Source organism: Paludifilum halophilum, from assembly GCF_002245355.1.
Lineage (GTDB): Bacteria > Bacillota > Bacilli > Thermoactinomycetales > DSM-45169 > Paludifilum > Paludifilum halophilum.
Genome location: NZ_NOWF01000003.1, coordinates 115,343 through 346,028 on the forward strand (window position 1 = coordinate 115,343; position 230,686 = coordinate 346,028).

Annotated in this window: 214 protein-coding genes, 5 tRNA genes, 9 pseudogenes, 2 riboswitches and 2 other annotated features (2 of these 232 cut by a window edge); of the genes and pseudogenes, 67 read left to right on the forward strand and 161 right to left on the reverse strand. The window is 52.1% G+C overall.

The features are described 5' to 3' along the window. The 3 genes and pseudogenes from CHM34_RS05705 to CHM34_RS05715 form a co-directional block, all read right to left on the reverse strand. On the reverse strand, positions 1-67 hold the 5' end (the start) of the coding sequence (locus CHM34_RS05705; RefSeq protein WP_094263905.1) for a spore germination protein. 1,406 nt of this gene lie to the left of the window's left edge; only the first 67 of its 1,473 coding nucleotides appear in the window; the start codon lies at positions 65-67; its stop codon lies beyond the left edge, outside the window. A 141-nt stretch (positions 68-208) separates the two neighbouring features. Beyond that, the gene (locus tag CHM34_RS05710) at positions 209-400 is read right to left on the reverse strand and encodes a hypothetical protein (protein WP_094263644.1); all 192 of its coding nucleotides are present in this window, start codon (positions 398-400) and stop codon (positions 209-211) included. A 186-nt stretch (positions 401-586) separates the two neighbouring features. Next, positions 587-778: pseudogene (locus CHM34_RS05715) on the reverse strand (SelT/SelW/SelH family protein); the annotation flags it as partial. Between the two features lie 254 nt (positions 779-1,032). Here CHM34_RS05715 and CHM34_RS05725 point away from each other — a divergent pair. The 3 genes from CHM34_RS05725 (at position 1,033) to CHM34_RS05735 (ending at position 4,339) form a co-directional block, all read left to right on the forward strand. Further along, positions 1,033-2,412, forward strand: a complete 1,380-nt coding sequence (locus CHM34_RS05725; RefSeq protein WP_094263647.1) for an RsmF rRNA methyltransferase first C-terminal domain-containing protein — start codon at positions 1,033-1,035, stop codon at positions 2,410-2,412. Between the two features lie 108 nt (positions 2,413-2,520). Then, positions 2,521-2,751 carry a hypothetical protein gene (locus tag CHM34_RS05730; protein WP_094263648.1) on the forward strand — a complete coding sequence of 77 codons (231 nt, stop codon included), beginning with the start codon at positions 2,521-2,523 and terminating at the stop codon, positions 2,749-2,751. Between the two features lie 412 nt (positions 2,752-3,163). Then, positions 3,164-4,339 carry a S8 family peptidase gene (locus CHM34_RS05735; RefSeq protein WP_240511894.1) on the forward strand — a complete coding sequence of 392 codons (1,176 nt, stop codon included), beginning with the start codon at positions 3,164-3,166 and terminating at the stop codon, positions 4,337-4,339. A 74-nt stretch (positions 4,340-4,413) separates the two neighbouring features. Here CHM34_RS05735 and CHM34_RS05740 read toward each other — a convergent pair whose 3' ends face one another. Continuing rightward, the gene (locus CHM34_RS05740; RefSeq protein ID WP_240511895.1) at positions 4,414-5,091 is read right to left on the reverse strand and encodes an NfeD family protein; all 678 of its coding nucleotides are present in this window, start codon (positions 5,089-5,091) and stop codon (positions 4,414-4,416) included. Between the two features lie 133 nt (positions 5,092-5,224). Next, on the reverse strand, positions 5,225-7,585 hold the full coding sequence (locus CHM34_RS05745) for an endonuclease MutS2 (protein WP_094263908.1): 2,361 nt from the start codon (positions 7,583-7,585) through the stop codon (positions 5,225-5,227). A 123-nt stretch (positions 7,586-7,708) separates the two neighbouring features. Between CHM34_RS05745 and CHM34_RS05750 the strand changes: the two genes are divergently transcribed. Further along, positions 7,709-8,068 carry a phage holin family protein gene (locus tag CHM34_RS05750; protein ID WP_094263649.1) on the forward strand — a complete coding sequence of 120 codons (360 nt, stop codon included), beginning with the start codon at positions 7,709-7,711 and terminating at the stop codon, positions 8,066-8,068. 85 nt (positions 8,069-8,153) lie between these two features. Here the strand turns inward: CHM34_RS05750 and sleB are convergent, their stop codons facing one another. The 8 genes from sleB to CHM34_RS05790 form a co-directional block, all read right to left on the reverse strand. Continuing rightward, the gene (gene sleB / locus CHM34_RS05755; protein WP_094263650.1) at positions 8,154-9,161 is read right to left on the reverse strand and encodes a spore cortex-lytic enzyme; all 1,008 of its coding nucleotides are present in this window, start codon (positions 9,159-9,161) and stop codon (positions 8,154-8,156) included. A 205-nt stretch (positions 9,162-9,366) separates the two neighbouring features. Then, entirely contained in the window at positions 9,367-11,088 is a 1,722-nt protein-coding gene (gene polX, locus CHM34_RS05760) for a DNA polymerase/3'-5' exonuclease PolX (protein ID WP_094263651.1), read from the reverse strand. A gap of 147 nt (positions 11,089-11,235) precedes the next feature. Further along, positions 11,236-11,763 (reverse strand): CvpA family protein, encoded by a 528-nt coding sequence (locus CHM34_RS05765; protein WP_169713609.1) that lies wholly within the window; start codon positions 11,761-11,763, stop codon positions 11,236-11,238. Between the two features lie 25 nt (positions 11,764-11,788). Beyond that, entirely contained in the window at positions 11,789-12,040 is a 252-nt protein-coding gene (zapA, locus tag CHM34_RS05770) for a cell division protein ZapA (RefSeq protein ID WP_094263653.1), read from the reverse strand. Between the two features lie 100 nt (positions 12,041-12,140). Beyond that, positions 12,141-14,561, reverse strand: a complete 2,421-nt coding sequence (gene pheT, locus CHM34_RS05775) for a phenylalanine--tRNA ligase subunit beta (protein ID WP_094263654.1) — start codon at positions 14,559-14,561, stop codon at positions 12,141-12,143. Between the two features lie 15 nt (positions 14,562-14,576). Next, a complete protein-coding gene (gene pheS, locus CHM34_RS05780; protein ID WP_094263655.1) occupies positions 14,577-15,611 on the reverse strand; it encodes a phenylalanine--tRNA ligase subunit alpha in 1,035 nt (344 codons plus the stop codon). 42 nt (positions 15,612-15,653) lie between these two features. Continuing rightward, positions 15,654-15,879 (reverse strand) — a binding site (T-box leader). A gap of 55 nt (positions 15,880-15,934) precedes the next feature. Next, positions 15,935-16,723: a TrmH family RNA methyltransferase gene (locus CHM34_RS05785; protein WP_094263656.1), complete on the reverse strand. Its 789-nt coding sequence runs from the start codon at positions 16,721-16,723 to the stop codon at positions 15,935-15,937. Between the two features lie 4 nt (positions 16,724-16,727). Beyond that, positions 16,728-17,381: a potassium channel family protein gene (locus CHM34_RS05790; protein ID WP_094263657.1), complete on the reverse strand. Its 654-nt coding sequence runs from the start codon at positions 17,379-17,381 to the stop codon at positions 16,728-16,730. Positions 17,382-17,514: 133 nt separating this feature from the next. On the opposite strand from CHM34_RS05790, the gene sspI reads away from it, so the two are divergent. Further along, positions 17,515-17,754, forward strand: a complete 240-nt coding sequence (gene sspI, locus CHM34_RS05795; protein ID WP_094263658.1) for a small acid-soluble spore protein SspI — start codon at positions 17,515-17,517, stop codon at positions 17,752-17,754. Between the two features lie 62 nt (positions 17,755-17,816). On the opposite strand, the gene CHM34_RS05800 is transcribed toward sspI, so the two are convergent. From CHM34_RS05800 to CHM34_RS19245, 3 genes are all read right to left on the reverse strand, one after another. Then, positions 17,817-18,905: a M42 family metallopeptidase gene (locus CHM34_RS05800; RefSeq protein WP_094263659.1), complete on the reverse strand. Its 1,089-nt coding sequence runs from the start codon at positions 18,903-18,905 to the stop codon at positions 17,817-17,819. Between the two features lie 284 nt (positions 18,906-19,189). Further along, positions 19,190-19,528 (reverse strand): Hsp20/alpha crystallin family protein, encoded by a 339-nt coding sequence (locus CHM34_RS05805; RefSeq protein WP_094263660.1) that lies wholly within the window; start codon positions 19,526-19,528, stop codon positions 19,190-19,192. A 143-nt stretch (positions 19,529-19,671) separates the two neighbouring features. Beyond that, on the reverse strand, positions 19,672-19,812 hold the full coding sequence (locus tag CHM34_RS19245) for a hypothetical protein (RefSeq protein ID WP_169713610.1): 141 nt from the start codon (positions 19,810-19,812) through the stop codon (positions 19,672-19,674). A 127-nt stretch (positions 19,813-19,939) separates the two neighbouring features. After that, a riboswitch (TPP riboswitch) is annotated at positions 19,940-20,052 on the forward strand. A gap of 81 nt (positions 20,053-20,133) precedes the next feature. Between CHM34_RS19245 and thiD the strand changes: the two genes are divergently transcribed. Together thiD and thiE are read left to right on the forward strand one after the other, a co-directional pair. Further along, the gene (thiD, locus tag CHM34_RS05810; protein WP_094263661.1) at positions 20,134-20,934 is read left to right on the forward strand and encodes a bifunctional hydroxymethylpyrimidine kinase/phosphomethylpyrimidine kinase; all 801 of its coding nucleotides are present in this window, start codon (positions 20,134-20,136) and stop codon (positions 20,932-20,934) included. Positions 20,935-20,957: 23 nt separating this feature from the next. Next, on the forward strand, positions 20,958-21,617 hold the full coding sequence (thiE, locus tag CHM34_RS05815) for a thiamine phosphate synthase (RefSeq protein WP_094263662.1): 660 nt from the start codon (positions 20,958-20,960) through the stop codon (positions 21,615-21,617). A 2-nt stretch (positions 21,618-21,619) separates the two neighbouring features. Here the strand turns inward: thiE and CHM34_RS05820 are convergent, their stop codons facing one another. The 6 genes and pseudogenes from CHM34_RS05820 to CHM34_RS19955 form a co-directional block, all read right to left on the reverse strand. Next, a complete protein-coding gene (locus CHM34_RS05820; protein WP_276207683.1) occupies positions 21,620-22,819 on the reverse strand; it encodes a cytochrome P450 family protein in 1,200 nt (399 codons plus the stop codon). 86 nt (positions 22,820-22,905) lie between these two features. Beyond that, on the reverse strand, positions 22,906-23,466 hold the full coding sequence (locus tag CHM34_RS05825) for a superoxide dismutase family protein (RefSeq protein WP_094263664.1): 561 nt from the start codon (positions 23,464-23,466) through the stop codon (positions 22,906-22,908). A gap of 144 nt (positions 23,467-23,610) precedes the next feature. Beyond that, positions 23,611-24,162, reverse strand: a complete 552-nt coding sequence (locus tag CHM34_RS05830) for a DJ-1/PfpI family protein (RefSeq protein WP_094263665.1) — start codon at positions 24,160-24,162, stop codon at positions 23,611-23,613. Between the two features lie 125 nt (positions 24,163-24,287). Beyond that, positions 24,288-24,452, reverse strand: coding sequence for a hypothetical protein (locus CHM34_RS19785; protein ID WP_240511896.1), 165 nt, complete (start codon positions 24,450-24,452; stop codon positions 24,288-24,290). 30 nt (positions 24,453-24,482) lie between these two features. Then, a pseudogene (locus CHM34_RS20060) lies at positions 24,483-24,734 on the reverse strand (metallophosphoesterase family protein); the annotation flags it as partial. A gap of 53 nt (positions 24,735-24,787) precedes the next feature. Next, positions 24,788-25,006: pseudogene (locus CHM34_RS19955) on the reverse strand (metallophosphoesterase family protein); the annotation flags it as partial. Positions 25,007-25,106: 100 nt separating this feature from the next. Between CHM34_RS19955 and CHM34_RS05840 the strand changes: the two are divergent. Then, a complete protein-coding gene (locus tag CHM34_RS05840; protein WP_094263666.1) occupies positions 25,107-25,520 on the forward strand; it encodes a hypothetical protein in 414 nt (137 codons plus the stop codon). A 163-nt stretch (positions 25,521-25,683) separates the two neighbouring features. Further along, positions 25,684-25,884 (forward strand): helix-turn-helix domain-containing protein, encoded by a 201-nt coding sequence (locus tag CHM34_RS05845; protein WP_094263667.1) that lies wholly within the window; start codon positions 25,684-25,686, stop codon positions 25,882-25,884. Between the two features lie 145 nt (positions 25,885-26,029). On the opposite strand, the gene CHM34_RS19250 is transcribed toward CHM34_RS05845, so the two are convergent. Continuing rightward, the gene (locus CHM34_RS19250; protein WP_169713611.1) at positions 26,030-26,173 is read right to left on the reverse strand and encodes a hypothetical protein; all 144 of its coding nucleotides are present in this window, start codon (positions 26,171-26,173) and stop codon (positions 26,030-26,032) included. Positions 26,174-26,297: 124 nt separating this feature from the next. Here CHM34_RS19250 and pdxK point away from each other — a divergent pair, with 124 nt between their 5' ends. Continuing rightward, entirely contained in the window at positions 26,298-27,110 is an 813-nt protein-coding gene (gene pdxK, locus CHM34_RS05855; protein WP_094263669.1) for a pyridoxine/pyridoxal/pyridoxamine kinase, read from the forward strand. 59 nt (positions 27,111-27,169) lie between these two features. Here the strand turns inward: pdxK and CHM34_RS05860 are convergent, their stop codons facing one another. From CHM34_RS05860 to ilvD, 7 genes are all read right to left on the reverse strand, one after another. Continuing rightward, positions 27,170-27,535: a hypothetical protein gene (locus tag CHM34_RS05860; protein WP_094263670.1), complete on the reverse strand. Its 366-nt coding sequence runs from the start codon at positions 27,533-27,535 to the stop codon at positions 27,170-27,172. Positions 27,536-27,750: 215 nt separating this feature from the next. After that, positions 27,751-28,869 (reverse strand): 3-isopropylmalate dehydrogenase, encoded by a 1,119-nt coding sequence (gene leuB / locus CHM34_RS05865; protein ID WP_094263671.1) that lies wholly within the window; start codon positions 28,867-28,869, stop codon positions 27,751-27,753. 39 nt (positions 28,870-28,908) lie between these two features. Then, positions 28,909-30,465 (reverse strand): 2-isopropylmalate synthase, encoded by a 1,557-nt coding sequence (locus CHM34_RS05870; protein ID WP_094263672.1) that lies wholly within the window; start codon positions 30,463-30,465, stop codon positions 28,909-28,911. Positions 30,466-30,492: 27 nt separating this feature from the next. Beyond that, entirely contained in the window at positions 30,493-31,506 is a 1,014-nt protein-coding gene (gene ilvC, locus CHM34_RS05875) for a ketol-acid reductoisomerase (protein ID WP_094263909.1), read from the reverse strand. 410 nt (positions 31,507-31,916) lie between these two features. Further along, a complete protein-coding gene (gene ilvN, locus CHM34_RS05880) occupies positions 31,917-32,408 on the reverse strand; it encodes an acetolactate synthase small subunit (RefSeq protein WP_094263673.1) in 492 nt (163 codons plus the stop codon). Next, positions 32,405-34,123, reverse strand: coding sequence for a biosynthetic-type acetolactate synthase large subunit (ilvB, locus tag CHM34_RS05885; RefSeq protein WP_240511916.1), 1,719 nt, complete (start codon positions 34,121-34,123; stop codon positions 32,405-32,407). Before ilvB ends, ilvN begins: the two co-directional genes overlap by 4 nt. Positions 34,124-34,845: 722 nt before the next feature. Next, the gene (gene ilvD, locus CHM34_RS05890) at positions 34,846-36,537 is read right to left on the reverse strand and encodes a dihydroxy-acid dehydratase (RefSeq protein WP_094263674.1); all 1,692 of its coding nucleotides are present in this window, start codon (positions 36,535-36,537) and stop codon (positions 34,846-34,848) included. 129 nt (positions 36,538-36,666) lie between these two features. Between ilvD and CHM34_RS05895 the strand changes: the two genes are divergently transcribed. Further along, positions 36,667-37,635, forward strand: coding sequence for a bile acid:sodium symporter family protein (locus CHM34_RS05895; protein ID WP_094263675.1), 969 nt, complete (start codon positions 36,667-36,669; stop codon positions 37,633-37,635). 137 nt (positions 37,636-37,772) lie between these two features. After that, on the forward strand, positions 37,773-38,192 hold the full coding sequence (locus CHM34_RS05900; protein WP_169713612.1) for a MarR family winged helix-turn-helix transcriptional regulator: 420 nt from the start codon (positions 37,773-37,775) through the stop codon (positions 38,190-38,192). A gap of 185 nt (positions 38,193-38,377) precedes the next feature. Here CHM34_RS05900 and CHM34_RS05905 read toward each other — a convergent pair whose 3' ends face one another. Further along, on the reverse strand, positions 38,378-38,794 hold the full coding sequence (locus CHM34_RS05905) for a helix-turn-helix domain-containing protein (RefSeq protein ID WP_169713613.1): 417 nt from the start codon (positions 38,792-38,794) through the stop codon (positions 38,378-38,380). Between the two features lie 127 nt (positions 38,795-38,921). On the opposite strand from CHM34_RS05905, the gene CHM34_RS05910 reads away from it, so the two are divergent. After that, positions 38,922-39,128 carry a helix-turn-helix domain-containing protein gene (locus CHM34_RS05910; protein ID WP_094263911.1) on the forward strand — a complete coding sequence of 69 codons (207 nt, stop codon included), beginning with the start codon at positions 38,922-38,924 and terminating at the stop codon, positions 39,126-39,128. A gap of 101 nt (positions 39,129-39,229) precedes the next feature. Here the strand turns inward: CHM34_RS05910 and CHM34_RS19255 are convergent, their stop codons facing one another. From CHM34_RS19255 to polA, 18 genes are all read right to left on the reverse strand, one after another. Beyond that, complete coding sequence (locus tag CHM34_RS19255; protein WP_169713614.1) at positions 39,230-39,397, reverse strand: hypothetical protein; 168 nt, start codon at positions 39,395-39,397, stop codon at positions 39,230-39,232. A 317-nt stretch (positions 39,398-39,714) separates the two neighbouring features. After that, positions 39,715-40,074, reverse strand: a complete 360-nt coding sequence (rplT, locus tag CHM34_RS05915; protein ID WP_094263912.1) for a 50S ribosomal protein L20 — start codon at positions 40,072-40,074, stop codon at positions 39,715-39,717. 36 nt (positions 40,075-40,110) lie between these two features. Next, on the reverse strand, positions 40,111-40,308 hold the full coding sequence (rpmI, locus tag CHM34_RS05920; RefSeq protein WP_094263678.1) for a 50S ribosomal protein L35: 198 nt from the start codon (positions 40,306-40,308) through the stop codon (positions 40,111-40,113). 15 nt (positions 40,309-40,323) lie between these two features. Beyond that, the gene (infC, locus tag CHM34_RS05925; protein ID WP_094263913.1) at positions 40,324-40,842 is read right to left on the reverse strand and encodes a translation initiation factor IF-3; all 519 of its coding nucleotides are present in this window, start codon (positions 40,840-40,842) and stop codon (positions 40,324-40,326) included. 27 nt (positions 40,843-40,869) lie between these two features. Continuing rightward, positions 40,870-40,989, reverse strand: a sequence feature (ribosomal protein L20 leader region). 53 nt (positions 40,990-41,042) lie between these two features. Then, positions 41,043-42,971 (reverse strand): threonine--tRNA ligase, encoded by a 1,929-nt coding sequence (thrS, locus tag CHM34_RS05930; RefSeq protein ID WP_094263679.1) that lies wholly within the window; start codon positions 42,969-42,971, stop codon positions 41,043-41,045. Positions 42,972-43,594: 623 nt separating this feature from the next. Continuing rightward, positions 43,595-44,437 carry a putative sporulation protein YtxC gene (gene ytxC / locus CHM34_RS05935; protein WP_169713615.1) on the reverse strand — a complete coding sequence of 281 codons (843 nt, stop codon included), beginning with the start codon at positions 44,435-44,437 and terminating at the stop codon, positions 43,595-43,597. Positions 44,438-44,593: 156 nt separating this feature from the next. Next, the gene (locus CHM34_RS05940) at positions 44,594-45,256 is read right to left on the reverse strand and encodes a metal-dependent hydrolase (RefSeq protein ID WP_169713616.1); all 663 of its coding nucleotides are present in this window, start codon (positions 45,254-45,256) and stop codon (positions 44,594-44,596) included. A gap of 260 nt (positions 45,257-45,516) precedes the next feature. Next, positions 45,517-45,606, reverse strand: a tRNA-Leu gene (locus CHM34_RS05945). 10 nt (positions 45,607-45,616) lie between these two features. After that, positions 45,617-45,691 (reverse strand) — tRNA-Gly (locus CHM34_RS05950). A 7-nt stretch (positions 45,692-45,698) separates the two neighbouring features. Beyond that, positions 45,699-45,774: transfer RNA gene (locus CHM34_RS05955), tRNA-Phe, on the reverse strand. An 81-nt stretch (positions 45,775-45,855) separates the two neighbouring features. Continuing rightward, positions 45,856-46,788, reverse strand: a complete 933-nt coding sequence (gene dnaI, locus CHM34_RS05960; RefSeq protein WP_094263682.1) for a primosomal protein DnaI — start codon at positions 46,786-46,788, stop codon at positions 45,856-45,858. A 3-nt stretch (positions 46,789-46,791) separates the two neighbouring features. Further along, positions 46,792-48,306 carry a DnaD domain protein gene (locus tag CHM34_RS05965; RefSeq protein ID WP_094263683.1) on the reverse strand — a complete coding sequence of 505 codons (1,515 nt, stop codon included), beginning with the start codon at positions 48,304-48,306 and terminating at the stop codon, positions 46,792-46,794. Between the two features lie 94 nt (positions 48,307-48,400). Next, entirely contained in the window at positions 48,401-48,901 is a 501-nt protein-coding gene (gene nrdR / locus CHM34_RS05970) for a transcriptional regulator NrdR (RefSeq protein WP_094263684.1), read from the reverse strand. A gap of 193 nt (positions 48,902-49,094) precedes the next feature. Then, entirely contained in the window at positions 49,095-50,141 is a 1,047-nt protein-coding gene (locus tag CHM34_RS05975) for a glyceraldehyde-3-phosphate dehydrogenase (protein ID WP_094263685.1), read from the reverse strand. Between the two features lie 151 nt (positions 50,142-50,292). Then, positions 50,293-50,928 (reverse strand): lytic transglycosylase domain-containing protein, encoded by a 636-nt coding sequence (locus CHM34_RS05980; protein ID WP_094263686.1) that lies wholly within the window; start codon positions 50,926-50,928, stop codon positions 50,293-50,295. Beyond that, positions 50,886-51,500 (reverse strand): dephospho-CoA kinase, encoded by a 615-nt coding sequence (gene coaE, locus CHM34_RS05985; protein WP_094263687.1) that lies wholly within the window; start codon positions 51,498-51,500, stop codon positions 50,886-50,888. Before coaE ends, CHM34_RS05980 begins: the two co-directional genes overlap by 43 nt. 32 nt (positions 51,501-51,532) lie before the next feature. Next, the gene (mutM, locus tag CHM34_RS05990) at positions 51,533-52,357 is read right to left on the reverse strand and encodes a DNA-formamidopyrimidine glycosylase (protein ID WP_094263688.1); all 825 of its coding nucleotides are present in this window, start codon (positions 52,355-52,357) and stop codon (positions 51,533-51,535) included. An 18-nt stretch (positions 52,358-52,375) separates the two neighbouring features. Further along, a complete protein-coding gene (gene polA, locus CHM34_RS05995; protein WP_094263689.1) occupies positions 52,376-55,021 on the reverse strand; it encodes a DNA polymerase I in 2,646 nt (881 codons plus the stop codon). Between the two features lie 160 nt (positions 55,022-55,181). On the opposite strand from polA, the gene CHM34_RS06000 reads away from it, so the two are divergent. Both CHM34_RS06000 and CHM34_RS06005 read left to right on the forward strand, forming a co-directional pair. Then, the gene (locus CHM34_RS06000; protein ID WP_094263690.1) at positions 55,182-56,111 is read left to right on the forward strand and encodes a DMT family transporter; all 930 of its coding nucleotides are present in this window, start codon (positions 55,182-55,184) and stop codon (positions 56,109-56,111) included. 64 nt (positions 56,112-56,175) lie between these two features. After that, entirely contained in the window at positions 56,176-56,814 is a 639-nt protein-coding gene (locus CHM34_RS06005) for a lysophospholipid acyltransferase family protein (protein ID WP_169713617.1), read from the forward strand. A 130-nt stretch (positions 56,815-56,944) separates the two neighbouring features. Here the strand turns inward: CHM34_RS06005 and opp4C are convergent, their stop codons facing one another. From opp4C to CHM34_RS06090, 17 genes are all read right to left on the reverse strand, one after another. Further along, a complete protein-coding gene (gene opp4C, locus CHM34_RS06010) occupies positions 56,945-57,868 on the reverse strand; it encodes an oligopeptide ABC transporter permease (protein WP_240511899.1) in 924 nt (307 codons plus the stop codon). 13 nt (positions 57,869-57,881) lie between these two features. Beyond that, entirely contained in the window at positions 57,882-58,844 is a 963-nt protein-coding gene (locus CHM34_RS06015; RefSeq protein ID WP_094263692.1) for an ABC transporter permease, read from the reverse strand. A gap of 101 nt (positions 58,845-58,945) precedes the next feature. Further along, entirely contained in the window at positions 58,946-60,625 is a 1,680-nt protein-coding gene (locus CHM34_RS06020) for a peptide-binding protein (RefSeq protein WP_169713618.1), read from the reverse strand. A 97-nt stretch (positions 60,626-60,722) separates the two neighbouring features. Further along, on the reverse strand, positions 60,723-61,718 hold the full coding sequence (locus tag CHM34_RS06025) for an ABC transporter ATP-binding protein (protein WP_094263694.1): 996 nt from the start codon (positions 61,716-61,718) through the stop codon (positions 60,723-60,725). Next, the gene (locus tag CHM34_RS06030) at positions 61,715-62,698 is read right to left on the reverse strand and encodes an ABC transporter ATP-binding protein (RefSeq protein WP_094263915.1); all 984 of its coding nucleotides are present in this window, start codon (positions 62,696-62,698) and stop codon (positions 61,715-61,717) included. The genes CHM34_RS06025 and CHM34_RS06030 overlap by 4 nt, the downstream gene beginning before the upstream one ends. A gap of 123 nt (positions 62,699-62,821) precedes the next feature. Continuing rightward, positions 62,822-63,469, reverse strand: a complete 648-nt coding sequence (locus CHM34_RS06035) for a hypothetical protein (RefSeq protein ID WP_094263695.1) — start codon at positions 63,467-63,469, stop codon at positions 62,822-62,824. 311 nt (positions 63,470-63,780) lie between these two features. Then, the gene (locus CHM34_RS06040; protein WP_094263696.1) at positions 63,781-64,833 is read right to left on the reverse strand and encodes a CHAP domain-containing protein; all 1,053 of its coding nucleotides are present in this window, start codon (positions 64,831-64,833) and stop codon (positions 63,781-63,783) included. 246 nt (positions 64,834-65,079) lie between these two features. Further along, complete coding sequence (phoU, locus tag CHM34_RS06045) at positions 65,080-65,736, reverse strand: phosphate signaling complex protein PhoU (RefSeq protein WP_094263697.1); 657 nt, start codon at positions 65,734-65,736, stop codon at positions 65,080-65,082. Between the two features lie 19 nt (positions 65,737-65,755). Further along, positions 65,756-66,541 (reverse strand): phosphate ABC transporter ATP-binding protein PstB, encoded by a 786-nt coding sequence (gene pstB, locus CHM34_RS06050; RefSeq protein ID WP_094263698.1) that lies wholly within the window; start codon positions 66,539-66,541, stop codon positions 65,756-65,758. 21 nt (positions 66,542-66,562) lie between these two features. Continuing rightward, positions 66,563-67,510, reverse strand: a complete 948-nt coding sequence (gene pstA, locus CHM34_RS06055) for a phosphate ABC transporter permease PstA (RefSeq protein WP_094263699.1) — start codon at positions 67,508-67,510, stop codon at positions 66,563-66,565. Next, complete coding sequence (gene pstC / locus CHM34_RS06060) at positions 67,510-68,445, reverse strand: phosphate ABC transporter permease subunit PstC (protein WP_094263700.1); 936 nt, start codon at positions 68,443-68,445, stop codon at positions 67,510-67,512. Before pstC ends, pstA begins: the two co-directional genes overlap by 1 nt. Positions 68,446-68,548: 103 nt before the next feature. Next, a complete protein-coding gene (locus CHM34_RS06065) occupies positions 68,549-69,508 on the reverse strand; it encodes a PstS family phosphate ABC transporter substrate-binding protein (RefSeq protein WP_240511900.1) in 960 nt (319 codons plus the stop codon). 122 nt (positions 69,509-69,630) lie between these two features. Further along, positions 69,631-71,373, reverse strand: coding sequence for a two-component system histidine kinase PnpS (pnpS, locus tag CHM34_RS06070; RefSeq protein ID WP_094263701.1), 1,743 nt, complete (start codon positions 71,371-71,373; stop codon positions 69,631-69,633). Then, positions 71,370-72,080 (reverse strand): response regulator transcription factor, encoded by a 711-nt coding sequence (locus CHM34_RS06075; protein ID WP_094263702.1) that lies wholly within the window; start codon positions 72,078-72,080, stop codon positions 71,370-71,372. Before CHM34_RS06075 ends, pnpS begins: the two co-directional genes overlap by 4 nt. A gap of 449 nt (positions 72,081-72,529) precedes the next feature. Then, a complete protein-coding gene (gene mdh / locus CHM34_RS06080) occupies positions 72,530-73,468 on the reverse strand; it encodes a malate dehydrogenase (protein WP_094263703.1) in 939 nt (312 codons plus the stop codon). A gap of 39 nt (positions 73,469-73,507) precedes the next feature. Further along, positions 73,508-74,794 (reverse strand): NADP-dependent isocitrate dehydrogenase, encoded by a 1,287-nt coding sequence (gene icd / locus CHM34_RS06085; protein WP_094263704.1) that lies wholly within the window; start codon positions 74,792-74,794, stop codon positions 73,508-73,510. A 56-nt stretch (positions 74,795-74,850) separates the two neighbouring features. Beyond that, the gene (locus CHM34_RS06090; RefSeq protein WP_094263705.1) at positions 74,851-75,963 is read right to left on the reverse strand and encodes a citrate synthase; all 1,113 of its coding nucleotides are present in this window, start codon (positions 75,961-75,963) and stop codon (positions 74,851-74,853) included. Positions 75,964-76,364: 401 nt separating this feature from the next. Here CHM34_RS06090 and ytvI point away from each other — a divergent pair, with 401 nt between their 5' ends. Then, entirely contained in the window at positions 76,365-77,501 is a 1,137-nt protein-coding gene (gene ytvI, locus CHM34_RS06095; protein WP_094263706.1) for a sporulation integral membrane protein YtvI, read from the forward strand. 57 nt (positions 77,502-77,558) lie between these two features. Here ytvI and CHM34_RS06100 read toward each other — a convergent pair whose 3' ends face one another. The 9 genes from CHM34_RS06100 to CHM34_RS06140 form a co-directional block, all read right to left on the reverse strand. After that, positions 77,559-77,960 carry an FxsA family protein gene (locus tag CHM34_RS06100; protein WP_094263707.1) on the reverse strand — a complete coding sequence of 134 codons (402 nt, stop codon included), beginning with the start codon at positions 77,958-77,960 and terminating at the stop codon, positions 77,559-77,561. A gap of 4 nt (positions 77,961-77,964) precedes the next feature. Beyond that, positions 77,965-78,402: an acyl-CoA thioesterase gene (locus tag CHM34_RS06105; RefSeq protein WP_094263708.1), complete on the reverse strand. Its 438-nt coding sequence runs from the start codon at positions 78,400-78,402 to the stop codon at positions 77,965-77,967. A 422-nt stretch (positions 78,403-78,824) separates the two neighbouring features. Further along, positions 78,825-80,576, reverse strand: a complete 1,752-nt coding sequence (gene pyk, locus CHM34_RS06110) for a pyruvate kinase (RefSeq protein WP_094263709.1) — start codon at positions 80,574-80,576, stop codon at positions 78,825-78,827. Between the two features lie 20 nt (positions 80,577-80,596). After that, a complete protein-coding gene (gene pfkA, locus CHM34_RS06115) occupies positions 80,597-81,556 on the reverse strand; it encodes a 6-phosphofructokinase (RefSeq protein ID WP_094263917.1) in 960 nt (319 codons plus the stop codon). 94 nt (positions 81,557-81,650) lie between these two features. Further along, entirely contained in the window at positions 81,651-82,613 is a 963-nt protein-coding gene (locus CHM34_RS06120; protein ID WP_094263710.1) for an acetyl-CoA carboxylase carboxyltransferase subunit alpha, read from the reverse strand. Next, on the reverse strand, positions 82,606-83,469 hold the full coding sequence (gene accD, locus CHM34_RS06125) for an acetyl-CoA carboxylase, carboxyltransferase subunit beta (protein ID WP_094263711.1): 864 nt from the start codon (positions 83,467-83,469) through the stop codon (positions 82,606-82,608). Before accD ends, CHM34_RS06120 begins: the two co-directional genes overlap by 8 nt. A 27-nt stretch (positions 83,470-83,496) precedes the next feature. Beyond that, the gene (locus CHM34_RS06130) at positions 83,497-83,679 is read right to left on the reverse strand and encodes a glutamate decarboxylase (protein WP_094263712.1); all 183 of its coding nucleotides are present in this window, start codon (positions 83,677-83,679) and stop codon (positions 83,497-83,499) included. A gap of 440 nt (positions 83,680-84,119) precedes the next feature. Beyond that, positions 84,120-85,352, reverse strand: a complete 1,233-nt coding sequence (ystJ, locus tag CHM34_RS06135) for an NADP-dependent malic enzyme (protein WP_094263713.1) — start codon at positions 85,350-85,352, stop codon at positions 84,120-84,122. A gap of 204 nt (positions 85,353-85,556) precedes the next feature. Then, positions 85,557-86,114 carry a precorrin-2 dehydrogenase/sirohydrochlorin ferrochelatase family protein gene (locus CHM34_RS06140; RefSeq protein WP_169713619.1) on the reverse strand — a complete coding sequence of 186 codons (558 nt, stop codon included), beginning with the start codon at positions 86,112-86,114 and terminating at the stop codon, positions 85,557-85,559. Between the two features lie 216 nt (positions 86,115-86,330). Here CHM34_RS06140 and CHM34_RS06145 point away from each other — a divergent pair, with 216 nt between their 5' ends. Together CHM34_RS06145 and CHM34_RS06150 are read left to right on the forward strand one after the other, a co-directional pair. Next, complete coding sequence (locus CHM34_RS06145) at positions 86,331-86,810, forward strand: PH domain-containing protein (RefSeq protein ID WP_169713620.1); 480 nt, start codon at positions 86,331-86,333, stop codon at positions 86,808-86,810. After that, positions 86,803-88,275, forward strand: coding sequence for a PH domain-containing protein (locus CHM34_RS06150; RefSeq protein ID WP_094263716.1), 1,473 nt, complete (start codon positions 86,803-86,805; stop codon positions 88,273-88,275). Before CHM34_RS06145 ends, CHM34_RS06150 begins: the two co-directional genes overlap by 8 nt. Positions 88,276-88,324: 49 nt before the next feature. Here the strand turns inward: CHM34_RS06150 and cobA are convergent, their stop codons facing one another. The 11 genes from cobA to CHM34_RS06205 form a co-directional block, all read right to left on the reverse strand. After that, entirely contained in the window at positions 88,325-89,110 is a 786-nt protein-coding gene (gene cobA, locus CHM34_RS06155) for a uroporphyrinogen-III C-methyltransferase (RefSeq protein WP_094263717.1), read from the reverse strand. 34 nt (positions 89,111-89,144) lie between these two features. Further along, complete coding sequence (locus CHM34_RS06160) at positions 89,145-89,363, reverse strand: DUF3906 family protein (RefSeq protein WP_094263718.1); 219 nt, start codon at positions 89,361-89,363, stop codon at positions 89,145-89,147. A 14-nt stretch (positions 89,364-89,377) separates the two neighbouring features. Next, positions 89,378-91,009 (reverse strand): nitrite/sulfite reductase, encoded by a 1,632-nt coding sequence (locus CHM34_RS06165; protein ID WP_094263719.1) that lies wholly within the window; start codon positions 91,007-91,009, stop codon positions 89,378-89,380. Further along, entirely contained in the window at positions 90,981-91,625 is a 645-nt protein-coding gene (gene cysC / locus CHM34_RS06170; protein ID WP_094263720.1) for an adenylyl-sulfate kinase, read from the reverse strand. Before cysC ends, CHM34_RS06165 begins: the two co-directional genes overlap by 29 nt. Positions 91,626-91,641: 16 nt before the next feature. After that, positions 91,642-92,790: a sulfate adenylyltransferase gene (sat, locus tag CHM34_RS06175; RefSeq protein ID WP_094263918.1), complete on the reverse strand. Its 1,149-nt coding sequence runs from the start codon at positions 92,788-92,790 to the stop codon at positions 91,642-91,644. A 31-nt stretch (positions 92,791-92,821) separates the two neighbouring features. Further along, complete coding sequence (cysP, locus tag CHM34_RS06180) at positions 92,822-93,901, reverse strand: sulfate permease (protein WP_206093754.1); 1,080 nt, start codon at positions 93,899-93,901, stop codon at positions 92,822-92,824. A 15-nt stretch (positions 93,902-93,916) separates the two neighbouring features. Further along, positions 93,917-94,636, reverse strand: coding sequence for a phosphoadenylyl-sulfate reductase (locus CHM34_RS06185; protein ID WP_240511901.1), 720 nt, complete (start codon positions 94,634-94,636; stop codon positions 93,917-93,919). 99 nt (positions 94,637-94,735) lie between these two features. Continuing rightward, positions 94,736-94,861 (reverse strand): YezD family protein, encoded by a 126-nt coding sequence (locus CHM34_RS06190; RefSeq protein ID WP_276207687.1) that lies wholly within the window; start codon positions 94,859-94,861, stop codon positions 94,736-94,738. Positions 94,862-94,962: 101 nt separating this feature from the next. Then, positions 94,963-95,076: riboswitch (SAM riboswitch) on the reverse strand. A 143-nt stretch (positions 95,077-95,219) separates the two neighbouring features. Then, positions 95,220-96,233 carry a methyltransferase domain-containing protein gene (locus CHM34_RS06195; RefSeq protein WP_169713621.1) on the reverse strand — a complete coding sequence of 338 codons (1,014 nt, stop codon included), beginning with the start codon at positions 96,231-96,233 and terminating at the stop codon, positions 95,220-95,222. A gap of 570 nt (positions 96,234-96,803) precedes the next feature. Next, positions 96,804-97,322, reverse strand: a complete 519-nt coding sequence (locus CHM34_RS06200) for a phosphatidylglycerophosphatase A family protein (RefSeq protein WP_094263723.1) — start codon at positions 97,320-97,322, stop codon at positions 96,804-96,806. 52 nt (positions 97,323-97,374) lie between these two features. After that, entirely contained in the window at positions 97,375-100,806 is a 3,432-nt protein-coding gene (locus CHM34_RS06205; protein WP_240511902.1) for a DNA polymerase III subunit alpha, read from the reverse strand. Positions 100,807-100,965: 159 nt separating this feature from the next. On the opposite strand from CHM34_RS06205, the gene CHM34_RS06210 reads away from it, so the two are divergent. From CHM34_RS06210 to CHM34_RS06225, 4 genes are all read left to right on the forward strand, one after another. Continuing rightward, positions 100,966-101,292: a YtrH family sporulation protein gene (locus CHM34_RS06210; RefSeq protein ID WP_094263725.1), complete on the forward strand. Its 327-nt coding sequence runs from the start codon at positions 100,966-100,968 to the stop codon at positions 101,290-101,292. A gap of 1 nt (position 101,293) precedes the next feature. Beyond that, complete coding sequence (locus CHM34_RS06215; protein ID WP_094263726.1) at positions 101,294-101,818, forward strand: sporulation membrane protein YtrI; 525 nt, start codon at positions 101,294-101,296, stop codon at positions 101,816-101,818. A gap of 53 nt (positions 101,819-101,871) precedes the next feature. Further along, a complete protein-coding gene (locus CHM34_RS06220; RefSeq protein ID WP_094263727.1) occupies positions 101,872-102,108 on the forward strand; it encodes a YtzJ family protein in 237 nt (78 codons plus the stop codon). A 73-nt stretch (positions 102,109-102,181) separates the two neighbouring features. Then, positions 102,182-102,478, forward strand: coding sequence for a YtpI family protein (locus CHM34_RS06225; RefSeq protein ID WP_094263728.1), 297 nt, complete (start codon positions 102,182-102,184; stop codon positions 102,476-102,478). A 72-nt stretch (positions 102,479-102,550) separates the two neighbouring features. Here CHM34_RS06225 and CHM34_RS19960 read toward each other — a convergent pair whose 3' ends face one another. Together CHM34_RS19960 and CHM34_RS06235 are read right to left on the reverse strand one after the other, a co-directional pair. After that, entirely contained in the window at positions 102,551-104,257 is a 1,707-nt protein-coding gene (locus tag CHM34_RS19960) for an ABC transporter permease/substrate binding protein (protein WP_094263729.1), read from the reverse strand. Next, the gene (locus tag CHM34_RS06235) at positions 104,244-105,458 is read right to left on the reverse strand and encodes a quaternary amine ABC transporter ATP-binding protein (protein WP_094263730.1); all 1,215 of its coding nucleotides are present in this window, start codon (positions 105,456-105,458) and stop codon (positions 104,244-104,246) included. Before CHM34_RS06235 ends, CHM34_RS19960 begins: the two co-directional genes overlap by 14 nt. A 380-nt stretch (positions 105,459-105,838) precedes the next feature. Between CHM34_RS06235 and CHM34_RS06240 the strand changes: the two genes are divergently transcribed. Then, positions 105,839-106,723 carry a glycine betaine ABC transporter substrate-binding protein gene (locus CHM34_RS06240; RefSeq protein ID WP_094263731.1) on the forward strand — a complete coding sequence of 295 codons (885 nt, stop codon included), beginning with the start codon at positions 105,839-105,841 and terminating at the stop codon, positions 106,721-106,723. Between the two features lie 50 nt (positions 106,724-106,773). Here CHM34_RS06240 and CHM34_RS06245 read toward each other — a convergent pair whose 3' ends face one another. The 6 genes and pseudogenes from CHM34_RS06245 to CHM34_RS06280 form a co-directional block, all read right to left on the reverse strand. Further along, positions 106,774-108,087 carry a DRTGG domain-containing protein gene (locus tag CHM34_RS06245; protein ID WP_094263732.1) on the reverse strand — a complete coding sequence of 438 codons (1,314 nt, stop codon included), beginning with the start codon at positions 108,085-108,087 and terminating at the stop codon, positions 106,774-106,776. A gap of 177 nt (positions 108,088-108,264) precedes the next feature. Next, entirely contained in the window at positions 108,265-108,552 is a 288-nt protein-coding gene (locus tag CHM34_RS06255) for a hypothetical protein (RefSeq protein ID WP_094263734.1), read from the reverse strand. Positions 108,553-108,852: 300 nt separating this feature from the next. After that, a pseudogene (locus CHM34_RS20345) lies at positions 108,853-109,161 on the reverse strand (RNA-guided endonuclease InsQ/TnpB family protein). Positions 109,162-109,212: 51 nt separating this feature from the next. After that, a complete protein-coding gene (locus tag CHM34_RS06270; protein WP_169713623.1) occupies positions 109,213-109,716 on the reverse strand; it encodes an RNA-guided endonuclease InsQ/TnpB family protein in 504 nt (167 codons plus the stop codon). 132 nt (positions 109,717-109,848) lie between these two features. Continuing rightward, on the reverse strand, positions 109,849-110,538 hold the full coding sequence (locus tag CHM34_RS06275; RefSeq protein WP_240511904.1) for a metal-dependent hydrolase: 690 nt from the start codon (positions 110,536-110,538) through the stop codon (positions 109,849-109,851). 72 nt (positions 110,539-110,610) lie between these two features. Then, entirely contained in the window at positions 110,611-110,961 is a 351-nt protein-coding gene (locus CHM34_RS06280; protein WP_094263739.1) for a YlbF/YmcA family competence regulator, read from the reverse strand. A gap of 183 nt (positions 110,962-111,144) precedes the next feature. On the opposite strand from CHM34_RS06280, the gene CHM34_RS06285 reads away from it, so the two are divergent. The 6 genes from CHM34_RS06285 (at position 111,145) to CHM34_RS06310 (ending at position 120,164) form a co-directional block, all read left to right on the forward strand. Continuing rightward, positions 111,145-112,578: a YheC/YheD family endospore coat-associated protein gene (locus tag CHM34_RS06285; protein WP_094263740.1), complete on the forward strand. Its 1,434-nt coding sequence runs from the start codon at positions 111,145-111,147 to the stop codon at positions 112,576-112,578. Continuing rightward, on the forward strand, positions 112,575-113,696 hold the full coding sequence (locus tag CHM34_RS06290; protein WP_169713624.1) for a YheC/YheD family endospore coat-associated protein: 1,122 nt from the start codon (positions 112,575-112,577) through the stop codon (positions 113,694-113,696). The genes CHM34_RS06285 and CHM34_RS06290 overlap by 4 nt, the downstream gene beginning before the upstream one ends. Further along, positions 113,693-115,075 carry a YheC/YheD family endospore coat-associated protein gene (locus CHM34_RS06295; RefSeq protein WP_094263742.1) on the forward strand — a complete coding sequence of 461 codons (1,383 nt, stop codon included), beginning with the start codon at positions 113,693-113,695 and terminating at the stop codon, positions 115,073-115,075. The genes CHM34_RS06290 and CHM34_RS06295 overlap by 4 nt, the downstream gene beginning before the upstream one ends. Positions 115,076-115,091: 16 nt before the next feature. Then, the gene (locus tag CHM34_RS06300) at positions 115,092-116,426 is read left to right on the forward strand and encodes a YheC/YheD family endospore coat-associated protein (protein ID WP_094263743.1); all 1,335 of its coding nucleotides are present in this window, start codon (positions 115,092-115,094) and stop codon (positions 116,424-116,426) included. Beyond that, the gene (locus CHM34_RS06305) at positions 116,423-116,890 is read left to right on the forward strand and encodes a GNAT family N-acetyltransferase (RefSeq protein ID WP_094263744.1); all 468 of its coding nucleotides are present in this window, start codon (positions 116,423-116,425) and stop codon (positions 116,888-116,890) included. The genes CHM34_RS06300 and CHM34_RS06305 overlap by 4 nt, the downstream gene beginning before the upstream one ends. A gap of 130 nt (positions 116,891-117,020) precedes the next feature. Then, positions 117,021-120,164, forward strand: coding sequence for a WIAG-tail domain (locus CHM34_RS06310; RefSeq protein WP_141201638.1), 3,144 nt, complete (start codon positions 117,021-117,023; stop codon positions 120,162-120,164). 86 nt (positions 120,165-120,250) lie between these two features. On the opposite strand, the gene CHM34_RS06315 is transcribed toward CHM34_RS06310, so the two are convergent. The 16 genes and pseudogenes from CHM34_RS06315 to CHM34_RS06395 form a co-directional block, all read right to left on the reverse strand. After that, positions 120,251-120,688, reverse strand: coding sequence for a hypothetical protein (locus CHM34_RS06315; RefSeq protein ID WP_141201639.1), 438 nt, complete (start codon positions 120,686-120,688; stop codon positions 120,251-120,253). Between the two features lie 116 nt (positions 120,689-120,804). Then, entirely contained in the window at positions 120,805-121,977 is a 1,173-nt protein-coding gene (locus tag CHM34_RS06320; RefSeq protein WP_206093755.1) for a right-handed parallel beta-helix repeat-containing protein, read from the reverse strand. Between the two features lie 212 nt (positions 121,978-122,189). Then, positions 122,190-122,984 carry a sugar phosphate isomerase/epimerase family protein gene (locus CHM34_RS06325; protein ID WP_169713625.1) on the reverse strand — a complete coding sequence of 265 codons (795 nt, stop codon included), beginning with the start codon at positions 122,982-122,984 and terminating at the stop codon, positions 122,190-122,192. 67 nt (positions 122,985-123,051) lie between these two features. Beyond that, positions 123,052-123,774 (reverse strand): ThuA domain-containing protein, encoded by a 723-nt coding sequence (locus CHM34_RS06330; protein WP_094263748.1) that lies wholly within the window; start codon positions 123,772-123,774, stop codon positions 123,052-123,054. 196 nt (positions 123,775-123,970) lie between these two features. After that, entirely contained in the window at positions 123,971-125,152 is a 1,182-nt protein-coding gene (locus CHM34_RS06335; protein WP_094263922.1) for a Gfo/Idh/MocA family protein, read from the reverse strand. Next, the gene (locus CHM34_RS06340) at positions 125,152-126,120 is read right to left on the reverse strand and encodes a sugar phosphate isomerase/epimerase family protein (RefSeq protein WP_094263749.1); all 969 of its coding nucleotides are present in this window, start codon (positions 126,118-126,120) and stop codon (positions 125,152-125,154) included. The genes CHM34_RS06335 and CHM34_RS06340 overlap by 1 nt, the downstream gene beginning before the upstream one ends. 28 nt (positions 126,121-126,148) lie before the next feature. Continuing rightward, positions 126,149-126,913: a sugar phosphate isomerase/epimerase family protein gene (locus CHM34_RS06345; RefSeq protein WP_094263750.1), complete on the reverse strand. Its 765-nt coding sequence runs from the start codon at positions 126,911-126,913 to the stop codon at positions 126,149-126,151. 380 nt (positions 126,914-127,293) lie between these two features. After that, positions 127,294-128,130 carry a carbohydrate ABC transporter permease gene (locus tag CHM34_RS06355; protein ID WP_240511905.1) on the reverse strand — a complete coding sequence of 279 codons (837 nt, stop codon included), beginning with the start codon at positions 128,128-128,130 and terminating at the stop codon, positions 127,294-127,296. A gap of 7 nt (positions 128,131-128,137) precedes the next feature. After that, positions 128,138-129,010, reverse strand: coding sequence for a carbohydrate ABC transporter permease (locus CHM34_RS06360; protein WP_094263753.1), 873 nt, complete (start codon positions 129,008-129,010; stop codon positions 128,138-128,140). Positions 129,011-129,111: 101 nt separating this feature from the next. Then, positions 129,112-130,392, reverse strand: coding sequence for an ABC transporter substrate-binding protein (locus CHM34_RS06365; protein ID WP_240511906.1), 1,281 nt, complete (start codon positions 130,390-130,392; stop codon positions 129,112-129,114). Between the two features lie 807 nt (positions 130,393-131,199). Further along, positions 131,200-131,971, reverse strand: a pseudogene (locus CHM34_RS06370) (carbohydrate ABC transporter permease). Between the two features lie 80 nt (positions 131,972-132,051). Further along, positions 132,052-132,972 carry a carbohydrate ABC transporter permease gene (locus CHM34_RS06375; RefSeq protein ID WP_439116314.1) on the reverse strand — a complete coding sequence of 307 codons (921 nt, stop codon included), beginning with the start codon at positions 132,970-132,972 and terminating at the stop codon, positions 132,052-132,054. Positions 132,973-133,101: 129 nt separating this feature from the next. Further along, positions 133,102-134,388, reverse strand: a complete 1,287-nt coding sequence (locus tag CHM34_RS06380) for an ABC transporter substrate-binding protein (RefSeq protein WP_240511907.1) — start codon at positions 134,386-134,388, stop codon at positions 133,102-133,104. A gap of 187 nt (positions 134,389-134,575) precedes the next feature. Next, complete coding sequence (locus CHM34_RS06385; protein ID WP_094263757.1) at positions 134,576-135,412, reverse strand: sugar phosphate isomerase/epimerase family protein; 837 nt, start codon at positions 135,410-135,412, stop codon at positions 134,576-134,578. Between the two features lie 75 nt (positions 135,413-135,487). After that, positions 135,488-136,474, reverse strand: coding sequence for a Gfo/Idh/MocA family protein (locus CHM34_RS06390; RefSeq protein ID WP_094263758.1), 987 nt, complete (start codon positions 136,472-136,474; stop codon positions 135,488-135,490). A gap of 16 nt (positions 136,475-136,490) precedes the next feature. Then, positions 136,491-137,558 (reverse strand): Gfo/Idh/MocA family protein, encoded by a 1,068-nt coding sequence (locus tag CHM34_RS06395; protein ID WP_094263759.1) that lies wholly within the window; start codon positions 137,556-137,558, stop codon positions 136,491-136,493. Positions 137,559-138,148: 590 nt separating this feature from the next. On the opposite strand from CHM34_RS06395, the gene CHM34_RS06400 reads away from it, so the two are divergent. Further along, positions 138,149-139,036, forward strand: coding sequence for an AraC family transcriptional regulator (locus tag CHM34_RS06400; protein WP_169713626.1), 888 nt, complete (start codon positions 138,149-138,151; stop codon positions 139,034-139,036). Positions 139,037-139,145: 109 nt separating this feature from the next. Further along, positions 139,146-139,535, forward strand: coding sequence for a VOC family protein (locus CHM34_RS06405; RefSeq protein ID WP_094263761.1), 390 nt, complete (start codon positions 139,146-139,148; stop codon positions 139,533-139,535). A gap of 138 nt (positions 139,536-139,673) precedes the next feature. Here the strand turns inward: CHM34_RS06405 and CHM34_RS06410 are convergent, their stop codons facing one another. The 3 genes and pseudogenes from CHM34_RS06410 to CHM34_RS06420 form a co-directional block, all read right to left on the reverse strand. Then, positions 139,674-140,327 carry a YesL family protein gene (locus CHM34_RS06410; protein ID WP_094263762.1) on the reverse strand — a complete coding sequence of 218 codons (654 nt, stop codon included), beginning with the start codon at positions 140,325-140,327 and terminating at the stop codon, positions 139,674-139,676. Positions 140,328-140,550: 223 nt separating this feature from the next. Then, positions 140,551-141,294, reverse strand: coding sequence for a DUF421 domain-containing protein (locus CHM34_RS06415; RefSeq protein WP_338048647.1), 744 nt, complete (start codon positions 141,292-141,294; stop codon positions 140,551-140,553). A 95-nt stretch (positions 141,295-141,389) separates the two neighbouring features. Beyond that, positions 141,390-141,604 (reverse strand): annotated as a pseudogene (locus CHM34_RS06420) (SpoVR family protein); the annotation flags it as partial. On the opposite strand from CHM34_RS06420, the gene CHM34_RS06425 reads away from it, so the two are divergent. After that, entirely contained in the window at positions 141,566-141,919 is a 354-nt protein-coding gene (locus tag CHM34_RS06425; protein WP_169713599.1) for a hypothetical protein, read from the forward strand. The pseudogene CHM34_RS06420 and the gene CHM34_RS06425 sit on opposite strands and share 39 nt — an antisense overlap. A gap of 1,157 nt (positions 141,920-143,076) precedes the next feature. On the opposite strand, the pseudogene CHM34_RS06430 reads toward CHM34_RS06425, so the two are convergent. From CHM34_RS06430 to CHM34_RS06445, 3 genes and pseudogenes are all read right to left on the reverse strand, one after another. Beyond that, a pseudogene (locus CHM34_RS06430) lies at positions 143,077-143,487 on the reverse strand (Imm70 family immunity protein). 445 nt (positions 143,488-143,932) lie between these two features. Then, positions 143,933-144,490, reverse strand: a complete 558-nt coding sequence (locus tag CHM34_RS06440) for a thermonuclease family protein (protein ID WP_094263765.1) — start codon at positions 144,488-144,490, stop codon at positions 143,933-143,935. A 350-nt stretch (positions 144,491-144,840) separates the two neighbouring features. Then, positions 144,841-145,065: a hypothetical protein gene (locus tag CHM34_RS06445; RefSeq protein ID WP_141201642.1), complete on the reverse strand. Its 225-nt coding sequence runs from the start codon at positions 145,063-145,065 to the stop codon at positions 144,841-144,843. Positions 145,066-145,601: 536 nt separating this feature from the next. Between CHM34_RS06445 and CHM34_RS20150 the strand changes: the two are divergent. Beyond that, a pseudogene (locus CHM34_RS20150) lies at positions 145,602-145,880 on the forward strand (trypsin-like serine peptidase); the annotation flags it as partial. A 275-nt stretch (positions 145,881-146,155) separates the two neighbouring features. Continuing rightward, a complete protein-coding gene (locus tag CHM34_RS06455) occupies positions 146,156-146,677 on the forward strand; it encodes a sporulation protein (RefSeq protein WP_141201643.1) in 522 nt (173 codons plus the stop codon). Positions 146,678-146,874: 197 nt separating this feature from the next. Here CHM34_RS06455 and CHM34_RS06460 read toward each other — a convergent pair whose 3' ends face one another. The 4 genes from CHM34_RS06460 to CHM34_RS06475 form a co-directional block, all read right to left on the reverse strand. Further along, the gene (locus CHM34_RS06460; protein WP_094263769.1) at positions 146,875-148,284 is read right to left on the reverse strand and encodes a SpoVR family protein; all 1,410 of its coding nucleotides are present in this window, start codon (positions 148,282-148,284) and stop codon (positions 146,875-146,877) included. Between the two features lie 199 nt (positions 148,285-148,483). Then, positions 148,484-149,125 carry an SDR family oxidoreductase gene (locus CHM34_RS06465; protein WP_094263770.1) on the reverse strand — a complete coding sequence of 214 codons (642 nt, stop codon included), beginning with the start codon at positions 149,123-149,125 and terminating at the stop codon, positions 148,484-148,486. A gap of 282 nt (positions 149,126-149,407) precedes the next feature. Further along, positions 149,408-149,725 carry a DMT family transporter gene (locus tag CHM34_RS06470; protein WP_094263771.1) on the reverse strand — a complete coding sequence of 106 codons (318 nt, stop codon included), beginning with the start codon at positions 149,723-149,725 and terminating at the stop codon, positions 149,408-149,410. A gap of 52 nt (positions 149,726-149,777) precedes the next feature. Then, complete coding sequence (locus CHM34_RS06475; protein WP_169713627.1) at positions 149,778-150,311, reverse strand: TetR/AcrR family transcriptional regulator; 534 nt, start codon at positions 150,309-150,311, stop codon at positions 149,778-149,780. A 508-nt stretch (positions 150,312-150,819) separates the two neighbouring features. Here CHM34_RS06475 and fni point away from each other — a divergent pair. After that, positions 150,820-151,872 carry a type 2 isopentenyl-diphosphate Delta-isomerase gene (gene fni, locus CHM34_RS06480; RefSeq protein WP_094263773.1) on the forward strand — a complete coding sequence of 351 codons (1,053 nt, stop codon included), beginning with the start codon at positions 150,820-150,822 and terminating at the stop codon, positions 151,870-151,872. 547 nt (positions 151,873-152,419) lie between these two features. Here fni and CHM34_RS06485 read toward each other — a convergent pair. The 5 genes and pseudogenes from CHM34_RS06485 to CHM34_RS06510 form a co-directional block, all read right to left on the reverse strand. After that, positions 152,420-153,193, reverse strand: coding sequence for an ABC transporter permease (locus CHM34_RS06485; protein WP_094263774.1), 774 nt, complete (start codon positions 153,191-153,193; stop codon positions 152,420-152,422). 39 nt (positions 153,194-153,232) lie between these two features. Next, complete coding sequence (locus CHM34_RS06490; protein WP_169713628.1) at positions 153,233-154,012, reverse strand: DUF2705 family protein; 780 nt, start codon at positions 154,010-154,012, stop codon at positions 153,233-153,235. A gap of 259 nt (positions 154,013-154,271) precedes the next feature. Beyond that, a pseudogene (locus tag CHM34_RS06500) lies at positions 154,272-154,955 on the reverse strand (ABC transporter ATP-binding protein); the annotation flags it as partial. A 195-nt stretch (positions 154,956-155,150) separates the two neighbouring features. Beyond that, a complete protein-coding gene (locus CHM34_RS06505; RefSeq protein WP_141201645.1) occupies positions 155,151-155,927 on the reverse strand; it encodes an ABC transporter permease family protein in 777 nt (258 codons plus the stop codon). After that, positions 155,900-156,085 (reverse strand): hypothetical protein, encoded by a 186-nt coding sequence (locus tag CHM34_RS06510; RefSeq protein ID WP_094263779.1) that lies wholly within the window; start codon positions 156,083-156,085, stop codon positions 155,900-155,902. Before CHM34_RS06510 ends, CHM34_RS06505 begins: the two co-directional genes overlap by 28 nt. A 298-nt stretch (positions 156,086-156,383) precedes the next feature. On the opposite strand from CHM34_RS06510, the gene CHM34_RS06515 reads away from it, so the two are divergent. After that, positions 156,384-156,767 (forward strand): hypothetical protein, encoded by a 384-nt coding sequence (locus tag CHM34_RS06515; RefSeq protein WP_094263780.1) that lies wholly within the window; start codon positions 156,384-156,386, stop codon positions 156,765-156,767. A gap of 316 nt (positions 156,768-157,083) precedes the next feature. Here CHM34_RS06515 and lepB read toward each other — a convergent pair whose 3' ends face one another. Next, positions 157,084-157,590, reverse strand: a complete 507-nt coding sequence (gene lepB, locus CHM34_RS06520) for a signal peptidase I (RefSeq protein WP_094263781.1) — start codon at positions 157,588-157,590, stop codon at positions 157,084-157,086. A 488-nt stretch (positions 157,591-158,078) separates the two neighbouring features. Here lepB and CHM34_RS06525 point away from each other — a divergent pair, with 488 nt between their 5' ends. Beyond that, positions 158,079-159,506 (forward strand): alanine/glycine:cation symporter family protein, encoded by a 1,428-nt coding sequence (locus tag CHM34_RS06525; RefSeq protein WP_094263782.1) that lies wholly within the window; start codon positions 158,079-158,081, stop codon positions 159,504-159,506. A gap of 288 nt (positions 159,507-159,794) precedes the next feature. Here the strand turns inward: CHM34_RS06525 and CHM34_RS06530 are convergent, their stop codons facing one another. The 5 genes from CHM34_RS06530 to CHM34_RS06550 all read right to left on the reverse strand — a co-directional run bounded on the left by CHM34_RS06530 (position 159,795) and on the right by CHM34_RS06550 (position 164,082). Further along, positions 159,795-160,319 (reverse strand): ABC transporter permease, encoded by a 525-nt coding sequence (locus CHM34_RS06530; RefSeq protein WP_094263783.1) that lies wholly within the window; start codon positions 160,317-160,319, stop codon positions 159,795-159,797. Continuing rightward, positions 160,316-160,561: a hypothetical protein gene (locus tag CHM34_RS20065; RefSeq protein WP_338048645.1), complete on the reverse strand. Its 246-nt coding sequence runs from the start codon at positions 160,559-160,561 to the stop codon at positions 160,316-160,318. Before CHM34_RS20065 ends, CHM34_RS06530 begins: the two co-directional genes overlap by 4 nt. Before the next feature lie 191 nt (positions 160,562-160,752). Beyond that, complete coding sequence (locus CHM34_RS06540) at positions 160,753-161,070, reverse strand: Yip1 family protein (protein ID WP_094263784.1); 318 nt, start codon at positions 161,068-161,070, stop codon at positions 160,753-160,755. A 178-nt stretch (positions 161,071-161,248) separates the two neighbouring features. Further along, positions 161,249-162,190, reverse strand: a complete 942-nt coding sequence (locus tag CHM34_RS06545; protein ID WP_094263785.1) for a hypothetical protein — start codon at positions 162,188-162,190, stop codon at positions 161,249-161,251. Between the two features lie 17 nt (positions 162,191-162,207). Continuing rightward, positions 162,208-164,082, reverse strand: a complete 1,875-nt coding sequence (locus CHM34_RS06550; RefSeq protein WP_094263786.1) for a 3'-5' exonuclease — start codon at positions 164,080-164,082, stop codon at positions 162,208-162,210. Positions 164,083-164,404: 322 nt separating this feature from the next. Between CHM34_RS06550 and CHM34_RS06555 the strand changes: the two genes are divergently transcribed. Beyond that, complete coding sequence (locus CHM34_RS06555) at positions 164,405-165,283, forward strand: acetamidase/formamidase family protein (RefSeq protein ID WP_094263787.1); 879 nt, start codon at positions 164,405-164,407, stop codon at positions 165,281-165,283. 68 nt (positions 165,284-165,351) lie between these two features. Here CHM34_RS06555 and odhB read toward each other — a convergent pair whose 3' ends face one another. From odhB to CHM34_RS06570, 3 genes are all read right to left on the reverse strand, one after another. Beyond that, positions 165,352-166,629, reverse strand: coding sequence for a 2-oxoglutarate dehydrogenase complex dihydrolipoyllysine-residue succinyltransferase (gene odhB, locus CHM34_RS06560; protein ID WP_094263788.1), 1,278 nt, complete (start codon positions 166,627-166,629; stop codon positions 165,352-165,354). A 52-nt stretch (positions 166,630-166,681) separates the two neighbouring features. Continuing rightward, entirely contained in the window at positions 166,682-169,525 is a 2,844-nt protein-coding gene (locus tag CHM34_RS06565; protein ID WP_094263789.1) for a 2-oxoglutarate dehydrogenase E1 component, read from the reverse strand. 238 nt (positions 169,526-169,763) lie between these two features. Beyond that, positions 169,764-170,597, reverse strand: a complete 834-nt coding sequence (locus CHM34_RS06570) for a squalene/phytoene synthase family protein (RefSeq protein WP_240511909.1) — start codon at positions 170,595-170,597, stop codon at positions 169,764-169,766. 295 nt (positions 170,598-170,892) lie between these two features. Here CHM34_RS06570 and CHM34_RS06575 point away from each other — a divergent pair, with 295 nt between their 5' ends. Continuing rightward, positions 170,893-172,149, forward strand: coding sequence for an APC family permease (locus CHM34_RS06575; protein ID WP_094263790.1), 1,257 nt, complete (start codon positions 170,893-170,895; stop codon positions 172,147-172,149). Between the two features lie 190 nt (positions 172,150-172,339). After that, complete coding sequence (locus CHM34_RS06580) at positions 172,340-172,912, forward strand: bifunctional transcriptional activator/DNA repair enzyme AdaA (RefSeq protein WP_094263791.1); 573 nt, start codon at positions 172,340-172,342, stop codon at positions 172,910-172,912. A 210-nt stretch (positions 172,913-173,122) separates the two neighbouring features. On the opposite strand, the gene CHM34_RS20155 is transcribed toward CHM34_RS06580, so the two are convergent. From CHM34_RS20155 to CHM34_RS06595, 4 genes are read right to left on the reverse strand one after another with little or no spacing between them, the layout of a single operon-like run. Continuing rightward, positions 173,123-173,398 (reverse strand): ATP-binding domain-containing protein, encoded by a 276-nt coding sequence (locus CHM34_RS20155; RefSeq protein ID WP_141201646.1) that lies wholly within the window; start codon positions 173,396-173,398, stop codon positions 173,123-173,125. Then, a complete protein-coding gene (locus tag CHM34_RS06585) occupies positions 173,325-174,506 on the reverse strand; it encodes a UvrD-helicase domain-containing protein (protein ID WP_094263792.1) in 1,182 nt (393 codons plus the stop codon). Before CHM34_RS06585 ends, CHM34_RS20155 begins: the two co-directional genes overlap by 74 nt. A 16-nt stretch (positions 174,507-174,522) precedes the next feature. After that, on the reverse strand, positions 174,523-175,443 hold the full coding sequence (locus CHM34_RS06590) for a UvrD-helicase domain-containing protein (RefSeq protein ID WP_094263793.1): 921 nt from the start codon (positions 175,441-175,443) through the stop codon (positions 174,523-174,525). 22 nt (positions 175,444-175,465) lie between these two features. Continuing rightward, complete coding sequence (locus CHM34_RS06595; protein WP_094263925.1) at positions 175,466-177,043, reverse strand: peptide chain release factor 3; 1,578 nt, start codon at positions 177,041-177,043, stop codon at positions 175,466-175,468. Positions 177,044-177,201: 158 nt separating this feature from the next. On the opposite strand from CHM34_RS06595, the gene CHM34_RS06600 reads away from it, so the two are divergent. The 3 genes from CHM34_RS06600 (at position 177,202) to CHM34_RS06610 (ending at position 179,769) form a co-directional block, all read left to right on the forward strand. After that, on the forward strand, positions 177,202-177,384 hold the full coding sequence (locus CHM34_RS06600) for a helix-turn-helix domain-containing protein (RefSeq protein ID WP_094263794.1): 183 nt from the start codon (positions 177,202-177,204) through the stop codon (positions 177,382-177,384). A 464-nt stretch (positions 177,385-177,848) separates the two neighbouring features. Next, on the forward strand, positions 177,849-179,504 hold the full coding sequence (locus tag CHM34_RS06605) for a ribonuclease J (RefSeq protein ID WP_094263795.1): 1,656 nt from the start codon (positions 177,849-177,851) through the stop codon (positions 179,502-179,504). A gap of 22 nt (positions 179,505-179,526) precedes the next feature. Beyond that, positions 179,527-179,769, forward strand: a complete 243-nt coding sequence (locus CHM34_RS06610) for a hypothetical protein (RefSeq protein WP_094263796.1) — start codon at positions 179,527-179,529, stop codon at positions 179,767-179,769. A gap of 129 nt (positions 179,770-179,898) precedes the next feature. Here the strand turns inward: CHM34_RS06610 and CHM34_RS06615 are convergent, their stop codons facing one another. From CHM34_RS06615 to CHM34_RS06630, 4 genes are all read right to left on the reverse strand, one after another. Beyond that, positions 179,899-181,335 (reverse strand): DUF6179 domain-containing protein, encoded by a 1,437-nt coding sequence (locus CHM34_RS06615; protein ID WP_094263797.1) that lies wholly within the window; start codon positions 181,333-181,335, stop codon positions 179,899-179,901. Between the two features lie 2 nt (positions 181,336-181,337). Beyond that, the gene (locus tag CHM34_RS06620) at positions 181,338-181,751 is read right to left on the reverse strand and encodes a DUF6323 family protein (protein ID WP_240511910.1); all 414 of its coding nucleotides are present in this window, start codon (positions 181,749-181,751) and stop codon (positions 181,338-181,340) included. Between the two features lie 370 nt (positions 181,752-182,121). Beyond that, positions 182,122-183,291 carry a sporulation protein YhbH gene (yhbH, locus tag CHM34_RS06625; RefSeq protein ID WP_094263799.1) on the reverse strand — a complete coding sequence of 390 codons (1,170 nt, stop codon included), beginning with the start codon at positions 183,289-183,291 and terminating at the stop codon, positions 182,122-182,124. Positions 183,292-183,377: 86 nt separating this feature from the next. Then, positions 183,378-185,276 (reverse strand): PrkA family serine protein kinase, encoded by a 1,899-nt coding sequence (locus tag CHM34_RS06630; protein WP_094263800.1) that lies wholly within the window; start codon positions 185,274-185,276, stop codon positions 183,378-183,380. A 521-nt stretch (positions 185,277-185,797) separates the two neighbouring features. Between CHM34_RS06630 and CHM34_RS06635 the strand changes: the two genes are divergently transcribed. Further along, the gene (locus CHM34_RS06635; RefSeq protein WP_240511920.1) at positions 185,798-187,384 is read left to right on the forward strand and encodes an amidase domain-containing protein; all 1,587 of its coding nucleotides are present in this window, start codon (positions 185,798-185,800) and stop codon (positions 187,382-187,384) included. A gap of 60 nt (positions 187,385-187,444) precedes the next feature. Here CHM34_RS06635 and CHM34_RS06640 read toward each other — a convergent pair whose 3' ends face one another. After that, entirely contained in the window at positions 187,445-188,173 is a 729-nt protein-coding gene (locus CHM34_RS06640) for an HAD family hydrolase (protein ID WP_094263802.1), read from the reverse strand. A 47-nt stretch (positions 188,174-188,220) separates the two neighbouring features. Further along, positions 188,221-188,685, reverse strand: coding sequence for a tRNA (uridine(34)/cytosine(34)/5-carboxymethylaminomethyluridine(34)-2'-O)-methyltransferase TrmL (gene trmL, locus CHM34_RS06645; RefSeq protein WP_094263803.1), 465 nt, complete (start codon positions 188,683-188,685; stop codon positions 188,221-188,223). A 173-nt stretch (positions 188,686-188,858) separates the two neighbouring features. On the opposite strand from trmL, the gene CHM34_RS06650 reads away from it, so the two are divergent. Beyond that, positions 188,859-189,713, forward strand: a complete 855-nt coding sequence (locus CHM34_RS06650; protein WP_094263804.1) for a DegV family protein — start codon at positions 188,859-188,861, stop codon at positions 189,711-189,713. A gap of 55 nt (positions 189,714-189,768) precedes the next feature. On the opposite strand, the gene CHM34_RS06655 is transcribed toward CHM34_RS06650, so the two are convergent. The 9 genes from CHM34_RS06655 to CHM34_RS06695 form a co-directional block, all read right to left on the reverse strand. Next, positions 189,769-190,821, reverse strand: a complete 1,053-nt coding sequence (locus CHM34_RS06655; protein ID WP_338048646.1) for a cytochrome d ubiquinol oxidase subunit II — start codon at positions 190,819-190,821, stop codon at positions 189,769-189,771. Then, positions 190,799-192,142, reverse strand: a complete 1,344-nt coding sequence (locus CHM34_RS06660; RefSeq protein WP_094263805.1) for a cytochrome ubiquinol oxidase subunit I — start codon at positions 192,140-192,142, stop codon at positions 190,799-190,801. Before CHM34_RS06660 ends, CHM34_RS06655 begins: the two co-directional genes overlap by 23 nt. Before the next feature lie 119 nt (positions 192,143-192,261). Further along, positions 192,262-193,173: an amidase domain-containing protein gene (locus tag CHM34_RS06665; protein WP_240511911.1), complete on the reverse strand. Its 912-nt coding sequence runs from the start codon at positions 193,171-193,173 to the stop codon at positions 192,262-192,264. A gap of 207 nt (positions 193,174-193,380) precedes the next feature. After that, positions 193,381-195,144, reverse strand: coding sequence for an ABC transporter ATP-binding protein (locus tag CHM34_RS06670; protein ID WP_094263807.1), 1,764 nt, complete (start codon positions 195,142-195,144; stop codon positions 193,381-193,383). Beyond that, positions 195,101-196,897, reverse strand: coding sequence for an ABC transporter transmembrane domain-containing protein (locus CHM34_RS06675; protein WP_094263808.1), 1,797 nt, complete (start codon positions 196,895-196,897; stop codon positions 195,101-195,103). Before CHM34_RS06675 ends, CHM34_RS06670 begins: the two co-directional genes overlap by 44 nt. A 160-nt stretch (positions 196,898-197,057) precedes the next feature. Continuing rightward, positions 197,058-197,597: a methylated-DNA--[protein]-cysteine S-methyltransferase gene (locus tag CHM34_RS06680; RefSeq protein WP_094263809.1), complete on the reverse strand. Its 540-nt coding sequence runs from the start codon at positions 197,595-197,597 to the stop codon at positions 197,058-197,060. Positions 197,598-197,626: 29 nt separating this feature from the next. Next, positions 197,627-198,766 (reverse strand): tRNA epoxyqueuosine(34) reductase QueG, encoded by a 1,140-nt coding sequence (gene queG / locus CHM34_RS06685; RefSeq protein WP_094263810.1) that lies wholly within the window; start codon positions 198,764-198,766, stop codon positions 197,627-197,629. A 125-nt stretch (positions 198,767-198,891) separates the two neighbouring features. Then, the gene (gene rnhA, locus CHM34_RS06690; protein WP_094263811.1) at positions 198,892-199,323 is read right to left on the reverse strand and encodes a ribonuclease HI; all 432 of its coding nucleotides are present in this window, start codon (positions 199,321-199,323) and stop codon (positions 198,892-198,894) included. Between the two features lie 12 nt (positions 199,324-199,335). Next, positions 199,336-201,039, reverse strand: a complete 1,704-nt coding sequence (locus CHM34_RS06695) for an ABC-ATPase domain-containing protein (RefSeq protein WP_094263812.1) — start codon at positions 201,037-201,039, stop codon at positions 199,336-199,338. Between the two features lie 159 nt (positions 201,040-201,198). On the opposite strand from CHM34_RS06695, the gene CHM34_RS06700 reads away from it, so the two are divergent. Beyond that, positions 201,199-201,894 carry a B3/B4 domain-containing protein gene (locus CHM34_RS06700; RefSeq protein ID WP_094263813.1) on the forward strand — a complete coding sequence of 232 codons (696 nt, stop codon included), beginning with the start codon at positions 201,199-201,201 and terminating at the stop codon, positions 201,892-201,894. A 1-nt stretch (position 201,895) separates the two neighbouring features. On the opposite strand, the gene CHM34_RS06705 is transcribed toward CHM34_RS06700, so the two are convergent. Then, complete coding sequence (locus tag CHM34_RS06705) at positions 201,896-202,459, reverse strand: uracil-DNA glycosylase (protein ID WP_094263814.1); 564 nt, start codon at positions 202,457-202,459, stop codon at positions 201,896-201,898. A gap of 232 nt (positions 202,460-202,691) precedes the next feature. Here CHM34_RS06705 and CHM34_RS06710 point away from each other — a divergent pair, with 232 nt between their 5' ends. Next, positions 202,692-203,525 (forward strand): HAD family hydrolase, encoded by an 834-nt coding sequence (locus tag CHM34_RS06710; protein ID WP_094263815.1) that lies wholly within the window; start codon positions 202,692-202,694, stop codon positions 203,523-203,525. 98 nt (positions 203,526-203,623) lie between these two features. Here CHM34_RS06710 and CHM34_RS06715 read toward each other — a convergent pair whose 3' ends face one another. The 4 genes from CHM34_RS06715 to CHM34_RS06730 form a co-directional block, all read right to left on the reverse strand. Continuing rightward, positions 203,624-204,847 carry a transglutaminase-like domain-containing protein gene (locus CHM34_RS06715; RefSeq protein ID WP_094263816.1) on the reverse strand — a complete coding sequence of 408 codons (1,224 nt, stop codon included), beginning with the start codon at positions 204,845-204,847 and terminating at the stop codon, positions 203,624-203,626. 111 nt (positions 204,848-204,958) lie between these two features. Further along, entirely contained in the window at positions 204,959-205,453 is a 495-nt protein-coding gene (locus CHM34_RS06720; protein WP_169713630.1) for a DUF1648 domain-containing protein, read from the reverse strand. A 258-nt stretch (positions 205,454-205,711) separates the two neighbouring features. Continuing rightward, positions 205,712-206,419 carry an alanyl-tRNA editing protein gene (locus tag CHM34_RS06725; protein ID WP_094263818.1) on the reverse strand — a complete coding sequence of 236 codons (708 nt, stop codon included), beginning with the start codon at positions 206,417-206,419 and terminating at the stop codon, positions 205,712-205,714. Positions 206,420-206,675: 256 nt separating this feature from the next. Continuing rightward, a tRNA-Pro gene (locus tag CHM34_RS06730) sits at positions 206,676-206,752 on the reverse strand. 278 nt (positions 206,753-207,030) lie between these two features. Here CHM34_RS06730 and CHM34_RS06735 point away from each other — a divergent pair. The 4 genes from CHM34_RS06735 to CHM34_RS06750 all read left to right on the forward strand — a co-directional run bounded on the left by CHM34_RS06735 (position 207,031) and on the right by CHM34_RS06750 (position 214,596). Next, positions 207,031-210,579: a heparinase II/III domain-containing protein gene (locus CHM34_RS06735; RefSeq protein WP_094263819.1), complete on the forward strand. Its 3,549-nt coding sequence runs from the start codon at positions 207,031-207,033 to the stop codon at positions 210,577-210,579. Between the two features lie 147 nt (positions 210,580-210,726). After that, positions 210,727-211,353, forward strand: a complete 627-nt coding sequence (locus CHM34_RS06740; protein WP_094263820.1) for a TetR/AcrR family transcriptional regulator — start codon at positions 210,727-210,729, stop codon at positions 211,351-211,353. 57 nt (positions 211,354-211,410) lie between these two features. Further along, a complete protein-coding gene (locus tag CHM34_RS06745) occupies positions 211,411-214,095 on the forward strand; it encodes a phosphoenolpyruvate synthase (protein WP_094263821.1) in 2,685 nt (894 codons plus the stop codon). Between the two features lie 27 nt (positions 214,096-214,122). Next, positions 214,123-214,596 carry a trypsin-like peptidase domain-containing protein gene (locus CHM34_RS06750; RefSeq protein ID WP_094263822.1) on the forward strand — a complete coding sequence of 158 codons (474 nt, stop codon included), beginning with the start codon at positions 214,123-214,125 and terminating at the stop codon, positions 214,594-214,596. A 407-nt stretch (positions 214,597-215,003) separates the two neighbouring features. On the opposite strand, the gene CHM34_RS06755 is transcribed toward CHM34_RS06750, so the two are convergent. Next, positions 215,004-215,088: transfer RNA gene (locus CHM34_RS06755), tRNA-Leu, on the reverse strand. Positions 215,089-215,361: 273 nt separating this feature from the next. On the opposite strand from CHM34_RS06755, the gene CHM34_RS06760 reads away from it, so the two are divergent. The 4 genes from CHM34_RS06760 to CHM34_RS06775 all read left to right on the forward strand — a co-directional run bounded on the left by CHM34_RS06760 (position 215,362) and on the right by CHM34_RS06775 (position 219,163). Then, a complete protein-coding gene (locus CHM34_RS06760) occupies positions 215,362-215,598 on the forward strand; it encodes a hypothetical protein (RefSeq protein ID WP_094263823.1) in 237 nt (78 codons plus the stop codon). Positions 215,599-216,056: 458 nt separating this feature from the next. After that, positions 216,057-217,157: a hypothetical protein gene (locus tag CHM34_RS06765; RefSeq protein WP_094263824.1), complete on the forward strand. Its 1,101-nt coding sequence runs from the start codon at positions 216,057-216,059 to the stop codon at positions 217,155-217,157. A 107-nt stretch (positions 217,158-217,264) separates the two neighbouring features. Beyond that, positions 217,265-218,545, forward strand: coding sequence for an HNH endonuclease (locus CHM34_RS06770; protein WP_094263825.1), 1,281 nt, complete (start codon positions 217,265-217,267; stop codon positions 218,543-218,545). Beyond that, on the forward strand, positions 218,546-219,163 hold the full coding sequence (locus CHM34_RS06775) for a hypothetical protein (RefSeq protein WP_094263826.1): 618 nt from the start codon (positions 218,546-218,548) through the stop codon (positions 219,161-219,163). A gap of 11 nt (positions 219,164-219,174) precedes the next feature. Here the strand turns inward: CHM34_RS06775 and CHM34_RS06780 are convergent, their stop codons facing one another. Beyond that, the gene (locus tag CHM34_RS06780) at positions 219,175-219,531 is read right to left on the reverse strand and encodes a hypothetical protein (RefSeq protein WP_094263827.1); all 357 of its coding nucleotides are present in this window, start codon (positions 219,529-219,531) and stop codon (positions 219,175-219,177) included. A 526-nt stretch (positions 219,532-220,057) separates the two neighbouring features. Here CHM34_RS06780 and CHM34_RS06790 point away from each other — a divergent pair. The 10 genes from CHM34_RS06790 to CHM34_RS06835 all read left to right on the forward strand — a co-directional run bounded on the left by CHM34_RS06790 (position 220,058) and on the right by CHM34_RS06835 (position 227,693). Next, positions 220,058-220,255 (forward strand): hypothetical protein, encoded by a 198-nt coding sequence (locus tag CHM34_RS06790; protein WP_094263829.1) that lies wholly within the window; start codon positions 220,058-220,060, stop codon positions 220,253-220,255. 236 nt (positions 220,256-220,491) lie between these two features. Beyond that, positions 220,492-221,121, forward strand: coding sequence for a hypothetical protein (locus tag CHM34_RS06795; protein WP_094263830.1), 630 nt, complete (start codon positions 220,492-220,494; stop codon positions 221,119-221,121). 14 nt (positions 221,122-221,135) lie between these two features. Beyond that, positions 221,136-221,453, forward strand: coding sequence for a hypothetical protein (locus CHM34_RS06800; protein WP_094263831.1), 318 nt, complete (start codon positions 221,136-221,138; stop codon positions 221,451-221,453). Between the two features lie 15 nt (positions 221,454-221,468). Further along, positions 221,469-221,924 (forward strand): hypothetical protein, encoded by a 456-nt coding sequence (locus CHM34_RS06805; RefSeq protein WP_094263832.1) that lies wholly within the window; start codon positions 221,469-221,471, stop codon positions 221,922-221,924. Between the two features lie 2 nt (positions 221,925-221,926). Beyond that, the gene (locus CHM34_RS06810) at positions 221,927-222,694 is read left to right on the forward strand and encodes an RNA polymerase sigma factor (protein ID WP_094263833.1); all 768 of its coding nucleotides are present in this window, start codon (positions 221,927-221,929) and stop codon (positions 222,692-222,694) included. 249 nt (positions 222,695-222,943) lie between these two features. Then, complete coding sequence (locus CHM34_RS06815) at positions 222,944-223,315, forward strand: hypothetical protein (protein ID WP_094263834.1); 372 nt, start codon at positions 222,944-222,946, stop codon at positions 223,313-223,315. Between the two features lie 276 nt (positions 223,316-223,591). Continuing rightward, entirely contained in the window at positions 223,592-224,113 is a 522-nt protein-coding gene (locus CHM34_RS06820; protein WP_094263835.1) for a hypothetical protein, read from the forward strand. Between the two features lie 354 nt (positions 224,114-224,467). Next, on the forward strand, positions 224,468-224,854 hold the full coding sequence (locus CHM34_RS06825; protein WP_169713631.1) for a phBC6A51 family helix-turn-helix protein: 387 nt from the start codon (positions 224,468-224,470) through the stop codon (positions 224,852-224,854). 830 nt (positions 224,855-225,684) lie between these two features. Next, positions 225,685-225,978: a hypothetical protein gene (locus tag CHM34_RS06830; RefSeq protein WP_094263837.1), complete on the forward strand. Its 294-nt coding sequence runs from the start codon at positions 225,685-225,687 to the stop codon at positions 225,976-225,978. Between the two features lie 575 nt (positions 225,979-226,553). After that, the gene (locus CHM34_RS06835) at positions 226,554-227,693 is read left to right on the forward strand and encodes a right-handed parallel beta-helix repeat-containing protein (protein ID WP_094263838.1); all 1,140 of its coding nucleotides are present in this window, start codon (positions 226,554-226,556) and stop codon (positions 227,691-227,693) included. 320 nt (positions 227,694-228,013) lie between these two features. Here the strand turns inward: CHM34_RS06835 and CHM34_RS06840 are convergent, their stop codons facing one another. Continuing rightward, entirely contained in the window at positions 228,014-228,553 is a 540-nt protein-coding gene (locus tag CHM34_RS06840) for a site-specific integrase (RefSeq protein ID WP_094263839.1), read from the reverse strand. Positions 228,554-228,736: 183 nt separating this feature from the next. Between CHM34_RS06840 and terL the strand changes: the two genes are divergently transcribed. Next, positions 228,737-230,413: a phage terminase large subunit gene (gene terL, locus CHM34_RS06845; protein WP_094263840.1), complete on the forward strand. Its 1,677-nt coding sequence runs from the start codon at positions 228,737-228,739 to the stop codon at positions 230,411-230,413. A gap of 12 nt (positions 230,414-230,425) precedes the next feature. Next, positions 230,426-230,686, forward strand: partial view of a phage portal protein gene (locus CHM34_RS06850; protein WP_094263841.1) — the 5' portion only. The gene runs 1,314 nt beyond the window's last position; the window shows 261 of its 1,575 coding nt (coding positions 1-261); it begins with the start codon at positions 230,426-230,428; its stop codon lies off the right edge, out of view.

A 230,686-nucleotide genomic window follows, 5' to 3' on the forward strand; every position in this document is an offset into this window, starting at 1 on the left:
GGTCCAGAAATTCCGTATTCTTTTCGAGAGAACGGTTGACTTTCATCGTTTTCAGTTGCTCATTCATGGATTGGTCCAAAAGAGATCATCCTTCTTTTCTCCCGGATATTTATCATTATTTCCAGCCGGGCCAAAACCAATCAGGATATGGGCCAAAGAAAAAACCGGGAGCGGCGCCCCGGTTCCATCCATCATATCAGGCGATTCATCAATGAGAATGCTTTTTTAGTCCGCGGCGATCCCACACACAGGTGGACCGTCTGTTTCCGTAACAGCGCTGCGACCCCTTTCCTCTTTTAGCTACAGACACGGACCTTTTTCCCCGGGGTTTATTCGCCAGTTCCTGATTCAACGAAAAACGGTCCAGCATGGATTGAAGCAGACTTCTTTTCTTTAACATTTTCACTCCCCCCGTATTTCGTATTACTATGATTTTATGCGATCACTTCGCCGCAGTGTAAAGGCAATCATCCTTCCACAGGGAGCAAAGGGCGGGGTGCCCCGGCTGCCCTCATTCTGGTCAAAGAAAAGAGAGGTTGCTGATCTTGGATCAACAACCTCTCTTTTTCCGATTCCGAATCAGCATTCAGCCGATTTCGTCATGAATCAGTTTGGGAATCTCTTTCTCTTCGGCGTGACGGTTCAACTGCTTTTTCGAAAAAATCCGCTTCCCATCCAAATCCACCTCAAACACACCGCCGCCGGACGGTACCAGCGTCATCTCCTCAATTTGCTGCCGAAACTCGCTGAACACTTCTTCCGCCACACGGGCGGCATAAGGAGCATAGTTTCAAGCCATGCAAAATTCGATTCGCAGTTTATGGTTTGCCAAAGGGGGTCACCTCTCACGGAAGATTTCGCAGTTCACCTTTATTATACCCTTTTTGGTTCGGGGCAAAAAGGGTATCAACCATCCAGTCGACCCTCTTCTTGGCTCTGACCGACGATTTCAGATCGTTTTTTTGCTTTTTCGGGGTTTTTGCTACAATAGGAAGCACGCAAAGGGATCGGATCATATGGAGGAGGAACACGATGCATCTACCCGAGGAATATCTCAATCAAATGAAAAAACTGCTTGGTGAAGAATATCCCGCCTTTCTGGCCACTTATGAAAAACCCCCTTCCCGGGGATTAAGGGTAAACACCCTGAAAATCCCGGTCAAGGAAATGCTGGAACGGATCTCCTTTCAGCTGAAACCGATCCCCTGGTGTGAAACGGGATTTTTTTACGATCACGATCAGGACCGCCCCGGTAAACATGTCTTTCATGCCGCGGGCCTTTACTATATTCAGGATCCCAGTGCCATGGCGGCGGCAGAAGCCTTAAACCCCCAACCCGGAGAAAAAGTGCTTGATCTGTGCGCCGCTCCGGGAGGAAAAACCACCCAAATCGCTGCCAAAATGGAAGGACAGGGTTTGCTGGTGGCCAACGAGATTAGTCCTCAACGGCGAAAAGCGCTGGTGGAAAACCTGGAACGGTGCGGTATCAGCCATACTACGGTGCTCGGAGAATCCCCGGAACGGTTAGCCGAACGCTTCTCCGGCTTTTTCGACCGAATCCTGATCGATGCCCCCTGTTCCGGGGAAGGAATGTTCCGGAAAGATCCGGATACCTGTGAACGTTGGAGTACCAAGGCCACCAAACAGTGTGCCGGAGTGCAGTCGGAAATTCTGAACGCCGCCTCCCCCATGTTGCGCCCCGGCGGAATACTCACTTACTCCACCTGTACCTTTAACCCGAGGGAAAACGAAGAAATCTTACAACGTTTCCTGGAAGCCCATCCGGACTATGAAACCACTCCCGTTCCCGGCTTTCACCATTTTCAACCAGCCCGGCCGGAATGGGGCGACTCCTCCCCTGGTCTCTCGCGGGCGGCTCGCCTCTGGCCTCATCATCTCCACGGAGAAGGCCACTTTATAGCTGTTTTGAAAAAAGCGGAAGGACCGGAAGGAACCAAACAGCGGCCCGGTAAGTTCCCCCCTGTCTCCGCCGATGCTGTCAAAACCTATCAGGAGTTTGTCCGGGAGGTTTTATCCACCGGTGCGACGGAAGGTCCTTTCACGCTTTACGGGGACCACCTCTATCAAATACGGGAGGACCTCCCCTCACTGAAAGGATTGAAAGTGGAGCGACCCGGATTTTATCTGGGACAAGTCAAGCGAAAACGGTTTGTCCCCTCTCATACCTGGGCGATGACCCTTACGCCCGGCCGGGTACAACGCACTCTTTCCTTTGATGTGGAAGATCCCGATCTCTATCGCTATCTGCGCGGAGAAGCCCTTCCCCTCCACAATGGTAAAAAAGGTTGGACCCTTGTCACTGTCGACCGCTTTCCCCTCGGTTGGGGTAAAATCTCCGGAGGATTATTGAAAAATCATTATCCGAAGCGGTTGAGATGGGATCCGATCTAAATCGATTGACTCTCAGGTTTGGGACGATGACTGTTTGTCCGCCTTTGCATAGGACAAAAGCGGGAAACCATATACTCAAATAACGTCGGCAACTGGAGGCGAGATTCCGTGTTACCCCGATCGGTTCACAAACGGCCCCGTTTGCCCCTTTTCACCCCTTTCACGATGGGAATGATCCAGCCGGAATGGCTTTATATGAACCATGATTTCGACGAGGAGGAACCGGAAGAGGAAGCACCGGAAAAACAGGACCCTTCCGATTCGGAAAAAGGTTCGCTTCAATCGCCCCCGCGAGTCAATATCCGACCCCGCCCGGAAGGGCCGCCTGTGGAACATTGAGAGTACGGATGCTTTGGCGTTCGCCTCTTTTTTTATTCCCGCCTTTACTCCTTTCGTAAAAAACGCACTTCCCTATATTCCTTAAAAATATTAAATCATGATATTCATACGTATGGACAGAATGAACCATCTTCACCCAAAACCGTCGGACCTATAGGGATCACATATCCAAAAAAAGGAGGCAAGAAGCAACGCCCCCTCAGAGATGCGGCTTCCCAGAATACCATCGGAGTATGTAGAGCACGATCAAGAACCTAAATATGGTTAATAAACATCGCTGGACAAACTCTTTTCCTTATCGGACTTAATTTAGTCAATTAATTTTGAATTTACGGATAAAATTTTTCTAATCAGGCAGGAATCCGCAAAATTCGATTGAATATTAAAATTAATCCTAAAAGGAGGGGATTTTGTGAAACGCTGTTTGATGTTGTCACTGGCTCTGCTGTTGTCCTTTGCACTGTCCCTGCCGATGTCCGCCACTGCAGCCGTTGACCAACCGAATGTCGACCAGTCGGCCGAGGCGAAATATGTCTCCGACGAGCTGATCGTAAAGTTCAAGCCAGGTACGGCGAAGAATACCAAAGCCTCTGTCCACAGCCAAAAGGACACCAAGGTGATCGACCAGAACAAAAAGATCGGGTTTGAGGTCGTTGAGCTGAAAAACAAATCAGTCAAAGAAGCGAAGAAAGCTTATGAGAAAAACCCGAATGTGGAATACGCCGAACCCAACTACATCGTCCATGCAGACTGGGTTCCCAACGACCCGAGCTATTCCCGCCAGTACGCCCTGCCGCAGGTGGACGCTCCCCAAGCCTGGGATGTGACTCGCGGCTCTAGTAACGTCAAGATCGCGATCGTCGACACCGGAGTTCAGTACAACCACCCGGATCTGCAAGGGAAAGTGGAAAGAGGCTACGACTTTGTGGATCGGGACTGGGATCCCAATGACGGTAACGGCCACGGCACCCACTGCGCCGGGATCGCCGCCGCCGCCACCAACAACGGAACCGGGATCGCCGGTATGGCTCCCAACAACACGATTTACGCCGTTCGCGTTTTGAACAACAACGGTTCCGGAACCTGGTCCGATGTAGCCAACGGAATTACCCACGCGGCGGATAATGCAGATGTTGTCAGCTTGAGTCTGGGAGGAACCCGAGGTTCCAGCACCCTGCAAAACGCCGTCAACTACGCTTGGAGCAACAATACGGTCGTTGTTGCCGCCGCGGGGAACGCCGGTACCAGCACTCCCCACTATCCCGCTTATTACAGTAACGCCATCGCCGTCGCCGCTACGGACTCCAATGATAACAAAGCCTCCTTCTCCACCTATGGAAGCTGGGTGGATGTCGCCGCTCCGGGAGTGAGCATTTACTCCACCTACCCGACCAACTCCTATCAAAACCTGTCCGGTACCTCGATGGCCACTCCTTATGTTGCCGGTCTCGCCGGACTGCTCAAGTCACAGGGCCGCAGCGCCAGTAACGTCCGGGCAGCGATTGAAAACACCGCCGACAACATCAGCGGCACCGGCTATTACTGGACCCACGGACGCATTAACGCTAACGATGCTGTTCGCTACTAAACTTCCGTATTTCCCAACATACAAAGGCACTGCCCGGATCCGGGCAGTGCCTTTGTTTTGGTAAAGTACACGACTCAAGAAGAAGGCGGTTCTGAAACCGGATCGATCAAAATCCGGGTCCCATCCACAGAAACCACCCTCAACCGGGTTCCCTTTTTTACCCAAACGCCTTGGCTGACTGCGGAATAGATCTTGCCGTCGATCTCGATGGTTCCAGTCGGGCGCATATCAGAAACGGCTTCGGCCTCCTTCCCAACCAAGTCCCGATACTTGTCGTTGATGGAACTGTATCCCGTTTCCCGGGTCAAAGCGTTCTTCAGAATCACTTGATCCCACACATCCCTGCGGGGAAGCACTTTGAGGGAAAGGAACCCCGACAGGATTCCAAAAATCCACATCAAACCGACAACACTTCCGACGATCCAATCCCCTGTCGGAACGACCAAACCGATTAACATCACCAGAATCCCGACGCCCGCCAGGGTTCCGTCCTGAACCAACTGTCCGTCCAGGATCAGAAGAATCAATCCCACAACCAAAAGTCCTATCATCCACCCATTCAACTCGGGATTTTGGACAAAAGCGTATAACACCAACAACCCGATGGCCGCCAGAGCGGCCAACCCCCGCGCTTTGACAAGAAATTCGGTTACCAAAAACATCCCGGCTAAAAAAACGATGAATCCGAGCCCCAGGGCAGACTGAAACAAAAGCACCATCACATCCTTCCACAGAAAGACCTCGTCGGGCATCGATCCATTCCATCCGCCCGCCGTTTATCCCGTTGCATAAAAGAAAAACCAAACCGACCCGATCATGAAAAACAATAGAGCCAGCGAAACCAGAATCAGGGCCAACCGGGCCAACATCCTTATCCCCCGCTTTCTAGTTCAGTTCGACAACCGTTACACCGGAGCCTCCTTCTCCCTGACCACCCAGGCGAAAATCCTTGACCCGGGAGTGACGGCGCAGATAGCTCTGAACACCGGTTCTCAACGCACCCGTCCCTTTCCCGTGAATCAGGGAAATTTGGCGATATCCCGCCAAAAGGGCATTATCGAGGTATTTATCAATCTCAGGGATCGCTTCATCCACTAATTTTCCCCTGACATCCAATTCGTGACGGACTTGATCGGACTGACGTCGGTAAGAAGTGGATCCCTCCTGTTTTTCCCTTCGAGGAGAACTGCGCCATTCCATGTCGTCCCGATCCACCTTCATTTTCATCAATCCGGCCTGAACTTGAAACCCGCTTTCTCCGAGATCATCGATCACTTGCCCCTTTTGCCCGAGGGTTCGGATATATACTTCGTCTCCCACCTGGATCGGATGTTTACGATTAATGGATTTGTCCCGTTCTGAAGGGGAGAGAGAAGTTTCGGGTTCTGCGTCTTCCAGCCGTTTCTTAGCCTCAATCAACCGGTGCTCTTTGATTTCTCCGGGTTTTTGTCGGTTCCATCGGCGAAGCTCTTTCAATACATCCTCAGCTTCCCGCTTGGCACGGGAGATCACAGTTTTTGCTTCCCGACGGGCGGCCTCCCGAATCTTTCCTTTTTCCGCTTCCCACTCTTCCAACTTCTTCTCCAGATTGCGATGAAGTTCTTGCGCCTCCCGATGAAGAGCTTCCGCCTTCGTCCGCTCTTCCTCTGCCGCCTTTTGATCGGCGGTCAGGGCTCGGATCATTTCTTCCAACCGGTTTTCGTCCCGGGAAAGCTGATCCCGGGCCATTTCAATCACGTTTTCGGATAATCCCAGGCGCAAAGCGATATCAAAGGCGTTACTGCGTCCCGGAACACCGATCAGCAAGCGATAAGTGGGCCGCAGGGTTTCCACATCGAATTCCACACTGGCGTTGATCACCCCGTCCCGTCCATGGGCGAACAACTTCAACTCATTATAGTGCGTGGTGGCCATTACCCGGCAACCTCGGTCCAGAATCTTCTCCAGAATGGCGATAGCCAGAGCCGCTCCTTCCGTGGGATCGGTCCCCGCCCCCAACTCGTCCAGTAATACCAGACTTCGCGGATCAAGACGGTCCAGGATGCGAATAATGTTGGTCATATGGGCGGAAAACGTACTCAGGTTTTGCTCGATACTCTGTTCGTCCCCGATGTCCGCGTAAACACCGCTGAAGACCGGCACACGGCTCCCCTCTTCCGCCGGGATGGGAAGACCGGACTGAGCCATCAAGGCAAGCAGACCCACTGTTTTTAAAGAAACGGTTTTGCCGCCGGTATTGGGTCCGGTAACGATAATCCCCCGATAATCGTTACCCAGCTCCACATCGATGGGAACGACCTCCTTCGCATCAATCAGAGGATGGCGAGCCTTTTTCAGCGAAAGGCCCCCCTTCTGATCGATCCGGGGACAAACCCCTCGAATCACTTGCCCTAGACGGGCTTTAGAGAGAATGACATCCAGTTCTGTCAGAAGTGTCAGGTTGGCGAGCAACGATTCCGCCGATTCATCGACCCGGGAAGTCAATTCGCGAAGAATGCGTTCCACTTCCCGATCTTCCTCCAGTTCCAACTCCCGTAATCGGTTATTTTGGGCGACAACGGTTTCCGGTTCGATAAACAATGTTTGCCCGGAGGCGGACTGATCATGAACCATCCCCCCGAAGGCGCCGCGATATTCCTGCTTCACAGGGATCACATACCGGTCATTGCGTTGGGTGATGATCGGCTCCTGCATCATTTTCTGATATCCGGAACTGCGCAGAATCTGATCCAGGGATGACCGGATCCCGCTCTGGACTCGGAGGATATTGTGGCGAACGCGATTCAGCACGAGGCTGGCATGATCCAATACATGCCCGTCTTCATCGACAGCCTTCCGGATTTGTTTGGCCAAATCACTGATCGGATGCAACCGGCCGGCTAGCTCCCGTATATGAGGAAGTGAAGCCTCTTCCTCGTCCAGACTCTCTATCACCCGCCGCACTTTTTTTTCCGCCTCGGCAGTTCCGGCCACGGCAAGCAGCTCGTCGGGACTGAGCACCCCGCCGATCTCCGCTCGTTTCATCGCTGATCGGATATCCTTGACCCCTTCCAGGGACAATCCACCCTTCAGTCGTATCAAGTCCATCCCTTCCGCTGTAGCATGCAACAAATGCCGGACTTCCCCTTCCTCAGGAGAAGGTTCCAAGGAACGGATCTCCTGTTTCCCGGGTTCAGAGGAGGCCTGATCCTCCAGCATTTGAATGATCCGATGATATTCCAACGTTCGCAGTATATGTCGGTCCAAGACGTACACTCCCTTTTCCTTGCACAATCCTCCAACATTATATCATGTTTCCTTCTGTCAGGACTTCTGAGGGATAACAACATCGCCATTGATACAAACTAACAGCAAAAAGGAGGAAATCCAATGACTTTTTTCAGGCATGTGATCCGTTTCGTCGTCTCTGCCTTGGTGATCATGCTTGTTGCGGCTCTGGTTCCCGGATTCAGCATCACCGGCTTTTGGAGCGCCTTGGTGGCCGGTTTGGTGATTGCACTGGTCGGGTGGGCTGTTGAGGCGATCATGGGTCGCAACATTTCCCCCTTTGGCAGGGGACTGGTCGGTTTTATAGCCAGTGTTGTCGTTATTTATCTGTCTCAGTTCTTCGTACCGGGCTTCCGTGTCTCTTTATTCGGGGCCTTGATCGGAGCTCTGGTAATCGGAGTGATCGATCTGTTCATCCCGACCGGTACCGTATTGAAACAGGATAATAAGAACAAAGGATAATCAACGACCTTAAAGTGAAAAACCCGTGCCCTGCACGGGTTTTTTCTCATTACCAAAACCCAGCCCTCGGCTGGGTTTTGGTCACTTATTTAGTGAAAATGTGTTTTCCGATTCGCTTGATCTGTGGACGACCCCAAATCCAATTCGATGTCGCCGTATCCGGGTTGAAGTAGTAGAGAGCTCCTCCACTGGGATCCCAACCATTCAAAGCATCATTGACGGCTTTTTTCGCTTCCGGCTCGGGAGCCATATGAATTTGGCCGTCTTGAACCGCTTCAAAAGCCAACGGCTCAAAAATAATCGCGGAGGGAGAATCGGGAAATTCATCACTTTCCATTCGATTGAGCATGACGGCGGCCACCGCCACCTTTCCGATATGGGGCTCACCCCGGGCCTCGGCGTGTACAGCCTGAGCCATCATCTGAATTTCCTGTTTGGACATTCCGGCACTGGTTTTGGGAACTTTGTTCATCGGTTTCGTCCGGGTGACACCCTTCGGTTTCCCGCGTTGCTGTTTCGGTGCTTTCTTCTTGTCTTCCGGTTGATAATCCTGTGTCGCCTTCCACAGTTTCAACTTGGTCCGGGCACCCACTTTTCCATCCACCTTCAAACCGAAACGAGTCTGAAAGGAGCGAACCGCCCGATCGGTTTTAGCACCGAACTTTCCATCCACTTTTCCACCATAAAACCCGATAAATCGCAGCCTTTGCTGCAGTTCCCACACATAGCCCCCTTGATCACCTTTCTTATAGATGCGTCTTTCCACACCGGGAGACCATCCCCGAGTCGCTTGATACAGTTTCTTTTTCGTCTTGGCACCCGCCACGCCGTCGACTTTTAAACCAAACTGGGATTGAAACAGGCGGACGGCTCGGTGGGTCCGTTGGCGAAAATCGCCATCGATGTTTCCTTTATAAAAGCCGAGATACTTCAACCGCCCCTGCAGTTCATAGACTTCCCCGCCGGTCGATCCGATGCGGAGTTCCTTTTTTCCGAAGGAAGGTTCCGCTTTCACCCCATGAACCACCGGGGATGCTATACCGGCCAACAATAGAACGCAGGCGCATAACAGAATCAAATATCGCTTGTTCATGCGGAGTCAACCTTTCTCTCCAGGCTGGGAGTCTTCTGCAGTGTTAGTATCTCGATATTTGATGTCCCTATGCAAAAAAGATGAAAGGCACTCCGTGTGGAACCCAACCCTCCCCAGGACATTTGTCATCATGATCAATAATGGGGTGCGTAGGACGACTTCTAACACACCGGCGGATTTTTAAAAAAGGGTCCATGCCGTTTTCTTAACGGGCTTTCCCGATCCGTTCCTTCAATCGGTGGAGAGGCAAGGTATTGATCACATCCGAGGATTCCAACCAACCGCGCCGGGCCGTAGCAATCCCGAGACGGACAAAATTGAAGGCTTCAGGAGAATGAGCATCGGTATTGATGGTAAAGGTAACTCCAAACTCCTCTTTGGCTCTCTTCAGATGGGTATCCTTTAAATCCAGACGGTTTGGATTGGCGTTCAACTCCAGAACGGTACCGGTTTGGGCCGCTGTTTCAAAAATGCGGTCCACATCGACGGCATAAGGATCGCGCCGGTTAATCAGACGGCCGGTGGGATGGGCGATCATATGAACATGAGGATTTTCCATGGCATTCAGGATGCGTCGGGTGATTGTTTCCCGGTCCTGTTTAAAGGAGCTGTGGATCGACGCGATGACTACATCCAATTCTTCCAGTACTTCATCGGAAAAATCCAACCGACCGTCAGGCAAGATATCCATCTCTATTCCCGCCAACACGGTAATCCCTTCTAGTTCGTCATTGACCCGGTCCACCTCCTCCCGCTGCCGTTTTAAATCGTCGGCTGTCAATCCACTGGCCACTTTCAGGGACTGGGAATGGTCTGTGATACAGATGTATTCATATCCCCGTTTCATAGCCGCTTCCGCCATTTCCTTCACCGAAGCGGTTCCGTCACTCCACCGGGTGTGCATGTGCAGGTCCCCCCGGTAGTCCTCGGGTTCCAACAGATCGGGGAGATTCTCCTTTTGGCGGTCCATCTCTCCGCGATCTTCCCGTAGCTCCGGAACCATATAGGGAAGATGGAGCATCCGGTATAATTCTTCCTCTTCATTGAAGGTGAGTTCCCTCCCGCTTTCCGGGTCGAAAATCCCGTATTCGCTGACTTTCCAGCCGAACTCCTTCGCCCGTTGGCGGATTCGGACATTGTGTTCTTTGGAACCGGTGAAATGGTGCAAGGCCGTTATAAAACGATCCGGAGCAACCAGTCGGACATCGACCTGGATTTCGAAACCGAATGAAACCAGTACGCTGACTTTGGTTTCCCCCTGGTTGATCACTTGGATCACTTCCGGCATGGAAACGAGTTGCTCAGCGACGGATTCGGGGTCTTCCGTCGCCACGACCAGATCCGCATCCTTAACCGTCTCCTTCATTCGGCGCAGACTTCCCGCCATCTCCACCCGCTGTACATCGGCATTATCCTGTAACCGCCGAAGCAGAATCTCTGCGACAGGGAGTGCGTGAACCAGTAAGGAGCGACCGGGTTGTTGCCGATACTGACGGATCCCGTCCAGGATGTTTTTTTCCTTCTTTTCCCCGAACCCGGGTAACTCCCGAACGCGATGGTCCTTTACAGCCTGTTCCAGTTCCTCTACATCCGTGACGCCCAGCCGGTTGTACAGTATGTGAATCGATTTGGGACCCAATCCCTGAATCGACATTAATTCCGGCAGACCCTCGGGTAACTTCTCCTTCAATTCCTCCAGCTGTTTCGAGCGTCCGGTCTCCATTATTTCCCGAATCACAGCGGCAGTCCCTTTTCCCACACCGGGCAGTTGTTCCGGTCCGCCTTCCAGAGAGCTCAGTGGGACACGGCTGTTTTCTACCGCCCGGGCCGCCCGACGGTAAGCATTCACTTTAAAAGGGTTATCTCCGTTCAGTTCCATCAAATCCGCCAATCGGTTCAATACAGATGCGATTTGGGCAGCATTCATAAAAAAAGCCACTCCTGTTCAATAAAATCGAATCGTTTGTCTGCAACTCCCCAAGTATTCTCTCCCTCCGGACCGTGAAAAAAAACCCCCTTAGAGGGGGGTGAGACATCCTTCCCTCGCCTAAGGGAAGGCTCGGACTGATCCGAATCACGGCTGGTCGACTGTCTCGTCCGTACCGGTCAAGTCGGGAGTCATCTGCAGAATCCCCTGACTGAGGGAGGATTCTTTGACGATGTCCCGACCATCGGACCAGGGTAACAACTGCAATAGATTGACTGCGATCATCACAACCAGAAGGACTTTGACAAGCCCGAATGCGGCACCGCCAATCCGGTTGATCTGGGCTAATATCGGCAGACTGGCGATTCCGGTCAATACCGAAGCGACTGTGGAAACCAGTATTTTGGTCACGATAAACAGAAGGACAAAGGCCAGAACAGTGGAGAGCGCTTGTTCCACCGGAAGGAGACCGATCATCCCTTCCGAGCCCCAGGAGTCCGGCCAAGGAACATTTTCTCGCAAAATGGGGGCGATGTCTCCGCTGTACCGGTACGCCACGAAAAGGGCGAGAAGGACGGAAATCAGGGAAGCCGCCTCCTTGATCAAACCCTTGCGGTAGCCTTGGATCAACCCTCCGACAATCAAGAAGACGATAATCCCATCCATAATACTCATGGTGTGCATCACCACCCCGATTCACTTATACTTGGTCGTCTTCGATCAGGTGTAGAATTTCTTCATACTCCTGTTTTAACTTCATGTAAGCGTCAGTGATATTGACTGCCGACAAAACTGCCAGTTTCGTCGTATCTAAACGAGGATTTCCCTGGGCGATGTTTCGCATGTTATCATCCACATGCTGGGCGACGGCCCTCATATACCCCGGACTGGCCTTGCCGATAATATTATAGCTCTGTCCGAATATCTCCACGCTCAATCGGTTTTTACTCATTATAACATACGCCTCCCTTTACGCCGTGAAAGGTCGGATCTCCCATTGATTCGCTTCGATGGGGAAATCCTCCTGCCCCTTTCGTTCATATTATCGGATTTTATTGGCGCAAGGACGCTTGAAACTCCTTTTTCAAGTGATCGATGACCGCTTGGTGCACCCGATTGACTTCTTCATCGGTCAACGTCCGGTCATCGGCACGGTAGCTGAGGGAATAAGCCACGCTCTTCTTCCCTTCCCCGACTTGCTCGCCGACGAACACGTCAAACAGGTCGACGGTATCCAGCAGCTCCCCTCCCGAGGTGCGGATCGCCGTTTCCAGCTGGCTGGCGGGGATCTTCTCATCAACAACAAGGGCTAAGTCACGGGTCGTCGAGGGATACCGGGGCAAGGGTTGATAGGTATGATCGCCTTGCGCCGCCCGAATCACCGGATCCAGAGACAGTTCAAACACATAGGTGGGGCCGAGGTCATGATTTTCTTCCACCCGGGGATGAAGTTGACCCAATCGGCCGATCGGCTCTCCCTTCCATCGGATTTGTGCCGTCCGTCCCGGATGATATCCTTCAGGCTGAACGCTTTCATAGGCGATACCTTCCACTCCGAGACGAGAAAACAGCATTTCCAGCAGACCTTTGATGGAGTAAAAATCGACAGCCTCCCCCTGTTTCTGCCAATGCCTCGACGGGTCGACGCCGGTTACGAGTCCGGCCACCATCCAACGCTCTTCCGGGAGTTCCTTCAGCCGCTTCTCTTCAGTGAGAAAGACACGGCCCATTTCGAACAACCGGATCTCCCTTTGGCGGCGGTGAACGTTGTACTCCGCCGTCTCCACCAGTTGAGGAACCAGCGACGTGCGCAACACTTTCCGCTCATCGCTCATCGGCATACTCAACCGAATCGGCCGTACGTCAGAACTCAGACTCTCCAATTCCCGCAGAAGGTTCGGAGAGGTAAGACTATAGTTGATTACTTCATGCAACCCGGCATTTCGGAGAGTATGGCGGAAAGAGCGGCGCAGCCTCTGCTCTTCGGTGAGAGCGCCGGGAGACTGTTGTCCCCATGGCAGTGTGGAAGGAATGCGATCGTAGCCGTAAAGCCGGGCCACTTCTTCAATCAGGTCCACTTCGATGGAGATGTCCGGACGACGGGTGGGAACTTGTACATGATACACCCCGTCCCGGGTCTCTGTATCAAAGCGGAGCCGGCGAAAAATATCCTTTACCGCTGTTTCCGGCACCTGCACACCCAAGACTTCTGTCAGTCGGCTGTGCCGAAGCCGGACGGTCATTTCCTCAATATCCCCCATCTTTTCCACAGTGAGATCGGAGGCGACGTTTCCCCCGGCCAACCGGGTTAAAAGTTTCACAGCCCGTTGTAATGCGGGAACGATGCGCTCCGGATCCACTCCTTTTTCAAAACGGTTGCTCGCTTCGGAGCGAAGACCCAGCTTGCGGGCGGTCCGCCGTACGGAAGCTGGGGAGAAGAATGCGGATTCGAGAAGAACCGTCGCAGTTTGCTCCGTCACTTCGGAGTTTTCACCCCCCATCACTCCCGCGATTCCGATCGGCCGCGTCCCGTCGGTAATGAGCAGTGTCCCCTGGTCACACGCCCGAGTCACTCCATCTAACGTTTTCACCGTTTCTCCGGCAGCGGCTCCTCGGACGAGGATCTCTTCCCCTTCCAACCGGTCGTAATCAAAGGCATGAAGGGGTTGCCCGGTCTCCAGCATGACATAGTTGGTCACATCGACCACATTGTTGATCGGCCGGATGCCAGCCGCGATCAACCGATTCCGCATCCATTGGGGAGAGGGTCCCAACTTCAGATTTTCCACGATTTGTGCCGCGTAGAAAGGACAATCATCCTCTGCGTCCAGCACCAGATCCACCGGCTTGGTCGTCCCTAGCGGGTGCTTCTGATCCGTCCGGGGAAACTTCAGCTCCCGATCCAGAAGAGCCGCCGCTTCATAAGCCACCCCCCACATACTGAGACAATCCGAGCGGTTCGGAGTCAAGTCCAGCTCCAAAACATGATCCTGCAGTTCCAGAACATCCTCGATATTCGTTCCCACCGCCTCATCGTCGGACAATACAAGGATCCCTTCCTGCTGGGACTTGGACAACAACTTTTCCGGAAGTCCCAATTCCTGGGCGGAACAAATCATCCCCTGGGAAGCGACACCCCGCAACTTGGATTTTTTGATTTTCATCCCGCCGGGAAGCTTAGCCCCGTGAAGGGCAACAGGTACCTTTTGCCCGGCGGCCACGTTGGGAGCCCCGCACACAATCGTCAGCGACTCCTCCTGACCGACATCCACGGTACAAACCTTCAGCTTGTCGGCATTCGGGTGGGAACCGGCCTCCGTCACCTGTCCCACGACAACACGATCCACTCCACCGTTCCGGGACTGGATCCCATCCACTTCAATGCCCCCCCGGGTCAGCTCTTCAGCCAATCGCTCCGGAGTGACACCCTCTAAATCCACATATTCGTTCAGCCATCGATAAGATACCTGCATCCGTGATCTCCCTTTCTATACCGATTGGAATTGACGAAGGAATCGAAGGTCATTGGTGTAGAAATGGCGAATGTCATCAATCCCGTACTTGAGGAGTGCGATTCGGTCCGGGCCCATTCCGAAAGCGAAGCCGGTGTACCGTTCTGAGTCGTATCCGGCCCCTTCCAACACTCGCGGATGAACCATGCCTGCACCCAAAATCTCGATCCAACCGCTGTTCTTACACATCCGGCAACCGTCACCACCGCATTGGACGCAGGAAATGTCCATCTCCACGCTAGGTTCGGTAAAGGGGAAAAAGCTGGGACGCAACCGGGTTTCCAGTTTCATACCGAACAGCTTCTCGGCAAAGGTTGCGAGAATGCCGTGCAACTCGCTCATAGCGATTCCCCGGTCCACCACCAGCCCTTCCACCTGGGTAAACTGGTGGGAGTGAGTCGCATCATCATCGTCTCGCCGGTATACCTTCCCCGGACAGATGATCTTGACCGGAACCCGTCCCTCTTTCGCCTCCATCGAACGGACCTGAACCGGAGAGGTATGGGTTCGCAACAAAATCTCCGGAGTGATATAAAAGGAATCCTGCATATCCCGGGCGGGATGATCCTTCGGGATATTAAGGGCTTCAAAGTTATAGGAATCCGTCTCCACCTCGGGACCTTCCGCCACTTCGAATCCCATGCCGATGAAAATATCCTCAACCTGTTCGATCACCGCGTTTAAGGGGTGGATACTCCCCACAGGATACGGTTTTCCAGGAAGCGTAACATCCAGTTTCTCTTCCCGCAATCGGTCTTCCAAGGCCTCCCGTTCCAGCTGATCCTCCTTGGCCGCAATCTCTTGCTCCAGAAAACTCCGGATTTCATTGGCCAGGGAACCGATCACCGGGCGTTCCTCGGGAGAAACATCCTTCATTCCCCGCAAAATCGCGGTCAGCTCCCCCTTTTTCCCCAAATAGCGAACCCGGAGATCCTTCAGTTGTTCCAGGGTCGAAACCGATTCAATGGAAGAGGCCGCTTCTTCCTTCAGTGCTTGTAACCGATCCTTCATGGCTATACTCCCTCCTTTATTCATTAAAAAAATCCCTCATCCAAAAGGGACGAGAGATCGCGGTACCACCCTTGTTGACCGACCCCTCACCGCGGCCGGCCCCCTCAAAAAGATAACGGAATTTACCGGTATCCCCTACTGGCAATGGCGTTCAGGGAACAGCTCCGGAGTGAACTTCCCGAAAAGGGGTCCTTAGAGGTGCTTCCAGTCGCGACACCTCCTCCCTGCAAAGGTCCTTCCCGCTACTCTTCTCCTTCACAGCCGATCATTAAAAAAGTTTTCCCCAGTATAGCGAAAAATCCGTCGGTTTGCAACGGAAGACCTTAAACCTTCCCCCATTCCTGACGCACCAGTTCATACAGAAAAATACCCGCTGTCACGGATACGTTTAAAGACTCGACCGGACCGGGCATGGGAATCTGGACCCGGATATCGGAAAGCTTCTCCAGTTCCGGTTGAACACCCCGGCCTTCGTTGCCCAACAGCAGGGCCGTTTTCGGCGGATATTCCCGGTGAAAATGGGCTTGTTTCGCTCGAGGACCGGTGCTCACGACGAAAAAACCCTGTCTTTTCAGTTCGGGGATGACTCCTTTCAGATCGGCACGCCGCAGACGGGAGCGAAACAGTGACCCCATCGCCGCTCGAACCACCTTCGGGTTATAGGGATCCACGGTTCCGGAACCCAGCCAGATATCTCCGACACCCGCCGCCTCCGCCGTCCGGAGAATCGCTCCCAGATTCCCTGGATCCTGAATCGCATCTAATAGCAAAACACGGGCTCTCTCCGGGGAGCGATAGGGTTGAGAAGAAGGAATCGCCACCTCTGCGGCAATCCCTTGAGGGGACTGGGTATCCACCAGTTGAGAAAAGGTGGATCGTTGAAGCGAGTAAATCGGAATCCCCTCCAACCCCTCCAACAGCTTCAGAGCTTTTGTCTGCTCATCCGCCACCAGTACGGCCCGAATCTTCCATTCGGCTTTGACGACCTCCTCCAACAAGTGTTCACCCTCGATCAGCAGGGATCCGTATTCGTCCCGCCCCTTCCGGGTACCCAGTTTGCGCCATCGTTTCACTTTTTCATTCCGGGCAGACGTGATTCGACGGATATTCATAAGGTTACGCCTTCTCCTCCAGTTTTTTCAGATCACTGTTATGACCGATCACGACCAGGATATCTCCGACACGGATCACATCATCGGCCAAAGGAGCGATATTGATTTTGGTTCCGCTCTTAATCGCCATGACGTTACAGCCAAACCGAGCCCGAATATCCAAATTCTCCAGGGTTTTTCCGGCAAAGAACTCCCCGGCGCTGATTTCGATAATGCTGTAGTCATCGGCCAGTTCGATGTAATCAAGGATATTGGGAGAAATAAGGTTGTGAACCACCCGAACCCCCATATCCCGCTCAGGGAAAATTACTTTATAAGCGCCAATCTTGTAGAGCACCTTCCCGTGCAGATCATTCCGGGCTTTGACGACCACTTTTTCCACCCCGATCTCCTGCAGAATCAAGGTGGTCATAATATTGGATTGAATATCTTCTCCAATCGAGACGACAACCACGTCGAAATTGCGAATTCCCAGCGCGCGGAGCGCATTTTCATCCGTAGAATCCGCTTCGACGGAATGGGTGACGATCTGTGCGTAATCCTGCACCCGCTGTGCATCCCGATCGATCGCCAAAACTTCATATCCCATATCGTGAAGCGTTTTGGCGACACTTCCTCCGAAGCGTCCCAAACCGATTACCGCAAACTGTTTGCTCATACAGATCCTCCTCGTTCACCTGCAATCCGGCCTTATTATACCACAACCGAAGAGGAAACACGGAAGTCAGCGTCCCATCTGCATAAGTTGGCGAACACAGGCCACAATACTCCTAAAAGGAGGGCATCTGACTGTGAACTTCCCAATTCGAGGAGCTGTTATACACAACATTCAAAATATGGATCAGCAAGAATTACACAACATGGTCACCGACTCCATCGAACGCGGTGAGGAAAAATTGCTGCCCGGTCTGGGTGTACTCTTTGAAGTGATTTGGAAAAACAGCGATCAACAGTATCAAAACCAGATGATTGAAACCCTGCATGAGAAAATGCCCCGTGAGAAAGCGCAACCCCCTGTTGCGCCGTCGTAGTCTCCACCGGTGGCACAACAAACCGGCCGCCCGTTTCTTTTGGGAAAAGGCGGCCGGTTTTTTTACCCCTGCTTTAACCGGGTGACAGTTGTTTCATCCAATTCCTGAATGACGGAGACCAGCAGGTCAACTAACTGTTCCGCATCATCCTGATGAATGATCGATGTATGGCTGTGAATATAACGAGCCGGCAACCCCAGAGAAACAGTGGGGACCCCTTGATCGTGAAGGTGGATATGGCTCGCATCCGTCGCGCCCCGGTTGATCCATTCGTACTGAAGAGGAATCCCCTTTTTTTCCGCAGTGTCCTGGACCAGGCGGATCAGCCCGCGATGGGGGACATGACCCGCATCGTAAAGAACAAGGTGAGGACCGGACCCCAGCTTGACCCCGGCTTGATCGCCGGCCCCCGGTGTATCCCCGGCAATGCCCACATCGACGGCAAACCCGATATCCGGACGGACAGCGGCCGTCGCTGTAAAGGCGCCACGGCGCCCTACTTCTTCCATAACCGTTCCGACACTGTAAACGCGGTTGGGATGATCCACGGCGTTCAACCGGCGCACCACCTCCACGGCAACAGCACAACCGACCCGGTTGTCCATCGCTTTCGCCATCCAATATTTCGGATCGGCCATCACCGTGAACGGGGAGTGGGGAACCATCACATAGCCGGGGGCAACGCCCAAAGCTTCCGCTTCTTCCTTTCCGGAAACACCCAGATCGACGAACAGATCGTCCATGGGCACCGCTTTTTTCCGTTGTTCTGCGGACAACAAATGGGGAGGCCGCGAACCGACGACACCGAGAATTTTACCTTTTCGTGTATAAACATCCACCCTCTGGGCCGAGACCACCTGGCTCCACCAGCCGCCCAGGGGTTGAAAGCGGAGAAATCCCTCATCCGTAATCCGAGTCACCAAAAAGCCCACTTCGTCCAAATGACCCGCCACCATAATACGGGGGGACCGGGAACTTCCGCTTTTACGGCCGATCAGAGCTCCCAAATGATCCGATTTCACCCCATCGACAAAGGGAGATACCCATCGTTCCATCACGCGGCGAACCGGCGCTTCAAACCCCGGAGGTCCGGCCGCTTCCGTCAATTCCGCCAACATTTCACGAAAACATTCATCCTTTGCTTCTCCCATTTATGTACACCTCTTCCCACAACCGATCTGTATTTATCTTATCATAAAGGGGCCCCCTTTCCGCTTCATGAAATGCCAGATGAAAAGGGGCCGGCTGTTCACGGATCCCCGCCCGTGTTCTAGAAACATTGTGATTTTAGGACGTTCTTGACGGGTCCGGGTTGGGCCCCACATTCCGTATCGTTGTTCTTACGAGCCCAACGCATTCTGTGTGGAACCAACCCTCCTGAAACGGAGCTTTTTTCACAACGCTTCCAGGATCACTATCCCGAATTCCCGAAAAATCATACCTTGGGCAGAACAATGGTTAATACATGGTCCTTTTGATCCAGACGCGTATCCATACCGGCGGGATCCACCCGTGCCGATAACAGTAAGGCCCATGTGAAGAAACTCTGTTGATTCGCATTTTTTTCCTGTGTTTGACCGCGGAGCATCAAGATGTTTTCTTTGACGTTCACATCGATGTCATGAAAATGGAGCGGACTGAGTCCCGGTATTTCCACCTTCACTACGACTTCCCGGTCCGTTTGATAGTAGTCGCTTTGGATTCTGTCGTTTTGCAACCAATCATCAAACCCCTCGGGTAACAACGGCCCATATCGAGAGCCCCCTTTGCTCAAACCCATTCCCTCCTTTCAGGGCACTCACACCTTAATCCTCAACGATTTCTTCATCTATACGTTATGAGGGAAAGGCCGGGCCGGTCACCGCAAAAAAACACCTCCGCCGAAGGGAGGTAAAGGATCGACAAGCACCTCTTTCCTTAATAGTAGGGCCCAAAGCCGCCAAAGCCGCCGCCCCACCACCAAAAGAAAGCAAAAAACAAGAAAAGAATGACGATCACCGCTACGGCAATCCATTTCGAGCCAAACAGTCCCAAAAAGCTGGTAGTCGCTCTGCTCATCTGCAACCTCCTCCCTGCACATTTGCTCTATATACTCTATGTTCCGACCTGTCCCCGGGTGTGGACGAATGACACTCCGGCTCCACATTGACAGTTCGAGGGATCGACCCTTATGATAAAAACAAGTATTAAACATGACGGGAGCTCGGGAAAACCGGGCTGAGAGGGCGGCTGATTCGCCGCCGACCGTTCGACCTGATCTGGGTAATGCCAGCGGAGGTAACCTGACACGATCTGTGTTTTCGAAAAACACTCGCCGCCGGTATCAGATCCGGCGGCGTTTTATTGTTTCTTAATCCATATCCCGAAGGAGGATGACCGATGCATACTCCCCGAGCCCTGACCATCGCCGGTTCGGACAGCGGAGGCGGTGCCGGTATCCAGGCGGATATCAAAACCTTTCAAGAACTCGGCGTCTTTGGAATGACTGCTCTGACTGCGGTTACCGCTCAAAATACACGGGATGTCACCGGAATCTATGAACTGCCTGAAGAAGCTGTCGCCCGCCAGATCGACGCTGTTGCAGAAGACATCGGAGTGGATGCGGCCAAAACCGGAATGATCGCCAGTGTTTCCATCATGGAAGTAGTGGCCGCCAAGGTCAAGGAACACCGGATCCACGGATTGGTCATCGATCCGGTGATGATCGCCAAAAGCGGTGTTCCCCTGTTGGAGGAACCCGCTCGAAAAGCGTTGCAAGAAATCCTCCTTCCCCTTGCCCGAATCATAACCCCCAACCTTCACGAAGCGGAGGCCATCGTAGGAAGGGAACTGGATACGGAGGAAAAAAGGAAAGATGCCGCCCGGCACATGGCAGACCTGGGAGCGGAAGCGGTCATTATCAAGGGAGGGCATGTGGAAGACGATCAGGCCACGGACTTGTTATTTGACGGGTCCCGGTTTTATACCTTTACCGCTCCCCGGTTTCACACTCCGCATACGCACGGGACGGGGTGTACCTTTTCCGCCGCACTGACCGCCTCGCTGGCCAAAGGAAAGCCTTTGCTGGAGACGGTGGAAACAGCCAAACAATTCATAACGGAAGCGATCCAACACCCTCTCCACATCGGCGGCGGTCACGGTCCGACCAACCATTGGGCTTACCGTTCGTCCCGTACTTGACAAAAAAAGGAGGTTTCACTTCTATGGATTTTTCTCCTTCGCTCCTCCGACTCTATTTTGTGATGGGGAGCCAGGACTGTGCTGGACGTGACCCTGCCTGGGTACTGGAAGAAGCCATCGCCGGGGGGATCACCCTGTTTCAGCTTCGAGAAAAAGGCTCCTCTCTCACCTTGGGCGAAACCGTGGCATTGGGAAGGCGCCTCAAGGCCATCTGCGATGAACACCGAATCCCCCTCATCGTCAATGATCGGGCCGATCTAGCGATGATTCTGGGGGCCGACGGCGTTCACGTCGGCCAGGATGACCTGCCTGCCGACGAGGTTCGACAACTCATCGGTACCCGATCCGTGCTGGGTGTCTCCTGCGAAACGCCGGAAGAAGCGTTACAAACCCGGAATTCCGGTGCCGAATATATCGGTACAGGAGCCATGTACGCCACATCATCCAAACCGGATGCCGGAAAACCCGTCGGCCCCGCAGCTGTAGAGCATATTCGGGCTGAGATGAAATCCTGTCCGCCGATTGTCGGAATCGGTGGGATCACCGCGGCAAATGCCACTCCGGTGATCCGGGCGGGCGCTGAAGGTGTCGCTGTGATCTCCGCCATCGCCTCGGCGGAGAACCCCCGCCGCGCCGCCGGAAACCTGAGGGAAACGGTGGAGACCACCCTTTCTAACCGATAAACCTACCAGGTAACCGGTAAATGGATCAAACCGCGCATCAGATAACTGGGTCTCCACTTCAGCGTTTTCGGATCCACTCCGAACCGAAGATCAGGCATCCGCTGAAGCAGTGTGTTGACAGCAATCTCTCCCTCCAACCGGGCGAGAGGAGCACCCAAACAATAATGGATACCCATACCGAAGGCGATATGGCGATTCGCCCCCCGGGTGATGTCAAAGCGATCCGGTTCATCGAACCGATTCTCATCGCGATTGGCGGAAGCGAGGACCACCAAAACCATATCCCCCTTGGGAATCCGCTTACCGTGCAGTTCCACTTCTTCCGCGGCCCAGCGGTTTGTCGCCACCTCCACCGGTGAATAAAAACGGAGCATTTCTTCGATTGTAGACCGAATCAGACCGGGATCGTTTTTCAGTTTATCCATTTGATCCGGATGTTCGAGCAAGGCCAAAACCCCGTTTCCAATCAAGTTAACGGTGGTTTCGTGTCCGGCGACAATCAGCAGAAATACGGTAGAGTACAATTCGTTTTCGGTCAATTGTTCCCCTTCGGACTCCACATGGAGGAGGGCGCTGATCAGATCGTCTCCGGGGCGGCCGCGGCGTTTGTCAAACAAATCCCGCAAATAATCGATAAAAGCCCTGATGGACGGGACCGCTTCCTGCATCCTTTCCGGGTGATTGGTCGCTCTGATGACGGCGTTGGACCACTCCCGGAATCGGTCCCGATCCTGCACAGGAATCCCCAACATCTCACAAATTACGATAATCGGCAACGGAAAAGCGAAATCATCGATCAAATCCATCCTCTTCCGTTGTTCCGCCTCATCCAGCAAGCCATGGACAATCTGCTCGATCCGCTGACGCAACCCTTCGATCATTCGGGGAGTAAACGCCTTGTGAACCAAGGATCGCAGCCGCGTATGGTCGGGCGGGTCCGAACTCAACATATGCCGGGTGATAAAATCTCTTTCCATCGTGGATAACACCATATCTTCGGATGAGATCAGTCCACGCGGATTTTTGACCAAACGGTTGTCTTTCAAAGCGGACACCGCATCTTGATACCGGGTAATCACCCACCCCGTTTGTCCGTCCGGCATCGTAATCCGGTAGACGGGATCTTTGGCCCGCAACTCCGCATAAACCGGGTAAGCCTCCGCTTTAAACTCCGACGAAAAAAAATCCAATGTCTGAATCACACGGATTCCCCTTTCCTTTTTGTACGGTACCCACTTTCAAAAAGAGCGTCCGCCGACTGACGGGCGCTCTTTTCCTCTTCGATCGTTTATTTTTCCTTTACGACTCCACAGGCGATTCGGTCTCCGGCATCACCGGCCGGGTCCGTTTTCAGATCATCGGGATCCTCATGGATCACCAAAGCGGTTCCGTCTTTCTTCAGCAGGGAATGATCCCCCGGCCCCAATGTCGTTCCTTTAGCGGTCACCTTCAATTCTCCGGTTCCGCCGGATTGAATCTCCAGGTTAGGCAGATCACCCGCATGACTGCCGTCAGGATTGTTCTTTCCGTGAGCCTTGTCTTCCGGGTTAAAATGACCTCCTGCCGACTGAAAGTCAGGCGGTTGACAAGTTCCGGTCTCGTGAATGTGAAATCCGTGCTCGCCGGATTCCAAATCCATCGCTTTCAGATGAATATCCACCCCATTTTCCGTTTCCGTCAGAGTAGCGGTGCCCACTCTGTCTCCATCCGCATTCTGCAATTGTGCGACTGCCGCCTTCGGCTCCTTAGGCTCCTTCTCCTCGGACCCGGTTTCTTCGGGCGAATCCGGGGAACACCCCGTTAATAGAACAGCCAACAAGGTGCTCGCCGCAATCAGCGTTCCCCTCATGGTTTTCCCTCCATTTCCAACAATCCTTTTCCTTTTTACAGTGTTCGTCAAAATCTAAAAAATCCCCTTTCCGAGTACCCAAGTTATAAACAATAAAAAGTCCCGTGACACAGTCAACGGGACACGAAACATTCATGAACAACATTACTTTTGGAGCAGGTTCAGAAACTCCTTCATAAAGTCCGGCAGATCCGGCCAAGCGTGACCGGAAACCAGATTCTTTTCCACATGCAGATTTTCCGGGATATAACGGGCACCGGCACGCTCCACTTCCGGTCGGCAGTTGGTGAAGGCGGTCATTTCGCGGCCCTCGGCCACATCCGGCACGACGGCAAAAAGGAGGGCGGCATGGCAAATCGCTCCCACCGGCTTCCCTTCATGGAAGAAATGGCGGAGGATTTCCGGCACTTTTTCGTGCATCCGGATATGTTCCGGGGCGCGGCCTCCGGGGATGACCAGCCCGTCGAATTCCGCCGGATTGATTTCGTCAAAGGAGGCATGTGCATCTAAACCGTAAGCCCATTTTTCAGTGAAAGTTTCCATCGCCGGTTCGAAATCGTGAACGACGGTTTGCAGCTTTTTCTTCTTGGGAGCGGCGATCACCGCTTCATGACCTTCTTCCAACAGACGATAGTAGGGATAAAACACTTCCAGCGCTTCTACAGCATCTCCTGTCAGGATCAGTACCTTGGCCATTCTCTCAACCTCCGTGCTCAACATTAGATTTTTAAACTCCGCTTATCATTTTTCCTTTTTTCGAGAGATCCAAACCACTTATTGATCACTTTCTTAATTCTATTTTTGTATGGATTCACCCGATGTTACGGTCCTTGTACCGGCGGCCGCAAATAATGGGAAGCGAACTCCTCAGCATAGGGAACGTCCGACCGGCGGACTGCCTCAGCGGCCGCTTCCGCATCATAGGCCGTTTCCCTCATGAGCACGTCGGGGCCCAGAAGGGCCCAACAGGCCCCCTTCGTTCTCACAGTCAGGCCGATACTGCCGGGATTGACCACTCGTTTCCCGTCGATGCGGCGGTCAAACGGGACATGGGTGTGACCGCATACCACCACCGATTGCGACACTCCGGCCAACATGGAACGCACATCCGCTTCCGGTGTCCCCCTTCGAATCGCCTCCTCATCGCTACGAGGCGATCCGTGAACAAAAAGCACTTCACCCAATCCTTCGATCTTGAGAGATTGCCTCGCGCCGGCAGTTCCTGCAAAAATCGCCGCTGATCCCCGGTCAGCTGGTCGGCACACCACCGATTCACATCCGCTACAAACGGATCCAGCCCCTCTGCCTCTCCATATCTCCCCGCCACTTCCCGATCGGCGTTTCCCCGAACCCAGTAGACAACGGTCTCCTCACTCAGACGGATGAGACGTTCCAACACTTCCTGCGGATGCGGACCCCAAGCCACGTCTCCCCCGACCAGCACCGCATCCGGAGCCTCCTGTTCCCATTCCGCCAACACCGCATCCAAAGCCAACCTATTGCCATGAATATCGAAAAAAGCGGCTACGCTTCGCAACATCCCACAATGCCTCCCTGACGTTTCGATATGGTCCTATTTTGACTTCCTACCCCTGATATGAGAGGATTTAAAAGAATTGAAAAAGTGTCGGAGGGATTTCATGAAGGATAAATTGCTCCCCGTGTTGATCATTGCAGTGATTCAATACATTTGTCTTTTATGGGTATACACAAACTCACCGCTTTCATATGAGGACTATGGGGGAAAGGCTTTTCTGGCTTTTGACTTTACCATTATCACCGCTCTCATTGTTTTATTTTATGGTGTCCCCATCTCCCTTTTATCCGATTATCTCACAACTAACAAGCCCCTTCGATGGTTTTGGGCCATGCTGATTCATGCTATCGGGGGAGCGTTTGGTGTGGTATTGTTATCAGTCCTGCTATCGCTCCCGGATTTCAAAATCAATTACAGTTTAGTAATATTCGGGTTCTGCGTAGCCTTCCTTTACTGGGTAATCGATGAAGTACTAAAGATCCGCAAGAAAAAACGGGAAACCATAGATGCCCCCTAAGGGTAAACACATGCCAAAAGGTCACATAAACCCAAGGGGACTTTTTTATACCGTTAGGCTACTCTAGCCATCGAGCCGGGAAGGTTGTATACTGAGCCCCTGAGGGGTGCAACAAGGGTATGGTAGAATAAAAAGTAAGGAAATGGAACGGGAGGATGCTACCATGCCCAAAAGCAAACTGACCGATGATGAAAAATTGGCCTTGGTGCTGGCCGGGTTAAAAGGAAATGTGCCACTTTCGGATCTGTTGCGCCAGTATGGTGTGAGTCAAGCCACGTACTACAAACTGCGAGACCGTTTTCTTGAGGCGGGACAAAATACTGATTCCGCGTTCGGGATCCCCTTTATATTCTTGTTCCAATAAGTATACATATTGTTGATGAAGTTCACGGTATTGTTTTCGACTTTTTTCCCTCTCACCCGCCAAACGAAAGTAATTGGTTTGTACATGCTTTCATCTAGCGGCCTCCGTAACATTCCCCCGCTCAAACAGCCGATGGATCAAATTCTCAATCCGTTGTGCCGCCCTTAAGAAATTTCTCTTTTTCTCCTCTCGCATAAGCTTCATCATCCGACCAAGATTCAAGACAGGTATCGAGAAAATCGATTTTTTGCCGTAATTTTTTTCGATGGACTTTCAGTTGTTGAATCATCATTCGTTTCTCCTTATTCCATCTGAAATGAAAACGAATCATGCAACCCGCGTAAAATCCCTTTATAATAAAAGGGGATCCAAACCCATGGACAAACCGAGTTTGATGATAGGGAGGACCAACCATGACCATGTATAAAGCACTGACCATTGCCGGTTCCGATAGCAGCGGGGGAGCCGGTATTCAAGCCGATCTGAAAACGTTCCAGGAGCTCGGCATCTATGGGATGACCGCTCAGACGACGATTGTGGCGATGGATCCCCGCGACCGATGGTTTCATCGGGTTTTTCCGGTGGATCCCGATACCGTAAAGGCCCAGTTGGAGACAATCGTGGAAGGGGTCGGCGTGGATGCCGTTAAAACCGGCATGCTCGGCTCGCCGGAATTAATCGAGTTAGCCGCCCAAATGATTCGGGAACACCGGCTGCAAAACGTTGTGATCGATCCAGTGATGGTGTGTAAAGGGGCCGATGAAGAATTGCATCCGGAAAATACCGCGAGCCTGCGTGAAGTGTTGGTTCCGGAGGCAACCGTGGTCACGCCCAATCTGTTTGAAGCCGCTAAACTAAGCCGGATGAGCCCGATTACCACTCTCGACGAAATGAAGGAAGCGGCAGTGGCGATTCACCGACTGGGAGCGAAATATGTTCTAGTCAAAGGCGGCAGCCAGGTGGAACACGAACAAGCGGTCGATCTTCTCTACGATGGGGAAACCTTTACCGCATTGGAATCGGAAAAAATCGATACCCCGTATACCCACGGAGCGGGGTGCACTTATTCCGCGGCAGTGACTGCGGAATTGGCCAAAGGAAAAACCGTCCGGGACGCTGTGGAGACAGCCAAATCGTTTATTACAGAGGCGATCCGCCACTCGTTCCGCTTAAATGAATATGTCGGTCCGATTAACCCGGCCGCCTATCGCCGAAAGCACCGATAAACCGACAAAAAGCCGTTTCCCTCTCTCTTGTGAGAGGTGGAAACGGCTTTTCACCTTCTTTATCCCGTCTCCATCTCCTGCGCCCAATCATGCTGATTGTGGAGAAGACGCCAGATACAACGGTGGTCGGAAGTTTTTTGAGCAAAATACGTCTCCAAGGACTCCTGCACTTGAGGAATGGGAAACAGACTTCGCTCCTGCAAAGCCTCATTCACTAGTTTCAACAGGGATTGATAAAACTGAACATCCTTTTCCGTATCGCCACAGGGACAGGCCACTCGATCCAAATGCAGGGTCAACAACTGAACCGCTTGCTCCAACTCCTCTTTTACTTCTTTCACCAAATCTATGTTCCAGTACTCGTGAACCAAAGCCTCTAACGCGTTTAAAGCACGAAAATGAGCTTGATGCCCCTGATTCGCCATTAAACATCACCCTTTCTCATCGATAAACCCGGGATTACGGAGTGAAGATTCCGATTTTTTTCAGCCGATTTCTTCATATCTATCCATCTATATTCGCCCAGACGGAACCGGTTCCCTTTTTGTTCAAGGAAAAAGAAAAAACCGCGGGAATCGATCCCATTCATCGACCTCTCCCGCGGAAGTGAAACGGACTGTAATATTTTGGAGAGAAGGTCTTACATCATCGTTTCCACCGGTACTTTGGGATCCGGGCCATATCGCCGGAGCGCCTCGCACACACGGTCACCGAACTCTTCCGTGCTGAGTGCCAGACTCCCCGCTAATGCGATATCCGTGGTTCGCGCTCCGGAAGAAAGCACTTTTTTCACGGCGGATTCAATTGCCCGGGCCGCCTCTTCGTCGTGAAAAGAATGGCGGAACATCATCGCCGACGACAAGATCGCGGCGATGGGGTTAGCCACCCCTTGCCCCGCGAGATCCGGGGCCGAGCCGTGGACGGGCTCATAGAGGCCAAGGGGTCCTTTCCCCAGGCTGGCAGAGGGCAACATCCCGATGGATCCGGTTAGCATCGCCGCCTCGTCACTCAAAATGTCACCGAACATGTTCTCCGTGACGATGACGTCAAAGTCGGCGGGACGGCTGATGATCTGCATGGCGCAATTATCCACCAGCATATGCTGAACCCGAACCTCCGGAAAATCCTTGGATACCCGGTCCACCACCCTGCGCCAAAGACGGGAGCTTTCCAGGACATTGGCCTTATCGACGGAGGTGATCCGCCGCCGGCGACCTTTGGCCAAACGGAAGGCCCGACGAACGATCCGCTCAATCTCGTGCTCGTAATAGACCAGGGTATCCGTCGCCCGAGCTCCTTCCCCGGTTTCCTCGGTGTATTTCTCTCCAAAATAGATGCCCCCGGTCAGCTCCCGGACCACCAACAAGTCAACCCCTTCCAGCACCTCCGGTTTCAGAGAGGAACTCTTTTCCAATCCGGGAAACAGGGTTGCCGGACGAAGGTTGGCAAAGAGTCCTAACTCCTGCCGCAACCCGAGCAGGGCTTTCTCCGGACGAAGATGGGGCGGGTTAGAATCCCAACGCGGCCCCCCGACAGCTCCGAGAAGGACCGCATCGGAGTTCCGACAGAGAGTGAGTGTTTCCTCCGGAAGAGGATTTTTCAGGCGTTCAATCGCTCCGCCCCCCACCATTCCGAAGGAACATTCAAAGTCATATCCGAACTGTTTCCCCGTTTCTTTGATCACCTTCACACTTTCATCCACGATTTCCGGACCGATCCCATCACCGGGGAGTACAGCGATGCGCTTTTTCTCAGCCATAAATGAAAGCCTCCTCTAAATAAGTGAGTCTTTGACCGGTCACGATCCGACAGGGACTTCCGAGGATCGCGATTCCCGGCTTCCGTCACGCCGGATCATCATCCGATTCACGGCTTTGATATAAGCCCGGGCACTGGCCTCCAGCACATCGGTGCTGACACCCCGCCCCTGAGCTGTATACTCCCCTTGCCTGAGCTGGACGTAGACTTCGCCGAGAGCGTCTTTCCCATGGGTGACGGATACGATCTTGTAATCTTCCAACTCCATCCCTTCACCGGTTACCCGGTCGACGGCCCGAAAGATGGCGTCGACGGAGCCGTTTCCGCAGGCGGCTTCCTCCAACATCCGCCCGTTTCGGGTATCCCGCAAGCGAAGCGAGGCGGCCGGCACGGACCGGTTCCCGTAAGAAAGATGGATGGAGTCTAAGGCGAAGGTTTCCTCCGGCTCGCCCCATTTTTCCTCGACCAGGGAAACCAGGTCTTCATCTTCGACCGTCTTCTTTCGATCGGTCAATTCTTTAAAACGGACAAAAAGCTCATTCAACTGATGATCCGTAAAGGAGTAACCCATTCCGACCAGTTTGTCGCGGAATGCATGGCGGCCGGAATGCTTGCCGAGGACAAGGCGGGTATCCGTCAAACCGACGGTTTCCGGGCGCATGATTTCATAAGTGGCGCTGTTTTTCAACATGCCGTCCTGGTGGATGCCCGCTTCGTGAGCAAAAGCGTTGGCCCCGACCACCGCTTTGTTTCCGGGAACGAACATCCCGGTCATCTTGCTGACCATGCGGCTGGTTTTGGTAATCTCCTTCAGATTGAGGTTAACAGCGGCCTGGTAGAAAGACTCCCGGGTGGCCAGAGCCATCGCCACTTCCTCCAGGGCGGCGTTACCCGCTCGTTCGCCGATTCCGTTGATCGTTCCCTCCACCTGTTCCACCCCGGTTTCAACCGCGGCCAGGGTATTCGACGTGGCCATCCCCAGATCGTCGTGACAGTGAGCGGAAAGACGCACTTTTTCGATGCCCCGGGCATTTTGCTTCAGATAGCGGAAGATCTCCCCATATTCAACGGGTGTGAGATATCCGACCGTGTCCGGAATATTGAGAACATCGGCTCCAGCTTCGATGACCCGCTCCGCCACCCGGCACAAAAAATCTTTTTCCGTCCGTCCACCGTCTTCGCAGGAGAACTCCACCCACGGAAAATATTTTCGGGCCCGGCGAACGGCGGCCTCCGCCTGATCCAATACCTCATCCCGACTCATATTCAATTTGTATTTCCGATGGATCGGCGAAGTGGCCAAAAAGACGTGGATACCGGGGGATTCCGCATCCTTCAGGGCTTCATAGGCCCGATCGATATCCTTTTCCACCGCCCGGGCCAGGCTGACCACCGTCGATGTCCGAACCGCCCGAGCCACTTGGCGGATCGACTCTCCATCCCCCCGGGAGGAAGCGGCAAACCCGGCTTCGATCACATCGATTCCCAGCCGTTCCAGCTGAAGTGCGATCGCCACCTTTTCTTCCGTACTCAGATTGACCCCCGGGGACTGCTCCCCGTCACGCAACGTCGTATCGAAAAAATGAACGGATCGCATGGACCGCACCCTCCCCTTTCGTTTGAATTACTGCTTGATGGTCTCTTTTTCCGATTCGTCGATCCAGGCCATCGTCTTGCGCAGCTTGCTTCCCACTTCTTCGATGGGATGATTTTTCTCCGCCTCGGCAATCCGGTTGAACTCCCGGCGTCCGTTCTTGTTTTCCTCAATCCATTTCCGGGCGAAAGAACCGTCCTGAATCTCCTTCAATACCGCCTTCATCGCCTCTCGGGACGCCGGTCCGACCACCCGGTGACCGCTCATATAATCGCCGTATTCCGCCGTGTCGCTGACGGAGTAGCGCATCCCGGCAAGTCCCCCTTCATACATCAAATCGACAATCAGCTTCAGCTCGTGGAGACACTCAAAGTAAGCAATCTCCGGCTGATATCCCGCTTCTGTCAACGTTTCAAAGCCGTTTTTCACCAGCTCGCTCACACCTCCGCAGAGTACCGACTGTTCGCCGAAGAGATCCGTCTCCGTCTCCTCCTGAAATGAGGTTTCAATCACTCCGGCACGGGTGGCCCCGATTCCTTCAGCATAGGCCAGGCCCAAATCCTTCGCTTTCCCGGTGGCATCCTGTTGAACGGCGATCAAAGCAGGAACGCCGAACCCTTCAGCAAACACCCGGCGTACCAAGTGCCCCGGCCCCTTGGGGGCGATCAGAACCACATCCACATCTTTCGGAGGAACGATTTGTTCAAAATGGATATTGAATCCGTGGGAGAAAAAGAGGGCGGCACCCGCCTTCAGATGGGGAGCTACTTCATTTTGGTAAACGTTCGCCTGTACCTCATCAGGCATCAACAGCTGTACCACATCCGCCTGTTTCACGGCTTCCGCCACCGGTTGCACGGTAAACCCGTCCTTCTCCGCCCGGTCCCAGGAATTCCCCTTCCGCAGACCGATGACCACATCCACCCCGCTGTCGCGGAGATTTTGCACCTGTGCGTGTCCTTGACTGCCGTAACCCACCACGGCGACCGTTTTCCCTTCCAAATGTTTCAGATCAGCATCTTTCGCATAATATACCTTAGCCATCATCGATTCCTCCCGAATCCCTTCAATTTTTTGCGCTTTTCGCATCAACGGCTCCACTGATCCTCACCGGGTCGGACACTCGCTTCATCGCCGTTTCGACGTCCGTTCTTTTTTCAGCAACTCTTACAGGCCTGGACTGGGGCGTGTCTGATAATGAACGATCACTGGTTACGGGAGCTGATTTTCCGACTCCGCGCCGGGTTGCTCTCCCGCCGATACAAAACGGTCCGTTCCGTTTCCTCCGGACCGAACCAGCATTCATGCGGAAAAGCATAATGACCGCTAAAGGGTTCGGTCCTCCGAAAACTTCGCTAGGTTGTCGGGCATAGGCGAGACTTGTGCCCTTTGGTGCAAAGGGCGCTACGCTGGAAATCGGCGACCCGCTACTTTCGGGATTTACCAGACACACCCTAGTTTGTCACTTTGACTGCACTTCGGGAGAGGGCGGTCACTCCGGTTCGGGCCACCTCTTTGACTCCGTATGGATGAAGCAATTGGAGCAGAGCGTTCAGCTTGGATCGTTCCCCAGTGGCCTGCACCATCAAGCTGTGGGGACCGACATCGACCACCGCCGCTCGAAAGGGTTCCACAATGCCTCCGATTTCGGTGCGTTCCGAAGGACCGGCTTCAACCTTGACCAGGAGCAGCTCCCGTTCCACCGCTGGATGACTGCTCAAATCCTGCACCTTAATCACATCCACCAATTTGTGAAGTTGTTTGGAGATCTGCTCCATGGTCTGCTCATCCCCGCGGGTGACAATCACCATCCGGGACAGTCCCGCTTCTTCGGACTCGCCGACACTGATACTCTCGATGTTGAAGGTACGACGTCCCAACAGATTGGCCACTCGGGCCAAAACGCGGGGCTGATCGTTGACCATCACCGACAACACATGCCTCATCCCTCTTCATCTCCCATCATCATCTCATCCAGTCCGGTACCTGAAGCCACCATCGGATAGACATTCTCCGACGAGTGCACCCAGAAGTCCACCACCGCCGGTCCGGGATGCTCCAACGCCTCTTTCCAAACCCGGACCGCCTCCTCCCGGGTTTTCGCTCGAAAAGCTTTCACCCCGTAAGCCTCCGTCAGTCTCACGAAATCGGGGCTTCCGGAAAGGTCGACTTCGCTGTACCGCTTTTTATGAAAAATTTCTTGCCATTGCCGTACCATCCCGAGACAGTGGTTATTGATCACAGCGACTTTGACGGGAATCTCGGACAATGCAGCGACGGCCAGCTCCTGACAAGTCATCTGAAAACCCCCATCCCCGGTGACACTGATCACCGTCTCTCCAGGACGGGCCAGCTGTGCCCCCAGGGCCGCCGGAAATCCAAAGCCCATCGTGCCCAATCCCCCGGAAGTGATAAAGGAGCGAGGACGGGCAAACGGGAAGTATTGGGCCACCCACATCTGGTGTTGACCGACGTCGGTGGTGACGACAGCGTCTCCTCCCGTGGACTCATACAGGTGTTGAATTACCCACTGAGGTTTTAAGACTCCCTCTTCGTCGCGATACCGGAAGGGATATTGCCGGTACCACCCCTGCACCTGTTTCAACCAGGCGTCGGAAGGACACCGGGGAGCCTCCTGCATCGCCGAAGCCAACACCTTTTTCACATCTCCCACGATGGGGATGAAAGTGTCCAGATTTTTACCGATTTCCGCCGGATCGATGTCGATATGAACGATTTTGGCTCCAGTTGCGAATTTGTCGATCCGGCCCATGGTGACCCGGTCATCGAACCGAGCCCCGATCCCGATCAGAAGATCACACTCCAACAAAGCGTGATTGGCGGCGTAAGTACCGTGCATCCCCGGCATCCCCAGCCACAAGGAATGCTGTCCGGGAAATCCCCCCAACCCCATCAAGGTTGTGGTCACCGGAATCCGGGCCTTTTCCGCAAAGGCGATCAGCTCCTTTTCCGCTCCGGAGGTGACAACGCCCCCTCCAGCCAGGATCAAGGGTTTTTTCGCCTCTTTCAGCGCCTGATACAGGCGTGTCAACTGCAGGGGATGGGGATCGGATTTCGGCTGATACCCGCGAACTGTTACCGTGGACGGATATTGAAAAGTGCTTTTGGCATTGGACACATCCTTGGGAATGTCGATCAACACCGGCCCCGGGCGACCGGTTGATGCAATGTGAAAGGCTTCCTTGACGATACGGGGCAAATCCTTGACATCGGTCACCAGGTAGCTGTGTTTGGTAATCGGCATGGTGATACCGACGATATCCGCTTCCTGAAAAGCGTCGGTACCGATCAAGGATTGAGCCACATTGCCCGTGATACAGACAAGGGGGATGGAATCCATCTGAGCATTGGCGATTCCGGTCACCAGATTCGTCGCTCCGGGCCCGGAAGTGGCAATCACCACTCCGGGTTTTCCCGTCGCCCGGGCATAACCGTCGGCGGCGTGGATCGCACCCTGTTCGTGACGGGCCAACAAGTGGTTCAGCGCCCCCCGGTACAGGGAGTCGTAGATCGGCAAAACCGCCCCTCCCGGGTAACCGAAAGCCACATCCACCCCTTCCTCCAACAGGCAACGAAGGAGGATCTCCGAACCCGTAAATTCCTTTTCGTCCTTCCCGGCCCTTTCTGTACTGTCCGTCATCGTCACCGCGTCCGGCATCAACAAAACCCCCTCTTTCAAAGTCAATATAAAAACCTTTCGCCTCCCATCCGACAAGTGACACGGATTCGGTCCTCGTCTCATGGATTGGGGCGAAAGGTTCGCGGTACCACCCAATTTTTCCGCCGCCTCGCGGCGAGCGGCCTTAACGGGTATACCCCCGAAAGGGTACACCCCATCGATAACGGGATGCCCGAACACGTTCTACTCGGCCTTCTCGGCCTTTCGACGCGCAGCTCCGAGGTGAGATCGCCGACCCGGCCGCGATTCCGGTCTCAGCCAAGCCGGAACTCTCTGTGACACGGGATCGGGTGGCGCAAAGCCTCTTCATCGCTTTTATTCGCACTTATATTTCTAAAAATAATACTTTTTACCATATCAAAAACCAAAAGAAGCCTCCGGGCATGTCATACCCCTTTCAGATACTGAATAAAGGTAGGACCTGCCGCAGAGGCTTTTATCCTCACGGTGTACACCGGATTCCTTCCGGTGTCGGTGCCGCTTGGTCGCAAGACCCCGCTGAGCGGGCGGAACCCTAGGCACCCTCCTAATGGGAAAGATCTATTCACCTACAGTTATGTCATGCGTGAATCGTTCAACTATTTAGGTGCTATTATAAGCACGCTTTACTCGCCTTGTCAACCGGATTTTTTCACCTTTTCGCTCCGTTTTTTCCCCGTTTCAGATTCGCCGATCGACCTTCCTTAATCCGTAACGGCTCCCCGGGAAGCGGAGGAGACCAACCGGGCGTATTTACGGAGGACTCCGCGGTCAGCGGAAAGGGACGGCTCTGTCCACTCCGCCCGCCGTTTTTCCATTTCCTCATCGGTCACATCGACGGAAAGCTCCCGGGACTCGGAATCGATCGTAATCCAGTCCCCCTCTTTCAACAGGGCGATCGGGCCCCCCACTTGCGCCTCCGGAGCGGCATGGCCGATCACGAATCCGTGGGAACCGCCGGAAAAGCGTCCATCGGTGATCAGGGCCACTTTTTCTCCCAACCCTTTTCCGACCAGAATTCCGGTAATAGATAACATCTCCGGCATACCGGGCCCTCCCTTGGGTCCCTCATAGCGGATGACGACAACATCCCCCGGCCGCACCCGGTCCGCCAGAATCGCCTGAGCCGCATCCTCTTCGGAATCAAAGACACGGGCCGGGCCGGTCAATCGCTTCACCTTCAACCCTGACACTTTCGCTACTGCCCCCTCCGGAGCCAGGTTTCCCTCCAACACCACCAAGGGACCGGTTTTCCGAAACGGTCGATCGAAAGGACGGATCACTTCCTGTCCCTCTTTCAGGGGAGGTGCCTCAGCCAGGTTTTCCGCCAGGGTTTTCCCGGTAACGGTAAGACAATCCCCATGGAGCAGGCCTTCCTCCCACAGCTGTTTCATCACCGCCGGGACTCCGCCGGCCCGGTGAAGATCCTGCATCACGTAGCGTCCGCTGGGCTTCAGATCGGCGATGTGGGGAACCTGCCGGCGAATGCGTTCAAAATCCTGCATGGTCAAATCGACATCGACGGCATCGGCGATGGCCAACAGATGCAGAATCGCGTTGGTGGAACCTCCCAGGGCCATCACGACGGTAATAGCATTTTCAAAGGCTTCTTTGGTCATGATGTCCTTCGGATAAATCCCTTGCCGTAACAGTTCCACCGCCGCTTGTCCCGCCTGGAGACAGTCCCGGCGCTTCAATTCCGACTCTGCCGGATTGGAGGAACTGCCGGGCAGGCTCATCCCCATCGCCTCAATCGCAGAGGCCATGGTATTGGCGGTATACATCCCGCCGCAGGAACCGGCACCGGGACAGGCGTTGCATTCGATCCGGTGCAACCGTTCCCGATCGATCACTCCCCGGTTGTACTGACCCACTCCTTCGAAAGCCGACACGATATCGATGTCCTGCTCTTCCAGACGGCCGGGCCGGATGGTCCCTCCATAGACAAAGACCGCCGGGACCCCGGTACGACCGATGGCGATCATGCATCCCGGCATGTTTTTGTCGCAGCCTCCGATTGCAACATAGGAATCCAGCCTCTCCGCCCCCACCACTGTCTCGATGGAGTCGGCGATCACTTCCCGGCTGGGCAGGGAATACCGCATTCCTTCATGTCCCATAGAAATGCCATCAGAAACGGTAATCGTATTGAAGATCAGGGGAGCACCGCCGTTTTCCCCGATTCCCTTCTTCGCCTGCTCCGCCAACGTGTCGATATGCATATTGCAAGGGGTTACCTCACTCCAGGTACTGGCCACCCCGACCATCGGTTTTTGGAAATCATCATCGCGAAAACCGACAGAACGGAGCATCGCCCGATTGGGTGCCCGGTTCGCGCCCTCGCTGATCACGTGACTCCGGATACGCAGATCCTGATCGCTTTTTCTCCGGCTCATGTAATACCTCCTTGAAATACCCCTTGACGATATTGCTGACAAGTGTATAGTAAAATGCAATCCTTGTCACGACCTATTTTTTATTTTGTATCGAATTACGATTATTCATTAAAAAGGAGGTCCTTCACCATGTCATGGCTTTCCCGAACGTCCCGGATCGCCGAAAAAACCTTTGCCTTGTGGGTACTCCTCATCGCCGGAGCCGCCTATCTGCAGCCCGGATCTTTTACCTGGATCGGCCCCTGGGTCTCTCCGCTTCTGGGAGTGGTTATGTTCGGAATGGGTCTAACCCTGAAAGCCGAGGATTTCCGTCCCGTCTTCAAGCGGCCGAAACCGGTCCTCGCCGGCATCTTTTTCCAATTTCTTCTGATGCCTCTCATCGCCTATGTCATCGCAAAAGTGATGATGCTTCCGCCGGAATTGGCCCTCGGTTTGATACTGGTCGGAGCTTGCCCGGGCGGTACCGCGTCCAATGTGATCGTCTATCTATCCAAAGGGGACGTGCCGCTGTCGGTAACCATGACCACACTCTCCACTCTGCTGGCGCCGTTATTGACACCCTTGTCGCTGTGGATACTGGCGAATTCCTGGCTGCCAGTACACCCCTGGGAATTGGTGTTATCCATCCTGCAGGTGGTTATCCTGCCGATTCTGCTGGGCTTGTCGGCACGGCGTTTTTTTCCGGTTACAATGCAAAAGGCGACTTCCGTCCTTCCCCTCGTTTCTGTCGTCGCCATTGTCACCATCGTGGCCGGTGTCATCGCCTTGAATGCCCCCCGTTTGACCCTGTCCGCGGTACCGGTGCTCACTGCTGTCATCCTGCACAATGGGATCGGACTTTTCCTCGGATACAGGGCGGCCCTCTTTCTCAAAATGGAACGAAGTCAAAGACGGGCTGTCTCCATCGAAGTGGGCATGCAGAATTCCGGTCTGGGAGTCGCCCTGGCCCTGGCCCATTTTAACCCTGCCGCCGCTTTACCCGGAGCCATCTTTAGTGTCTGGCACAACATCTCCGGCCCCCTGTTGGCGACGTATTGGTCGGCAAACAGCCATCATGGTGAAACGGGGACCAGGGCAGAGAGCACTGTATCCAAATGACTCGACGTAAAAGTATTGCAGGAACGAAAAGCGAATCAAACTTTTTGACAAATGATTTTCATATCCTGTAAAATTCGTTATATGAAAATTTCACTTAGTGAATGAATGGACGGAACTTCAAAGGAAAGGTGAGGTATTTGTCCAACCGAAATAAGCTGACCCATGAACTGGAACTGGCGTTCCGGCAAACTTTTCGCCGGATGAAAAAAGAGTTGAATGCCGTTTTGGGGGAGACAACCAACCGAAGCGAGTTCATCTTTCTCCAACAGCTTTACACCCGCGGTCCATTAAAGGTTTCCGCCTTGTCTGCGGAATTCGAAGTATCCGCCAGCCATATCACCCATGTCACTGATCGGTTGGTACAAAAAAACTGGGTACGGCGCCAACGTTCCCAAAAGGATAAGCGTGTCGTTGAGCTTCAGATAACAGAAGAAGGAAATCAGGCCTTTTTGCAAATGGAAGAAAAGCAAAACGAATATTTTCGTCGGAAATTCGATCCCCTTTCCGACCAGGAAATAAAAATATTGCTGAACCTGATCCAAAAATTGAATGCATAGAACCGGCGTAAAGGAGTGATTCCCCTTTGGAGAACCTGGATTCAAAACGGATGAAATCCCCTGAAATCTCACCCCTGTGCTTGATAGAATAGAAACCGCTTGAGTGTTCGAAAGATGGAAAAAACCCCGATTCCGCAAAAAGGAACCGGGGCTTCTTTTTTACAAAAGAGGATCCCTTTTCTCCCTCACTCATCCTCCGACCGGCCGGCATACTTTGAACTCCTTTCGCTCACCATCGTTTGCATCAATTCCCGTACAGCGCTCCGTTCCTTATTGGTAAACGGCACCTTTCCCCAGTATAGGTCATCCTTCTCCAATATTTCCTTCAAGTTGCAGCTTTTCTTGGCACATGCCGCATCTTTCCCTTCATGGTCGGTCGCCGAAGCGTTACTGGAGTCGGAATCCTTTCTCGCCAGAAGATAATCTGTGGAGACATGGAAAAAGCCGGCGATTTGATGCAAAGTGGACAAGGATGGTTCCCGTTCACCGCGTTCATACATTCCGACCGTACTTTTGCTGATTCTTAAATGCTTGGCCAAGTCCTGCTGTCTCAGATTCTGTTGCAACCGCAAAGAGCGCAACCGATCCCCAAAAGTATCCATGGCATTCTCCCCCCACATTTATAATTTAACACAAAGCGTGTGATTTGAAAGTGATTAATACAAATTGTGTTCCAATATTACGAAAGGTTCATTATAATAAGGTAGAACACCATTTGTGGTTCAGGTGATGAATTTGAAACAGAAGATCGCCCAAAAACTGCTTCATTTACGGGGAGACAAGAGACGGGAAGAGGTTGCCAAAGCGGTGGGGATCAGTGTCAGCGCACTACAAATGTATGAAAATGCCCGTCGCATTCCGCGGGACGATATCAAAGTGAAGTTGGCGGGATATTACGGAGTTTCTGTGGAAGAACTTTTTTTTGACGGCCGTTGACAGAAACACAGAAGCCATCTTTACAGGCCAAAAAAGGGCATGGCTGTTGCGGAAAAGCTTGCCCGCAACCGGAACGGTTTCGCGATCGACGACCGACCGGTTCAGCCATCCCCTTCGTCCTGCGATCGAAAGATTCGCCGCAATACCAACGGGCGGTCCGGAGCCGCCGGTGGCAGAGGCTGTATTTCTCCTGTCTGTCCTTCCATCCTCTGGGCTTTTTCGGCCTCCGCCCATTCCTCCTCGGTGCTGAAGTCATCCAGGATGATCATCTTTCGTTCCCCGGCGTCTAGTGCCCTATCTGGGAATCAAGTTGGGAGGGTGGTAGGCCGGCGTAGATCCTTTGCGTTTTTTGCAAGAGATCGGAGACGGCCTACCAGCCTGACCGCCCCCAGCAAGGGATCAAACTAATCAAAGTTGCCTGAAAGGGCACTAGGGAGGATATCGGGATTCTTTTTATATCTTTTTTTCCTCTCTGTCAATCACTCTCTCTATTATATAAGGATGCCATATCTTCGTTTTTTCCACCCAAACAAAAAAAGCGCCTAAAACGGCACTTTTTTTATTACGAAATGGGTCAACCCCATCATCAGGCATTCCCTTTTTCCTTGGCCAGATCAGCCAGCTCGGAGAAGGCCTTTTCATCGTTCACCGCCAAATCAGCCAACATTTTGCGGTTGATATCAACACCGGCCTGTTTCAACCCGTGCATCATCTTGTTATAAGAAAGACCGTTCATGCGAGCGGCGGCGTTAATCCGCGTAATCCACAGTTTGCGGAAGTCGCGCTTTTTCTGGCGACGGTCGCGATAGGCGTACATCAGCGACTTCATCACTTGTTGTTTTGCGGTTTTAAAGAGTGTATGCTTGGAGCCGAAATAACCCCGGGCCAATTTCAACACTTTTTTACGACGACGTCGGGTAACCGTACCGCCTTTTACTCTAGCCATCATCCATTCCCTCCAAACGTAAACGTCGGTTTCTGTTTATTTGTAAGCGATCAGTTGTTTGATCCGTTTCACGTCATTCTTGCTCATGATCTCGCTCTTGCGCAGCTTCCGCTTCGTCCTTTTCTGCATGTGTTCCAGATTGTGGTTCATAAATGCATGGTTCCGCCTGATTTTTCCTTTACCCGTCTTGCGAAACCGCTTGCTTACAGCGCGGCGTGTCTTCATTTTCGGCATAAAAGAGGCCTCCTTCTATTGACTGGTTTTCGGCGACAGGATCATGATCATGTGGCGACCTTCCAACTTGGGCTGGCGCTCCACATCTCCGAGGTCCTTGACCTCCCTGGCCATCCGGTCGAGAATTTTTCTCCCCAAGTCTTGGTGCGTGATTTCCCGCCCGCGAAAACGAATGGTCAGTTTTACTTTGTCTCCCTTTTTCAGGAACTTCTTCACATTGCGCAGCTTCGTGTTGACATCGTGCTCCTCAATGGAGGGGCTGAAACGAATCTCTTTGATCTGGATGGTTTTTTGTTTCTTGCGAGCTTCTTTTTCCCGTTTACTCTGCTCGTAACGATACTTACCGTAATCCATGATCCGGCACACCGGCGGTTTCGCCTGAGGTGCGACGTTAACCAGGTCCAAATCAGCCTCTCGGGACAAACGAAGCGCTTCCCGCAGGGGCTTAATCCCCACCTGGTTCCCCTGGGAATCGATTAAGCGAACCTCGCGGGCACGAATGGCCTCGTTCACCTGTTGCTGTTCTCTGCTAATAACTTGCCACCTCCGAAGGAGATTTTCAAAATGAAAAAGGTGCAGGCAAACGCCCACACCTAGAGATCCCGTCATCCCAGAATCGCAAACCTGTCAACTGCCCGAAGCGTCGATCAGGTGAGAAGCGGGGCGCTTCTGCTTAGCTACTGAACGAATATTAACATGCCATGGCTGTTCTGTCAAGAAATCCAGGCACAGGGTCAATCTTTCTCGTCGATCTCCCTTTTCATGGCCGTGATGAGCTCCTCTACTTTCTGTGCTCCCTGATCTCCGAGGGCTCGTTTTCGAACAGCGACTGTACCCTGTTCCTTCTCCTTTTCCCCGATGACCAGCATGTAGGGGATTTTCTGCATTTGAGCTTCGCGGATTTTATATCCGATCTTTTCGCTCCGGGAGTCCAACTCCGCCCGGATACCGGCTTCTTGCAACTTTTCCACCACTTCCTGGGCATAATCATGGAAAGCATCCGTGATAGTCATCACTCGAGCCTGCACCGGAGCCAGCCATAGAGGGAACGCCCCCATATAATACTCCAACAAGAAGGCGACAAAACGTTCCATGGTGCTGACAACTCCCCGATGGATCACAACCGGCCGATGGGGTTGGCCGTCTTCGCCGATATATTCCAGCTCAAACTGCTCAGGCAAATGGAAGTCCAACTGAACCGTGGACAGGGTCTCATCTTTCCCCAAAGCCGTCTGGATCTGAACATCCAGCTTGGGACCGTAAAAGGCGGCTTCCCCTTCCGCCTCCACATAGTCCAGCCCCAGATCATTCATCGCTTCCTTGAGCATCTGCTGGCTCTTTTCCCACATCTCATCATTTTGGACGTACTTCTTCTTATCGGCGGGATCCCGGTAAGACAGGCGATACCAGAAATCCCTGATCCCGAAGTCCCGGTAGACTTGTTCGATCAGCTGGACCACTTTGGTAAACTCCGACTGAATCTGATCCGGACGGCAAAAGATATGAGCGTCGTTCAGTGTCATCGCCCGTACCCGTTGCAACCCGGACAAAGCCCCGGACATTTCATACCGGTGCATCGTCCCCAATTCGGCGATTCGGATCGGTAAATTACGATAGCTCTTCAGATCATTTTTGTAAACCATCATATGGTGAGGACAGTTCATCGGACGAAGCACTAACTCTTCATTATCCATCTTCATCGACGGGTACATGTCTTCCTGGTAATGGTCCCAGTGTCCCGAGATTTTGTACAGATCCATCGATGCCAGATGGGGCGTATATACATGCTGATAGCCCATCCGCTCTTCCTTGTCCACAATATAGCGCTCGATGATCCGCCGGACCGTCGCCCCGTTGGGCAGCCACAAGGGTAAGCCCTGTCCCACTTCCCGAGATAGAGAAAAAATCTTCAAATCCTTGCCCAATCGGCGGTGATCCCGCTTTTTCGCTTCTTCCAACCGATGCAGGTACTCATCCAACTGGGATTTCTTCGGCCAGATGGTACCGTAGACCCGTTGAAGCATGGGGTTGTCAGAGTCCCCGCGCCAGTAGGCACCGGCGACATTTAACAGTTTAAAGGCCTTCAATTGACCAGTGGAGGAGACATGGGGGCCGCGACACAGATCGAAAAACTCCCCCTGCTCGTAAATGGTGATCGTCTCCCCCTCAGGCAAATCCCGAATCAGCTCCAGCTTCAAGGGATCACCGACTTCTTCATAAAGACGGAGCGCTTCTTCCCGAGAGACAACCCTTCGACGAATCGGCAGGTTCTCCTTCGCAATTCGTTGCATCTCCGCTTCAATCTTGGGAAAGTCCTCCTCGCTCAACCGTTCCGGCAAATCCATATCGTAATAAAAGCCGTTTTCGATCACCGGTCCCACACCCAAGTGGACATCGGAATACAGGCGTTTAACCGCCTGGGCCATCAAGTGGGCGGCACTGTGCCGGTAAACCTCCAGCCCTTCGGGATCATCCAGTGTAAGAATTTTCACTTCGGCTCCATCCGGCACTTCCACGGACAAATCCACCGGCTTTCCGTCGATCATCCCGGCGACGGCCTTTTTGCGCAGTCCCTTGCTGATGGAGGCCGCCACATCGTCGACGGTCACCGTAGAATCGAACTCCCGGCGCGACCCGTCGGGTAGTTGTACGGCGATGCTCATTCAGATCCCTCCTTAAAAAATAAAAAACACCCGTACCCAAAAGGGACGAGTGTCGTCACACGCGGTTCCACCCTTATTCGGCTCTGTCGACACCGGGAGCACCCGGGCCGAAAAGCCCTTTCAACACCGGTAACGGGGTGCGAGCGGCCTGCCGATACTCACCCGGCCGTTCCAAGACGGCCGTCCTTTCCCGGCGGCAGTTCGGAGGGGGTATCATCCGCCCAGGGGGTTCAGAGGCTTTCAGCCGGTGACCTCTGTTCTCTGGCAACCGTGTGCGAATGACAAGTCCTCGTCATCACTGTTCGACATCAGACGTCTTGATTAACCATATTGTTAGACGGAGAGATCGTCTTCTACCACGCTCCCGTTGCCATCCGACAGGGAAGTAAAAGCTGTCCGCTCCGAATCAACCGGCAAGGTTAGGGGAAAGCCGTTCGAAAGCGTCACAAGGAAGGATGTTGCCCCTAAACACGCCCTCCAGCTTCTCCGCTAAGTAGGATGGCAAAAGTCGCTTAGGCAGACACGACACCCCTTTTTCAAACCCAGTACTGGATAATCAACAGTGCCGGTTCGACACAAAATTTGCTTGTATTATAACCCGCTCCCGGATGGGAGTCAAGCCATCAACCGTCTCCGCGGGAGCGGCTGAAGGAACGGCATTTGAAACAGCCCTCGCACACCGTGATCCGGTTTTCAAAAATGGAAATCAAGGTTCGGATGACATTTTCCGTGGGATAACCCGTGTGCAGAATCACCCGATCCGGAGCCACAGTCAACAGGGTGCTGACGATCAAATCCTCCTGGGATAAGGTTTGATCCATCATTTCCTGAGCGACTCCATCCATCTCTTTCAGTTGCAGCGGGCTGCCATCCGGCTTCAGGATCTGGAACCGCCTCTTGCCGGTATGCAGGACGTGAACCAGAGAGATTTTAGGCTTTTGCACGGAGACAAAGTATTTTAGGAGCTCGATGAACTCCTGATATTCCCGATCCAGCAGATATTCATCGATCGCGTGTTCAACCAGTTTCATCAAAACCCGGCGGTACCGTTTCATCCGAAAGTGAAAAAAACCGTCCACCGCCAAAAAACGGTTTCGCAGGAGATAATCGGCCACTTGCCGTGCCATCTGATCCTTCCGGTGGACATAGGGTTGATCCAGATCTTCCCCTTCAACATCCTGCAAGAGATGATAAGCATAACGTTCGATTTCCCGGGATTCGTCCGGTTGGCGATATCGAAAATCCCGGGAGATAATCCATCGAATCATCTCCGGTTCATTGACTGAACATATGTATTCCGCCACCACCGACCCCAACCACTGCCGCAACCCCTTTTCGCGCTGTCGGCCCATTTTTCGGTTAAAACAATAAAATACGGTTCGATCCCCTTGCCCTGACTCCTCCCAGCCGCAATTCAGCCCCAAATACTCCCATTCCCGCCCATACTTCCGCAGGAACTCCCTCATTTTATCGGCCTGCATCGAAGAGCCAGGGCCCGGGACTGATATTTGATAACCGACCATTGGCTGTTTCTGCTCCTTTGTCCATCCATTTATCCTTAGTGTATGGAAGCAAAGAGAGCGGTATACCTGAACGCGGCTGAAACCGGGGTCGACTCTATTTTAAAAGGGGAAGTAGCCTCTGACGGCTTCCAGCGGATCCTTGGTATAACCGGGGGCGGAAGCAAAAGATGCATCCTGAAACACCAACCAGATCAGCACGATACTCCCTGCGTACATCGCTACTTTTCCGGTCATTTTATCCACTTTGTCACCACTGCGGATGTAAAGTCCCAGTTTTTTCACCCCGAGCCGCTTTTTCCAGGGCCACAAAAGGGGGATACCGCCGGCGGTCATCGCATCCGCCAACAGATGGGACACATACCCCGCCGCCATCGCCCAGACATAGTCGGGGTTCGCCATGAGCGTAATCCCGCTGACAATCAATAAGGAAAGAAGTGAGTGCGTAAAACTTCGGTGGGGAATAAAGGCCACCGCCATCGCATAAATCCCCGACAGGAGAACCCACAGATCCAGACCCTTCAATACCGTCAAAAGAATCGCAATCGCTCCGAGAATAGACAATGCAGCCGACCGGTACTTAATCGAGCGGAATAACAGATTATTCAACATACTTCCGTCTTCATCAATATCCGGCAACAACGAGCCGAAAGAGGCGATGGCCACTGTCGCCACTGTCGCTCCTACACTTTCTCCGGCTCCAGTCGCTCCTACGACAATCGCACCTGCCGCTACTCCCAAAGAAAAATGGGTGTTTCCCGTCATCAAACTTCCCTCTCTTTCCCACAAACACCAACATATGTTTGGTTTTGATTGCATCAAAAAGCACCGGACTCCAATGACCGGCGCCTGAACGGCTTACCCTAAAAAAACATGTTAAAAACCAAGCATATGATGATGCAGACGGATGATTTTCTTCTATTATCCTACCACAAATTTCTTCACAGGTCCGCACCTTCACACCGGATAAAAAGACAGCCGGGAACCCCGCTCCATGGGATTCCCGGCTGTTATCGAATCATCTCTGGTACCGAGGGTCGGACTCGAACCGACACGGTGGGACACCCACCCCGGGATTTTAAGTCCCGTGCGTCTACCAATTCCGCCACCCCGGCAAATGAAAAATGGAGCGGAAGACGGGATTCGAACCCGCGACCCTCGCCTTGGCAAGGCGATGCTCTACCCCTGAGCCACTTCCGCCCGTTCGTGGTGGTTCGGGACGGAATCGAACCGCCGACACGAGGATTTTCAGTCCTCTGCTCTACCGACTGAGCTACCGAACCACTTCATTATGCGGTGACAAAGAATATTATACCACCTCAAAAGGATGAAGGCAACATCCAATTTGAGAGAGTAACGGCGGATTACGGTTGTTCCCGCCGGTTGGGCCCCTCCAACAAGTACGCATCCACATGGGGACGAATTCGTTCCATGATTCGCTTCGCCTTCGTCTTCTCCGTCCCCCCTTTTTCCGAACGGGCCAGATGAGCTTCCAGCTCATTCAGATCCAGGTTGGAGGTCATCACCGTTGGCAACCGTTCCGCCATTCTGTACTGCAGAACCGCTCCCAACACTTCATCCCGCGTCCAGGGAGTCAAGTTTTCAGCGCCGATATCATCCAAGATCAAGACGGTCGCCTTTTTCAGGGTATCCAGTTTTTCATTGACCATTCCGTCGCGGATCGACTCTTTGATCTCGCGCATAAATTCCGGTACGTAAACCATGAAAGAGTCCACATCATAATTTACCAGATTTTGCGCGATCGCCGCCGCAATACGACTCTTTCCGACGCCAAAACCACCGTAAAGGTACAGACCCCGCCGGGGACGGCCATCAGCGAATTTCTCGCAAAAATCCAAGGCCCCTTCGATCGCCTGAAGACGTCCCGGATTGGGAGTAATCGATTCAAAAGTGGCGTCCAATATATCCTGCGGAATATAGTGGCTTTTCACCAACTCATGACGCTGAATTTCCTCCCGGCGGGCCAACCATTTACGGCAGGGTCCCATTCTTACATCCAAAGTGCCGCCATATACATGCAATTCGGGCTGATGACCCGAAACCAAGTTGGGACAGCGGTCCAGTCCGGGACACTGGGAACAGTTTTCCCATTCACGGATATATTCGCGGAGCTGAACCGCGGACCGTCTGTAAAAACTTTCCGGAAGATCGGGGTTCGCTTCCCGGAAAGCCCGTAAACGGGGATGGGACTTCAGCCGTCGAATCTGCTCAGCGGGATCGACCCGTTGAAAAGCTTTTCTTTTAAGCGGACTCACAACTTTATCGATTCGATCCATCAGTTAGTTTCCTTTCTCCCGAAGCCTGCTGTTCAAACGCTGGTGCATCCTCTCAATTTTAGCCTGGATTTGGGCCTCGGTTTCCGGATCGGCTTCCCACTCATCCGAAGCGGCTTTCGCCGATCGTTGATCCATGGACTTCACTACGGCACGAGGCAACTGATCTTCCCGATTCTGCCGATTCCAGGGAGACCATTTTCGACCACCGGAAGACTTGGATTCGCTTTTTTTTCGCTTTTTCCATTCCCAGTTGAGCTCGTTTCGGGCCATTTCCCGGGCTTCTTCCACCGTCTTTATGCTTTTTCTCGCCCAATGGCCGGCGATCTTTTCCACAAGAGATCGAGGGAGTTTATAATCGTGGGTATAAAGAACATACTCCAAAAGGACATTAATCACTCCCGGAGTCAGTCCATAATCCTTTTGCAGCCGTTCCACTAGTTCTACATCCGCCTGCGGAATCTGCTTTCCTTTTTGAAAATAAGTTAACAGCTCCAGAGGAGACATCGCGGCCAAAGCGCGAAAATGCCGTTCCTCCTCACTCATCTCCTCCGGTCTTTCTCCGGCGGGCTTCTCCCCTTTGGACCCTTTAGAGGCGGAAGATCGTCGAACCTCTGCTCCCCGGGGGGAGTCCAGCTGCTTTCGGTCCACCACGACCGGTGTACTGCTGCCGAAGCGCATCCGGTATTGGCTTTTGACAAAGGAACGCAACCGATCCACAGCGATCTTCCCATTTTGAGTCACATAGGGATTTTGCAGCGCCCGGATCAGATCCCAATCGTCCAGCTGATACAGAAAACGGATCTCTCTCACCTGCTTCTCCACCTCTTCGGTCCAGGCCCGATCATCCAGAAGATTTTCCAGGCGGGCCCGCACCATCGCCAAATCGTCCTCCTCCTGTTCGAAGCTCGGTGACTGACCGTTTTCACCGCCATCCATCCCGTTCAATTGGTGCCAGGACAGCTCTTGATCCACTTCTTTGGCGGATGCCACATCCGCCGGGGAAATCGAGCCGAAAACCTGCTGAAACGTTTTGGTCACCCGGGTTTTCCGACCGGCGTCCTCCTCGGAGGTAAAGGTATCAGTCATCTCCCGGTACAGCGCCCGAAAATGGTCTTTCCCCAGGCGGTTCAACAGGGAGATACTGAGTACATCGCTTTGAAAAAAGCGCGCCGGCATCAAAGGGGGGACCACCTCGTATTCATAGATGCGACGCTCTTTTTCCGTATACCGGTAGGTATTGACCAATCCCACACCCTCCAGCCGGTAACGCGCCTGAAGCAATTCATCCAAGGAAAGTTGAAGGAGTTTCATCAGATCCAGATGGGTTTGAAGCTGAGAGATACCGGCTTGATGAAGCGGCAATTGATAATATAGGGTCATATAGAGTCCGACGGCTGTTGTTCCGACCATCGGCTGATACAAATGCAACAGCCCCATCACATCCGCCGCGTGGATCGGACGGCAACTTCTCGTTCGCCAACCGTCGCGGGGGGTGCATTCCTTCCATGAGATGGACATGAACTTGGCCTCCCGGTCCGATTCTCCAAAAGTGGTTTCCTCATTGTATCAAGTGATAGGCTCCGGGACAAACCGGAATGACCCCGGGTTTCTTCTAGGAATCGGCATCTGTCTCCCCCGTTCCTCTCTCCAGCGACCTGCGTGACCGATTTAACAGATCTTCCAACTCCTTGACAAACACATTGATATCTTTAAATTGCCGATAAACTGATGCAAACCGGACATAAGCCACCTCATCCACTTCCACCAGACGTTCCATGATCATCTCTCCGATCTCTCGAGTGGGGACTTCGGAGTCATTATGCTCCCGAAGATTCCGTTCCACCTCATCGACCAGCTTCTCCAATTCCTCTACCGGCACCGGCCTTTTTTCACAGGCCCGGATCAACCCGCGAAGAAGCTTGTCCCGGCTGAATTCCTCCCGGCTCCCTTCTTTTTTGATCACAATTAACGGTTTTTCCTCCACCATCTCAAAAGTGGTAAAGCGCCGTTCGCAAGCTTCACACTGCCGCCTGCGCCGGATCGACTTTCCTTCGTGGGCGGGTCGCGAGTCCAACACCCGACTTCCCAACGAATAGCAAAAAGGGCATCGCATGCGCATTCCTCCCGCATCCCGTTCAAAACTGACGTTTTATTTATCCAATATATCATAAAAAAAACGGTTTACACTTCACCGTTCCTTTATAAAAAGCCGTCCCCGGAAACGGGACGGCCGATTCGGACTTTTTCCATGATGAAAACCGCGTGTGGCAGAGGAGGGGAATATAGGGTAAAACCGACCACCGGTGTCAGGAAACAGTGGCTTCCCGCTCCCGCTGATCGTTACTGGCTAAAAAAGGATGTCCCACTCGCTTCACCAAATCCACGACTCGGCAAGAGTATCCCCATTCGTTATCGTACCAGGCCAGTACTTTTACCTGACGCTCTCCCATCACCATGGTCGATGGGGCGTCGATCACAGAGGAATGGGAATTTCCGTTAAAATCGGAGGAAACCAGGGGGTCTTCACAATACTGAAGGATCCCTTGCAGATGGTTCTCTGAAGCCGCTTTCAACACTGTGTTCACTTCATCCCGCGTTACAGAGGAATGGACATCGACTACCAGATCCACCACGGACACATTGGGAGTGGGAACCCGAAGAGCGAGACCGTTCAAACGGCCTTCCAGATCGGGGATCACTTTGCCGATTGCCGCAGCGGCTCCCGTTTTGGTCGGGATGATAGACTGAGCGCAGGCCCGCGCTCGCCGCAAATCCTTATGAGGATTATCCAGATTTTTCTGGTCGTTGGTGTAGGAATGAACCGTTGTCATCAATCCCTGTTGGATACCAAAAGCCTCGTGAAGGACTTTGACCACCGGTGCCAAGCAATTGGTGGTACAGCTGGCGTTGGAGATGATGTGGTGCCGTTCCGAGTCGTAAGCGCTCTCGTTGACACCCATGACGATCATTGCATCCTCATTCTTTCCAGGAGCCGTAATCACCACTTTTTTGGCCCCGGCTGTCAAATGAAGTCCTGCATCTTCCCGGCGACGAAATTGACCCGTCGCCTCCACAACGACATCGATATCCAGCTCCCCCCATGGGAGACGGGCGGGATCCCGGTCCGACACCAACCGGACCGCCCGTCCGTTGACGAGGAGCCGGTTCTCTTCCCCCGTAATCGAATCCTCCATAACCCCATGTATCGTATCATATTTGGCGAGATGGGCGAGGGTTTCTGCCGGGTAGCTGGCATTGACCGCCACCACTTCGATCTCCTGATCGCGAATCGCTTGTCGAAACACCATTCGCCCGATCCGACCAAACCCGTTAATTGCCATACGAAGTGGCATAACATTCCCCTTCCTTCTATATAGTGCATACCAGTTCCCCTCTATATTATAAACAGTATGTCACATTTTGCAATGTATTGTGATCAAAAACCGGCTTTTATCCGGAAATGTGCATCAAAAGAAGGGGGGGATAAACAGATTCGGTATGATTTTATTGGGGAAGAGTATAAGATTCTTTCTCCTCGGTCAAATGGGAGTAAAGGGAGCGGTACTTCTCATGGAAATAGAAAACACGCTGGACATAATGGCGAGTCTCTCCGTAAGGGATTTGGGATAAGTGGCGTTTGGATCCGTCCCAACGGCCCGAATTCAACCACTTGTTGACATTGCCGGGACCGGCATTGTACGCGGCGATGGCCGCCACCCGGTTTCCTTTGAACTCTCGGATCAAGCCCGATATGTACCAGCTTCCCATGTGAATATTAATCGCGGGATCGTGGACGGAATCCCGAAACGCCGGAGAAAACCTTCCCTTCTCCACCGCTGTATTGACAGTACTGGGGGTCAGCTGCATCAGTCCCTGCGCCCCCGCGTGAGACTCCACCTCCGGATTGAATTTGCTTTCCACCCGGATGATCGCCATGACCAAAAAAGGGTCGACCCCGGTGGCGTCCGCGCTATAAAAAATCTGCTCCTCGTACTTCAAAGGATACATCCACCGATTGAAAAGAGGAGTGGCAATCAAGAAGAAAACCAGGAGCAAAATAAAAGCCAGTATCATATTACGCTTCGATGGCAATGCGGCTAGAGCAGGTCGGATCCATTTTCGGAAAGCCATTTTCCCCATAATTCATCAACCTGTCTTTCTGTGTCCGCCAGCGTGCCCGAATTATCGATGATCACGTCGGCGAACCGTTTTTTCTCTTCGATAGGCATCTGTGATCGAATCATGCGCCAAGCGGATTCTTCATCGATGTTTTCTCGTGCCATCAAACGCTTGATCTGAATCGATTCGGAAACATAGACCACGATAACCCTTTCCACAAGGGAGGTCAAATTCTCTTCAAGCAAAAGGGGCGTGTCCATCACGACAATCCTTCCCGGTTCTTGTTCCCGGATTCGACGGGCGGCCTCCTGCATACTGGCGACGATGAGAGGATGGAGGATCCGATTCAGATCCTTTCGGGCGGACTCGTCCCGGAAGACGACAGCTCCCAGGGCTTTGCGGTTCAGTGTTCCATCGGGATGAAACACTTCCGAACCGAAACGGGCCCGGACGCGGTTACTGCCCGCGGTTCCGGGCTCGACCACATCCCTTGCCGCTTGATCGGCATCGATAATCGCCGCCCCCCGTTGTTGAAGCATGCGGGAGACCGTGCTTTTTCCCGTAGCAACTCCTCCGGTCAGACCGACTGACAAGGTGCTCCCTCCCTTCGAGTTGTTTGAGCCGGCTAGTGCTGGCAACGCGGACAAAGGTGGGTTCCCCGCCCGGCGACCACCGTGTGTCGGATCGATTCTCCGCAGTTCAAGCAGGGTTCCCCTTTGCGTCCGTACACCCGGATCTGCAACTGAAAGCGACCCATATCCCCATTGCCGTTGACATAAGTCCGTACAGAGGAACCGCCGGCCTCGACAGCCTTTTCAAGCGTAGAACGAATACTGTGATAGAGTCGTTCCACTTCCTCCTCCGACAAGCTGGGAGCGGTCCGCTCCGGGTGAAGTCCGGCGGCGTGAAGAGCCTCATCGACATAAATATTGCCCAAGCCGCTTATAAATTCCTGGTTGAGCAACAAAGATTTCAGCCGGGTTTTTCGCCCGGACAACTTTCGACGGAAAACATCCAACGTAAATGCCTCGGACAAGGGCTCCGGCCCCAGTTTATTCAGAGGGGGACGGTGTTCTTCTTCCCCTTTCGGTACCAGGTGCATCGTTCCAAACTGACGGACATCCTTGTACCTCAACTCCGTTCCATCCGTGAAGTGAAACCGGACATGCGTGTGTTTGACAACGGGTTCCTCGGAAGAAACGACACTGTAACGCCCCTCCATGCGCATGTGGGACACCAGCGTCCAGGGATCGAATGCGATCCGTAAAAATTTCCCCCGACGTCGAATCCCTGTCACCGTCTTTCCCTTCAACATTTCCCGGAACAGCTCCGGATCCGGGGGTTCCTTGACAATCCGCGGCAAATGAACGGTTACATCCTCCACGGTTTTTCCGAGAATCAACTGTTCCAACGTTCGCTTCACTGTTTCTACTTCTGGCAACTCGGGCAATCGATTCCTCTCCCCCGTTTATTTCGTCTCAAACCACGTTTTTCCCCAATTCATATCCACTTTGAGGGGGACGGACATCTTCACCGGTCCTTCCATGACACGGCGCACCTGATCGGACAGCTTTTCCAACTCCTCCTCCGGCGCCTCAAAGATCAGTTCGTCATGAACCTGGAGAAGAAGCCGCGCGTTCAGCTGTTCCTCCTCGAGGGCTTCATCCACCCTTACCATCGCCTTTTTGATAATATCGGCCGCCGTTCCTTGGATCGGAGTGTTCATCGCCGTCCGTTCGGCGAAACTGCGCCGATTGTAGTTTTTGGAGTTAATCTCCGGAAGGAAGCGGCGGCGGTGCAACATCGTGGTGACATAACCTTCTTCCTTCGCCTTTTTCACAACATCTTCCATATAGGCTTTCACACCAGGGTAACTTTCGAAATAGCGCTGGATGAATTCCCCTGCCTCTTTGCGGGGAATGTTTAGATTTTGGGACAATCCGTAGTCACTGATCCCGTAAACGATTCCGAAGTTGACAGCTTTGGCTTGGCGGCGCATCAGAGGAGTCACCTCCTCTTGATCCACGTGGAAAACATCCATCGCCGTCTTGGTGTGAACGTCCATATCCCCCCTGAACGCCTCGATCAGATTTTTATCCCCGGACAGGTGAGCGAGCACCCGCAGTTCGATCTGGGAATAGTCGGCGGACAAAAGCCACCAATTTTCCTCCGAAGGGATAAAAACCTGCCGGATACGCCGTCCTTCCTCCAGCCGGACCGGGATATTCTGCAGATTGGGATCCGTACTGGACAATCTTCCCGTCGCCGTGATCGTCTGGTTGAACCGGGTGTGAATCTTTCCGTCCTCGTCGTAAATTTCCTTGAGCAGTCCTTCCACATAGGTGGAGATCAGCTTGCCCACCTGGCGATAATGCAGGATCTCCTCCACGATCTCATGGCGGGGAGCCAGCTTCTCCAATACATCGGCACTGGTGGAATAGCCGGTCTTCGTTTTCTTTAATACCGGCAGACCCAGCTTGTCGAAAAGAACCTCCCCCAACTGCTTCGGTGAATTGATGTTAAACTCCGTACCGGCCAACTCATAAATGGTCCGGGTCCTCTCATCCAGCTGTTTTTGAAGCTCTTGCCCCAGGGAACGCAACCGATCCCGATCCACTTGGACTCCATACCATTCCATCCGGGCCAACACCCCGGCCAACGGAAGTTCCAGATCGAAGTAGAGGGAATCCAGTTGGGCCGACTCCAGTTCCTCCGCCAGCACCGGCTGAAGGTCGATCATCGCTTTTGTCTTGCGGGCCAGATGTTCTGCCAATTCTTCGCCTTCCAGCTGACGCCGCTTAGCTCCTTTCCCGTAAACCGCTTCATCGGAGGGGAGAGTCATCTTCAACTTCCGATCCGCAATATCGCTCAACTCGTGCCCCGACTCCGACGGGTCAATCAGATAGGAAGCCAGCAGGATGTCGAAGGTGTATCCTTCGGATTCCAAACCATACCGTTTTAAAGCGACCCGGGTCGCCTTGACATCATAGGCCACCTTTTCCTTGGAATCATCGGTCAGCCACCGGCGGAAGGCTTTCCAATCCTTCGCTATCTCCCATGGAATATAGAGATGGCGATCATTTTCGTCGGAAAGAGCGATCCCCAGCACTTCAGCCCGGTGATAATTGGGCTCGGTCAGCTCGGTGAAAAGGGAAAGGCAATCTTTCTCGAAGATCTCCTCCCAAGCATCCCTATCGTCTTTCCCCAAGATCCGAACATCAACCGCCTCCGTCTCAAGATCCTCCCCTGCGGACTCCGGCTGGATCTTCTCCAGGAGTGTCTTGAACTCCAACTGTTTGAACAGGGGGGCCACTCTTTCCGGGGAAAAGGTTTCGTAATTCAAATCTTCCACGGAAAAATCCAGCGGGACTTCGCATAAAATCGTCGCCAGTTCCTTACTCATTTTCGCCTGCTCCCGATGCTCCGACACCCGTTCTTTCAGCTTCTTGCCGGGAAGATCATCGATATTCCGCAAAACCCCTTCCACGGTTTCAAACCGGTGAAGCAATTTGAGAGCCGTCTTTTCTCCAACACCGGGAACTCCGGGAATATTGTCGGAAGCATCTCCCATCAACCCTTTTAGATCGATGATTTGCTCCGGATGGAGACCGTATTTGTCGTGGATCGCCTGTATATCGTATTTCTCCGCTTCCGTCACCCCTTTGCGGGTCAGCAGGAGATGGGTATGGTCCGTCACCAGCTGCAATAAATCTTTGTCCCCGGTCACAATGGCGGTATCAATCCCTCTATCATCCGCCTGCCGGGAGAGAGTCCCGATAATATCGTCAGCCTCATACCCTTCCCGTTCGTAATAGCGGATCCTGAAAGCATCCAGCACCTCTTTGATCAAGGGGATCTGCTCGGAAAACTCACCGGGGGTCTTATCGCGTTTTCCTTTATACTCCCGGTAGTCCTTGTGGCGAAAAGTATATTTGCCGGCATCAAAAGCGACCAGCATCCGGTGAGGCTTTTCCTCCTCCAACACCTTCATCAGCATCATCGTAAAACCATAGACCGCATTGGTATAAGTGCCGCCGGAATTCGTCAGAAGCGGCAAAGCGTAAAACGCCCGAAAAGCGATACTGTTTCCGTCAATTAAAACCAGTTTATCCATGGGGGCCTCCGCAATGATTGGATTGCAGCGCTGAGCTGCCCTTATGTACATTGTCAGCTTTCACCGCCCAGGATATAATGGGCGATGTGGTCTTGTCTTGGATGTTATTGTATCATGAGCCGTTCACCGACTTCCAGCCGGGAAAAAGGAGGCCCGACCGATGACTTCGCGACCGGTACTCAATCCTTATCTCATTTTAGGTGTAGGAATTTTGTTTATTTCCTTTTCTGCCATTCTAGTACGAAGTTCCACAGCCCCACCCATGGTGATCGCCGCTTATCGCCTCCTCTTAACAGCATGCCTGTTGAGTCCGGTTTGGTGGCTCAAACACCGCCGCGAAGTCCTCTCCTTGAACCGGCGGGATTGGGCTTTGGCGTTTTTGTCCGGTATTTTTCTGGCCCTTCACTTTGCTTTGTGGTTTTCCTCCCTTTTTTACACCAGTGTCGCCAGCTCCACGGTTCTGGTTACACTGCAGCCGGTATTCGCCTTCGTGGGAGCTTACTTTCTATTCGGCGAAAAGACCCGCCCGGCGGCACTGGTCGGTGCCGCTACCGCCGTGGTCGGAGGAATGGTGTTGGGGTGGGGAGACCTGGCCCTGGGCGGGACGGCACTCCTGGGCGACATCATGGCTTTGGGCGGAGCAGCCATGGTGACGGGTTACTGGTTGACCGGACAGCACCTTCGAAAAAACCTCTCCCTGATCACATACACCTATATCGTCTATACCACGGCGGGGTTGTTGTTGGCCGCCGCCTCACTGTTGGCCGGCTATGCCCCCTTCTCTTATCCCGTCCGGGAGTGGCTGATTTTCCTTCTGTTGGCGGTCTTCCCCACTCTTCTGGGACACAGCCTGCTCAACTGGGTGATTCGCTGGGTTCCGGCCACCACCGTCTCTGTCAGCATTTTGGGAGAGCCCGTCGGTGCCGCCCTTCTGGCTTATTGGATCTTCCATGAACAACCCGGCCCCTTTCAATGGACCGGTGGCATTCTGATCGTTTTGGGTGTTTACTTTTTTTTGCGAACCAAAGAAGCCCCCGAAACCATACAGACGACACCACCCCCACGAAGACAGGAGGTAAAGGATCATTAAGATCATCATTCGACTCTTCTTATATATGATGCAATGGCTTCCCCAAAAAGCCCGGCGGGCCGCTTTGGAAAAAGCGACCGACGTCCTCTTGGATCGTTATGCCCGCATTCACCTCATTCATGGCGAAAAGTTGGACGCAATCGAAGAACCCGTTATTTTTGTCTCCAATCATCTGAGCAACATCGACGGACTGATTCTACACCGGATCTTAAAAAAGAAAAGTGTATTCTTCCTCGCTGGGATCAAACTGCGGGGAAACCGGTTTAACCGTTTGGGGCTGGAAATCGTGCCCCATATCCCCATCCGTCCCGGTAAGCCGGATCGGGCCGCCATCAAACAATCCGTGGACACCCTGCAAAAGGGACATTCGCTGTTCATCTTCCCGGAAGGGACCCGCAGCCGGACCGGCTCCCTGATTGAAGCCAAGCGGGGCATCCTGTTGATCCAGCGAAAAACCGGCGCCAAAATCGTTCCCCTGGGCCTGACGGGTACAGAGAAACTGATGCCGATTGACGATGACAATATGGCTGGAGAATGGTTCCAACGGGCCGACGTCACTCTCACGGTCGGCGATCCGATTCAGTTGCAAAGTGGGGACGATGTGGATCGGATCATGAACGGGATCGCCCGCCTTCTCCCCCCGGAGTATCAAGGAGTTTATGCTTCGGAACCGTCGCCGGAGCGTCAGGTTGCGGCCCGGTAACCCCGAAGGATTGGAACCGTTAATGACAAAACCGCCCTTTCCCGGGCGGTTTTTCGATTCGAGCTTCTTCCGGATCATAGTCATCCCGCCACCCGGCAGGCGTCCCCGGAGAGCAGGGAACCGGACAGCTTCATCGCCGGGTCGATTTTGTATCGAAAGCATCCCGCAGACCGTCTCCGATGAAGTTAATCGCCAAGACGGTAATGACGATCATAAAACCGGGGGGAATCCATCTCCAGGGCTCCGAGGACAGGATGCGGACATTGCGGGCGGCGTTCAGCATATTGCCCCAGGTGGGAGTCGGTTCCGGAACACCGAAGCCGAGGAAGCTGAGAGAGGACTCTACCGTGATCATCAAACCCATCAGCAGGGTGGCGTTCACAATGATCGGGGCGACAGCATTGGGAATCATGTGACGGAAGATGATGCGGGAATCCCGACACCCGATAGCCTGAGCGCTCAACACATACTCCTGCTCCCGCAGAGATAAAAATTCCGCCCGAACAATCCTCGCCGTCTGGGGCCAGACCACGAGGACCAGGGTGATAATCAGGATCCACAGGCTGGTCTCGGCCAATACAGCGATGACAAAGAGAATGAGCAACAAAAAGGGCAGGGCGAGAACCAAGTCGGTCAACCGCATCACCAAGGCGTCGATCCATCGTCCGTAATAACCCGCCAAGGCTCCCAGGACGGCTCCGATCAGAACCGTTCCCAACATCGTAACCAGTCCGATGATCAGGGAAATCCGACCCCCGTAGAGTAAGCGGGCAAAGACGTCGCGCCCCGTGTCATCTGTTCCCAGCCAATGCTCTCCGCCGGGTTCGGCATTGGTGTTGTACAGATCGGTGGCCAATGGATCGTGAGAGATAAACAGAGGTGCGAAGATACTGATGAAAGAAACGACGGCGAGGATAATCACACCGGCAATCGCCATTTTGTTTTTGAAGAAACGGCGCAATGCCAGTTGAAGAGGGGACTTCCCCCGGGGTTTCCCCTTGGGTTCGGGCTGCTGCATTTCGACGGTTTTCGGTTGTATGGAGGATTCTTGCATGACGGATCACCTCTCATTCGTAACGGATTCGCGGATCGACGACCGCATACAGGATATCGGCGACCAGGTTCCCCAACAGCACAAAAAATGAGGCCAACATGGTAACCGCCATCATAATCGGATAATCCCGGTTGATGATGGCCTCCACCAACAGCTGACCGATTCCCGGCCAACTGAAAATCGTTTCAGTAATGACCGCACCGCTTAAAAGAATGCCCATATCTAAACCGAACAGAGTGACCAAGGGCAAAAGAGCATTGCGCAAGACGTGCTTCCGCAATACAACGGAGGCGGGAACCCCTTTGGCGTAAGCCGTCCGGACAAAATCCTGCTGCTTCGCCGCCAGCACGCTGGACCGGGTAAAGCGGGTATACTGGGCGATATTGATGATGGACAAGGTGATCGCCGGCAAAATCACGTGATGCAACTTGTCAATGAAGGCTTCCATTCCTCCGAGACCGGCTCCCGCCGTCACCGTCCCGCTGAAGGGAAACCAATCCAAGGTGAAGGAAAATAGGAAAATCAACAGCAATCCGGCGAAAAAACTGGGCATGGAAATGCCGACAAAGGCCGCCCCGGTCAGGGTATAATCCCATTTGCTGTAGGGGCGCTGGGCGGAGAAAATCCCCAAGGGAATCGCCAGTGTATAGGTAAGGATATAGGCACAGATACCCAAAAAGATGGTATTTCCGATCCGGTCGCCGATAAGTTCACTGACCGGCAGTTTATGGCGAAAGGAGATTCCCAGTTCTCCCTGAAGAAAATTTTTTCCCCACATCAAGTACTGTTCCACCGGACTTTTGTCCAGACCGAACCGCTCCCGCATCTCCTCGTAATACCGGGCGTCCTGATTCGGATCCAACTGTCCGGTGAAAGCGTCACCGGGAGCCAGCTGGACGAGGGTGAACAAAAGGACAGAAATCAGGAAAAGCATCGGGATAAAGATCAGTACGCGTCGCAGGATATATTGGTACACTTCAACGACCCCCTCTGATGCACTCACACCCTGCAGATAAAAAGGCGTGCCGGCCGTGGATGGACGACAGCACGCCTGTCCGGATCCTTACGCTGGTTGAGTTACTGTTGATCCTTGGGAATCCACCACTCGTTGACCCAGTTATGATCTTCAATGGCTCCCCGCCAGTCGAAAGTCACGCCTTTGACCCGGTTGTTCCACGCTTCGATCCGGTTCATCGAGTAGAGGAAAACATAGGGTGCCTCTTCGCTGACCAGCTCCGTCCATTCGGCGTAAATCTGCTTCCGTTTTTCCTGATCTTCAATCGCCTCCTTGGATAAGACGGCCTTCTTGATCAGCTCATCGCTCTTCTCATTTTCCCACCGGGGGAAATTCCATTGGTCCGTGCTCATCCAAATCCCGCTGGGATCGGGATCCGGTGTCAAGCTCCATCCCGCCAGAAACAATTCATATTCAGCTTTTTCCACTTTCTCGTAGAAGACCCCTTGTTCCGCCGGTTGATCCAGCTTCACGTTGAGACCGATCTTTTTCAGATCCTGGACGATCACCGGAGCGGACTTTTCCCGCACCGGATTCCCGGTGGGATAGGACAAGGTAAGGGTTAATGGGTTGCCCTCCGGATCCTCAACAAAGTTGTCCCCATCCTTGTCTTCATACCCGGCTTCCTTCAGAATCTTCTTCGCCTTCTCCGGGTCATAGGGATAAGCATCCTTCAGTTCCTCGTTGTAAGCCCAGCTGGCTTGGGGCATATGCTGGTTGAGCACGGTTCCGTGCCCCTTCAGCAGACCGTCCACCATCGCCTTGCGGTTGATGCCGTAGGTGATCGCCTGGCGCAGTTTTTTATCCTGCAGTTTCTCCTTGGTCAGGTTGAATCCCATATACTGATAAGCGAAATCCTGGGTCTCCTTGACCGTCAGGTTTTCGTTCTTTTTCAGCGATTCAAATTCTTCGGGGGCGATCTGGGTTAAAAAATCGATCTCCCCGTTTTCTAGGGCACCGATGGCTACATCCTGGGAGACCACTTTCCAGACGATCTGGTCCAAGTGGGCGTTTTCCCCGTAATAATCCGGGTTTCGCTCCAACACGACGTATTCGTTGGGCTTGATTTCCTTAAATTGAAAGGGCCCGCTTCCGATGGGCTTCTTCTTAGTGGCGTCGGCCTTCACCATCTCCTTGGGATTCATCCCCTCATATACATGTTTGGGAATCGGAGTAGCCCACAAGTTGGCCAGGGTATTGGCCGCCGCCTGTTCAAAGGTGACCTTGACCGTATAATCATCCACTTTTTCCACACCGGAGAGCTCGTCGGCTTCCCCTTCATGCATCGCCTCGGCTCCTTTGATCTTTTCCACCATATAAAGGCGGGAACCGGTATAATCCGGATGGGCGATCGTCTCCCAAGCAAAGATCAAATCATCGACCGTGATCGGCTCTCCGTCGTGCCACTTGGCATTCTTGCGCAGGTGGATCGTCAGTGTTTGGTTGTCATCGGAGAACTCCCATTTTTCCGCCAGTCCGGGGATCGTCAGTCTCAAATCCTTATCGTAATACCACAGATCTTCAAAGGTGTAATGAAGCGGATAAACGTCATACTGATCCTCATAAAAAACCGGGTTGAAGATTCCCTTGGGCGCGCTGAACATTGACATCGTCACTTTACCGCCGTCCACGGGTTCCCCGGGATCTTCACCGTCGCCCCCCGGACTCGCCTGATTGTTGCAGGCGGCGACAGTCCATCCGAGCACCAATGCCAATCCGAGTGAAAATATTTTTCGCTTCATCTTTCGTCCCCCTTGAGAGTTCTGTCGGATTCGGATGAGTCCCATCATCATGCCGTCGTTCCTAGATCGCGATCACCCCCTTTCCGTCCCCCGACAGTCACACCACCTTGGACCTCGACTCCTTGTCGTAGAGGTGACAGGCGACATAATGATCCTCCCCGATCTGCAGGAGCTCGGGCCGCTCTCCTCGACACCGGTCGAACACCTTGGGACAGCGGATATGGAAAGGGCACCCCTGCGGCGGGTTGGCCGGGCTGGGTGTGTCTCCCTGAAGGACGATCCGCTCCCGTTTCAAGCTCGGATTGGGAACCGGAACCGCCGACAGCAGAGCCTCCGTATACGGGTGAGCCGGGCATGTATACAGCTTCTTTTTGGGAGCGATCTCCGCCATCCGGCCCAGATACATAACACCGATGCGTTCGGCGATATGCTTTACCACACTCAAATCGTGGGAAATGAAGATATAAGTTAAAGAAAATTGCGCTTGTAAATCCTCCATCAGGTTGAGCACCTGAGACTGGATGGAAACATCCAGAGCGGAGACCGGCTCATCAGCGATAATCAGCTTGGGGCGAAGAGCCAAAGCCCGCGCGATCCCGATTCGCTGTCTCTGTCCGCCGGAAAATTCATGAGGGTATCGTTGAGCATAGCCGGTATCGAGACCGACGGTATCCATCAGCTCCTCCACCATCCTTTTTCTTTCCCGATTTCCATACATGCCGTGGATCTTCATCGGCTCCTCCAGCAGTTGACCCACGGTCATCGTCGGGTTAAGAGATGCGTAAGGATCCTGAAACACCATCTGCATATCCCGCCTCAACTTGCGCAATCGCATCCGGGACAAGCGGGCGACATCCTCCCCCTCGAACAAAACCCGGCCCTCTGTCGGCTTCAATAGACGGAGCAGCGTACGACCCGTCGTCGATTTGCCGCAGCCGGATTCTCCCACCAACCCGAAGGTTTCCCCTTTTCGAACGGTAAAGCTGACCTGATCCACTGCACGAACATGTCCGACCACCCGCTTGAACAATCCACCGCGGACCGGGAAGTATTTGCATAATTCTTTCACTTCGAGTAAGTCTTTTTCACTCATCGACTGCCTCCTTCCTCCGGATCATACAGAAAACAACGGACCCGGCGGCCATGACCGATTTCCATCAGTTCCGGCTCCTTCTGCAAACACTTCTCCCATGCCTCGGAACAGCGGGGAGCGAATGGACACCCCTTGGGAAGCCGATCCGGTGACGGAACATTTCCTTCGATGGAGTAAAGGCGTTCCTTTTCCTCATCCAGGCTGGGAACGGACCGGATCAACCCCTCGGTGTATGGGTGTGCCGGTTGGTCGAACAGATCCTGTACCTCCGCCTCCTCCACCACTTTGCCCGCATACATGACGACGACCCGCTCGGCCATCTCCGCCACCACTCCCAGGTCGTGGGTGATCAGAAGAATCGAAGTGGACAACTTCTCCTTCACATCCCGCATCAGGTCCAAAATCTGCGCTTGGATGGTTACGTCCAGGGCTGTCGTCGGTTCATCGGCGATCAACAGCCTGGGGTTGCATGCGACAGCCATGGCGATCATCGCCCGCTGTCGCATGCCGCCGGACAGCTGGTGGGGATATTCGTCCATGATCGCTTCCGCCCGGGGAAATCCGACCAGCTTCAACATCTGGACCGCCCGCTCACGGGCCGCCTGTCTGGAGAGACGCTGATGAAGCAACAACCCCTCCATGATCTGTTCGCCCACCGTCAATACCGGATTCAGCGAGGTCATCGGTTCCTGGAAGATCATCGAGATTTCATTCCCCCGAATACGGGACAGCTCCTCTTCCGTTTTTTCCACCAGATTCTCTCCTTCCAAGAGAACCTCCCCTTCAACGATCCGACCCGTACCGGGAACCAGGCCCATCACAGACAAAGAAGTTAAGCTCTTGCCGCATCCCGATTCGCCCACCAGCGCCAGGGTCTCTCCCTTGCCGATAGAAAAATCGATCCCGTCCACGGCAGGCACTGTCCCATCATCACCGAAAAAATACGTCTTCAAATTGCGGATGTGTAATAATGCTGTCATTTCTGTCAAACGATTCACACCCCATCTCCTCGGTGTTTCGGCCGTTAAATAGACGGATAACTACCATTATTTTTACTAAATCGAACTTCATAAATATTCTCCTTTTATACTAGCAATCCTCCCTCAACATTCACATCCATGGCAGGCGCGATTCCCTTCGACAGATTCTCCGACAGACAAAGGAGTGGGGACAAAAGGTTCATACCAAAATGTTTGCCCCCCTCCGTGAAGGTGTCCAGGGCTCTCCTCGCTTGCGGACAGGGGATAAAAGTGACTGCTGAGCAAAAAGCACAAGACCCAAAGCAAATAGACAACGGGACGATTCCGCCATACAAGCTCCCGCCTTTGATGCAACACGGAAGAAACAGGATCGAGAAGCAAATAAACCAGAAAAAAACTTCCGGCAACCAGAACGGAAGTCAGGTGAAAAAGCGTTGGAACATATCGGGGGGAAACCATCTCTTCCAGCATCGGTCCCATCATTCCCCCCATCCAACCGGAGACGGATCCCTCAAGAACACCCCGGATCCCGCCGCGCCAACCGGCAACCCAACCGGCAACGGTTCCGGCTCCCATCGCGATCACTGTGGCATAAAAAAACGAAATTCCCGCCGCAATCGGCAGATAGATCCCCACACTCCATCCGACAACCGTCCCCACCGTCATTGCACATACCATCTCCGTCTGCGGGGTGCGCCGGCCGGCGATGGCGACAGGCAAAAGCATTCCCCCGAAGAGAATCCAGGTCGTCCATACCAGAAATTCGTTCATATCCAGCCCTCACCCTTCAGGCCCTATTTTAGGCGAGAGAGAAGTCGTGTTTCCGAATCGGGTGGCAATAGTCGCTGAAGCAGAACACGACACCCCTATTCCTCAACCCATCACCGAATGATCAACAGGCCTGTTTCAGCTTATATGACTAGATTTATGGTGTGAGGAACCGGGTCATTCCACTCTATGACAAAACATCTCCGCACGTGCATGGTTATGACCCTGCAGCTCAATAAACGCCTGACTTCCCGGCCCAAACAGGCAGATAAAAAATCCGCCCCGGATTTCCGAGACGGCAATCATAACGATTTTTAATTGATATGGATAAAATTGCTAACCTGGGAAGCGGGAATGGTCCGCTTAGAAAAGCTGTAGGGCTTATGATTATATTCTTCGATGGTGACCATGGAACCATTGACACCCGTGACATAAGCCACATGACCGTAGGCACTGCTGGCACCGCCGACTCCGGCGTTCCACTGGGCGATCGCACCGACGGACGGCGATTGGTCGACGCGATAACCCAAGGCACGGGCGTTATCATCCCAGTTGGTCGCGTTGCCCCATCGGCCCCCCCGCATGGTGTTGGTAAAATTGATCCCCCGCTGGTTCATCCTCCAGGCAACAAAGGAAGTGCATTGACGGTTGTAAAAACCCCAAGCATCCACCCCAGCCGTACTCGCATACTTAAAGGGATACAAACTGGCACTGACCATAGTCAGTTTCCGCAGTTCCGCTTTCACCGAATTTTGTTTTTGATCCAAAGAAGCGAGCTTTTCCCGGGCTTTTTCGATATCCTTATTGACGTCTTGATAGATCTTCCGGGTTTCCTTCGCTTCTTTTTTCTGCTCTTCTTTTAAAGCCACTAAATCCTCTTTCAGCTTCTCATGTTCTTTACGGATGGAGTCATATTTGTTAAACAAGGTCTTGTCCCGAACCACAATCAATCGCAGGGTTTCAAAACGCTCCAGAAAATCCTCCAAGGAATCGGATTCAAAAAGAGCTTGCATGGAACCCATTTCACCGTTTTGGTAAATGATTCGGAGACGTTTTTTAAAAACTTGCTTATAATATTTCAGATTCTCTTCATTCTTTTCCTGCTTTTTCTCGACTTCGGCAATTTTTTTGTTCGTCTCGGAGATTTTTTTCTCCAATTCGACAACCTTTTCTTTTTTGGGTCCGATCTTTTCTTTCAGATCGTCCATGGTCTTTTTAACGTCTTCTTTTTCTTCCTGGATATTTTTCAGCTCTTGCTTTTTCTGGTCTTCTTTACTGTCCGCAAAGGCCGGTTGCAACGGAACCACGCTAAAAACCAAGCCCGTACAGCTGGCAACCAGGACGGTTGCAACCCATTTTCGCCTCATGGCGTCCCTCCTTCTACCAGAGCCGAATCATGCTCTCTTGATAAAATGACACAAAAATACCGAGTACAGGCTTCACCCATTTTTCAATATACTATAAATGGGTTTGCAAAAAAACCGCATGCACAACGCATACGGTTTTATTGTTGGCTTTTTTCCATGAAATTGTCAATGCGACAGAAGATATAGTTCTTTTTTCGGATCAAACAGCGAGTCCTTCTTTGGAAGGGGACGACATTCACCTGAAATTCAATTCAAGTCCACCCGTTTTCCCGTTTCGATATAGACAATACTTTCGGCGATGTTGGTCGCGTGATCGGCAATCCGTTCCAGGTATCGGGCGACAAAGCAGAGGCGCAAGGAGACCTCGGTAAATTGCTGTTCGTTGATCATTCGCTCCATCAATTCCTTGACGACCGATTCATACATTTGGTCGACCTCGTCGTCGGTTTCCGCCATCTGTTCCGACAATTTGACGTTGCCATCGATGAAGCTGTTGATTCCGTCATGAACCATTCGCTGCGCAATTCCGGCCATGCGTGGAATATCGACCAACTCTTTGAATAACTTCTGGTCACTTTCCACCAGTTGGATTGTCGTTTCCGCGATGTTGGCGGCTAAATCCGCCATCCGCTCCATATCCGAAGAAATCTTCATCGCAGCGATGAGCTTGCGCAGATCCTTGGCCACCGGCTGTTGAGTGGCGATTAAAGCGGCCACCTTGTCGTCGATCCGACCCTCCATTTCGTCGATTTCAGGATCTTTCTGCAGGACTTCCCGGGCCATCCCGTCATCCAATCGGGACAAGGACCGAACGGCTTTATCAATCGCAATTTCCAGCTTTTCTCCCATATCGAGAAGAAAAGTTTTCACTTCTCTAAGGTCCTGATCAAATGATCGGCTCATCGAAATTCCTCTCCTTTGATCATCCAAACCGTCCGCTGATATAGTCTTCGGTCTTCTTGTTGTTCGGATTGGAGAATAATTTTTCGGTGTCGTTGTATTCCACCAGCTCACCCATAAGGAAAAAGGCCGTCTTGTCGGAGATCCGCGCCGCCTGCTGCATGTTATGAGTGACGATGACAATCGTGTAGTCCTTTTTCAATTCCTGGATCAGTTCTTCAATCTTGGCGGTGGAAACCGGATCCAGAGCGGATGTCGGTTCATCCATCAGCAAAATCTCCGGCTCCACCGCCAAAGCCCGGGCAATACAGATTCGTTGCTGCTGACCGCCGGAAAGACCGGTGGCGCGATCTTTCAGCCGATCCTTCACCTCATCCCACAGCGCGGCTCCCCGCAAACTCTTCTCCACGATTTCATCCAGTTGTTTTTTGTCGCGAATCCCGTGAATTCGAGGACCATAAGCGACGTTATCATAAATGCTTTTCGGGAAAGGGTTCGGTGCCTGGAAAACCATCCCGACCCGCTTGCGCAACATTTCCACATCCACGTTTTTGTCGTAAATATTCTCCCCCAGAATGCGGATCGAACCTTCGATGCGCACACTGTCGATCATGTCATTCATGCGGTTCAACGAGCGGAGGAAGGTGGATTTGCCGCAACCGGAGGGTCCAATCAAAGCGACGACGGACTTTTCCCCGATATCGACCGATACGTCCTTCAGGGCATGGTTCGCCCCGTAATACAAATTCAGTTTTTCAACCGCGATGTTGGTTTGGTTCGCCGTTTGTATCAACTCAATCCCCCTCATTCATGGATCGTTTTTTCACGATCAGTTTTTTCTCTGAAATTTATTTCGCAGATAAATGGCCAAAGCGTTCATCGACAAGAGCATGACCAGCAGAACGATAATTCCCGCCGCGGCCAAATCATGAAATTCCGTTCTCGCCTCACTGATCCAGCTGTAAATCTGGATCGGTAAAACCGTGAAAGGATCCAACACATACCCCGGGGTAAAGGCTAAATAGGTGACAGCACCGATCATGATCAGAGGCGCCGTCTCACCGATCGCCCGGGACAAAGCCAAAATCGTTCCAGTCAGGATCCCCGGCAGAGAGTAGGGAAGAACCACCTTTTGTACTGTCTGCCAACGTGTCGCTCCCATCGCGAAGGACGCTTGTTTGAGGGAAGCGGGAACGCTGGCGATCGCTTCCCGGGAGGCGACAATCACGATGGGCAGGATCAGCAGGGTTAATGTCAGCGCCCCGGCGAGAACACTTCGGCCCAATCCGAACTCCCGGACAAACAGAGTCAATCCCAAAATCCCAAAGACAATGGAAGGAACTCCCGCCAGATTACTGATGTTGAGTTGGATAAAACGAGTAAACCCATTTTTCGGAGCGTACTCTTCCAGGTAAATCGCTGTTGCCACCCCGAGGAGAAAGGTCATCGGAGCGGTGACACCGATCACCCAGATCGTCCCCCAAAAAGCCGCTTTAATCCCTGCGTTTTCCGCCAGGCGTGATCCGAAGTGGTTAAAGAAATCCGCATCGATATGGCTCCACCCTTGAACGACGATATCAGTTAGAAGGATGATGAGGACAATAACTCCTATCAGTGTCGCCGACAAAAACAACCCGTGGGCGAGACGATTTTTCCAGCGGCGAAAGCTCACCCGTCCAGCACTTCCGCCAAAAGTCCCCCCTTTCGTTTCAGTCGGTTTCCGGGCATGGTTGAGTTTCCCTGCGGATTTACCGGTGATGGTCTCTTCAGCGGACATCAGTAATCCTCCTTAAAGCGGCGGGATACATATTGAGCAAGCATATTCATGACAAAGGTAAACAAAAACAAGGTCATTCCCACCGCGTAAATCGATTTATAGGCCAGGCTTCCATAACTGATATCGCCGGAGGCGGCTTGAACGATATAAGCCGTCATCGTTTGAATCGTATCTGTCGGATTGAAGGTGAGTGCCGGTGTAGCACCTGCGGCAATGGTGACGATCATCGTTTCCCCGATCGCCCGGGACAGCGCAAGTACAAAGGAGGCGACGATCCCCGACAGGGAGGCGGGAACCACAACCCTGGTCGCCACCTCCAACCGGGTGGCGCCTAAGGCGTAAGCCGCCTCCCGCATGCCCCGGGGAACGGAAGTCATGGCATCTTCACTCAGGGAAGCGATCATGGGAATAATCATCACTCCAACGACTATACTGGCGCTGAGGGCATTAAACACTCCCAGGTCCGGGATGAAAGTACGAAGCAGGGGAGTCACAAAAGTTAGGGCAAAAAAACCGTATACGATCGTCGGTATCCCCGCCAACACCTCGAGAATCGGTTTGACCACCCGGCGCAGCCCGTCCGGGGCGTATTCACTGAGGTAAATCGCACTGGCCAACCCGATCGGAATCGCGACCACCGCCGCAACCCCCGTTACCAGAAGTGTCCCCGCAATCAAGGGCATGACTCCGAATTGTTGCTGTTCCGCACTGAATAGTGCCGTCCATTCCTTCGCCGTGAAAAATTCTTTCAGAGAAACCTCTTGAAAGAAAGTAGTCGTCTCCTTTAACAGAGTAAAAAGGATACCCGCTGTGGTTAAAATGGATACGAAAGCACATAAGAGCAGAATCTTCGGGATCATCCGTTCCATGGTCGTTCGCCAGGTTTGCTGCCGGCGAAACTCTGAATGATTGGGGTGACCGGAGGGTATAGCCATTTCTCAATATTCACTCCTTTTCTGAACATGGCAAAATGTGGCGGGCATTCCGGCCCGAGGCCCGGAATGCGGGACGCCACATCTCATCACGCCATATCGGGGATCATTCTTTCGTCGCTTCCTTTACAATCTCCTTCGATTCCTTCAGTTGGTCCTCCGGCAACTTCACATATCCGACTTCTTCCACCAGTTCATTCCCGGTTTTCAGGTAAAAGTCGATGAAGGCTTGCACTTCCGGACGCTCCATTACTTTGGGACTGGCGTAGATAAAGATCGGTCGGGACAGGGGATTGTAGGAGCCGTTGTTTACATTTTCGATGCTGGGTTCCACTGCTTTTCCTTCGTCATTAACGATCTTGACGGGTTTCAGTTTGTCCTTGTTTTCCAGGTAGTAGGAGAAGCCGAAGTATCCGAGAGAGTTTTTATCACCGGCCACTCCCTGCACCAAGGTGTTGTCATCTTCACTGGCGGTGTAGTCGGTCCGGCTCTTGCCGTCGGTCTCCAATACCGTTTCGGTAAAGTAGTCAAAGGTACCGGAAGAAGTTCCCGGACCGTACAGCTTCACCGGCTCATCCGGCCACTCCGGGTTGATATCTTTCCAGGTTTCCACCTTGCTGTCGGGTTCCCAGAGCTTTTTCAGCTGTTCGATGGTCATTTTGTCCACAAAGTCATTTTCTTTGTTGACCACCACAGTGAGGGCGTCGTATGCAACCGGAATTTCCACCGGTTCGATGCCGTTCTTTTCCGCTTCCTCCTTCTCTTCATCCTTGATCGGACGGGAAGCGTCGTTGATGTCGGTTTCTCCCTGGGTCCACTTCTCAAAACCTCCGCCGGTCCCGGAAGTGGATACAGTCACTTGCACTCCGGGATTTTCCTTCATAAACTCTTCGGCAACCGCTTGGGTGATCGGATAAACGGTGCTGGATCCGTCGATTTTAATATTACCGGACAGGTCGTCCCCGCCGTCGTTACCTCCGCTTTGATTCGCATTGGAAGAGCAACCCACGATCAGGGAAAGGGACAATACCACGGCTCCGGTTGCTTTCAGACTTTTCATCCACATACCAGCGTTTCCCCCTAGAGATGGTTTAAGTCCTACTGCTCATGTTCACTTCCTACTATAGTGGTAGAGTTTTGTTTCACCATGAACCCTTTGTAAAGGTTTTGTTAAGCCAAAAAAAAAGCCTACAACGGGAAGTAGAGGGTAAAACAGGTCCCCTCTCCCGGTCGGCTTTCCAAATGGATGCTTCCATGATGGGCCTCAACGAGATGCTTCACAATGGCCAGACCCAGCCCGGTCCCTCCGGATTCCCGGGAACGGGCCTTGTCAACCCGGTAGAAGCGCTCGAAAATGCGCGGCTGATCCTCTTCAGGGATACCGATCCCCGTATCTGCCACTTGCACCCACCACTGTTTTTCTTCCTTTCCCGCAGACAGTGTGATACTCCCCCCTGCGGGGGTATAAGACATGGCATTGGACAAAAGGTTGATCAAAATCTGCGAAAAGCGGTCCTGATCCACCCGCACCGTAAACGATTTTTCTAATTCCAGATGCAAATCCAGCTCCTCCTGGCGGATTTGTTTCTCGATTGTTCGTACGGTTCGTTGGATGAGATCGTCTGCTCGGACCTCTTCCAGGTTCAAACGAACTTTGCGCGATTCGATTTTGGAAAGATCCAACAAGTCACCGATCAACCGTTCCAGGCGCAGGCTTTCATGGTGGATGATCTCGAGAAACTCCCGACGCATTTCCGGATCTTCGGCCGCCCCGTCCAGAAGGGTTTCGGCAAACCCCCGCAACGAGGTGACCGGCGTTTTCAGCTCGTGGGAAACATTGGCCACAAATTCCGTCCGCATTTGCTCCAGGTGACGGATCGCAGTGATATCGTGGAGAACGGCGACTACCCCTATCCCGGTCTCTCCCCAGACCGGTGTCAGATTGGCCTCAAGGATCCGTTCCTCAGGAAAATAGATGTGAAGTTCCTCGCTTACTTTTTCCCCACTCTCCTTGCACCGGAGATACAGATGGTACAAATCGTGAAACACAGCCCGTTCGGATAAGGGCTTACGCAACAACTGGGAGGTCTTCAGGTTGAAAAAGCGATGGATCGCCTGGTTGGCCAGGATAATCCTTTCATCGGAATCCACCATCAACAGACCGCTGTCCATGGTTTCGATGACACTGGTCAGACGCCGCTCACTTTTGCGGATGGTTTCCAGCTGAACCTTCAAACTCGCGGCCATGCGGTTGATCGCTGACGCCAGCCGCCCGATTTCGTCTCGTTTGGTAACAGGGATGCGGCGATGAAACTTATTTCGGGCGATATCCGACGCCACCCGGGTAATCTCTTCGAGGGGGCGGGTAATCTTAGAAGCGTACCGGGAACCGATCAGGACAGCGGCGATATAGGCCATGGCCAGCCCGCCGATCAAGGATACCCAGACCTGGCTCAAGGATTGATTGACATCCTGCAAATCCAAAGAGAGTCGGACCGCTCCCCGTACCCGATTCTCTCTCTGAACCGGAATAAACACATCCAACCGATCGGCAGTGGTCACTCGGTTAAAGCCGTCCTCTGTCCGGTTTTGAAGGGCCCGCTTCACTTCAGGAAACCGACTCAAGTTTCCCATTTCTGCAGGGTCTTTTTCCGAATCCGCCAAAGCCCGACCTTCCCGGTCGATCAGCGTAACCCGGGCATCCAGGGAATGCCCGTAGAGTTCCGCCTGTTTCTGCAAATCTTCCGGTCGCTTGCGATCCATCCAGTTGATCGTATCCGCCAGCAAAACTCCTTCCTTGCCCAAGCGATCAGCCAATGAGTCGATGGAGGAGGCTTTCAGCAGGAGGGCGACAAAAAAACCCGAACCCAGCATCGACAACCCGATCAGAAGGAGAAACATGACTGTTAAGCGCGACCGGAGCGTCCTCATGCCTCCTTCGGACCTTCGAATTTATAACCGATTCCCCGAACAGTTTTGATGTAGACGGGATTGCGGGAATCGACCTCCACTTTTTCCCGAAGATGGCTGACATGGACATCCACAATCCGGGTATCCCCGATATAGTCATAATCCCACACCGCATTTAAAAGCTGATCCCTGGACAAAACCCTTCCCCGGTGGTTGGCCAGATAAATCAATAATTCGAATTCCTTCGGTGTCAAGTCCACGATTTCCCCGTTTCGCAGGACTTCATATCCTTCCGGATCAATCACCAGTTCCCCGACTCGAAATTCTTTGTTCGACTCGTGAACGGCACCCTCTCGAACCGCTTCCATCCGGCGAAAGATCGTCTTCACCCGGGCGACCAGCTCTCTGGGGCTGAAGGGTTTGGTCATGTAATCATCCGCCCCCAGCTCCAACCCCAACACTTTGTCAAATTCCTCCGTTTTCGCCGTCAACATCAGAATCGGCAATTGTCGATTTTCGCGTCTCAACTGCTTGCACACTTCCAGTCCGTCCACCTCGGGCAACATTAGGTCGAGAACCACGAGATCCGGCTTCTCCTGCTTCACCTTGCTAAGCGCACGCTGTCCGTCGGTCGCCACAACCACTTGATAACCTTCTTTTTCCAGGTTAAATTGGACCAGTTTCACGATTGAAGGCTCATCATCCACAACCAGCACTTTTTTGTCCATCATTCATCCTCCGCTTCAACGTTCTCCCATGTCGATCCTCGGGCGTATCTGATCATGAACGATAAAACTCCGCTCGATTGTCGGGCATAGCGAGACCGGGGAGCGGAGCGACCCAAGGCGCGACTTGTGCTCCCTTGAGTGCAAAGGTCGCTACACTGGAAATCGGCACCCAGCTACTTTGACGATTGACCAGACACGCCCTGTTGTAAACCCTCTGCCTTCAAACGAAAGGACGCCAGTGAAATATCACGCATATTCTCCCTCACTGTGACGGCTTCATTCACTCCTCATACTACAGGGATTGGTAACCCGGTTACAAGCCCCTGTCATTGGTCCAAAAAAAACGCCCGTAAAGGCGCTGTCTTGCTGACTCGTTTTGTATGCGCTTACATAAAGGTTCTTGCAGAGAGCGAGGGACGGAAAGGATTCCGACCCCTCGCCTCGATCCGTCAGTTCAAGATTTTCATCACATTGCGGACGGATTCCGCCGATCGGTCCAATGCCTTCGTCTCCTCTTCGGACAAATCCAGTTCGATGATTTTTTCCAGACCGTTGCCTCCGAGGATGACAGGCACACCCAGGTACATGTCCCGATAGCCGTATTCACCTTCCAAATAAGCGATGGCCGGTAAAACACGGCGTTTATCCTTGAGAATCGCTTCAGCCATCTGTACCAGGGATGCCGCCGGCGCGTAATATGCACTTCCGTTGCCCAACAGGCCGACGATTTCGCCTCCGCCTTTACGTGTCCGTTCGACAATCGCATCGAGGCGTTCCTGGGACAACCATTGATCCAAGGGAATGCCTCCCGCATAAGAGTAGCGAACCAGAGGAACCATATCGTCGCCGTGACCGCCCAATACGAACCCTGTCACATCTTCCACGGAAAGGTTCAACTCCTGGGCTACAAAGGTACGGAACCGGGCGGTATCCAGTACACCGGATTGTCCGATTACGCGATGTTTCGGGAAGCCGGAGGTCCGGTACACCTCGTAGGTCATGGCATCCACCGGATTGGTCAGAACGAGGATGATACAGTCCGGGGAGTGTTTGACGACTTGTTCTGTGACGGAACGCATCACCTTGGCGTTGGTACTGACCAGGTCGTCCCGGCTCATCCCCGGTTTCCGGGCGACGCCAGCGGTAATGATCACTAAATCCGAATCCGCTGTTTCGGTGTAATCCGTCGTGCCGATGATATTCGCATCAAAACCTTCCACCGGACTCGCTTCCAGCATATCCAGGGCCTTCCCCTTCGTCGGCCCTTCCGCTTGGGGGATATCCACCAAAACAACATCCCCCAATTCCTTCTGTGCCAGCATTAAAGCCGTCGTCGCTCCGGTAAAACCACTGCCGATGACGGAGATTTTCCTTCTGCGGATCGACATCGATGGATTCCTCCCACTTTTACGTTTTCGCAAACATCTTTAGAGATTTTCGATCAACTGGGTAGCGAACTCCGAACATTTCAGTTCCGTCGCCCCCTCCATCAAGCGGGCGAAGTCATAGGTCACTTTTTTCTGGCTGATCGTCTGGTCCATGGCGTGGTAAATCCGGTCGGCGGCTTCCTGCCAACCCAGATGTTCCAACATCAACACACCGGAAAGAAGGATGGATCCGGGATTTACCTTGTCCATACCGGCATATTTGGGAGCCGTGCCGTGGGTCGCTTCAAAGATGGCATGACCCGTCTCGAAATTGATATTGGCTCCCGGGGCAATTCCGATCCCGCCCACTTGAGCGGCCAGCGCATCAGAGATATAGTCCCCGTTCAGATTGAGAGTGGCAATTACGTCGTATTCTTCCGGACGGGTCAAAATCTGTTGCAGAAAGGCATCGGCGATGGAGTCCTTCACGATGATCCGGCCCGCCTCTTCTGCCTCTTTTTGAGCCTGATTGGCCGCTTCCAGGCCGTGTTTCTCCTTGACCTCGTCATAATCGCGCCAGGTGAAGACCTTATCGCCGAACTCCCGGGACGCCAAATCGTACCCCCAGTTTTTAAAGGAACCCTCTGTGTACTTCATGATGTTCCCCTTATGCACCAGGGTGACGCTCTTGCGGCCGTGGTCGAGGGCATATTGGATCGCCGCCCGCACCAGGCGTTCCGTTCCCTCCTTGGAAACGGGCTTCACACCGATGCCGGATGTTTCCGGAAAGCGGATCTTTTGAACTCCCATCTCTTCCCGCAAAAACTGGATCACCTTTTGGGCCTCGGCCGATTCGGCCTCCCACTCGATCCCGGCGTAGATATCTTCGGAGTTTTCCCTGAAAATCGCCATATCCACGTCTTCCGGCCGTTTGACCGGGGACGGAACACCGTTGAAGTAGCGAACGGGGCGGAGACAGACGAAAAGGTCCAGCTCCTGGCGAAGAGCCACATTGAGGGAACGGATCCCTCCTCCTACCGGTGTGGTCAGTGGTCCTTTGATCGCTACATAATAGTCTTCGATCGCCTTCAGAGTCTCCTTCGGCAACCATTCGCCGAATTTGTTATAGGCTTTTTCACCGGCATAGATCTCGAACCACTCGATCTTTCGCTTGGATCCGTAAGCCTTCTCTACCGAGGCATCCAGTACCCGGCGGGCGGCCGCCCAGATATCAGGGCCGGTCCCGTCTCCTTCGATATAGGGGATAATCGGATGATCCGGCACCGTAAGCTCACCATTTTGCAGGGTAATCCGCTCACCGGCTTGAGGCTGCTTATACTGTTCCATCATAACACTCCTCACTGTTTCTTCGGGTGTCAATCAGTCGGATTCCGGACACAACATTACCGCTCTTCAATGGGAACGTACGCTTGATGGGTCGGCCCGATATATTCGGCCCGCGGGCGGATCAATCGGTTATCGGAAAACTGCTCCAGGATATGAGCGGTCCACCCCGTTACCCGGCTCATAGCGAAAATCGGGGTAAACAGGTCTCGGGGAATACCCAGATAATGATAAGTAGAGGCCGAATAAAAGTCCACATTAGGCTTGAGTCCCTTTTTCCGTTCAATGAGTTCCTCGATGATCACCGACATCTCATACCAGGTGGAATCCCCTGTCTGCTCCGCTAGTTGCCGCGACATCTCTCTCAGGTGTTTGGCACGGGGATCCCCGTCTTTGTAAACGCGATGCCCGAAGCCCATGATCTTCTCCTTGTTATCCAGCTTCCGGGTAATCACTTCTTCCACTCGGCCCACCGTTCCCACTTCCTCCAGCATCATCATGACGCGCTCGTTGGCTCCGCCGTGCAGAGGTCCTTTTAAGGTGCCGATCGCCGTGGTGACAGCGGAGTAAATGTCCGACAAGGTGGCTGTGGTCACACGGGCCGCAAAGGTGGAAGCGTTCAATTCATGGTCGGCATGCAGAATTAATGCTTTGTCGATGGCTTTTACAGCCACCGGGTCCGGATCTTTTCCATGAAGCATATAGACGAAATTCCGGGCATAACCGAAATCGGGTCGGGGAGCCACCGGCTCCAACCCTTCCCGGGCGCGGTATAGAGCAGTTATGATTGTCGGCATTTGGGCCGTCAAACGAATGGTCTTTGCGAGGTTCGCATCCGAACTGTTATCCTCCGCCTGAGAATCGTGCAACGCAAGGGAAGAAACAGCGGTTCGCAAAGCGGCCATCGGATGGATATCCTTCGGAAAGCTTTTCACCTGTGCCAGCACATCGGGGGGCAGCTCCGCCTCTTCTCCCAGCTGCCGTTTCAACCGGTCGAGTTCCGATCGGGAAGGCAGGCGCCCATTCCACAAAAGGAACGCCACTTCTTCGAAGTTGGCCTTCTCAGCCAGTTCATCAATGTTGATCCCGCGATAGGTGAGAACACCATCGATGATCGAGCTGATTTGGGATGTGAGTGCAACGACACCCTCCAATCCTTTAGCAACCGACATAAAATCGCTCCTTTGCTTCTAATATGGTGCTCCGGGCACTCGATTAGGCCACCTGACGGACCGCAAGGGTCAGGGGATCCTATTAAATGTTTATCATGGCACCGAACAAAGCGTTAACATGTTTACAGTTTTGAAAACTTATGCAAAGGCGCCTTGTGCAAATAATGAAGGTAAGGGAGCCGGATATTGCGGTTTCCGGTCGATTACCCGATGAAATATTGCTGATTGTGCCCCGTTTCGCCTATTCCAGTTTACCATAAAAAAAAACCGTTATCATCAGGCTACGCGACAAGGAAAACATGATAAACTTCCACTATGGAGAATAAAGACTTCTTATAACGGGATCCGCCGAGGAAAAAATGGTAGGGTGAACCTTTTCCAACAAAGGGGGTTGCATCCCGATGAACCGAGAGTCTCTCCATATGATTCTACGCGCACTTCTGGTCGTTTTGATCACGGGAATAACTTATTATTTGATTGTTTTTGCCATCCCTTTGACTTACCCCTTTATCATCGGGTGGTTGATCGCCACGATCGCGGAACCGGTGGTTCGGTGGTTGGAACGTCGAGCCCGCATGCCTCGTTGGGCCGGCGTCACCCTGACCCTTTTCCTGACTGTCGGCCTGCTGATCACGCTTCTGGTGGTGATCGCTTCACAAATTGTCATCGAATTGACCCATATGGCGGATCTGTTGCCAGTCTATTTAAACGAAGTCAATCAATATCTGCTGGATACTTTCGTCAATGAAGAGAACGAATTGACCCGTATGATCCAAAACATCCAGAACTACATGGAAGACAATCCCGAACAAAAATCGGAAATCATGAATAGCATCCGGGATAATATGGGCGTTATCACTAACCGGGGGACCCAAGCCATCACCGATATTATCGCCGGAATCGGAACATTTCTCGGTAATCTCCCTTATTACGCAACGGTGTTAGTCTTCAGTCTGTTGGCGGCCTTTTTTATCGGGTTGGACTGGCCTCGTCTCAAGGATCGTATTCTGGGATTGATTCCGGAACGAATCAAAACCACCGGAGGCATGATCTTTAAGGATTTGAAACAGGGACTTCTCGGATTCGTCAGAGCCCAGCTCACCTTGATTACAATCACAGGGATTATCGTTTGGATCGGTCTGTTGATCATGCAAGTGGAATACGCCACCACAATCGCTCTGATCACCGCCGCCATCGATCTGCTTCCTTACTTCGGAGTGGGAGCCGTACTGATCCCTTGGGCCGGTTATCTCTTCATCACCGGAAACATCCAATTGGGTGTGGGAATCGCCATCTTGTATATCATTACACTGGTTGCACGTCAGATGTTGGAACCCAAATTGGTGGCCAGCAACATCGGATTGAACCCTTTGCTGACACTGATCGCCCTTTTTATAGGCCTCAAATGGATCGGGGTACTGGGACTGATCATCGGGCCGGTTGTGGCGGTGGTCTTGGTTGCCTTGCATCGAGCCCGGATTTTTACGGACTTATGGCATTATATACGCAATGGAAACCCACCCTCTCGGGAGGGCTGAGAAGTAAAGACGCATCCGCCACCATTTTTTGTCGATGCGGTATCGGAAACCGATGCTTCACCAGCGCCGATAATCCACCCTGTAAACCCTCCCTTCAGCGATCATCTTATTCAACCACCGTTTCAGCACCAACTTGATCATCCCCCGGGTATAGGGGATCAGCAGAAGAAAACCAAAAGCATCGGTGAAAAAACCGGGTGTCAAAAGCAGTAACCCGCCGGACAGGATACAGATTCCTTCCAGCAGAGCCTCTCCGGGCAACTCATTGTTCCGCAACTGGATTTGAGCGAGGCGGATGGTTTGCAAGCCTTGCCACCTGGCCAGATATCCCCCGACGACTCCAGTTACGATTACGGCCAATACAGTCGGCCAGGCACCGATCCAGCTGCCGACGGTGACCAGGCCCCAAATCTCCAGAGCGGGAATCAGAATTAAAGCCAATATGATCAAGCGGAACATGATTTCAGCCTCCTCGGGAAGCGGGAAAACCCCTGGAAATGATTTCGAAGATATCGGGAGCCGACCGTTTCAGATTGATCCGTTTCATGTGCCGATCCACCCACAGGTGGGTCGTCGTCCCCCGCGCCAACACCCCTCCGTCCTCCGCTCTTCGCACTTCATAGCGGAAAACCAGCTTGGGTCCCCTCGCCTCAGAAATCCGGGTTGCAATGCGGACTTCATCGTCGTAGCGGGCGGGGGCCACAAACCGGCACGTCAGGTCGACGACAGGGAGCAAAATCCCCCTTTGTTCCAAGTCTTTATAGGAAGCCCCCAACCGACGAATAAAATCCGTCCGCCCCACTTCAAACCAAATGGCGTAATTGCTGTGGTGAACCACTCCCATCTGGTCCGTTTCCTGATATCGGACACGCATCGTTGTTTCAAAAACAGGTTCCTTCACTTTCCATTCCTCCACCATTTTGTGAAACATCGGTTACACCGACATTATACCAAACAAGAAGCTGGAAAATGTGACGCGGATGTGCCGTCTCGCCAGCTTGTTACATATTATCGACTCTCATCACGCATAATGTGAATAGCCAATCCCTTCGATTCCGGATACAATAAAGGACAGAAACCAGGATACGGAAAAACTGATGAGGGAAAGGAGATGGCATAATGAAACTCCGACGGCGAAAAAGAAAGCGAAGAAGACTGCGTTGGTGGATCTACCCGCGTCTGCGCACCATTTGACTCTCTCCGGTACACAACTTCTCAAATATCTCACTGAAAGGAACATCTGTTACTCAAAACGAACTGTTACCGCTTTGTTTCATTGATCAAAAAAAGCGCTGATGATCAGCGCTTTCTTTATGTCCGCGATTATAAAATGTTGGCTCGTCCGGAATAAATGTGGCCCCGTTGGGGATCTACAGTGATCGATATCCCGTCCCGGAATATTTCTGTCGCACGGGAGACGCCGACAATAACGGGAATTCCCAGGTCGAGGCCCACAACGGCTGCGTGGGAGGTTAATCCTCCTTCCTCCACAATCACAGCGGAGGCCTTTTTGAAGCAATCCATCATATCCCGGTCGGTACGCACCGTCACCAGGATCGAACCATCCTTCATTTTAGAGCGGATCTCTTCAGCGGTAACTCCGACGACCACCTCGCTCGTCCGCACTTGATGGCCGACGCCCTGCCCTTTGGCCATCACATCTCCGATGACGTGAACCTTCATCAGATTGGTCGTCCCGGATTTACCCACCGGTACACCGGCGGTGATCACGACGAGATCGCCATGGCGCACACAACCCGAGGCCAGAGAAGAAGTGATGGCGATTTTCAGCATCTCATCCGTTGTCTCCACTTTTTCCCCTTTAACGGGATAAACACCCCAGACCAGAGTCAGCTTGCGAACGACCCGATCATGCTGTGTGACCGCCACGATCGGAGCCAACGGACGATACTTGGATACCATTCGGGCGGTCCGGCCGCTTTCAGTGGAAGTGATGACGGCGGAACAACGCAGGTTCCAGGCAGTGTGAACCACAGCCTGGCTGATGGAGTCGGGGATACTGACATCCTGCTCCCGGATCCGTTCCCGATACAGATCCCGATAACGGAGCGAGTTTTCCGCCCGTGAAGCGATTCGCTCCATGGTCTCCACTGCTTCCACCGGATATCTTCCGCTGGCGGTTTCTCCGGATAGCATGATCGCGTCAGTACCGTCAAAAATCGCATTGGCCACATCGCTGGCTTCCGCACGGGTCGGACGGGGCTGGCGCTGCATCGAATCCAGCATCTGCGTGGCTGTGATGACGGGTTTCCCCACCTGGTTACACTTTCGAATCATCTCTTTTTGGAAAACCGGGACATCCTCCGCCGGTACTTCCACACCCAAATCCCCCCGGGCCACCATTAACCCATCAGAGACTTTGAGAATGGATTTCAGATTCTGCAAGCCCTCTTGATTTTCGATTTTGGGGATGATGTGAATATCCGACTCGCAATCTTCCAGCAGCTTGCGGATCTCCAATACATCTTCCGGTTTGCGGACAAAAGAAGCGGCGATAAAATCGACACCCTGTTCCACTCCGAACCTAATATCTTCCACATCTTTGTCGGTGATACCCGGAAGATTGACGGATACACCGGGAACATTAACCCCTTTATGACTTTTCAACGGGCCGCCGTTGGCAATCCGGCAATGGATTTCCTCCCCTCGTACATCGCTGACGGTGAGACTGATCAACCCGTCGTCGATCAGTATGGTGGAACCGGGTTCCACATCCCGGGGTAACCCTTTATATGAAATGGAGATTTTGGAAGCATCTCCTTCTACCGATTCCGTCGTTAGGATGATGGGATCACCGGTTTTCAGCTGTACTTCTTCTGTTTTCAATTTCCCGGTTCGGATCTCCGGTCCCTTGGTATCCAACAAAAGGGCCACTTTTTTTCCCAATTCCTTTTCCACCTGGCGAATTCGGTCGATGCGGAGCTTATGCTCTTCATGCGAACCGTGGGAAAAGTTGAGCCGGGCCACGTTCATCCCCGCCTGTATCAGGCGTTTGAGGGTTTCCGGCTCTTCACTGGCCGGCCCGATGGTACAAACGATCTTGGTCTTGCGCATGCAGATCCCCCTCACTTTCGTTATATAGCCAGAATTTCAGCTAGATCATAAATAGACATATCGGGTTGATGCTTCATCCCGAAAGCTTCATCAAAATCGACCCCTATGACTTCGTTTCGGCGGATCGCCACCATCTGGTCGCTTTGTTCCTCCAGGAGAAGATCGACGGCCTTCGCCCCCATCCGACTGGCCAAAACGCGGTCCGAGGCAGTGGGAGAGCCTCCACGCTGGATATGACCCAAAACGGTCACCCGAGTCTCCGCACCCGTCATTTCTTTAATCTGGCGCCCGATGTCGACACCGCTGCCCACACCCTCAGCGACGATAATAATGCTGTGTTTTTTGCCCCGTTTGCTTCCGCGGGCCAGCCGATCCACAATCTCATTCATCTGATACGGAGCCTCGGGGATCAAGATCGACTCCGCTCCGTCGGCCAACCCCGCCCAAACGGCGATATCACCGGCATTGCGTCCCATGACTTCCACGATATAAGTCCGCTCGTGGGAAGTAGCGGTATCCCGGATCCGATCGATACACTCAATGACGGTATTAACGGCAGTATCAAAACCAATGGTGAAGTCGGTACCGGGAATGTCGTTATCGATCGTACCCGGCACCCCGACAGCGGGAAAACCGCGCTTAGTCAACTTCTGTGCTCCGCGGAAACTTCCGTCCCCGCCGATTACCACCAGACCGTCGATTTTCCATTTTCTCAGATTCTCCACCGCTTTGTCCTGTCCCTCTGAAGTTTTGAATATTTCACTCCGGGCACTGTATAGAACCGTCCCGCCCCGGTGGATAATATCACCGACCGTGCCCAGTTCCATCGGGATAAAATCCCCTTGAATCAGTCCATTATACCCCCGACGGACTCCGACGACCTCCAACCCGTGATGGTGTCCCTTCCGAACGACCGACCGAATGGCTGCATTCATCCCCGGAGCATCTCCACCGCTTGTCAATACAGCGATACGCTTCATCATGGCTCACCTCGTTCAATCAAAACTGTTTCGCATCCCTTCGGGACTTTTTTTGTCCCTATGGGACAAAAAGAGAAACCGTGGTGGTTCTCTCCTAACCCACGGTATTGAATACACCGATTTTCCCGTACTTTTGGTGTCGGTCCCGAACCAGTTTTTCTCTGTCCATGGATGACAGCTGCTCCAACGCATCGAGGATCGCCTTTTTTATCCAGTTTGCCTGAGTGACGGGATCTTTATGTGCCCCGCCCTTCGGTTCGGGAATCATTTGATCCACCACATTCAGATCGTAAAGATCTTGTGCGGTGATGTTCAACGCTCCCGCCGCCTCCTGAGCCTTGGCCGAATCCCTCCACAGAATGGCGGCCGCTCCCTCCGGTGAGATGACGGAATAATAAGCGTGCTCCAGCATCAGAAGGCGATTACCGACACTGATCGCCAGTGCCCCTCCGCTGCCTCCTTCACCGGTAACCACGCTGACAATGGGGACCTGAAACCCGGCCATTTCCCGAAGGTTTCGGGCGATCGCCTCCGATTGGCCCCGTTCTTCCGCCTCCACGCCGGGATGAGCTCCCTGAGTGTCCACAAAGCAGATGATCGGGCGGCCGAATTTGTCCGCCTGCTGCATCAGTCGTAAGGCCTTCCGATACCCTTCAGGGTGGGGAAGGCCGAAATTGCGGGCGATTTTATCCTTGGTATCCTTGCCCCGTTCGTGTCCAATCACCGTTACCGGTCGACCGTCCAGTTTGGCAATCCCCCCGATGATCGCCGGATCGTCACCGTACAGTCGGTCGCCGTGAAGTTCGATAAAATCGGTAAAGATGGACTTGATATAGTCCGAAGTTGTCGGACGGGAAGCGTGACGAGCGATCTGCACCTTTTGCCACGGGGTTAGATTCCCGTAGATTTCCGCTTCCAGCCTCCTCGCTCTCTCCTCCAAGGTGTTGATTTCCTCAGTGAAATCGATCGACTTATCCTGGGTAAACGTTTTTAGTTCAGCGATTTTCTCCCTCAGTTCCACCAACGGTCGTTCAAAGGGGAGATGACCGTTATTCATGATTTTCCCTCCCGCTCCAATGCAGGTCCAAAAGTTGAATCAGAGTATCGCGCAGTTCCGATCGGTGCACAACCTGATCCAGCTGCCCGTGCTTGAGCAGAAACTCCGCTGTCTGGAAATCTTCAGGAAGCTTCTGGCGCACCGTCTGCTCGATGACCCGCCGCCCGGCGAATCCGATCAGGGCTTCCGGCTCCGCTATGTTGATATCCCCGAGGGAAGAGAAGCTGGCGGACACACCGCCGGTCGTCGGATTCGTCAAAACAGAGATGAACAGCACTTTCTCCCTGTGCAACCGTTCCAGCGCCGCACTGGTCTTGGCCATCTGCATCAGGGAGAGTACGCCTTCCTGCATCCGGGCTCCGCCGGATGCGGAAAAAAGGATCAAGGGGTATTTTTTTGTAGCGGCACGCTCAGCGGCCCGGGCGATCTTCTCCCCGACGACAGAACCCATACTGCCCATGCGGAAGCGGGAGTCCATGACGCCGACGACAGAGGGATATCCGCCGACTGTCCCTTCTCCAGTCACCACCGCTTCATTCAGTTCTGTCTTCTCCATGTCCCGCTTTACCTTCTCCGGGTAGTTCGGAAAAGATAAAGGGTCCTCCGACAGGAGGTCTTTGTCATATTCAAAAAAACGCCCTTCATCCACTGTCAACTGAATCCGTTCCGGAGCGGAGAGGGAAAAGTGATATCCACAGGATTTGCACACCTTTAAGTTCTTCTCCAACTCCTTGGAAAATCCGATGGTACCGCAGCGGGGGCATTTTTGCATAATTCCCTCGGGGATCTCTCTTTTGGCTTGTTCCGAAGGGATCGTCGCGTACTTTTTTTGCTTCTTGAATAAATCCTTTAACACGATAACACCTCATCCGAGCGGTAGTCTCTATAAAATCGAGCCCAGTACTTCCTGCACTTCCTGCAGTTCGGCTTCGGGCACCAACACCTCATACTGTTCTCCATGGAAACGCATCGACCGAATTTTCACCAAAAAACCTTCCAGGTCCAACCGGTCCCGAATACGCTTGGCCATCCTTTGGTTGGGAGAAACGTAAATGACAGTCCACATGCGGTCGCTTCCTCCTTCGGCCTTTCAGCCGCCTTCACCGGAGACATCATAGCATAGATTGGAAACACACTGCAACGAAGCCGGGTGGGCAATGGTCCCGATCACCGGGACAAAGCCTTTCGTGAAAAACCCTGGCTTCGCCGAGTGTTCCTCAGCCGGCGGGCGGCAGCGAACCCTTGTCCCGACATCCCAAAGACCCGGATACTCGCATAAGTGTCCGCCGTCCGCCCTTCGGCCGGAGGAAGATCCCCGCATGGTTGGGAGGTATTGGGTTACCGGATATACGGAAGGAAGCCGTTTAAAGCCCGATCGACTTCCGCTTCGTTGGTTGGACAAAAGCGCTTCCGGTACTTAGAAGGAGAGCGAACATCCGGCATCCGCCAATCGTTGGCGGAGCAGAGCGGAAAGCCGTCCCTTCCCGGACAGAATCCATCTCCTTTTCAAGAGATCTGCGTCAATTTCACCGTTCGCTCATAAACTTCCTGCGGATCCAGCTGAATGCGCGCTTGTCCCGTCTCCATCGCCGCTCGGGCTACTCCGGCCGCCACCTGGGGGGCCACTTTCGGGTTGAAGGGAGCCGGAATGACCGTTTCCGGGGTCAATTCCTCTTCCTCGATCAGATCGGCGATAGCATAGGCGGCTGCGATTTTCATCGATTCGTTGATCCCTCGGGCGTGGACATCCAGAGCTCCGCGGAAGATTCCCGGAAAGGCCAATACATTGTTCACCTGGTTGGGGAAATCGGAGCGGCCGGTGCCCACCACCATCGCTCCGGCTTCATAGGCGTCAGCGGGCATGATCTCCGGAACGGGGTTAGCCATCGCAAAGATGATCGGATCCCGGTTCATGGAACGAACCATTTCAGGAGTCACGGCTCCCGCCACTGAGACACCGATGAACACATCGGCTCCCTGCATCGCTTCCGCCAAAGTTCCCTGTATCCCCTCTCGGTTGGTTACCTTGGCGATGTCCTCCTTGACTTTATTCATTCCCTCGCGGCGGCTTTCATAAATGGTGCCTTTGCTGTCACACATGATGACATCCTTCACACCGAGAGACAGGAGCAGTTTGATGATGGCAATTCCGGCAGCTCCCGCCCCGTTGGCCACCACCTTGATTTCATTCATGTTCTTGTTGACGACTTTCAGAGCGTTGATCAGACCGGCCAGCGTAACGATGGCCGTCCCGTGCTGGTCGTCGTGAAAGACGGGAATGTCGATTTCTTTTTTTAAACGCTCCTCAATCAAGAAACATTTAGGTGCGGCGATATCCTCCAGATTGACACCGCCAAAGGTGGGAGACAGCAGTTTGACAGTTTCGACAATCTTGTCGATTTCCGATGAATCGACACAGAGGGGAAAAGCATCTACCCCCGCGAAGGATTTGAACAGCACCGCCTTTCCTTCCATAACGGGCATAGCCGCATGGGGACCGATGTTTCCCAAACCCAAAACCGCCGTCCCATCGGACACGACAGCGACCAAGTTGCCTTTCATCGTGTAATCATATACTTGGTTCTGATCGGTATGGATCTCCTTGCAGGGTTCAGCTACACCCGGCGAATAAGCGAGACTCAAGTCCTTGGCATTGTTGACAGCTACTTTGGATGTTACCGTCAGTTTTCCCTGCTGATCACGGTGCAGCTTCAACGATTCTTCTCGCAACGAGGACAATCCGTTTCAACTCCTTTAGATCCGATCACGGCGGTGGTCAGACCACTGCAATAATTATTATTATATCAAAAGGCAGTCCTTGCGGGAAAGGGAAGGAGATGGGCTCAAACCCCGCTAACGAAGAAAACCTGCTTCTTTCTATGAAGAGCTCACCATAATTCCAACCCATCTCCCTCAGCATGCGATAAGAAATAAAAGAGCTCTTTACAAGCCCTTTACCAAACCCTTCAACCTTTTCCGCTTTTCCTCGGGGCTCCATCCGCTTCTTTTGATCCGTTCCCTCTCCTGATACAATTGATCCAGCTTGGCTTCCCAGGTTTCATCATACCGTTCGGACAGCTCATCCCGGATCTTTTTTGCCAGAACCGGGCTGGCCCCCATGGTGGAAACGGCGAGAACCAGACGGCCGCGGCGCAGGCGGGCAGGAATATGAAAATTGCCGAAACGGGGTTGATCGACCACCGTAACCAGTTGTCTCGGCTGAACACATGCCGCCACCCGGCGGTTTACCTCAGGCGAATCAGTCGCCGCCACTACCACCCACGCTTCATTCAGGTCCCCCGGGTCAAAGAGCTTCCTACACCAATCGATCATGCCCTGTTCCGCCTGTTCCCGCAGAAAGGCGGAGGCCTCCGGAGCAATCACGGTGATGCTCGCCCCCGCTTCCAGCAACGCACTCACTTTTCGGGCGGCTACCGTACCACCCCCGACAACGACGGCCCGCTGGCCGGAAAGATCCACCATCAGCGGAATCTGGGACATGATATTCATCCTTTCTTTCGTTGGTCACCGTACAAAACACCGCTTTCATTTTTCAGGGCATCCCCTGCAAACCCTCTCTTGTTTCTCAAAACGGAAACCGAAGGGCTTCCGTTTCCCGATCCCGCCAAAGAAAAGGAGGGTCCGGTGAAGGGCAGGGTTCCCGCCAAAATTGTCGAATCTTACATTCGACGCCCATGAAAAAGGAGGACTTCTCTGTTGCAGCAGCCACCGCAACATCGCATCGACCCGCTGGCCATCCGCGTATGGAGGATCAGCGGGATTTTGACCACCATCTTTCTCTATTCCATCACAGGCGGAGTGACCATCGCCGTTCATACATTCGGATGGACCGACTGGATTACAGCCGCCGGCCTCATTATCGCCACTCTATCGGCTGTTCCTCTCATCTTCCTGGCGCCTCAGCTCCGCTGGAGATATTATCGGTATGAAATCTCTGAAAAAGAAGTTTACATTCAGTCCGGTTTTTTCTCCATCAAACGGACCTTAATCCCCATGGTCCGGGTTCAACATGTAAATACCAGTCAAGGACCCGTTTTGCGACGATACCGGCTGGCGGAATTGGAAATCCATACGGCTGGAGGGGGCTCTTTTTCCATTCCCGCTTTAAAGATGAACGATGCCGACGAGTTACGCGACCGGATCGGCTCCTGGGTGAGGGCAGCAGAGGATGAATAAACCGAGACGGCTTCACCCTTCCACCATTCTGGTCACGATCATCAAGAACATCAAGGAGCTATTATACCCCCTCCTCGTCTCCTTCGGGATCAGCCTGTTCAGCGAAGATATGGGGCAAAAGCTGATTTGGGTCCTGACAGGAAGCTCCGCTGTCCTTATTTGGATTATCGCCAACAGTTTTCTCCGTTGGTATCGACAAGTTTATTATCTGGAGAATGATGAATTTCGTATAGAAAAAGGGGCCTGGTTGAAAAGAAAGATTTATATTCCCCTGGAACGAATCCAGTCTGTCGATGATGTCGAGAGGATCTGGCACCGCCTTTTCGGTGTCGTCCAATTGCAGATTGAAACGGCCAGCAGCGAAAGCGAACCGGAGGCTGTATTGGCTGCTGTCACCAAACGGGACGCCGCAAAATTGAAGCGAGCGCTGTTTCGGCGACCCCGGGCGGGAAAGCAGTCCCCGTCCGCAGGAGAAGGGGAGAAACTTTCAATAGAGAATCAACCGGACCGTCCCCGCCTTCGCCTGAGTCATCGGCGCCTTCTGATCGCCGGTTTAACCTCGGGACGGATCGGGGTGATGCTGGCCGTCCTGGGACCTCTTTTCTCCATCGTCATCGATCTGATCGATCTCGACACGGCGTTTTTTGAATCGATTTTCCGGTCCGCCGCTCCCTTCTTCTCCCTGGGAGGAGTGATTGTTTTGGTACTGATAGGAGCGCTGGGAGCTTGGCTGCTTTCCATCGGAAGCACCGTCATCCTGGAGGCCGGATTTACCGTGCGCCATGATGGGAACTATTTGTTCATCGAACGAGGGTTGTTGGAGCGGAGGAGAACTTCTCTGCCCCTGAAAAAAATTCAAGCCGTTCACCTGGTGGAAAGCGTCTTGCGCCAGCCCTTCGGCTTTGTGACGATTCAGGTGGAAAGCGCGGGATACGGCGGGGAGTCGGACCAACGAGTTGTCTGTTTCCCCCTGTTAAAACGATCGGAAATCGATACTTTCCTCGCGGACTTCCTGCCGGAATTCGCACCGGCGTCTCGGATGGGGATTCGCCCCCTTCCATCTCGAGTGCGAAAGCGCATGATCGGGTATTCCCTCCCGATTACAGCCGGATTAGCGGGTACAGCTTGGTATTTCTCCCCTTCCTGGGGAGGTTACGCATTTTTTCTTCCGCTTCTAGACGCCCTTTACGGATATTGGCGATTTAAAAGCGGCGGTTGGCAAGTGGAAAAGGGGGTGGCCGTTTTCAGGAGTCGTCTGATCAACCGCAGAACGGTTTTTTTGCCCCGGCGAGCGATCCAGTCCCGAACCCTATCCCAAAACCCCCTCACCCGGCGTGCCGGTCTGGCCGTCTTTCAAGCCCGGCTGGCTTCGGGCAACCAGTACGAAAGCAAACTTCTGGAACGAACGGACGCTGTGACAATGATCCGGGAAACGGACCCGGAACCAAACAGAACTTCGGCGTAACGCCGAAGTTCTTCAGCTAAAAAGCGTTGTGAATCATTCCACGGCGGTATCAAAGAGCTTCCACCGAATGAATATCCGGGAGCGAAGAGGGATACAAACGTTCAAACCATCGCAGTTGGTCACGCAACCGAACGACCTCTCCGACGATGATCATCGTTGGATTCCGAACCGGAACCCGCTCCATGCGGTCGACGATATCGTCCAGAGTTCCTGTGACCGTCGTCTGATCCCCCGTCGTACCCCACTGAACCAATGCGACAGGGGTGTAGGGATCCTTACCGCAGCGGATCAGCTTTTCCCGGATATGGGGAAGGTTTTTGACCCCCATATAAATGGCCAGGGTATCGACGCCGCGGGCCAAGCTTTCCCAGTTTACTTCATCTTCCATTCCTTGACGTCGATGACCGGTAACAAAGGCGAAGGTAGAGGCGTATTCCCGATGGGTAACCGGAATTCCGGCATAGGCCGGGGCGGCGATTCCCGCTGTGATTCCGGGAACCACTTCAAATTCCAGCCCGCTCCTGGCGAGAGCCTGCGCTTCCTCCCCTCCGCGCCCGTAGATGAAGGGATCCCCCCCTTTCAGCCGGGTGACGATCTTCCCTCCCGCGGCATGCTTAATAAGGAAACGGTTGATGGTCTCCTGCTTCATGGTATGGTAGTCAGGAAGTTTCCCGCAGTAGATGAGGTCCGTTCCCGCCCCGGCATATTCCAGCAATTCCCGATTGATTAGCCGGTCGTACAGAATCACATCCGCTTCCTGAATACACCGCAACCCTTTTAAGGTGATCAGTTCCGGATCTCCGGGACCGGCTCCCACCAAGTACACTTTTCCCATCCACTCCAGCCTCCCTGTTTACGGCCCCCCTCCTTCAGCTGAGGAGCGTCTCCCGCTCGTAGAGAACAAAGCCTCCCCCTTTGCGAATCCGCTTTTTCTCGTAAAGGGAGATGTCCTCCACCGAGGGCATTTTCAAGAAATACTTTTCCAATTCCGCTTCAACGATTTGAAAGGCTTCGTCATCACCGGAGGCAGCCACCACCACGTCAATCACTTCTTGATTGGCAGTCACTTCAAAACGGTACAGATACAAAGAAAACCCTCCGATCAGGATGCCTGGGGAACTACCCGGGACAGGATGTCATTCAGTTCCTGCTGCAACCGTTCCACCCCGACACGTTCCACAAATCGGTAGAAGGACTCGCCCGCCACCTTTTCTTCCTTGAAAAAGGCGAGAAGTTCTCTCAGCACCGGGGCCAAATGCTCTCCGTCCACTTTTCCCTTCAGTTTTTGGTTGAACTTTCCACCGTGATCCAGAGTCCCTCCGACATAAATTTCAAAGGCGTCAACGAGTCCTTGTTTCTCCTTGGACTTCATCTTAATCCCCTGCAATCCGATATCGGCGATCTGGCGCTGTCCGCAGGAATTGGGGCAACCGACCATATGGATGCGGACCGGAACATCGAGCGCGATCTCCTCATCCAGATATTCGGCAATCCTCCGCATCCGTTCCTTCGTCTCCACTAAAGCCAGATTACAATACTCAATGCCGGTACAGGAGACGGAATAGGCGATAAAATGGCGGGGATGAACAGAAATCCGTCGGAACACGTTTTCTTTCAAAAGATCTTCCACTTTTTCATCGGGGATGTTGGGGATAATCACATTTTGTGAGTTGCAGGTGCGAATCTCTCCGTTCCCGTATTCCTTGGAAATGCGGGCCAGTTCGAACACTTCTTCCGATGTCATACGACCGATGGGAACGTTGAACCCGATGTAGGACAGCCCTTTTTGTTTCTGGGGATGGACTCCGTAAAAATATCCGGCGTTCCACTCCTCCAACCGGCTCTCCCCACGGCTTGGCAACGGCCCGGTATATTCGAGCAATTTCTCCCTGAACTTTTCCGGACCCCAGTCCGCCATCAGGAACTTGAGCCGGGCCCGGGTCCGCTTCTGACGGTATCCGTAATCCCGGAAAATCGTCGTCACAGCGACTGCGACATCCTTCACCCGTTCCGGCTGGATGAACAGATCCAGCTCCTGGGCCAGGTAGGGACGCGAAGACAAGCCTCCGCCCACTTTCAGGTGAAAGCCGGGAACCGTTTTCCCGTCGATCTCCTTCACTGCCGGGGTGAATGCGACGCAGTTGATCTCCGCGTGGGAGGCGTTATGAACGTTGGCGCTGATCGACATCTTATATTTTCGGGGCAGATTAGAGAAATCTTTGTTGTGCTGAAAGTGATCAAATACCTCTTTGACGATGGAACGGGTATCGATCAGTTCGTTGGGATCGATCCCGGCCAAAGGGTTTCCGACAATGTTCCGGGTGATGTCCCCGCAGGCTCCGGCGGTAGAAAGGCCCACCCGTTCCAATCGGCGAAAAATATCCGGGATCTCCCCGATCCGGAGCCAGTGAAACTGAATCGCCTGTCGGGTGGTCACATCAAAAATGTCGCGACCGTAATCCCGGGCGATCCCCGCCAGTGTCGTCGCTTGCTCATAATTGAGGACGCCGGAGGGAACACAGACCCGCATCATGAAATAGCCGTCTTCTCTCGGTTTTTGCAGGTAGAGCCCCGCCCATTTGAACAAAGGCCACCGTTCCTTGGGAATCGATGAAAACCCTTCCTCGGCATAGCGGGGGATCTCCTTGAAGATGTCCAACCCGTCGGTCTCCAATTTCTGTTTTTCCGTATCGTTCAGCTTTTCATTATTCGCCCAATGTTTGGTGTAAGTCACGGTGGCTCACCCTCCCTCGTTCGATCTGTTTTGTCTCCTCCAGATAAGCGATCACCCGGTTGACCGATTCTTCGATGTTCAGCCGGTCGGTACGGATGGTCAATTCCGGTGATCCGGGAGGTTCATAGGGGGAGCTGATCCCCGTAAACTCGGGAATCTCTCCGCGCCGCGCCTTTTCGTACAACCCCTTCGGATCCCGGCGTTCGCATTCATCCAGAGCGCAGTCCACATGAATTTCAATGAATTCCCCGGGATCCAGGATATCCCGAACCCTGTCCCGATCCTCCCGGAAAGGGGAAATAAAAGCGGTCAAAGCGATCTGTCCGCTATCGACAAACAGCTTGGCAACCTCCCCGATCCGTCGGATATTCTCCCGGCGATCCTCGGGAGAAAAGCCGAGTCCCCGGTTGAGACCGTGACGGATGTTATCCCCATCCAGGACATAGCTCCTCAGCCCCCGCTCCGTTAACCGCCGGTCGACCGCGTTGGCCAGAGTGGATTTGCCCGCTCCGGACAACCCGGTAAACCAGAGAACACAGCTTCCGTGTCCGTTCAAGCGCCTCCGTTCTTCCTTTGTTACCGCTGTCTCATGCCAGAGAATGTGGCTTTGTCCCATTTCCCTCTCCCTTTCCTCAGGTGGTAACCGTCTTCTCCCTCAGCCCCCGGATCAGTACATCAGCCACTTCCGGTCGGCTGAAGGTAGCCGGGGGACGTTCACCGTTTCTCAGCATCTGTCTCACCTTGGTTCCGGACAGGGTGACATGATGCTCTCGACCGTGAGGACAGGTTTTCGTGGAAGCCATATTTTCGCATTTTACGCAATAGTAACTATGTTCAAAGAAGAGGGGCGTGATCCCCAACTCGTCCTCCCCGAATTCGCTGAAAATCTTCTGGGAATCGTAAGTGCCGTAATAATCGCCCACCCCGGCATGATCCCGTCCGACGATAAAATGAGTGCAGCCGAAATTCTTGCGAACCAGGGCGTGGAAAATCGCTTCCCTCGGCCCGGCGTAACGCATCGCCGCCGGGAAAGCGGCTAGGAATACCCGATCCTTCGGGTAATAATGTTCCAATAACACCTCATAGCTTTCCAGGCGTACCTCAGCGGGGATATCGTCGGACTTGGTCTCTCCGACCAGGGGGTTCAACAAAAGACCATCCACGGTTTCCAGAGCCGTCTTCTGAATGTACTCGTGAGCCCGGTGCACCGGGTTTCGCGTCTGAAAACCGACCACCGTTTTCCAGCCGCGGGCATCGAAGGCCTCCCGGATCTGGGCCGGATCCAGATAGTAGGATGCGAATGTATTCTTTTTGGATCGGTTGATCAGGAAGATCGGGCCGGCGAGATAAACTCCGGGACGGTCAAACAACTTCTTGACGCCGGGATGAGCGGGATCCGACGTCCGGTACACCTTTTCCGCCTCCCGCTTTTTGTCCGGAACAAATTTCTCCTCCAGATGGAGGACTCCGTAGACGATACCGTCCTGAACCAGCTTCACCGGGTCCCCGGTTTCCAAAGTATCCGCCTTTTCCTCCGATACTGGGAGTGTCACCGGGATACTCCAGGGGAAACCGTCAGCGAGACGCATCCGTTCCACCACGGAATCGTAGTCCTTTTGTCCCAGGAAACCGGTCAAAGGGCTGTATCCGCCGGTTCCGATCAGTTCCAGATCACTCAAGGCCATCGCGTCCAGCTCCACCTCATGGTTCAGGTCTTGCGTCGAATAATCCGGCTGCCATCGGTAAACCAGCCGTCCTCCATGGGGAATACTCGTACTCATCGAAACCCTCTCCTTTCCTTCATTTTTCCCGTCAAATCCCGCCGCCGTGTTCATGAAGGGACCGCTTTTCCCGGCGAACCGACCGAATCAGACTGATGGAGCCCACCGTCGCCAGAAAGACACTGGCCACCACCGCCACGGAATAGAGATCGTCGTGAATGAGAACCTTTACCATTCCATAGGCGATCACGAGAGAAAAAACAGGGGAAACCGCCCATACTTTGATCATTTGGGCGATGATGCCCTTCTGCCACAGGGAAAATCCCTTTTTGGCCGTCCCGATGCCGATGATGGCGGAAGTGGTTACCTGGGTCAGAGGTACCGGAATTCCCAAAAGGGACGATCCGATCACCAAGCCGGCTCCGGTGCCGGAAATCGCACTCCCCTCCAACATGGTAAATCGAGTAATCCCCTTGCCGTTGGTCTCCAGCACTTTCCTTCCCAGAAGAAGCGCTCCCGAAGCGACAAAGATCCCTCCGTACAAAACGCCCTCGGAAACGGAAAGCAATCCGGCGCCCACCAAGGGACCGACGGCGTTGGCCACATTGTTCATTCCGGCGGCGATAGCTTCCAGAAAGCCGGTCACCACCAGCAATACCGCCAACCACCGTTGTCGCTTTCCATCTCTCAAAGGTCTCACGCGCTTCTCGACGAAACCGATCCCCTTTCCCGCAAGCAAGGCGAGGAAAAAAGCCGTCACCGGAACCATCAGCCAAAACAGCAGAACAGTAACCAGTTGACCCGCCAGGATCACCTGGAACGCCAGACCCGCACCGACCACGGCACCCACTGTCACTTCGCTGGTGGAAAGAGGAATGCCCAACAGGTTGGCGATAAAGAGGGACAGCCCCGCGGCGGCTAGAATGATCACGGCAACCCGGATATCCACAATCGAGGCGGGAATCAACTCCGAGCCGATAGTTTTTACGACCTCCCCGCCCCCCAAAATCGCTCCGAAAAACACCCCGATCCCGCTCAATACAAGGGCCCAGAACCGCTTCGGAATCGCACCGGCTCCGTATGCGACCCCCATTGTGGCCGCCGCGCCGCTGGCACCGATGTTGAGGGCGAAAAAGAATGCGACTGTGTAACCCGCGTAAATAATCAACATATCTTCACATTCTCTCTATCTTGTCGTCGTGTGAAGGCCGCATTCCCGCTTTTGAGTTCCGGCCCAGCGGCCCGCGCGCAAATCCTCGCCCTCCTCGACCGGCAAGGTGCATTTCTCGCAACCGATGCTGGGATATCCCCGGTCATGTAAAGGATTGTATGGGAGTCCCCGTTCCCGGATCGTCGCCCAAACATCGTCCCAGGTCCAATGAATCAGAGGACAGATTTTGACAGAACGAAATCTTTCATCCTTATTGAGGAACTGAGTCCGCTGACGGGAGGGGGACTGTTCTCTCCGCAACCCTGAGATCCAAGCCTTCTTCCCCCGCAACGCCCGTTCCAGGGGTTCGATTTTCCGCATCCGGCAGCAATGATCGGGCTCCCTTTCCCAAAGAGCATCACCGTATCGATCCGCCTGTTCCGCTACAGTCAGTTCCGGGTGGAGCTTCTCGATGTTCAACCGGGGATAACGTTTTTTCACCACTTCGATCAAGTCGTAGGTCTCTTGAAAGTGAAGGCCGGTATCCAAAAAGATCACTTTGGCTTCCGGGTTGACCCGGGAAATCAAATCGATCAGCACCATTCCCTCCGCCCCGAAGCTGCAGGCGTAAACCAGTTCCTCTCCATAGTGCTCATAAGCCCATTCCAGTACATGCAGGCTTCCCTTGTGTTCGTTATGGATGGGAAAACTGGGCTTTTTTTGCTCCCACGTCTCATACGTCAACCGGCTTTCCACCGCTTTCCCTCCTTTTTCATCCGAGCCCGCGGACAAAAAACAAGCGGCCTTCATCCGTCGCCGGATAAAGGCCGCCTCTAGTTTGTCTAGTCAGCGATCCTATCGAAGCCTCACTTTTTCGTTTTTCTCCAGTTGGATCACCTTGCCGTCCTGAACGACCAGCGTAATCGATCCGTACTTCATATCGGACAGCATCTCCCGGATCCGATCCGTGATCTCTTCCAGCGACTCTCCGCTTTTTCGGGTCACGCCAGTCCCTCCCTCGCTCCCGGCATCAAAAAAGCCCTCCCATTTTTGGAGAGACTTCAAGGTCCGTATCCGCTCAACCCTTATCTTCCAAAATGGTACCCATTTTGCTGGAGTTAGCACCTTACACGATTGTCGGAGTGCAGGTTGCCGGACTTCATCGGGCCAGTTCCCTCCGTCGCTCTGGATAAGATTTAATAACATCATATTGACTTCCATCTTCAAAGTCAACCCTTTTTACCAAGTTTTTTGATCGGATTTAATATAATTGATCAGGTTTTTAATCAAAGGTCTGGCATGATCGGATTTCCCGGTTGGTTTTATCTTTCCTTGCCATCTATTTTTGCAATTGGTAGATGGCCGGTCGGAGACCTTTCAAACGGAGTCGCATCCGTTCACGGCAATGGAGGGAGCATTGATCGGCGGCACGGGAGAGCAAATCTCCCTCTTCCGTCAACAGAATCGCGTTTCCGCCGGGTTTCAGCACTCTGGACATTTCTCGAACCCATTCCCGATACCGATCCCCCAAATCCGCCCGATTCCCGATTTGGCGGCCAAAGGGCAAATTGCTGACGAATTGATCCACATAACCACTGTCCAATGGCAACTGTCCGGCATTCCATCTCTGAACAACGTGATCATCCTTTAGATTGGCTCGGGCGGATTGGATCGCTTTTTCGGAAAGGTCCCCTCCCCTGATTTCAGAGAAGGGGTACACCATCCGTTCCTGAAGGATCGTGCCGGATCCGCAGCAAGGATCGACAAAAGTGTCCGTCTCCTGCGGCGACGAACACCAGACCAGGGCATGAGCGATTGTTGGTCGAAGAGCGGCCGGTGTAAACGAACGACGACCGCGAAACCGAAAGGATGCATCCGTCAACCGAAGGGAAAACACAGCATCCTCCCCCTGCAGATCCAGCCGAAAGGCCAATGTATGATGGTCGGCATTTCCTCTGATCCATCCGGGATAACGCCTGGCAATCCCCCGCATGGCCGCTTCCGCGGCCTCGAACCGACTATACGTATGCTTTCCTCTTCGACTGGCATGAACGACATAGCTTCGATCCGGCCCACCCACCGATTCCGCGAATGAAAGGTCATATTCCGAGATTTGTTTTTCCAATTTCGGTAAATGACGCTTATGGGGCCCTACAGAAAACCGGTCAATGAATCGGTATAAATGATCGGCCGTCCTTAATTGCAAATGGGAAGCCAAGGGCAGGCAAGACTTAAAATAGACTTTCCCCCGCTCGGTCAACTGGACTCGGGCTTCGGGAATTTTGACCTTCATTTCATCGATTAAAACATTTTCCAATCCCGGAAGGACGGTAGCCAGATATGGATGGTGCATGTCGGTTTCCTCCTCCATCATCGGAAAACCGGTTGAAACATACAAAAAACCGCAAATGAACAAATCCATTCACGGTTTTTGATCCAAAATCAAGGCCACTAAAGGTGGATGAACCATCATTGGGTCGGGAATCGTATTCAACCGCGCTCCGCCCGGTTGTACTCAGGGGAGTACGAGTCGCTATAGCCGACCACGACTCTCCCATTTCCAGTTATCCGGTTCATCTACCGTCCTGAGCAACCTTCATTTTGAAGCAACCGATTGACCGTGCTTGTTCATGACAGATGGATACACAAAAAGAAGGCACAGGAAAACCCATCGGACTGAAAACCGATTTCCCATCAAAAGCCTTGATTTTGTGCATGGATGTATTCCGTTTCATATCACTGAACCATCTGCTAAGAACACGGCCATCTTCATCGCGATCGGTTACCTCCATTGATTTTATGTTGGTTGTATTTTATAACACTCTTCCCTTCATTTTAAATCTTTCCATTCGAGCTGTTCGATGATCAGCCATAAAAAAAGCCGGGGAAAACCCGGCCCTCGGATATCATCATCTTCTTCCCTTTATTCCATCGTTCCCTTTTCGTGTCGTTCCAGATCCGCCCGGTACCGCTCCATATCCGGGTGATCATGGGCGATGCGGGCGGAGGCGGCGGCGGCGATCCCCGCCACGAGATCGTCCAAAAAGACATGGATCCGACCGTTATGATTGTTCAAATGTTGGATGACACCCTGTTTCGTCTTGTCCAGATAGCCGAAACTGGTCAGTCCGATTGTTCCATAGACGTTGGTGATGCTCAATGCCAAAATTTCGTCCACCCCGTACAGAGGTTCATCCACTTCCATTATCTGTTGCAAGGGTATCGGCAGTTTCCCCTTTTCCGCCAAATCATCCAGGGCGACTCCGGTAATCACAGCATGCTGTACTTCTCTTTTTTTCAGGACCTGGTCTACGCTCTCCAGGCAATCCTTTTGAGTCAATCGATCATGATAGGGACGCTGCAAATCATAGACAAGATCGGCCATCGATTCCAGGGTGACGCCCCGTTTTTTGAGCAGGTGAAGGACATGACGGTAAAACAAAGGGTATCACCCTCTTCCAAACGTTTCGTCCAACATCCTATGCCGACCGCGGTCAGCGAGTGCGAAAGGAGTGCCTACCTAGGATGTCCTCCACCTGACGTTGACATTCCCGGGAGGGTTGAATCCCGTATTTGGCCACAGGCAGAGAAAGAACCCGCTGATTTTTCTCGTAATAGAGAACGACAGGCGTCGAACCTCGATGGGTAAGGAGAACCCGTTTCAACCGCTCCAGGATCTCCTTTCCTTCCCGGTGGGGGGGAATACGGATATAAGCCCGGGATTCCCGCTTGAGATCCTCCACCGTATCTGCCAGGATTTTAACCCCCTTTTCGTGATGGTTGACTTTCCCGGATACTTTCACCGCCCGGTCCGTCTGTAACAGAGGACGGTATTGGCGCAGGGTCCGGGGAAAGACCACCACCTCCACCTGCCGCGACCGATCCTCCAGGGTGACGAAAGCCATCGGCTCTCCCCGGCGGGTCGTGATCGCCTTCACCTCCCGGATCAAGCCGCCGACAGAGATGCGCTCCTCTTCTCGGCACCGGTCCATCTCCTCCAGGGTATGGCTGGTATGAATCCGGATCGTTTCCCGGAAGGCGTCCAGCGGATGTCCAGAAAGATAGAGACCCAGCAATTCCCGCTCCAGCTCCAATTGCTCCCGGGAACTGAAGGGTTTCACCCCGTCATAGGAAAAGCGGGTTTCCGAGGAGGTATTCGCCGCCTCATCAAAAAGTTGCAGCTGATCTTCCGATCGGCGGCGTTGGTAGTCTTCCCCCTTTTCCATGGCCTCATCCAGTTTGGCCAGGTTCCCCGCACGATGTCCGGGCAGACTGTCCATTGCCCCACACTGGATCAAAGATTCAATCACCCGCCGGTTGCAGGTTTTCAGATCGACCCGCATGCAAAAATCGAACAAATCTCCGAACGGTTTCCGGCGACGTTTCTCGATGATGGCGGTGATCGCGTGGGTTCCGACGTTTTTAACGGCGGCCAATCCCATACGGATGGCTCCGTCTTTGACAGAGAAAGATCGCTCACTCCGATTGACATCGGGAGGAAGCACATCGATCCCCATCCGTCGACAATCCTCAATATACTCCGCCGTCTTGCCGTGACTGCCCATCACAGTGGTCAGAAGAGCGGACATGAAATAAAGGGGAACGTTCGCTTTCAGATAAGCCGTTTGGTAAGCCAATACCGCATAAGCGGCGGAATGGCTCCGGTTGAAACCGTAATCGGCAAAGCGAAGGATCAGATCGTACAGGCGGTTCCCCGTCTCCTCATCGTATCCCTGTCCGATACACCCGGAAACAAAAGCCTCCCGCTGCCTATCCAGCCACTCCCGCTTTTTTTTGGAAACGGCCCGGCGCAACAGGTCCGCCTGACCCAGACTAAATCCGGCCATCCGGTTGGCAATCTGCATAATTTGCTCCTGATAGACGATAATCCCGTACGTATCCTTCAGAATCGGTTCCAGGTCGGGGTGAGGATACTCCACCACCTCCTGTCCGTGCTTGGCCCTGATAAAGCGGGGGATCTGCTCCATCGGCCCCGGACGGTACAAGGCGAGAACCGCAATGATATCCTCAAAGCGAGAGGGTTTCAATTTTCGGAGTACCTTTCTCATCCCTGCTGATTCCATCTGGAAGACACCGGTGGTCTCCCCCCTGGACAACAGAGCGTAGGTGGCAGGATCATCATATTCCGAACCGTCGAAATCGATCCGATACCCTTCCGTCCGCTGAACCGAGTGAATCGTCCGCTCGATCACCGTCAGATTGCGCAAGCCCAGAAAATCCGCCTTTAACAGTCCGAGATCCTCTAACGCCTCCATCGGATATTGAGTCAGACTGATTCCGTCCGTACCCTGCTCCAGCGGAACGTGATCCGTCAAATCCCCTTTGGAGATCACCACCCCGGCGGCATGGGTGGAAGCGTGCCGGGGCATTCCTTCTACCTTGGCCACCGTTTCCATCAGCTGAGAGATCCGGGGGTTTTCACGAGTCCATTTGTCCAGATCGGAATCCGGCGTCATCACTTGATCCAAGGTCTTTCCCGGACCGGCGGGGATCCGCTTGGCTGTCTGATCCACCTCGGCATAGGGAAGTCCCATCACCCGGCCGACATCTCGGACAGCGGCCCGAGGGGCCATCGTCCCGAAGGTGATGATCTGGGCCACCCGATGAGAACCGTACTTTCGGGTAACATAGTCGATCACCTCATCCCGCCGCTCATAGTTGAAGTCGATATCGATATCCGGCAAATTGACCCGTTCCGGATTGAGAAACCGTTCGAATAACAACTGATACCGGATCGGATCGATATCCGTGATGTAAAGGGTGTAAGCGACGAGGCTTCCGGCGGCGGAACCCCGACCCGGGCCGGTGGCGATCCCGTTTTTCCGGGCAAAGCGGATGAAATCCCAGACGATCAGAAAATAGTCGGAAAAACCCATCCCTTCAATCACCGACAACTCGTATTCCAACCGCTCCACGACTTCCCGAGACGGAGAGCCGTAACGTTTTTCCGCTCCTTTTTGGCACAACTGCCGCAGATACGTGGCCGCCGTGTGCCCCTCGGGAACCGGAAACTCCGGCAGCAGGCGTCCCCCCAGGGGAATCTCCACCCGGCAACGGTCGGCGATGCGGCGAGTGTTTTCCACCGCTTCCGGAAGATGGGCAAAAAGACGCTCCATCTCCCCGGCGCTCTTCAGGTAAAACTGGTCTCCGGGAAATTTGAACCGGTCCTCTTCCTCCAGTTGACGGTTGGTTCCGATACAGAGGAGACAATCGTGAACCCCAGCGTCTTCCCGGTTCACATAATGCAGATCATTGGTGACCACCAACGGCAAACCGAGTTCTTCGGAAAAAGCGGCCAACTGCCGGTTCACTTTTTGTTGTTCCGGAAGACCGTGATCCTGCAATTCCAGAAAGAAATTCCCCTCCCCGAAGATCTCCCGGTATTCCTCAGCCAAACGTCTCGCCCTGGACACCTGATCTTCCAAAATCGCCTGGGGAATTTCCCCGGCCAAACAGGCGCTGGTGGCGATCAATCCCCGGCTGTGACAGCGCAGCAACTCCTTGTCCACTCTCGGTTTGTAATGGAATCCCTTCAGATGAGCCTGGGAAGTCAGCTTCATCAGATTGCGATAACCTTCATCTGTCTCCGCCAACAGGAGCAAATGATAGATCCGGTTTTCCCGGGGAGGAAGTCTCTCCTCCATCCGACCGGCTGTAAGATAGACTTCACATCCGATGATCGGACGAATCCCCTCCCTGCGGCAAGCCTTATAGAAAGGAACCACTCCGTACATCACTCCGTGGTCGGTGATGGACAGAGCGTCAAAGCCGGAACGCTTCGCTTCCTTCACCAGTTCCTCGATTCGGGCCGCACCGTCCAACAGGCTGTATTCAGTATGAACGTGTAAATGAACAAAGGAATTTTTCCTCATGGTACCACCTGTCGCCTTTCGTTTCCTCTTCATTATACCGTATCCTGCAAAATGCGAACATATAATCGCCATGGAAAAAACCGGTCTCCTGAAAGAGCTGACGCCATCCTTCCGGTTGACTCGTCCTCATAAAATACGCTTGTTCCACATAGGGATGCATTAGCCAATCTTTTTCGAAGGAGGCGGTCTCACATGGGGGAGTTCTGGTCCACCACCGTATTAAACTACTTTATCGCACTGGGCGTGGTTTTAGGTGGGGCTTTGCTGGGCGGGATCGGTGCTTTCCTGGGGAACACGCCCCCGATGAACTCCATGGAACAGCTATCCGAACAGCTGAAAATATGGGCTCTCGTCGCCGCTCTGGGTGGAACTTTCGATACGATCCGCTCCTTCGAAGTCAATATCCTAGGCGGCCAGCTCAACCAAGTGGCCCAACAGCTGGTCTTCATCCTGAGCGCTTTTTTCGGCGCCCATACAGGAACCGTTCTCATCCGTTGGTTTATCCAAGGGGAATTGTGACATGAAGCGTCACCGCCACCTCCGGTTGATGGTTTCTTTTTTATTCGGAACGATTGCGGGAGCCGCCCTGATGACCCTCCTCTATGGTCAAAAACTGGACAGCCTCTACCTGGAACGGGACACCCTGTATTACTCTAACAATCAAAAAAACAAGGAACTGCAACAAATCCGGGGGGAACTGGACAAACACGCGGAACAGGATGCCCGTCAGCGGGCAAACTCCGAACAAATCCAAAAGGTGCAGGTGGAAGTGGAAACCGACGAACCGTTCCACGAAGAGGAGATTAAAGAAAAGGTCCGTTCGATCCTGGAGCCCTTCATCGGAAAATCGATTCACTGGGTCAGTAACGATCCCTCGGTGTTGGATACCATGTTAAAGGAACGAACGATTCAGCTTCCCGACAAAAATAAAAAAGCGATGATCCAACTCCAATTAAAATACATCGCTTTTATCGATTCGCAGCTGAAAATCTGGGTAAACGCCCGAGAAGTTTCCGACAAAGATGTGTCCTTCCGCTCCCGATAATCGCAATTTTTCCCGTTTCGTGGTATCATAATCTGGAAAGGGGGGGGATACCTTTGATTATCAGCCGTAGACAATTGGCAAGAGCAAAGGTGGAGAAACTGAAACGCGGGTATTCCGCTTATGCGGAGACCCGGGAAGTGTCCCAAATGATCGAGAAGAAACTGGACGAGATGGACCTTTCCGTTCACATCGACCGAACCCCGATCGGATGCTGGTTTATTCCCGAAAACGAAGAAGACTCGATGCACCCGCCGTACCCCCCGGACGGATCCACGGAGTCTCCCAGGTAATTCTACAGACGCGCCTCTCGCCTGGCGGCGGGGGGCGCGTTCCCTGTTTACCGTTCCCGAGAGGAGGATTGGGATGAAAGTGGTTCTTATTCTGTTGACCGCCGGTATTATCTACACGGCGATCCAAACGTTTTCCCACAGTATAAAACGGCAGCGTTCCCGAGGAAGGGAACAGCAAAAACATCAGGCCCGTATGAACATCCATATGGGGATCCTCTTTATTTTTATCGCTTTGATGCAGGGTGTTCACCTGTCCGGCTCCCCTATCTGGCTGTTCCTTCCCCTGCTCGTCGCTGCCTTGGGAGTCTACAATCTGGCCTTCGGATGGCGCTTCATCAAACATTTACAACGGGAAGAAACAAAATCGTGAGGATGAAATATTCCATACAAAAAAACCACTCGCCATCGATGAATGTACGAGTGGTTTTTGAATGGACTCCTTTTATTCCGTCCATTTTTTCACTTTTTCCGGATGTTCCTCCACCCATTTGGCGGCAGCCTCTTCAGGCTCGTCTCCGTTCTGGATCATCAGCATCACTTCTTCCATGTCTTCAGGTGTCCAGTAAAATTGGTCCATAATCCGGTAAGCCTCCGGTTTTTCCTCCTTTAGCCCCTTCCGGACAATCGTATGAATTTCCTCTTCCTGGCCGTATTCTTCCTTTGGATCGTCCAGGAATTTCAAATCAAACCGGGCGAATTTCCAGTGGGGCTTCCAACCAGTGACAACGACAGGTTCTTTTGCTTTATACTTCTTGGAGAGAGTAGCGGCCATCCCGGCACTGGAACTCTCCATCAACTCCATATCTAAATCGTAATCCTCGATCAACTTTTCCGTCTGGTTCATCATATTGGCACCGGCTTCGATTCCGATGATCTGATTGTCGAATTTCTCCGCGTCTTTCCTCAGATCGGCCACGGAGTCCGCTTCCACATATTCGGGGACCACCAGACCCAGTTTGGTTCCTTTCAGATTGGGCCCCAGATCCGCCACCTGGTCTTTATATTTTTCCATATAGGATTGGTGCTGTACAGGAAGCCATGCAGCCACGGTTCCGTCGGCGGAACCGCTGGCAACGCCGGCAAACATCGGTCCCACGTCCACTTCCTGCATTTCCACCCGGAATCCTTCATCCTCCAACACCTTTTTCAACACATTGGTGCTGGCCACTTCCGAATCCCAGTTGACGTAGGACAAGGTGACCGTCTTTTTGTCGGACTCCTGTTGAGCCAAAACACCGCCGATTACCAGGGCGAAGATAATCAACAGAGCCAGCAAGCCCTGCCAGCGGGAGCGAATCCCTCTGTTCCTCCGCTTGGGACCTTCCGGATCCCGACCTAAACTCTGGGTGATCCGGTCCAGGATAATGGCGATAATCACAATCCCGAGACCACCCTCAAACCCTTTTCCTACTTCCAGGCGGGTGATCGCCTGCAAAACAACCGTACCCAATCCTCCGGCACCGATCATGGACGCGATGACAACCATGGACAGTGAAAGCATGATCGTCTGGTTGATCCCCGCCAGGATGGTCGATTTGGCCAAGGGAAGCTGTACTTTGAGCAATTTCTGACCGGAAGTGGAACCGAAGGCGTCCGCCGCTTCGATCAGATCCTCCGCCACTTGTCGGATTCCCAGACTGGTCAGGCGAATCGTCGGCGGCATGGCGAAAATCACAGAGGCGATAATTCCCGGTACCGCGCCGAGGGCGAAGAAAAAGACCGCCGGGATCAGATAGACGAACGCGGGCATCGTCTGCATGAAATCCAGGATCGGGGTGATCATACGCTGCATTTTCAAGCTGCGCGCCGCCAAAATACCCACCGGAACCCCGATCACAACGGAAATGGTCGTCGCGGTTAAAACCAGGGAGATGGTCTCGGCACTTTCACCCCAATACCCGAGGTTATCGATCAGAAGAAGACCGAACAAAGTAAACAAAGCAATAGATAACCGGCTGGCGATTAACGCGAGTGTGGCGATGGCGACCGCAATGATCGCCGGGGGCGCCGAGGTTAACACCGACTGGAAAAAAGCCACGAGAGGCTCAATAATCGCGGAGATGAAAGCGAACAGTAGAGCCAGGTTTTCCTGAAGCCACCTTACCAGCCCGTCCACCCAACGGTCTAACGGGATCTTAGGTAGATTCATCGTGCTTCACCCCGTTTCCGGCGAGTGTCGCGAAGATGGCACCCCGCACCACCACGCCCCGCAATTTATCCTCATCATCGACAACTGCCGCCGGTTGGGCGAATTGGTTTTCCGCCATTTGCGGCAACAGCTCATTGACCGGTGTATCAACATGAACGGTTAACAGATCCGTAATCAATACATCCTCCATACTTTTTGCATCCTGCTCCTGTTCCAACAGCTCCCGTGCCGCGTCCACAGTCAGGAAACCGATCAGTTTCCGGTTCCGACCCACCACCATCAGGCCGGACAAACCTTTTTGCTTCATCCGTTTCAGGGCGACTCGCGGTCCGTCTTTGCCCAAAACGAGTTCCTCCGGCCGCTTCATAATGGAACTGGCGGTCAACACCTTGGTCAGATTGACATCTTCCACAAATTTCTCCACGTATTCGTTGGCCGGATCAGTCAAGATTTCCTCCGGCGTTCCAATCTGAACGATGGCTCCATCCCTCATCAGAGCGATACGATCCCCGATCCGCAGGGCTTCATCCAGATCGTGAGTGATAAAAATGATGGTCTTCTCCATGGTGGACTGCAAGTCCAGCATCTCGTCCTGCATATCCTTTCGGATCAAGGGATCCAAAGCACTGAAAGCCTCATCCATCAGCAAGATGTCCGGATCGGTGGCCAAGGCCCGGGCCAGCCCCACCCGCTGCTGCATGCCGCCAGAGAGCTGATCCGGGGATTGGTCGGCTTGCTCCTTCAACCCGACCAGACCCAGGGCTTCCATCGCTTTTTCCCTGCGCTCATTGCGAGGAACACCCTGCACTTCCAGTCCGTATTCTACATTTTCACTGACGCTTTTATGGGGAAACAACGCAAACCGCTGAAAAACCATTCCCATCTTCGCCCGGCGCATCTCTCTCAAATCGTCGGGAGACATCTTTGTCACATCGTCCCCGTCCACCAATACCGAGCCGCCGGTGGGTTCGATCAATCGGTTCAAAAGGCGGACCAGAGTGGATTTTCCGCTCCCGGACAAACCCATGATGACGAATACTTCCCCTTCTTTTACTGTAAAGGAAGCCTGATTGACACCGACCGTCATCCCCGTCTTCTTGAAGATCTTAGCTTTACCTTGACCTTCGCGAAGCATATTCAGCGCTTTAGTCGGGTGACGTCCGAAAACCTTGCTGAGATTCCGCACTTCAATTTTCTCCAATGGATAACCTCCTCGTCCATCAATTTACGTACCGGTGAGGCAGGTGGGATATAAACAAAAATTAGTATCTCTCTGCCTATGTAAAAATAAAAACCCGCACCCCGTTAAAACATATCGAAAAAGACCGTTATTGCCACCAACGCCAACTAAAATAACATACGATGAGGAAAAGCCCAACCGGCAAACGGGACACTCCACCCCCGTCAGAAACCGTACCGCCACCTCTGCTTAAAAATGAACCGTGAGTCTCTTCGACAATCTTCGAGTGAACCGCATCCCTCAAAATGCTCCAACACCCAAAAAGAAGATTTCCGTTTGACATCCCCCTTGAATTCCCTTAGTTTTAACACATCAGAAACATGACAGGGAGTGGACTTCGGATGAGTCGCAGTAAAGAATGGATCGTTTTCGCCGTCATCGCCGCTTTGGTAATTGCCACTTCGTATCTGACCGGGGGAACGGCCGGAACGGTCCCGGGGAGCGAAGGCAATATCAAGATCGCCCACAATAACTGGGCCGAAAATATCGCCGTCTCCCACCTCTGGAAACAACTGCTGGAGGAAAAAGGGTACCGTGTACAACTGATTCAGACAGAAAAAGCGCCGGTCTGGGCGGGAGTGGCCGATGGAAGTGTCGATATGTTGACGGAAGCTTGGCTTCCCCATACGGACAAACCTTATTACAAAAAATATAAAAAGCAGATAGAATTGCACGACGCCTGGTATGAAGGAACCGGACTGGGTCTGGTTGTACCGGAGTACATGGAAAATATCGATACGATCGAAGACCTCAAGCAAAACGAAGATCAATTCATCCGGAACGGAGAGCCCTCCATCGTGGGGATTGACGCCGGAGCCAGTCTGATGCGTTTGTCGGAAAAAGCGATTAAGGAATACCGCCTGGACTACAACCTGATTGAGAGTTCCGAACCGGCCATGCTCAGCGAACTGGACAAGGCATATAAAAACAAAAAACCCCTGGTGGTCACTCTTTGGAACCCCCACTGGGCTTTCAAAAAGTACGATCTCAAATACCTGAAGGATGATAAAAAGGTATATGGAGAAGGAGACACCATCTATTACGCGACCCGTAACGGGTTTAAAAACGATCATCCGGAAATTGTCCGGTGGATGGACCGCTGGAAAATGGATGACGATTCTCTGGGTGAGCTGATCCTCGCCATCGAAGAGAGCGATCCCGAAAAAGGAACGATAAAGTGGATTGAAGAAAACAGGGATTTAGTGGATCAATGGTTGCAAGAATAAAGCAAACTCCGGCCGCGGCCGGAGTTTTTCATCATCATAATCATCCATGCTCATCGTTCGATCAGTTGTGCGGTTACCAGCGCTTTAGCCACGATTTGCCCCTCATGAACCACTTCTACGTCTACTTTGCCCACTTTCCGCCCCCGGTCGATGATCCGAGGGGAGATGAGCACTTCCCGTTCCAATTGAACCGGTTTCAACATGTAAAGGGAGAGATTGTCCGCCACCATGTCTCCCCGGTGCTGTCGCCGCAGCATCCGATAAGCCGCCTCGGTGAGAAGGGAGGTCAAAACACCGGTACTCAGGTTGCCGAGGGGATCGGTCATCTGCGGAGTGACAAAGCCTTTGAAGGCGATGGACCCGTCTTTATCCCGCACCTCCTGGAAGCCGCGGAAAACCAAATCATTGATCGTCTCTCCCACCTGGGGTTGCTTTTGCATATACTGAAGGGATTTGATCACATCCTGCCGGCTGATCACACCCAGGAGTTGATGTTGGCTGTTGACCACCGGCAGCAGTTCAATCCCTTCCCACACCATTTCGTGGGCCGCGGCCGCGAGGGATGTCTTCGGAGTGACCGTGATCGGGTTTTTCGTCATCACCCGTTCCACCCGTTCGCCGGAACTGTGTCCCACCACATCCTTGGCGGTAATCATCCCATACAATCTTCCGTTCCCATCCACCACCGGATACCGGCTGTGACTCGTCTCCCGAACCGACTGGTGAAAGCGGCTGATCGGATCGTCCAGGGTTAAAAAGACCGGCGGCTGGTCCGGGGAAAGCATGTCCTCCACCAAGAGGATCTCTTTTTTGATCAGGCGGTCATAGATGGCACGGTTAATCATCGCCGCCACAGTAAAAGTATCGTATGTACAAGAGATCACCGGCAGTTCCAGCCGGTCCGCCAAGGCCTTCACTTCTTCCGTAGCATCGAACCCTCCGGTAATCAACACCGCCGCTCCCCGTTCCAGAGAAATCCGATGGGCATTGTCCCGGTTGCCGACAATGAGGAGATGACCGGGTTCCACATAACGCATCATCGCCTCCAGCTTCATCGCCCCGATGACAAAACGGTTCAGGGTTTTGTGAAGGCCGGTGCGCCCCCCGAGGACCTGCCCGTCCACAATATTGACCACCTCGGCGAAGGTGAGACGCTCAATCTCCGAACGGTGCTTCTTCTCAATCCGAACCGTCCCCACCCGCTCCACGGTCGAGACCAGACCCTGGGTCTCCGCTTCCTTGATCGCCCGGTACGCTGTACCCTCACTCACACCCATCTCCCGGGCAATGGAACGAACCGAAATCTTGTGGCCGATATCCAATCCCTCGATATATTCGAGTATTTTCTCATGCTTCGTGGCCACGTTCTCTCACTTCTTTCCTGCAAATTCTCAAACCGTTTTCTTCCACATTATACACGACGAATGGGTTCCGCACCAAAAGAAAAGGGAGGAAAACCCTCCCTGCAGAGCGATCACCGATCCGACAATCGTGCTCCTTTACGCATTCTCTCTTTATTTTTTTGTCGCTAATGCCACCCATCAAAACGACCGCCTGGACCCCTTTCCATAGGATCGGACCGCTGTTCCTTTTTTCTGGGCAGAAAGCCAACGCCTTCTCCGGGCTTGCTCATCCCGGACCCGCCGCTCCCGGTCCACCTGAAGAACCATTCGCCAATTGGCGGAGATCACCAGGTAAGCGAAAATCAGCCATGCAACACTAAAACCGGTGGCCAGATCCACCTCCCAGGTCATGGGAAGTCGGGGGACGGCAAAAATCAATAAAGTCAAAGCCACCACAAGGGCGATTCCGTGTTTTCCGGACAGCAACCGGTCTTCCCCTCCTTCCGCAAAAGCCCTTCTATTTCCACTTTTATGGTACAAGCCGAAAAATATGCACAAAAAAAAGAGGCGGTGGTCCATCACCGTCTCTAAATAGGGGGTTTTCATCCTATTGTTATTTTAAAACTTTGATATTACAACAAAGTTACATCGGAATTACAGTTTCTTATCGACTCTTTTTGTGAACCTCTCGCCATTGAAAGGGCGAGCTTCTCGTTTCATCGAGCCGACTCTGCCGCACTCTCCACGAAGGCCAGTTCCTGGCCTGATTGAGTTTTAAGAGGCTTTTTATCTTGCGAGTTGCAGAATGTTGATGGCCGCATTGACATCCCGATCCTGTTCATAGCCACAAAAAGGGCAACGATGGACCCGTTCGGCCAATGTTTTTTTAACGATTTCACCACAGCTGGCGCATCGTTAGCTGGTTCGATGGGGGTTGACTTGGACCACACGCTTACCAGCACTTTCAGCCTTGTAAGTCGTGTATTGTACCAGTTGCCTCCACCCAGCATCGACGATGCTTTTCGCCAGGTGATGATTCTTTACCATTCCTTGCACGTTCAGATCTTCAAACGCAATCAAATCGGATCGCTTCACCAGCTGATGACTGATCCGATGCGTGTAATCCTCCGTTGATTGGCGATTTCCTCATGCATTCGGGCAAGGAGACGGATCGCTTTTTTTCCTACGGTGGGAACCTTTTTTCCTTTTGGATACGAGCCGTTGCAGCTGTTTGAGTCTGTGTTCCGATCTTCGCAAGTGGTGGGGAGAAGCAAAGAACTGCTCATCGGATGTCACGGCCAAGGGCTTGATTCTCAAATCCACACCGACTTCTTTCCCCGTTTTCGGTAAAGGTTTAAGAGCTTGCCCCACGGCGAGGCAAGCGTAGTACCTCCCGTTTTTCTTGACGATGGAACAGGTCTTGATGGTTCCGGCGATCTGGCAGTGCAGGCGGATTCGAACCTCCCCGATTTTGGACAGCTTCAAATATTTCCCCTCCACGGAGAATCCGCTTTGCGGATCAGTAAAGCTACGGTAACGGCTCTCCCCTTTAAACCGGGGAAATCCGGTTTTCCCTCCATTCTGTACACGCCTGTAAAAAGCTTGGTATGCTTTGTCCAGCGAAAATAGCGGGAGTTGGCTATATTTCACGCGATTTCCCCTCGACATATGGTCTGATTGTCTACCGACATTGTCGGACTTGCGAGGGGGTTAACACCCCCCTCGTCCGACGCTCGCTTTCATCTACCCCATTAAAATGGGGAGGATTCCCGCTCGCATATCCTAAAATTCAATGCGGTTTCCGACCTCAAGGGCCACCCCGTCGATCCCTTTCTCTTTCAGCCGGCGGACAAAGTCTTCACCGTCCTGCTCGATCAGGGGAAATGTATTGTAATGCATGGGGATAACCGTGTTTGCTCCTACCCACTCGGCCGCCAACAAAGCATCCTCCGGACCCATGGTAAAGTTGTCGCCGATGGGCAGGAAAGCCAGATCCACCCCGCTTTTCATCCCGATCAGTTTCATATCGGAGAAAAGAGCCGTATCTCCGGCGTGGTAGATCGTTTTCTCTCCGAGCATGAGCAAAATACCCGCAGGCATCCCGAGATAGATGATTTCCTTGTTTTCTTCATCGATAAACCCGGACCCGTGGAAAGCCGGGGTCAGCTTCACCCGACCGAAGTCGAAGGAGTGAGCTCCTCCGATGTGCATCGGATGAACATCCACCCCCTGCCAACCGATCCAATTGGCCAATTCAAAGGGAGCGATCACCGTGGCGCCATTCCGCTTGGCGATTTCCACCGTATCCCCCACATGATCCCCGTGGCCGTGAGTGAGCAAAATATAGTCCGTTTTGATATCTTCCGGTTTGGATTTGGCTTTCGGATTTCCTTTCAAAAAAGGATCGATGATCAATCGGGTTCCTTCATGATGAATTTCGAAACAGCTTTGTCCGTGAAATTGAATGTGCAACCTGCATCCCTCCATAGCAGACCTCTTCATCCATTTTCCCTTTAAAAAGGGGGGTGAATCAAGACGGTGGAGTCATTTCTTCCAACGGGATTTATAAAACTCCTCCACCGGTTCGGTCACAATGCGATTGATATCCCCCATCAGGGTTCCGAAACGGTTTTCCGCCTCCAGCACACGGCGAAGCTCTGCCTTTTCTCCGATTTTCTGCAGTAAATCATCCAGTTCCCGAACCGTCTCCCGGGGTGGTTCTTCCCCCTTCATCTGAAGCTGTTGGTATTCCATTTGAAGCTGTCGAAATCGGTCCAGCAGCTTACTGCCCGTTTGATCCTGTTCCGCCTGTTCCAAGGTTCTCTTCAACTCCTGGAACTCACCGGAAGCGCGAATCGCGCGGGCCAATTCATGGGCCTTGTCATAAGGATTCATGGATCATTCCTCCTCTTTATAGGGCATTCCACCCATGGTTATACCACGCCGCCAATGAAATAACCTCCCCGTTCCTCCGTGATTTTGGGAAAAGGGCGATTCCTTCACCGAGCCCCTTTTATTCACCGGAAAATACATGCCTACATACCATGAATTAGTATCTTTTCGCGGAAGGGGATCGACATGGGGTATGCACGCGTGGTGATCCAGATCATATCCGAACGATACTTTCCCCCTCAAGCCAATATGATTATGAGCCAGTCCCTGATCAAACGGCTTCATCTTCCACAGCATCCCGTCTGGGTCACCTTCGGTTCAGCCACTGACACTGCATTCATCGTCCCGATTCAAAATCGCACACCGCTGATTCGACTGAGCACCCGACTAGCCTCCCGGTTGAAAATTTCCGGCCAGAAAACGTTAAACGCCCATTACGATCCCCCCTCCCGACGTATTCATTTCGGCCCCCTCCTGGGAATTCTGATGAACCGGGATGTGGAAGGGAACGAAACCCAACCCTTCGGTGCGATGAGTCGCTTTCTGGAAGAATGTGTTCAATGCTGCAGCACAAAGGGCGTCTACTTAACGGTATTCTCTCCAGAGCAAATCGATCTCTCTTCCAAGTCTCTCCGCGGTTGGATCTATGAAAATAAAAAATGGGTCCTCTCCGACGCTCCGCTTCCAGATGTCATCTACAATCGGATCACTTCCCGTCGCCTGGAGAACAGAACTGAACTACAGCGAAAACTGGACACTCTTCGCCATACTTACCGGATTCCCGTCTTCAATGAAACGTTTCTCAACAAACAGCAGGTTCACGACATGCTGGTCAAGGACGAAGGGATGCGGCGGATGCTGCCGGAAACCCACGCTTACCAAGCAGCCCGACTCAAACCGATGCTGGAGCGTTACCGGACCATTTACCTAAAACCGACCAATGGGAGTCTGGGGCAGGGAATCATTCGAATCACCCGACAGGAAGGACATTTGATCTGCCAGTACTCTGAAGCGGCGGGAACGGTCACCCGAATTTTTTCGAGTCTGAAAGACACATTGCGGCGCCTTTCCCGACGGTTGGCCGGCTCCCGCTACATCATTCAACAAGGGCTGGATTTGGTCACCGTTGACGGCAGGCCCGTCGATTTTCGGGTATTGGTGCAGAAAGACGGCAAGGGCAAGTGGTCCGTCACCTCCGCTGTGGGCCGTATCGCCAACAGTCAGCACATCGTTTCCAATTTGGCCCGAGGCGGAACCATTCGCAAAGCGGGAGAGGTGCTGGCGGAAATCCGGACCTTCACATACAAGCCCAGCCTCGATAAACTCCGCCAAACCGCCTTGGCGATCGCCCACACCTTTGAACGTCTAGCCCAGGGCCATTTCGCCGAACTGGGAATCGATCTGGTTCTGGATAGACGGGGACGGCTGTGGTTGATCGAACTCAACTCCAAACCCTCCAAAACCGACGATACCATCACAACACCTACTCTGACAGCACGCCCTTCCGTTACCCGACTGATTGATTACACGCTTCACATTTCAGGATGGTCCCCTCATATCCGCTTCCACCGAAGGAAGATGACCCCGAAGTCCAACCGTTCCGGGAGGAAAACACGATGAAGGATCCGACCCCAAAAACCCTGGGGGTGATCGCCTGTAAAGAACAGGGGACTCCCCCCTTCCAAGAAACTGTCTACTTGAAACAACTGACCCGGGAAGGGCGGGCGATGGGGATTCGCCTCATCGTATTTTCGCCGAAGGATATCGATTGGCGGCGACGAACCGTATCCGCGTGGTTTTGGGACCTGAACAGCGGAAAGTGGGGAAACAGGTCCCAGGCGATCCCCCCTCTGGTCTATGACCGGTGTTACTACCGGGACAGCCGCCATTATCGTACCTATAAACCTTATGTCACTCAATTGGCCCAAGATTCCGACGTTCAACTTTTGGGACGCCCCCTAGGCGGCAAGCTTCAAACCCAGGAAATGTTGGAGAAAAACGCAGCCATCCGCCCCTACTTGCCCCGAACCCTTCTTTATCGATCTCCCGAAGATCTGAAGTCCGCCTTAAACCTTTCCGGAAGCATCCTGATCAAACCCAACGGAGGCAGTCACGGCCGGGGGGTCGCCGCCATCTTCGCAGAACCGGGCCGGTCTTATCGGGTGCAGGGGAGAACCCGGAATAACCGGGGATTTCACATTCGTCTCAAAACAGAGCGCGCCCTTCGGGATTGGATCCTTCGCTTTACCGGATCCGCCCGTTACCTGATCCAACCCTACCTGGGACTCCAGACCGAAGATGGCCGCCCTTTCGATTTGCGCATCCTGGTACAAAAAGGAGAGGACCATCGATGGGTCACTACAGGGATGGCCGTCCGCACAGGTAAAACCCACTCGCTGACCTCCAACATCCACGGCGGAGGAAAGGCAGAACGCGCCATCCCCTTTTTAACCGCCCACTTCCCAGGCAGACGGCTGTCGGGGATTCTGAGATCCATCCGTTGGTTGGCAGAACAAGTGCCGCGTCAGATTGAAAAGGAGCACGGCCGACTGGCGGAACTGGGGCTGGACATCGGAATCGACCGTCAAGGCCGGGTTTGGTTGCTGGAGGTCAATTCCAAGCCGGGGCGAACCGTCTTTCTTCTCACCCGCGAAACCGATGTGAGGCGGCGGTCGATTCAACTGCCGATGCAATACGCCCGAACCCTGTTAAACGGGCTCGTAGGAGGGTCTGTATGAAATCCATCACCTGTAAAATACACCCACTGACTTCACCGGCCCCCGCTCAAGCGGTCTTGCTCACCCAAACCCTGATGCGGGAATGGGAATGCCAGCAGGGCCAGTCGATCAAAGTCACTGTGGGAAACAAGACACTGATCGCCCGTGTAATAGGGGTTCGCCGTCAAGATCGGGCCATCTTTTTTCCCCGTTCCATTGCCCGGCAACTGGCGATCCCTTATTTCAAGGAGGTGAGAGCCTCCTTTCATCAAAAAGAACTTCGCCTGGGTCCTGTCTTCGCCATTCTGACCACCGGATACACCGCTTCTTCCTCGGCTCCCTTCGGACTCCGATCCAACCTTTTCCGGAGCTTTTTACTGGCTGCCCACGAGGATAAGCCCTTTTTTTACGTATTTACCCCGGAGATGGTGGACTGGACACACCGGGTGACTTCCGGTTGGTTTTATATCCGAAGCTCCAACGGAAAATTCCGGTGGGTCCGCCTCACGGCCCCTCTGCCGGACGTCGTCTACGAACGGGTACCTAACCGAAAAGCGGAGTCACTCCCTCAGGTTCAGGAGTGTCGATCCCGTTTAAAAAACATCGTACGAACCAAAATCTTTAATCAAGGATTTTTCAATAAGTGGTCGATTCACGAACTGTTATACAATCACCCCCTCACTTCCGGCCATATCCCGGAAACCTTTCCTTCACCCACTATGGAGACGATTCGCAATATGCTCGATCGTCACCAAATGGTTTACTTGAAACCCAGCGCCGGGAGCTTGGGACTGGGAATTTTTCGGATCACCCGCCATCCTCGTGGGGGATATTTTTGCCGGTTCCGGGACGGGGATCGTAACATCCTCCGCCGATTTCACAGTCTGGAGACCATGTTCCACCATCATTTCGGACACCGGTTAACCCGGATTCCCCGTTACCTGGTGCAACAGGGGATCCGATTGGCCAAATACCGGGGACGCCCTGTCGATTTTCGCGTTCACATGCACAAGGATATGCGGGGGCATTGGAAAGTCGTCGGTATCGGAGCCAAAGTGGCCGGCGTCGGCAGTGTAACCACCCACGGCCGCACGGGTGGTTCCCTCTTATCCGCACAGGAACTCCTTCAAAATATTTTCCCCGGCGAGGAAAAGGACATGGAAGAACGAATCGGGGATGCCGCCACCCGGATTGCCGTCGCTCTGGAGGGGGAGATTCAGGGGCCTCTGGGAGAATTGGGATTGGATATCGGCGTCGACCGCCATCGAAAAGTTTGGCTCTTTGAAGTGAATTCAAAACCCGGTCGACACATCTTCCTTCACCCTTCCCTGCGGCACGCCGGAAAGCAGTCGGCGCGCTACATCACTGAATACAGCTTAAATTTAGCTCAATTTGTCTGAGAGAGGAGTTGTCCAGATGCCTTACCCCAAAGCGGGCTGGCTGGCCGTCCGAGAAAGGACGGCTCCGATGGTATTCACCCCCCATCCCCGGATTCAACGAAAAGATTATCCTTCATTTCTGACTATGATGCTGGGAACCCGCATGAAAAAAAAGATCCGCATTCAATCTCCCGCATCGGGACCCTCTTCTCCCCGTTTCTTGCCGGTACGCCTGATACAGACAGCCCGCGGAGAGGTAAAAGCCGGTCCCTTTGTCGCTATTCTCACTTCATCCTCTCCGGATGGTTTTCGCGGGAATCGTCAAAATTTCATCGACTTGATCCTGACCGGCCACCAGATGGGTGTCACGGTATTTATCCTGACACCGGAAGGGGTCCGCTCCGGGAGCAGCGGATCTGTACGGGGGTGGCTGCTCGATACAAGAAATCGGAAGAAGCGCTGGCTATCCGCCACTCTTCCGATGCCGGATGTGGTCTACAACCGGATTCCCACCCGCCGTATCGAACAGCGGCATGTGGAAAGAGAAGTCCTGCGACAGTTCATCTCCTCACCTCGAATACACCTGTTTAACCCCGGATTTTTTGACAAATGGACCATCTCCCTGTATTTGCAACGTTCACCGAATTTCAGGAAAATGCTTCCGGAAACCGAACAGTGGGGCGACATTCACTCTTTCCGAGAAATGCTGGAAAAACATGAAACACTGTATTTGAAACCCGCCGACGGAAAAGCCGGAGACGGAATGATCCGGGTCACCCGAGAAAAAGATGCCTTTGAAATCGTTCATCAAACAGCGGCGAAAAATCAGCGAATCCGCGTTTCCTCCAGACAAGAACTGTTTCGCCGACTCACCTCGCTGACACATTCTCAACGGTATGTCCTCCAGCAGGGTATTCCTTTGGCCCGCTACCGCCAACGCCCCTTCGATCTTCGCCTGCTCCTGCAAAAGGACGGAACCGGGCGGTGGAGCCGGACAGGAATCGGGATCCGGCTGGCGGGACAAGACGCCATCAGTACCCACGTTCCTCGAGGCGGGTCCATTGAAAATCCCCTCTCCGTCATGCAGGACACCTTCGGCGACCGAGCCGGGGAACGAATCAAGCAAATCGGGGAGACCGGGATCCGGCTGGCGGCCTATATTGAACAACAGTACGGACATAACCTGGGGGAAATGTCCATGGATATGGGTATCGATCGAAGCGGGCGCCTTTGGTTTTTCGAAGCCAATGCCAAACCGATGAAATTTGATGAACCGGATATCCGAGAACGTTCTCTTAAAAAACTGATCCATTATTTCTTATATTTGAGCGGTTTTCACCCACTTCACCGAAGAGAGGGCATCAAGGCATGAATGTTTACGTACTGACACCCGTCCAACTGAAACGCCTCCGTCCATCCATCCTCCAGTTCGCCAAAAAATACGGAGATCAACGGATCACCCACCGCGCCCTGCGCTGGCTGAAAACCCTGAAATCCGGCCCTTTTCCCGAAGGAACTTGGATGGCCACAGCTGTCGACGGACGGCGGTTGATCGGTTTCATCCTGTTCGGCCGGTATGGGCTGGAGGAGTCTTTCATCGTTGTGCATCCCTCCTACCGCAAAAAAGGAGTGGCGGAAACCCTCCTCCAGGCCGCCTTGGATGAAATGGATAAAATTTATACCCGGGTGGCCTGCGACAACCTCCCCAGCCTGAAGCTGTGCTTCTCGGCAGGACTGGTGGCCTTCCATCTCATCAAGGGGCCCACAGGAAAGCCCACACTTTGCTTCGGCGGAGGCGAATGGAATCCCGCTGAGTTTAAAGAAAAAGCCGTCTGATGAATCATCCCTCCGACTTTAACGGGGGGATTTTTCTTGGAATCGCCCATATTTTCCTTCACCGGTTTCCGCACGGGTTCCTAATGAATATACCTATATTTGAAGATCCAAAGGAAAGGGATGAGTGAAAGTGAGCCGAAGAAAGAAATCCTCCATCCGCAATCGCTCCCAGCCCCAACCACAACCCCAACAACAACCCCAACAACAACCCCAACCACCACGCATGGAAGACGAATGGGTCCTGGAACAGATCATCCAAAAAGAAATGAAAGATATAAAGAAAGGCGCCTCACCTCAGCATGACAATCATACCGGCTCCGCTTCCAAACAGGGAGAGTCCCCCTCGACTCCCGCCGACGATTCCTCTCCTGACAAACGGAACCATTCCATCCGGACGACCGGGAAACCCTTCACCCAAGGAATCGACTCCCAGGCAGTTGCTCGACAGCTGAAACAGAACCGAGTCCAGGGAGCCTCTGGAAAACCTTTTCTCTACACCGGGGACCTGGTGGATGGATCCGTCACCAATGAAAAATTGGGTAACGCCAGCGTTGACAGCTCCAAAATCCTCAACGGATCGGTGGAGAAACACCATCTCAAAGACCTGGCCGTGGACACCTCCAAACTGGCCAACGGGTCTGTGCAATCCTCCAAAATCGCTCCGAAAGCCATCAAAGAATACCATATCGCTCCGGAAGCCGTCGGATCGGACCAGGTGCAAAGAGAAGCGATTCTGACTGACCACATCAAAGAAAACGACCTCCAGGGAAACCGGTTGGCGGATCATACCATCAGCAGCACCAAAATCCAGGATCAAGCAATTCAGTCCAACCATCTCGCTCCCCAACAGATTCAGGGCAAACACCTGGCTGACGAAACTGTAACCGACTCCCATATTCGAAGCGGATCGATTACCACCCATCTGCTGGCCAACAATGCGGTCAACCAAGCCAAACTGGCCGAAGGTGCGGTCTCCTCGGATAATCTGCGGCCGGAATCCGTCCATTCCGAAAAAATCGCGGAAGGGGCCGTCACCTCCAAAAAAATCGCTCCCCGCGTCATACAAAAAGATCATTTGGACCATCTGTCCGTAGAGAGTCAACATCTCTCCGACCATGCCGTCACCGAAACGAAAATCGCACCGGATTCCGTCCATTCCAACGCGTTGAAAAAACAATCCGTCAACAGTCAGCACCTTAACGACGGTACCATCCAAACCCAACATTTGGCCAGTTCCTGCGTCAACCGGTCGAAAATCGCTCCCGATTCCATCGACGCCAATATTCTTCAACCGGAGTCCGTTTATAGCAAACATTTGACTACCGGAGCTGTCCAAGAAAGCCATCTGAGAAATCGCTCCATCACCAAAAGCAAGATTGCACCGAGATCCATTCAAGCGGAGTCCGTGGAAGAAAACAGTATTCAATCTTATCATATCGCTGATCAGGCCATCCGGGAACATCATTACGCTCCCCAATCCATCGGAAGCTCCCATTATCAACAGGAGTCGATCAAAGACACCCATATCGCGGAAAATTCGGTGACCGGATCCAAGCTCGCTGATCGTTCCATCACGACTTCCAAACTTTGTCCGGAATCCATCTCCACAGACAAAATGATCGACTACTCCGTGACCAACGCCAAATTGGGCAATGAATCCGTCAGCGGCGAAAAGCTGGCCCCCGGAAGTGTTGACAGCTATCACCTCACACCTGAATCCATCTCGTCACAGCATATCGGGGACGGTCAAATCCTTTCCTCTCACCTGGCGGACGACGGTGTCACTGCGGAAAAACTCTCCCTCGAATCCATTCAGGAAAAACATATCGCTGAAGGAACCGTTTCATCCCATCACTTGGCCGATCAAAGCATCACCGCCGATAAATTGGCCAAAGGAGCGGTCACCAGCAAGCATATCGCCTCAGACGCCGTCAGCAGTTCCCACTTGAAAAATGAAGCCGTTCAAGCCGAACATCTGGCTGATGAATCCATCTTCTCTTCCAAGCTGGTTCCCCGATCCATCCAGAATTATCATCTGAGCGAGGCATCCGTCACCGATCAGCACATCGGCGACGGGGCCGTCCAATCCCGACACTTGGCAGAGGGGGCCTTTACCGGTGAAGCTCTCCAACAGGGGGCAATCGCTTCGCATCACCTGGCCGACCGGGCCGTTACCTCCGATAAGCTGGAGCACCACGCGGTTACCGGCGAGCATATCGAAGAGGAGACTGTAGATAGCTTCCATCTGAAATCCCAGGCCGTTCAGACGGATCATCTCGCCGAAGGCTCTGTCCAATCCTCCCACCTGAGTGAAGGTAGCGTGACCGAGGAGCACATCGGCGACGGGGCCGTCCAATCCCGACACTTGGCAGAGGGGACCTTTACCGGTGAAGCTCTCCAACAGGGGGCAATCGCTTCGCATCACCTGGCCGACCGGGCCGTTACCTCCGATAAGCTGGAGCATCACGCGGTCACCGGCGAGCATATCGAAGAGGAGACTGTAGATAGCTTCCATCTGAAATCCCAGGCCGTTCAGACGGATCATCTCGCCGAAGGCTCTGTCCAATCCTCCCATCTGAGTGAAGGTGCCGTCATCGAGGAGCACATCGGCGACGGGGCCATCCAATCCCGACACTTGGCGGAGGGGGCCTTTACCGGTGAAAAAATCGCGGATGGAAGCATCGGGCCGGAGAAGTTGTCCTCCCCCGTTCCAGCCCTTCAATCAGGAACTATTCCCTTTATACTGGATGAAGGCCAAACGACGGAAAAGGTAACCGTCTCCCTGTCCGATTCCTTTTCCACCCCGGGATACGTCGCTGTGGCCATGACCGATCACCCCGGCTGTGTTGCCAGTCTCATCGATCGCCATCCCGACACTTTTACTCTGCATATCCGACGTACCGACACCGGAACGGGCAGGGTTTCCGGATCCCTCTTCTGGCTCGCCGTCGGCTCCGGAGAACCGAATTCCTTCGAAAAGAAAGCCTTCGAGGACTCCGATCGACAAACGTCTTTCACCGACGATTCACACCCGTCGGAAGAAGTCGCCGCCGTCCTTTCCTTTGCCGCCGATCCCGACCCGTCGGACAGCGACTCTGAAGCGGAACCTGCCTCTCCCATGTCCACATCGGAAAAGGAAGGAAATACCGACTCCGACGACGAAATCGACCGTAAAAATGCGGAGAAAGGCCCCGAAAACAAAAAAAACAGGCATGTTTGGAGAGGTCAAAACTCCCAGGCAGTCGAAGACTCCGATTTCAACTGGTGGAAATGATACGGTTTTTACAAATAAGCACCCGCCCCTCACCCGGGGCGGGTGCTTATTTGCATGTAAAAAGATCTTACACTTTCTTTACCCATCTACTGCTGAAATGGTGAAAACTCCACAAAATCAAAGGTTTCTCGGTAAGCCCTGTGATACAGTTCGTAATACACCTTCACTTTTTCGTTCGTGTCGGGAAGTGGATACACTCGATATTCTGCACAAGCATATTCATCATTCCGCACGACTTCCCGCTCTTCAATGTCTCGATCGGCGAGGACAAATGTAGGAGGATCATCTTCAGTCCCTGTGCAAGCATGTGAGGATTCAAGCACATATCCGTCATATTCACTTCGATATGTTCTGACTCCCGATTCACAGTACGCTTTTAAATCCTTCGATAACGCTTCCCCATAGAGGAATCTGTATGTAGCTTCATGCTTTCCGTCGTTTGCCTGTGCTTCCTGCCCATGCAATGTCACTGCAACCAATGTTACGATAAATACCATCACGGCTTTGTGTAATGGGAATTTCAAAAAATCCACCTTCTCCCTTTTTTAAATTTCTGTTAACTCGATGATATATTTTTTATACATCGAATCGGAGAAAATCAACTATGGCCCCTGCCATCTTCGACAGAGGCCAACGACTGTCAGCGGGGAGCCGAACACCAGTAGAGGTTGGAGTTTTCGCGTGTGATATTGCGAGTGACAATGTTGTCGCCTACACAAGGACTCCACCGGATATCGGTGTTTCGTACCGTCAGATTCTGCAGGGTGATATCCCGCGAAGGCGGAAACTCATCGCGGGCGGCGAGCCGGATCTCACCGCCACCGTTCACTGTACCGGACTGGTCCGCGATCGTCATATTGTAGCAGTTCTCAATCAGGATGGAATTGTTTCCGGTACGTTGGATGTCAACCTGATCAATCACGACACCTCCGCTTTCGGAGACACAAAAAATCCCTCGACCGCCCCCGACAGCTTTAACGCTGCCAATGCGAATATTGGTCGGGTAGCTGTCTCCTACGCGGCCATTGCGGTTCGCAAACCGCAATGCGGCGTAACCCGTACCTGTACCGGCACCATCAGCGTCGATCCTGTTCACCGTGGCGTTGATGGTATCGTTCAGGAGCAATCCGGAACCACCTGTGTCGCGTACCGTCACTCTGTTGATGCTGAGGCCGTCGACCCCGTAGGTTTCCACTCCGTGTGTGCTTGTTCCGGAAACGTAAACCTGATCGATTTGGATGTTGCGCGAACGCTCACTGCGGTTGCCATGGTTATCGATCCGGACACCCAGACCGCTGGAGACCCGGATTTGGATATCGCCGAGAACGACGTTCTCGACATTCCGCATGAAAATCCCATACGACGGACTGCCGGTCACATTCAGATAACGCACCTCGATATCCCGTACGCCGCGGGCGTAGATGGGAGCGTAATCACCGGAGGCGGAACCGGTTACGTTGATCGTGCCGCAGACGTCGATTCCCGTGTAACTGGGCAGTGAGATTCGAGAATCGGCACTGATCGAACCATCACCACGCACCAACACCCACTCTTTCGAGGCTCGACCCGAGGTGAGACTGTTGATCGCGGCCTGTACGGCCGCAGCCATGTCGCCGCCGCTGTAAACGGTTGTTCTGCTTCCATTACGTGCAGTCCACGTATTGCCGTTCTTCGTCACTTCAGCATCGTAGGAGGGACGGTCGCCGCAGGCGGCGAAAGCGGGTTGCTCGTAGCCGACCAAGATTACCGGAGCCATCAGCACGATGATCGTCACGGCTACAATACCGCTAAACCATCGACGCCGCCCATTCAAGTTTTCGCCAACTTGCCACATGGTAACGAGTAACGATCACCTCCCGATATATAACTGAAGGTTTCGATCCAAATAGGATGATTCCTTTATTTATCTTTCGAAAAAACGATCAACTTTAGGGGCACTGAAAACACCGCCCGCCTGCTCCGACCCCATACGGCTGTTCCCGAACCTGCACCGATAAATCCAATATTCAGCATCAAATTTCTCCTTCAAATCCCGACTTTTTGCGATTGTATGAAGCGGAGGGATTGCACCAGACTTTCCGCCGGATTCCCGGGCACCTCACATTCCAGGGACGCCCAACCATCGTAGTCGATTTCCTGCAACGCTTTGATACCGCTGCTGAAATCGGTATGTCCCCGACCGGGTACGACCCGGTTCGAATCCGCCAGGTGGACATAACCCAGCCATTTGGCTGCGTCCATGATCGATCGGGGGATGTCGGCCTCCTCGATATTCATGTGGAAAAAATCTGCCAGGACCGTCATATGGGGAGAGCCGACCCGCTCACAGACCCGGACCGCCTGCTCCAAGCGGTTGAGCAGATGGGTCTCGTATCGGTTCAGCGGTTCGAGGATCACTTTCGAACCTTGCCGCCCCGCATATTTCGTCAGTTCACCAAGCTGATCGACAAGCAGTTCCTCTTCCAGCTCCACGGCGGTCTTCCAGGGGGTCATATCCGGCAACCGAGGCGGACCGAAGATCGGTACCAAAATGACGCCGTCGGCCCCCACCTCTGACGCCAAGGCGAGCAACTGTTTGAATTGGGCTTTGGCCTGCTCTCGGTCCGCCTCATCCGGATCGAGAATCGCGAATTTGTATCCCCCGCAGATACACGCCGCCGATACCCCACTCTCCTTCAGAGCAGACTTGACTTCGTCGACACGGCCGGCCAGACCGTCCCCGTTCAGCTCCAATCCTTCATAACCATAAGCTGCGGCGTTTTCTGCCTTTTCGCGGAAAGACTTGCCTGGTACCAGAGTCTCTTGAAGGGCGAATTTCATACGGATCACAACCTTTCGTCTCTTTGAAACGGATGATGGCTCAACATATCTCCGGACAAAAAAGGGTCTACAACTCCTCCAAGGGCTTCGCATTTCCGAAAAAGGGGCGAGGCCCCTCACCCGGGACAAGCCAGCGTACAGCGTTGGCAATCACTTTCAATACCTGAGGGTGATGGTAGGTGGGGTACGTTTCATGCCCGGGTCTGAAATAGAACATTTTACCGCAACCGCGGCGATAGGTACACCCGCTGCGAAACACCTCTCCCCCTTTAAACCAACTGACAAAGATGAGCTCATCCGGTTGGGGGATATCGAAAAACTCTCCGTACATTTCCTCTTTTTCGATATCGATGGACTCGCCGACCCCATCAGTGATCGGATGGCTCGGTTGGACGACCCAAAGCCGTTCGTTTTCCTCCGCCTCCCGCCATTTCAGGTTGCAGGTCGTACCCATCAGTTTGCGAAAGATCTTAGAGAAATGGCCGGAGTGGAGAACCATGAGTCCCATCCCCTCCAAAACCCGCTGTTGAACTTTTTCCACAATCTCATCCTTCACCTCATCATGGGCGATGTGGCCCCACCAGATCAGGACGTCCGTGTGGTTCAACACCTCATCCGTCAGCCCGTGTTCCGGCTCATCCAGCGTCGCTGTTGTTACTTCCAGACCCTCTTTTTTCAGATGGTTGGCAATGGCTCCGTGGATGCCCTCGGGATAGATCGTCTGTACCGTCTCGTTCGTCTGCTCGTGCCGATTTTCATTCCAGACCGTCACTCGGATCGTTCTCCCCATTTTCTTTTCCTTTCCTCCGTTCTCATGCGGATTGGGCGGACATTGATCATAAACACTCCTAACGGGAAGCCGCTTTCACCGTCCCCGACTTGACCGGTTCGCCGGTTTCCGCAGATTGATACAACGCATTAATCAACTGTTGCAGGACGACTCCCTATCCATCGATCCGATCAACCCGATGTCCCATTCAACCCGTTTAGTAATGAGAGACCGGCTTTAGATCGGAAACTCGGATCCACTTTCCGCTCTGCGCCGATTTTTCCACAGCCTCCAGCACCATCTGGTTGCGCAATCCGTCTTCAAAATTAGGAGATGGGCTGTATCCCCCGGCGATTCCGTTCATCAACTCGGAAAACAGGTTGATGAAGGTATGTTCATAGCCGATAATGTGCCCCGGAGGCCAGTAAGCCCCGGCATAAGGGTGTTCCTCCTCCGTGCAGTTGACCGTCCGGAACCCTTGCAATCCCGCCTCGTCCTCCTCCAGGTAGACCTCGAGGTCGTTCATATTCTCCAAGTCCCAACGGATGGAACCCTTTTCTCCGTTGATTTCGAACCGGTTTCCATTTCGGTTTCCACCGGCGAAGCGGGTTGCTTCAAAGACGCCCAGAGCCCCGTTTTCAAACCGAGCCATAAACGCCGATGCGTCGTCGACATCCACGTCGCCCATCTTCCCACCGTCGGCCCGGGCATTCAATCCGCCGCTCATTTCGCCGACGGGACGCTTCTTGATAAACGTTTCCATCATGCCGACCACATCTGCGAACTCCCCCACTAGAAAACGGGCTAAGTCCAACATATGGGCTCCGATATCCCCGAGGGCGCCGGAGCCGGTCATTTCTTTCCGTTGACGCCATACCAGCGGGAACTGGGGATCCATGATCCAGTCCTGCAGGTACTGGCCACGGATATGGTAGATTCGGCCCAGCCGGCCCTCGTCGATCAGTTTTTTGGCAAACTGTACCGCCGGCGCGAAGCGGTAGTTATGGCAGAACATGTGGACCGTTCCCGCTTTATGGACAGCCTCCGCCATCCGCCGAGCCTGATCCACCGTCATTGCCAGGGGCTTCTCGCAGACGACGTGCTTCCCCGCTTCCGCCGCGGCGACGGCTATCTCCGCGTGGAGATTGTTCGGCGTGACGATATCGATCAGATCGATATCATCCCGTTCCAGCAGACGACGCCAATCAGTTTCAAAGGAAGCCCATCCCAACTGTTTCGCCGCCTTTTCCACCCCTATCCGGTCCCGACCGGCCACTGCTTGCTGAACCGGAACGGCTTCGGTATCAAAGAAGAACGGCAGATCTCGGTAGGCATGACTGTGCGCTTTTCCCATAAACTTGTATCCGATCATTCCGACCCGTATCCGGTTTTTATGGATTACGCCCACCAAATTTCACCCACCCTTTCTCGAATCATCAGATTCTTCAGGAATGAAACAGCCTTTTGAAACCCTTCTTCCACCGACATCAGGCTGTCTTCGTGTTCGATGCTGATCGCCCCTTCGTATCCGACCAATTGCAGAGCGCTGATGATCCGCTTCCAGGTTTCCTCGCCATGTCCATAGCCCACGGTGCGAAAGATCCAGGAGCGATTCAACTCATCCCGGTAGCTCTTGGTATCCAGTACTCCGTTGGCTGCCGTGTTTTGTTCATCGATCCCCGTATCCTTGGCATGGAAGTGGTACAAGGCTCCGGCTTTGGCCATCTCTTTGATGCCGACCACCGGGTCCATGTTCTGCCAGAAGAGATGGCTGGGATCGAAGTTGACACCGATGCTGTCCCCACACTGCTCCCGCAAGTGCAGCATCGTTTCGGTATTGTAAACCGCAAACCCCGGATGGGGCTCAATCGCCACCCGTACTCCGTACTGTTTTAAGAATCGGTCCTGTTCTTTCCAATAAGGGATCACCTTTTCTTCCCACTGCCATTGGAGAACTGCCGAAAAGTCGTCGGGCCAGGGACAGGAAACCCATACCGGGTGTAAGGAATGCTCCGACTCACCCGGACATCCGGAAAAGGTGATCACGTTTTTCACACCCAGCTTGGCCGCGAGTCGAACCGTATTCTCGAAGGATTCATGGTCTTTCCGCGCCTTCTCCCTGTCGGGATGAAGGGGATTTCCGTGACAGCTCAACGCACTGATCTCCAACCCGCGGCTTTCTACACCCTGCCTGAACCGGTTGCATTCCCTTTCATTTTCCAACAGGCGCGAGGGATTGCAGTGGTTGTCTCCTGGAAACCCGCCGGCACCGATTTCCACAGTCTCCAGACCGCTGTATGCAATGGAGTCCAACGCCTCTTCCAACGGCTGATCCCCAAACAAAACAGCAAACACACCCAGTTTCACAGCCATTTCCCCCTTATCGAGTGAGTGATTACACCAGACCCCGCTCTTTCAGATGTTCGATGCTGATTTTGACACTTTCCATGGGGGAGCGGGTACGACATTCATCCTGCTCCACCATGTACCAGTCGACACCGGCGGACTCCCCTGCGGCGAAAACGGCATCCAGGTCCAGGAGTCCCGTCCCCACTTCGGTGAAAAAACCCTCTTCCCCCTTCTCCATGTCCTTCAAGTGAACGACAGGAACCCTCCCCGCATGTTGGCGGATATATTGGATTTCATCCTTTCCTCCTTTCCGAACCCAGTACAGGTCCAGTTCGGCCAGGACGGTGGAGGAATCGGTTTCGTTAAACAGTACGTCCAGCGCCGTAGTCCCCTCCAACCGGCTTTCCAACTCAAAAGCGTGGTTGTGGTAACCGAAACGCAGGCCCTGTCTACCAACCTCAGCTCCGATCTCCGCCAACTCTTGGATAAACGCCCTCGCCGTTGTGGGATCCCGGTACACACTTGGGTCGATCCACGGGCAGACGATATAATCACACCCGATTTGTCGGTGGAACTCCAGCGTCTCCGGCAGTCGGTTTCGAAGATCGTCGATGCCGACATGGCTGGAGACGGGGACAAGCCCCAGATCGTCGATGATCTTTTTCACCTCCGCGGCGGATCGGTGGTAAAACCCGGAAAACTCCACGCCCTGGTAACCCAACTTCGCCACTTTATGCAATGTCCCGGGAAAGTTTTCAGCACACGCATCCCGTAAAGTATACATCTGTAAACCAATCTGATGTCGGGACATGTGATCCCATCCTTTCTACGTTCTGATTCGCAAAGCCTAGAAGCGTTGTGATTTTAGCACATCCTTGATGGGTCGGGGTGGGGTTCCACACTCCGTTTCGTTGTTCTGACGAGCCAAAGGCACTCCGTGTGGAACCCCACCCTCCCGAAAACGGACTTTTTCACAATGCTTCTAGTGCCCCATCTGGTAACCAAGTTGGGAGGGTGGTAGGCCGGCGTAGATCCTTTGCACTCAGGGGAGCACAAGTCTTGCCAAGGTCGCTCCGCTCCCCGGTCTCCCTATGCGTTTTTTGCAAGAGATCGGTGACGGCCTACCAGCCCGACCACCCCCAGCAAGGGATCAAACAGATCAAAGTTGCCTGAACGGATGGTTCAACACCCCTAACCTTTCATTCCCGTGAGCGCGATTCCCTCAATAATCTGTCGCTGCAAGATGACGTAGACGATGAGGATCGGCAAAATCGAAATCACCGCACCGGCCATCATCAGGGCCCAGTCCGCCGTATACAGTCCTTTGAACGAATTAAGCAGCATCGGTACCGTAAACAGTTGAGGAGAGTTCAGGTAAATCAGCGGCTCCAGAAATTGATTCCACATATCTTTAAATGCGAAGATAGCGAAAGCCGCCAGCGCCGGGCGAATCAAAGGGAAGATGACGCTCCACCAGATCCGCAACGGATGGGCTCCATCCACAATCGCCGCTTCCTCCAGTTCCCTTGGAATCCCCATAATAAATTGCCGCAGCAGGAAAATCCCGAATGCTTTAAACAATAACTCCGGCATAATCAATGCCCAATGGGTATCCACCCAACCGAATTGCTGCAACATTAAGTACTGCGGCACGATAATCACCTGCTTAGGCACCATCATCATCGAAATGACGAGCAAAAACAGAAACTTATCTCCCGGAAACTGAAATTTGGCAAAAGCATAGGCCGCCAACGAACAGAAAAACACCTGAGAAATGACCACGACCACGGTGATGTAAAAGCTGTTGAAATAGGCTGCATCGAAAGGCATCACTTCCAGGGTTCGAATGAAATTTTCCCATTGAACGGGATTAGGTAACCATATGGGAGGAATTTGAAATATTTGCGCAGGTGTCTTAAGAGAACTGCTCAGGGTCCACAGAAAAGGAAAGACCATCACCACTGCACCGAGACTCAGGACAATATGCAACACCCATTGAACCGGTTTGATCCGCAGCGGTTTTTTCATTATAGGGCTACCCTTCATAATGAACCCACCTTCGCGAAACCTTGAACTGCATCAGCGTGAAAAACAAAATAATCACGAACAACACGACAGCCGTGGCAGCACTGGCTCCAAACTGGCCATTTTGAAAAGCTGTCTCATAAACATGGAGAACCATCACATGACTGGCTCTACCCGGTCCCCCCTGTGTCATCACAAAAACCTGGTCAAACACTTGGAAGGAAGTAATGACGGCCATGACCGTAACAAAGAAGGTCGTCGGTGAAAGCAACGGCAGTGTGATATGGACAAATTTCTGCAATGGGGTCGCTCCGTCAATCTCCGCCGCTTCATAATACGATCTGGAAATCCCCTGCAACCCGGCCAAAAAGATGACAATATTAAAACCGAGCCCCCACCATATTCCCAACATCGCAATTGCGGGGATCACCCAATTCGCGTCCGATAACCAATTGGGCCCCTCTATTCCGATATAACCGAGCAAGGTGTTGAGGATTCCGAAATCCCCGTTCAAAATCCAGATCCACATGATCCCGACCGAGACGGAGCTTGTGACAACCGGCATAAAGTAAAACACCCGGTAAACGTTTTTTCCTGGAATTTTATTTAATGCCAACGCCAGCAGAAGAGCGATCGCAATCCCTGGAGGGATCGTCAAAACCGTATAGTACACCGTGTTGATGACCGCTGTTTGAAAGACGGGGTTTTGAAACTGATCGATAAAATGGTTGAACCCGACAAACGTTTTTTCTCCAAACCCATCCCATTTCATGATACTGAGGGCAAATGCGAAACACAACGGGATTAACCAGAATACCAACAGACCAATCATTGCCGGGGTGACAAAGGCATAGGCCCACCATTTGCGGTATCGATGATGCATGTTTGTCACTCCTGTCGCTACATGTTTGTATGGAGTAACTACGGCGAGCGGACAACACCCCCCTCACCCGCTCACCGCTTCCCATCGCGTTGACGGTGATGCTACTTGGACATCGATTGTATCGTTTTTACCACTTTTTCAACCGTTTCTTCCGGAGAAGCCTTACCCAGTAACATGACTTCATACAAATCCTGAAGCTCGTTTACCAATCCGGGTGTCAACGCACTTTTGCTTTGAGGGGTTCCGTGAGCATAGCCGGTTTCTCTTGCTTCGTTCATATAGTCGGTATGCGGCGGCTCATCCGTCACGATATCATCAATACCGGTCACGGAAGGAATGGCATTTCCGATACCGGACAGCCTGGCAGTCTGACCCGCTTCGGAAACGTAGAAAGAAAGAAATTTCATCGCTTCTTCCTTGTGTTCTGAATGGGCATTGACTGAAAGATAAGCGGTGGGGATCGCCACGGGCTCTGTCTTTTTCCCGGTATTGGTCGGCCAAGGAATGTAATCGAAATGGACCCCGGCTTCATGGAACATCGGAGTTAACCAACGTCCCGCTGAAATCATGCCCACTTGTTTTGAAAGAAACATCGCATCTAGTCCTTGACCCTCCGGGAGCGTTCCGGCATACACCGCATTTCCTTCCTGTACCAGACTGTTCATAAAAGCAATCGCTTCTTGGGCTTCCTTATTTTTGTCGAGCACCAACTGACCGTTGTCATCATAAACGGAGCCGCCGTTTGACCAGATCCAGCTTTCAACCTGTTGCAAGGTATTTTCCTGTATATATCCTTTTTTACCTCCTTTTTTCAGCTCCGTTGTCACTTCTTTAAAGGCATCCCAGTTCCACTTGCCTTCATCGTAATATTGTTGTGGCGTCTTTATTCCAAGCTCCTTGAACAAGTCTTTATTGTAATACATGACCAGCGGGTTACAGTCCACCGGTACCCCGTAAATTTCCCCGTCTTTCTTCGCAGCACCCCAGAGCCCCTCTGCATATGCGTCGGGACTCGTGTCGCTTTCCTCCGAGTTTAAAAACGATGTCAACGGTTCAGCGGCGTCTCCTTCCACTACACGCGACATATATTCCGCCCCGACATAGAAGAGATCGGCTCCGCTGTTACCGGTCAGCTGAGTCATCAGCTTCTGTTCATAGCCGTCACTCGCAATCGGAATCAACTCGATGTCTACTTCCGGGTTCTCCTTCATGTAAGCATCAATCGCTTTTTGATAAACTTTCAGTTCGGCCGGATTTCCCCAAGCGGACATAGTCAGTTTTACCTTGGCGGTATTGCCGGCGCTCCCTGAGCAAGCTTGTAAAAAAACCACAGACAACACCAACCCAATCAGGAACAGCAATCTCTTTCCAAAGCGGAACAAAAAGAATCTCTCCTTTTGCTCGATTCGTGTCCCTTCAGGCAACCTTGTTCTGCTTTTACCTTGCTGAGGGATCGTGCTGGCAGGCCGTACACTAGTGCCCCTTCTGAGAAAGTCAATCGTGTTTTCCGACGAGGGAGGGACCGGTTTTTCACGGAGCGCCTTCATCTGTCGATGCGAAGCGAAGGGGAAAACCGGCTCCGACCGTTCCTGTAGCCATCCTTCCAGAAAGACAGAACCAAGTGGCCTGAAGGGGTACTAGAAGCGTTATGATTTAGCACGTCGATGAGTGGGCGAGGTTTCACACTCCGTTTCGTTGTTCTGACAAGCCAAAGGCACTCCGTGTGAAAAGCTCACCCTCCCGAACAGGGGCTTTTTCAAAACGCTTCAGTCCCGGATGAATACCGCTCTTATGACTGTAAATTCGTAATATTCAACCTGTATAAAGGGGCTCCAATGTTTAATCCAGCTGGGTACGACACGAGTAGAAATGAATGAAGCACAAACACGATAAAAAATTGTTTCTTCCTTTCATGTTCCAACGCGGCCTTGAACTGTTTTAATCTATTATAAAGCGCTTTCAATCAGAGCATCAACAGTAATAAAGTGTCATGGAAGGGTAAAAAGTTGTTTTCAAACGGAAAGGAGGAGCCCGTTGAATAATGAACCTCTCTTTTTCTGGGAGGGAACCCATTCTATTCTGCCTCGAGAGCGCCGTAAGACTCTACATGGGGGGCCGAATGAAAGAATCTGGGATACCCATTCTCCACAGGCCCTTTTTGTTTTCGGTCCGGGTCCGGACTGCGATGTTTAATCCTTGATCGAACCGGCCATCAGACCGGAGATAAACTGCCTGCTAAAAAAGGAAAACACAATGATCAACGGAACGGTCGCCATCAAGGTAGCAGCCATGATCATACTGTAGTCGTGGGTATAGACACCGTTCAGGGATGCGATGGCAACCGTCAATGTATATTTGGCCTGATCGCTCAACACGACGAGGGGCCACATATAGTCGTTCCACGACTGCAAAAAGGTGATCAATGCCAATGTGGCCAAGGCGGGCCTTACGATGGGCAGTACCACCCGCCAATACAGCTGAAAATTGTTGCAACCGTCAATTCGCCCGGCGTTTAAGAGATCATCATGGACCGCCGTCGATATATATTGTCGCATCCAGAAAATACCGAAGGCGTTGGCAGCATTGGGAATGATCAAGGCTTTGAAGGAGTTGACCCATTCCAACTTTGTCATGATAATGAAGGATGGCACCAGCCCCAGCTGATGGGGAAGCATCATCGTTGCCAGCAGAAAAACGAACAGGATATTTCTCCCCGGAAATTGAAACTTGGCAAAGGCGAAACCCGCTAGGGAACAGAAGAAGAGAACGAGCAGAGTGTGCAACGTCGCGACGAACAAGCTGTTGAAGAAGGATTGGAAAAACGGGATCAAATCCAACACCTTCTCGACATTCACCATCAGTTCAGTCCCCGGAACCAGCTTGGGCGGACGTCCGGGTAGACATAACCAACAGCCAGTACAGCGGAAACAGGGACAAGGCCGCCCCGGCCAGAAGGGCCATGTGAAGAATGACTCTCCCCGCTGAAAACCGCTTTTCACCTACATCTCGGGACATTGTCTTTTCCGCTCCTTTCATCAAGGCTATCCATTCCGGGAAATAAGCTTCCAGTTGATGAAGGAAAATCCGACGATCAGTAGGAAAAGTGCCCAGGCGATAGCGGAGGCGTATCCGTAGTAGTGGTTGACGAAGGCCTGGTTGTAGAGGTAGAGCACGAGAGTGAGCCCTCCGTTTCCGGTCCCGCCGGTCCCGTATGTCAACACCTGGGGTTCCGTAAACAACTGCATGCCACCGATGGTCGACAGAATGACGGTGAACAGGATCACCGGTTTCAACATTGGAACCGTGATATACATGAACATCTGCACCCGGCTCGCCCCGTCGATCTTGGCCGCTTCATACAAGTCGTTAGGAATACTTTGCAATCCGGCCAGGTAGATAATGGTGTTATAACCGGTCCAGCGCCAGATAACCATCGTGGCGATTGCCGTTTTAATCCATCCCGGGGACTGCAGCCAGTTAATCGGTTCCAATCCGATTAGGCGCAGAAGCGCATTCATCAAACCGTATTCGGTACCGAAAAAGGAGGCGAAGATAATCGCCACGGCCACGATGGAGGTGATATTGGGTACAAAATAGACGGCCCGGAAGAAATCTTTAAACCTGACAAAAGCCGCGTTCAGCAGAAATGCCAGGATCATCGCCAAGATCAACTGCGGTACCGTCGACTGGATCCAAATGATGAAAGTGTTGGCGACGGAGGTCCAGAACACCGGATCCTGAACCAGAGCTTCGAAGTTTTGCATCCCCACAAACCGAATTTCCCCCAGCCCGTCCCAGGACTGAAAGGCGAGATAGAAGGAAAACAGAATCGGAAAAAAACCGAAAACGAAAAAGAGGAGATAAAAGGGGGAGATAAAGGCGTAGACGGAGGTGTTTTTCTTGATTTCCTGCCAGATGCCTCCCCCTCGTTTGCGGGGCGTCGGGGGCAAATGCCTTGGCATACTGGGGTGGATAGCCATATGAAAACCTCCTCACTTAGAATCGGGTCAAGACCGAAGTGAATATGGTAAATCAAGGTCTGTACGGCAACCGAGTCCCTTGCTCACCTTCGGCGGGAAGTTGGAAAGAGATCATCCTCTTTTCAACTGGTTTTGCACCCGTTCCAATAGATCTTTCCAGGCTTGTTTTGGGTCCTTGTCTGAATGGATGATCAAGTCGATCTGCTCCTCCACAAGGGAATCGACCGCCCTGTATTCGGGACCCATGTAGTTGGCTTTTGCCCTTTTCGCCGCTTTAGCGAACAACCGGCCCATCTTTTGACCGCCCCAGTACTCGTAGGATGTGTCATGAATGGCAGGATCATCGTAGACGGACGGGGTGGAAGGGAAATTTCCTTCATCTTCAAATATATCTAGTTGCTGTTCCGGAGCGAGAAGCCACTGGATCGCTTGATAAGCCTCCTCCGGATGCTTCCCTTGTTTGGGCAAGGTTAAAAACGATCCGGCCATATTGGCCGTCCCCTCCGGCATCAACGCGGCCCGCCACTTCCCTTTGGCGTCAGGGGCGTTGGACTCGATGTGGCCTTTCTTCCAAGCGGCGGAAAGGACGGTGGAGACATCCCCCTTGTTCAGCGCAGCGCCTTCCTCCGGAGTACCGTCTCCATACGTCCCGGCGATCTCTTTCTCCTTTACTTCAATCATAAGGTTCCACGCTTTCTTGGTCTGGGGATCCGTTCCTAACACCAACTGGTTCTTCCGGTTGAAGTAGGGGTGATCCCCCTGATCACGCACTGCCATGAAGAAGTGCCACGGACTGGAGATCATATACTTGCCCGTTTCTCTTTTCAGCTGAATGCCAGCCTCGATATAGTCCTCCCAGGTTTGGATCCGCTTCGTCACCTCATCCGGCTCCGTCGGCAACCCCGCCTTCTCAAAGAGATCCTTCCGGTAATACATCACCGTCGGTCCGATATCCGTCGGAAGCCCCACCACATGATCCCCCCTGACCGCCTGGTTCCACTTCCAGTCGAGATACCGGTTCTTGATCGATGGAGCACCAAAATCGTTCAGGTTGTAAAACATCCCGGGATACTGCAAAAAGGAATCGAGCTGGGATATATCCACCATCGCGATATCCGGTGCTCCTGAGCCAGCGGACAACGTGGTGAACAGTTTGGAGTGAGCGTCATCAAACCGCATGATCTGCGGTTGGATATCGATGTTCGGGTGTGCTTTTTCGAATTCGGGGATAATCTTTTCAAAGCCGGAACCCCGCCAAAACCACATGGTTAACGTCACTTTTTCGCTGGAGTCATCCGTCATGACGCCTGTACTGCAGGCAGCCAAAAGCAGGACAACGATCATGACGGATGCCTTCAACTTGCGGACTCTTTTCCCGGAGATGGATAAATTGCGCACGGTTTCCCCTCCCATTTAACCGAACATTCGGAATAATGTGTTTTTAAAAAATTCAGGGTTCAAAAGCCCGATTCTTTCTCCATCCTGATCGTGGCGCATGCTACAGACGCCCTTCGATGTTTCCGGTCAACCTGAAACACGTAGATGGAATCGTCCCACCCGATCGCCGAGTGGGACCCTGTTTCCTTCATGATCGGTTTTCCTCGATCAGGCCTGCAACCGCACGGAAGGCCTTCTCCGCAATCTCGGACTCCGGTTCTGCAAAGGGCTGTTTGCGCAAGACTTCCACGGACACGGGGCCATTGTACACGGCTTGGTCCAGCCCCCGGAAGAAGCTGGTCAGATCGATCCGCCCCTCCCCTGGCAACAGACGCTCATGGTCGTCTGCTTTTGCCGGAGACCGATCCGTGTCATTCACATGGACCAAGACGAGACGGCCGGCGGGAATGCGGGCGATGTCAGCAATACTCGACTCGGTGGTGTACCAGTGGTAGCTGTCGACGACCAGGCCGATATTGGGCGCCCCAATCCCTTCGATGTACTCCAGAGTGTCATTGATCGTATATACGAAGGGATAGGCCTTGTGCCGAAGATGGTGTGGACCGACGAACTCAAGCCCCAACCGAATACCATAGGCGGCCAACACTTCGGCACAAAGCCGAAGACGGTGCGCGATGCGGCTGGCATAAGGTACCGGAAGCGCATCCACCGAGGGCCGGAGCCATGTCATACAGCGACCGCACCCCAGCATCATCGCCAACCCCGCATTCCTGTCCAGCCGGGCCAATCCGTCCCGAAAAGAAGCTTCATCACCGGAGAGGTTGACCGGAAGCCCGAAGCTGGCCAGCTGGACACCCCGGGAAGCAAACAGGTCGACCACCTCTTGCGGACTCGTCTGTTCGGCCCGCTTCCGGATGTCCCCGATATCGGCCTCCACCCATTCAAAACCGGCATGCTGGGCTACACCGAGATATCCCGTCAGTTCTTTTGTTGAAATAAGGGAAGGATTTAGACAAGGATGCATGGTCACCCACCTTTTTTCATTGGGAAGCGGCGGTACCCGCAACAGAGGAGAACCGCACCCCGAGATTGATCGCGCTTATCGATGAGGTACTTCGATTTGCAATTGGATCGGCTGGCCTTTCTCCGCCGATTCGTTGGCAGCGACGGTGATCTGATGGGTTCGATATCCATCCGCATAACTGGAACGGATCCGCGATCGATCGCCGGTTTTTACCGCCTCGATAAAAGCGATATCTTCCTCATAATACGGGTCGGACCCGTTTCGCCGCTGATACGTTTCTCCTTTTTTGCGCTCGGTCACACTGTCGCCGCGGACTTCCAGGACAAGGTCCCGGGTGATGATATCCAGGCCGACCGTATGGTAAAACTGATCGAACACACAGGTGTTGGAAATCGTGCCCACGGCGCCGTTATCAAACTTCAAGGTGATCGAGCCGACATCCGGGATGGTCACCCCTTCGACGGAATCCTTTAACTCCCCGTATCCGTAGACCGCATACACTTCCGTCACTTCACCCACCAGATAGCGAGCCAGATCCACAATATGGGTGGTCTGTTCCACCATCTGTCCGCCGGACCGATTCCGTTTCCGCCACCAGCCGACCATCGGCATATCCCCGAGCCAGTAACCCAGCACCATTCCGGGTTTTTGAGATTGCAGAGCCACCCTGGCTTTGTTCGCCGCTTCGGAATAACGCCAGTGATAACCGACGGAAGTCAACAAGTCCTTCTCTTGAACCATCTTTAGGATTCTTTCCGCCGGATCGCGGAAAATGGAGATCGGCTTTTCCACAAACATCGGGAGCTCGCGTTCCACTACCGCCGCTTCGATGTCCCCATGGGCAAAAGGCGGGACACAGATATAGACGGCATCCAACTTTTCACCGTCCAACAGAGCCTCCAGGGAGGGGTACACTTTCCCTTCATATTTCCGCGCGATCTCCTCCGCTCGGTCGGTATTGACATCGTAGATACCGGCAACGCGGGTCCCTTCCATCCCGCTGATATGGCGTAAATGCACCTCGGCAATTCCACCGACACCGATAAATCCAATATTCAACATCAAATCATCCACACTCCTAACGGGAATCCGCTTTTACCGACTCCAACTTGACCGGTTCGCCGGTTTCCGCGGATTGATACAACGCATTAATCAACTGTTGCAGGACGACTCCCTGACGCGGGGTGGACAGGGGTTGGCTCCCGGTGAGACAGCTGTCTACAAACCGCTCAATCTCCCGCTCGTGGTATCCTTTTTGGGGCAAATGGGCGGGAGTGAGATTGACCAGGGTATCATGTTTTTCCTGGTAAATCCCCAGCGGAAACACATCGGCACCGCCCTCGACCCCCATCAGGGTGACGTTCATCTCTTCCAATTGATCCAGGTTGGCGGCAAAGGCGGTCTCCAGAATCAAGGTCGCTCCGTTCTTAAAGCGGATCATCCCCCGGGCCATATCCTCTACGGAAAAATTCTCCCAGTCCCACTCTCCTAATACACCGACCCCTTTGCGGTTGCCGAGCTTTTGGTAGGTGCTGCCCAGGACCAGATCCGGTTCCGGGTAACCCATCAAGTACAGTGCTGTGTCCAGCATATGAACTCCGATGTCGATCAGAGGGCCGCCCCCCTGCAGCTCTTTATTAGTAAACACACCCCATCCGGGGATCCCTCGGCGACGAAGGGCATGAACCCGCCCCGCGTAGACCTCTCCCAATTCACCGGCGTCTACAAACCGTTTCAGCACCTCCACCTCCGGCGCGTGGCGGTAGTGAAATCCATAGGTGAGGATCTTCCCCGCTGATTCGGCAGTCTGGGCCATTCGCTCCGCTTCTTCGGCCGTCATGGCCGGCGGTTTTTCGCAGAGGACATGACAACCGGCCTCAAGGGCAGCAATCGCAGCTGGAGCGTGAAATTTATTGGGGGTGCACACACTGACTGCATCCAGCTCCACTTTTTCCAGCATCTGTTCATAATCGGTGAAGACATGGGGAATAGAGAACCATTCCGCACATTCCTTCGCCGTTTCCTCGACCACATCAGCCACAGCCACAACCTCTACCCGTTTGCCGCATTTTTGGTAATTGACGAGGTGGGCTTCTCTGGCGATTCCACCTGCTCCGATAATGCCGATCCGCAATACATCCGTCATTTGGTGGTTGTCTCCTTTCCAGCGGATTCTCCATTTATCCGATCAAACCCGGTTCACATTGAACTCGCTTACAGATGAGAGACCGGCTTCAGTTCGGAAACTCAGATCCATTATCCACTACATCGTTTTCACCACTTTTTCAACCGTCTCTTCCGGAAAACATTACCCAACAACATGACTTCCTACAAACCCTAAAGTTTGCACCAATCCGGGGCAACGCACTTTTCCTTTGAGGGGCTATAAAAAGCATATCGGATCTCTCTAGACTCGGTTATATCACCCGCCACGATAGTCGCTCAGCATATGCGTCGGGATTCGTATCGCTTCCCCCCTCCTTTTGCCCGATGAGTCCCGGTTGAATACCACCTCCGGCTTTAAATTCTGAATATTACGCTTAGACTATACTTGCAAACAACGAGTAAAAATGAATCATGCACTAATACGATAAAAAATTGTTTCTTCCTATCATGTTTCAACGCAGGCTTCGAACTGTTATAATCCATTATAAAGCGCTTTCAATTAAGGCATCAACAGTAATAAAGTGTCATTAGAGGGTGAAAAATTGTTCTCAAACGGAAAGGGGGAGCCCGGTGTATGAAATAAATGCCCTTAAGCAGGAAGAGGGCAGCTTTGGCTTCAGTTTCCAAGAACAACTTCCCGGCGATCTCACCCGCATTAAATATATCGGCCGAGAAGAAAGGACTTCTACCGATTATTACTGGGATGGCTTATTGCGGGAAAAAGACACTAATTTCATCTTTCAATACACCCTTTCAGGATCGGGGATCCTTGAACTGGGGCAGACGATTCATCCAATTCATCCCGGGGAAGCTTTCATTGTCAAAGTGCCTAGTGATCATCGTTATTATATACCGTCACACAGTGAAAAGTGGGACTTTGTCTTTATTACGTTACAAGGAGAACTGGCGGAGCAATGCTGGAGCTTTCTACAGGATACCATCGGGCCCATTTTGCGGATTGACCCGGACTCCAAGCTAATTCGTCTTTTATTAAAGACCTACCGGGAAACAGTGGACAGAAAAATAACTGATGCTTACCACGCTTCTGCCAGAGGATACGAGTTTATCATGGAGTGCTATCGATTTGCCAAAAAGCTAGAAAAGACAAAAGCGCTGCCCGTCCATGTTGCACAGGCTGTATCCTTTATCCAAACAAACTTTCATCACCCGATTACTTTAAATGACATGGCGAAAGCTTCATCCCTGTCCAAGTATTACTTGATTAAACAATTCAATGAATATCTCCATGCTACGCCGATCCAGTTTTTAACCAAGATTCGCATCGAACAAGCGACTCAGCTTCTACTCAATACGAATCTTCCGATAAAAAAAATAGCCACTGAAGTCGGTTTTTCCAATGACAACTATTTCAACAAAGTCTTTCAAAAGATGATGGGAATGTCGGCCGGAACTTTTCGTCAATGTAAAACACCGATTAATCACATTATTTTTGATTGAGTTTTCATTATAATCCAACGATTGCGGCCACGGAGTCTCAGATAGATCACGATGGATTCCTTCAATGACCGGAAGGAACAAAACTACTACCAAAGGGAGGAAAAGAAAGATGATTCAGAGCCAATCGATCCACCATGTCAGCATCTCCGTCACCGATTTGCAAAAGGCGAAATCATTTTATAAAGATGTATTCGGATTGGAAGAGATCCAGCGGCCGAATTTCGATTTCCCGGGAGCCTGGTTCCAAATCGGATCCCAACAGCTCCACCTGATTGTCCATCCGAACACCCGAACTTTGCGGGGATCGAATCAGGTGAATTCCAGGGACGGCCATTTTGCCGTACGGGTCAAGGATTATCATGAAACGATCCGACACCTGGAAAAGCTGAGAATTCCCTATAAGGAAAACCCGAAAAGCATCACTGGCTGGCCTCAAATCTACTGCTGTGATCCCGACGGAAACGTGATAGAGATGAACGTGGAGCCAAAGGGCCTTTAAAAAAGTCCCAACGGAAAAACGGGGTTCCCCCAGGGAACCCCGTCCTTTTATGTTTCAAGAAGAAGAATTGCCTGTGGAATAATCGTGATCATAAAGGTCAGGTATTCGGATTCGTCGATGAGATCGGTTTGTTCCCTTTCATTCAGGTTGAAGACGCCGCTCCTCCGATCCGTTCTGAAAACGGCGTTCGATTTTGCAAAAAGCCTGGTACGCCAACCACATCCACAAAAAAGCCAACACGCTCCCGCTGAAAAACGGAAGCAACCCGGGAAAATACCTGATCATCAAACAGACGGCAACGCCCCCAATCGCCATCATCAACGTTTGGAGCGGGTTCGTAATCCCCAATATAAAGGCATATTTGATAAATTGAAGCGTTTTCAACTCATAATGAACAAAAACCGGAAAAATATACATCAGGGTGATCAGATACATCAAAAAAACGCTGACAATGGCAAACTGAAGCCATTGGAATGCGAATCCACCCATCGAACCGAAGTAAAGGAAATCCACATATAAAACAAAACCGATCCCCACTAAAATGAGCCACAAAAGATTCACAGTAATAAATTCAGATCGATATGTTTTCCAAAAGGTTGCGAATATGGGAATATCCCCATTTCCCATCACCCATTTTCGTATCACCTGAAACATCGCCGCCGTCGCAGGTACTGCTCCAAACAAGACCAGTCCTACCAGCGTAAACAAAATCCAAAGCAGATTGACGTAAGCCAGCCGCATGATCCATTCCGAAATGCGATAAAGAACGCCCATCAATCCTCCCAGTTCCATTCCCTGAACCTCCTGTTCCCTTGTGTGGCAATCATTTATTTGTATATTGGCAATTATTATAACATAAGGGGTTGATCCTAGTGTCCCTTTAAGCAACCTTGATCTGGAACAAAAAAGTCGGGCAGGGATACCCCACCCGGCTTTTTATCGTTTTGCTGAGTCGGATATGCATGAACCTATATAGTATATAGGTTGCCTCCAAGCCGGTCGAACCCCGGAAGACTTAATGAGAGAGGTTAGGATCTTGATCCTCCCGCTTGTCGATATAAAGGGTTCCGTCATTTTGGATTTCCGCATAAAATACATCCTCAATACGTATGCCGGATTGTTGAAGTTGAACATTCAGCCATTCCGGTGTCAGATTTAGTTCCTGCAGGTTCCTTCGGACGACTTTTCCGTCCACGATGATTTCGGTTGGCATGTAGAGTGGTTTGACTGTCATTACGTTCATTTCTTGTTTTGTCACCGACTCTTTTTCCGGTTTTTTGATGACGGACAGTTTCCCATTCGGTTCCAGGACAGCATGATCCACATCTTGAACTGAATGGATATTTTGTTCCCGGAGGAGCATATTTAGGTCATCCATGTTTAATCTCATAGCAGCCATTGCTTTCTCTAAAATTTTTCCATCCCGGATCACAATAGTGGGTTCACCATCAAGTGCGATTCGTGCTTTGGATGACTTTAGTCCTACATAACCCATTACCACGGTTAAGGCCGTCCAACCAATCAAGCTGGCTACCCCCTCAAAAAATGGGGTATTCCGGTTAAAAGCGGTATTAGCGGCCACTGATCCAATGGAGATCCCTGTAATGTAATTAAAAAAGGTCAGCTGGCTCATCTGTTTTTTTCCCATCCACCGCGTCATTATTAATAGAACAAGAAATGACGCCAACGTCCTGCCCAGAACTATCAGAACTCCCATATAGTTATCCCTCCATCTACAACCCGTAGCATACGCAACCATCAAAAAAATAACCGGTTTTCCTTCGTTGGAGGAAAACCGGTTCCATATATCTGTTCCCGACATTCTTTTTTCAGGGAAGAACCTCAGCAGGCCCATTTAGCGAATTCCAACACTTCCTCCTCTGACAGATCCATCTCCCTTAAGATCCGGATATGCCAGTAAGAAGCCCAACCTTCATTCATCACTTTGGTCTCCATCTGCGGCCAGAAGTAGAGCATCTCTCCGGCATCACCGTCAGGATATCCTGCTGCCAATCCTCCAGGTCTCGATTATGATTCATGATCAACAACAAAAGGTCTTTTTCCGGTTTTTTAGAGTTGATCACCAGCTCGTAAATACGACTCAGATTGAAATCGTATCGTATTTTCATTTTGTGAAATGCCTTGGTATGACAAAAGAAAAGTCACCGAAAAAGCCTATTGGTATTACAATTATTGAAAAACCAATGGATTTGTCTCCTGGTGAGACTGTCAAAATTACAGGAGTTACACTCCCCAGCGTGAATGTAGAACTCGTTAAAGATGGGACAGTATTAAAAAAAACCAAGTCGGATGAAGTCGGAGAATATACCTTGGAAACACCAGCGTCGTGGGAACCGGGTGTTCACACTTTGAAGATAAAATGATGAACATCCAGAAGGATCTAGAATACTCAAAGTTACGGTTAACTAAGACCTAATAATTGAGCAAAACCGGGCAGGGGTCCACATCGCCCGGTTTTTTCTATTCAGCCAACTTTCTATGTAGTAATATATTCATAGGGTGAGAGAGAACGAAAAAGCCTCACCGCCCAGGGCCGAGTTAACGGCGAAAGGGGGTGAGGCGCATGGAATGGCTTCAAGCGATCGCGGCTTTAATTGTCGCACTTGTGGCCGTTGCTCGCTTCTTCCTGGACTGGCAGGATCGCCACCGGAAGAAGTAGCGTTGACCCTCTGGATTGGGCTCAGTTAAGTTAAAAGCCGCTAACGAACTGCCATTCGATAGCGGCTACAGGCCCACGGTGGGGCAACCCTGACTGTTCTCTCTTGCCCTTTATTATATACGATTCATGTGAGTATATTCAACAAACAACGTGTGACTTCACAATATTACTTCGTATACCGAAATGGTCGTCGATGTCCAGTAGGGTCAAAACCCCCGGGGATCGACGACATTTGCAAATCCGGCAGAACCCTCGTTCCTACAGGAAAAGCGAGAAAAGGAGTTGAGAAAAAACCGATTTTTGTATACCCTATGGGTAGAAAAGAAATGGCTCTGTTATGGGCTTTTTTGGGGTTTATAATCTACCTACGAGGCATTGAAACTCCCGCCTAGGAAGTAAAGGTGTTCAAAAGGTTTTCAAAGTTTATAATCTACCTACGAGGCATTGAAACGACGAACTGTCGGCTTATGTTCAACAAATCTATTTTTTTGAGTTTATAATCTACCTACGAGGCATTGAAACACCTTCACGACCTTCCCATCTTCTTCCGTAAGAATCGGCGTTTCCAAGCTACCTATAAGGAATGAACCCTGGATTCAAAAAACAAAAAGCCGAGCGGGGATAATGATGTGCGCCCCTTAAAGTAGACACAGGAACCCCCCCTGTGAACAGAACTACTTTTAAGGGGTGTTTTTCATGACGAAAAAAAGACAGAAATTCAAGTATTGTCCCTTCTCTCTGAAGATGCAGGCCGTTCAAATGAGACTGCAGGGAAACGCCAGGATCTCTACAATCACCGCATACAGTGGTCTCGACCATCTATATCATCCTTTCCATGAAAAAAGCACCCGAGTGGGTGCTTTACAAATTAACAATTTCAAGATCTTGTTTTTCTTCTTTACTATCTTCCAGAGCTTCATACAATACATCGAAAAAATCCTGTCCAGCACTGGTTACAAAGTAGTTTCCCAGATCCGTTATATCGGAACTGATATTGTCTCCCCAAAAAGGCCTTTTACTTAGATCTTCAATATCCCAAACAACTTGATCGGGTGAAAAAGCACTTAATTATTCTTGAATCTCTTTGGCCTCCTTCAAGGCATCATCTGCTTTTGTCCAGTCCAATCGCCCCATATAGAGATCCTGTATGATTAGAGGATATTTCTCTTTGTCTGGATCCAAATGATGCTCAACCGTTGAAAAGAAGGAGTTGAGAAAAGATTCCGCTCCGATCTCATAAAGAAGAAAATCAACTTGAAAGCTAACTCCCATGCCTATCACCTCTACCTAAAAGCGTCATACCCACCAACAGTTCCGGATACATTCTGAAATGAGGTATTCACCTTGTGGAACGTATACCTCTCCACCATCTCATCTTTACATTGACTTAAAAAATTTTGAATCGCACTGGTTTCATCTGTCGATCTATCCCCAACGGCACCATAATCTCTCACATTGTAACGAACCATAGCACTCCACTCCCAATTGTTTTTTACACACACAGATATCAATATAAAAAGCGGCCCCATCAGATCGACAGGGCGGATGAGACGGTAGCACCGTTCAGTCGCATTCATTTGGTTCCCCTACATATCGCGCGGTGCTACCATCAATGATAAAAAGTAAGGGTTGCCCGCGGAAAAATAGCCCGTGTATATAGTAGGGAACAAATGTCCCTCTACTATATAGGTGGCATCTGTATGACAAATGGCTTTGCTCATGGTAACTGTTCACATACGATACCATCACCATTCCCATCCAACCCGTGCGGATCCCCCGGACCCGTCGCTTCAAAGAAATCCTGAGCTTCCTTCTGGGTCTCAAAGTCGGAGCAGTCCCGATCGGGACCATTAGGATCATACTTCGGAATCACTTCTTGTGGTTCCGGCATTGCGTAGTTTTCTCCTTTACACCACTTCTCCGAATTATACCCTTCTCCTGTAACATACCCGGGACATTCCCAGATTCCTTTTTTCCGATTCTTAGCCACCTGTTCGGCAATTTGAAATTTCCTTAAGTATCGGCGGCTCTTGTAAATGTAGGCGACTCTTGCTAAGCCCTTTTTAAGCATTTGAATTTGTAGACTTTTCCCGTCCGTATAGACATAAGCCAGCAAGCGACCATATTTATCCCTTTTCTCGACGTCGAACTCTAATTCAATCTTGTCTGCTTTAGTCAGTTGTTGCTTTACATAATTACTAGCCTCATGACCCAGCGGCTGCTCTGCTTTTTCTGGGTGCTTCGTCTCTGGAGTATCAAATAATAAATACCTCACTGTCTCTTTTTTCCATTCACCTTGAACCTCGTAATATCCCCTTCAATGTGATCAACTAGTTCCACTTCTATCCTTTTAGGCTTATCCTCCTCTTTCTTATCAATAGTTTGACTCTGGCTGCACCCGATCAGTACTAACGCCAATACGAGAAACCACACCCCGCCCCGTTTCATAGGACTCTCTCCTTTAACCCTTTTTCAAGAATTTTAATTCCACCAGAACAAAATATACTCTAGTCTCTAGATGAGCAAATCTCCTAACATAAATATCCAGTTGTAGATTCACTTAGTTTAAGCAATGTTGAGCTGCTCTTTGACTTGCTCCAGTGGTACCGCTTGTTGGGACTGGCGTTATATCCAATCGACCAACCCGTGCTCCCGTCGGTTACGGATGAGCTTGAGGCCCAGCGATTCGTCCCCGTCTCCCGTTTCGGCACAATAGAAATAGGTCAAAAACAGCAGAGTCCAGAAGCGCTCGATGGCTCGAACGAACCGAACCCGGTAGCGATCAAAAGCGAATTTTTCCTTCATCTGCTGGAAAAACGTCTGTCGGGTAAAGAGCTGGCGCGGTGTCAAGGATCATTGACTTAGATGCCTGTATCCATTGTTCGTCCCAAACCTCTCGGTGAAGGAAATGGCTCAACGTCGTGCGATGTCGACGTTCGCGACTCAGGTATGTATATCGGAGTAGCCTTTCTGGGTTACACCGTCGATAAAATGGACGAGGTGCTTGAATGCCAGATTTGGACAGATACAGGTCGTACCGCTGCCCCTTCAAATATTGGCATATGGCATTTGGGTATGGTAAATTCTTGGCTCCTTTGTGTGCATGTGTTGTGGTGACTCTATCCATATCACAAAAGAGCAATCATGTCTCTACTTTTTTGTTAATGGAAATATCTTGGTGCGCTTTTGCTCATCTAGAGTATTAAGAAACTTAAAGAATCCGGTGCTTACAAACCAACTATCAAAAAAACAAATCGGATCAATCCTTTCCGATTAGTATCATGGCTACTTGGTCCCGAATCTCAAACACCACGGCAAGTCCATACAATGGAACCGTGTATTTATATATAGAAAGGAATGGAAGCGGATAGCGGTGTAGCGGAACCTTAGTTGATCCGAATACCGTTTTGACGGCGGCTCATTGTGTCTATGATACCTACAACAACGTAGCCGCCAGCGCCATTAGAGTGAGCCCAGGACGGAGTATCCTTATGGGAGCACTTGGGCTACTCAGGTTGGCTGGACGTCCAACTGAAGATGCCCAACCAGATGGAGAAGGAAAGATCAACTATGGGGATGTGCGTTATGACTTTGCGGTCGTGAACACTCAAGATAGCCTTGGTTGGTATAACAACTACTTTATTCCCCCTCCGTTCCGATGTTAGTGCCTCCCAAAAGAGAGGGATGAGCGGGGGACCACTTTGGAATACTAAAAGTGGAGTCGGAACCACACAAATCGGGATTATCAGTGCAGGGGATGCTCCAGGAGCTTGGGCTTGCAAACTCAATTCGTCAACCATTGAAATCATTGCTTACTGGCTGGATTAAATGGCATTTAGTACTATGGGGCTGCTTTAACAGCCTCTTCATATTTCCTAGAGTTGTTGCAACTTAATGGGTCGTTCCCGCGTCCATTAAACAGGAGGAGGTGGTGGATTTCATGAAAAAGTCGTGGTGCGTTTGGTTCTTAACTCTTCTTATTTTTATAAATGGTTGTTCCATGAACAGTAATCCTCAAACAGGGGAGCCCCAAACTACAAAGAAAACCGACATGGTACAAACAAAGGAAAAACCTATCTTTTTTCCAGAGAAGGAGTATCCAGAAAGAGCACAATTTTTTCAAACGGCTTTTGTGAAAACCAAAATCGAAAGCTGTACCCTTGACCGTAAGGGTATGGAAACAAGAAAAAAGAAAGCTTTGCAAGGTACTCCCCCCAAAAAAGGATTTGATCGGGTCCAATGGCCCATGGCCATTTGCAAGGAAGGTGGAAAAGGTGCTTATGTCAAATACATTACATCCAGCAAAAACTTAGCGGCTGAAGAATGGATCCAAAACGAATTGAAAAAATATCCAGACGGAACCTCACTTTTTCTCTCCATTGGAAAACCACCTAAATTGAAAGAAATCAATAGAACAATAGAAAATGAAAATAGGATGGAAGAAGAGAAAACAGAAAAATAAAAGCTACTTTTCCATATAGTAAAAGAAAAAAGCCGAGCGGGGATTTACCGTTCGGCTTTTTATACATTGTTAATATTTCAACAGATCGATGAAAGCATCGAACCCTTTTTCCTCTAATTCCTTTACCCGCTTCCCGACATTCTTTTTTTCAGGGAAGAACCTCAGCAGGCCCATTATCCAAAGCATCGGCATATCCTCTATAAAAAACGGCGGAGACACTTTTTCCCGTTGTAACTGAACAGAACGGCCCGATTTTCGATCACCGTCTCAATATGGACGTTCCGTCCCCAGAGGGCATACACATGTGGCAGCGTTTTTTCAATATGTTTGACATCCAGTTCGATACCTTCATAGGAATGTTTCAGATAGAGCTCCCCTTTATTCATATAGTCGCCGTCTTCCACAAGAATGGTGGGATGCCCTCCGTTGATGCGTTCAGAGACCAACTGCTCCCGCACATTTTCCCACTTTTTGTCCGAAACCGTCCATTTGTTGCCCGTCCGTTGAAAAAGGTACAAGTCCAGCTCCTCCACCAGCTCACGAGTCAAATAGTTACGGATAAAGGAGGTATCCATCTCCGTTTCCCGAACCTCAAAAATTTTTTCCCGGCCCTGTCCCGGCACACGTCCGTAACGTTCCCGCTCTTCTTTCGTCGGATGATCCCAGCGGCGCTCGATATCCTCAAACAGCTTCAGCCCCAGGTAATACGGGTTAATCGAAGTTCGGGAGGGTTGTATGACGGAAGCATTCAGTTTAGCGAATTCCAACACTTCCTCCTCCGACAGATCCATCTCCCTTAAGATCCGGATATGCCAGTAAGAAGCCCAACCTTCATTCATCACTTTGGTCTCCATCTGCGGCCAAAAGTAGAGCATCTCCTCCCGCATCACCGTCAGGATATCCTGCTGCCAATCCTCCAAGTCTCGATTATGATTCATGATAAACAACAAAAGGTCTTTTTCCGGTTTTTCCGGAATCTTTTTCCCGACTTTCTCCTTTTTCTCCGCTTCCGGCTTCCGATCCAGGGACCACAAATCATCGTAGGGAGTTTTATAAGCCGGCACCCGGTCCGGTTTTTCGTCGACTTTTTTCCTGCGGCGCGGAGGCTGAACCAGGTTGGAATCCACATGCTCCTGAACGGCCAGTACATGGTCGAGAAAGGTTTCCACCGTTTCTTTTCCATATTTCGACTCATACCGGCGAATACGCTCGGCACTGGCCGCCATCGTCTCCACCATGTCCCGGGATGTGTTGGAAAAGCGAAAATTGTTTTTAAAAAAATCACAATGGGCCAAAACGTGAGCAGCGATCAATTGATTTTGGATCAAACTGTTTCCTTTCAACAAAAACGCATAACAAGGGTTAGAGTTGATCACCAGCTCGTAAATACGACTCAGATTGAAATCGTATTGTATTTTCATTTTGTGAAATGCCTTTCCAAAACTCCAGTGGGAAAATCGAGTAGGCATTCCATAAGCTCCAAAGGTATAAATGATATCCGCGGGGCATATTTCATAACGCATCGGGTAAAAGTCGAGGCCGAAACCCTTGGCGATCTCCGTAATCTCACCGATGGAACGCTCCAATGCCTTTAAATCATCGGCCATTCGTATTTCCCCTTCCCCATGGACTCTTCCTATATCATACGCCGGAAGAGGGGAAACGTTGTGCAAAAAAACCGGTCATCCCCTTGTTCTGATTCTTCCATGATCCCCTGACAAAAAGCCGGGCGAGGGTCATCCCCGCCCGGCTTTTTTGCTTCCTTTCCCCGCCCTCGGTGCCGGCCAGGGCGGAAGCCTTTCCATATCAAACAGTTTGCAACGCTTCTTCGATCGGTGTCTCGCCGGCCAAAATCTCAAACGTACGACGGGACGTGTTTTCGATATCGAGACAGGCGGCGAGAACGGCGGCCACGTCCGCTCGGGAGATTCTCCTTGACAGATCGGTGATCCGTTCTGCGGCTTCAATCTTCCCTTGGGGCGGATCGTTGGACAGACCTCCGGGTCGGACGACGGTATAATTGAGACGACTATGCTGCAACCGCTCATCGGCCTTTCCTTTGGCCCTCAAATAATGGCGGATGGCGGACGGTCCACGATCCGGGTCGTCGGCGGCGATGGAACTCAACATGATATACCGGTCCACTCCGTGCTTTTCCGCTTCTTCTACCGACCGAACCGCTCCCTGATAATCTACGGATTCTGTTTTTTCCGGACCGGTGTGAGCCCCAGAACCCGCCGCAAAAATGACAGCTTCGATCCCGTCGAAGGCGTGGGAGAAATCCTGTTCCAGGTCGGCCACCACAACCTCCGCACCCTGATCCTGCAGGGCGGGAACCTGCTCTTCGTCCCGAACCATGGCTCGAACCCGATGGGAGGCACTTTCACCCAGTAGTCCGACCAGCTGTCTGCCGGTTTTTCCGTTGGCCCCGATAACTAAAACCTTCATCCATCCATCTCCTTTTATGATTTTCACTGTCCCATCCTTGTTCCATCATACCCTGCTTGACTGTCAGAAAAACAATCGGTGGATAACAGTCGTCCCTTTCCTTTTTCTCTCCAATAAAAAACCGCCTCATCACCCTTTTGTTGATGAGGCGGCTTTTAATCATCTTCCGGAATCGGCAGATATGCGACAGCGATTGTCAATCCCTCCAAGTGAGTTAAAGGTGGCTCCGCTTCGGGCTTGATGTACGTTTAGCGTCATCCCGACTGACCCGTAAGCCCATCTTCAAGCATCGGCCAATTTCAGCCCGACCACTCCGACGATGATCAAGGCGAGGGAAACGAGCTTAAAAGCGTTGGCCGTTTCTTGGAACCACAGGATGCCGACCAGGGTGACAAAAGCAGTACCCAAACCGGCCCAAGTGGCATAGGAAAGGCTGAGGTCGATCTTTTTCACGGCCATGGTCAGCGAAAACAGACTCAACCCATAGCACACAAACATCAAGACCGAGGGAACCAGTTTCGTAAATCCTTCGGACAGCTTCATCGAAACGGTCCCGGTCACTTCCAAGACAATCGCAAGAATCAGGAAAATCCAGCTCATCATACACTCCCCCTATCCTACGACAGCCTCGTATCCAATCATTGTACCGGGTTCATCCCTGAAAACCCTGCTCCATATAACGAATGATTAAGCGCCGAGGCAATCTGGACAATGCTTCCAACGAAGGACCTCTTCGATGGAGCAGACGCTGGATGATCAAACCGTTGATGGTAACCAGGATGAACTCCGTCAACTGAGGATCCCGAGTGTCCAAAATCCGGGAAATCCCTTCTTTGTACTGTTCCATCGCCTCTTCCAGGCGACGGTCTTTCCTGCTGTCTACCGCTTCATGGCGACAGTAGTCAATCCAGATAAAATACTGGTTTAAGAAATAACTTTCCCGTTCCTGAATAAAGCGGAACAGGTTTTCAATTCTCTGTTTCGGCGTCACTGCCCCTCGGAGAGCGTCTTCCGCGTCAAACAAGTCGTGGGATATCGTAAACTCCACGAGTTGGAAGAAGAGATCCTCCTTACCGGAAAAATAATGGTACAATGTTCCGGTAGAAACATCCAGATCATCGGCAATCCGACGCATGGTCAAAGACGCGTATCCTTCCCGGGCAAACAGCTCAAAACAGTTGTCCAACAACTCTTCACGTACTTGGTCATGATCAATGAGTTTTGGCATGGTTTTATTATAACAAACGTTCGATATAAGAGCAAGAGCATCGAAATGATTTTTTTCACTGGCCGAGAGGCAGGTCCGCTGGCCGATTCAAATTGAAAAAGAAGTCGGTTTTAACCTGCCCTTTTTTTGTAGCGGATACTCGTTTAACCCATCCAGAAAGTGTACAATCGATAGACAAGATAATGGTTGTTATCGGGGACGGAGTAAACCGGTCTCCCCCGCCACCCAGCTGGTGAACAATTTTGGGTCATGGCCCGCGGGTAACGGCATCCAGTAACAACATCGGACACGATGAAAGTCGCCGCTACAAAAGATAAGGCGAATGAATCCGGTTTCTCTCCCTTGAAGCTAAGAGGTATGACAACCTCTTTTTCCCTGCAAACTAAATGTCGTCTCTTCACCCGTCCGACCGGTTACATATTTACCGGTGAAAAACGAATCATTTGATTTAGAAAGGAAATCATTCATGACTTCCAAGAATCACCGTACTGAAAAGAGAAAATCGGAACACATCGATATCGTTCTCAATCAAAAGGTGACGGGGAAAGGAGTAACAACGGGATTTGAAAAATACCGTTTTCGACATTGCGCACTACCGGAAATCGATTTTTCCGAGATCAACCTGCGCACCTCCTTTCTCGGCAAACCTCTGCAAGCCCCCTTCCTGATTAGTTCCATGACCGGGGGGACGGACCGGGCCCGGGAAATCAACAAAAATTTGGCCACCGTCGCCGAAGAACGGGGTTGGGCCATGGGCCTCGGTTCGGTCCGGGCCGCCATCGAACAACCTTCTGCCGCCTATACCTTTCAACTGCGCAAATATGCCCCCACGATCCCCATCCTGGCCAATCTGGGTGCCGTCCAGCTCAACTACGGCTATGGGGTAAGCGAATGCCGTCAAGCCATCGATCTGACAGAAGCGGACGGCCTGATCCTTCATCTGAACAGTCTGCAAGAAGTCTTTCAACCCGAAGGTGACACCCGATTCAAAAACCTGTTTTCACGGATTGAAGACTTGTGCTCCACCATCGAAGTACCGGTAGGTGTCAAGGAAGTGGGATGGGGGATTCATGGTGAACTGGCCCGCCGGCTCTTTGAATCGGGTGTCTCTTTTGTCGACGTAGCGGGAGCTGGCGGAACCTCCTGGAGCCAAGTGGAAAAACATCGCTCCAAAGCGAAGGATCCCATCCGCTTTCAAGCCGCTGAAGCTTTTACAGAATGGGGAATTCCTACTTCCGAATGCATCGTGGAAGCGAGGGAAAAAATCGACGGCGAACATACCCTGATCGCCAGCGGCGGTATGCATGACGGTGTCCAAGGAGCCAAAGCGATCGCTTTGGGGGCGGACCTCGTCGGCTACGCCCGTTCCCTCTTGCCAGCCGCCGCCCATCCCACCCCCGAACCATTGCGCTCGATCCTGGAACGCATCGAATTGGAGTGCCGTATCGCCATGTTCGGTATCGGAGCACAAAACCTTACCCACTTACAGGGAACGAATTCGATTCAACGAGTAAATTGAATCCGTCTGAAGATAACCGCTCCCAAATATCGATTCAAATTCACTGAAGTGATGTAAAAAGTAAAGGAATATGATCCCGAAGCCCGCTAGAGGCGTTGTGATTTTAGCACATCCTTGGTGGGTCGGGGTGGGGTTTCACACTCCGTTTCGTTGTTCTGACGAGCCAAAGGCACCGTGTGGAACCCCATCCTCCCGAACAGGGGACTTTTTTCACAAAGCTTCTAGGGTCTGTCTGATAATTAACGATACTGGGTGCAGGAGCCGATTTCCGACTCCGCGCCGGGTCCTCCCGCAGATGCAAAACGGTCCGCGACCTTTTCTACGGACCGAACCAGCATTCATGCGGAAAAGCATCGTGGCCGCTAAACGGTTCGGTCCTCCGAAAACTCCGCTCGATTGTCGGGCATAGCGAGACCCGAGAGCAGAGCGAACGAGGGGAGACTTGTGCTCCACTGAGTGCAAAGGCCGCTACGCTGGAAATCGGATCCAGCTGTGTTCGACGATTTACCAGACAGGCCCTAGACAACTCCCAAACCCCTCCAGCTTCTCAATGTACCCAGTCTTTCCTTGTCCAAATCCCCCAAAGGGCCGCGGCACTGATCGCCAACGTACCGAAAAGGGCGTAAAAAACAGCCGGATCGGAGGCGGAAGCCATTAATTTGAACACCTCCTCCACACTGATCACCAGGATGAGTAGGGAGTCGGAAACATAAATCATACCGATCAACACTCCCACATATCCAATAAAAGCAAGAACCCCATTGGGCATGACAACCCCGACCGTACCGCACACTCCGAGACAGGCCAACAGGATCAGATAGATCCACCCGTAAAACCCAAGATGATACAGCAGGGCTCCACTGGTTCCGTAGGTTTCTATGCCCTCATAAAAGAAAGAAACGGATTCCGGATGCGGCAGGCTGACCCAGCCCACCATCTGGCTCATCACAAAGGGGATCAGTAGAATCCCCAGGGAGAGCCCTGCCTGGACCAGCCATTTGGCCATCAACATCTTTCCGCGGGAATACGGACGCAACAGAACCATCCGGTAAGCCCCGGAAGCGGCTTCCCCGCTGAAACTGTCCACCCAAAACAGGGGAGCGATAATGAAGGTGATCAAAAAGGACAGATCCCGCAGGGAAAAGACAGGGAAGTTGAGCACATTCAAAGGCGCTGTGTGATCGGCATCATAAAAACCGACACCGAAACGGAGATTCAGCTGTTCCAGCAAGAAAACCACGACTGGAAAAACTACGAGTAACACTCGGGTTTTTCGCCGGGCCCACACTCGCTCCCATTCACTGATCATCCATTCCCTCAAAGCCATTTCCTCCTTTTTTTTATTTACATCAATCCTTCGTTATGTCCAATGGTCGTGCCGGTAAGTCAACATCAGGACGAGACCCAGGGAACAAAGGGTGTACCCCGCCATCACCGTCAGATTCCAGCCGATCCACATCGGCTGCTCCGCCAGCATCCGTGTAATCCCCTGGTACTGGATTTCCGTCAAGGAGAGAAAAGACCAGCGGGGATCCAAAGACGGCTGCCACCGATGCAGAACATAGGAGTAAGCGATGGAGGTCAGCAAAAAAACGAGGCTGACTCCGACGGCGGTGGTCGTGGTCGGACTGGCGACAGCAATTCCCATGATGACCGCACTCGTCACCACCAATGTGAGAGCAGCCAGCCCGTAAAACTGCAGATTGTACAGAAAAGCTTCCCAGCCGGACACCCTCTCACCGTGAAAAAAGAGAGGAACCGTATCCGTATTTGGAAGCATCCAGGTCCCCACCAGGTAGCTGACACCCAGATAACAGCCGAGATAAAGGAGGAGGGTCGCCACCGCCGCCACCCACTTAGCCGCGAAAATGGAGACCGCCGAATAGGAACGGAGCATGACCATCCGCAACTGACCCGTTCGGTACTCTTGGGTCACCGACAAAACCAACCACAGAACCAACAAACCATTAAAAGCTGTCACCAGCATCTCCGCCAGACCCAGTACCGGAAAATTGTCCACTACGGCATACTCCGGATTCTCTTTGGGAACGGTCACATTGTTCTTGGCCAAATAGCGGACGGATCCGTATAACAAAAGCGGAATGCACCGAACAGGACCCAGGTGAGCTTCCGGGCCCACAGCCGTTCCCATTCACTTCGAAACAGTGCCGTCACCGGGACATCATCTCCACAAAGGCGTCTTCCAAACGCCTTGTCCGTTTTTCAATCCCCAACACCCCGATCCCTCGGGACAGGAGCCAACCGTTGAGGGATTCAACCTCTTCTTCGCAAATCGCGGCCTCGATCCGCTTCTCATCGAGACGAGTAACCGGAAACGCCCCGCCGACGGCGCGAAGAGCCGAATCGGCATTTCTCACCGTGTAGATCCACGTGGGCCGACCGGCCAGCTGTTCCAGAGCCCCCTGCCAGACCTGTCGGCCTTCCTTGATCATGACCAATTTGTCGCAGATTTACTGTAATTCATCCAGTAAGTGACTGGAGATCAATAGGGTTAAACCCCGTTCATCCCTCAGCTTCAAGATCAGTTCCCGCAAAAACCGCATCCCCATCGGATCCAGCCCATTGGCCGGTTCGTCCAGAATAACGATATCCGGATTCCCCAGTAGTGCTTGAGCAATCCCCAAACGCTGTTTCATTCCCAGCGAATAGGTTCCCACCCGGTCATCAGCCCGCTCTCGGAGTCCAACCAGGTGCAGCATCTCCTCGACCTGGAATCGACGCCGCTCTTTGGGCAGATTCGGGTGGAGCCGAGCCAGATTGGACAACGCCTTTCGACCGCTCAAATAAGGGAAGAAAATCGGGGATTCCACAATCGCCCCCATCGTCGACAGCGCCCGCCGTCGTTCCTTTTGCACCGAAATTCCCTTCACGAATACTTCCCCCCGGCTCGGAGCGACCAGCCCGGTCATCACCCGGATCATCGTCGTCTTTCCCGCCCCGTTGGGACCGAGAAAACCGCAGATCTCCCCTTTTCCCACTTCGAAGGAGACCTGATCCAACAGTTTTCTGCCCCGCACTTGCTTGGTAATACCTCTGATTTCTAAAATCGGTTCCGTTGTCATCCGAACGGCCTCCCTTGTTGACTTGGATACTTCCAGTTTAAGTCCGAACCGGTTTGGAACCCATCGATTCACCTTTCAAAACGAAGACGGAAGCTTACATTTTTGCAAGAAGTCCCTACCCTCCCCGGCATCAAAAAAGCCCCGGAATAGCCGGGGCACTTCAACAATCCTTCATCCTCCCTCATGATTCAACACTCAGATATACGCCTGTTTTGTCATCCGGTAATAGGCGGCGTATAAAAGGGTATAACCGGTAAAAACAACAGGCAGATGTCCTTTCATGGAAACACCCGATATGCCTTCCACCATACTTAAAAGGGCCAGGGCCAAAAAGAAAGCGATCAGCAACGGGATAAAAAACAGGATGCGAATCCGCCAGGTAACCAAACGCTCCCACTCCCGGGAGGTGATCCCCAGATTCTTCAGTACAAAAAACTGTTTCCGATCCCGAGAAAGCTCCGCAAACACCTGAAAATAAAGCATGCTCCCCGCAGCCAGAAACAACAGGGCACCGATCAACAAGCTGATAAACAGAATCGGTGTAAAAATCCTGTGTAACGTTGTCATCCCTTCCACTGGGGTATCCGGCATCGCCTGCTCGTCACCGCCCTTTAGCTCCCTTCTCATCTGCTTCACGGCGGGACCGCTTTCCCTCCAGTCCGGTAAAACCCAGCCGCGAATCACGGTTCCCGCACGCTCGCCGTAGGTGTCATACCACTCGCGGAACCTTTCATCGTGGACGACCACGACTTGTGCCGTCAGTGAATGCTCATTAAACACACGAATATTCTTCCGCTCCTCAATCGGAACCGTGACGGATTCTCCCCCGACCCGCAAGCGGAAGGGATTTTCCGGGAGAATACCGTTATATCCTTCATAAGGGAAGACGAACAAACCGGCCCCTCGACGGACCGTCAGAGGTGGACGATCGTGAAACTGTCGAATCAGCCGGTTGAAATCGGTAACCGCCACCACCGCGAATGTTTTGTCGGATCGGGCAGAACTGGAATCCGCGCTTGAAAAGTCGGACTCAGCCCTTTTTCCCGCAGGATTTCCTCCACTCGAGCAGGAGACAGGCGGTCCGGATTCCCCACCAGGCTGACACTGAACGGGTTTTGATGGAGAGCCAAGCGCTCCACTTCCTGGCCATAGCTGAGGAAAACCCCAATCGAGGTCAAAACCGCTCCGAAATTGCCTGATGGGGTACTAGCAAAAATCCTATCAACCATAGCGTCAAGGGAGTTAAAAGTCGATCAATTGGGAATTGTCATTGACAAGCCCTGCTGTAAAATACTATGATAGAGGTAATTTATCCCACGAGAAGAAACAACAAGAGAGGATGCTTTCCCTTGTCATTTCATATCAAACTGTACTTCCTATAAAAACGTTCAACTACCCGGAAAATAGTGAAAAGAAAGGATAACTGAATTGCTTAAACGATTGGGATTAACCATGATCGCTGTTGTTGCATTCTTTGCTGTGGTAATCACTCCACAGTCGGAAATTTTTGCAGAAGGTTGGCAATATGATTTTCAAACGGAGGATGGGAAATGGGATGGATATTTCGAGACTGCCTCCGGCTACAACAATGTGCAGATACAGCTTTTCTCCGTGAGTCCCGAGGTTAGTCCATCGAACTTAATGGTACGCCTATGTAACCGGTCCAGCGGCAACTGTACTTCCTATAAAACATTCGGCAATGGTTATCTCGCCCATTTTACGAATATGGTCTATCCAGCTAGTTTTAATGTGGATATTATCGACACCGTATCCGGCTCTGTAAAAGGAGGGATTCATATTTATACCTATTAAAGGGAAAATCGCTCTGACTAAGAAGAAATTTTTAACATCTACAAGAACGCGTATGCAACCAATCGACACTGTACTTCCTATAAGAATCCGTATCGATCCGGCGAAGCTCTTCACGTCAACTTTACGAATATGTATGCAGGTACTTACAATGTGATGTTAGAGATACGATCAGTGATTCCGTTAAAGGACAGCTTTATATTCAATCCAAATAGAAAATTTGCCGTTCTCTTTCACAAACATCCACACATCGACCGATGATAGACCACAAAAAAACCGGCTGTCCTCTATCGAGGGGTCAGCCGGTTTTTTGAGAATGTCAGGGAACCAACACACCCATTTCGTCGAGAGGCGTTAGGATCAAATCCGCCCGACCCACTACCCGGTCCATCGGAATCAAGCCGAGTTGCCGGCTGTCCAGGCTGTTGTTACGGTTGTCCCCCAGAACGAACAGGTGACCTTCCGTTACCTCCGTCCTCTCCAAAAATCCGCGGACCCGCTTGTCCAGATAAGGCTCGTCCAACCGTTCTCCATTGCGAAACACGTACCCGCTTTCAATGGAAACGACATCCCCGGGGAGACCGATCACCCGCTTGATCATGTTTCGGTTTTCATCCGTACGAAACACGATAATATCACCGTAGGAGGGCGTAGCAAAATAATAGGTCCACTTATTGACGATAATCCGTTCTTCCCCTTTCAGTGATGGAGACATCGATTGACCGTGTACCATATACGGGGAAAAAAGAAACATCTTGATCAAGATGACCAGCAACGCCAACCCGGCTAAGATTGAAAAACCTTTCGAAGGAAGAAACGTCCGCATGATTTTGCTCCCTTCGTCGATATAAACTCGCCATCGCCTCTCAAGAAATGGGAAAGGAAAAAAGGGATCTCCCAGGCATCCCAGCAATCTTTTTTATAACTTGTTTTCTTCCGAAGGTGACCGTATGTCGACTCCCGAGTAAGCACCTGGATTCAGCACACAAGGGAGCCATTCCGCGAGTCGCTATCCGGAGTGTCACTTTCTATCTGGAAGCGGTTCCTTGTTTAACGACAATCACACGGAGATTATAGCTTTTAATCCTTACCTCTTCTTTTTGAGTGACCCTAACCCTTTTATCCTTTGATTATACTCTTCAATCCATATAATGTCAATATAGGAAACATGTTAATCGTTGAAAATTTACCAATCCTTATAGCAGGTCCCCCGATCCTGATCAGAACGAAGAGGAAAGGCATTCATTCTGGATAAATTTGATGCATCCACCCTTTTTTAATATAATAATAGGGTGAAACGAGGTGTTATAGGAAATGGACTTTTTGGAGCAAATCATTTCCTGGGGAAATGATATTCTATGGTCCTATGTACTGATCATCGCCCTTATTGGTCTGGGGCTCTATTTTTCCTTTCGGACGGGATTCGTTCAATTCAGACTTATCGGAGAAATGATTCGTCTTCTGGGAGAGGGAGCCGGAGCCAAAAAGAAAGGCGTCTCCTCTTTCCAGGCGTTTTGCATCAGTACGGCCTCCCGGGTCGGTACCGGAAATCTGGCCGGGGTTGCTCTCGCCATCGCGGTTGGCGGTCCGGGAGCCGTTCTCTGGATGTGGCTGATCGCATTGATCGGTTCCGCCTCCGCCTTTGTAGAAAGCACTCTGGCTCAGATCTATAAAATCCGCGATGGGATCACTTTCCGCGGGGGCCCCGCCTATTACATGGAAAAGGCCCTCGGTCAACGCTGGATGGGGATTCTTTTTTCCATCCTGATCACTTTGTGCTTCGGCCTTGTGTTTAATTCCGTGCAGGCCAACACAATCACTCTTGCCTTTGAATCAGCCTACGGTGTCAATCGACTGATGCTGGGAATCATCCTGGCGGTTCTCTTCTCCATCATCATCTTCGGCGGAGTCACGCGGATCGCCCGCGTGGTTCAATGGATCGTCCCGGTGATGGCGGTGGGCTATGTCTTGATCGCCCTGTTTGTCATGATCAAAAACGTGACGATGATTCCCTCCGTCTTCTCCCTGATTTTCAGCGAAGCCTTCGGACCCGCCGCCTTCGGGGGTGGTGCCCTCGGCGCCGCTGTGATGGAAGGAATCAAACGGGGGCTCTTCTCCAATGAAGCAGGGATGGGAAGTGCTCCGAACGCAGCCGCTACAGCGGATGTCAGCCACCCGGCCAAACAGGGTTTGATTCAGGCCCTGGGGGTTTTCACCGACACGCTGATCATCTGTAGTTCCACAGCCTTTATCATCATCTTTTCGGGCAGTTACACCGATCAGAGCCTGGAAGGCATCCAGCTGACACAGGAAGCCCTCAGTACACAAATCGGTCCCTGGGCGACCAGCTTCGTCGCTATAGCGATTCTGCTCTTTGCTTTCAGCTCCCTGATCGGAAACTACTACTATGGGGAGACGAACATCGAGTTCATTAAGAACAGCCGATCCTGGATCATGATCTATCGCCTGGCGGTCATCGGCATGATCCTGTTCGGCGCCGTCGCCAAGATTCAGGTAGTATGGGATATGGCTGATCTCTTCATGGGCAGTATGGCCCTTGTCAACCTGATTGCAATCGCCCTGCTGGGTAAGATCGCCTTTGCGGCCCTCCAAGATTATATTCGCCAGCGAAAAGAAGGGAAAAACAACCCGGTCTTTACCCGAGACAGCATTCCCGGGCTAAAAAACACGGAGTGCTGGGATGGTGAAAGCTCTCAGGAATCTTCCACTGCCGCCAAATAATTTTCATTTACAAGGCTATCTTTAAAGAAGTCATTATCGAGATGTGAACTGGAATCTCTGTTCGGTGTACAACAGGGTTCCATTCACATCTCGTTTTTATAATAAAAAAACCCTTCAGCTTGTGACTGAAACGGAAGTCACTACTGAAGAGAAGGACCAACGTTTAAACTGGATAACTCCGTCCACTCGTATGGCTTCGTTCTTTCTTCTAATCCTTATGTTCTCTATCTTCTTGAACAACTTCTTGAAAATCGACCCAACCGTAATGGTAGACCCAAATCCCTATCTCTACGCGGGTTTGAACACCCCATTCTTCTCGAAAAGTTTCTTCGCCGCTTTTTCGTTGATCAAGGCGCCGGCACTTCCGCCATGAAAATCCGAGGATTGTAATGAATGTCCTTCCTTCACCCGACGGCCTTCACTCTTCAGAGTCTCATTGTTGTTGATTCCGGTAATGCTGGCTCCTTCGACACTCCGATCACGGTAGAAAAGATCGGCGGTTTCATGACTTGCAGTCATGACTGCCTCCACATCCGGCATATCCTCCAAGGCACGAATATCCTTGGGGGTAAAAAAGTCGGGAGGGATTTCCCCGTTATTTTCAGTGAATACCTGAGAGCTGGGAGAGATGGAGACGACAGGACCCGATCCTGTAAAGGACTCCGTCAGCTTCACTTCCCCACCCTGGCCGATCGCCACGATTACGATCACCGAGGAGACACCGATGATAATCCCCAACATGGTCAGGATCGAACGCATCTTGTGCGCCAGGATGGCGTCGAAGGCCATCTTGATATTTTCCCACACACTCACCGGCCAACCCTCCCCCGGTCACCCTCAATCTCTTGGATCTCCCCATCCCGCAAAAAGATCCGACGCTTGGCCCGAGCAGCGACTTTCGGATCATGAGTAATCATCACAATCGTACGCCCTTCTTCGTTCAACTCCCCAAACAGGTTTAAGATTTTCCATCCTGAGGCGGTATCCAATGCTCCCGTCGGCTCATCCGCCAACAGCAGATCGAGATGATTGACCAGAGATCGGGCGATAGCCACCCGTTGTTGTTGACCGCCGGAGAGCTCGGATGGCAGATGGTGTAGACGATATCGTGAAGACCCACTCTTTCCAGTGTACGTACAGCTTCCTTTCTCCGCTTTGCCGCCGGGGTTCCCGAGCAGATCAAAGGCAGTTTTACATTTTTCAGCGCATTCATCCGCGGGGTTGAAACACGAACCCGATGCATCGGTTACGGATTCTGGCCAACTAATAGGACGGCTACTACGGAGCCGACCATACCCATCGCCATCATCCATGACTCTGCTTCTCCCGAATCCACTCCCTCAGGTGTATCCATCTGTAATGAAACATCCTGGATACCGGCATATCCGCTGAGGCCTGACAAAACCATAGACAAAAAAACAACCGCCAAAAGCGGCTTCCACACCGGAGCGCTTTCCACGATTCGTTCAAACTGTCTGCCCGGTTCCACAATCATGCCGGACAGGGACGGCGGTTTTTTCCCCTCCCTGCGTTTGGGGTTCGTCACATGAGGATCCGTTTGCAAACCAATTACCTCCTAAAATCGGGCTAATCAACGCCTGGTAATGATCATGAAATATGGATAACCTACATCATTTTACTACCTGTGTTGCATCCCAATTACTTCACAATCATGAACAATTGGGAATGAAAAAAGCCGTCCCTTCATCGGGACAGCTTGCTGGTGTCTGGAAAGGTTCTGTCTATCCGTTTTCCTTTCTTTTCTCAGCTTCCTCCGGATATTCCTTCTCGAAATATTGGGCGGTCTCATAAAAAAACTGGCGTACCTCGTCCCCAAAGGACTGGTTCACGTAATAAAGGTCCTCATCCTGAAGCCAGTCAACGGTCATCGGGACCCCTTTTTCGGCGGCGGCATCATGGAGCTGTAAAAATGTTTCCCCGTCTTCGGCGAAAGATGTTTCCCACAACAGTTTTTCTCCATCCGCCAATTCTGTTTCAAAGACGAGGTACAGCTCATCGGCGCTCCATTTCGTCGACAGAAAAACCCGTTCCACATCGTTCCAAGGGACTCTTTCCCGGTCGCCCAAACCCCAAAAGCGGGAGTGAATCACTTCCTCTTTCGTATAGGTCGTATAGGAATCGGCAGCCAAGACCATGAGCGGGGTCAAGGCGAACAAAACGATCAGACAGACACCGAACAACCATCGCTTACGAGCGATCTCCAGCCAATTCCAATGCCTGGGTCGGAGAAAGTGCTGGATGATGGGAATGAGAAAAAGGGTATGAATCAGGCCAACCACGGCCACCCCATCACTCATCTCCGATTCGATTTCATTCTCAAAAGCATTTCCCATGATCCCGGCCAACAACCCGAGCCAAACCATAGATAGGAAGAAACCGAGTACACCGGCCACGATAAAACGCACAATGGATAAAAAGGACCAGGACTCCCCGCCTCTGGACAGTATTCGGTAACGAGCTTGCTCCTCTTCAGAGACAACACGACCGTCTTCCCGGATGATCACCGGCGCCTTCGAAGACCTTCCCAGGAAATAATAGTACAACCCCCGATTCTTCCGGCGATAAGGCCAACCTTCTCTCCATTCTTCGTCCGGGTATTCCCGTCGGACGGTCCGTTCCACCTCTTCCGGTAATACCTGTCGTCCCAGCCACGTCCAATTCAATCGAACAACTCCTTTCTCTATTTGTCCATCAAGAGCTTCTCCTGTTTACCGCGATACCGGTCGAAATACCGGGTAAACTCGGAATCGCCGGAATAGGTGAGCACCAGGTATTCCTTGGCCCGGGTCATGGCGATGTAAAGCAAAGACACCTCCCGCTCTTGATTCTCCTCCACCGGCAGCGGAAGGCGGTCGACGTTGACCACAAACACCGCTTGATAATCCAAACCCTTACTGGAGTCGATAGTACTGATCTTGACAGTGCTCTCCTCCGGGCGGAAATTTCGTTTGGTCTGTTCGTTTTCCGCGATCCAGGAATAGGGAATCCCCCGCCCGGCCAACGCCTTTCGGATGGCATCGATTGTCCGGATGTTGCCGAACTGTTTCACCCGGTAGAGAATTAATATTTCCGACAGCGGAATGCGTTGTTCCCGGCGCAGAGTATGTATTTTTCCCGCCACATAATCCATTTCTCCTTGCAATGTGGTAAAACGGCGAACCTCGGGCACAGGCCCCTTGCGCGGCGAACTCTGAGGGGAAATAATCTCGATCTCCCCTTGATCCTTCGCTGTCGTCTTCTCCCCTACATCAGTATGGGCCTGATAAAAATTCCAGGAGAAGTCGACAATCGGGGCGGTATTCCGGTAATTGACAGTCAGGATCCTGGACCGGCCCCGGAAGTCAAGCCCGGTGTCTTGGCGGTAACTTCTTTTTCGGGCATAGATGTTTTGTGCGCGATCCTCTACGATCAGGAAGGATTGGGTATCGGGATTCAACAGCTTGCTGGCCAACCCCAGCCATTCCGGCTTAAAATCCTGCCCCTCGTCAATCAAGATCGCGTCATAGGTCGGACACGTCTTCAGCTTCTCCGGATGAGCGAGCATTTCGGGAATGCGACTTTCCCGCATCCGTAAATCGCGGCGTAACCATTCGTGAAAATAGCGGACTCGAATGGAATCAGCGGCGACACCATTGATCGCAGTCTCCGATTGTTGAAACTTGCTGTCGATCATCCGGCGAATGCCGCGGGAAAGCGAAATATTGAAACAGAGAACGAGAATGTTCCACCCAGGATGAGCCTTGGCCAATAAACGGGCCCGGCTCGCCAGGATCAAGGTTTTACCGCTGCCCGCCACTCCCCGGATCAAACGGTGCTTGTCCCCGATCTGCTTGGCCAAATTCTCCTGATGCAGATCCATCGTTTCCAGATCGTCCAACGACAACAGAATATATTCCTGAAAAGGAACCTTTTTTACCGTCGCTCCGATTCGCACTTCCGGAAAGAGATGAAATCGGATGCGCTGAATATCCAGCGCACTCAGGTGCCTCTCCATCGGAAAAGAGACCGTAAACATCTCCTTCAACTTTTTTCGGAGTAAAATAGCGGAGAATCGTTCATTTTCGGGATCGATTTCTTCCCGGGTTAAAACCAGCTTCGGATCGAGGACCGCGTATAGTCCTTCCTCCGCCAGCTGGGCCTTGGTCAATCGGGTCAATACTGTCCCATACCCGTAAGGGAATTTCAGACGCATCTTATGCTTCCCCTCGGTTTGAACCAGGCCGAGATCCCTTCGAAGCAAATCCGCGATCCGAAAGGCGTAATCCCGGGCTTGTTTGAGCGGGCTGGTCACTGTCTCCATCTTTCCCGAGGAAGTTCTCAGGGTCCATTGATCAGGGTTGATCCGGTCCAATGTCTTTCGGGTATAATCCTTCACCTCCAGCACAACCACTCCCAGATCCGGACCGATGACGACAAAATCCGGACGCCACCCCCTGATATCCGGTTCATAATAAACGATATACTCTTCCGGCAAATACGATTTCAGTGTACGGAAAAGCAACTGCTCTCCCGCCGTTGCCTCCTTTTTCATTCTTTCGGGAATGACATGGGCCATGAAATCGGTGTTCCTCCTTTGGTCCGCTTCGACAAGGGGTTTATACCGGTTCAACTGTTTTATAAATATTATTATTTTAACATATTCTACTACCATGAATGAAACGGTAGAAGCGTTGTATCTGAGTGCATTCTCGGTGGGACGGGGTAGGGTTTTATACTCTGTTTTCGTTGTTCCTATGAGCCGAAAACACTCCGTGGAACCCAACCCTCCCGAAAGGGGTGTTTTTTCATCTGGCCCATCTGTCTCCCTATCGAAGGATTGGCATGGTATACTCAGAAAATGGGGATTTCCCTGAACCATCAAAATCGGAGGCGATAAGATGAAAACCATCTCCCGTAATCAAACCATCACGGATTTCGGACCTTCCCATCCACCCGTGGAAACGGTTGACCCGGGGGAGTCCGTATGGGTACAAACCCACGATTGTTACGGCGGACGTATCCGAACCGAGAAAGACCTCCGACCCAACATCCGAATCCCTGTGATTAACCCCTCCACCGGCCCGATTGCCGTCAAGGGAGTCTCCACGGGGGATGTAATCCGGGTTCGAATCGAAGAGATCCGCCTGGATCATCAGGGAATCATGGTCACGGCTCCGGGATTGGGTCCCTTGGGAGACAACATTCGTGAGGCCGACACCAAGGTAATTCCGATCTGGGACGGGATGGCCCATTTCAGCGAATCGATCCGGTTTCCCGTTCGCCCGATGATCGGTGTGATCGGAGTTGCTCCGGCGGATCGGAAAATCAGCGCGGAAGCTCCCGGTACCCACGGGGGCAATATGGATACAAAGGCGATCACCTCCGGCAGCAGTGTCTATTTCCCGGTCTTCGTCCACGGAGCCAACCTCGCCTTGGGAGACCTGCATGCGGCTATGGGGGACGGCGAAATGAGCGGGACAGGGATTGAGATCGCCGGCAACGTCCGTCTGAGCATTTCCAAGGTAAAAAACTTCCCCTTGTCCATGCCTCTGGTGGAAACCGATGAAGAATACATGGTAATCGCCAGCGGTGAAACCTTCGAAAAAGCGATTCGGGTAGGAATCGAACAGTCTGTCTCCTTGTTGAAGGAATTTCTGGGACTCTCTTTTCCGGACGCTTACTGTTTATTAAGTGCCACCTGCGATTTACGCGTCAGTCAAATCGTCAACCCGCTGCTCACCGTCCGAGTCGCCATTCCGAAATCTCTGATCGAATAAAAAAACCGCCTCCCCGGTATTCGCAGGGAAGGCGGTTATACAGTCCGTTATTCGAATGGATGGATCGCTTATCCCTCCAGCATCAACAGCTCCGGGTCCTCCAGCAGCTCTTTGATCTTGACCAGGAATCGGACGGCTTCACTTCCGTCGACAATCCGGTGGTCATAGGAAAGAGCGATATACATCATCGGACGGTTTTCCATCCGATCGCCATCGACAGCGACAGGGCGTTTTTGGATGCTGTGCATCCCCAGAATCCCGACTTGGGGAGTATTCAGGATCGGTGTGGACAACAGAGAGCCGAAAATGCCGCCGTTGGTAATGGAAAAGGTTCCCCCTTGCAAATCATCCAGGGTGAGGGCATTCGTGCGGGCTTTTTCCGCCAGGGAAGCAATGTCTTGTTCAATCTCGGCAAAGCTCAAGCGGTCCGCATTCCGCACTACGGGGACGACAAGACCTTCCTCTGCGGCCACGGCGATGCCGATATCATAGTACTTTTTCAGCAGCATTTCATCTCCCTGGATTTCGGCATTGAGCCGCGGAAATTCTTTCAGGGCCCCGACCACTGCTTTGGTGAAGAAGGACATGAAACCCAGTCCGATATCATGTTTCTCTTTAAAGGCTTCTTTGCGGCGACGGCGGAGATCCATGACCGCCGACATATCCACTTCGTTGAACGTCGTCAGCATCGCCGCATTCTGTTGAGCCTGAACCAGCCGGTTCGCGATGGTTTGGCGACGCCGCGACATCCGTTGGCGTTCCACCGGTCGGTCGGCCTCTCCGGTCGGCTGAACCGGCTCTTTCCGCCCGGTTTGTTGCTTCCCGGGAGACTCCTCGGTTGCAGGCCGGGACGGTTGGGCGGGATGGTTTTTGACATCCTCCACCGTGACCCGCCCCATCGGATCCCGTGTCTGTATGCGATTCAAATCCAGCCCGCGTTCCCGGGCCAGTTTTCTGGCGGCGGGAGAAGCAACCGGCGGAACCTCCTTGTGAGGGGCTTCTTTCTCCGTCTGCGGTTGCTCCGCCGCTTCCCCGGCGGCTTTTTCCGTCCGCTCCCGGGACTCATTCCCTTCCGGTTCCGGAGCTCCGCTGTCTTTGGTGCCTTCCTCGGCACCCTCCTTCAGCAGGGCGATCACTTCTCCTACTTCCACGGAATCCCCCGGTTGTTTTAATACCTCCGCCAAAACCCCGGTATTCTCCGCTTGGATTTCCAGGTTCACCTTATCGGTTTCCAGTTCGAGCAGGACCTCTCCTTCTGTGACGGAATCCCCTTCGTCTTTCGACCAACTGGAAATCGTTCCTTCCGTAATGGACTCCGCCAATTCCGGCACTTTTACTTCAATCACGTCTGTTCCCCTCCCGCATTGGAAATGATCATATTCGGATGAAAATCCTCAATCAAGGGCGTCCAAGGGCGTCGCTTAAAATACGCTTTTGTTCGATATTGTGCACATCGGGCATACCCTCTGCTGGACTGGACCGTTCCGGACGTCCGATATAGTCTACGGCCACTCCTTCGGGAGCCAGGGCTTTGATTTTCGGCTCCATGTACGTCCAGGCACCCATATTCTGCGGCTCCTCCTGAACCCACACGATTTCCTTCAAGTTTTTATAGCGCCGGATCATCTTCCTAATTTCCTCCTCCGGAAACGGATACAACTGTTCCACTCGGAGAAGGTGCAACCGGTCCCGCTTGCTATCGCTGGCGGATTCCAGCTCGCTTTCCAGATCGATCGCCACTTTTCCGCTGCAGAGGATCAATCGCGTCACCCGATCCGCCGTTTGTCCCAGTCCTGTTTGTTCCAACACGGTCTGAAATCCGCCGTTTTCAAAATCGGATCCGGGGGACAGGGTGCGTCTGTTACGGATCAGGCTTTTCGGGGACATGATGATCAGGGGCCGGGATTCTTTTTTCCCGCCCAAGGCCGCTTGTCGACGCAGGATATGGAAATACTGGGCTGCATTGGTCAAGTTGGCTACAGTCCAGTTATTCTCCGCCGCCGATTGTAAAAATCGTTCCAGGCGGGCACTGGAATGCTCGGGGCCCTGCCCTTCATATCCGTGAGGCAATAAGAGAACCAGACTGGATTTCTGCGCCCATTTGGCACGGCCCGCGGCGAGGAATTGATCGATAATCACCTGCCCCGCGTTGGCGAAGTCACCATACTGCGCTTCCCAAATCACGAGTGTTTCGGGAGCAAAGACATCGTACCCATATTCAAATCCCAGGACGGAGGCTTCTGAGAGCGGACTGTTATGAAGCGAAAAAGAAGCCCGAGCCTGAGGAAGGGTGTGTAAGGGAGAATGTGTTGTTCCGGTTTCAGGATCATGCAACATGAGATGGCGATGGGCGAAGGTTCCCCGTTCCGAATCCTGTCCGGTCATACGGATCGGTGTTCCGTCCTTCAGGATGGTGGCGAAAGACAACGTCTCCGCCAAAGCCCAATCCACCTTGCCCTCTTTCTTCAACAGATCGGCCCGACGATTCAATACCCGCTCCAATTTGGGATAAACCGTGAAATTCTCCGGCCATTTCAACAGATCGTCATTAATCTCATGAAGGGTTTCGACGGAAACACCGGTGTCCACCTGCGGCAACTCTTGCGCCGGTTCCAGTGGAGGTACTGATTCTTCCGCCTCATTTCCGTTCTCTTTGATTTTTTTATACGCCTGCTGCAACCTTTGCTGGACGGTTTTTTCCATCGCCTCAACTTCCTCCGAGGTTGCCGCCCCTTCTCTCTGTAAGGTTTCGGCGTACAAACCGCGTGCACTCGGGCGCTTGTTAATCCTGGCATATAGTTGAGGTTGGGTCGCTGACGGATCGTCCATCTCATTGTGTCCGAAACGGCGATACCCGATTAAATCGATCAGAAAATCCTTTTGAAAACGGGAACGGTAAGCATAAGCCAGATTGACGGCGGCCAAGCAAGCTTCCGGATCGTCGGCGTTTACGTGTACGATCGGAATCTCGTAACCTTTGGCCAGATCGCTGGCGTACCGGGTAGAACGGGCATCCGCGCTTTCCGTGGTGAATCCAAGGAGGTTGTTGGCGATGATATGAATGGTTCCTCCGGTATGGTAAGCATTCAACCGGTTGAAATTGAGCGTTTCCGCAACGATCCCCTCCCCGGGGAAAGCGGCATCCCCGTGGACAAGAACGGCCAGTGCCCTGGAAACATCCTGTCTCGCAAAACCGGGTCGGTCGCGATTTTCCTGAGCGGCACGGGTGGATCCTTCCACAACGGGATTGACAAACTCCAGGTGACTCGGATTGTTAGCCAGGTGGATCCGGGCTTGAACCGCCTTCCCTTCATCCAGGGACCGGTCCGCACCCAAATGATATTTCACATCCCCCGTCCAGCCGTAGTTAATCCCCATCGAGCCCTCCGAAGGAACCAGATCCTTATCAGGAGCGTGATGAAACTCTGAAAAGATCGTCTCGTAGGGTTTCCCCAAAATATGAGCCAAAACATTGAGCCGACCGCGGTGAGCCATTCCGATATTCACATCGCGAACGCCGTCATGAACCGATTGATAGATGATGTCATCGATCAGCGGAACCAGAACATCAAGACCCTCGACCGAAAACCGTTTCTGCCCCACAAATGTGCGGTGCAAAAACTTCTCAAAAGTTTCTACCTCTGTCAACCGTTTCAGCAGATCTACCTTTTTTTCTTTGGACAAGGGACGATGGATCATATCGGATTCCACCATCCGATTCAGCCAGTTCCTCTCTTCCACATCGTGCACATGACTAAATTCGTAAGCCAGCGATTGGGTATATATTTTCTTCAATCGGCAGATGACATCCCAACCGGTTTGAAGATCTCCAGTCGCCTCCGGCCAAACGATATCGGCCGGCAGCCTTTTCAGATCCTCTTCCGTCAAATCGTAAGCTTCCGGTTGAATCAGGCGGGTATCCGAATCGGATCGTCCCCGCAAGGGGTCGATGTCTGCCACCAAATGACCGTACGTCCGGATATTTTCCGCCAATTTCTCCGCTGCAACGGCTTTTTGCATCGCCGTTTTGTCACCCGAAAAGCCGGAAGCCTCCGCCGGAGGTCGAACCACCGAATCCGTTGAAACAGGCGGAGGGCCCCATCGGTCAAAAAGATCCCTTAGCGTTTCATCGACAGCACCCGGGTCCTTGCGGTACTGTTCATAGCATTGATTGATATAGCCGAGATTGGGACCGTAAAACCGAAGCCACGGATTGGTAGGGCCCCCGTTCTCTGTCGCCATGATGCGATACCTCCACTGCTGTATTTATCATATGTTTTCCTTCCCCAAACCCATGGTAAACCCGGGATGGAGGGAGATCCCAAGAGCGGATCAGTCCTTCTTTAGGGTAACACCCTTCGTCAAGGCTGGCCAGACTAAATTACGGGTTTTTATGAAGTATACACAACTGGCACAAAAAACCGGAGACCGTGCCGGTCGGTCTCCGGTTTTGCCCCGGGGGGAACATTCGTGGAACCTCTCAGTACGACTCTGAGTATTCTCCGGTAATTTTTCGGACCAATCGCTTGACGGCATCCCGACTCAGTTTGGTTTTACCGGCTTCTAGTGCACGGAGGGTCCCGTGAGCGAGAGTAAGAGGGATCTTACAGAAATCGAGAATCGGCTTGGATTCAATGCGATTCGTGTAATCATCAGCCATCGCCAAATTCCGCCGGGCATATGAAAACATCTCTTCCCATTCCCATCCATCGGGAAAGAAATCCACGCCACGGGCAAGGTCTTCCTTTCGATTTCGAACAATATTCACCGCTTGCAGTCCACGACCGTAGCCGACGGCCAATTGGCGATCCGCTTTTGTCCCGTCATACCACTCCCAAAGGTCGTTGAGCAACAAACCGACCAACCCCGCCACGTAAAACGTATATTGGTCCAAATCCTCTTCGGTATGGATGTTCCATCCCTTAGAAACCCAATCAGCCATCCCTTTGGCCATCGTCGCTGTCTTCTCATAGACTATCGATTGAACCGATGGAGGGGCCAGCCCGGCCCATTCACCCATGCGCAGGGTGACTTCCGGCAGGACCGATTGATGCGAATCGAACGCGGTCCTCAACTCCATATCCCCGCCGGATTTTTCCAGGATTGCACCGACCGAGCGCAATAGATCGACTTTCGCTTCCGACGAAAGCCGGGGATGATCCTCAATCTCGTCAATCGCCCTCATACAAAGATATGAAGATGCGACAGCCTCTTTCAAACCTGCCGGCAGGCGATTGATCGGGATGAAGAAGGTCCGGCTGGTCGCTCGCAGCATGTCCATCGCCTCTTGATTGAATTCCATCTGTTTACCCATCCGGAGCTGAGCCTCCATTTGATTGATTTTGCAGTGATACCCTTATTTGCACCCACATAGGGAAAAAGCCCTTAAATCCCTATCTCGTCAAATGAGCCGAGCTTTCCATCCGTGCAAAAGAGTTTTCTGTAACCACTATACCATTCTTTACGACATTCCTGTAATCTCATGCAACTCATTCATTTTAAGAAATGGTTTTTCCGAATTGGATCGCAAAAAAACCAGACGATTTTCACCGAGATTCATGGTATAAAAAGAAAACGACCGAACGTAAGCTGGGAGGAAACCAACATCCATGAACCGTTCCATTCCATTGCCTCAAGCGATCGCTTTGTATATAGCGGCGATTCTGGGCTCGGGTATTCTATTTCTGTCGGCGAGTACAGCATCTGTAGCAGGACCTGCTTCCATTGTTTCTTGGGCGGTTATGATTGCCTTCAGTTTTCCTTTAGCCTATACATTTGCGGCTTTATCCCGCTCTTATCCGGATGCGGGGGGCGCGGCCACTTTTGTTCGCATGGCTTTCGGTGAACATCCGGGAAACCTCGTCGGCTGGTTTTATTTCATCACGGCGGCGGTTGGCCAAGTGATCGTATCATTGACCGGAGCCAGTTATATCGGGATACCTTTGCAGTGGTCTCCCTTTCAGATCGGAGGGCTGGCGTGTATGATGTTGTTCATCGGAGGGGTATCCAACCACTACGGAGTCCGAGTAAGCGGAAGACTTTCTCTCATTCTAAGCACATTGCTGCTGGTTCTGTTGTTGGTGACGATGGCAGTTACGTTGCCCTTTGTTCAATGGGAGCATTTCAAGCCGTTTGCACCCGAAGGTTGGTATCCGGTCGGAACGGCTGTGGTCATGATTTTTTGGTCTTTTTTCGGCTGGGAGGCGATATGCAGTTTAGCCCATCGATTTCATCATCCCGAAAAAAATCTGGTCCGCAGTGCCCTGATCAGTGCCTTTATTATCGGCGTCGTCTTTTTATTGCTCAGTTTTATAACCATAGGCAGCGGAACGTATGGCAATCTGGAAAGTGATTCGTCACCGATCGGTATCATGATGAACCGGTCGCTGGGGTTCGGTGCGCAGTTCATAACCGCCCTGTTGGCATTCATCATATGTACGGGAACAGTGAATGCCTTCGTTGCCAGCCTGGCACAACTGGGCTACGCTTTAAGCCGGGATCAAGCCTTTCCGTCTTGTTTTTATTACTTAAACCCTCGTACAGACACCCCCACTCGGATCGTTTGGCTCGTCATCCTCTTTGCCTCGTCGGGGGTGATCTTTACTGCGGGACTCGGAATCCATTTCACCCAACTGTTATTTATTCCAAACTCCTTGGGGATCGTGGTGTATGTCCTTTCCATGATGGCCGCTCTCCGCCTTTACAAAAAGGGATCTCCCGCTTGGCTCAGCGCTTTGATTTCCCTGATCATACTCGGAGTACTGGTTCCTTTCCTCGGATTGCACCTCATCGTACCGATTTTGGTCAGTGGCCTGTATTTCTTGTATAAAAAAATACACAGGATCAGGACGCTGTTTGACTCATAGCTCTGAGTGTGAAGTGCCTCTGTTTCCGACAAAGGAGGGGCCGGTTTTTCACGGAGCGCCATCATCTGCCGATGCGAAGCGAAGGGGAAAACCGGGCCCGACCGCCCTCATGACCAAAAAACAGAACCAAGTTGCCTGAAAGGGCAGAAGATCCAACAAAGCCATAGGCTAAACCCGGGAGGTGAAACAAATGAAATACCCACTGGAAAAGTTATGGGAGGCAGTGGTTCAATGCAACAAAACATATGACGGAATCTTTTATTATGCTGTAAAGACCACAGGTATCTTTTGCCGCCCCTCATGTAAATCAAAAACCCCGAGGAAAGAAAATGTGGAATTCTTTTTTCAGATAAAGGACGCGGTTCGTTCCGAGTATCGACCCTGCAAAAGATGCCGTCCAGATCGGTACCAACCGACCTACCATCCCAATGAAAAAATCGCCCGCGATATAAAGAGAATTCTGGAAAACGAATATGATCAGTCGTGGACCTTGCACAAGCTTTCCAAACGGGTAGGAATCAGTGCTTATCATTTGCAACGGTTGTTCAAAAATCGTACGGGACGAAGTCCACGACAGTACCTCAACCAAGTCCGAATCCGGCAAGCAAAGCAACTGCTTTTGGAAGGAAAACAAAACAACCTGGAAATTTGTTTTGCAGTCGGATTTCATGATCCCAACCAATTTTATACCGCTTTTCGAAAAGAAACGGGGGCTTCGCCGTTGGCTTTTAAGCGTACCGCAAAAGAGTTGGCAAAAAGGTAAGGATGAAGACGATGACAGCCGGCAGTTGTCCTTCGGGCCTGCAGAACCCCTTCTGCCTTCCGGACAATCTTTCAAGCACCGCCTCCTGTTTGCTTTTTTCTCCCAGGATCCCTTATGAACCTTCTGTCGCTTTGTAATTGAAAAGAGCCCGGTTACCGGGCTTTTTGCAGATCAATGTATACGAATGATGATGTACCCTCCGAAACTTCATCAGCGGCTTGATTGAGCGGATGGATCCCCCGATGGTGAATGTTTGACATAGCCGAACCGTGTTATTTCGTCCAACAGAAATGTGCCGCGCCGACCAAAAAGAGACAAGTGATGCAACGTGCGAGTCATGGCGACATAAAGAAGCTTCAAATCCAGTTCATCAGTTGTATAAGTCTCATCTAAATTGATGAGGATGACCATGTCAAAATTCCAATCCCTTGGCGATGTATGAGGGCACGATGAGGAGGTCCGCATCCTCAAACGAATCATTCCCATTAAACAATTGAACCTTTAAATGGGTTTCTTTAGTCAATAACTGGTGAATACTTTTGCATTCACGGAGAGAGCGGCCAATGATCGCTATCGATTGATATCCCTTGTTTTTACCGACGCGAATCTCCTCCAGCAGGGGCTGGATCAAGTCCTGTTTCTTCTCAAATTCGTACAAGCGAGGGATGTCACCATGACGGACGACAGGCTCCGCTTCCGTAATACCGGCCTGATCTAATTGCCGGATCACCTGGTTAGCGGCATTCATGATTTCTACGGTCGTCCGGTAGCTCTTCTTCAGGGTCAGGATTTGTGCCTCCGGCGCAGGCAATGCTTCCAAGATTTCTTTCCAGTCGTTTGTACCCCGATAGCTGTGAATTCCCTGGGCGACATCCCCCAGGATGGTGAACAGAGGGTTATGAAGAGCCTCGCTCAGAGCGGCGATTTGAAACGGACTGAAGTCCTGCGCTTCGTCAATGACCACGTGTTTGATGGATTGTTGCTTTGGAAACCCGAACAATCGATGCTTCAACTGGAGAAGGGCGGCGGTATCTTCTATCTCCAGCCGCTTCCGATCCAAATATCCACCGGTTTCTTTACAGAGAAGGTCGACATCTTCCTTGGAATCGAAAAAAGACGCGAGATGATCGGGCTGATTCACAAAAGCGCGATAATGGGCAAACACATCCTGTTTTTCAAACTGGGCCATATATTGTTTGACCCGAACCTTGGAATCCTGTTCGATCCGTTTCAGCGTCTTTTCTTTTTTATCCATCAAGCGAACAACCGTTTCCCGTCGTTTCTCGGGGTCCCGGATCTGTGTCAAAGCTCTTTCGATACGATCCTCATAGAAAGAGGCGGCTTCCTTCAAGATTTCTTTGCTTCGCCGCTTGATCTCTTTCGTAAGAAGTTGACGGATCTTTTCCAGCCTTTGATAAACCGGCAGATACTTATAATCGACGATGAGCCAGTGTGCGATTTCTTCATGGCTGCAGATCACATATTTACTCAACTTGAGATCCTTTTCCGGAATGAGACTTTCGACCACTCGATCGACGTAAGTATCGATTGCCTGCTTATAACGGAGAGACCCTTTCATTCGGGAGATGCGCATCTGCTGGCCTTTATCTTCAGTTGATGCAGCTCCATCGATAAAATTTCTTTTCCGGATCCGATAGCCGGTGTTTTTTTCCCGCCATTTCCCGAAAAAAGTCGGTAAAAGTGGTCTGCCGGACTTTCTGAACCCCCAACTCCGGTAAAACATTGGAGATGTATCCCAAAAACAGACGGTTAGGAGCCAGAATCATCATTTCCTCCGGATCGAATTGGCCTGCCCGTTGATAGAGATAGTAGGCGATCCGATGAAGTGCAATGGTAGTCTTTCCGCTTCCCGCTGCCCCTTGGACAATCAAGGATCGATGAAAATCCGCCCGGATGACTTGATTTTGTTCCGCCTGGATCGTGGCTACAATTTCATTGAGCCGATGATCGGCACTTCGATGGAGGGATGCCTGCAAGAGCTCATCCCGTGAAGTGGCATCGACATCCTGAAATTCTTTCAGGGTGCCGTCCTCAATGATGTATTGGCGTTTCAAGGACAGATTTCCACGAATATGATCCGTTTCCGACCGGTAAGTGACCTCTCCCAGACGCCCTTCGTAGTACAGGTTTGCAATCGGCGAACGCCAATCCACAATAACAGGCCGCTGATCATCGTGTCGGTACAGAGAGGTTTTTCCGATATAGAACTTCTCCGGCTGACCACTTCCTTCCGGCTGAAAATCGATGCGGCTGAAATAAGGTTTGTCGCGGATCGCCGCCAGTTGTTCCAGATCCCGGTCGGTGATATCGAGAAATTTGGCATTTACCAAGATATTGATGTAACTTTGACTGCTGTCCAGAAAATCGAGTTCTTCCATGGCTTGTTTGATATTCCGTTGATACACGGTACGGTTTTTCCCGGAGCTATCAAGTACCGCTTCGATGTATCGCTGAGTGGCTTTTAGGCGCTTTTGCTCGGAGATGTATTCGGGATGGGAAAACCCGGACATCCTCATTCCTCCATTCCTATGATCAGTCGGACTGTTTGGCAAATGTCAGCTCCCGGTTCTGCTGAATAAAATGCTCCATGAAAAACTCGGAATCAAACAGCACCAACAACTGTTCTTCGTCATCCTTGACACACAGAGTTCGTCTCCCTTGTTGAAGACGGGCGGGGTTTTCGACTGCACCCTTGACCCAGCGGGCGAAACGAAACGGAAGGCGTTCGAAGATGAGATCGACGCCGTACTCACTCTTCATCCGATGGTCAAACACTTCAAATTGAAGCTCCCCGACCGCACCAATGATGATTTCCTCCGGCCCGGAGAGGAAGGTCCGATATTTTTGGATAGCGCCTTCCTCGACCAATTGCTCTAATCCTTTTTGGTATTGCTTATAACGCATGGCGTTTTTGTTTGTGATTTTGGCGAAATGCTCCGGCGGAAACTTGGGGAGCGGTTCAAATTGAAAAGATCCTTTCTCGCAGAGGGTATCCCCCACCCGGAACTGTCCGGGATCAAACAGACCCACGATATCTCCGGTGTAGGCTTCTTCCACGATGGAACGGTCCCGCGCCATGAATTGCTGGGGTTGTGCCAGTTTCAAGTTTTTACCCGTCCGAACGTGTCGAACGTTCATCCCACGTTCAAACTTTCCGGAGCAAATGCGAAGGAAGGCGACGCGGTCCCGGTGGGCGGGATTCATATTGGCTTGGATTTTGAACACGAAGCCGGAAAAATCCGGCTGCTCGGGTTGAATCAGCCCTTGGTCGCTTTCCCGTGGAGAAGGAGATGGAGCCAATCCCAGAAAATCCTCGAGAAACGCTTCCACTCCAAAGTTGGTAACGGCACTGCCGAAAAAAACCGGGGTCAACTCACCGTTTCGAATTTTTTCAAAGTCGTAGGGATCACCGGCGATATCCAGTAATGCGATCTCCTCCGATAGCTGATCGGCGAGGAGATCCCCGACCTCTTCCCGGATCAGAGGGTCGTCCGGCCCCTCCACATCCAACTGCCTCGCATCCTTCTGGCGGTCGAATCGTTCAAGACGGGAACGATGACGGTTGTAAATTCCACAGAACTCTGAACCGATACCTACCGGCCAATTCATGGGGTGGGAACGCATTCCGAGGACAGACTCAATTTCTTCCAGAAGATCGAAAGGGTCTTTTCCGTGACGATCCATTTTGTTGATAAAGGTAAAGACCGGGATCCCCCGCTTGGCACAGACTTCGAAAAGCTTGATCGTCTGGGGTTCCACTCCCTTGGCACAATCAATCAACATAACGGCACTGTCCGCTGCAGCCAGCGTTCGATAGGTATCTTCGCTGAAATCCTGGTGCCCCGGCGTGTCCAGAATATTGACATGATACCCTCGGTAAGTGAACTCCAGAACACTAGAGGTAACAGAAATCCCCCGCTGCTTCTCGAGATCCATCCAGTCCGAAGCGGCGTGTTTTTTGGCCTTTCTGCCTTTCACGGAGCCAGCTTCCCGGATGGCCCCCCCGAATAAAAGAAGTTTCTCGGTAAGTGTGGTCTTACCAGCATCCGGGTGAGAAATAATAGCAAAGGTTCGTCGGCGCGAAACCTCGGTTTGCAATTCATCCTTCATCACGACATATCCTTTCCATCCGATCATTTTCCTTTAGACTATAACATATGTGAATAAATTTGATACTAACTATTTATATTCAATTATAAAAGAATGGGTTTGAGTTATATTGTTTCGTATGCTATAGTATTCTGGAAAACCAGTAAAGGAGGCTTCCGATGGACCAGGAAGTCCTTACCGTGGCACAGGTGGCCAAATACTTACAGATTAGCGAAATGACCACATACAAGCTGGTACAGGAAGGAACCATCCCGGCCTTTAAAATCGGACGGCATTGGCGGGTAAAGAAAGAAGATTTAACGGAATTCATCGAAAAGCGAAAAAGAGGGGAGCCCATTTAGTTAAAGCGGTGAATCATTTTGTTGGAATGGAAAAGAAAACGTATGATACCTAAGAGGATCAAGCCGACCAACGGGAAGCGGCTGGGGTATCCTGCCCGGAATGATTTTTCTGCTAACGCTCCGGATACGGGATTGCCGCATAAGTCGGATCGGTTTGACTCCTTGGGACGATCGACTGTTTAGCGGCATTTACACGATATTCAGACCCCAGTCGGTACGCTGGTGCTGTCTGCCCCCTTTTGCAAGGGACAGGGAAAACCGTGTAAATGCCCTTTTTTATATGGAACACCTAGAAGCGTTGTGATTTTAGCACATCCTTGGTGGGTCGGGGTGGGGTTCCACACTCCCGAAAACGGGCTTTTTCACAACGCTTCTAGTGAAAGATGGATGACATTCTAACTGGGTGAGTGCGGACCCCTCCATCCCGATACGAATATATCCGCTAACCAACGGAGGTGATACCAATGACCAAACGTGTCTCGATTTTTCCCTTGGGCGGGATGGATGAAATCGGGAAGAACATGTATGTCATCGAGTATGAAAATGAGATGGTAGTCATCGATTGCGGTCGGAAATTTGCTGATGAAGAGCACCCCGGAGTGGACTCCCTGATCCCCGACATCCGCTATCTCATGGAGAATAAAGAAAAGGTGAAGGGAATCTTTATAACCCATGGCCATGAAGATCATATCGGGGCCCTCCCCTATGTGTTGCCCCGGTTGAATGTACCGGTGTACGGGGCACCTTTGACCATCGGCTTGGTAAGGTCAACTCTTCAGGAATTCAGGTTATTGCGGGGTGCACAGCTGAAAGAGGTGAATGAACGGTCCTACTTTCGCTTTGATTGCTTGTCCGTCTCCTTTTTCCGCACCACACACAGCATTCCCGACTCTCTCGGAATCGTAGTCCATACTCCGGAAGGGGCGGTGGTGCACACGGGTGACTTTAAATTTGACCTCACTCCCGTAGGCCCAACCCTGGATTTTTCCGATATCGTCAAAGTTGGCAAACGGGGGGTTTTAGCTCTTTTATCCGACAGCACCAATAGCGAACGGACCGGCTCCACCCCTTCCGAAGAAACGGTGGGCACGTCCATCGAGAAACTGTTCCGCAAGACGAGGGGACGAATCTTTTTTTCCACCTTCGCTTCAAATGTGTACCGCCTGCAACAGGTCGTGGAAACGGCTCACCTTTACGGCAGGAAGTTGGCCATTCTGGGCTTCAGCATGGAAAAAGCGTTTCGGATCAGCGAATCCCTGGGCCATTTGAAAATCCCTGAAAACCTGATCATCGACGCGAAAGATCTCCCCAAGTACAAAGCGGAGAAAGTAGTGGTCCTGTGTACCGGAAGCCAGGGGGAGCCCCGGGCAGCCCTCTCTCGCATCGCAACCGGAGCCCATCCGACGATACAGGTTCAGCCGGGAGATACAGTCATCCTTTCGTCTTCTCCAATCCCGGGAAATACCCGTCGCATCTACAAGACGATTAACCGGTTGTTCCGTGCTGGCGCCGAGGTCATCCACGGATCTCAAGTGGACATTCACGCCTCTGGTCACGGAAGCCAGCATGATCAGCAGATGATGCTCCGCCTGATCCGGCCGAGGTATTTTATTCCCATCCACGGAGAGTATCGCATGCTTGTCACCCATGCGAAACTGGCTGAACAAACCGGCGTAAAACCCGAAAATATCTTTATTCTGGATAACGGGGAAACCGTGCATTTGACTCGCAGGAAAGGAATCAAAAAGGGTCGGGTCCCCACCGATCTAACGGTGGTGGACAAAAATGGCATCGAAGAGAATTTTAGTGTAGTGCTCCAGGACCGCAAACGACTCTCGGAAAACGGATTGGTGATGGTCGTATTGGCGGTGAATCGAAAAACACTCGAAGTGAAAGCTGGGCCCGATATCATTACCCGGGGATTTGTCTATGTGAGGGAGTCGGAAGAGCTGATTCAGGCGATGAAACGCGAAGTTCAGCAACTGTTAAACGAGCTCCGTCAAAATAACGGGAAGGAACCTATGCAATGGAAAGCAGAAATAATTTGGCATCTGAACCGATTCCTGTCGAAAAAAATACAGCGACATCCGCTGATTTTCCCTGTCATCTCCTATCTTTAATCCGGATGAAAGGAGAGAGTCCTTGGCTAAACCGTATTTAATCAGCGCCTCTGCTTTGATCATCGCCAAGCTTCAGGCGATGCGTTTGAATCTGAAGGATCACGAATGGATCTACCTTCCTTATGATCATGAAAAGGAACGCAAACAAAGGATCAAACATTTGTATTACACTCCGGAAGAAGTCGAGGAAAAACTATATGGTCCATTTACAAAAGAAGAATATCATTACCTGACCCGGAATCGATCAACCTTTCCGAAAAAGTAATCGAATCCATACCCCTGCAATGGTTTAATTGTAAACCGGCTGCAACGGTGATCCGTTGCAGCCGATATGGATATGAATAAACCCGTGAATGGCCATTCCCAGGTAAGCTGTAAAGGTCCGAGTAAATGGTCAATAAAAAGGAATCTCCTCATAGTCGATATTCGAAATCAAGTTTTCAATGGAGCGGACCCGGTCTTTGCTTAACCTTTTCATGAATTCAATATAATGGATTTTCCATTCAGAGTCGGCCTCCATCCCTTCAAAAATGATGGTTTCAAGATTCAGGAAACCGTTCCGCAACTCCTCATAAAACACGATTTTCGCAAATATGGCCAGTTCCATGTCGCCAAATGTCGCAAACAGCGCTTCATACTCGTCTCCGAACAGACAATGGGAGTCCAGCAAGTCCAGATAATCATGTAACGAAAAAAAATGGGATCTGATGAGTTGAACTTTCTCTTCTTTTTTTTCACACCGCATGATGTCTTCGACTAATAAACGCAAGCGGACATCACTCATTCTGTCCGCTTCTTTGAATAACAACACAATGGATTTCGGCTTTTCTTTTTTCTTCGTGATGATGACGGTTTCCAGACTGTCATGGGCGGCGGCATTCACGATACGCTGTACAAGGTCGTCTCTGCATCGGTTCATATAATTCGTCAGCAGAGGATCCGTGTTTAAATCGCGCTGTAATCGGTTCATCGCTTCATGAATGGAGGAACGGATCTCAGAGGCCTTTGAATGGGTGAACAAACGCTTCAACCGGTTGAACTGATGGGCGGAAATCTTGATCTGATTCGCATCCCCGCCTGACAGAACCGAAAACACCGCATGGTTCAGAACCAACCCAAAGATGTTGAACAATTCGATCCGGTAATCAAATCTGCAGGTCTTTCCATAGTCCGATAAAAGCTCCAGCAGGTCCTCTTGGGAAAACAAACGGCAAAATTGTGTCTCCATGCGGAGTCGCTCCAGGTATTGCTTGATGTAGAAAACACCCTGGAGACGCATGTCATCAATCGCTAGAGGATAATCGATACTAGCCATCGTATTGTGGGCATCGAAAAGGATCCCATATTTTTTTATAAACACAGGCAGTGATTCATCAATCGTCGTGTTATAGGCGTCCACCGGGACATCCAATTTATTTTTTTTGATTTCTTTGTAGAGCCGTTTGGTTTCATCGAAGCATTGGCTGACCCGATTGATCCCTTTTTCATACACTTCTCTCACATCAGCGCTTTTTAATTCCATAACAGCTGTATCCGGCTGTTCAAAGCTGAACGTATAAGCATCTATCGCGTACATGATCGAGGCCATGATCCCCTCCGCGGTTTCAGAGGCGACGGAGGAACTTTCTCCTTGCGTGTACCGACCGATCAATTCCCGCAGGACGAGCATCCATCCATGTTGTATGTGGTAAACCTCTTGATCGCTCAACATCCCCGTGCGCAGTCCTTCACTCAAAAGGGAAACGGTATATGAATTGCGTCTCAGATTGGCTTTTTTTATTTTGCTCCGCGCAGCCAATCCCGAGACATTTTTTAAACCCTTCGATTCCAATGCTACTCATCCCCTTCGAACAAAGACTCCCTGAGCAGTGCTTCTCTCCTGACATCTTCAGCGAATCCTTCCAGCTTGCTTTTTAAAAGGTCCAAAGAACCCGCACACTCATTGTCAAAGGAATCCTTCATGATTTGAATCAGCTTAAAGTCGCCGATTTGATCCTGCGTTTCGTTTCTTAAATAATAAAAGATCTCGTGCAACTCATTTAACGTGGATGCATAATTGTCAGCATTGATATAAGGGGATGTGCAAAAAACCTCCATTAACTCTTTCGTTACCTCGATGCCCAGTTCCACTCGCCCATAATCATGAAGCACTTTGTTTCTGACGGCTACCATGTTTTGTACTTGATCGGGAGTTAAGGTCAAGCCAAACTCCTTCGTCTTATGATTCATCTCAAGTAATTCCGCCACAACCTTTTCCTGAACCGAAATATTTATCGAGTTAAATATCTGGGATAAAAACATGCAGCTTCCTTCCCCCTTCACACTTTTCACCTCAGGAAATCGATGTTTTTTTCCATCATCCGGATGAATGTTCCCGAAAAAACCATTGACTTTTACGATATTTTATGATATCATTAAAATGAATTTATTTATTATTATACCCTCTATATTTTATATCTTATCTTGATTTTTGTGTCAAATTATTTCTTTCGCTTAAAATAACTGAATTTTCGAATATTTTTTTGCCGGGTAGGATGCAAACAATACCCAAAAGAAAAACCGCCTGTTGAAGACGGTACTGGAAAAGATCAAATATTTTTGAGATCTGTCCTGAGGACTAAACCGGATCGGATGAAGATGCCGCTTGATCGGCGGGTTTGAAAAAATGCTTCAGTGCATCGTACACCTGGTTCTTCTCCCGGATCACGTAATACATAAATTTCGGGTCCCGGATGTGCTTGTAGGCGGTCATCAGAGTGGAAAACCGGTTGTACTGGTTGACTTCGCCGTATCCGAAAAGATTGGACCGCCTCATCAGTTCGTCGGCGAGTTTCACACAGCGTTCGTTGTCGGAGGTGAGGTTGTCACCGTCGGAAAAGTGGAAGGGATAGATGTTGTAGCGATAGGGCGGGTAACGACGGTCGATGATTTCCAGTGCGAGGCGGTAGGCGGAAGAACAAATCGTACCGCCGGATTCGCCTTTGCTGAAGAAATGCTCCTCCGTCACCTCCTTGGCTTCAGTGTGGTGAGCGATAAATACGATCTCCACACGATCGTATTTAGTCCGCAGAAAGCGGGTCATCCAGAAAAAGAAGCTGCGAGCGATATATTTTTCAAAGATGCCCATCGAACCGGAAGTATCCATCATGGCGATGACCACGGCATTGGAATGGGGGATGACGACATCCTCCCAGGTTTTGAAACGCAGGTCCTCATCGGAGATACGGTCGAATCCCTTTTTCCCCCGGATCGCATTTCGCTTCAATGCTTCGATCAGGGTGCGCTTCTTGTCGATATTACCCATGAGACCCTTCTTGCGGACATCATTGAAGCGAAAATCTTTGGTTACGATTTCCTCCGGTTCCTTCTGTTTTAAACGGGGAAGCTCCATTTCCGCAAACAGCACATCCTCCAATTCCTCCACGGAAATCTCCGTTTCATAATAATCCTGCCCCGGCGCATCCCCGGCTCCCTGTCCTTTGCCGGGTCCGGCCCGGTCCCCGGGATCCCGGCCGATGACGTCGCCCACTTGACTCTCTCCGTCTCCCTGTCCGACGTGCTTTCCCTTGTTGTAATTGTAGCGAAACCGATACTCCTCCATCGAGCGGATGGGAACCTTAACCACTTTCTTTCCGTCGGAGAGGATGATGCCTTCCTCGGAAATCAGGTCGGATAAGTTTTTTCGGATCGCTTCCCTCACCTTCTCCTGATGGCGCATCTGGTCCTGATAACCTTTACGGTGCAGGGACCAATCCTCCTGGGAGACGATAAACAAAGGATCGGACATTCCGGTCACCTCCCATCCCCCTGGTGATGAATATTTCCGCTGAAATCGGGTGACAAGGGACTCCTGAGGATCGGTTTCACTGCTATTCAGCGATTTAACAGACTGCCCACATACCGCAGAAGGTCATTGGCACAAGTGGGGCAATACTGGTATTTATCGATGAGAGTGGCGGTCACCTCATTGATTTTTTTCAGCTGGGTTTCATCCGGCGTCTTGGTCGTGGTCGTAATCTTGACGACATCCTTCAAATCGGCGAACAACTTTTTCTGAATCGCTTCCCGCAGCCGTTCATGATTGTTGTAATCAAATTTTTTTCCTTTCCGGGCATAAGCGGAAATACGGATCAGGATCTCTTCCCGGAACGCTTTTTTGGCGTTTTCAGAGACACCGATCTGCTCTTCGATGGAGCGCATCAGCTTTTCGTCGGGCTCCATTTCTTCACCGGTAAGGGGGTCGCGGATCTTACCCCAATTGCAGTAGGCTTCTACGTTATCCAGATAATTGTCCAACAAGGTTTTGGCCGATTCCTCATACGAATAAACAAATGCTTTTTGTACTTCTTTTTTGGCTAATTCATCGTATTCTTTCCGAGCAATAGAAATAAAATTCAGATAATGTTCCCTCTCCTCCCGGGTGATTGAAGGGTGTTGATCCAATCCGTCCTTGATCGCCCGCAAGATATCCAGGGCGTTGATGCAATTCGCTTCGGACCGGATGAGAGCGCTGGAAATGCGGTTGATGACATAACGGGGATCGACGCCGGACATTCCTTCGTCCAGATATTCCTTGTGGAGATCATCCACATCCGTCTCTTTGTAGCCTTCCACCGCTTGGCCGTCGTAGAGACGCATTTTTTTAACCAAGTCCATCCCCTGTTTTCTGGACTCCTTCAACCGGGTCAAAATACTGAATGTGGCGGCGGCCTTGAGGGCGTGGGGAGCGATGTGAACATGCCCCAGATCACTTTGGCGAATCAATTTTCCATAGATTTTTTCCTCCTGCGTGACCTTCAGATTGTAAGGAATGGGCATGACGATGATCCGGGATTGCAAGGCTTCGTTTTTCTGATTACTGATAAAAGACTTGTATTCGGCTTCATTGGTGTGAGCGACAATCAGCTCATCCGCGCTGATCAGAGCGAAGCGCCCCGCCTTAAAATTTCCTTCCTGGGTCAGGGATAACAAGTTCCACAAAAATTTTTCGTCACACTTCAACATCTCCTGAAACTCCATCATACCACGGTTGGCTTTGTTCAATTCACCGTCAAACCGGTAGGCCCGGGGATCCGATTCCGATCCGTACTCGGTGATGGTGGCGAAATCGATACTCCCGGTCAAATCGGCGATATCCTGGGATTTGGGATCCGACGGGCTGAAGGTCCCGATTCCGACCCGGTCCTCCTCCGACAGAAGCACCCGTTCCACCATGACATCCTCGATTCGTCCGCCATACTCCTCTTTTAACCGCAAGCGACAGTACGGACACAGATTGCCTTCCACCTTGACCCCGATTTCCTGTTCCAAATCCTCCCGCATGGATACAGGGATCAAGTGTAACGGATCCTCCTGCATCGGGCATCCCTTAATCGCGTAGACTGCCCCGGCATCCGTACGGGAAAACTCCTCCAGACCGCGTTTCAATAAAGTAACGATGGTGGATTTTCCCCCGCTGACCGGTCCCATCAACAACAAAATCCGCTTACGCACGTCCAGACGGCGGGCCGCGGAATGAAAATACTCCTCCACCAGGCGTTCGATCGCCCGATCCAGCCCGAACAGTTCCCGGGTGAAAAAGAGATATGATGGATTTCCCTGTTCATCTTTTTCTACGCCGGCTTCGGCGATCATCCGAAAAACCCTGGAATGAGCGGTCTGGGCCAACTCAGGGCGCTTTCGAACCATCTCCAAATATTCTTCAAAAGACCCTTCCCACGCTAACTCTTCTTCTTTCTCCCGCTGCTGTGCGATGCGTTTCAGGATGTCCATAGAAGCCTCCTCTCAGCTCCGCTCCGCACCTCATTCCTCCATGTGATTGTTAAACATCGTATTCATGTCCCCCCGGCAGCATGATCCTTTTTGACAAGGGATCCCTTCGCTCTACTAGAAGCGTTGTGATTTTAGCACATCCTTGGTGGGTCGGGGTGGCAGGCTGTCTCCGGTCTCTTGCAAACAAAGGATCTACGCCGGCCTGCCCTCCTCCCCAACGTGGTTTCCAGATGGGGCACTAGCACCTTGACGATCCCGCCGGTTGGATAATATATCTTTATGCGATTCGGGGGACAATGTTTCATCTCCGTTTCGAACCGGGGGAAAGCTCGTCAAGTAACAAGGAAGGAACCATTGGGCAAGATCCTCCTCGGACTTTCATAAAATCCTCCAAAACTCCTATGTAAATCCTAGCCATAATAATAGCCTAAATAGTCTATTGACGATGCTTTGGCAAAAATTTATCATAAAGGCGTACTTGGAAGATTTTTCAGTAGATTGGAGATGAACCTTTGAGTACCATGTTGCAGATGCGAACGGTTCTGGCTATGATTCTATCCGCTATTCTCGTTGTTGCCGGGTGCAGTTCCTCCTCGGAGGAGGCCAAAGGAGAGCAACCGGCGACGCCCGAAGAAGAAGGGCATTCGGAGAAGTCGGACGCCTTGTCCGATGATGAGTTGGTCGAAAGCGTCTCTTACTATGACGAATCGGAACGGACCCAGAAAGATATTAAAAGCCAGAATAAGGCCGCCATGGAAATCGTCCAACAGAAAAACAAGGATCAAAACATTGACGTCAAGCCGGATCTGGACGACAAGCAATTCCGTGACCACATCAAAGGCATGGCGACCAATATGGACTCCCTGAGCAAGGAAGAACAGAAATTGCTGGCCCGACTGGCAAAACTCGTGGACGATTATGAAAACCATTTGAAAAATGAGGAAATTAAAAAACTGGTTAAAAAATTGAAGGAGGGCAAGCTGACCCCGGCGGAAAAAGCGAAGCTTCGCGATCTCCTGCCCGTCAACGACTCGGGACCGAAACTGAAACCCGGTCAAGCGGTTGATCCGAAGGAAGGGTCGGGTACCGGTATCGACAAGAAAAAGCCGGGTGCCGGTAAACCGGAAGAGGGAACCGATCAAGAATCCCCTGAAAAAGAACAGCCGGAAAAAGAAGAGCCCAAGGACAAGCCGAACAGCGAAGACGAACAACCGAATCCGGAGGATGAAAACCAAAACCCGGATGACAACCAGCAGGAACCCGGTGACGAAAATCAAAACGACGAGGAAGAACAGCAAAACCCGGAGGATGAAAACCAAAACCCGGATGACAACCAGCAGGAACCCGGTGACGAAAATCAAAACAACGAGGAAGAACAGCAAAACCCGGATGACGAAAACCAAAACCCGGATGACAACCAGCAGGAACCCGGTGACGAAAATCAAAACGATGAAGAAGAACAACAAAACCCGGATGACGAAAATCAAAACGATGAAGAAGAACAACAAAACCCGGATGACGAAAACCAAAACGGGGATGACAACCAGCAAGATCCGGATGAAAACCAGGATGAGGAACAATCCCCGGAAGAAGATCGTTCCATGGTTGAGAAAAACGGATACGACCGCGAAAAAGCCCGGGATTATGCCTACAAATGGTGGAACAAGCGCAACAACGAAGAATACGGCTATTACAGCCGCGCCATGGGCGGTTGCTACGATTGTTGGTACGATTGCACCAACTTCGTCTCCCAGGCGATCAGCAAAGGCGGATTGGTCCAATGGAAGAGCGATCCGTGGTGGTATTACAGCGACGAAAAACCGTCTTATGCCTGGGGCGTAGCCAACAGCCTCTACAAACATATGGATCAGCGGGCCGAGCCCGCCAAGAGCGTATCCGAACTGAAAGTCGGGGATGTGGTGAACGGAGACCTTAACGGTGATGGGGATATCGACCACACCGCCATCATCACCAAGATCGAAAACGGGCAGATTTACGTGACCCAACACACGACAGACCGGAAGGATGCGCCTCTCAACGCTTGGTTTGCCGCTGGTTACGATGTATACGGATGGAAAATGGGGACCGCCGACAACCAACCGCGCTAAAGATCAACCCCTCACTCATGAGAGTGAGGGGTTTTTGGTGTGTTTTTTCACCGTGTTTCCCTAGCCGACTTTACGGCTGAATACGCCTTGACCGCAGCGGATATCCTCCAAGAGTTCGGATAAGCTTCCTTCCTGATCGGGTCGGTAAGCGGGATCACCCCGGTCGATGCGGCAGTCTTTCAGAAAATAAGTCTTCATCCCGACGGTTTTGGCAACCATATCCTCTTGCATATCATTACCGATCATAACGCACTCTTCCGGTTGAACCCCCAACCGGTGAATGATTTCCTGATAATATTTCGGATTGGGTTTACAGTAGTGGGTCTCTTCGTACACGGTAGCCCAGTCGATCAGATCCTCCACCCTCCCCCAGCGTATCCGTTCCCAAATGGCGTCGCGGGGAAAAACCGGGTTGGTGGCGACAATCACCCGATACCCCCGTTCCAGGGCGGCCTCAACCACTTGTCGGGAAAGAGGGGTCGGCTGAACATACGCTTTCAGCTTCGGAAAATGTTCCCGGTAAAACCGTTCAAACAAGGGCCAGATTTCTTCCCGCTTCAAACCGGACTGAGATAAGAACCGGCGCTGAAATACTTCTTCATTCGTGGAGTCGGGATTATCGTTTTCGATCATGGCTTTGGTCGCGTCCCAGATCAGCGAAACCAGCCTATCCGGGGACAAAAGATGCGCCACATGAGGGGCCAGCTCTTCTAAATAGTGTCGAACAAATGCCTCCATATCCATCGGCAACAAGGTTCCATCCAAATCAAAGCAGCATACTTTTACCATGTTCAGCCCTCTCTCTATCTCTTTTTCATTCGTTGAAAACCACTCTGTCAAACCAAACCGGAAAAACCGGTTTGCCTGAGGGCTTCATAAACGAGAATCGCCGCCGAATTCCCCAAATTGAGGGAGCGGACATCGGACTTCATCGGAATGCGCACACATGTTTTTGCGTAAGCTTCCAGAATTTCCGGAGGCAAGCCTTCCGTTTCCTTCCCGAATACAAAAATATCCCCTTCGCGAAATTGAAAATCGGTATAGGACCGCTTCGCCTTTGTCGTGGCACAAAAAAAACGCCCCTCAGGAAATGCCGCCTGAAATTCATCGAAGGAATCGTAATAGCGGACATCCACATGGTACCAGTAATCCATACCCGAACGTTTCAGATATTTATCGTCGGTGGAAAACCCCAGCGGACGGATCAAATGCAGAACAGACCCCGTCACTGCACAAGTCCGCGCAATATTGCCCGTATTATTGGGGATTTCCGGTTCCACCAGACAGATGTGAAAAGACATGATTTTCCATCCCTTTCATCACGACAGTACCTCTTTATTGTACCGAAAACCTGCACCGATTCCTAACACGACCCTGAAAATGTTGAACATCGCGATACACCACCGTGTTTTCGGTATTGTACACGCTCGTTCCTCCCCGTATACTGGCGTTATTAGGCTAAAGGAGGTACACCATGAACAAAATCGCATTGGTTACCGACAGTTCCTGTGATCTCCCGGTTGATTGGTTGAAAAAATGGGATATTGAAGTCGTCCCGTTGCGCATCATGTTTTCCAACGGAGAATATAGGGACAGGATCGACATCTCTCCCGAGGAGGTATACGAATGCCTGGGGGAGGAAATCCCCAAAACATCGATGCCTTCACCGGAGGATATACACCAAACCTTTCAAAAGTTGCAAAACGAAGGGTTTACCCATTGTATCGCGGTCACGATCTCATCCGGTCTCAGTGGAACGCACAACACCTTCCGAATGATCGCCGAGGAATTCGACGGTATGAATATCGACGTTATCGACTCCAAGGGACTTTCCTGGGTATTGGGATTCCTCGTGATTGAAGCAGCCCGTATGATCCGGCAAAAAATCGATTACACAGAAATCCTGGAAAGGCTCGAACAGGCCAAACGGAAAATCAAAGGGTTTTTCATCGTCGATTCGCTGGAGTACCTGAAAGAAGGAGGACGAATCGGAAAGGTAGCCGCTGCCCTAGGATCCATGCTCAACCTGAAACCGATTATCTCTCTGGATGAAAACGGGAACTTCACTCCCTACAACCTGGCCCGGGGTAAAAAACAAGCCGTGAAAAAATTGATCGATCCCGTTTTAAAACCGCTTGAATCCACCAAAACCCGGATCGCTATCCTGCAAGGGAAAGCGGAAAAAGAAGCGGAAGCCCTGAAGGAACGCCTCCGAGAAAGAAACAATATCTGCGATCTGCATATCCATTCCATCAGTCCGGCCCTGGTTGTTCACACAGGCCCGGGACTTCTCGGTCTGGTCGTTAATCCCATGGCCTCAAAAGAATGAGTGAGGGATCCTCTCCAAACAAGCAGAACCAGAATGCGTCTTGTTTTCGTTCTTCTCACCCTCGGCCGACATAGCGCTTGTCTTTTAAAAAGAGGCGCCAAAAGTAAATAAATCCCGGAACCAGAATGGCCATCCCGACCGCATAGGAGATTAACAGCGAATCAAACATCGCCGGATTGGTCACACTCTCCTCCACTGTGAGTGTCGGATAGACCAGGTAGGGAAGATGGGCCGCTCCATAAGCGTAGGAAGCCAGCGCAAATTGAAGAATAAAGCAGACGAAGGCGACTCGGGGAAACCCCCGTTCCCGCTCCGGGTGCTTTCTTCTCCACCATAAAGCACTGTATCCCAAGAGAAAAGCAATCGCGGAAAGAAGAAACCAACCTTGCTCTTCCAGGATGTGATCCCGGAGCCACTCGGCCTGCCGCCCCATCAAGTACACCGTGAGCACCGCCGTAGCCAATGTGAAGGGCCCCAACCACAAGGCGTATTTTCGGAAGACGGCATAGGCGGAGGAATCCTCTGCTTCCCGGGAATAATCCGCCAAAAAAGCGGCGGAGAGAAACAACTCGCTGCTGAGGCCGAAGGCGAGATAGGCATAGGTCACCGGACTGGAAAGGAGCTTTCCCACCAGCAACCGATCGGTTTCTGGATCGATAAATCCTCCGGCCAATATGGGAAGTGCAATAACCAACAAACTGGGGATCAATAAACCCGTCACTCCGGACACGATCCGCAGAGTGCTGCGAAAGCGGAGAGCGGAGTAGTGAAAAACCATGAAGGCACTCCGCAGAGTCAACAGAATCAACACGAGAGAACCGGGAATCAACAGGCCTGTCCCCAGGGGAGCGATCGCCCGCGGAAAAAAGGCGACAATGGTTACAACCAGCAACACCAGAAACACATTGGTCACCTCCCAGGTGGGGGAAAGAAAGCGATTGGCAATCTCCCCCGCCCGGGACCTCTCCCGGGGATTATACACCAATCCCCAGAAGCCCGCTCCGAAATCAACGGAACCCAAAATCGCGTAAATAAACACAAACAGCCAAGTGATCGATATCGCCCATATGGCATCGCTCATCCCGTTATCCATTCCCTTCTGCGACAACTGCTTCCAACTCTTCCGCCAAAGGATGCCGCTTGAAATAAGAGCTCATGATCACAACCGTAGCGATCAGAAGCAACATATACAGGGAGAGGAAGAGGACCAACCACACCCACAAATCGCCGGCTTGCGTCGCCGCATCCGCTGTACGCTGAAACCGATAGATCGTCCAGGGCTGTCTGCCGCTGCAGGTAAAAATCCAGCCGAATTCGATAGCCAGAACCGCCAGCGGTCCCGTCGAAGTCAAAGTCCATAAGAGCCATTGGGGAAGTCTATCCCCTTTCCTTCGCCAGCCGAACCACCCAGCCAGGGCGGATAACAGGATCAGCAACACTCCCGATCCCACCATCAGGTTGAACAATAAATGAACGTACCCGGGAGGCCAGACATCCCGGGGATAATCGTTCAAACCCTTAACCACGGTATCCAAACGGTTGCCCGCCAAAAAACTGAGCAACCCCGGGATTTCGATGGCACCGGTAATTTTTTGCTCATCCAGATCGACAATCCCTCCCAGTGCCAGGGGGGCGTGGGATTGGGTCTCAAAAAGCCCCTCGGCGGCCGCCAGTTTTTCCGGTTGATGATCATGAAGAACCTGTCCGGCCCAATGGCCGGTAAAAGCGGTGATCAGGGACATCGTTCCTCCGATCGCCAGAGACATCATCAGTGCCCGATGATGATAGCGAATCTCCGATTGCGACAATTTCCGACGAAGCAGACGGTAAGCGGCAATGCTGGCCACAACGAAAGCCCCGGTCATATAGGCGGAGATCAGGACATGGAAAGCCGAAGAAGCGAAGCTGGGGTTGAAAAAAGCTTCCCAAGGACGTACTCCGGTGATCCCTCCCTCCGTCGGCTGAAATCCCGTCGGCGTATTCATCCAGGCATTGGCGGATGTGATCAGCACGGCGGAAGCGCTCCCGCCAAAAGCGACGAGAAAGACACTCAGGATTCGCAACCCGGGAGAAAGCCTGTCCGCGGCGTATACATAGATGGACATGAATAACGCTTCCAGAAAAAAGGCGAACAGCTCAATTTGAAAAGGAAGAGCGATCACTTCACCCACCATTTCCATGAACTGGGGCCACAATAAGGACATCTGCACCGCGACAATCGTCCCGGAAGGAATGGCCACTCCCAACAAAATAGCCTGCGCTTTGGTCCACCGCTTTGCCATCAAAGTATAACGGCGATCGTTTGTCACCTGGTAAAAAACTTCCGACACAAAAATCATCAGGGGCAAACCCACCCCCAATGTAGCGAAGATGATGTGAAATCCGAGGGAACTTCCGAATAAGGTTCGTGCAATGGTGAGATCGTCCATGGCCGACACCCTTTTTTTCTTGGTGATTGTTAATATGTTCCAAGATGAGTTCCCTTATTCCGATTCCACAACAAAAAACCGGTCGCATCGTTGACCGGTTCCCGTGGTCTTTGTCCTCGTCAATCGGGGATGTGAAAAAAACGATAACGGATTTGCGGGGTCCAAGCGTGAGAGTCCCGATAATCCCAATAACGGCGGCGGCTGTTAACAGTATGGGCGTTGACCAAGGGCATCCCCGCCGGATCCTTGGCTGTCACGATGGTATTGTGCTGCCACCGTCCATCCCCTTCAAAATCATAGCAGATGACATCGCCGAGATGAAGCTTCTCCGGCGAATCCACCCGCTCCGCACGAGGTGTACCGCCGCTGTCCAAATAGTTTTTTAGGGCGTGAGCCACCGCCCAGCTATAGCTCCAGTTTTCCCGGCTGCCACGGTACCACCAGCCGCGATCCCGCCGGGAGGAAAACTCCATCGGCACACCTCCGGCATGCAGGCACTGGGAAATAAAATTGGTGCAATCATCTTCAAACTTCCGGTAACGGGGATTGGCTCCATTCCACCAAGTCTCAGCGTATTGGACGGCTTTACCCCGTTTATACCCGGAGCCGGCAACCCCTCTTTGAGAGGGCGGTTGGTAAGAAGACCATATCTTTCCCGATTCCGTATCCAACCCCTCGGCTGGCCGGCACTCCGCAATCGACCATCCATCTTCCCCTTCCGCCAGTCGAAGATAATAACCGTTCACCTCTTCTTGTTCACTCAGCTCTTTGCCCAGCGTATATAAAAAGCGTTGGTGAACGATTACGTTCATGGCAATCTGCCCGAGTTCCGTTTTTTCTTCATCAAGCACGCGAATCCGGGTCTCCCCTTTCAGCGGTTTCAGGCGCCGTTCCCTCTGCAGCTCCCGGATCCGTTCCCAACGTTTTCGTTCGACGGCGACCCAGTCGGCATCCCCATCCGCAACCCAGGAAAAGAGGCGATCCGCCTCTCCTTCCACCCACACCTGGTTTTGAACGCGGAACCAAGTCATCGCCGGCTGTCTCCAAGAACGTTTCACCATGGGCACCGTTCCCTTCGAGGGACTCTTTACCCATCCTATGAAGAGAACACAGGCGGGTATGCTTCGGATCTTTCACCAATACAAGACCATATGCTTCATCCACATATCGATTTCCCAGTTTGAGAGCTTTGGATTCCCTTCCGAAACCCGGCGGAACGGTACAAGCGTTTGGCCGCGTCATTGTACGACGCCACCAAATGACTCCACTTCCTCCGTCAACCCCTGCTGCAACCGGTACATTTTCTGATACAACCCTTCCCGGGCCAGCAGTTCCTGATGCGTTCCCTGTTCCACGATCTCACCCCGATGGAGAACGAGAATCCGGTCAGCATCCCGAACTGTGGACAATCGGTGGGCGATGGCGATTGTCGTACGCCCCTTGCGCATTCGGGACAAGGCTTCCTGGATTTTATCTTCGGTTTCCGTATCGACATGGGCAGTCGCTTCATCCAGGACCAGAATCTTCGGTTTGAAAGCGATCGTCCGAGCAAAGGATAACAGCTGGCGCTGTCCGCTGGAGAAAGTGGTTCCCCGTTCTCCGACGGGTTCGTCATATCCTCGGGGCAGTTTTTTGATAAAAGGTTCCGCCTGAACAAACCGGGCCGCCTCCGCTATGTCGTCATCACTGATCGATTCACGACCCAGCCGGATATTTTCCTTCACATTCCCTGTAAACAAAAATGGGTCCTGCAATACCAGCCCCATCCGGCGGCGCAACTCTTCGTCGGAATAGGCGGAAAGAGAATAGCCGTCGATGGTGATGTCTCCTTTTTGTAACGGGTAGAAACGCATCAACAGGTTGACGATGGAGCTTTTCCCGCTCCCGGTATGGCCGACCAGAGCTACGGTCTGTCCCGGTTCCACCGTAAAGGAGATATCTTTCAGCACATCGGTTTGCCCGTCGTAGGAAAAAGTGACACGATCAAAGACGATCCGCCCTTCACGAATGCGGGGATTTTCTTTTCCTGACTGCGCCGGGGCTGTCTCCTCTTCATCCAGCAATTCAAACACCCGACCCGCCGAAACCAATGACTGCTGCAAAAAGGAAAGTTGCTGCATCATCTGGTTGAAAGGCTCGAACATGCGATCCAGCAGATTGAGAAAGGCGTACAAGACCCCGATCCGGACCGCACTCTCTCCGCCATCGACTCCAAAAAAGCTTAATACAATCATCAAAGCCACCAGGGAAATCAGGTCAACGGCGGGTCGAAGCAACCATCCGTTCAGTTTGGTATTCTTCATATGGGCTTCATAATGTTCCCCGTTGATGTGTTCAAATTCCCGCCGCATCCGGTTTTGCTGACGCAGAACCTGAATCACGTTCATCCCCTGGATCGATTCACTGAGGTGGGCATTCAGCCGGCCCAGCTGATGGCGGACCCTTCGATAGACCGGATAGCTGAAACGGCGATACATCTGCATCACGCCGAGAATCAGCGGAATCAGCATGAGACAGAAAAAGGCCCATTTGGCATCCAGCAAAAACATTGCCGCCAGAATCCCGACCACCATCGCGATGTTCTGGACAAAGGTGGACAAAACACGGACGAACAGTTCTTTGACCGCTTCCGTATCATTCGTGATCCGGGAAATTAATCCTCCTCCGGGCGTCCGATCAAAAAAGGATAAACCCAAGTGCTGCACCTTGCTGAAAACATCGATCCGCAGTTGCTGAATCACCCGCAGGGCGATCCGGTGAAAGAGAAACTCCTGGTAATACAGAAGGCCGACGGACAAAAAGAGAAGCAACAGGTACGTCCCGGCCAGAAGGGTGATGGGCTCGGGATCAAAGATTCCCGGAGTCAGATAGTCATCGATAAATACTTTGACCAGGACCGGTCCCGCCACATCCCCACCGGTGGCCAGCAACAAAACAACCAAAGCAAGCACTAACCGTTTACGGTGTGGTTGAAGATAGCGGAGCAACCTGCGAATCGTCATTCCCTCCACCTCCTTGCTCGATCAGGGATTCCAGTTGTTGCCGCCGATACATCCAAGCATACCAGCCTTCCTGCTTCAGCAGTTGGGTGTGAGTCCCCCGTTCGGCGATTCCTCCGTCTTCCAGAACCAAAATCTGATCTGCATGCTCAATCCCGCTCAAGCGGTGAGCGCAAATCAGTGTCGTCCGGTTCCTTCGATGGTTTCGCAGCGCTTCCAGGATCCGCTCCTCCGTCCGGGCGTCAACAGCGGAAAGGGAATCGTCCAATAACAGGATCTCGGGATCCAACAAGAGAGCCCGGGCGATGGAGATGCGTTGCTTTTGTCCTCCGGAAAGAGTGACCCCCCGTTCCCCGACCACTGTGTCATATCCCTGTTCCAACTGCAAAATATCCTCATGGACACAGGCCAGTTTCGCCGCTTCTTCAACCTTCTCTCGGGAAGCCTGCGGGCGACCGAAAGCGATATTTTCCGCAATGGTGGCCGAAAACAGAAAATGATCCTGAGGTACATAACCCACCGTCTGACGCAAAGCGGACAATCGGTATTCCGTCACCGGTTTCCCTCCGATCCGGACCGTTCCATCCACCGGTTCGAATTCCCGCAGGAGCAATTTAAACAAGGTCGTCTTGCCGCTTCCCGTACGGCCGACAATGCCCAGAGTCTCCCCCTTTCCCACCGTGGCCCGGATCTCCCGCAGCACCGGCTGATCCGATTCCGGATAGGTAAACGTTTGGATCTCATAGCGGATATCACCGTCAGGAATCGTCTTCAACGCCCCCTCCCGGTCGACGATATCCGGTTGGACCCGGAGCAGAGAGCGAATTCGATCGTAAGAAGCCCGCCCCCGCTGCATGATGTTAAACAGGAAACCAAAAGCGAGCATCGGCCAGATCAACTGCCCCAGATAAATCGTAAACTGGGTCAGCTGTCCGATCGTCAGTTCCTGATTCACCACATAACCGGACCCGAAAGCCACGGCAAGAAAAAAGGACAGGCCGGCGATCAGGGAAATGGTGGGCTCAAACAGGGACTCCACCTTGGCCACAGCGATATTTTTGTGAACGACATCATCGGACTGTTTCCGGAAAGAACGCTTTTCTGCTTCTTCCCGTCCGAAGGCTTTCACGACCCGAACTCCGGAGATGTTCTCCTGAACTTTGTTATTAATATCGGAAAATGCCGCCTGAGCGGCAAGAAAGCGTTTGTGAAGGAGTTTCCCGTATTGGCCCACCGCCATCGCCATTAAAGGCATCGGGAGCAGAGCGATCAGCGTCAACTTCCAACTGATAAACACCGCCATCGAAAAAACGACCAGCCCGCCTAATACAAGGGAGTCGACAAAGGTGAGCACCCCGTCTCCCGCTGTCACCTGCACCGCCTGGATATCGTTGGTGGCATGAGCCATCAAATCACCGGTGCGCCGCCGGTAATAAAAAGAAGGGGATAAACGGGTATAATGCTGGTACAGTTGCCGTCGCAAAAGACGTGCCAGACGATGGGAGGCTCCGAAAATGAGCACCCGCCAGATAAAGCGCAACCCGTACATCGCCAAACCGGCGGCCAGAAGCCACCCCATCCACATCCACAACCGCCCCGACGTTAACGTCCCCTGAATGCTCTCATCCACCACCACCCGAACCACATAAGGGGGGAATAACTCCAGCAGGGCCACGAGGAAAAGAAGGAACACCCCCCAGCCGTAACTTTGTCTTTCCCGCTTGAAAAACCACCACAGATCCCGAAAAACACGCACCCATGTCCACCTCTTTTCACGAACAACAAAACTTGACAATCAAAAGGCGTACGAAGAGGGAACGGAATGGTTACTCCGTTCCCTCTTAACCGCTTCAGATAGCCTCCTTGATCCCGATCGTTCGACCCTGAAAAAAATAAAAAACAGATGGAGTGCAAATTCAGGCCTGCGCTTTATAGGGCAGGGCTCCTTCCAAACCCAGCAAAAACTCCTTGACTTTTAATCCGGCTCCGTAACCGACCAGGGATCCGTTGGATCCGATCACCCGATGGCAGGGCACAACGATGGAAACCGGATTTTTGTTGTTGGCTCCCCCGACGGCGCGAACAGCCTTCGGCGCTCCCATCGCCTGGGCGATATCTTTGTAGGAACGGACCTCCCCGTAGGGAATTCCCTGCAGTTGACGCCATACCAACTTTTGAAAGGCCGTTCCGTATAGATCGACGGGCAGATCGAACTGGGTTCTTACTCCATCAAAATATTCCTTCAATTGTTGGACGATGGGAGCGAGCTCGACATCGTTGCGCTCCCAGCGAATCGATCCGATCCACTCCTTGGCCCACAAGGAGCGACCGATCCGAGTCTGCTCTCCCCGGTCAAAATCCAGTCGACATAATCCTTTGTTTGTCGCGGCTATCACGATGGGCCCCACCGGGCTTTCCATCTCACTCCATGCGATCACGCGCGAACCTGTGACCATAGAAGCCGAGCCTCCCTGTACCTGCTCATTTATGAACCCGTCTTCTCTTCCTTCAAAGCGTTTTTCAGTTCCCACAGCACCTGGTCATCGGTTTCCTCAGCCAAAGCATTGCGCAGGGCCTCACCTGCCTCATCCCCTCCGATCCGGCCCAGGGCCCAAGCCGCCGTGCCCCGGATCACCGGTCTCGGATCCGTTTTTAACAGCCGGATCAAATCAGGGACTGCCGTCCGGTCCCGATACCGACCCAAGGCGATGATCGCATTGCGCTGAATCGGCTTTTTTCCCCGCCAAGAGCCGGCCATCTTGCCGAACCGTTCCCGGAACTCGCGGTTGCTCATGGATAAAAGGGGTTTTAGCAAGGGTTTTACCTGTTCTGGATCCGGGAGAAATTCATTATGATGGGTAAAGTTCACCTTGCGGTTATACGGACAAACCGCTTGGCAGGTTTCAAAGCCGTAGAGATACGGACCCAGCCGATCCCGGTATTCCACCGGCAAAAAACCCTTGGTCTGGGTCAGATAAGCGAGACACGCCTGGGAATTGAGCCGGCCGGGCGAAACGAGAGCCCCAGTGGGACAAGCATCCAGGCAAGCGGTACAGTCTCCGCATCCTTCGGTGACCGGTGTATCCGGAGGAAGATCGACGTCGGTAATCATCTCTCCCAGATACACCCAGGAACCGAATTCTTCTGTAATAATGGAGGTGTTTTTTCCACTCCATCCGATTCCGGCCCGTTCCGCCACCGCACGGTCGGAAAGGGCCCCGGTATCCACCATCTCCTCGGCGGTGGCGCCGGGGACCAGTTCCAACAACCGTTCTTTCAAACCTTCCAACTTTCTTTTCAATACCCGGTGATAATCCTCGCCCCATGACGCCCGACAGAACACCCCCCTGTATGCTCCGGGTTCAGAGGCCGGCGGATCGGGTATTTTCGTCGGATAAGCGAGGGCGATGGCGATGATGGTTTTCGCCTCGGGAAGACACTTTTCGGGATGGGTACGCTTGTCGATGTCCGGTTCTTCAAATCCGGATTCATACCCGGCCTCCCGATGACGAATCAGCCTTTCCTTCAATTCCAGAAACGGGTCCGCCGAAGCAAACCCGATTTTGTCGATACCCAGCCGCTTCGCTTCCCGAATCAACTCCTCTTTGACCCTTTCGGGAGTCATCGTCCACCCCCTCCTTTCCGTTTCTTTTTTATACGATTATACCACGATCCGAATCTGTCCGCCCCGGATTAACACGGGATAGCTACTGTTATTTTATAGGAAGAACAAGTTGTGCATGCTCTTATTTATTTCGGAATCGCTCCCCGCGCCAGCTCATCGCACCGGTTGTTCAACTCATTGTCGCTGTGCCCTTTCACTTTGATAAACTCCACTTCATGCCGGCGCATCTCTTTCAGGAGCTCCTGCCACAGGTCCCGGTTTTCTACAGGGTCTTTCTTGCTGTTGACCCACCCGTTTTTCTCCCACTTCACATACCAGCCCTGCTTCATGCAATTAACCAGATAAGCGCTGTCCGTATACAGCTTGACGCGGCACGAAGTTTTCAGCCGGCTCAGGGATTGGATCGCGGCGGTCAACTCCATCCGGTTGTTGGTGGTATTCCGGGCGCCGCCGCTAATCTCCTTGTGGTGTTCCCCGTAAATTAAAACAGCGGCCCATCCTCCGGGTCCGGGGTTGCCAGAGCAGGCACCGTCGGTATAGATGGTCACTTCCTTCACTCGATTCACTCCTTAACGGACCTTCAATGTACGGAGACGATTGAGAGCGGCGGCCAGTTCCAGCTTGCGGGGCAAGGCCAGATCTCCGGGGTGCTGTCCGCGGAAGGGGGAAACTGCATCCAGTCCGGACCTTTCCACCTCCTGGTACAAGTCGTCGATCAGCTCCTTCAAGCTCCGCTTCCCGTCGGCCTGTTTGCCCAACCGGCGCATCATGTCGGCGATCGCCCGGGTTTGACTGCTGTCCACCAACTGTTCCACTCCCGACAGATCCACCGTTGTCGTGCCAAAGACGATGGTGGTTAACCCTTTGGCATCCACTTTCTCCTTTTTCCCTTTTCTCGGGTTAAAGCCCTGGGGAAGCAGATGGCGGGGCGTCACCTCACCAAACCGTTCTCCGCCTTCTTCCGTCCGGTCATTCTCCCGGGACTGGGCGATCTCCTTCGCCTCACTCGTCACTTCATGGGGGAGGTACTCGTCCATCATAATCACCGTGTCAGCTACATCGAAATAGTCCCCGGAACCGCCCAAGACAAGGACACTGGAGGTGCCCCGCTCCGCATACAGTTGACGCACCTTATCGATAAAGGGTGTGATCGGCTCTTTCCCCTTGGCGACCAATCGCTGCATCCGGCCGTCCCGGATCATAAAGTTCGTGGCACTGGTATCCTCGTCGATCAGGAGGCAATCGGCCCCCAACTCCAGACTTTCCACGATATTGGTTGCCTGGGATGTGCTTCCGGATGCATCCTCCGTGGAAAATCGTTCGGTATCCCGCCCGAAGGGAAGATTGTTGATAAAAGGAGAGATATTCACCTTTTCCACCCGGCGTCCGTCCTCCGCCCGAACCTTGACTGCCGTATCGGAGGTAATCACATACTCCCGACCGTCTCCTGCCACGTGATCATAGACTCCCCGCTCCAATGCCTTAAGTAAAGTACTTTTCCCGTGATAGCCGCCGCCGACGATGAGAGTGATTCCGTCCCGGATCACCATCCCCCGGATCGGATCCCCGTGGGGGACATCCACCGTCGCCTGGAGGGATTCCGGTGAGCGGAACCGGATCACCTGGCCGGAGGAAAGGGGCTTGTCGCTGATTCCGCTCTCCCGGGGCAAGATGGCTCCGTCGGCGACGAAGGCGATCCACCCCTTTTCCGCCAAAAACGCACGGACCGCTTGCTGGTTATCCACCAGCCGCATCCGCTCTTCAACCTTTTCCGGATCCAATGATGCGACCGGGAGCGCTTCATCCACCAAGCGGGGCAGATAATCGCATAGCATTTCATCCGCTTTCCGTCCCAGGACCGAGCGCCCCCGCGCCGGCAGACCAACCGTCACCCTCACCTCGACGAACTGGTCATTAACAACGACAGAGGTACGGGGCAAAATCTCCTGGCCGGGACGGTCCACGGCGATCATACCGCTTTTTCCTGTTCCCTTGGCCCTGAAGGAGTAGCGATCGGCTTTCTTTGACCACAAACGGGTGATCCAGTCCTCCAATGCCACTCGGCGGTGGGGTTGTTCATACCATTCCTTCGGATAACCGGCCTTTTCTTGATCCATCCGGACCCGAATCCGCGAAGGGGCGGCAAAGGGGTCTCCCTGGACATAATCGATAAAAAGGCGAAACCCGGGAAACCGGTATTCCCCTTGAATATCCTTATAGGCTTTGTACCCTCGTCCGTCGATGCGGGATAAGATTTGCTTTAATCGGTTCATCGATGAATTCCTCCTCCGTTTCCGACTGTGCGGTGATGCATCCCGGGTATGTACCGGAATCCTTGAAGGCATCCCCGCAAACATGGTATACTGATACCCTTCGGTCAGGATAATAATTCCAAGCTGTTCTCCGAAACACGGAAAAAGGATATCGGAATTATGGTACCTTTTATCGGAGGTGTAAAGCAAACGTTGCAGATTTCTGTCGATCCGGACTTGAAAAAAATCCTGCCCTCTTTCCTCCTCGGAATCATCCACTACGAAGGGTGCGATGTGGGCCCCTCCACCCCCGAGCTGGGGAAACAGGTCCAAATCTTTACCGATCAACTCCGTGCGGAATATACCCCTTCCGATTTGGCACAGCTGGAGGCGGTCCGGCACTGGCGGGAAGCTTTCAAGCGCTTGGGGACTTCCCCCTCCCGGTACCGGCCCTCTTCCGAATCCCTTCTGCGCCGGGTCGTAAAGGGCGGTTCCCTGTCATCCGTCAACAGCGCCGTTGATTTAAACAACTACTTTTCACTCAAGTATTTGCTTCCACTCGGCATTTACAACCGCGATTCCATCCAAGGATCGATCCGGTGCGGTATCGGGGCGGAAGAAGACAGCTACACCGGAGTGAACGGGCGAGAGGTTTCGATGAAAAACAAACTGTTGCTCCAGGACGATACCGGCCCCTTTGGCAGCCCTTATGTCGACTCCCGCCGGACACAGGTGACGGAGGAGACGGAACGAATCATACAGGCGGTATTTGCCGTTGGGGAACCGGAGGATGATTTAGCGGATACCCTCACCGCCATCGGGCACAGCTTCGTACAAATCCACGGCGGACAACTGGTTAAAACTGAAATTCGATGAGTCAACCCTCCTGGCCCAGGATCTCCCGGTAAGCGTCCCGGATCGCCTGAAAATCCTCCCAGGCCTCTCGTTTGCTGGCGGGATTGCGCAAAAGATAAGCCGGGTGAAAGGTAGGCATCATCCGGACACCTTTTCTTTCGTACCATCGCCCCCGAACCTTGGTGATCCTCGCTTGGGGATCAATCAGAGACCGAGTCGGAGCGGATCCCAGAGTCACGATCACAACCGGGCGAATGGCGACAAACTGCTCCCGAAGAATCGCTTTGCAGGTCTCCATCTCCCTCTCCGTGGGAGTCCGGTTGCCGGGGGGCCGACATTTGACCACATTTGTGATAAAAATATCCTTCCGGGGGATTTCCGCCGCCTCCAGCATCCGATCGAGCAACTGGCCCGCCCTTCCCACAAAAGGCCTTCCCTGCCGGTCCTCATCCGCCCCCGGACCCTCCCCGACGAACATCAGAGGGGATTCGGGATTTCCTTCCCCCATCACGATATGGGTCCTTCTTTCATGGAGCGGACAACGGGTACAGCCCGCATATCGTTGGTGTACGGTCTCCAATTCCACTCGCTTTCACCTTCTTCTTCAGGATGCACGATGCCATTATCCCAAATATCTGCCAACCGATCTATGCCCAAACTCTCTTTTTTATCGAATAAAATATATGGTATACTATTTTGATACTACCGTGAAATAATCGTTACCCATAAAAATAAACAACAGATTTTAACCTGCCGTTTAATCGTGATTCATACATTTTCGTTACCATCAGAATTGAACGGCAAAGGAGTGATCCAAATTGTCCGATCTCATCTATCCGATGCTGGTCTCCGATATCGACGGTACGATCGTTACCGCTGCCAAAGAGATTCCCGAAGAGAACCGGCAAAGCATCGACGCCTTCCGGCGCCGGGGAGGACGGTTCACCCTGGCCACAGGGCGCAGTTATAGGGAAGCGAAACGGTTTATCCATGAATTGAAGGTGGATCTGCCGGTGATTCTTTGTAACGGAGGCCTTATCTACGAACCTGCCTCCGATCAACTCCACCCGGTTGCCACCCTGGAGCGAAAAACCGTTTTTGAACTGGTGGAACAACTGTCCCGGTTGACCGTCGACACAGACATTTTCATCTATACCTTGGACAAGATCTACGCCACCGGGATCAGCCCGTCGACGGAGGCGGCCCTGGAACAAGGGGAAGGACTCTCTCTGGAACTGATCCCCAGCTACAACGATCTGCCCCAGGTCCCCTGGCTCAAACTGGTCGCCGTCGCTGAAGAAGAGGCGATGCCCCACCTTCACGACTGGAGCAAAACCTACGGCGATTCCCTGGAGTTTGTTCAATCCTCCGCCAACTACTTTGAAATCATGCCGAAGAACATCTCCAAGGGAAACGCACTAACCAAGCTGGCGCGACGCTTCCACCTGGAACCCCGGCAATGCGCCGCTATCGGCGACCACCTCAACGACCTGTCCATGATCCAAATCGCCGGCACCAACGCCGCCGTCGCCAACGCCCATCCCCACCTGATCCACGCGGCCAAAAACCTGGTCCCCAGCAACGAAGAAGCCGGCGTCTCCCACTTCATCCGGAATCATCTGTTGAAAACGATGCCCCAAGCTGTGGAATGAGATAAGACGGACGAATACAGAGAAAACGGCTCTTCCCCCTGCCCGGGGAGGAGCCGTTTTTTGGATGATCGTCGATTTTTCGCCGGCTTTTCAAAGTCTTATGAAAGAAATTTGAGACTCAAGTAAGCAACCAGAACAAATAAATGGATCCCTAACAAAATCAGAGAAATCAGGGAGAAAAAAACGGTCCGTTCCCGTCGAAGCACGGACATCACCGCATACACCAGTCCAAAAACAGTATAAAGAATACTGAATATCGTGTAGGAAAACAAAAAGTGAAGCAAGGCGGAAAGGAGAGTAGCATATCCAGCCCCCTTTTTCACCATTAAATAAGTATTCCTTCTCCCTTTCTCCGTAACTTTCCAATCCCCGAGGTAATCCGTCACCTTTGGCTTTTTTAGTTCTTCTTCATAATAGAGATACATCGGCTGCAGATACGGGATTTCCCCGTTTTTCAAGATTCCCTTTCCCCACACAATCGTTTCTTCTCCCAGCTGCATCGAGAACTCGTTGGTTTGCTCCTTATCGATTTTATGGAAATCGGGATACGTCGGGACACAGGGAATGTTTGAACCAAGGGAAAAGGCGATTCTTTGCCCTTCGGTTTGCCCAAAATATCGATGCGGCTTGAAAGTGCGAATGTTGCTGAATAAAAATCGCCACGGCTGCTTCAACTGTACATTGGCCATACTGGTGTCGACGGGAATCCATCCTTCTTCCAGAAAAACTTCATTCCACACATGGTATTGGTTCTTGTCAACGGCAAAGCTTCCAACAACCATTCGGCAGGGAATACCTACGGAACGGCAGAGAGCGGCATACAAAGCCGCAAACTCTCCGCAGTCTCCCTTTCGGGATTTTATAAAAAGGATGGTGCCTCTTTTTTTTACTCGAGCAGAATAACGAAACCGGCGAACCACATAACGAAATAAAGTGTAGGCCTTTTCTCGGGTACCATCTAAATCTTTACAGAGAGAACGAGCCAGCTCTTCGATTTCCGGTGTGATGGTCACATAGGTTGTCGATTTTAAATAATCGTTTTTTTCCGCTTGGCTAAGACGGGCCGGCCTCGCCGTTTCCTGATCAACGGGATGAATGTCAATCCGGTAACGGTAATGGAGTTCCTCCCCCGGATCTAACTCAAAATACTCCAGCGTATGATCCAACCCGCTGTTCACCTGTTTTGGTGTATGACTTCTCTCCAGCAACTTCGCCGTTTGAGCCGAATAAGAGGGGATTTTCGACATCCAAACCAATGTTTTTCCTTTTCTTCTATTACGAAAGTGATAGTCATAACAAACCTCACGACTGTCTGTAGACATATTTATGTCCCCTCTTTAGCTTATTTTCGTTCCATGTTGCACACACTTCCTTCACATGTCCCCTGATTCACAATCGTTCGCCTACTGGCCAGGAAATCATCGGTCTAAAAGTTATTTAATATGACGCCGTTGGATGAGGAAATATACGATCGTGAGAATCATGACAAAAATCCAAATCAAAAACTCGGAACCATTCATGAAGTTCGACGGGTTCACAGCTGAATCAATGAAATCTTTACTTAATATTGAGAAGTAAATGATGGTTTCCAATTTAAACCAGCTAATCATCAGGTTTGCGTTTCTATAAAAATGTTCTGCATTCTCTTTTGTTAAACGACTGGGATAATGAAACTGATGAGGGTATTTCCTTAAAATCGTGAATCCTAGATAAATAAGGAACATCAGAAGAATCAACAGCAGCGTAAACCATTTACTTCCCCATTGGTCTGCCTTCCCTTGCAAGTCATAATGGATGGGAATCTGATCCGGTAAATGCGGCCAAATATAGGCTGAATAGAGGAAAAGACCAACGAACAAAGTGATACAAATGAGATCATGAAGCCATTCCATTTTCGATTTTTTTATGTGGATCCGGGGATGCTCCATCGTGAAAACCTCCCCCTCTCCAATCATTAATGAACGGAGAAAGCGAATGCCATCCATACAAGTCCTGTCCAAACAAGCCGAGCAAAGGATGAAACCCGGGGGTACAGTAAAAAGAATCATGTACGGTCACCGTGAAGGTTTCATCTTGATCAAGGCAACGTGCCGCCGCTCCTTCCATTCGGAAAGACTCAACATCCAATGAATTCTCTTCCATGATCGCTCAAAAGAAGACAAGCCTTCATGGCCTGTCATTAGCGGTCAAGGTTGATTCCCTGTGTCATCCTCCAGCTGAATATAAACCCGTTCCGTTGTCCGATTCTTCCCTCTTCTTTTGAGTGACATTTTTCCTATTTCTCTTGTATTGCTGACATGGGTTCCACCGCATGGGATCCGCAAATCGCGGCAAATCCATACTTTCGCCTCTTTTTCACCGGCAACGGATCTCATTTCGATGGGAATTTCCTGGTCCACCCATTCATTGGCCAGTCCTTCCACTTCGTCTAATCCCTCTCGCGTAAACTTGTAATCCGTGAAAAAATCAAAGCGACCCCTGTCTTCCCCGATTCGACAGCTTTTTAGTTTCATATCACCAAACACATTGAACATATGATGATAAATCAAGTGTGATGCGGAATGCATCCTCATCAACCGATATCTTCTGGGCCAATCGATTTGAATATCTACCGTCGATCCTTCTTCAAGGGTTTCCGGTTCCTGATCCAAAATGTGAACCACTTCCGTGTCCACTTTGATTTCGGGGAAATCGGGATGTGCCAGGAGCCTTCCCCCGTGTTTCTGAGTATCAACCACCGGATAGCCCCCCAGCCATCCTCGGTCACCCAACTGCCCACCCCCTTCCGGGTAAAAAATCGTTCGATCCAGTGTCATGTGACACCCGCTGATCTTCTTAATCCGCGCGGTTGTTTCTTTAAGAAACGGATCATCCACATAAAGCTTCTCTGTCATGATTCGTCACACCTCACTCGATCTGCTTTTTCATCCATCGCATTCTTGTGCGGAAAATGAAGAGTTCCGTTAAGAGTGCGTGGACTCTGCAATCTGGCTCCAGTATATACAGATTGGTTTTTCGATATAAGCCTTTCAATTTTCTGCGAATTTCACCGGAAACAGATGGATCTTCTCCGCTGACCCTTTCTTCTTTTCTCCATCGAAAGCATATATCCTTCCATTAAAAAAGACGAACCCAACGGTCCGTCGTTATTGGTCGGGGCGACAGGATTTGAACCTGCGACCCCCTGCTCCCAAAGCAGGTGCTCTGCCAAGCTGAGCCACGCCCCGATATCTGCGTTGTGTTTTGGATTTCAATACCGCAAGAAATATTATATAACAGATGGGTGCCTTTGAACAAGGAAAACTTTTATCCAATCCCAGGGGGATCCACTTTCTTATATTTCAAGCGGCTCAAGGACTCCTTTTTTAACTGACCGGAATCATTGCGGTATCAAACGCCATAAAATCATCTCCCTCATCATCCCACCACCCTGAGAGGTTAATTAAGGGGAGAGTCATTCATCTCACCTTCTGTTTATCGATCAACCAAACCAGGGGGGAATCAGATGCCTGTCAAAGGGAAGTCCGTCGGTTGGCATCCGGCGAAAACCCGGAGTACGTACTATACTCAAGACCGTGTCGACAATGCCCGGACTCATATCGATCGATATGAGTGGGCCCGCCGCATCCGGGATCAAGCCGTCGCCAACGCAGAAAAGTACCTCACATACGGATGGGACCGCCTGTGGAGACTGATCACTCCCCCAACCCTGCCCCGAAGCTTCGCCGTCAACTACAATTGGGGTTCCCCCGTCACCGGGAAGAAGTTTAATGAAATATACGGATATCGGGGATGGCAGGCAGATCCCAAAAACGAACCCTGGAAACTGACGGACCCTTCCAGCGGTTTCAAGTTCCCCACCAACGACTTCCGATCCTATTATGAAAGCGGATTGGATCCACACGGCCTTTTTGATCCCAAGCGGGCCAACCGACGGTATTTAAAAAACAGGCTTTATCCGGAAAAAGGGGAAGATTGGGGAGTGGACGACGGGTTTGGATGGGTGGACAAAGAGGGGAACCGCTGGACCTTTATCGCCTACTACATCCATTGGCACATCTGGCACGGCGGGGTGGTGGACAACGCCCTCCGCGCTTTCCGGGACGCCTATCTGTATACCGGAGACCCCAAGTATTGCCGGGGTGGAATCATTCTGCTGGACCGGATCGCCGATCTCTATCCGCAGATGAACCTCGACCCCTACCAAACCGAGGAAGGTTACCTCAACTCCCACGGCGGTACGGGAAAAGGCAAAATTCGGGGCAGCATCTGGGAAGCGACCGCTGTCACAGACTACCTCTCCGCCTACGACGCCTTTTTTCCCGGAATGGAAAAAGCGGGTGTCGTCGGTTTTTTAAGTCGGAAAGCGAAAGACTACCGCCTGAAAAATCCCAAGGACAGCGTCGACGCCATTCGGGTCCATATCGAAAACCGGCTTCTCCGCGAGATTTTCCCTGCCGTCAAAAGGACTGAAATCCGGGGTAATTTCGGGATGCATCAACGCGCCTTGGCCATGGCCGCTGTGGTGCTGGATGAGGCGGGGACGTCCGAGGAATGGATCGACTGGATCTTCCAACCCGGACGCCTACGCTCCCGACCGGATTGGCATTTGACCGGCGGCAATATGCTGACCACCTTGGTCGACCGCGTCGACCGGGACGGATTCGGCGACGAGCCCTCCACCCAGTACAACCGTTACTGGCTCGGACAAATCCGGGGAGTCGCTGACATCCTGGAAAGGTATCACCGGTATCCGAAAGCCGATTTGTATGGAAACGTCAAATTCAAAAAGATGTTCGACACCCGCTGGCCGCTGATGATGAGCGGCCGATATACCCCTGCCATTGGCGATTCCTTGAAAACCGGCAACCCAGAAATCGTCGGAACGATCTGGGAACACGTAAAAGCCTTTGAAAAGTACCGAGATCCTGTCTATGCACAAACCGCCCATTTTCTGAACGGATATTCCCTGGACGGCCTTCATGGAGATCTTTTCTCCGCCGATCCGGAAAAAATTTTTCGGGAGATGCGCCGGGTGATCGAAAAAAAGGGCGAACTCCGCCTCAACAGCACTCACCTGCCCGGATTCGGTTTCACCGCCCTGCGGGACGGACGGGACATCCGACCGAATCCGGAGATCGCCTACCGCTTCCCGGATCTCAAGCGGCTCATGGCTTCAGGAGAGGTAACGACACACCGAGGCGCCGTGATATCGGAAACGGATGTCATCAGCCGTCATGTGCCGGATGCCTTTCGCATCCCTGAGGACGATTACGAAACAAGCGGAGCCGTTCACATGAGGGCTGACCGTCCGGGAGAGCGCATCGCCTTTCGGTTGAACATTCCCAGCACCGATGCATATGTCCTCGATATCGAGATTTTGCATTCCACCTATCATGGCCGCTATCAGGTGCGGATCGACGACCGGCCCCTAACGGAACTAAATTTTTACGGATCAGGAGGAAAGCAGGTCAGACGGTTAGGAAAAAGGAGGTTGACCCGAGGCACCCACACCCTCACCTTCGTGAACCGAGGGAAAAACAAGGAGGCCCTTGGATACGGCCTGGCCCTCTCCCGCCTGTTCTTACGGAATCCTCAAGCTCCACACCGATCGGCCCGGCAGATCCAAAAACCGACCCTGCGCGGCCTGTGGATGTACTACGGGCGGAACCTCGTCGGAAAACACGGTCACAAGGATACGCTTAACATCGGACTGTATGGCTTCGGTCTCGATTTAAGCCCGGATCTGGGTTACCCGGAAAACTTCAAAACCCGGACCGAATGGGTGAGCCACACCATCAGTCACAATACTGTCGTCGTCGACCGAGGTAAACAAAAGGACTTACAAGCTGCCATCCCCCATCATGTGGAAAAGGAGGGCCGGGTTCAGCTGATCGATGTGGAAGCTCCTCATGTCTACCCGCAAACCCGATGCTATCGGCGAACCAGCGCCATGATCAGGATCGACAGGGAAAACTCCTACACCGTTGACTTTTTTCGGGTCAAGGGCGGCCGTGAGCATCACTTCAGCTTCCACGGAGCCGCGGGGAAGATCACCACCCAGGGCCTGCACCTGATCCCGCAAACGAGAGGAACCTACGCCGGAACCGATGTCGCATTCGGCGAAAAGGAACCCGACCAGCCCGAAGGCTGGGCTTACGCCGGGAGCGGATTCCATTACCTGGACCGGGTGGAGCGGGCCCTACAGCCGGAAGTTCCCTTCAGCGTGGACTGGTGTATCGACGATACCTGGAACGTCCTTCCGGAAAAAGCGGATATCCATCTTCGGCTGACCCTGCTCAACGAGGTGGACGAGGTGGCCCTGGCCAACGGCTATCCTCCCAAACTTCCCGGAAACCCGGATCATCTGCGCTACCTGATCGCCCACCGGAAGAGCCGAGATTTGCAAACTCAGTTCATTTCCGTGATCGAACCCTATAAAAATTCACCGAACATCGATTCCGTTCGGACCGTCCCGCTCACCGTCAAGGGAAAAAGGGTTTCCGGCCCGGATACCGCCGCAGTCCAAGTCGTGCTGAACAACGGACGAACCGACTACATCGTCCATTCCCTCCACCCCCAAATGCGATATACGGTGGATGGCCGGTTTCAGTTCCAAGGATTTTTCGGTGTCTACTCGGAGCGAAACGGTCAGCCCGTTTACGCTTTCCTCAGCGACGGAACCCTCCTGCAACCGGATGGGAAACCGCCCCTCCTCCACCGAAGGCAGAGACGTCTCACCGGCAAAATCCTGGATTTCACCCGGGAAATAACCCGAAACAACCAACTCACCGTACGCGTTAAGGGAAATTGCCCCGATCCGGAATCCTTCAACGGGCGCCAGATCATCATTGAAAACGACGGACGACAAAATGCCACCTACACCATCCAAAGGGCGGAGAGAAATCGAGACAACGTCTATACCCTCCACCTAGGGGACACCACCCTGATCCGTCAGTACAAAAATCCGAAAAACATCTCCAAGGGATACCGGTACAACATCAAAAAAGGAGCCCAGTGGACCCTTCCCCTGTCCAGTGAGTGGTACCGATAAAGGGAAAGATCCCGGTTGGCTCGATCCACCGGGATCTTTTATTTCATACGATACCAATGATTTTGACTTGACGACAAAGATAAATCCGGCCTAAAATCAAACTGTACGGTTCAGTTTGATCATACCCAACCAGGAGGAACTCACTTGATGAGCCTTTCACCGAGAGCACAAGCCAAGCGGGAACAAATCCGCACAGCGGCCCAACAGTTATTTCTCCAACACGGGTTCGCAGAAACCCGTATGGATGCCATCACGGCCCGAGCCGGGGTCTCCAAACAGACGGTGTACAGCTATTATGCAGGAAAAGAGGAACTTCTCGCCGACGTTTTAACACAACTGATTCACCGGTTTTTCGAAGACCCCTCTCCGCTAAAGGCAGATCATGCACCCTTGGAAACCTATGATGACTTTCAAAAGGGATTGAACCACCTGGCAGAAACCATTATCACCACGCTGATGCAACCGGATTATTTGGCATTGATCCGAGTAATTCTCTCCGAATCCATTCGATTTCCAAAGTTGGGTGAACTCTTTCGATCTACGGTACCGGTGCGAGTCTTAAAAAAAATCACCGCTTATTTACAACAAGCCCGCCGGCAAGGATGGGCCCATTTTGAAGATGCGGATGCGGCGGCGCGGATGTTTGTCGGACCCCTGCTTACGCATGTCCTTCTGGACGGCCTGATGACGCCCGACCGTCCGCCCCGCCGACCGGATTCCCAACAGATCGAAGCCATTGTCCGTTTGTACTTGAAATCCCTCTCAGAGCGGTGACTTGAATCCCTTGAGGGAAGTGGAGTCACGGTTTTGAGAATCCAAGGGGGAACAAACATGTCCCAATATGTGTTGTCTTTTCAGGAGATCGATCAGACCTGTTTAAAGGATGTCGGTGGAAAAGGAGCCAACCTGGGTGAAATGACCCAAGCCGGTTTCCCGGTTCCAAAAGGATTTTGTGTCACCACAGCCGCCTATCGGGCCTTTATTGAAACCAGCCGGGAACTGGATGGGCTACTGGAGCCGCTCAACCGGCTGGAGCCTGATCAGTTGGACCGCATCAGCCATTTAGGCAAGCAGATACGGGAGCATTTGAAGTCCTTGAGCATGCCGGAGGAAATCCGATCCGCCATTTTACAAGCGTGGAAACAGACAGGAACCCATGCCGCTTATGCCGTTCGATCCAGTGCCACCGCCGAAGACTTGCCCACAGCCTCTTTCGCCGGTCAACAGGAAACCTTTTTAAACGTGATCGGGGAAAATCAACTGCTTCAATCGGTTCAAAACTGTTGGGCTTCCTTATTTACGGACCGAGCCATTGCTTATCGTATCAAAAACGGGTTTGACCACCGTTCCGTATTTCTCTCTGTCGTCATCCAGCAAATGGTTTTTCCCGAAGTCTCCGGAATCCTGTTTACTGCGGATCCTGTGACGGGACACCGAAAAACCTCCTCCATGGATGCCAGTTTTGGTTTGGGAGAAGCCCTGGTATCCGGAATCGTGTCAGCGGATTTATATCAGGTTCGTTCCGGGCAAATCATCAAGAAACAGGTCTCCGAAAAGAAAACAGCCATTTACGCCTTGCCCGAGGGCGGAACCGTTACCCGGGAAATCCCGCTCGGCCAACAAAAAAGCCAGGCCCTTTCCGATCAACAGATTGTTGAATTGACTCAACTCGGGCAACAGATCGAAAAACATTACGGAATAGCACAGGACATTGAGTGGGCTTTGGCGGACGGGGAATGGTTGGTTCTGCAAGGTCGTCCCATCACCTCTCTCTATCCGCTTCCGGGTCCTGTAAAGGATCAAAAATTCCGTGTCTATTTTTCTTTCGGTCATCAACAAATGATGACCGAGGCCATGAAACCGTTGGCTATTTCCCTTTTGCGTACACTGTTTCCTTTTGGAAAAGAGAATCCCACCTTGGAAAGTCGGGTCATGTTGGAAGCGGGAGGGCGTTTGTTTATCGATCCCACCGACCTGTTATATTGGAAACCCGGTCAAAAAATATTCCCCCGTATGTTGAGCAATGTGGACGAGCGGATCAGTCATGCCATTTCCGAAATCATACAGCGGGAGGCTTTTCAAAAACAGGCGGTCCCTGATAAACAGGTCGTCAAGAAAGCACGCCGAATCATGGGACCGGTTGCCGTCGATGTAGCGAAAAACCTGATCTTCCGTGACTCTTCCCAAGCGCTTCGTTCATGCAATGAATGGATGGAACGATTTGTCGAGAACAGCCAAAGGGGTTTGGCCGGGAGATCCGGTGTAGACCGAATCCAACGAATCCAGAAAAACGTCGGGTCATTGATGTTCAGTCTATTCCAACATTTTTTACCGTACCTGCTCTCAGGACTGATCACCCTAAAAATGATCCGACATTTCTCCATCCGCTGGCTGGGACATGACCGGGACGTCCACCGTTTGAATCAATCCCTGACCGGAAACGTAACCAGTGAAATGGGTCTCGCCCTGGGAGATTTGGCGGATGAAGCCCGTCCCTATCCGGAAGTGATCGCCGCTTTACGAAATGGGAAAGATCCCCTCGATCCAGGATGGGATCAAATCCCCGGCGGAGATGTTTTTCAAAAGCCGTTCGATCGCTTTATCGACCGATACGGCATGCGGTGTCCGGGAGAAATCGACATCACCAATCCGCGTTGGCGGGAAGCACCTGCTCAGCTGGTGCCGTCCATTTTGAACCATATTCAAAATGTGAAGCCGGGAGAACATCGGGAGAATTTCAGAGAGGGAAAAAAAGATGCGGAACAGGCCGCCCAATCCATCCTCTCACAGGTCCGACAAACTCGCGGCGGAGTTATCAAAGAAAAATGGATGAAACGCCTGATCACGGTCTATCGAAACGTCATGGGTCTTCGCGAACATCCCAAGTACATGATGGTCCGGCATTTCGATCTATACAAGCGGGCGATTCTGGATGAAGCAGATGGACTGGTGAAGCGGGGAGTCCTTCAACACCGGACGGATGTCTTCTATCTGACGCTGAACGAAATCCTGGCCTTGTTGAAAAGTCATTCCACCGAATCGGTACAAGAACGCATCGATCAACGGAAGAAGGAATACGAGCAACACCAAAAACGGACCCCTCCCCGCGTCATCACCAGCGAAGGAGAAGTGGTGACAGGGCTGAGACAGGATCCGAACATTCCGGAAGGTTCTTTACCCGGTACGGCGGTATCCCCCGGAGTGGCTGAGGGTTACGCCCGGGTCGTGCTGAACCCGGGAAAAGCCGAGCTAAAGCCCGGGGAAATCCTGATTGCCCCTTTTACCGATCCGGGATGGACCCCTCTGTTTCACTCCGCCAAAGCCTTAGTGATGGAAGTCGGCGGTATGATGACCCATGGAGCGGTCGTGGCTCGGGAATACGGAATTCCGGCTGTCGTCGGTGTCGACGAAGCCATAAAAACCATCCGGGACGGTCAGTACATCCGAGTGGACGGCTCCCGGGGCTATGTTCAAATCATGGATGAACAAGGTACTGGAAGGCTTCAAGAAATGTAGGCGGGGATTTTAGTTGAGACCCTTCACATGGATCCTTCTTTTCCCTCGGTGTTTTCACAACCAGGATCCTCCCCGATTAAAAACATAAGAGAGGGGTTCCCTGCAGAATTTACTTATGATGTCCTTCGTTATGATTACGCAGTTTTAACGATTGATCCTGAGTACTCTTTCGATTCTGTGTATAATTGGTCGATGAGGGCCGATGTTGATGAGTCGGAACAAGTAGTAGCCTCCGGTTATCCTAATGACTATCAGTGTAAAAGTATCGGTGGTATTACCAACTATGATTCATTGTTTGATGTAATTCAACATGGCGCCTTTATTGATCACGGCTATAGTGGTGGTCCATTGTGGAATGTGAAAAGTGGAGTAGGGAGAACACAAATAGGTATTAATGTAGCTGGTAGCGGTTCGGAGTACTATGCTTGTGCATTAGACGAAGACACACAAGACCTAAATTACAACCAAAAACCAGTACAGAATAACATGCTTAATGATTAGCCAGTCATTACTTTATGTCAGGCAGGAATCGGGGCGCGATAAAAGAAATATGAAGGGTCGGGAACCCTTATTCAAATGATTTTGTCAGCCGTAATTAGGTTGGGATTTTCTTCATCAATTTGTTTAAAATATGATCGAAGTTCATTCCCTGTAGAATGTAACCGTGCTATCTGACCAGATTTCTTATTGTGCAGTCCTTCATAAACATTGTGTTGGGCATTTCTAAATCATTGACCCGTTTCCCCAATTACTGGGTTCGAAATTCGGTACTCAATATTTGTTTACTCTCCTCATTGTCTACCCCCGATTGTTTGGGTTCGTTTTATCCCTTCATATTATTTTGAATTGCAAATCGGACATAAAATAGGGATCCCCATTATTGGGAATCCCTATTGTTTCAATAAAATTGGTACCGAAGGTGGGACTCGAACCCACACCCCCGAAGGGACACGATTTTGAGTCGTGCGCGTCTGCCAATTCCGCCACTTCGGCCCGTAAACGTAATAGTTATGCGGTTTCCGCCTTCCGAGGGGTACGTCTTATCCACGTCACTTCGTACGATTCCTTTTTTCGGATAAATACCCCTGCGTAAAAATCGTCTCGTCAAGTCGTGCGCGAGTGGTATAGTGCGCGGCTGACGACAATTATTAATATAGCATGCCTTGCGTAAAAAGTCAACCCCAAATAACTGCTCCGTTTATCGTCGAAAATCGCCCTCCCTTCCCCTTTAAGGATACGCAAGACTTCATGAAGGGGGATTTTCTTATGTATAATCTCGTCGACATTCATGACCGGCTCGATAAGGAGCCCACCGTCGTCTCTGTCGGGGAAACTTACGCCGATAAGCACACCAACGAGTACCGTATCTTCGATATTGCGTGGAACCCGATGAAGAAGAACTCGGTTAACGTTATCTATATCCGAAACGGAATTAAGTTCGGGGTACCTGGTACGATGTTCGACCGCGCCATTAAGGACGGAGACCTTACGCTCATTCGGTGAAACTAATGCCGCCCCGTTACAGGGCGGCGCCTTTTTTGTATCCTTTTTTCTTCGATAAACAACTCGAACTACTTAAAGGAGGTTGTGATGCGAGAGAAAGTAGCAAAATACGTTATGAAGTGGAGAGGCGTGGTTCCCTCTGGCCGATATTGACGACATACTAGAAGTCGGCAAAAGGAACCGTAATAAACTGGTGGGGAACCTGGACGACGTCGAGTCTGGTCATAGTTTTAGTATGACCAGGTCCAAGGACGACACGGTCCAGTCTCGGGAAGTCCTGACCGTCTCCGGTCTCTGGATGAGGACGAAAAGGGTAATACGAATTGTAAGACCGGGCTGGAGAGCCTGATGAGATAAAAAGAAATAGGTTTACAAATGTAAAACATTATGGTATGCTTTGTCTATCGATAAACTAGACTAAAAATTTTCCGATTAATTGTACGAGGAGGGGATGAGCGGTGGTTTGGTTCTTCGTTGTAGGCGGGTTTCTCGTCTTTGCCGGGTCGCTTTCCATGTCGTTTCGTCATAGTTTGGAATTTTACTACGATATCGGACAGCGGGGAGTCTGGGCGATTATTCCTACCGCGACCATGGAGTTAGCACTTGTTATATTTGTCGTCGGCCTCATGTACTACCGTCGAAAAGCCGGGACGGCTCCCGCTCCCGTGGTTATAGGGACTATCGTCTGCGGACTGTTCATCGGGTACACGAATTTCCGCGCGGGACTGGCCTATGGACTCGAGGGCGTGGCCGGTTTCGTTATCTTCCCGCTCGTTGTTGTCCTGTTGGAAAACTCTACGGCTGGAATCGCGAAGAAAGAGCATACATCCAGCTCCAGCCTCCGGGAAAACGTCCAGAAATCCAGCTCCAGCTCGGGGGTCAACGAAGAAGAACTGGAGGCCGTCCCGAAATTTAGTTCCAGCGTCCAGAAATCTGCTGGAGGGTCCAGCTCCAGCGAATCCTCCAGCCCGTCCAGTTCCAGCTCGAGCTCCCGCTCCAGCGAAAAACTGGATGCCGTCCAGGAATCCGACGTCCATCTCCAGTTTTCTGGAGCCCTCAGCAAGCCGTCCAGCGCGTCCAGTTTTACGGCCAGTCCTGGAGCTGGGAGCTCCAACGATGTCCAGCCCGTCCAGGAAAAACTGGAGGCCGTCCAGTCCGAAATCCCCAGCCCGGCCAGCTCCGGCGCTGAGGATTCCAGCCAGGACCCCCGCGTCCAGGAACCGGCCGAAGGGTCCGGCCAGTCGCCCAGCCGTACCGATAAGGGTTCCAGCGAAACCATCACGTCCAGCCTCCAGCCGGCCCGGAAATCCATCTCCAGCGATTCCAGCGTCCAGAAATCCGAAACCTCCAGCTCCAGCCGTAAAACTGGAGGCTCCAGCCTGAAGGTTCTGGAGGGCGGAAAACTGGACCCCGAACTGGAGGAACTCGTCCAGGTAGCGCTGGAAATCATCCAGAAGGAAGGCAAGTGTGGACGGCCCCGCCTGCGTCGGGAAACTGGATGCGCGGAAGGTCCGGCGAAAAGAGCACTTAATATCATCAAGAAACAACAAGCGGTTTAACCCTCGTGCCTCCTACCGGGGGCGCTTTTTTTATGCGAAAAACTGTCGAAACCTCCGTCGGTTACCCCTTTAAGGATTTACGGGATAAAAGACGCGGAGGTAGATATATGAACAAGGAGCTTTACGTGGAAAAGTACAGGGGCAAGCGCTGGAGCCGGGAGCGGGTAGAGGACGCCCTGGCGGTTTATCTTCCGGGATGGAGTATTCGGGAGCCTGAGTGGGTGCCTGCGAATGGGGAAGACAAGGCTCCTCTTTGCTGTCCTGAGGGGCATAGCGTAGACAGGTTCGTACGTGACCTTGCTAAGGACTGCGGGTGCCGAGAATGTAAGGACGAACATGTCCGCCGCGAAATGGCCAATCGGTTTATAGCCGCGCTTGAGGCCGACGGGTATACCGCTTTGTTTGGCGTCGAGGACTACGTTAACAGCCACCAGAATCTCCCGACCGTCTGCCCCGCGGGAAATGAGTACGACACCACTTCCGCCTCCTTCGTCAACAACTGCCGCCGCTGTAAATGCTCCGGATGCTGGTCCGCTCGGGGACCGCGGAAGCGGACGAAATGGACTCCGGAGTCGATAACGGCGGCGCTGTTGGAGCGCGGGCTCGAAGCGCTGGAGGAGCCGAGAGGGGTAATGGGCCGTATCCGGATTAGTTGCCTCGCGCCGGGCTGTGGCTGGGAAGGCGTCCGGATGCCGCAGGAGTACCTCTACGGCCGTGGCTCCTGCCCGCGCTGTGCAGGGCGTGAAAAGGGCTCGACGGATTCCTATCGCGAGGAGCTCCGTAAAAAAGGCTGGGACTTGCCGGAGGGAGTGGGATATGTGATGAGTCAAACCCTGATTCCGCATATCTGCCCGGAAGGCCACGTTACCCTGAAGTCCCCGGACGCCTGGCGGCAGGGCCGCGGTTGTCGCGAATGCAAGAACGAGGGCCAGTCGAGGCGCACGCGCGGGGTTAATCTTGTAACCGGCGATAAGTTGACTGCGGAGGAACTGGCCGAGCTAGAGGAGTCCCGTAGGTCCTCCGAGTATCGCCGATGGCGGCGTAACGTCCTGGCCCGTGATAACGAGCGCTGTGTCCTGTGCGGTTCGACCCGCGAGCCCCAGGCGCACCACCTCTTTTCCTTCGCGAAATACCGCGACTACCGGTACGAGGAGGGAAACGGCGTGACCCTTTGCGCTCGTCATCACCTTAGCCGGTACGAGGGCTCCTTCCACGCGGTACACGGACAGGACGGGCGCTCGGTTCCCGGCCAGTTCCTCGAATACCTCGACAATTATATAGCGAATAACCCGGACGCCGATAAAGGGCGTCTTTTTTATGTTCGAAAAAAAGTCGAGCGGCTTATCGAGCGGGTCGAATGCGCGGAAATCCAAAAGGAGGCGGTTTAAGTGAATTTTATTGGGCTTGTTGGCGAGGCCGCGGTCGGAAAGGATACGGTAGCCCGTTACTTGAAGGAGTACTACAGATACCGACGTGTGGCCTACGGTGATGAAATGAAGTATTTCTACGGGCGCCAGAAGGGCATCCAGGGGAACCGCCGCCAGGTTATCAAAGTGGTGAACCTCGAGAAAAATCGCCAGGAGCTTATCGACTACGGCACCCACGCTTGGCGGGACATTAACCCGGATATCTGGGTCTATGCGTTAGACCAGCGGGTAAAACGCCTCGCTCGGTTTTATAAAGAGCTTGAGGAGCAGGTGCTCCTGGTCGCGACCGACGTTCGTTTCCAGAATGAACTCGACCTTATCCGCGATAAGTACCGGGGGACCATCGTAAAGGTAACCGCCCCACTCTCTGTCCGTATCACGCGCATGGAAGCCCGTGGAGACCGCTGGGACCCTTCTTTTATGGGGCACGAGTCGGAGCGGTTCGCGCGTGAAGTCGCGGCCGATTTCGTAATCGACAACGGCGGAGCCTTAGTGCACACCACTGCACAGATTGAAGAGGTATTGAACTCGATTAAATCCCGACCAAGGTTTCCGAACACGAAAAAGCCCCCGAAATAAATCGGGGGGCTTTAATCGTATACGGGCTCAAAGGACATCCAATTGCCTTCAGTTCCGGAATAAACATATTTACGGCTTTCATTCTGTTCGATTCGGAACCGGCTTAAGAAACCTCGAGCAGACGCGTAAGACCTGTCTTTCCCGAACGTTAGGGGTATCACGCCCTCCAAGTCGACGTCCTCGGGCTTAGCCAAGCCGATACGTTTCTTTTCCGGGTCGTATGCGATGTATAGCTTTACGGTTTTATCGACTGCGTCTAGCTCCTGCTGTAGAGCTTTATTAAGGTAAATTCGTCCCGCCTTGTCAATGGTGAGGGACATATGAGTGGAGGGCCGACCCTCCCTAGCGGAATAAGGCACGAAAGCCATTACGACATACTCCTCTCGCACGATAGATGTTGTTTCCATTATATCCAAACTCCACGAAAAATAACAAGGGGGATTCGATAAAATGGGGGAAAAAGCCGCCTGGGCGAGGAAAAAACGATTCGATAACCGTGTTCTATTCTGGGTCCGTCGCGGATATACGCTTAACCAGGTATCCCACATTCTAGGATGCAACGTAACCAAGGTTATCGCGTCTGTAAAACGACTTAAGGCGGACGGGAAGCTTAAATACGCGAAGAAATAATCGAGCTACTGTCGGAATTTAAGTTCATTCCCCCTTTAAGGATATGTAAGAAACTTAACGAATAACCTTACTCAAAAATACTACGATTCCGATGGGCGGAGCATGGTACCGAGTGGCTCCCTCGATTTATTATTATGCGGGACTCCGAAGACGACGAAAGGCTTAACGTGAAAACTGAAAATGAGGTCGACAGTTCAAAAGGTAATTACGCTCGCCAAACAGGCGGGCGTTTTATATGACTAAAAACCATTAGGGGGACTTTTTATGGACGAAAGGAATATGAAAATTTCGCTTGTTTTTAAGGTCCAGGAAGACGGACAGGAAGAGAACGAAGTAGTAACGATTTACGACATAGTGAGCGCGGAAGATAACGTCAACCTTAGCCATATCGCGGCCATGGCCGAGCAGTTGCTCCGCAGGGTTGCCAACGCTGTCGAAAAAGAAACGTATGAAGGTGATTAAACGGTCCACTATGGAAAGTGGACCGTTTTTGGTTTGGTCGGAAGTTCCCGAAAAGAGATTGCGGGGGTTACTAGCGAGTTTAAGGAGTTTATGGACGAAGAAGAAAACCAGGAGGAATGAGATATGGTTTTTAACTGGACCTGGAACAAGTTTGTTTTAGGAATAGGAAAGGTTGAAGGATGAGGGCTATTCGGCCTCGGCTTTCTAGAAATCAAGATTCCACCGGAGGACGAGTAATGCGAAGGAGACTTAAGCCGGGACTAGTCGTAACGGTCCCCGCTCGTGAGCCCCTCGAGGAATGGAGTGGACAACCCGGAGTAGTCATCGAGGTTAAACGAAAGGGACCGTTAAAAGGGAAAATCATCGTCCTGGTGGCGTCCGCGGTCGATGACCTGCGGGCGTCTCGTTTTGTATTTGAGCGGGAGGAGCTGACGAAGGGCGGCGAGGTTTCCGAATACGTTCAGAAACTCGCGGACCATTACCTCCGTATAGTCGAGGAATGGGAAGAAGGCCAAGCTGTAATTAAAGCCGGAGAAAAGGTAGTCGATGAGTTAACGGAGCAGATGGCACGGAAAGGCGTTAAGCTAGAAACCGTTTCGAAGACCTCGGACGTGTGGCTAGACTTCGGGACGTATCCTTGCACGGTCTATTACAACGCCTATATCTGGCAAGGAGAGGAAATCGCACGAGTCGTGAAAGGGGCCGGGCGATTTTTCTACGCCGACCACTTGATGCGCGTTTACAAAGAGCGTTTCGGAACGGTTAGCGACGACCTAGAGGAGGCGCTGGCCAGGTTCGACGGCTCTGCCGACTTTTTAAAACAGAAAAGAAAGATTAAGCCTCATCAATTCGTAAAAATACTTTAGTGGGAGGCTAAAGAATGAAACGAGCCCAATTCAAGTACCAAGGGTATTTATTCCGTATGAAAGAGACGAGTTATAACGAATTTATGTACGAGTTAACTATGTACGATGAGATTGAGACTAAGCTCCTCGGGCTTTTTACGTTTAAGCGAAAGGTAATACGGGAGCGCGGTGTTTTCGATGCTAACGAATGGGAGTACGACTTCGTCGCAATGGCTAACCAGCTTATCCATGATTACGCCGTGGCTAACCGCGCTGAGGTAAAGCGCAAGCACCTAGAAGCGCAGGGAACGGCCAGGTTTGAGGCTATTGTAGACATAGAGAGGAAAAAATAACAGGAGGAGTTAACAATGTCGAAGCGGATGGAATTTTTGCAAAGAATCGAAGCACGGGAGGCCTTCCTGCGGGCCAGGGTTACGCCCTGGAATCCCGATGACCCGGAGAGCTGGCCTACCGAAAAGGAATATTTCCGGGATATTGACGACGAATATAACAGCCTGGTAGCTGAACTCGAAAAAATACCGGAAGAATCAGACGAAGAGCACGACCAGACCTACCACTTTAACGACGGCGATACTCCCGCGGAGATGTTTTCGCGAGAGGTTACCTTGCTCGTCTCTCAGAATATCGAGTGTCCCGTGTTAAAGGGCGTAGCTATCGCAAACCTTACTAACGCCTATATCGTACAGACCGGCGAACAGCCGGAACCGGAGGAACTTGACGAGCTAGCTAACTGGTTCCTGTTCGGACCGGGTGGGCTGTCAATGAAGAAACGAAAACAACAGCGGTTAATCAAGGGGGCCTGAGCATGGGAAAAGGAGCAGACATCACCTCCGCCAATAAACGAAACGACGATGACTTCCCGTATGAAGCGGTCGGAGTCCTGCGGCTCCTTAAGGAAATCAACCGTTTAGATGCCCGCCTGGTCCCTGGAGCGGACTACGATACCGCGGTTATCCTCCAGGATTTACGGGACGCCCTGGATAGCCCGGTCCTAACGGCCAGACAGCGGCAGGTAGTGGCGCTCTACTTCTTTACGGATTCCACTATGGAGGAGGCCGCAGGCATATTGAGCATTACTAAGGGGGCGATTAAGCTATCGTTAAACACTTCGTTGGAGCGAATAGCCGCTCAAATGAAAGCCGAAGAGGACCTCAAGTTCAGAGGACGCGCGGTAAAGCCCTTCGATAGCCGCCGTCCTCTTTTCGTTTGGCTTAACGCGGTAGCGGCCGGGGAGGTACCCGCCTATGAAATCCCGGACGAGGCTAACGAGGACCTGCTCGCCTGGTATGCCGAAAACGGCGACGAGCTGGCCCAGGAGGTCCTCCGTCAACGCGTAGAGGGCCCGCCGGTAGTTGTGGAAGTTTACGAAAATCCTGAGGACGAGTACCCGTGCCTTAACCCACGACAGATGCAGTACCGAGAAAAAATGCAGGTACCGGTCGGAGACGTAAAACCTCAGTTCGACGTCGCCGGTAGCCGTATGGCGGCTCGTAGGGTAGCCGACAAAGAAAACGAACACGACTTCGGCAACGAATGGAGCATAGGGAAAAAGCAAATCTTTGTCATCCCGTAGTTTAACTTAACTTTTGCCCTACTTCTTGGGTATAGCATAGAATAAGGTTACAAATATTCCGATAAGTTACGGGGACCGGGGCGAGACGCTAAGCGCCACCTTTTACTTTTCTCCTGACTATCGAAAAAGGGGGCGAAAATAATACCGAAGACTTACAGCTTTCGCGAACAACTAGGATATGGACAGCAAGGCGAAGATAAACTCGATGATTACTTTTCGTCCCGCGGATTCGATGTTCACGAGGTATCTATGGCAGACCAAAAGCGCGGAATAGACCGTATCTTCGTCAACAAAGAAACCGGACAGGAACTCACAGTCGAATATAAAACCGACTCCCGGACACAACGGACGGGAAACTGTTTTATCGAGACCGTTTCCAACAACTCGACCGGAGCGCTCGGCTGGGCCCTGAAAGGTCGAGCTGATTTCGTAGTTTATTACGCTCTCGGATATGAGGAGGCTATCGTGGTCAAATCCTCCATATTCCGCGAGCATATCGCCGAATGGCTGTTTAAATACGAAGCCCGGCCGGTTAAAAACCGCGGATATCTTACTTTCGGACTCCTCGTCCCGTGGTACGTCGTAAAAGAGAAAGCGGATACGATTATTACGCTCGGATAATCGGGACTCATTCGTCCGTTTATCGGACGGTTCTCTTTGGGAGTATCGGTGTTGTCATTTGGAGGTCGCGACTCCCTCTCCGGTACTCCGAAAGAGGCCCGTATGCCTCAGAACCCGTCGCAAGACACTACCCGCCTGGTCCGCGGGTCGCGACAACCGACTACATCAATTAGCCGCGACTAGGGTAGCTCCCGAAAAGAGTATTCCCCCGCTCCTGTCGCGAGTCTTTTTCTTTTCTTTTTACGGGGAGATTGAGCGTAAGGGGATTACGCGAATATGGAATACGTACAGAGAAAGGCGTTACCAAACGATAAGGGTATTTTAATGGATTCGCCCGGATATGAGATTTATAACCGAGAACTTATACGGAAGGTATTTCCGCGGATAATAACGGAAGCCTATGACGTCGTTTATAAAGACATGAAACGAAAGCCAGAAATAAGAGATATCGTTTATTTTTACTTTCTGCTCCAGTCGTATATCGACGGTAACGAGACCAGAAAAGACGGCGCGAATAACGACCGGTTCGGGGCCTGCTTCCTTTCCTACGACGCAATTACGCGGGCAATGAGAATAGACCGTAACCGCATTAAGCTTCTCGCGGATATCCTGGAGACTAACGGAATTATCCGAGTAGTCGACCGCTGGGAAGGCACGAAGCGGTTTCGCTGGTACTTTCCGTCCTTTTGCCCGCGGATAACTGAGGACGGTTACCTAGTGGACGAAGATGGAGAAAAGATAGTACCGGACCTGGAGAAGTACAAAGCAAAGCGTCGGGGCCAAAAGAAAAGCCCGTAATATTAAGTCGTATGTCCTGAACATACTACCAGTAATATGTCCTGCACATATCATGGATAGTATGTCCTGGAACGTCAGTAAAGATAGCAATACGTAAAATAGCAATACGTAAAATAGCAACAAATACTTCCGCTTCGCTATCGCTCAGCCGTTTGATTTCACATACGTTCAAACAAACGTATTGGATGGATAATCTCCGCGAATTAAAAACTCGTAAGAGATATAGCGTAAGAGATAATCCGAACAGAGATAAACGTAAGAATCCAGGCCCGCCTTCCGCCGCCGACTCGCTGGCCCGTCCGTTTAAGTTTACGATTAATTATCCCAATATTAAGACGAGAGGAGGAAACGAAAGTGAAGGAGCTTAAGCCCGAGCATCATGTCGCGATTCACTACTTAAGCCAGCCGAAAAAAGGCGGTTTGACGATGGAAAAAATCGCGCAGGAGTGCGGAGTAACCCGCAAAACTGTTTACGAGTGGAAGAAGGACGACCTTTTTAACCGGGAATTGAAAAAGCAGATTATCCGAAATACTATCGACCGCCTGCCGGAAGTTAACGACGCTATGGCGAGCGCCGCTATCGAGGACCGGAACGCGGCCGCCGCTAAGCTGATTTACCAAATGAACGAGCTATTGTCCGATAGCCTGCACGTAGAGACCTCCGAGAAGAAAGACGAGGGCGCAGATATCGACCATTTGCGAGAGCTTGCGAAGAAATACGCGGACGAGGACGCGGAATAACCCTTTCGAGAAAGCCGTCCGTTTAACCCTTTCGTTTACCCCGTTCGAAAAACAAGGGGAGGCACCTTTTTTTTTATTAGGGGCGCCCCTATTTCGAAGGTTACTGGGGTCCTTTTTACGGGAGGGGCATATATACGCCCTCTTTTTTTACGGGGGTTATATACGGGCCTTTTTAGGGTACTGTTACGGGTCCATATAGGAGTTATATATTATAGTAGAAACTAGGTATAGGTAGGGTACAGTATTACACAACATACGCATATTTACCCGCTGAGTGCCTTTTATGGATGCCCTCCTTAGAAATTTTGGAACGCTCATTTTTCACGTTATTTTATTCATTGTTTTATTCATTGCTCGCGAATCAACCACGATTTAACAAGGCTTATACAATGCGGCTTACAGCGTGTATAAAAGTAGCGCGTAAAAGATGAACGTAAAGATAATTGATAAAGCCTTTCGTTAAGCCATTTTCGCGACTCAGGAAAGTTAACTAAATATGTATTCTGTTAACCGGAAATATGCACTCAATGAATAAAAATGAGGAAGGCCGGAGCGCGGCGCGGACCCCCCAGGGCGGGGGCCAAGAGGGCCGGGGCCTAGCGCGAAAAATATAGCCGCGTCAAAATTGAACTTTGAAGGTTACTAGCGTCACCTTACCACGGGTGGCGCTTTTATTATGCGCCGATAAGGGGGTATGAAGTTGCCCAGGCCTTTAACTCGCGAGGAAGTTGTCGAAAGGCTCCCGAAAGAGAAGCGGAGCCACTTTGTTAAGCGGCTAGAGGAAATCGAGTTCTCCCTGGTCCCTCAAGCCGCATAAGGGGGAATCGATAATGCTTTCCGAGTTCAACCCTCGCGAACTCATCCGCGGGTTTATTTGGTGCGCCGTCAAACACACGGGCACGCGAGTTTACGAAGTCTTTATCGACCGCGAAGAAGCCAGCGATGGATACCTGGTCGTAAAGGTCTCCGCGGGTATGCACTACCTCCCATCCATTACGCCGGGGCAGGCTATTGAAGAGGTCGAAAAGTTTATCGGCCATTATAAACTGGTCGAGGCGGAAATCGAACAGGAGGTTTCCCGCGGCGGCATTACGGTAACCTTCCGCTTCGAGCTGATTATCTGAAGGGGCCTACACGGTGGCTGACACGTACGCAAACTACGCGGAACTTTCCGCGAATGAGACCGAAGGCGTCGAGTTTAAAACTGAGGAGGAATACTAACGGAGTTTGCTTTGAGTGTACTAATATGGTTAATCGTTGGGGTATTTGCCGTTGTGGTTTTAGCTTTTTTGGCTACCACTATTGATAGCATAATACAACTTAGAAAAACCAGGAAGGTAATTAACAAGACCATCTCGTACTATGACCGTCGTGGGTAATCTCGAGTGTAAGTTCTATATGTTGGACGCGAAGAAAAGAAGGAGCTTTTTACGCTTTTGTTAATACTGTCCGTGACGCGCTGGCCGAGGTAGCCGTTCGGTAATTCTGAGGGACCAGTTAGGAGCGGTAAAAATGGGCGCAAAAGACTGGTTATTTATATTGATTCTTTTAGTTCCTCTTATTCTATTGCTTATAATGACTAAAGGCGAGCCCCTCCTGCTCGGAGTGGCGACTGGAGCGGCTATAGTATCCCCCATTTCTTTTATTAGCGGAATATTGTTTATCCAAGTTATGAAGTAAGGAGGATGGGCGAAAAGGCATGATTTACAACGGACAGACTTTCGCGAGTATCCAGGACGCATTAAACGCCGCGCGGGATAACGGCGGCGGCCTGGTGAAAGTGCCGGCGGGCCGGCATACGATTACAGAGTGCCTAGAGATTTTCCCGCGTACTACCCTCCGTCTGGCCCCGGATGCGATTATCATGCGCGGCGGCACTTTCGGAAACATGATTCGCCCCGGAATCCTGGGTGTTAACGGCTACGAGGGCGTCCACGACGTCGTCCTGGAGGGCGGCACCTGGGACTTTAACGGTACCGAGCACGAGAGCGCAGGTACCGCTATTACTTTCGCGCACGCTCGGCGGCTGGTTATTCGGGACCTGGCCGTCGTTAACGTTTACCGTAACCACTGTATCGAGATTAACTCGACCCATACGGCCCTCGTAGATAACTGCGTTTTCGACGGCCAGCTCGGGCCCACTCGACAGTCCGAAGCTATTCAAATTGACGGAGCGTACCGCGAATCGGTCTACCCGGCGGGCGGTAATTATGATATGACGACTTGTGCTAACGTAGTGGTCCGCGGTTGCCGGTTCGTCAACTGGTCGCGCGGCGTAGGCTCTCATACCTACGAGCCCGGTTATCGGCACAAAAATATCCGAATTATCGGAAATCATTTCGAGGGTATGTACGACGACGGAATCCGGGCTTACGGGTACGAAAACCTGGTCGTTATCGGAAATACCTTCGCGGGCTGTAAAGACGGTGCTACCGTCGAATATACTTCCGGCGGAGCCATCCAAGGGAATACGGTTACTGACAGCGAGCGGAACGGTATTAACCTCTATAACTACGTCGAAGGTATCGCGGTTCAGGGTAACGTCGTCTCCCGGAGCGCGAGCCAGGGTATTAGCCTCTATAATGCGGCCCATGCGAACACGATTACCAGTAATAACGTCTTTCATAACGGAAATTACGGTATCGTGATTAACGGCTCTAACAATAACGCCGTTGTTGGTAACCTCCTCCGGAACAATGGGAGCAATAACGAACACCCCGGAATCGGTCTCGTAAACGACGCTTATAACAATCTCGTCGAATCAAACCGTATCTGGGGTTACGGAGATGATGTATCGGACTCGAGCGGAAAGAAGAATAAAGTAAGCGGTAATTATTGACGAAGTCTTTAACGGAGTCTTTAACGAATACCCCTTAACGACGTTCCCTCACGGCCGGGACTACGTGCCCGGTTGATACATAACCTTGGACGCTCCCTTCGGAGCGCGCCTAACCCATACCCCATAACACCCTCTCAGCTCGATTCTACGGGGGTGCCACGGCGTTTTAAACCCTTCCGAGGGTAATTGTACTCGGTAGTTATTTCGTAAGTAAATTCGGCCGTATTTCCGGCCTGTTTTTCGAAAAGAAAAAGCCCCGACAGGGGCGTATTTTTGTCGCGCGATTTTTAGGCGCACCGCTCAAAGCAGGGCGGCAGGAACTACAGTTGGACCAGGTCGTAAACGTCATCGACGTCGTCCTGAGTAATGCCGAGGTACCGCTGAGTAATCGCGGGGTGGGTGTGATTAAAAGCCTTCTGGATAACCGTAATCGGTACGCCGCTCTTATGGGCCCAGTACCCGAAGGTTTTCCTTAACGTGTGAGTTCCGACCTCCTCCAACCCCACGGCCGCCGCGGCCTTGTTAAGGTTCTTCCAGGCGGCGACCCGGCTAATCGGCTTGTTAGCGCGGGGAGAGCGGAACAGGTACTCGTCGTCTCCGAAGTCGCCGGAGGCCAGGTAGCGGTTAACTTCCCGCTTAATCGAGGCGTTAATCTTAAACCGCTTCGCCTTGCGCGTTTTCTTTTCGTTAAGGGTGATAAAGTCCCGACCGCGTACGTCCTTTACTTTCAGCGAGAGCAGGTCGGACACACGGAGCGCGGAGTTAACGCCGATAACGAACAGCAGACGGTCTCGAGGAGAAAGAGCGTTCTTCATGGCGGTAATCTTGCGTTTGGAACGGATTGGCTGGACAACGTTCATAAGGTTAACCCCCGTTCGGTTTGTGTTAACTACAGTATAGACTGGATTATCGAAAAACGCAAGTATTTATTTCGAAAAAATTAACGAAGGGAGGCGGACACCATAGCCTGGATTAACGACCGATGGGTAGACCGGCCGGAACGACAGGAACTTATCAACGCATATCGAAGGGCCCTCCGCGGAATGGCGAAGAATATTAATTCGCTTTCCCCATCGGAGCTTCTGGAGTTCGAACGGCTCGATAAGGAGCTGGAGCGACTGGAACGGATTCACGAGTGCGAGGTAGACCTCTACCGGTTTACCTGGGAGTACTTCTCGGAGCCTGGAAACCCCGGAAACTCCGGTAACTGGCAAGGGTTCGACCTCCCAAGTTATCACGATGGCCCATGGTTCCACAAGGAAATATGCGACATTATGAACAGAGTTTCCAACGAGGAGACTAACGCTAAGGTCTGCGTCGCCGCCCCACGGGGCCACGGAAAAAGCTCTTTTCTCTCAAAGTCGTTTCCTCTTCACGAGATTATCTACCGGAAACGGCGCTATGTAATGATTTTCTCGGAGACGCCTACCACTGCGAAAATGAATCAGCAATGGCTCTCGCTTCAAATGCAATATAACAAGAAGCTCCGGGACGACTTCGGCCCCCTCCTCTCCCCCAAGCAGGCGGAGAACCCGAAGGATAACTCGGAGGAGTTTGTCGCGTGGCTCCCCGATGATGACGAGGATAAAAAGCTTATCGCGAAGGTTGACTCGGTGTCGACCGGCCAGCGGGTCCGGGGCCGTAACTGGAACGGCGTACGACCGGACCTTATCGTCCTGGATGACCTGGAAAGCCGCGACAATACGAATACCGCCGAGCTCCGACAGAAGCTACGGAACTGGTTCTCGCAGGATATGATGCCGCTGGGAGACCCCGGAGGGCGATTTACCGCTTACGTCTATATGGGAACGACGATTCACCACGACGGCCTCCTGGTTCACGTATTGAAGAACCGGAAGGACTTTAAAAAGCGGATTTACCGCGCGGTTATCGACTGGCCGGAGCGTATGGACCTCTGGGAGAAATGTGAGAACATTTACAACAATCCGGACGCGGAAGACGAGCAGGCACTCGAGGACGCCCGAGCATTTTACGAGAAGCACCGAGAGGAAATGGAGCGTGGGGCGCGCGTAATATGGCCGGAAGTTAAGGGCCTTTTCGAGCTGTTCAAGTACCGATGGGACGAGGGCACCCTCGCCTTTAATACCGAGCTTCAAAACGAGCCCCTGGCAAAGGATGACATGGTATTCGACCCTGACAAGTTCCACTATTGGACGGATGAGGACCGGAATAAGGCCTTTCCGCGGAGCGAGTTTAACCTCTATATGGGTATCGACTTCGCTATGGGTAAGGAACGCGGCGACTATTCGGCCATTACGACCGTAGCGCGTCACCGGAAAACGAAAACGGTGTACGTGATAGATAGCTGGATGGACCGAGTACACCCCGACATATTCCTTAAAATCATCGTGGACAAAGTTATGAAGTATCAGCCGGACCGCATCGCGGCCGAGGCCCAGGCGGCCCAGGAGTTTTTTACCTTTAAGCTTAAGGAGGCGCTCCGGGCGGAGGGATTCCCGGCGGCTACACGAGTTCACGAGGTAAAGCACCGGACCCGTAAGGAGCTACGTATCGAAGCCATGCTCCCGGATATCGAAGCCGGGCGGATTCGTTTTAGCCGTAACCATGGTCTCCTCCTTTATCAGTTCGAGACCTACGGCACCGGCTCGCACGATGACGGGCCGGATAGCCTTCAAATGGCGTGGGAAATCGCGAAGAAGGCCCCCAGGGCCGTTAAGAAAAAACCTAATTGGTTATAGGAGGGTAGATAAATGCCGAAATTATACGACGTCGGCGGCGTCTATCCTGCGGACGACCACCTCGAACGACTGGCGAAATACGAGACATGCCGGGTAGCTTTCGAAGGACGGTTACAGGAGCTCCGCGAGCGGTTTATGCAGGTTATCGCGGAGGACCCCGATAGGCTGGAACAGTACAAACAGCTCCAGCGTCTACTTATCGCGGTCAACCTTCCCGACATTATCCTTACGAAACCGGCGGACCTCATGGTCGGGGAGCCCCCGATTTATGAA

Bases quoted from the DNA above. Each gene is read 5' to 3' on its own strand.
- CHM34_RS05740 (WP_240511895.1), bottom strand. From the start codon at position 5,091: ATGCCCGACGAGGTCTTTCTGTGGAAGGATGTGATGGTGCTTTTGTTT.
- pheT (WP_094263654.1), bottom strand. From the start codon at position 14,561: ATGCAGGTATCTTATCGATGGCTGAACGAATATGTGGATTTAGAGGGT.
- CHM34_RS06100 (WP_094263707.1), bottom strand. From the start codon at position 77,960: ATGTTCCGCTTGATCATATTGGCTTTAATTCTGATTCCCGCTCTGGAG.
- sleB (WP_094263650.1), bottom strand. From the start codon at position 9,161: ATGAACAAGCGATATTTGATTCTGTTATGCGCCTGCGTTCTATTGTTG.
- CHM34_RS06195 (WP_169713621.1), bottom strand. From the start codon at position 96,233: ATGCACCATCCATATCTGGCTACCGTCCTTCCGGGATTGGAAAATGTT.
- CHM34_RS06390 (WP_094263758.1), bottom strand. From the start codon at position 136,474: ATGTTGAATATTGGATTTATCGGTGTCGGTGGAATTGCCGAGGTGCAT.
- pstA (WP_094263699.1), bottom strand. From the start codon at position 67,510: ATGTCCGCTGAAGAGACCATCACCGGTAAATCCGCAGGGAAACTCAAC.
- trmL (WP_094263803.1), bottom strand. From the start codon at position 188,685: ATGTCTTTTCACATCTGTCTGGTGGAACCGGAAATCCCCAATAATACG.
- rpmI (WP_094263678.1), bottom strand. From the start codon at position 40,308: ATGCCGAAAATGAAGACACGCCGCGCTGTAAGCAAGCGGTTTCGCAAG.
- CHM34_RS06550 (WP_094263786.1), bottom strand. From the start codon at position 164,082: ATGGCCCATGTCATTCCCGAAAGAATGAAAAAGGAGGCAACGGCGGGA.
- ytvI (WP_094263706.1), top strand. From the start codon at position 76,365: ATGAACCGAGAGTCTCTCCATATGATTCTACGCGCACTTCTGGTCGTT.
- CHM34_RS06140 (WP_169713619.1), bottom strand. From the start codon at position 86,114: ATGTCCCAGATTCCGCTGATGGTGGATCTTTCCGGCCAGCGGGCCGTC.
- CHM34_RS06290 (WP_169713624.1), top strand. From the start codon at position 112,575: ATGAAGGATCCGACCCCAAAAACCCTGGGGGTGATCGCCTGTAAAGAA.
- CHM34_RS06405 (WP_094263761.1), top strand. From the start codon at position 139,146: ATGATTCAGAGCCAATCGATCCACCATGTCAGCATCTCCGTCACCGAT.
- CHM34_RS06555 (WP_094263787.1), top strand. From the start codon at position 164,405: ATGAAAACCATCTCCCGTAATCAAACCATCACGGATTTCGGACCTTCC.
- CHM34_RS05710 (WP_094263644.1), bottom strand. From the start codon at position 400: ATGTTAAAGAAAAGAAGTCTGCTTCAATCCATGCTGGACCGTTTTTCG.
- CHM34_RS06670 (WP_094263807.1), bottom strand. From the start codon at position 195,144: ATGACGATTCGCAGGTTGCTCCGCTATCTTCAACCACACCGTAAACGG.
- CHM34_RS06285 (WP_094263740.1), top strand. From the start codon at position 111,145: ATGGGGTATGCACGCGTGGTGATCCAGATCATATCCGAACGATACTTT.
- sat (WP_094263918.1), bottom strand. From the start codon at position 92,790: ATGAGTACGAGTATTCCCCATGGAGGACGGCTGGTTTACCGATGGCAG.
- CHM34_RS06795 (WP_094263830.1), top strand. From the start codon at position 220,492: ATGCGAAGGAGACTTAAGCCGGGACTAGTCGTAACGGTCCCCGCTCGT.
- opp4C (WP_240511899.1), bottom strand. From the start codon at position 57,868: ATGCAAGAATCCTCCATACAACCGAAAACCGTCGAAATGCAGCAGCCC.
- CHM34_RS05830 (WP_094263665.1), bottom strand. From the start codon at position 24,162: ATGGCCAAGGTACTGATCCTGACAGGAGATGCTGTAGAAGCGCTGGAA.
- CHM34_RS06600 (WP_094263794.1), top strand. From the start codon at position 177,202: ATGGACCAGGAAGTCCTTACCGTGGCACAGGTGGCCAAATACTTACAG.
- CHM34_RS06470 (WP_094263771.1), bottom strand. From the start codon at position 149,725: ATGAGCTGGATTTTCCTGATTCTTGCGATTGTCTTGGAAGTGACCGGG.
- CHM34_RS06780 (WP_094263827.1), bottom strand. From the start codon at position 219,531: ATGGCTTTCGTGCCTTATTCCGCTAGGGAGGGTCGGCCCTCCACTCAT.
- CHM34_RS06460 (WP_094263769.1), bottom strand. From the start codon at position 148,284: ATGGCCGATGATTTAAAGGCATTGGAGCGTTCCATCGGTGAGATTACG.
- CHM34_RS06770 (WP_094263825.1), top strand. From the start codon at position 217,265: ATGAACAAGGAGCTTTACGTGGAAAAGTACAGGGGCAAGCGCTGGAGC.
- CHM34_RS06635 (WP_240511920.1), top strand. From the start codon at position 185,798: ATGTTGCAGATGCGAACGGTTCTGGCTATGATTCTATCCGCTATTCTC.
- nrdR (WP_094263684.1), bottom strand. From the start codon at position 48,901: ATGCGATGCCCTTTTTGCTATTCGTTGGGAAGTCGGGTGTTGGACTCG.
- CHM34_RS06000 (WP_094263690.1), top strand. From the start codon at position 55,182: ATGACTTCGCGACCGGTACTCAATCCTTATCTCATTTTAGGTGTAGGA.
- CHM34_RS06810 (WP_094263833.1), top strand. From the start codon at position 221,927: ATGGGAAAAGGAGCAGACATCACCTCCGCCAATAAACGAAACGACGAT.
- CHM34_RS05800 (WP_094263659.1), bottom strand. From the start codon at position 18,905: ATGGGAGAAGCAAAGGATGAATGTTTTCGTGAAATGTTGGCGGAATTG.
- CHM34_RS06580 (WP_094263791.1), top strand. From the start codon at position 172,340: ATGAAATACCCACTGGAAAAGTTATGGGAGGCAGTGGTTCAATGCAAC.
- CHM34_RS05750 (WP_094263649.1), top strand. From the start codon at position 7,709: ATGACTTTTTTCAGGCATGTGATCCGTTTCGTCGTCTCTGCCTTGGTG.
- CHM34_RS06525 (WP_094263782.1), top strand. From the start codon at position 158,079: ATGGACTTTTTGGAGCAAATCATTTCCTGGGGAAATGATATTCTATGG.
- CHM34_RS06595 (WP_094263925.1), bottom strand. From the start codon at position 177,043: ATGAAGGATGAATTGCAAACCGAGGTTTCGCGCCGACGAACCTTTGCT.
- CHM34_RS06660 (WP_094263805.1), bottom strand. From the start codon at position 192,142: ATGGACGATCTCACCATTGCACGAACCTTATTCGGAAGTTCCCTCGGA.
- CHM34_RS05895 (WP_094263675.1), top strand. From the start codon at position 36,667: ATGTCATGGCTTTCCCGAACGTCCCGGATCGCCGAAAAAACCTTTGCC.
- CHM34_RS06415 (WP_338048647.1), bottom strand. From the start codon at position 141,294: ATGGTTGCGTATGCTACGGGTTGTAGATGGAGGGATAACTATATGGGA.
- CHM34_RS06830 (WP_094263837.1), top strand. From the start codon at position 225,685: ATGCTTTCCGAGTTCAACCCTCGCGAACTCATCCGCGGGTTTATTTGG.
- CHM34_RS19245 (WP_169713610.1), bottom strand. From the start codon at position 19,812: ATGAGCAGAGCGACTACCAGCTTTTTGGGACTGTTTGGCTCGAAATGG.
- CHM34_RS06065 (WP_240511900.1), bottom strand. From the start codon at position 69,508: ATGTGGATGAAAAGTCTGAAAGCAACCGGAGCCGTGGTATTGTCCCTT.
- pheS (WP_094263655.1), bottom strand. From the start codon at position 15,611: ATGAAGGATCGGTTACAAGCACTGAAGGAAGAAGCGGCCTCTTCCATT.
- ytxC (WP_169713615.1), bottom strand. From the start codon at position 44,437: ATGAGGGAGTTCCTGCGGAAGTATGGGCGGGAATGGGAGTATTTGGGG.
- CHM34_RS06565 (WP_094263789.1), bottom strand. From the start codon at position 169,525: ATGGCGACAGAGAACGGGGGCCCTACCAATCCGTGGCTTCGGTTTTAC.
- CHM34_RS06735 (WP_094263819.1), top strand. From the start codon at position 207,031: ATGCCTGTCAAAGGGAAGTCCGTCGGTTGGCATCCGGCGAAAACCCGG.
- CHM34_RS05870 (WP_094263672.1), bottom strand. From the start codon at position 30,465: ATGCGATCCGTTCATTTTTTCGATACGACGTTGCGTGACGGGGAGCAG.
- CHM34_RS05725 (WP_094263647.1), top strand. From the start codon at position 1,033: ATGCATCTACCCGAGGAATATCTCAATCAAATGAAAAAACTGCTTGGT.
- CHM34_RS06575 (WP_094263790.1), top strand. From the start codon at position 170,893: ATGAACCGTTCCATTCCATTGCCTCAAGCGATCGCTTTGTATATAGCG.
- CHM34_RS05845 (WP_094263667.1), top strand. From the start codon at position 25,684: ATGCCCAAAAGCAAACTGACCGATGATGAAAAATTGGCCTTGGTGCTG.
- CHM34_RS06205 (WP_240511902.1), bottom strand. From the start codon at position 100,806: ATGAAGAGGAAACGAAAGGCGACAGGTGGTACCATGAGGAAAAATTCC.
- CHM34_RS06835 (WP_094263838.1), top strand. From the start codon at position 226,554: ATGATTTACAACGGACAGACTTTCGCGAGTATCCAGGACGCATTAAAC.
- polX (WP_094263651.1), bottom strand. From the start codon at position 11,088: ATGAATGCTGCCCAAATCGCATCTGTATTGAACCGATTGGCGGATTTG.
- thrS (WP_094263679.1), bottom strand. From the start codon at position 42,971: ATGAGCATCGCCGTACAACTACCCGACGGGTCGCGCCGGGAGTTCGAT.
- CHM34_RS06455 (WP_141201643.1), top strand. From the start codon at position 146,156: ATGAAAAAGTCGTGGTGCGTTTGGTTCTTAACTCTTCTTATTTTTATA.
- CHM34_RS06020 (WP_169713618.1), bottom strand. From the start codon at position 60,625: ATGAAGCGAAAAATATTTTCACTCGGATTGGCATTGGTGCTCGGATGG.
- zapA (WP_094263653.1), bottom strand. From the start codon at position 12,040: ATGAGTAAAAACCGATTGAGCGTGGAGATATTCGGACAGAGCTATAAT.
- CHM34_RS05975 (WP_094263685.1), bottom strand. From the start codon at position 50,141: ATGCCACTTCGTATGGCAATTAACGGGTTTGGTCGGATCGGGCGAATG.
- pfkA (WP_094263917.1), bottom strand. From the start codon at position 81,556: ATGAAGCGTATCGCTGTATTGACAAGCGGTGGAGATGCTCCGGGGATG.
- CHM34_RS06805 (WP_094263832.1), top strand. From the start codon at position 221,469: ATGTCGAAGCGGATGGAATTTTTGCAAAGAATCGAAGCACGGGAGGCC.
- CHM34_RS05860 (WP_094263670.1), bottom strand. From the start codon at position 27,535: ATGGCGAATCAGGGGCATCAAGCTCATTTTCGTGCTTTAAACGCGTTA.
- CHM34_RS06840 (WP_094263839.1), bottom strand. From the start codon at position 228,553: ATGAACGTTGTCCAGCCAATCCGTTCCAAACGCAAGATTACCGCCATG.
- CHM34_RS06590 (WP_094263793.1), bottom strand. From the start codon at position 175,443: ATGTCCGGGTTTTCCCATCCCGAATACATCTCCGAGCAAAAGCGCCTA.
- CHM34_RS06640 (WP_094263802.1), bottom strand. From the start codon at position 188,173: ATGGTAAAAGTATGCTGCTTTGATTTGGATGGAACCTTGTTGCCGATG.
- CHM34_RS06425 (WP_169713599.1), top strand. From the start codon at position 141,566: ATGATTCATGATCAACAACAAAAGGTCTTTTTCCGGTTTTTTAGAGTT.
- CHM34_RS05910 (WP_094263911.1), top strand. From the start codon at position 38,922: ATGAATTTGAAACAGAAGATCGCCCAAAAACTGCTTCATTTACGGGGA.
- lepB (WP_094263781.1), bottom strand. From the start codon at position 157,590: ATGCGGACGTTTCTTCCTTCGAAAGGTTTTTCAATCTTAGCCGGGTTG.
- CHM34_RS06665 (WP_240511911.1), bottom strand. From the start codon at position 193,173: ATGACTTGGTTCCGCGTTCAAAACCAGGTGTGGGTGGAAGGAGAGGCG.
- CHM34_RS06410 (WP_094263762.1), bottom strand. From the start codon at position 140,327: ATGGAACTGGGAGGATTGATGGGCGTTCTTTATCGCATTTCGGAATGG.
- CHM34_RS05785 (WP_094263656.1), bottom strand. From the start codon at position 16,723: ATGAATATCCGTCGAATCACGTCTGCCCGGAATGAAAAAGTGAAACGA.
- CHM34_RS06630 (WP_094263800.1), bottom strand. From the start codon at position 185,276: ATGGACATCCTGAAACGCATCGCACAGCAGCGGGAGAAAGAAGAAGAG.
- CHM34_RS06740 (WP_094263820.1), top strand. From the start codon at position 210,727: ATGAGCCTTTCACCGAGAGCACAAGCCAAGCGGGAACAAATCCGCACA.
- CHM34_RS05790 (WP_094263657.1), bottom strand. From the start codon at position 17,381: ATGAGCAAACAGTTTGCGGTAATCGGTTTGGGACGCTTCGGAGGAAGT.
- ilvN (WP_094263673.1), bottom strand. From the start codon at position 32,408: ATGAGGCATGTGTTGTCGGTGATGGTCAACGATCAGCCCCGCGTTTTG.
- dnaI (WP_094263682.1), bottom strand. From the start codon at position 46,788: ATGGATCGAATCGATAAAGTTGTGAGTCCGCTTAAAAGAAAAGCTTTT.
- CHM34_RS06280 (WP_094263739.1), bottom strand. From the start codon at position 110,961: ATGAATCCTTATGACAAGGCCCATGAATTGGCCCGCGCGATTCGCGCT.
- CHM34_RS06790 (WP_094263829.1), top strand. From the start codon at position 220,058: ATGGACGAAAGGAATATGAAAATTTCGCTTGTTTTTAAGGTCCAGGAA.
- pstB (WP_094263698.1), bottom strand. From the start codon at position 66,541: ATGAGGGGGATTGAGTTGATACAAACGGCGAACCAAACCAACATCGCG.
- CHM34_RS06075 (WP_094263702.1), bottom strand. From the start codon at position 72,080: ATGGACAAAAAAGTGCTGGTTGTGGATGATGAGCCTTCAATCGTGAAA.
- polA (WP_094263689.1), bottom strand. From the start codon at position 55,021: ATGGATAAACTGGTTTTAATTGACGGAAACAGTATCGCTTTTCGGGCG.
- queG (WP_094263810.1), bottom strand. From the start codon at position 198,766: ATGACTCCCGAAAGGGTCAAAGAGGAGTTGATTCGGGAAGCGAAGCGG.
- CHM34_RS06330 (WP_094263748.1), bottom strand. From the start codon at position 123,774: ATGGGGAGAACGATCCGAGTGACGGTCTGGAATGAAAATCGGCACGAG.
- CHM34_RS06695 (WP_094263812.1), bottom strand. From the start codon at position 201,039: ATGAACCGATTAAAGCAAATCTTATCCCGCATCGACGGACGAGGGTAC.
- thiE (WP_094263662.1), top strand. From the start codon at position 20,958: ATGGATTTTTCTCCTTCGCTCCTCCGACTCTATTTTGTGATGGGGAGC.
- CHM34_RS06130 (WP_094263712.1), bottom strand. From the start codon at position 83,679: ATGTGGACTGTCATTTACGTTTCTCCCAACCAAAGGATGGCCAAGCGT.
- CHM34_RS06725 (WP_094263818.1), bottom strand. From the start codon at position 206,419: ATGACAGAGAAGCTTTATGTGGATGATCCGTTTCTTAAAGAAACAACC.
- CHM34_RS06210 (WP_094263725.1), top strand. From the start codon at position 100,966: ATGGGGGAGTTCTGGTCCACCACCGTATTAAACTACTTTATCGCACTG.
- CHM34_RS06035 (WP_094263695.1), bottom strand. From the start codon at position 63,469: ATGAACGAATTTCTGGTATGGACGACCTGGATTCTCTTCGGGGGAATG.
- CHM34_RS06385 (WP_094263757.1), bottom strand. From the start codon at position 135,412: ATGCATCCTTGTCTAAATCCTTCCCTTATTTCAACAAAAGAACTGACG.
- CHM34_RS06570 (WP_240511909.1), bottom strand. From the start codon at position 170,597: ATGGGTAAACAGATGGAATTCAATCAAGAGGCGATGGACATGCTGCGA.
- CHM34_RS06305 (WP_094263744.1), top strand. From the start codon at position 116,423: ATGAATGTTTACGTACTGACACCCGTCCAACTGAAACGCCTCCGTCCA.
- CHM34_RS05940 (WP_169713616.1), bottom strand. From the start codon at position 45,256: ATGACGGGAAACACCCATTTTTCTTTGGGAGTAGCGGCAGGTGCGATT.
- CHM34_RS06650 (WP_094263804.1), top strand. From the start codon at position 188,859: ATGAACAAAATCGCATTGGTTACCGACAGTTCCTGTGATCTCCCGGTT.
- CHM34_RS06120 (WP_094263710.1), bottom strand. From the start codon at position 82,613: ATGAATAACGGTCATCTCCCCTTTGAACGACCGTTGGTGGAACTGAGG.
- leuB (WP_094263671.1), bottom strand. From the start codon at position 28,869: ATGGCTGAGAAAAAGCGCATCGCTGTACTCCCCGGTGATGGGATCGGT.
- CHM34_RS06360 (WP_094263753.1), bottom strand. From the start codon at position 129,010: ATGCATCATCGATACCGCAAATGGTGGGCCTATGCCTTTGTCACCCCG.
- CHM34_RS06760 (WP_094263823.1), top strand. From the start codon at position 215,362: ATGTATAATCTCGTCGACATTCATGACCGGCTCGATAAGGAGCCCACC.
- CHM34_RS06030 (WP_094263915.1), bottom strand. From the start codon at position 62,698: ATGACAGCATTATTACACATCCGCAATTTGAAGACGTATTTTTTCGGT.
- CHM34_RS06800 (WP_094263831.1), top strand. From the start codon at position 221,136: ATGAAACGAGCCCAATTCAAGTACCAAGGGTATTTATTCCGTATGAAA.
- CHM34_RS06745 (WP_094263821.1), top strand. From the start codon at position 211,411: ATGTCCCAATATGTGTTGTCTTTTCAGGAGATCGATCAGACCTGTTTA.
- pyk (WP_094263709.1), bottom strand. From the start codon at position 80,576: ATGCGCAAGACCAAGATCGTTTGTACCATCGGGCCGGCCAGTGAAGAG.
- cysP (WP_206093754.1), bottom strand. From the start codon at position 93,901: ATGTTGATTATTTACGCGGGTTACACAGTCGCATTCTTTTTCGCCCTC.
- pnpS (WP_094263701.1), bottom strand. From the start codon at position 71,373: ATGAGGACGCTCCGGTCGCGCTTAACAGTCATGTTTCTCCTTCTGATC.
- CHM34_RS06700 (WP_094263813.1), top strand. From the start codon at position 201,199: ATGGTACCTTTTATCGGAGGTGTAAAGCAAACGTTGCAGATTTCTGTC.
- CHM34_RS06815 (WP_094263834.1), top strand. From the start codon at position 222,944: ATGGCAGACCAAAAGCGCGGAATAGACCGTATCTTCGTCAACAAAGAA.
- CHM34_RS19250 (WP_169713611.1), bottom strand. From the start codon at position 26,173: ATGATTCAACAACTGAAAGTCCATCGAAAAAAATTACGGCAAAAAATC.
- phoU (WP_094263697.1), bottom strand. From the start codon at position 65,736: ATGAGCCGATCATTTGATCAGGACCTTAGAGAAGTGAAAACTTTTCTT.
- CHM34_RS06585 (WP_094263792.1), bottom strand. From the start codon at position 174,506: ATGCGCATCTCCCGAATGAAAGGGTCTCTCCGTTATAAGCAGGCAATC.
- CHM34_RS06300 (WP_094263743.1), top strand. From the start codon at position 115,092: ATGCCTTACCCCAAAGCGGGCTGGCTGGCCGTCCGAGAAAGGACGGCT.
- thiD (WP_094263661.1), top strand. From the start codon at position 20,134: ATGCATACTCCCCGAGCCCTGACCATCGCCGGTTCGGACAGCGGAGGC.
- CHM34_RS06325 (WP_169713625.1), bottom strand. From the start codon at position 122,984: ATGAAATTCGCCCTTCAAGAGACTCTGGTACCAGGCAAGTCTTTCCGC.
- CHM34_RS06150 (WP_094263716.1), top strand. From the start codon at position 86,803: ATGAATAAACCGAGACGGCTTCACCCTTCCACCATTCTGGTCACGATC.
- CHM34_RS06295 (WP_094263742.1), top strand. From the start codon at position 113,693: ATGAAATCCATCACCTGTAAAATACACCCACTGACTTCACCGGCCCCC.
- terL (WP_094263840.1), top strand. From the start codon at position 228,737: ATGGCGAAGAATATTAATTCGCTTTCCCCATCGGAGCTTCTGGAGTTC.
- CHM34_RS06345 (WP_094263750.1), bottom strand. From the start codon at position 126,913: ATGTCCCGACATCAGATTGGTTTACAGATGTATACTTTACGGGATGCG.
- CHM34_RS06090 (WP_094263705.1), bottom strand. From the start codon at position 75,963: ATGTCGGTTGCTAAAGGATTGGAGGGTGTCGTTGCACTCACATCCCAA.
- pdxK (WP_094263669.1), top strand. From the start codon at position 26,298: ATGACCATGTATAAAGCACTGACCATTGCCGGTTCCGATAGCAGCGGG.
- rplT (WP_094263912.1), bottom strand. From the start codon at position 40,074: ATGGCTAGAGTAAAAGGCGGTACGGTTACCCGACGTCGTCGTAAAAAA.
- CHM34_RS05905 (WP_169713613.1), bottom strand. From the start codon at position 38,794: ATGGATACTTTTGGGGATCGGTTGCGCTCTTTGCGGTTGCAACAGAAT.
- CHM34_RS06715 (WP_094263816.1), bottom strand. From the start codon at position 204,847: ATGTCTACAGACAGTCGTGAGGTTTGTTATGACTATCACTTTCGTAAT.
- cobA (WP_094263717.1), bottom strand. From the start codon at position 89,110: ATGGGAAAAGTGTACTTGGTGGGAGCCGGTCCCGGAGATCCGGAACTG.
- CHM34_RS06395 (WP_094263759.1), bottom strand. From the start codon at position 137,558: ATGACGGATGTATTGCGGATCGGCATTATCGGAGCAGGTGGAATCGCC.
- CHM34_RS06355 (WP_240511905.1), bottom strand. From the start codon at position 128,130: ATGAAAAAACCGCTGCGGATCAAACCGGTTCAATGGGTGTTGCATATT.
- CHM34_RS06680 (WP_094263809.1), bottom strand. From the start codon at position 197,597: ATGGTCACAGGTTCGCGCGTGATCGCATGGAGTGAGATGGAAAGCCCG.
- CHM34_RS05825 (WP_094263664.1), bottom strand. From the start codon at position 23,466: ATGAGGGGAACGCTGATTGCGGCGAGCACCTTGTTGGCTGTTCTATTA.
- pstC (WP_094263700.1), bottom strand. From the start codon at position 68,445: ATGGCTATACCCTCCGGTCACCCCAATCATTCAGAGTTTCGCCGGCAG.
- CHM34_RS06215 (WP_094263726.1), top strand. From the start codon at position 101,294: ATGAAGCGTCACCGCCACCTCCGGTTGATGGTTTCTTTTTTATTCGGA.
- CHM34_RS05965 (WP_094263683.1), bottom strand. From the start codon at position 48,306: ATGTCCATCTCATGGAAGGAATGCACCCCCCGCGACGGTTGGCGAACG.
- CHM34_RS06375 (WP_439116314.1), bottom strand. From the start codon at position 132,972: ATGCCAAGGCATTTGCCCCCGACGCCCCGCAAACGAGGGGGAGGCATC.
- CHM34_RS05980 (WP_094263686.1), bottom strand. From the start codon at position 50,928: ATGGGGAAAATGGCTTTCCGAAAATGGATCCGACCTGCTCTAGCCGCA.
- CHM34_RS06605 (WP_094263795.1), top strand. From the start codon at position 177,849: ATGACCAAACGTGTCTCGATTTTTCCCTTGGGCGGGATGGATGAAATC.
- CHM34_RS06720 (WP_169713630.1), bottom strand. From the start codon at position 205,453: ATGGAGCATCCCCGGATCCACATAAAAAAATCGAAAATGGAATGGCTT.
- CHM34_RS06820 (WP_094263835.1), top strand. From the start codon at position 223,592: ATGGAATACGTACAGAGAAAGGCGTTACCAAACGATAAGGGTATTTTA.
- fni (WP_094263773.1), top strand. From the start codon at position 150,820: ATGACTTCCAAGAATCACCGTACTGAAAAGAGAAAATCGGAACACATC.
- ilvB (WP_240511916.1), bottom strand. From the start codon at position 34,123: ATGACGGACAGTACAGAAAGGGCCGGGAAGGACGAAAAGGAATTTACG.
- icd (WP_094263704.1), bottom strand. From the start codon at position 74,794: ATGGAACAGTATAAGCAGCCTCAAGCCGGTGAGCGGATTACCCTGCAA.
- cysC (WP_094263720.1), bottom strand. From the start codon at position 91,625: ATGGGACAAAGCCACATTCTCTGGCATGAGACAGCGGTAACAAAGGAA.
- CHM34_RS19255 (WP_169713614.1), bottom strand. From the start codon at position 39,397: ATGATCATCCTGGATGACTTCAGCACCGAGGAGGAATGGGCGGAGGCC.
- CHM34_RS06040 (WP_094263696.1), bottom strand. From the start codon at position 64,833: ATGAGGCGAAAATGGGTTGCAACCGTCCTGGTTGCCAGCTGTACGGGC.
- CHM34_RS06465 (WP_094263770.1), bottom strand. From the start codon at position 149,125: ATGAAGGTTTTAGTTATCGGGGCCAACGGAAAAACCGGCAGACAGCTG.
- CHM34_RS06225 (WP_094263728.1), top strand. From the start codon at position 102,182: ATGAAAGTGGTTCTTATTCTGTTGACCGCCGGTATTATCTACACGGCG.
- CHM34_RS20155 (WP_141201646.1), bottom strand. From the start codon at position 173,398: ATGGGAATGATTCGTTTGAGGATGCGGACCTCCTCATCGTGCCCTCAT.
- ilvC (WP_094263909.1), bottom strand. From the start codon at position 31,506: ATGGCTAAGGTATATTATGCGAAAGATGCTGATCTGAAACATTTGGAA.
- CHM34_RS06240 (WP_094263731.1), top strand. From the start codon at position 105,839: ATGAGTCGCAGTAAAGAATGGATCGTTTTCGCCGTCATCGCCGCTTTG.
- yhbH (WP_094263799.1), bottom strand. From the start codon at position 183,291: ATGTCCGATCCTTTGTTTATCGTCTCCCAGGAGGATTGGTCCCTGCAC.
- ilvD (WP_094263674.1), bottom strand. From the start codon at position 36,537: ATGAGCCGGAGAAAAAGCGATCAGGATCTGCGTATCCGGAGTCACGTG.
- CHM34_RS19960 (WP_094263729.1), bottom strand. From the start codon at position 104,257: ATGAATCTACCTAAGATCCCGTTAGACCGTTGGGTGGACGGGCTGGTA.
- CHM34_RS05840 (WP_094263666.1), top strand. From the start codon at position 25,107: ATGAAGGATAAATTGCTCCCCGTGTTGATCATTGCAGTGATTCAATAC.
- CHM34_RS06025 (WP_094263694.1), bottom strand. From the start codon at position 61,718: ATGAGTGAAAAAGACTTACTCGAAGTGAAAGAATTATGCAAATACTTC.
- mdh (WP_094263703.1), bottom strand. From the start codon at position 73,468: ATGTCGATCCGCAGAAGGAAAATCTCCGTCATCGGCAGTGGTTTTACC.
- CHM34_RS05765 (WP_169713609.1), bottom strand. From the start codon at position 11,763: ATGAGTATTATGGATGGGATTATCGTCTTCTTGATTGTCGGAGGGTTG.
- CHM34_RS06750 (WP_094263822.1), top strand. From the start codon at position 214,123: ATGGATCCTTCTTTTCCCTCGGTGTTTTCACAACCAGGATCCTCCCCG.